The following is a 230,686-nucleotide window of genomic DNA, read 5'->3' on the forward strand; positions in this document are numbered from 1 at the left end:
TTTTATGGGTACTTCTAAAAAGTTTGGTTCTGCTGTAGGTTTAGGGTGTGCAACTGTTTTTGTAATTACATGTGTTTCTATATTATCATGGTTAGTGAATTATTATATTTTAGTTCCATTAAATTTAGTATGTCTTAGAATTATGACATATATGTTGATTATTTCAGTTAGTGTTCAGATTGTTGAAATAATAATAAAGAAAGTTAGCCCTATACTATATAGATTGTTAGGTATATATTTACCATTAATTACTAGTAATTGTTCAGTTTTAGCTATCCCTTTATCTAGTATACGTTTCAACTTTAATTTTTTAGAGTCTTTTTTATATGGTTTTAGCTCTTCTATTGGTTTTTTTTTAGTTTTAGTAATTTTTTCTAGTATAAGAGAGAGATTATTTTTATCAGATGTTCCTGCTCCTTTTCGAGGCAGTCCAATTGCATTAATTACTGCTAGTCTAATGTCTGTTTCTTTTATGGGATTTAATGGTTTAGTAAAAGTATGATTTTTTTTATGTTATATTCTATATGTTTTTTTAGTATTTTGAGTATTTTTTTTGGTTTTTTAATAAATTATGTTTTGTATTATTACAGTATAGATTCTGATCCTATTATAGATAAAATTGATGAATTGTTACCTCAAACACAATGTGCGCAATGTGATTATCCTGGGTGTTATGCTTATGCTAGTGCGATTGGAAATAATAATGAAAGAATAGATAAATGTATTCCTGGTGGAAATGAAGTTGTATTTAAAATTTCAAGTTTGTTAAATAATGATGAGTTAGAATACAATTGTATGAATTCTTCTAACGATGTTTTTTCTAAAATAGCAATAATCGATGAAGAGAATTGCGTAGGTTGTTCAAAATGCAGATTAATTTGTCCTGTTGATGCTATAGTAGGATCATATAATTTCATGCATACAATATTACCACATATGTGTACTGGTTGTAACTTATGTATATCAATATGTCCTACTAATTGTATTAAAGAAAAAAAAATATCATATGATTACGTTAATTAATAATTTTAAACAACATTTATTTATGTGTGTTAATTTTGTTTGGGTGTTAATTAGATTATGCTATATTCATGTTAAAAAAATAATTTTGTTTCGAAAATCAAGAGACTTGTATGGAGGAATAGAATGTATTTCTATGAAAACTAGTAAATCATCGTCTAGATTAGAGTATATTCCTATTCCAAAAAAAATTTTTATTTTAGTAGATGATATCATTGTTTTACAAAAAAAAATTATAGTTGATGTAGGACAATCTGTATTACTTGGTCAAGTTCTGTCATTAGGATATAAACATATAGCTCCTATTCATTCCCCTGTATCTGGAATAGTTACTAAAATTTCACAGAAAAAGTATAATTTTTTTTTAAATAAACGTTTTAGTATTATTAATATAAGATCTGATGGAAAAGATACAAAAATTGATAGTATTTTAATGAGTAATTATAAAAAATTTAGTCCTGACGAAATTATTCAACTTATTTATAATTCTGGAGTAGTTGGATTAGGAGGGGCAGGATTTTTATCTTCTAAAAAGTTACAATATTCTATTGGAAATGCGCATACTTTAGTAGTTAACGCTGCTGAGAGTGAACCATATATTACATCAGATGATTGTTTAATAAGAAATTTTGCGCAAGAAGTAATTCAAGGATGTCAAATCATTGTTTGGATTTTAAAAATAAAATGTGTTCTTATTGCTATAGAAGATGATAAAAATATTGCATATATTAAAATTAAAAAAGAAATAAAAGCTTTTCCTAATTATAAAATATATAAAATAAAAAGAATATATCCATCTGGCAGCAGCAAACAATTAATAAAAATATTATTTAATAAGGAAGTTCCTTTAGGAAAACATTCAACTAGTTTAGGGATAGTTGTGTTTAATGTATCTACTATTTTTTCAATTAAAAGAGCAGTGATAAATGGCGAACCTTTAATTGAGAGAATTGTAACTTTATCTGATAGACGGTTATCGTATCAAAAAAATATTTTAGTTAGAGTTGGTACTCCAATTAATTATATATTAAAGAAATGTAATATTAATTATAAAGATAATAGTGTTGTCATTGGAGGTCCAATAACTGGATTAATAATTGATGATTTAAGTTTTCCTATTTTAAAAACCAGCAATAATATTTTATGTTTAGAATTGAATTTTATGGATAACAGATTAGAAAGCCCATGCATTCGCTGTACAGCTTGTTCTAGAACTTGCCCAATGCGTCTATTACCGGAACAACTATATTTTTATAGTAAATCTTTCGATCATAATAAATCTAGAGAATATCATATAAATGAATGTATTGAATGCGGAATTTGTGAACAAGTATGTCCTAGTAATATTCCTCTTTTAAGATATTTTAGAAAAGAAAAATTAAAATTGAATGAAATTATATTTAAAGAGAATATGTCTAAAAAATTTAAAAAATTGTTTGTATCTCGTCAATCTAGATTGAATTCTTCAGGATTAATCAATGAAAATATCATATATTCTAGTAATAATTTAGATAGAGTTTTAGATAAAAAAGTTGTCTGTAATACAGATATAGAATATATAACTATAGAAAAGTCTCAGTTCATGAGGAAAAAAGAACTTGAAGAATCTATTGCTAGAGCTAAATTAAAAAGGAATATTGAATAACTTCTAGTAAACAAATAGTGTTACTATACGATTTATATAAGAAAATTTTTGAAATATAGTTATGGATTATCGATATATTAAAATTAATGATATTTATATTTGTAGAAGTACTAATAATATAATGTTATTAGCAATATTAGCTACAATTCCAGGTGTAATTATAGAATTTTACTATTTTAAAATAGCAGTATTAATTCAAATATTTCTTTCTGTTATATCTTCGATAATATTTGAATTTATCTTTTTAAAATTACGAAAAAAAAATTTGTATACATTTTTTTTAGATTATTCTTCAGTTTTAACTGGTATTTTATTAGGACTTAGTTTACCTATTTTATCACCGTGGTGGATATCAATTGTAGGTTCTTTTTTTTCTATTATAGTTGCTAAACAGTTATATGGAGGTTTAGGAAATAATATTTTTAATCCTGCAATGTCAGGATATGCGATATTATCGATATCTTTTCCTATTTTAATGACTAATTGGTCTTTTCAAAATAATTTGGCATTACTTAATATGTTAAATGTAAGTGATATGATGTCAATTATTTTTTTTACCGACTTAGAAGATTATTATAAAATGATGTCAAAATTTTCTGAAATGTCTAATTTTATAACTCAATCTACTCCTTTAGAACAAATGAGAATACAAAATAGAAGTATTGTAACAAATATTACTTCTTTTATTTTTTCTTTAGAAAACATTGATATTTATCGTCACTGGATATTAATTAACTTTAGTTTTTTTTCTGGAGGTATTTTTTTATTAATAAAAAAAATTATTTGTTGGAGAGTTCCATTTAGTTTTTTATTTTCTTTATTTATTTGCTGTTCATTGGATTTTTTTTATTTTAAACATATAAATATTTTTCCATTAATTCAATTATTTTTAGGTAGTACTATGATGGGGGCTTTTTTTATTGCAACAGATCCTGTTACTACTTCTATTACTAAAATAGGGCGTATAATTTTTGGAAGTTTTATTGGAATTTTTATTTGGATTATTCGAGTTTTTGGTGGATATCCTGATGCTATATCGTTTTCTATATTACTCGCTAATTCTGTTGTTCCGTTAATAGATTATTATACTCAACCGTATATTTATGGTAAAAAGACAAAATAACTTATGTTTAAAAACAATTATTCAATTATTATTACATTATTTTTAATTTCTATTTTAACAGCAAGTAGTGTAGTATTAGTATATATATATACTAAATCAAGGATAGTATTTCAGAAAGAAAATCATCAAAAAATAATTTTAAATACTCTTTTGCCTAAAACATTTTCTGATATGAAAGTTTCATATTGTTTTATAAATAACGAATTATTAGGAGATAATAAGAATCATAAGTTTTGGATGGTTACAAAAAATAATAAATTATATGCTTTAATTTTTGAAGTAATAGCACCAGATGGATACTCAGGAAATATAAAAATGATTGTATCTCTAGATTTAAATAGTAAAATTTTAGGTGTTCGTACATTAGATCATCACGAAACTCCTGGACTAGGAGATAAAATTGATACTCATATTTCTAATTGGATTACTAAATTTTCTGGTATGACAGTATTAGGACTAGATGATGTAAATTTTTCTTTGAAAAAGTATGGAGGAAATATTGACCAATTTACAGGAGCTACTATTACCCCATTAGCGGTAGTTAATGCGATTAAACGTACTGCTAGTTTGTCGAAAAAGTTAATATTAAAAAATTTTAAATTTAAAAATTGTGATTGTGACTATGAATAGCTTTATTAAAATGTTTAGTAATGGAATTTGGATAAAAAATTCATCATTAGTTCAGTTGTTAGGATTATGTCCTATTTTAGCAGTTACTACAAATGTTATTAATGCATTAGGATTAGGAATAGTTACTACATTAGTTTTGGTGTGTACGAATGTAATAATATCATCATTGAGGTTTTGGATACCTAAAGATATTCGTATTCCTATTTATATGATGATTATTAGTGCTATTGTTAGTTGTTTTGATATGTTAGTTAATGCATATTCACTAAATTTATATCATTCTTTAGGAATTTTTATTCCTTTAATTATTACTAATTGTGTTATATGTGGTCGAGCTGATCTTATTGCTATGAATAGTTCTATATTAATTTCATTTTTAGATGGATTATTTACTTCGATTGGATCTGTTTTAGCTATATTTATAGTTGGATCGATTAGAGAAATTATTGGAAACGGAACACTATTTTTTGGTTCTGAAAATTTATTTGGATCTTGGTCTCAAATGTTTTATATGAAAATTATTGATTCAAACTATGTCATGTTATTTTTTTCATATCCTTCTGGGGCTTTTATGATTTTAGGGTTTATTTTAGCTGGAAAAAATTTTATAAATCAAAATATTAATTAAATTGTTGTAATATTGATACATATTTAAAGTTTACTCTATTCTATTAGGAAAAAGTAAAATTGGATAATAATCAACTTAATAAAATTTTGTTAATTTTTTATAAAGCAAATCCTAAACCAAAAACAGAATTAAAATTTTCTTCAGATTTTGAGTTATTAATTTCGGTAATTTTATCAGCACAGTCTACTGATCGTATGGTTAATAAAGTTACTAAAAATTTGTATAAAGTTGCTAATACACCTTCATCTATTTTATCAATTGGATTAAATAATTTAAAGGAGTATATAAAAAAGTTAGGTTTATTTAATAAAAAGTCTTCTAATATTATTAGAACTTGTGATATTTTACTAAATAGGTATAAAGGGAAAATTCCTGATAACATTATTGATTTACAATGTTTTCCCGGAGTAGGAAGAAAAACAGCTAATGTAATTTTAAATTGTATTTTTAAGAAAAAAGTTATTGCAGTTGATACTCATGTATTCAGGTTATGTAATAGAATAGGATTTATGAAAGCAAAAAACGTTATTAGTACAGAAAAAACATTATTTAAAATAGTTCCTGAACGTTTTAAATTACATTTTCATAATTGGTTTGTTTTACATGGTCGTTATATATGTACGTCTAAATCTCCAAAATGTTCTTTTTGTTCAATTGAACATTTATGCAAATTTAAATTTAAGAGAATTTAGTAAAGGTTTTGTTTACTGTTAATTCATTTTAGATACATCTAATAAGTTTTATTTTATAATTTTTTGTTATTATATAATATTTATTAAAATATATATTTTAATTTAATTATAATTTTGTATTATAAAATTATTTACTATAAATGTTATATTTATATTTTTTATAGTGTTTTTACAATACATTTTTAATGAAGGATTTTTATGTGTCAAATTGATTTAATTTGTGAATTTAGAAAAAGAAACTTAATATCACAAATTGCTAATGAAAAAAAGTTAATTTTTCAAATTAAAAATAATAAAATTACTTTATATTGTGGTTTTGATATTACTGCAGAGAGTTTACATATAGGTCACATTTTGCCGTTATTATGTCTAAAAAGATTTCAAGAAATTGGGCATAGACCTATTGTTTTAATAGGTGGTGCAACTAGTTTAATTGGTGATCCAAGTTTTAAAATTTCTGAAAGAAGATTGAATTCGATAGAATTAGTTAATACATGGAAAAAGTCTATTACTAATCAAGTTTCTTTATTTTTAGACTTTAATTCAAGTTATAATAAAGCCATGATCATAAATAATTATAAATGGTTTGAGCATATGTCGTTATTAAAATTTTTACGTACTATAGGTAAGCATTTTTCTATTAATAAAATGATTACTCGAGATGCAGTTAAAAAACGAATCAATCGTTTAGATACAGGAATTTCATTTACAGAATTTTCTTATAATTTATTACAAGCATATGATTTTTCTATTTTGCATAATAAATACAATGTTATGTTACAAATTGGTGGATCTGATCAGTGGGGAAATATTGTATCTGGAATTGATTTAATTCGTAGGTTATATAAGAACGAAGTGTATGGTTTAACTATTCCTTTGTTAACTCAAAAAAATGGAATCAAATTTGGAAAAACAGAAAAGAATACAGTATGGTTAGATGCAAAAAAAACGAGTCCTTATAAATTTTATCAATATTGGGTTAACATATCTGATTGTGACGTATGTAGATTTTTAAAATTTTTTACTGTTTTAAGGGTTTCAAAAATAGATGCATTAGAGTCTTGTAATTCTATTACAGAATTGAATAAATCTAAACTATTTCTAGCAGAGTATCTTACAAATATAGTACATGGTAAACACGGAGTGAAATCGGCAAAGCGCATTTCATCATGTTTGTTTTATGGTGATTTTCATAATATGGAGAGATCTGATTTTATTCAATTAGAACAAGATGGAATACCTTCAATTAAGATTTCAGGTATTCGAGATTTACAACAGGTATTAGTGGATGCTTTTTTAGCTCCTTCTCGTTCTCAAGCCAGAAATATGATTCTATCTAATGCTATTAAAATTAATCACGTTAGACAAAATAATGAAATGTATGTTTTTTCAAATAGTGATATCTTTTTTGAAAGATATACACTTTTATCTAGAGGAAAAAAACATTTTTGTTTGATATGTTGGATAAGTTAAATTACTATAAACGTATTTTTATGCGAATATTATTTTTTAGAATTAAATTAATATTCTAGATTAAAACTTTCACCGCATCCACAAAAATTTTGAATGTTTTTATTATTAAATTTAAAAACATGATTTATTCCTTCTTTTATAAAGTCTATTTTTACTCCGTCTAATATTGAGACGTTTTTGAAATTTACTAATATCAATATATTTTTAGAAACGAAATGAATATCAGTATGATGTATTATTGTTGCTAGTTCCATGAAGTATTTCATTCCAGCACATCCTGATTTTTTTATTCCTAATTTAATTCCTATTTTATGTTCTTTTTTTATTAATTTATGAATTTGTTTTTCTGCTGTATAACTTATTTTTATTCCTTTGATATTATGAATATTTTTTTCTTTTGGAAGTAATGTAAAGTAGATATTTTTATTCATTTTGTTCTCATATGAATATGTTAAGTAAATATTTTATACTTATATACAAGTTTAAAATCATTACAATTTTGTTAAAATAAATTATTAATAAGCTTTAAAATATTAAAGTAACTAATTTTTATAAAAATTTATATATATAAATATATAAAATTAAGTAGTATAATTAACTAATATATTAATATCAATGATAGAAAATTATATTGTACTTATTTTAAAAATTCAATAATATTATTAATATATAATATATATTTTATACATTTTTAGAACATTTATAAGTTTTATTATTTCTATTTTTATAAAATTATATTTTAAAGCAATTTTTATTAATTTATAAGATATTATTTATGTTCTAAATAATTAAAGGAAACATAAAGGTATAATGTTTATATGCAAAAAAAACGAGAAAGTATGGATTTGCCACAAGCTATTTTTTCTCTAATATTTATCGTTATTATGATATTTTCTAGTTTATGGATTATGCGTCCATTTTTTTTAGGTTTTGCGTGGGCTAGCATGGTAGTGATTGCGACATGGCCTATATTTTTAAAATTGCAGTTATTGTTATGGGGAAATCGAGCATGTGCTGTTATAACAATGATTATTATTTTATTATTAATTTTTATTATTCCAATTGCTTGCTTAGTGAATAGTTTAATTGATAATAGCACTTCAGTAATTAGTTGGTTAAGTTCAGAAAACTTACGATTTCCAGATTTTTATTGGCTACAAGATATTCCTGTTATTGGGGTAAAATTATTTTCTAGTTATCAAAAATTATTAGATGAAGGAGGTTCTGAATTAATTGCTAAAGTTCAACCTTATATGGGTAAAACTACTGAATTTTTTGTTGTTCAAGCGGGGCATTTTGGTCGGTTTATTATTCATTTAATTTTAATGTTAATTTTTAGTTCTTTATTATATTGGAATGGTGAAAGAATGAGAAATATTATTAGACATTTTGCTGTTCGTTTAGGATCAAATTCTGGAGATTCGGTAGTCTCTCTTGCTGGTCAGGCAGTTAGAGCAGTAGCTTTAGGAGTAGTTGTTACTGCATTAGTTCAAGGCATTCTAGGTGGTATAGGATTAGCAATTTCTGGAATTCCATATTCTTCTTTATTAATGATGTTAATAATTATTTTTTGTTTAATTCAATTAGGTCCGTTACCTGTATTAATTCCAGCTATTATGTGGTTGTATTGGAATGGTAATACAACTTGGGGGACTGTATTGTTAATTTGGAGTTGTATTGTATGTGTATTAGATCATATATTACGTCCTATGCTTATAAGGATCGGGGCTGATTTTCCCACGGTATTGATATTATCAGGAGTCATAGGTGGTTTAATTTCATTTGGAATGATTGGTTTATTTATTGGCCCAGTAGTTTTAGTCATATCATATCGTCTTATTTCTTCTTGGATGGATGAAATTCCAGCTCCAAGTACTTTGTCAAAAGAATCAATAAAACGCTTTTTATTAAAAGATAAGATTAAAAAGAAAAATTAATAATATTTATTTAGAATTTTTATATTTGTTTTGATAATATTTTGTATAGAATATCAAATCTATTTAGTCATATATAATATTACTTTAAATATTTTATGATTACTTTTTTATTTTATATTTCTTGTTTTATAGCAAATTCTTAAGTAGCTATAGAATGTAATTAAGAACAATTTACGATATTATCGTTATTAGTATTAATATTTTAAATTTTAATACTCTTATTATTTTTTAATAAAAATTTTTATGCTAATTTTAGAATATAATTTAAAGATCATAATATTATTATTAGATTATGATTACGAATTTGATACATTAATATTAAAATGTTAAATTATTTTAAAAAAATTTTAAATAAATTTTAATTGTATTTATCATGGTAATTTAAAGCGTTTTGTATATTAAATTGATATATTTGCTTTAAAATTTATAATTAACATTTTATCAATTATAATTTTGTCATATATTATTAGTATAGGATATATTTAGAGAAAAATATGAAAAAAACAGATGAATTAAGAACAATACGAATTGATCCGTTAATTACTCCATTTGAATTAGCAAAAAATTATCCTATTACTTCTTCTATTATGGATACTGTTATTACAGCTAGAAAAAATATAGCTAATATTATGACAGGAATGGATTTGCGTTTATTGGTAGTAATCGGACCTTGTTCAGTTCACGATCCTTTAGCAGCAGTTGAATATGCAAAAAGATTAAATGAATTACGTAAAAAATATTCTTCTCGTCTTGAAATTATAATGCGCACTTACTTTGAAAAACCACGTACTGTGATAGGTTGGAAAGGTCTTATTTCAGATCCTGATTTGAATGGAAGTTTTCGTGTTAATCATGGTTTGTCAATTGCTAGAAAATTGCTTTTAGATATTAATGAATTAGGACTTCCAGCTGCTACTGAATTCTTAGACATAGTAATTGGACAATTTATAGCAGATTTAATAAGTTGGGGTGCAATAGGAGCAAGGACTACTGAAAGTCAAATTCATCGTGAAATGGCATCTGCATTGTCTTGTCCAGTAGGATTTAAAAATGGTACTGATGGAAATATACGAATTGCAATAGATGCTATTCGTGCTGCAAGTGCAAAACATTTATTTCTAGCACCTGATAAACATGGACAAATGACTATTAATCATACTAGTGGAAATCCATTTGGTCATGTTATTATGCGTGGAGGAAAATCTCCAAATTATCATGCTAAAGATATAGATTTAACTATAAGATATTTACAAGAATTTAATCTTTTAGAATATTTGATGATTGATTTTAGTCATGGGAATTGTCTAAAACAACATAGGCGTCAGTGTGATGTAGGCGAATCCATAGCTAAGCAAATACGAGATGGCTCTACAGCTATATTTGGTGTTATGATTGAAAGTTTTATAGAAGAAGGTTCTCAAAAAGTAATTGATAATAAACCATTAATTTACGGAAAATCGATAACAGATCCTTGTTTAGGATGGAACGATAGCGTACGACTTCTTAAAAAATTAGCAGATGCTGTTAACAGTCGGTTTTAACTTTTTATATTGATCTTTAATATTGATTATTATTTTTATATAATTATATTATAGTTAACTATTTTAAAATATACTTTGAATGTCAAGTATATTTATATCTTAATAAAAATAAATGGAATAATTTAAAACTAAGGATCTGAAATGCCTGTTATTACGTTGTGTGACGGACGAAAACTAATATATAAAGATGCTGTTTCAGTATTAGATATTGCTAAGAATATTTCACCTGATTTAGCCAAAAGTTGTTGTTTTGGATATGTAAATAATATTAGTGTAAGTAAATATACTATTATAGACTATGATGCTAATATTCAAATAGTTTATAAAGATGATATAGTTTTTTTAAATAGCATTCGTAATACTTTTATTTGTATTTTAGGATATGCTGTAAAAGAATTATGGCCGAATTCTAAAATTGGTAATAGTTTTGTAATAGACAACGGATTTTATTGTGATATAGATGTAGATTTTATTTTTACTAGTTCGGATTTAAATTTATTAGAAACTCGTATGTTAGATATTTCTAATAGAAAATATAATATTAATGTAAAAAATATAACATGGGAAGAAGCATATAAAATTTTTGAGAGTTATTCCGAAACGTATAAATTATTAATTTTAAAAAACAATTTTAAAATTAATGAAGTTGTTCCTTTGTGTTTTCATCAAAAATATGTTGATTTTCAAGTTGGTATTCCGATTCCTAATGTATCTTTTTGTCGTTATTTTAAGTTACAAAAGTTTTCTGGTGTATATTGGAACGGAAATAAAAAAAATAAGGTTTTGCAAAGAATTTATGGAACAGCATGGGTTACATCAAGTAAATTAAGAGAATATTTAGAATACATAGACCAATCTGAGAAACGAGATCATAGGAAAATTTCCAAAAAATTAGATTTATATCATATTCAAGAAGAATCTCCAGGAATGATTTTTTGGCATCATAATGGTTGGATTATTTTTCGAGAATTAAAAAGATTTATTCGGGAGAAGTTACAAGAATATCAATATCAAGAAGTTCAAACACCATTAATTATGAATAAAAAAATTTGGAAAGATAGTGGACATTTAGATAATTATCAAAAATTTATGTTTATGACATGTTCAGAAAATAATATGTATGGAATTAAACCTATGAATTGCCCTGGTCATGTACAAATTTTTAACAATGCTTTACATTCTTATCGCGATCTTCCTATTCGTATTTCAGAATTTGGGAGTTGTCATAGAAATGAACCGTCAGGTTCTTTACATGGACTTATGAGAATTAGGAATTTTACTCAAGATGATGCTCATATTTTTTGTAGAAAGGATCAAATTCAGGGTGAAATTAGTAATTGTATAAAAATGATTTATGACGTATATGAAGTATTTGGTTTTAAAAAAATTTTGGTAAAATTATCAACTCGTCCAAAAAATAGAATTGGAAGTGATATAATATGGGATCAAGCTGAAAATGATTTATCAACTTCATTAAAAGAAAACAAAATATTATTTGAATATCAAGAGGGAGAAGGAGCTTTTTATGGACCGAAAATTGAGCTTTCATTGCTTGATTGTTTGGGAAGAATTTGGCAATGTGCGACTATACAATTAGATTTTTATTTACCAGTAAGTTTAGGTTCTTTTTATATTGATAACAATAATGAAAAAAAAATACCAATTATTATTCATAGAGCAGTATTAGGTTCTATTGAACGGTTTATAGGGATTTTAATAGAAGAATATTCTGGAAATTTTCCAACGTGGTTAGCTCCTATTCAAGTGGTGTTAATAAGTGTTAATAAAAGTCATAATAAGTATGTTAGCATGTTATTTAAAAATTGGTTTGATATAGGTATTCGAGTTAGATTAGATATAAGGAATGAAAAAGTCAATTTTAGAGTCAGAGAACAAATTATAAGAAAAGTTCCATATATTGTTATTTGTGGTGATAAAGAAGTTACTAGTAATAAAATTACTTTTAGAACTCGATCAGGAAAAAATTTTTTATTAGTAAATATAAAAGATTTTGTTATAAAGTTAAAAAAAGAAATTTCTACTCGAAATTTACATTGATTGGAGGAATAAAGTATTAAAGTCGGAAAAAGAATACAAATAACAAAGCCAAATCGTATAAATCACGAAATTCGTTCTTTAAAAGTTCGTCTTACTGATTTTCATGGAAATCAAGTTGGTATTGTTACATTAAGAGATGCTCTAAATAAAGCAAAAGAAGCAGGAATGGATTTAGTTGAAATTAGTCCAAATTCTGAACCTCCAGTGTGTCGTATTATGAATTATGGAAAATTTTTATATAAGAAAAGTAAATCTATAAAAGAACAGAGAAAAAAACAAAAAGTAGTAAATATTAAAGAGATAAAGTTTCGACCTGGAACTGATGAAAGTGATTATCAAGTTAAATTACGCAATTTAACTCGTTTTTTAACAGATGGACATAAAGTAAAGATAACTTTACGTTTTCGTGGGCGTGAAATGGTTCATCAGCAAATAGGTGTAAAAGTGTTAAATCGGATCAAAAACGATTTAGTAGAACTAGCTTTAATAGAGACATTTCCATCTAAAATTGAAGGTCGTCAAATGATCATGATTTTATCGCCTAAGAAAAAACAATAATTTTTTTATAATATATTGATTATTAGATTAATTGTGGTTACTTTGTTAAATTTTTATATTTATTTTAAATTGGAAAATATAATGCCTAAGATTAAAACATTACGCAGTGCAGCTAAGCGTTTTAGAAAAACTGCATCTGGTAAATTTAAGCGAAAACAAGCCAATTTGCGACATATTTTAACAAAAAAATCTACTGATCGAAAACGACATTTACGTTCAAAAGTAATGGTATCTAAGGGAGACAATAATAAAGTTCGTTTATTTTTGCCTTATCTATAAATTAATTTGAATGTATATTAGAAAAAGGAGAGTTTATAATATGGCTCGTGTAAAACGTGGGGTAACTGCTCGTTTTCGTCATAAAAAAGTGTTAAAAGAAGCTAAAGGTTATTATGGTTCAAGATCAAAAACATATCGATCGGCTTGTCAAGCAGTTATTAAATCTGGGCAATATGCTTATCGTGATCGTCGTCAAAAAAAACGTCAATTTAGAAAATTATGGATTACTCGAATTAATGCTGCAGTACGACCGAATCACATGTCCTACAGTCAGTTTATATATGGACTAAGGAAAGCATCAATAGATATTAATCGGAAAACATTATCTGAAATTGCTATTTTTGATAAAAATGCTTTTAATTCATTGGTGGAAAATTCAAAAAATTCTTTATAAAAATTGAAATCTTAGAGGGAGAGTAACTTGATCTCCCTTGATTTTAAAAGTATTTATATAATAAATTATATAGAGTAATTAGTAAAATATAGTACAAATTATAAATTATAATTTATATTATTTTTAATTACTAAATAATATTAAAAAGCTTCCATTTTGGAAGCTTTTTAATATTATTTAGATTTTTACTTTAATATTTATAAATCTTAATAGCTATTTATATAAGCGGAGAAAATCGTGTTTGATTGTCTAAAATTAATTAATTTAGCAAAATTAGAAATTAAAAAAACTCAAACTTTACAAGATTTAGACTTATTAAGGATAAAATATCTTGGAAATAAGGGTTATGTTGCTTCTAAAATATCTCAATTACGTAATATGTCTCTAAAAGATAAAAAAAAAGTTGGTTCTGAACTTAATAAATTTAAAAATGATTTAAAGGTAGAAATTAGCAAACACAAAAAAAAATTAGAAATATTACTTTATAATGTATCATTAAAAAACAATTTTATTGATATATCATTATCTGGACGTCGTAATAGCGTTGGTTCATTACATCCAATAACTAAAATGATTGACAATATAGAACATTTTTTTTTGAAATTAGGTTTTGAAATTGTATATGGTCAAGAGATAGATGATGATTATCATAATTTTGATGCGTTAAATATTCCAAAAAATCATCCATCTAGAACTGATCATGATACTTTTTGGTTTGATTCTAAGCGTTTATTACGTACTCAAACTTCTAATATGCAAATTAGATCTATGAAAAAAATGAAATTGCCAATTAAAATTATTATTCCAGGAAAAGTATATAGAAATGATTGTGATAAAACTCATACTCCTATGTTTCATCAAATTGAAGGGTTAATTGTTGATAAAAATATAACTTTCTCTAATTTGAAATGGATAATTGAATTGTTTTTAAACTATTTTTTTTGTAATAATATTAATATTCGATTTCGACCATCTTATTTTCCTTTTACTTTTTTGTCTTCTGAAGTAGATATTTTAGGAACTGATAATAAGTGGTTAGAAGTATTAGGATGTGGAATGGTTCATCCAAATGTGTTAAAAAATGTTAATATTAATTCCGAGATATATTCTGGATGTGCTTTTGGTTTAGGAATAGAAAGAATGACTATGTTATATCATGGCATTACTGATATTCGTATTTTTTTCGAGAATAATTTAAAATTTCTTAAACAGTTTAAATAATAGTGAGTGTGTAATAATGGAATTTAGTGAAAAATGGTTACGAGAATGGATAAATCCTAATGTGAATATTAGTGTGTTGTGTGATCAAATTACAGAATTAGGAATAGAAGTGGAAAAAGTTATTAAAGTTTCAAGCGTATGTAGTAATTTAATTGTAGGTGAAATTATTGAATGTTTACAGCGTTATAGTTCTATGGAATTATTTTTAGTTAAAGTTAATATTGGAAGAAATAAGCATATCCATGTTATATCAAGAAAGATAGATTTTGTACAAGGAATGAAAGTAGTAATAGCTACTAAAATTTCTAAATTATTTGATTATACGTTTATGAGTTTAATTAAATCAAAAGGAATAAAATTTAATGGAATCATTTGCTTTTATGAAGACATTGGTATAACAAATTTAGACACTAATATAGTGAAATTACCATTAAATTCTGTAGTAGGAACAGATATATGTAAATATTTATTTTTAGATGATAATATTATTAAAATTAGTAGTACTCCTAATCGTTCAGATGCTTTAAGTATATTAGGTATTGCACGAAACGTTGCAGCACAGAATGATTTACCTTTACCTTCTTTAAAAAAATATCCAGTTTTAGAAAATAGTTGTTCAAATAGGTTAGAAATATCAATTGATATTCCAAATATATGTTTTCGTTTTCTTGGACGCATTATAAGTAATGTTAATACGAAAAATAATACTCCTTTTTGGATGTTAGAAAAACTTAAGCGATCGTCTATAGAACCGTCTAATATTATTAAAAATATTATAAATTATGTATTGATAGAATTAGGTCAACCATTATATATTATGAATTTAAATAGTATTTTAAAAAGAGTTGTTGTGAGAACATCCTATAAAAATGAAAACTTTATTAATAAAGACAATAGAAAAGTTGTTATTGATGATAATATCATAGTAATTTCAGATGAAGAAAAAATATTAGTTTTAGGCGGTCATATTAATTCATATGCTTCAGATATAAACTTAAATGTAAAGAATTTATTTTTAGGGTGTGGATCTTATAATAATTTTAATGTTTTAAAGCAGTCTTTAAAATATGGATGTAAGAACATTTTTACAGAACGTTATGAAAGAGGTATTGATTTTAATATACAATATAATGCTATAGAATATGCTACTTATTTAATTTTAAAATTGTGTGGAGGTGAAGCTAGTAGTATTACAACAGAAATTAAGAATAATAAAATATTCAATAAAAAAACTATTAAATTATTTCGAAAAAAATTATATAAAATTGTTGGATATGTTATTAATGATGAGATAGTTATTCATAATTTAACGAAATTAGGTTTTAAAATAACTGTATATAATAAACATTGGTTAATCGTACCACCTAGTTGGAGATTTGATATTGATATAGAAGAAGATGTTATTAGTGAATTATTACGTATTTTAGGATATAAAAATGTTTCTTCTATTCCTATATCAACATGTTCTAATATTGTACATAATAATGAAATATATATTACATTAAATAGAATTAAGTTATTTTTAGTTGATCAAGGATATCATGAAGTTATTACATATGGATTTGTTGATCCTAATTTTCAAAAATTGTTTTTTCCTGATATAGCTCCTTTATATTTGTCTAATCCTATTTCCAAAGAAATGTCGTCTATGAGAGTTTCTTTGTGGACTGGTTTATTATCTAGTGTTATTTATAATCAAAATAGACAGGAGAATAGGTTACGTTTTTTTGAAAGTGGATTATGTTTTTTACAAGATTCTCAAGAAAACTTGGGAATTAAACAAAGTTTATATTTATCTGGTGTACTAAGTGGATATAAAAATAAACCTCATTGGGATAGTTTAGATAAACAAGTAGATTTTTATGATTTAAAAGGTGATGTAGAATCTATTATGGATTTATTAGGAAAATTACATTTAGTTACTTTTAAAAGATTTAGTATTTCAGGATTACATCCTAACCAAAGTGTTGCTATCTATTTTAAAAATAAAAAAATTGGTATTATGGGAACTATTAGCCCAGATTTAGAAAAAAAGTTAAATTTAAAAGGTAAAACAGTTATTTTTGAATTAATATGGGATGATATCGCTTCATTTCATTATATGAAAATAAAAAAAATTTCTGAATATCCACGAAGTATTAGGGATATTTCTATAATTGTAGATGAAACAATTCCAGTAGAAGATATTATTAAAACATGTCAGAAGTGTTCTTCTGGACGAATAGTTGAAGTAAATTTATTTGATATTTTCCGTGGAGATAAAATAGGCATAGGAAAAAAGAGTTTAGCTTTGCGTTTTACGTTTGAAAGTAAAAAACATACTTTTACTGAAAAAGATATTTCAAGAATTTTAAAAACATGTATTACAGCTTTAGAATTAAAATTTAAAGCAATGTTAAGAAAAGATTTATAGATTGATTGAGTAAGAAAATAAGTTTTAGTAAATTATAGAAACGTTGATAGATTTTATATAAATTTTATTTTTAATATTTTTAAATAAAATTTTTTAATTTTTTAAACGACGATAGAAATATTAAAATACGTTTTATATTATTAAATAACTTTTTAATTAAATTTAGATAATATAGATATTAAATTTCTAATTATTTGAATGTATTTTTAGTAATTTTAAAACATTTAAAACATAGTTAAAATGATGTTTCATTTTTGTTAAACAATAAATATGAGGAAATATTTTTATGAATGTTTTAATTTCTGAAGCTTTTTCTGCTAACAGTAATATTCAACAAAATAGTCTATATTCATTATTATATATGTCGCTATTTTTTTTATCAATTTTTTATTTTTTAATTTTTCGTCCTCAAAAAAATAAAGTCAAAAAACATAGAGCTCTCATTAATTCTCTTTCCAAAGGAGATGAAATATTGACTGCTAGCGGTTTTATAGGAAAAGTTAAAAGAATTACTACAATAGGATATATTTTATTAGAATTAAATAATAATGTTGAAGTATTAATAAAAGATGATTATATTTTATCAGTATTACCAAAAGGTACCTTAAAAATTATTTAGTTTTAAAATAATGTGAAAGAAAATTATATTGTTTTAGGATTAATTTACTCATATTTAAATTTGTATTAAAATATTTTGTTTATACGAATAGATTTTTCGAAAAAACATAATTAGGTTTTTCGAAAATGTATATTAGAATTGTTTAACGTTTTAAAAAAGTAATATATTCATTATTTTAATTCGAAAATAAAGAATAAAAGTGCATTATATTTTAATTAAATGAACGAGAAATCAGAGATTTTTTATGAATTATATACGATACTATTAAACATAAAAAGTTATATCTCTTTCTTCTTACAAAAATTATCCTAAGTTTTTAAATATTTTAGCATAAAATTCAACACGTTTAGGTTCAAATTTATTAGGTAGAGCTTACTTTTTATTGAAAATAAATGTTGATTATATATCTAAGTAATACTAATTCAATATAAAGCGACATTTTTTAGATTATATTATTAAAAATGATTACATAAATATAGATATAAAAAATTAAAAATGACAGTATAAAAACTAGCTCAAAAGAATCATACATGTCAATTAAGTATTTTAGAATTTATTGATATAAGCAATTCAATCTTAATTACATTACCGTGGAATTACTTAGTTTAAATAATAGCATTTAAATAAAGGAAATTCTTAGTATTAATATAATGATAGAATTTCATTTAGTATAATACAGGTATTACTTCAATACGAAAATAGTGATGTTTTTAATTATTATAAATTATATTAGGTTAGATGATGTTAATTTAATATTACTTTATAATAACACATTTATTATAGAAAATGTATTTTAGACTCTAATTATATAATAAATTATTTAAATAAAGTTAAGGTTGATATAAAATCAAATAATTTGGTCGGCAATATTGCATCGAATGTTACTAAAAATAATATAGAAAATATATAGTTATATTTTTGTAGAATATATTAATAGTAACGTTTATATTAATAAAAATATATTTTTAAGAAGAAAAAGTATTCTTGATATAGCTAAAATTGATTTAGTATCGGATTATTCATTTAAGATTTTTGAGATACGTGATATTTCTGAAGTAAAAGTTGTCTATTCTACCTAAATTAGAATCGTTTTCTTCTCTTATTATAGTAATATAAAAAATACTATTTGTTAGTATTCTTTATCGATTTAAATGTATTGATTAATGAGCGTATGCGAGAATAAACAATGATAATTTATGTATTCCGTGAAGTAATATGAAAAGGTTGTTTATAATTTAGTTTTAGTATGTTTAATGTAAATATTATTATGTTAATGATATCTTTAATTTTGTATTGGTTCTGATATTATAAAAATTTTATTATAACTATATAGTAGGAATTTTACTTCGTTATTTAGTTCTTTATTTATTACTAGAATTATAATTCAAGTTTTTATTCTAAAAATAAAATTAATGATTTGTCTATATAAGAATTAATGTATTTCTCATTTTTATAAGATAAATATATTGAAACGAAATAAATTAGTATATAACTTTTTATGTTGGAAAATTGTTTATATATCAATGATTTATTTATTATTTTTAATAGATAATGTTACAATTTTGATTTAATTAGAGTATTGATTTTATAGGAAGCTTTTATAAAAATTTATTGTAATTTATTAATATAAATAAATAAAATATTAAATATTTTAAAAATATTGGACTACGAAATATTTAAGTAAATTATTTTAGAGAAATGAATGATATTATTATATGTTATTTATATTTATCTATTTCCTATGATTTAATTCTCTCATAGGTTTTTTGTATTCCATAAATATCTACGATTTAATTTTGAAATTGTTTCTATCAAATATGTTAGTCTAGTATAAGATTATGATTTATTAAGATTCTTATATTTTTTTGATTTTATTTTTTATTTACTTTTTATATAGTTTTAAGATTTTTGTGAAGTTTGTTTATTGAAATTATATTATTTTTATTTCATGATGTTTATTAATTTTAAGCTTCATATCTGTATTTAAAATAGAAATTAGCCCTATTATTATAATATTTTTATTATCTAGTTTTATAATATTTAATAAATAATAGTATTGCAATTTCAGATCGAATTTGTAAAAGTTCTAATAGATTTAAAGGTTTATTATTTTGTGATATTTTAAACTTATCTTTTAACTTAAGTGTATTAAAAAATTAATAACTTTGGCTACTACATTTTCAGTAGCAGCGATGTTCTACTATTTTAGAAATGGATATTATTGAAAATTTTTCGTTTTACAATGATTGATTGGTATATTTATGAGAATATTATTTTATATTCATGTTTTTTCGTCATTATCGTTTCAGATTTATAAAATTACAAATAAAAATGTAAAATATAAATTTTAATAAAAATATGAAAAGTCTGCGATTATAAAAAATAAATTTTGTATTTTTTTTAATATAATTAACCTATTAGTTTTGATAGAAGTATTTATATCTTGTATTTTAACATTTTCAAAAAAATTGCATACTGGTTGATATAGATTATATAACTCTAATAATATAGATGGATAATCTTTATTTTCATGGAATAGTTGTATTTTTTTTTGTGTGTGTTCTAACAAAGAAATTATTATTTTTTCTTCTAATTTTTTTATGAGTTTTTTATTTATTTCTTCATGTAACGCTTCTGAAGATAGTTTTAGTATATTAGAAATTCTTTTATGAATTAAGATTAGCGATTTTAAAGTATTTGAATTATATATTTTAGAAATAGCTTTTATTCTAAGATCTAGGTCTATTAAATATGGAACTTCGCATATTAGTACAGATTTTATGATTATGGGAACATATTTTTGTTTTATATATATAAAATACATTTTTTCTAAAACAAATTTTTTTAAATTTTCTAATATAGCGTTTTTGTTTTGAATATTATTATCATATATATTTAATGATTTTTTAAATAATTTAAATAAATTAATAGATATTTTTTTTGTTAAAATGATTCTTATAATTCCAATAACTAGTCTTCTCAAAGAAAATGGATCTTTATCTCCAGAAGTAGAATTTTTTCCAATGAAAAACAATCCAACTAAAGTATCGATTTTATCTGCTAATGCTAAAGAATAAGAAATAGGATGTGATGGAATTATATCTTGAGAAAATTTAGGAAGATAATGTTCTTGTATAGCAATTGCTATATCTTTGTGTATACCATTATTTAATGCATAATACATTCCTATTATTCCTTGCATTTTAGGAAATTCAAAGACTATATCGGTAATTAAATCACATTTACATAAGTTTGCTGCTTGAATGCAATCTTTGAGATTAGCTTTAGTAAATTTTGTTATCCAAGAAATTAAATATTTTATTCTATTTGTTTTATCATAAAGAGATCCTAAAGAGTGTTGAAAAATGACGTTTTTTAATAATGGTTGATACTTTTTAAATGGTATTTTTTGGTCTTTTTTAAAAAAAAATTCTGCATCAGAAAATCGAGAATTTAATACTTTAATGTTTCCAAGAATAATGTTTTTAGGATATTTTGATTCAACATTTGATATAATAATAAAGTTATTTGTTAATTTGTTATTGTGATCATATATAGTAAAGTATTTTTGTTGATTTTCCATAATGTGTATTAAAATTTCGTTTGGGAGATCAAGAAATTTTTTATTAAATTTAGCTAGAAGAACAATAGGCCATTCTACTAGTGAAGTTATTTCATCTAATAATTGATCTCTTATTTTTAAATGTCCTCCAAAAGAATTAGCAATTTTTTTAGATTCTATTTTAATTTTATTTTTTCTTATATTATAATCAGCAATAATTTTTCCAAATTTCAATAATATTTCTGGATATTCGTTTGCATGAGAAATATTAATTACATTATTTTTCATAAAACGATGTCCATAAAGTAATCTATTAGTTTGTATTCCTAAGATTTCTGCTTTTATAATTTTATTATCTAATAGCATGACTACGTTTCGAATTGGTCGAGAAAATTGTATATTGCTTATATTCCATTTCATGAAGTTAGGAACAGAACTATTTTTAATAGAAAAAATAGATATTTCTATAAGTTTTTCTTCGATTGTTCGATTATTAGTATAGTGTTCATAATATAACCATTCTTTTTTTTTATTTTTTATTCGAGATGTTTTATCTATTGTAATTCCTAATTTTTTTATCCAATGTTGTGTTGATGGAGTAGGATTTCCTAAAGCATCAAAAGCGTTTGAGATAGAAGGTCCTTTATATTTTTTTTTAAGTGTTATTATATTTGTATTTAACTCTTCTATTTTTATAGCTATTCGCCTTGGTGTAGCAAACCACAATATTTTTTTATATTGTATATGATTTTTAGTTAGTAAAAGAATTACATTGTTTCTAAAAGATTTAGCTATGTTTTGTAATGATTTCTGAGGTAATTCTTCAGTTCCAATTTCTATTAAAAACGTTTTATTCATATTTAGTAAGATCCTTATTTATTTTTTTGTAAGAGATTTTAATTTTTTTCTTTATTATAGTGTTGTTTAGCAATTTTCTTTATAATACTTCTAATATTTAAAATATTTTGTTGTCGTTCAGTAGTAGATAAAGCTCTTTTTGCGTCTAATAAGTTAAAATAATGTATTCCATATAACATATGTTCGTATGCTGGTAATAATAAAGGAGAAGGTAGATTCATTATTGTTTTTGCTTCTTGAATATGTATTTTAAACAAATTAGAACAAATATTGATATTAGAATATTCAAAATTGTATATAGAATGTTCTAGTTCATTTTGAAAAAATAACTCACCATAGGTGATATTTATTTCGTTTGTATTCCATACAATATCGTATATATTTTTTTTATTTTGTATATGAAGTGCTATTCGTTCTAATCCGTATGTTATTTCAGTAGGAATTGGATCACAATTAATTCCCCCCATTTGTTGAAAATAAGTAAATTGTGTAATCTCCATACCATTAATCCATACTTCCCATCCTTGTCCACATGCTCCTAACGTTGGGTTTTCCCAATTGTCTTCTATAAATCGTATATCGTTATTTTTTAGGTCTATGTTTAAAATTTGTAATGATTGTAAATATAGATTTTGAATATTATCTGGTGTAGGTTTGATTAGAACTTGAAATTGATAATAGTGTTGTAATCGATTGGGATTATTACCGTATCTTCCATCAGATGGTCTCCTTGATGCTTGAACGTATGCAATAGAAGTAGGTTTAGAACCAATCGCTCCGAAGAACGTTTTATGGTGGAATGTTCCGGCGCCTATAGGTATATCTAATGGTTGAATAATAGTGCAACTTTGGTTTTGCCAATAATTTTTTAATATAAAAATAATTTGATGAAATGTTATAAGATTATTCATTTTATTTTCCAGTTTTGTTATACGAAAATACATGATATTATAAAATGTTTTTATAAATTTTTATAAAATGTTTATATTAATAGTTGATAAATTTTAAAATTTTGTGGTAATTTGTAGTAGTATTCTCATTTAAAATGTAAATTATTATTAATATATATTTTAACTTTATTTAAAAATTTTTATTTCGTAATTTTTATAAAACAATTTAATTTTAATAAATACTTTTTAAAAGTCTTACTTTATTTTAAAATAATATTATTTAGGAATAATAATGAGATATATAGGAGCTCATGTTAGTACATTAGGAGGTTTGGATCAAGCAGTTATTAGAGCAAGGAACTTAGGAGCTACTGCTTTTGCATTATTTATAGATAATCCTTTAAAGTGGAGCGTAATAACATTAAAAGATAAAAATGTTGAAAGTTTTAAAGTAGCATGTAAAAATTTTAATTATTCGTCTAATCAAATTTTACCTCATAGTGGTTATTTAATTAATTTAGGTCATCCTTATGACGATAATTTGTATCAATCTAGATTAGCTTTTGTCAATGAAATATTGAGATGTCAAATATTAGGGTTAAAATTTTTAAACTTTCATCCTGGAAGTCATTTATGCAAAATTAGTGAAAAAAAATGTTTAGAAAGAATTTCTGATTCAATTAATATAGCATTAGAAAAAACCATTAAAGTTAAATTAGTAATAGAAAATACAGCTGGTCAAGGAACAAATGTAGGATATTCTTTTGAACATTTAATATTTATTATTAACAAAATAGAAGATAAAAATCGTATTGGAATATGTTTAGACACATGTCATTTATTTTCTTCTGGATATGATTTACGAACAATATTATCATGTGAGCAAGTTTTTAAACATTTTGATAATACAATAGGATTAAATTATTTATGTGGTATGCATTTTAACGATTCTAAATCAAAATTTAATAGTCGTATTGATCGACATCATAATTTAGGAAAAGGAAATATCGGGAGATTAGCGTTTGATTGGATCATAAAAAATATTAATTGTGAAAATATTCCAATTATATTGGAAACTAAAGATAAAACATTATGGAAAGAAGAAATTCATTGGTTAAATTCATTGTAAAATATACATTTTAATAATGTTTATATAATGTATTTTTATAAAAATACATTATAGATAATAATTTATTATTTTATATTTATAGCAAGTGGTGTATTTATGTATTTAATTTGATAAAGTGGAAAATAAATGATAACTATTAATGTAGATAAACGTAAAAAAGAGGGTAAAAGTGCCAGTCGTCGATTACGTTTAAAAAATAAATTTCCAGCTGTAATATATTGTAATTCAGAGCCTAACATTTGTATAGAATTAGATCATAATATTATTTGTAATATAGTTCTTAATTCTGATATTTATAAAGAAAAAATTCTATTATTAATCGATAATGTCAAATATAAAGTTAAAATACAATCAATACAACGACATGCTTTTAAAGCTAAAATTATACATATGGATTTTTTAAAAATATAATAATTTTAAATATCGGCACGTGCAAGTACGATAGATTAAAATACCAATTTTAAAAATTAGCAATTTAAAAGTTAAAATATGTCGTGCCGATACAAATTAATTTTAACAATTTATAAAGATTTAAAGTTATTATAATTAATAATTTGATAAGTATAGATTTTCATAAATAATTTTTTGTGTATTTTATAACAATTTCATTTTTAATAATTTTAAAAAATAGTTTTTGGATAAAAATATAACGTGAGTATAATAGTAGTTCCTAATGTTAAATTCAATATAGATAAAAATATTAGTACTTTTTTATTAAAAAAAATTTTTTGTTTAGTAAAATTATTTTTTTGTATTTTTAGAATTTTCCAAATTAGCCATAAACCTAGCCAAATTAATATAATTGAGGAAAAAACCAGAAATTTAAAACTTGAATTTTCTTTTATTTTTGTGACGTTAATTGCTATTCCAGTTACAATTCCTGGAAAAAAATATATAGGAGGCCATAATATACATCCAAATATGGAAGAAGCAAAGAACTTTTTTAGAGATAAGTTTAACATCCCGCATACCATAGGAATTAAAGGTCTAGTAGGCCCGATAAACTTTCCTATTAATATTGTAGCAGCAGTATAATTATTTAAAGTATTTGTTATTTTTTCTACAATTGTTTTGTTTTTTTTTAATAAATAAAGATTGTTTAAATATGTTTTAAATTTCCAACCAAGATAATATGAAATTGAATCTCCACATATGCAACCAATAAACCCTGCTATCCAAGAAGGATAAAAATTTAATGTTCCATTTCCTATTAGTGTTCCTAAAGCAGCCATAAGTATGATTCCAGGAAGGAATAAACCTACTAACGCTAGAGATTCTAGAAATGCTACTATTATAATTATAGGAAATGAATAAAAAATAGATTGTTTTACTAAGTATAAAAACCAGTCTTCCATATTTTCTCATTTTTATTTATAAAAGGTTGAATGATAACGAAATCTATTAAGAGCATGAATGATAGTCTTGAAATTTTTAGAAAAGTATTTTATAAGTATTTCATAGTAAAATAATTATAATACTTTTGTTGACTGTGGATGATGTATATTTTAAATTTGTTATTTATATAAATAAATATAACGTTTTATATAGTAATTTTAATGTGTTAATAGTTTTGTGGTATCGTGAATAACTAATTATATGTATAGTATATAAAAACGTTTTTAATCTCAAGCAAATATTATAATAAATGTTTACACTTATATTAAAATATTGTAGTTAAAATTATTTATAGAAATTAACAAAATTTATATAAATAGATATATAGTATTTTTAATGTTATTGATTTTTATACAAGTATAAAATTGTTTAAATTAAAGAATAAATGTATGAACTTATTTTAAATATGTGTTAGTAATTTTAAAAATTTTAACTTCAAAATTTTGTTAAATATAGGTGTATTATTATTTTGTCACTTATAATGTATCGTATTTTAAATTGTAGGTAATATGATTAAATATAATAAGCACATTATCAAAAGAAGGTTGGGTCAAAATTTTTTGATTGATAATGACGTAATTGACAATATTATTAAAAGTATTAATCCTAAAAAAACAGACGTAATTATAGAGATTGGGTCAGGATTAGGTGCATTAACATATCATATTTACAAGTTTTTGTATAAATTATTCATAATAGAATATGATCAAGATTTGGCAACTAGATTGTATTTATCTTTTAAAGATATCGATAATATAGTAATTTTTGTTGAAGATGTTTTAAAATTTAACTTTTTTTGTATAGAAAAAAATTTTTGTAATTCTATACGAGTGTTTGGAAATTTACCGTATAATATTTCAGTACCACTATTATTATATCTTTTCAAATATAATAATATTTTCGATATGCATTTTATGTTTCAGAGAGAAGTAGCGAATCGATTGTTAGCTTTACCAGGTACTAAAAGTTATGGTAGGTTAAGTGTTATCGCGCAATATTTTTGTAAAATTACGCATTTATTTGATGTTAGTCCTGAATGTTTTCGACCTATTCCAAAAGTTTGTTCTACTTTTATACGATTAGTTCCTTATAAAAGTAAAGAGTATTATGTTAGAGATATAAATAATTTAGCTAAAATTACTAAATTAGCTTTTGGAAAAAGAAGAAAAATAATAAAAAATAGCTTGTCTGAATTATTTAGTGAAAATATTTTAAAGAAACTTAAAATTGATCCCATGTTACGTGCTGAAAATTTATCAGTAATACAATATTTTAAATTGTCAAATTATATAGATTAATATAATTGTTATTGCAATAGTTAAAAGAATAATTTTAAAAAATATTTATGGGTACAATATATGAGTACGTATTTTGTTGGTGATGTTCATGGTTGTTATAATGAATTAATGAAATTATTAGAGCAAGTTGTTTTTGATGAAAAATTAGATCATTTGTGGTTAACTGGAGACTTAGTAAATAGGGGATCTAATTCTATTGAAGTTATGCGTTTTGTTTCTTCTCTTGGTTCTCATGCGCATGTAGTTTTGGGTAATCATGATTTAAATTTAATAGCTATTTATTTCAATATAAAAAACAAGCAATCTAAGAACGACATTATTTTAGATATGTTAAAATCTAAATACATTGATGATTTAGTTGATTGGTTACGTAGGCAACCTTTATTGCAAATAGATGAGAAAAGAAAAATTATCATGGTTCATGCTGGAATTCATCCCTTTTGGAATATGTATACAGCTAAAGTGTATTCTAAACAATTAGAATCTATTTTGTGTGATAATAGTTGTGATTCATTATTTAAAAGTATATTTAATAATAATATAGTGAAATATGTCAATTATTCATTTCAAGATTTAGATTGTTTAAGTTTTAGTTTAAATGTATTTACAAGAATGCGGTATTGTTATTGCGATGGTATGTTAGATTTGAAATGTAAACAATCTCCTTCTTTAGATACACTTCCCTTGTTACCATGGTTTTTGATAAAAAATACAAATTTTCAAGATTATTATGTTTTTTTTGGTCACTGGGCTTCTTTGAAAAAAAATCTTACTCCATCTAATATTATTTCGTTAGATACTGGGTGTTGTTGGGGAGGAGCATTAAGTATGTTGCGATTTGAAGATAAGAAATGGTTTCAACAAAAGTCTGAAACATATACTTAATAAGAAAGTAATAAATTTTTTATTTTGATGTTACGTTCTAAAATTTGGAATTGAAAATTGTAGTCATTTTTTTTATTTGATTTATGATTTTCTATAAATACTGTATTCCAATGTATATTTTTATATGTTGGGAAATAAGTATCTCCTTTGATATTTATTTCTATTTTTGTTAGATATAATTTTTTAGTAAAAGGCAACATTTGAGAGTATAATTGTCCTCCACCAATAATCATTATTTCATTTTTGTTAGTTGCTAATTTAATAGCTTTTTCAATAGAATTTGTAAAATATGTATTTTTATGATTTTTTATTTTTTTGTGAGTTAGTACTATGTTTTGTCTCATTGGTAATTCATATTTAATTGAATCCCAAGTTGATTTACCCATAATAATACTTTTATTTATTGTATTTTTTTTAAACCATATTAGATCTAATGGTAAATGCCAAGGTATAGAATTGTTCATTCCAATTACTAAGTTTTCTGACATTGCTGCAATGATACTAATGTTCATATTTAATTTTTTAAAATTATAATAAGTTCAGTTTTATTAGTTTTAATATCAGATATTTTAATAAATGTTATTTTTTGAAAATTGTTTTATGCCTATCTTGTAAAGATATAACATTTTTAACAGGACATTCTTTAATAGACATAATTGTAGCAAAAGCCCCATTTAAAGTAGTGTCATAATGTACTTGATATTGTAAAGCACTTTGACAAATTGTTTTTGAGTCAATAATAGCTTGATTACAATCAGTAGTGTTAATTATATATGTATATTCACCATTTTTAATTCGATCTTGTATATGCGGCCTTCTTTCGTAGACTTTGTTTACTATTCTAACATTTATTCCATTTTTTTTCAATATTTTTGCAGTTCCTAATGTTGCATCTAATTTAAAACCGATCATATTAAGTAAATTAGCTAAGTTTAAAATTCTTTTTTTATCACTATTTTTGACAGATAGTAGAACTCGTCCTAATTTTTTTATGTTTATTTGCGCACTTAACATTGCTTTTGAAAAAGCTTCTGGAAAATTTTTTCCTATTCCCATTACTTCTCCAGTAGATTTCATCTCTGGACCAAGTATTGGAATAGATCCTTGAAACTTATTAAAAGGTAGCACTACTTCTTTTACTGAATAATAAGAAGGAATAATTTCTTTTGTATAACCTTGTTTTAATAAGGTAATTCCAATCATTACTCTTGCAGCAATTTTTGCTAGTTCTATTCCAGTAGATTTTGAAACAAAAGGAACCGTTCTTGCTGCTCTAGGATTAACTTCTAACACATATATTTTTTTGTCTTTTATTGCAAATTGTACGTTCATTAATCCTTTTACTGATAGTGAAAATGCAAGTTTTTTAACTTGATTTCTAATAGTATTTTGAATATTTTTATCTAAAGTATGTGCAGGCAAAGAACACGCTGAATCACCAGAATGTATTCCAGCTTGTTCAATATGTTCCATAATTCCTCCGATTAAAATATTTTTCCCATCACAAATAGCATCTACGTCTACTTCAATTGCATTGTCTAAATAATGATCTAGTAAAATAGGACTTTTGTTTTTAGATGTTACAGAAGTTTTGAAATAATTTATTAATCCAGATTCATCGTAAATTATTTCCATTGCTCGTCCACCTAAAACATATGACGGTCTAATCATAATAGGATATTTAACAATTTTAGATTGTGATATAGCATCTTTTAAATTTGTTACAGTAGAATTAGCGGGCTGTATTAATTTTAAATTAGACACGATTTTTTGGAATTTTTTTCGGTTTTCTGCCTTATCTATGGAAGTAGGATTTGTTCCTATAATAGGAACTCCTTCTTTTTCAAGTTCTTTTGCTAGTTTTAATGGTGTTTGACCTCCATATTGTATAATAACCCCGTTAGGTTTTTCTATTCGTACAATTTCTAAAATAACTTCTAATGTAATTGGTTCAAAGTATAATCTATCAGAAATATCATAATCGGTTGACACTGTTTCTGGATTGCAATTAATCATAATAGTTTCAAATCCACTTTTTCTTAAAGCTAATGATGCATGAACACAGCAGTAATCGAATTCAATTCCTTGTCCTATTCTATTAGGTCCTCCTCCAAGGATAATAATTTTTTTATTATGATGAATTGGTTTTGATTCACATTCATCTTCCCATGTGGAATACATATATGCTGTTTCACTTTTAAATTCAGCAGCGCAAGTGTCTATTCTTTTATATACTGGATATAAATTTAAATTATGTCTGATATTTCTAATTTGTTTTTCAGATTTATTAGTTAATATAGATATTCTTAAGTCAGAAAATCCTTTTCTTTTTAATAGTTGAAATGAAGAATAACTAATATTCTCTATATCTATGTTTTGTATATATTTTTCTATTTCTATTAGTTCTTTGATTTGTGTTAAAAACCATTTATCGATTAAAGTTAGGTTGAATACATCATTTATGGATATTCCTAAACGAAATGCATCTCCAATATACCACAGTCTATCAGATCCAGCTTCTCTTAGTTCATAATGAATTGTTTTTATTGTTTCTGATGTATTTTCCTTAATTTTTTGATCGAACCCGCTTGCTCCAATTTCTAGTCCTACTATAGCTTTTTGTATAGATTCTTGAAAAGTTCTACCAATAGCCATAACTTCTCCTACAGATTTCATTTGTGTTGTTAATCTGTTATTGCATCCTGAAAATTTTTCGAAATTAAATCTAGGTATTTTAGTTACTATATAATCTATAGTTGGTTCAAAAGATGCTGTAGTATTAGATCCTATTAGGTCGTTTTTAAGTTCATCTAAAGTAAACCCTATAGCTAATTTTGCTGCAATTTTTGCAATAGGAAAACCTGTAGCTTTAGAAGCTAATGCAGATGATCTAGATACGCGAGGATTCATTTCAATAACAATCATTTTTCCATTTTTAGGGTTTATGGCAAATTGAACATTAGCTCCACCTGTTTCTACACCAATTTCTCTTAAAATTGATATTGATGCATTTCTCATTATTTGATATTCTTTATCTGTTAGAGTTTGAGCAGGAGAAACAGTAATGGAATCTCCAGTATGTATTCCCATAGGATCTACATTTTCTATTGAGCAAACGATAATACAATTGTCTTTTTTATCTCTTACTACTTCCATTTCATATTCTTTCCAACCTATTAAGGATTCGTCAACTAATAATTGTTTTGATGGAGACATTTCTAATCCTCTTTCACAAATGTCTTTGAATTCTTCGTAATTATATGCTATTCCTCCTCCACTACCTCCCATAGTAAAAGAAGGACGAATTATAGCTGGAAATCCTATATTTTGAATAGTTTTTGATGCTGTTTTTATATCATTAATAATCTCTGATTTTGCAGTATTTAATCCTATTTTTTTCATAGATTTTTCAAATAACTTTCTATTTTCTGCTTTTTCGATAGAATTAATAGTAGCTCCTATTATTTCTACTTTAAATTTTTTTAATATTCCATGTTTATTAAGATCTAAAACACAATTTAGAGCAGTTTGTCCTCCCATAGTGGGTAAAATTGCATCTGGTTTTTCTTTTTGAATAATTTTTTTTATGACTTTCCAATGGATAGGTTCAATATAAGTAGCATCAGCCATATTAGGGTCAGTCATAATAGTAGCTGGATTTGAATTAATTAAAATAATTTTATACCCTTCTTCTTTTAAGGACTTGCATGCTTGGGCTCCGGAATAATCAAATTCGCATGCTTGTCCAATAACAATTGGACCAGAACCGAGTATTAAAATAGATTTTATGTCAGTACGTTTTGGCATTTTTTCTCTTTATAAGTAAAATGATAGTTACAGTTTTTTACAAGATTAACAAATTTGTCGAATAGCATCATAGTGTCATGAGGTCCAGGACTAGCTTCAGGATGTCCTTGAAAGCTAAATGCATTTTTGTTAATTATACGCAAACCTTGTATACTGCCATCAAAAAGCGAGGTATGTGTTACTAGTATGTTTTTTGGAAGATTAGTAGGATTTACTGTAAAATTATGGTTTTGTGAAGTTATCATAACAGTATTAGAATTTACTTCTTGTACAGGATGATTACTTCCATGATGTCCAAATTTCATTTTTATTATTTGTGCTCCATTAGCTAAAGCTAATAATTGATGTCCTAAACAAATTCCAAAAATTGGAATATTAATTTTTAAAAACTCTTTAATAGAAGCAATAGCATATTTGCATGGTCTTGGATCGCCTGGCCCATTTGATAAAAAAATCCCGTTTGGGAACAACTTTAAAGCTTCTTTTGTAGGAGTTTCTGCAGGTACAATGGTTAAACGACATTCTTTATCTACTAACATTCTTAGTATGTTTTGTTTAACTCCAAAATCATATACTATAACATGCAACTTTAATTTTTTTTTAATTGAGAAAACTTTTGTACTGTTATTAATGTGAGTACTTCCTTTATTCCATATATATGGAGATTTTGTGCTAACTATTTTTACTAAATCTATATTTTTTAAATTATTTATAGCGCGAATTTTTTTTAATATTTCAGAAATTTTAAATGTTTTTTGGGTAGTAATACACCCATATTGAGACCCGGAATTTCTAAGAATTCTTGTTAGTTTTCTTGTATCAATATCAGAAATTGCTATAATTTTATTTTTTATTAAATAAGTTGATAAATTTATTTCACTTCTATAATTGCTAGAGATAATTGAAAGATCGCGAATAATTAGTCCTTTTGCATGAATAATATTAGATTCACAATCATTTTTATTAATTCCAACATTTCCAATATGTGGATGAGTAAAAGTAATGATTTGGTTTAAATAGGAAGGATCGGTTAAAATTTCTTGATATCCAGTCATGGATGTATTGAATACAACTTCACCTAGAGTTTCTCCTGATATTCCTATGGATTTTCCATAAAAAATAATTCCATTACTCAATATTAAAACTGCTTGTGATAGTAAGGTAGTTGCTATATTCAAAACATTCTCCAAGAAGAGCACATAATTATAGTTCGTTTTTTATCAAATATTTATCATATTAGTTTTGATATAACATATATTATATATTTAATACATCTAACATATTAAATAATCCTGCTTTTTTTTGTAACATTAACCATATTGCTGCTTTGATTGCTCCTTTAGAAAAGATAGATCTATTAGTTGCTTTGTGTGTGATTTCAATTCGTTCACCTGGACTTGCAAAAATTGCTGTATGATCTCCAATGATATCACCTGCACGTATGCTTGAAAACCCAATTTCATTTTCTCTTCGTTTTCTTGTTAAACCATTTCTTGTATATATAGCTTGTTTTTGAAAATTCCAGTTCATTTCATTTGAAATTACTTTTCCCATTTCTATTGCTGTTCCAGAAGGAGCATCTTTTTTTTCACGGTGATGTGCTTCAATAATTTCAATATCAGAATCTTTTCCTATAGTAGTTGATGTCTTTTTTAACAAACTTAACATTAGATTAATTCCTATACTATAATTTGGTGAAAAGACAATGCTAATTTTTTGTGATAAAATTTTAATTGTTTTTATATCTGTATTAGATAATCCTGTTGTTCCTATCACAATTTTTTTATTGTTTAAAGCGCAAATTTTTAAGTGTTTTATTGTACTTGTTGGATTAGTAAAATCTATAAGAATATCAAATTTATTAATTTCTTTTTTTAAAGAGTCAGAAACACAAACTCCTGCGTTTTTTATTCCTATAATTTTCCCTATGTCTTGTCCAATTGAAGAATCTTCTTTTTTTACTATGACAGAACTAAGAAATATATTTTTGTAATTATTTTTAAGTATTTCTTTAATTAAACTTGTCCCCATCTTTCCTCGAGCACCTGAGATAGCAATTCTAAATAGCTTACTGTGCATTTGAAGTTCCTATAATAATGAATATTATTTTTTTTCTATATTTTTTAACTCTTTAGGGATATGAAATGTGATATTCTCTTTTATTCCATCCATTTCTTTTATAGTAGATTTTTTTATTTTTTTTAATTTATTTATTATTTGTTCTATAACAATATTTGGAGTAGAAGCTCCAGATGCTATTCCAATAGATTGTTTGTTGTTAATCCAGTCACTTACATTTATTTCATTTTTAGAATCTATTAGCATAGATTTTTTTCCTGTTCTTTGTGCTAATTTCATAAGCTGATTAGAATTAGAAGAATATTTTGAACCTATAATAATTATAATATCAGATATTTTTGATAGTTCTTTTACTGCTTTTTGACGATTAATAGTGGCGTAACAGACATCTGGTTTTTTAGGACTAATTATATTAGGATATTTTTTATGTAGTTCTTTAATAATAGGATTAATTCTTTCTAAAGATAATGTAGTTTGAGTCATGAACATTAGTTTTTTAGGATTATTAATTTTTAAGTTTAAAACGTCTTTAATAGATTCTATAAGATGAATTTTTCCATTTGTATTATTATATTGTCCTAACGTTCCTTTTATTTCTGGATGCTTAGCAGTTCCTATAAGTATGGCTTCAAATCCTAAATTACTAGCATGTGATACTTCTTTGTGTACTTTTTTTACGAGTGGGCAAGTTGCATCAATTATTTTTAATTTTCTTTTTATAGCTTGATTTCTTAGATGTTTAGATACCCCATGTGCGGAAAATATTAGTATTGATCCGAATGGAATAGAGTTAATATTTGCATTAAAAATAACTCCTTTAGATTTTAAATGATTAATTACATAAGTATTATGTACTATTTCGTGATTTACGTAAATAGGCTTTCCCCAGACTTTTAATGCAATATTAACAATATTTATTGCACGCCTGACACCTGCACAAAAACCTCTTGGATTTGCTAAAAAAATATTTATATTCATGTTAAAATTGTTACATAATGTTGTTGTCACGAATTTATATAAAATATTGTGTATAGAGAATATATTTATTATATTTCTTTCATAAAGGTGTGAATGTAAATTATTAGAATACTACCAAAAAAAATACTAATGTCTGCAATATTGAATACTGCAAAATGCCAGTTTTTGAAGTGAACATCAATAAAATCTATTACAAAGCCAAAGTATAATCGATCGATTAAATTTCCAATTGCTCCACTGATGATTAGAGTGTATGGAATATTATAATAATTTGGATTTTTTAATATATAACATATGATTTTTAATATTATAACAATAGTTATAATATTTATTAGATATGAAAAATATTTATTTTCTTGATTAATTTCAGAAAAAATTCCAAATGCTAATCCATAGTTTTGTATATGAACAATATTTAGCATTGAAGTAATTATTTTTTCTTCAAATAATGATAGGTTATTAATTACCCATCGTTTACTCAAACAGTCTAGCAAGATTACTAGACTAATAATACTTAATGAAATTATTATATTTAACAATATTGGTTTTTTCATTATAAGAATTTACGTATTTCACCTTGCCCCGTTATGTTAGAGATACATCTTTTACATAATTTCAATTTAGTATCAATATTTTTAATATTAGGAATAATATGCCAACATCGCATGCATTTTTCTCCGTTTATTTTTGTAACGTATATTTTAAGATATTTTATTGATTTGCTTTTTATAGCATAATTAGGTGCAGAAGAGTAATTTTTTATTTGGATTTCTGATGTTAAAAATAAAAATTTTAATTCATCTTGTAATAATTCTAATTTTTTTCGAATATTATTATTGACGTACAAAGTAATTGATGATTCTAAAGAATTTCCTAATTTTTGATTTTTTCTTATGTCATCTAATATCTTATTTACTTCATTTCTAATAATTAATAGTTCATTCCAATATTGATTATTCATAATGTTATCATCATTTAAATAAAATAATTGATTGAACCATTCTTCGGTAAATACAAATTCATTCTTTTTTCCTGGTATATAATTCCATAATTCATCTGCGGTAAATGATAAGATAGGGGTGATCCATTTTATTAATGCATTTAAAATTAAGTATATAGCACTTTGACAACTTTTTCTTGAAATATGGTTAGGTTTTATTAAATATTGTCTATCTTTAATTATATCTAAATAGAAAGAACTCATTTCTATAGAACAAAAATACATTATATGTTTCATTACATCATGAAAATTATAATTATTATAACTATTAATTATTTTATTTTGAGTCTCTAGTGCTTTTCCTACTGCCCATTGATCTAGTATTATCATATTTTTAGAAGATACAATTTCATTTTTAGGATTAAAATCATATAAGTTTGCAAGAAGGAATCGAGCTGTATTTCGAATTTTTCTATAAATATCTGATGTTTGTTTAAGTATATTTTCAGAAATAGTAATTTCTTTGCAATAATCAGTAGATGCTACCCATAATCTTAATATATCTGCGCCAAATTTTTTTATTATATCATTAGGATGAATGGCATTTCCAATAGATTTAGACATTTTTTTCCCATTTTTATCTACTGTAAATCCATGTGTTATTACTCCATGATATGGAGAAGTAGAATTAATAGCAGTAGATATGATAAGAGATGACATAAACCAGCCCCTATGTTGATCTGATCCTTCTATATATATATCAGAAATATCATTATGATTAAATTTTTTATTATAGATATTAGAGAGCATAATAGATCCAGATTCAAACCAAATATCTAAAATATCTGTTACTTTAGTGTATTCGTTTGATTCATTTCCTAATAGTAGCTTTTTATCTATATCAAACCATGCTTGAACTCCATTTTTTTTTACATCTTTTATAATGTTATTAATAATAGAAAATAATTTTGGATGTAGTTTTCCTGTATTTTTATGGAAAAAAATAGGAATAGGAACTCCCCACGTTCTTTGTCTAGATATACACCAATCGGGGCGATTAGATATCATATCAATCATTTTTTCTTTTCCCCATTTAGGCATCCACTTTACTCTTTGTATTTGTTCTATACAATTTTTTCTTAAATTTTTATGATTCATATTGATAAACCATTGCTGAGTAGCTCTAGAAATAATTGGTGTTTTGTGTCTCCAACAATGCGGGTAGCTATGATTGATAGTTTCTGTTTTTATTAAAGAATTATTTTTTTTTAATAGTTCAATAATAATTTTTGTGGATTTTAAGATATTTATTCCATTTAATTTAGAGTGAATACCTGTTATATAATTTCCATTTCTGTCAATAGTTTTAGTTGCATTAATCCCATATTTTTTACTAACATTGTAATCGTCATTTCCAAATTCTGGGGCTGTATGTACAGCTCCTGTTCCTAAATCTAGAGTTACGTGTTCTGATAAAATGACTGGAATATCAATATTTAAAAATGGATGAGTGAATTGTGTATGTTCAAGAAGTTCTCCGAGTATTGTATTCAAAATATTCCATTTTTGAATTTTAAATTTTCTCATAGTTTTTTGAACTAATTCTTTTGCTAGGATAAATACTTGGTTTTTTGTTTGAATGAGTTGATAATATAAATTAGGATTTAGTGTAATTGCTTTACTTGCTGGTAAACTCCAAGGTGTAGTAGTCCAAATTAACAAGTTTACATCGTCATTTAAATTAGTAATATTGAATATTTTTTTTATAATTTTTTTGTTGGAAGATTTAAATGTTACAAAAGTAGAAATAGATGATTTTAAGTGATATTCAATTTCTGCTTCAGCCAATGCTGAACAACAGCTTATACACCAATTTATTGGTTTAAAATCTTTATAGACATAACCAAGTTTAATCATTTTAGTAAGAGTTGTCATGATATTTGCTTCGTTTTTAAAATTCATTGTTAAATATGCATTATTCCAATCTCCTAATATTCCTAACCTAATAAATTCATTTTTTTGCTTGTTTACTTGATTATTAGCAAATTCTCTACATTGTTTCTGAAAAGATTGTAAAGTTTTATTTTTTTTGCTTTTTTTGTTTATTTTTTCAATTTTGTGTTCAATAGGCAATCCATGGCAATCCCAACAGGGAGTATATGGGGCATCAAAACCTGACATGTTTTTTGATTTTATTATAATATCTTTTAAAATTTTATTTACTGCATGTCCAATATGGATATTTCCATTAGCATATGGAGGTCCATCATGTAAAAAAAATTTCTTATTACTTTTTTTAGTTGTTCTAATTATTTCGTAAATGTTGTTTTTTATCCATTTTTTGAGAATTTCTGGTTCTTTTTTAGATAAGTTTCCTTTCATAGAAAAGTTAGTATTAGGTAAATTTAGAGTTGATTTGTAATCAGTCATTATTTTTCTCTTTTTATAAAGTATTATTAACTTTTATTATAGTAGTTATTAAAATATGAATTAGCTTGTTTAATGTCGTATTTAATTTGTTGTTGTAAGCTTTTTATAGAAGAAAAGAATATTTCATTTCGAATTTTTTTAAGAAATATTACTTCTATATGTTCTTTATACAAATTTATTGAGACATTTATCAAATGTACTTCAAGTTTTTTTTCTATTCCAAGCATGGTGGGTTGAGTACCAATATTTGCTACCCCAAAAAATGTTTTTTTTGTTGAAAAAACAAATACTTTTACTATAAAAACTCCATTAATTAGCATTCTTTTTTTGCATAAAATAATATTAGCTGTTGGAAACCCTATCATAGTTCCGTTTTGTTTTCCATAAGTAACCTTTCCAGATATACTAAAAGAACGTCCTAATAGCATTTTAGCTAGTTTTAAATCGTGATTTTTTAGTGCTGTTCTAATAGCTGTACTACTTATTTTAATTCCATTAATTTTAAGTATTTTAGTTGTATAAACTTCAAAATTATGAGTTTTTCCCATGTCTTTTAGTAGAGTAACGTTTCCTTTCCTATGTATTCCGAAACGAAAGTTTTCTCCAATTGCTAAAAAACTAACATTTAATTTTTTAAGTATTATTCTAATAACAAAATCTATGGGATTTAGTAAGGAAAAACTATGGTTAAAGTAAATGCATAATATAGAATCGATATTCCAGTTAGATAAATATCTTACTTTTTCTCGAAATTTCATCAAACGAATAGGAGGATCGTTAGGACAAAAAAATTCTTGAGGTTGTGGCTCAAAAATAGCAACAGTTATTGGTTTGTTGTATTCTTTTTTTTTCTTACATACCAAATTTAGTAATTTTTGGTGACCTAAATGTACTCCATCAAAATTTCCTATAGTTAATATACAAGAGTTATCTTGAAGTTTTAGATTATTTATATTTCGTATTAGTTTCATATTAATAAATAATGAATTGTGGTATAGATTTTGTTAAAATTAGAGAAACAATGTTTTGAATTATTGATAATTTTTTGGTAATTATTTAGAATCATAATCTATTATGTCAAAATAATATATGAGATATAATAAATATATATTTTATTTTTTTATATTATGTTTATAAATGAATTTTTAATTATTTATATAGGGCAATTTAGGAGTATATATTTTGGCAAATTTAAAGTCATCTAAAAAAAGTGCAATAAAATCTAAACATAGGAAGTTTTGTAATTCTAGTAAACGATCTAAAATTAGAACTTTTATAAAAAAAGTGAATATTAAAATATTATCAGGAAATAAAGAACAAGCTAAGTTAGAGTTTGATAAAACTTGTCCTATTTTAGATAGATATGCTACTAAAGGTTTAATTCATAAAAATAAAGCAGCAAGGCATAAATCAAATTTAAAACGTAAGATAAAATTATTAGCATAAAGTTTTTAAATAATAAGTAAAAATGTATATTTTTTAAAATTTGCTTCCATACTATTTTATATAGAAGCAAATTTTTTAAGATTCATTTAGTAAGATCGTCAAAAAATTTTTTTACTCCTTCGAAAAATCGTTTTGATCGAGGAGGGCTATTTTTTTCTCCCTTAAATCCTCCAAAGCTTTCTCCTAATTTATGTAAAAGAAATTTTTGTTGTTCGTTAAGATTTACTGGTGTTTCTACTATTACTCGGCACAGCAAATCACCTTGGTTGCGGTCTCTAATAGACTTTACTCCTTTATTTTTAATTCTAAACAGTTTTCCTGATTGTGTTTCTGATGGAATTTTTAATTTGATTTTTCCGTCTAGTGTTGGTACTTCAATTTCTCCGCCTAAAGCTGCTGTAGAAAAGTTTATTGGCACTTCGCAATATAAATTATTTTCTTCTCGTTCGAAAATGGGATGTTTTTTTACCGTTATTTGAACATATAAGTCTCCAGAAATAGCTCCATTTTCACCAATTTCTCCTTCGTTATTTAATCGGATTTGATCGTTTGTATTTACTCCTGGAGGTATTTTAACTGATAAAATTTTAGATTTCTCTATTCTTCCGTTTCCGTGACAAGAATAACATGGAAATCGTATTATATTTCCTTTACCTTGGCATTGTGGACATGTTTGCTGAACAGTAAAAAATCCTTTTCGTGTTTGTATTTGTCCATTTCCATGGCACATATTGCAGTTTTGAGGTTTAGATTTAGATTGAGTTCCATGTCCATAGCATGATGGGCAATTTTGTAAAGTTGGAATACGGATTTCTTTTATGACTCCTCGAACAGATTCTTCTAAAGTTAAACTCATGTTATAATGTAAATCTGATCCTTTAGAAGATTTTCGAGTTCTACCTCCACTAAATATATCTCCAAATACGTCCCCAAATATATCACCAAAGTCTGAGTTAGTACTAAAGCTATGAGTAAATGTGTTATTATTTCCTGAATTTCCTTGTTCGAATGCAGAATGTCCATATTGGTCATATGCAGCTCTTTTTTTTGAGTCGTTTAGAACTTCATACGCTTCTTTTATCTTTTTAAATTTTTCTTCAGCTATTTTATTGCCTTGGTTTCTATCAGGATGGTATTTCATAGCTAGTTTTTTATAAGCTTTTTTTATGTCTCTTTCGTCAGATGATTGACTAACCCCTAAAATTTGGTAATAATCTTGTTTTGACATTCGTTCTTTTCCTGATTTACATATGTTACGAGCATAATAAAGTACTTTATGCTCGTTTTGTTGTTTATTTTAATTTTTTTGAGTCAATAAATAAACATTATTTTTTAGGATCTTTTACTTCTTCAAATTCTGCATCTACAACGTTTTCTTCAGTTTTAGAAGAAGTGTTATTATTAGGGGAATTAGGTTGCGAGTTATTTTTAGAATTTTCTACTAATTTGGAAGAAAATTTTAATAAATTTTGTATTTTTTCTTCTATATCAGTTTTATTTTCACCTTTTAAAGATGCATCTAATTCATTTAAAGCTTTTTGAATATCTTCTTTATCTTGTTTATTTATAGTTTTTTCTAAGTTTTGTAATTGTTTTTTAGTGCTATGGGAAATTTGGTCTCCTTGATTTCTGACTTTTACTAATTCTTCAAATTTTTGATCAGATTCAGAATTTGCTTCTGCATCAGAAACCATTTTCTTTATCTCGGATTCGCTTAATCCAGATGATGACTTAATTGTAATTTTTTGTTCTTTTCCTGTGTTTTTATCTTTTGCTGATACGTGTAATATACCATCTGCATCTATATCAAATGTTACTTCAATTTGTGCCATTCCTCTTGGGGCTGGTTGGATTCCATCTAAATTAAATTGGCCCAATGATTTGTTATCTATTGATCTTTTTCGTTCTCCTTGAAGTACATGTATTGTGACAGCTGATTGATTGTCTTCTGCAGTAGAAAATATTTGACTGTGTTTTGTTGGAATTGTTGTATTTTTATTAATTAATGTAGTCATTACACCACCCATAGTTTCAATCCCTAATGATAATGGTGTTACGTCTAATAATAGTACATCTTTTACTTCTCCAGATAATACACCTCCTTGTATTGCAGCTCCAACAGCTACTGCTTCATCCGGATTAACGTCTTTTCTTGGTTCTTTTTTAAAAAAATCAGCTACCTTTTTTTGTACTAAAGGCATTCTTGTTTGTCCACCAACTAAAATAACGTCATTAATGTCTGAAACAGATAATTTTGCATCTTTTAAAGCTGTTTTTAAAGGTTCAATAGAACGAGTAATTAGGTCTTCTACTAAAGATTCTAGTTTTGATCTAGTTACTTTAATATTTAAGTGTTTAGGTCCACTTGAGTCTGCTGTTATATATGGAAGATTGATATCAGTTTGTTGTGCAGAAGATAATTCGATTTTTGCTTTTTCTGCTGCTTCTTTTAGACGTTGCATAGCTAGTGGATCATTTCTTAAATCAGTTCCTTGATCTTTTTTAAACTCTTCTGACAAATAATTTATTAATCTGCTATCAAAATCTTCTCCTCCAAGATGAGTATCTCCATTAGTTGCTAATACTTCAAAAGTTTTTTCTTGGTCAACATTATCAATTTCTATTATTGAAATATCAAATGTCCCCCCTCCTAAATCGTATACAGCTATAACTTTGTTACCTTTGTCTTTGTCTAACCCATAGGCTAATGCAGCAGCTGTTGGTTCATTAATAATTCTTTTTACATCTAATCCTGCGATTTTTCCTGCGTCTTTTGTTGCTTGTCGCTGTGCATCATTAAAATAAGCAGGAACAGTTATAACTGCTTCAGTTATTGATTCTCCTAGATAATCTTCTGCAGTTTTTTTCATTTTTTTTAATACTTCTGCAGAAATTTGTGGAGGAGCTAATTTTTGTTTATTAACATTAATCCATGCGTCTCCATTTTCTGATTTAATAATTTTGTATGGCATTATTTTAATGTCGCGTTGTACTTCTTCATCAACAAATTTTCTTCCAATTAAGCGTTTTATTGCAAATAACGTATTGTTTGGATTTGTTATAGCTTGACGTTTAGCAGGTTTTCCTACTAATGTTTCTCCGTTTTGAGTATATGCTATTATTGATGGTGTTGTTCTATCGCCCTCTGCATTTTCTAATACGCGTGGTTTGTTTTCATCCATAATTGCAATACAAGAGTTAGTAGTTCCTAAGTCAATACCAATAATTTTACTCATTATATTTTCCTTTTATGAATATATTAAGTTTAATAATATAATTGGTTTTATAATTGATTCCATCATTCTTTAAAATACATTTAAAATTATATAGTTTGATAATAAATAGATGGGGTCAATTTTTTAATCATCAAGGTTAAAAAAAAACTAATTTAAAATATTAAAATATTTTATTTAAATAGAAAGTTTGTGGTTTTTAGTTTAGTATATTTATACTTTAGTTGATATACTATGTTAATAAACAATGTCTTCTATAAATTCATTTTATAATACTCAGTGTTGGGCTTTTTTTACGTTTTTCTTAGCATCTGTTGGAATTTGCTTATTGATGTTAGCATTAAGTTTTGTGTTAGGTGGAAGATCTAGATCTAGGAATAAGCATACACCGTTTGAATCAGGAATAGATCCAGTTGAGAGCTCTCACTTAAATGTATCTGTTAAATTTTATTTAATAGCGATATATTTCGTTTTTTTTGATGTTGAAGCATTGTATTTATATTTATGGTCAATAAATATCATTGAAATAGGTTGGATAGGTTTTGTAGAAATTGTATTTTTTATTTCTTTTTTACTTTCTGGATTAATTTATTTAATTCGTTTGAATGCGTTTAATTGGGGATTAAAATATCCTTTAAAAAATATTAATGTTTAAATAGAGAACTTATTTTATGAAGTATACGTTAACTAGAATAGATAATACAGAAAAAAGTAAGAATTATCCTGCTCATAAACAAGATATCGTATCTGATCCTATTAAAAATTACGTAAACAAAAACGTTTATATGGGAAAGATTAGTAAATACATTCATAATTTAGTAAATTGGGGTAGAAAAAATTCTTTATGGCCTTATAATTTCGGGTTATCTTGTTGTTATGTAGAGATGGTAACTTCATTTACTTCTATACATGATATTTCTCGATTTGGCTCAGAAGTTTTACGTGCATCTCCCAGACAAGCTGACTTTATGGTTATAGCAGGAACGCCATTTATTAAAATGGTTCCTATTATTCAGCGTTTATACGATCAAATGTTAGAACCAAAGTGGGTTATTTCTATGGGTTCTTGTGCTAATTCAGGAGGGATGTATGATGTTTATTCCGTTGTTCAAGGTGTAGATAAGTTTTTACCTGTAGATATTTATATTCCTGGTTGCCCTCCCAGACCTGAGGCATATATAGAAGGATTGATGTTATTACAAAAGTCTATTTCTAAAGAACGTCGTCCATTATCTTGGATAATGGGAGAGCAAGGGATTTATCGAGCTAATATGCCTTCAGAAAAAAGTCAACGTCGAAAAAAATATATTTCTATTAAAAATCTCCGTTCGCCAGATCGAATTTAAAACACTATAATAAAATTATTTTTTGTAGAATATGAATTTTGTTTTAGTAGTTTTATTTTATTTTGTTTTTATTTAACAAGACAATATAAGATTATTATGAAATTTATGAAAACGAATGTTTTAGTAAGAGATAATGTGGTACAAAATGATTTTAACAAGCGTATTGATGATAATATTTTAAAAGAATTATCTAAAAATTTTGGAAAGGACCAGTTTGTTCTTCAATCAACTTTAATGGGAATTATTGTATTATGGATAGATAGTAGTTTATTATTAGAGGTTGGAAAGTTTTTACTTAGTATAGATAATCCATATACAACATTGTTTGATCTTCATGGTATAGATGAAAGATGTCGATCTTATCGTTATAATTTACCTAAAGCTGACTTTTCAGTATTTTATCATTTCATTTCTTTTTCTCGAAATAGTGATGTAATATTTAAAATCGCATTATTTGATAATAAACTTAGTGTTCCTACATTAACTGGGTTATATCCAAATGCTAATTGGTATGAACGTGAAACATGGGAAATGTTTGGAATTGTTTTTAATAATCATCCGAATTTAGTTCGTATTATTATGCCGAGAAATTGGAAAGGCCATCCATTACGAAAAGACTATTCTTCTAGAGCTACTGAATTTGATTTCTTTACGTTAAATCAGTATAAGGAAGATACGGAAATGGATTCATTAAAATTTCGACCAGAGGAATGGGGGATGAAAAAGCAAAGTCAAAATGTTCATTATATGTTTTTGAATTTAGGTCCAAATCATCCTTCTGCACATGGAGCTTTTCGTATTGTTTTACAGTTAGATGGAGAAGAAATAGTTAATTGCGTTCCAGATATTGGATATCATCATCGTGGAGCTGAAAAAATAGGAGAACGCCAAACCTGGCATAATTATATTCCATATACTGATCGTATTGAGTATCTTGGAGGTTGCGTTAATGAAATGCCCTATATATTAGCAGTAGAAAAATTAGCTGGAATTATAGTTCCAAAAAAAGTGGAAGTAATTCGCGTTATGTTATCAGAGTTATTTAGAATTAATAGTCATCTATTATATATTTCTACTTTTATTCAAGACGTTGGAGCCATGACTCCTGTCTTTTTAGCATTTACCGATCGTCAAAAAATTTATGATATTATTGAAGCAATTACTGGATCTCGTATGCATCCAGCATGGTTTAGAATTGGCGGGGTAGCCCATGATTTACCTAAAGGATGGAATAGATTATTAAAAGAATTTCTTGTATGGATGCCACATAGATTAACTAAATATATTAATGTTTCATTGAAAAATAGTATTTTAATAAATAGGTCAAAAGGTATAGCTGAATATAATAAATGTGATGCGTTAAAATGGGGAGTTACGGGATCTGGGTTGCGTGCTACTGGTTTAGATTTCGACGTTCGAAAAAAAAGACCGTATTCAGGTTATCATAATTTTGAATTTGAAATACCAATAGGTAGTGGAATTAGTGATTGTTATTCTCGAGTAATGTTAAAGGTAGAAGAAATTTGGCAAAGTCTTTCTATTTTAAAGCAATGTTTAAATAATATGCCGGAAGGTCCTTTTAAAGCAGATCATCCTTTAACTACTCCTCCACCTAAAAGACAAACGTTTCAACATATTGAAACTATGATTACTCATTTTTTACAAATGTCTTGGGGTCCAGTAATTCCTCCTAATGAAAGTTTTCAAATGATTGAAGCTACTAAAGGGATAAATAGTTATTATTTAATTAGCGATGGTAATACTACAAGTTATAGAACTAGAATAAGAACTCCTAGTTTTCCCCATTTGCAGCAAATACCATCAGTTATTCGTGGCAGTTTGATATCAGATTTAATAGTTTATTTAGGAAGTATTGATTTTGTTATGTCTGATGTTGATCGCTAATACAAAATAGTGTTAAAAAAATGTTAGATGATACTTTTACATTAAGCAATGAAGAAAAAAGACAAATATTAAACAAAAAAGATGATTATGAAGATACTCGATCAATTTCTATAGAAGCATTAAAAATTGTTCAAAAAAGAAGAGGTTGGATTTCTAAAAAAGCTATTTGTGAAATTTCAAAGATACTTAGAATATCTGAAAGTAATTTAGAAGAAGTTGCTACATTTTATAGTCAAATTTTTAGAAAACCAGTTGGTCGAAATGTAATACGCTATTGCGATAGTGTAGTATGTTATATGTATGGTTGTGAAGACATAAAATCAATTCTAGAGAATGAGTTGAATATTGTTATTGGTGAAACAACTAAAGATTTATGTTTTACTTTGTTACCAACATGTTGTTTAGGGAATTGTGATAAAGCTCCTACTATAATGATCAACGATGTTACTTATTCCTGTTTGACTCCAAAGTCAGTAGTTAAATTATTAGAGTTATATAAATGAAGAAAATATTACGCACTCCAGAAACTCATCCGTTAACTTGGTGGTTAAATAAACATGAAGATACAGTTTGGATTAAAGAATATATAAAAAAAGGCGGCTATCTTGCTTTTGAAAAAGCAGTTAAAACTATTCATTTTAAGACAATTATAGACATTATTAAAAATTCGGGATTAAAAGGACGTGGTGGAGCCGGTTTTTCTACAGGAACGAAATGGAGTTTAATGTCTCAAGGAAAAAATTCTGATATTCGATATTTATTGTGTAATGCTGATGAGATGGAACCGGGAACGTATAAAGATAAGTTTTTAATGGAAAAAATTCCTCATCAATTGATTGAAGGTATTTTAATTAGTTCATTAGCTTTGCAAGTTAGTAGAAGTTATATTTTTTTAAGATATGAATATAATAAAGTTGAAGATATTTTAAACAAAGCTATTCATGAAGCAAAACAGTACGGATACATAGGAAAGAATGTTTTAAAATCAGGTTTTAACTTTGAAATTATATTACATAGTGGTGCTGGTCGCTATATTTGTGGAGAAGAAACAGCATTAATTAATTCTTTAGAAGGTAAACGAGCTAATCCTAGGTTTAAACCTCCTTTTCCTGCTTCTGTAGGAGCTTGGGGAAAACCTACTTGTGTAAATAATGTAGAAACATTATCTAATGTACCATTTATTATTTTAAATGGTGTTGAATGGTATAAAAATTTGTCGAATAGTGTTGATACTGGTACTAAGATAATGGGTTTTTCTGGAAAAGTCAATAATCCTGGTTTATGGGAATTACCTTTTGGAATTACTGCTCGTGAAATATTAGAAGATTATGCCGGTGGAATGAGTAATGGGCTTCAATTAAAAGCATGGCAACCAGGAGGGGCCAGTACAAATTTTTTGACACCTGAACATATTGATTTACCTATGGAATTTGTTAGTATTCAAAATGCTGGTAGTCGTTTAGGAACGGCAATTGCTATGGTAGTAGACAATACTATAAATATGGTTTCTTTAGTTAGAAATATTGAAGAATTCTTTTCTCGTGAATCATGTGGATTATGTACTCCATGTCGTGATGGTTTACCTTGGATTGTATCAATTTTAAAATCTTTAGAAAAAAAACAAGGACAAATAGATGATATTGACATTTTAGAACAATTATCCTATCAATTAGGGCCAGGAAAAACTTTTTGTGCACATGCACCAGGAGCTATTGCTCCATTAAAAAGTGCTATTAAATATTTTCGTTCAGAATTTGAATGTTGTATTAAAACATCTTCAACAATTAATGTAAAATTTATAGATGGAATTCAATAGAATAATAAAATTACTAAATAAAATATACTAAATAGCGCTTCTTTAAATAAGAAAAATGGGATTTGTTATATAAATTATTGTATAACTTCATAAAAATTTCATCAAATGGAAATAAAGATTGTTTATGACTATAATTTTTATAAATGATAAAAAATACAATGTTAATAGTACAAGTAATTTATTACATATTTGTTTATCATTAGGTTTTGATATACCATATTTTTGTTGGCATCCAGTATTGGGAAGTATTGGAGCATGTCGTCAGTGTGTTATTAAACAGCATTATAGTTTTGAAGATAAAACTGGTAGATTAGTAGTATCTTGTATGACTCCTGTTACAGATGGTTTAATAGTTTCTACTAATGATAGTGAAGCAGTAAATTTTAGAAAAGGTATTATCGAATTATTAATGACTAATCATCCACATGATTGTCCAATTTGTGAAGAGGGTGGGAATTGTCATCTTCAAGACATGACTGTGATGACTAAGCATTATGTTCGTCGTTATCGATTTTCTAAAAGAACTCATAAAAATCAATATCTTGGTCCTTTTATTAAACATGAAATGAATCGATGCATTTCTTGTTATAGATGTGTTCGTTATTATAAGGATTATTCTGATGGTATAGATTTTGGAGTGTATGGAATTAGTAATAATGTTTATTTTGGAAGATTAGAAGAAGGAGCATTAGATAGTGAATTTTCTGGTAATTTGATAGATATTTGTCCTACTGGAGTTTTTACTGATAAAATTCAATCAGAACATTATACAAGAAAGTGGGATTTACAATATGCTCCTAGTATTTGTCAACATTGTTGTATTGGATGTAATATTAGTGTAGGTGAAAGATATGGAAAAGTGTGTAAAGTAGAAAATAGATATCATGAAAATATTAATCGTTATTTTTTATGTGATTTAGGTAGATTTAGTTATGGTTATTCTAATTTAAGGGATAGACCAAAACATTCCTTTTATCGAAGTAAAAATAAAAAATATATTTTTAATAGTTTAGAAGATTCTATTGAATTAGTAACTAAACGTTTAACACCTCTATCTAAGATAATAGGAGTTGGTTCGAGCCGTGCTAGCTTAGAAAGTAATTATGCTCTTCAGAAGTTAGTGGGAGTAGAAAATTTTTCGACTGGAATATTACAGAAAGAATTAGATTGTGTTAAGTTAATTATAAAGATTTTAGAAGATAGTGGTATTTATGTTCCTACATTACGGGAAATAGAAAACTATGATACGATTCTTATTTTAGGTGAAGATGTTACAAAAACTTCTCCTATGATGGCTTTATCAATTCGACAGGCAATTAAAAGCAAGTCTAAAGAAATAGCATTATCCAATAATATTCCTGAGTGGCATTCATTAGCTGTTAAAAATGTTTCTGGAAATTTAAAGAATACGTTATTTATTATTAGTACTTATAAAACTAAATTAGATGATATTTCTGAAGAAAGTTATTATTTTACGATCAATGATCAAGCACGGCTAGGTTTTGAAATTGCTAATAAAATTGATAGTAATTCTCCTAATGTTAATAATTCAAGTATTAATTTTACTGAAATAGTACAAAAAATTGTTTTTGCATTGTTGTCGTCTAAACGTCCTCTTATCATTTCAGGCTCTCATTCTAATAGCATTGAATTAATTCAATCAGCTCATAACATAGCAAAAGCGCTAAAAAATATAGAAAAAAAAGTAGGACTGGTTTTGCTTGCATCTAATTCTAATAGTTTAGGTGTAGGTTTATTAAAAGGAATGTCCTTAGAACAGGCTGTTAATAATTTGTTAGAAACAAAATATGATTCTTTAATAATTTTAGAAAATGATTTATATCGTTATTTATCACGATCTTGTGTTACAAAATTATTTAATATCGTTAAAAATGTTATAGTTATAGATCATCTTAATACTGAAACTATAAAGAAAGGAAAAATAATATTTCCAGCTGCTAATTGTTTCGAGAGTTCAGGAACGATTGTAAATTATGAAGGTCGAGCACAACGATTTTTTCAGGTATATGATCCAAAATTTTATGATAGTAGTGTACATATTTTAGATAGTTGGATATGGTTGCATCGTATAGAGTGTAAATTGTACAAAAAGTCTCGAATTTGGTATAAGTTAGATGATGTTATTTATAGTATGTCATCTGAGAATATTAATTTTCATCAATTAAAGTATGTAGCACCAGATTCAAACTTTAGAGTTTGTGGACAAAAATTAGCTAGATCTCCACATCGCTATAGTGGTAGAACTGCAATGAGATCTAATATTAGTGTTCATGAAGTTAGTCAACCTAAAGATAAAAATTCTATGTTTTCTTTTTCTATGGAAGGTTGTCAACAATCTTATAAATATTCTTCTTACATACCTTTTGCTTGGGTTCCAGGTTGGAATTCTATACAAGCATGGAATAAATTTCAAAAAGAAATTAATGGAGAATTATATTGTGGAGATTCTGGCAAACGTTTGTTATCATATGATGTAAATAAATCGTTACCTTGGTTTGAAGTTATGTTAGTTGATAATATTGGCAACGATTATCATATCGTTCCATATTATACTTTATTTGGACATGAACAATTATCACAGTTATCTCTAGTCATCAAAAAAAATATTCTGAAATATACTATAGGAATTATAAGTCAGTATGATGCAAATATTTTGTCTATTCGATCTGGATCTAAAATAGGTTTTAGTTATTGTGGCATAAAATTTACGATTTTAGTTCATATTGCTTCTGAAATTCAACCTGGACAATTAGGATTGCCTTTAGGTTTTCCTGATTTTCCTCTTATTTTATCTAGAAAAAAAATTGCAGATTTACAAAAGATAATTGTATGATTATGTTTTAAATAATTTTAATGGAAATTAAGGTGTTAGTCTTAGAATCTTTTTTAGTATTATTTTTTATTTTAATTTTTGCAACAGCAATGAGTGTTATAGAGCGAAGACTATTAGGATTATTACAAAATCGCTATGGACCTAACAGAGTTGGTTGGCAAGGAATATTACAAATTGTAGCAGATATGATTAAAATATTATTTAAAGAAGATTGGATTCCCATATTTAGTAGAAAAGTAATATTTGTTATTGCTCCAATATTAGGATTTATATCTTTACTATTAGTAATGGCAGTTATACCCATTAATTCTAATTTAGTTATTATTAATTTAAATATAGGTATTTTGTTTTTTTTAATGATGGCTTCATTGTCTGTATACTCTGTTTTATTTGCAGGTTGGGCTAGTAATAATAAATATTCATTATTAGGAGCTATTAGAGCTACAGCACAAACTTTATCATATGAAGTTTTTTTAGGTTTGTCTTTGATGGGAGTAGTAGCTCGTGCACGATCTTTTAATATGATCGATATTGTTAATAGTCAGGTATTTTTATGGAATTGTATTCCTCAATTTTTTGGATTTGTAACTTTTTTAATAGCTGGTTTAGCATTATGTCATAGGCATCCTTTTGATCAACCAGAGTCAGAACAAGAATTAGCAGATGGTTATCATATTGAATATTCAGGTATGAAATTTGGTTTGTTTTTTATTGGAGAATATATATCTATTATAGTAGTATCAAGTATGATTACTACTATTTTTTTTGGTGGTTGGTTGGGTTTTAGTTTCTTTCCAGTTTTATCATTTTTTTTAAAAACTATGTTATTTGTATTTTTATTTGTTTTAATTCGAGCTTCATTACCTCGTCCTCGTTACGATAAAATAATGTTATTTGGATGGAAATTTTGTTTTCCGTTGACGTTAATAAATTTAATTTTTACTGCTATTGTTATGTTATGTGAAGCTTAAATAAAGAAGAGTAATTTATGAGTATTGTAAAGATGATATATATATTAATTAGCCAAATACGTAGTATTTGGCTGACTTTTATTAATATTTTTTCAAAACGTGAAACTATAAAATACCCCGAACAACCTGTTTATCTTTCTCCAAGATATAGAGGTAGAATTATATTATCTCGTAATTTAAAAGGAGAAGAAAGGTGTGTTGCTTGTAATTTATGTGCAGTAGCATGTCCTGTAGGTTGTATCTCTCTAAAAAAGTCTGTTTTGAAAAATAATCGTTGGTATCCTATATTTTTTAGAATTAACTTTTCTAGATGTATATTTTGTGGATTATGCGAAGAGGCTTGCCCGACAGCTGCTATTCAATTAATTCCTGATTTTGAATTATCAGAATATAAAAGACAAGATTTAGTATATGAAAAAGAAGATTTATTAATTTTAGGACCTGGAAAGTATCCTGACTATGATTTTTATCAATTTTCAGGTGTAGAGATTGAAGGAAAGAAAAAAGGTGATTCGGATCATGAATTACATCCAATTGATGTAAAAACATTATTACCTTAAGGATAATACTATGGAACTAGCTTTTTATGGTTTTGGAATAATATCAATCATATTTACTGTATTTGCAATTCTTAGTAAAAATCCAATGTATTCATTAATATATTTAATAATATCATTTTTATCTACATCTGGCGTGTTATTTTCATTAGGTGCTTTTTTCGTAGCTGCATTAGAAGTTATAATTTATGCAGGTGCTATCATGGTATTATTTGTATTTATTATTATGATGTTTAATGTTAGAAATTCTACTTATTGTTTGATTATATCTAATAAATCTAAAGTTAAATTATTTCTGTTTTTTATATTGTTTTTAGTATTAATTTTTTCCGCAATTTTTATGTTGTCTAGTTTAGATAAAAAATACATATTTAATTCGGTAACTAACATACATGAAATTGGAATAAAATTATTTAGTGATTATATTTTAATTGTTGAATTAGCATCAATATTATTATTAAGTGCTTTAGTAATTGTATGCCACGTTGGACAGAATAAGAAGAAACGTAGTAAACTTTATTAATTTATTAGGATAATTATTTATGATTTCTTTATTTCATGGTTTAGCATTATCGTCTATTCTATTAATTTTGGGTTTAATATCTTTACTAATACATAAAAATGTATTATTTATGTTGATTAGTTTAGAAATTATGATTAATGCAGTAGCGTTGGCATCAGTAGTAGTAGGTAGTTATTGGAATCAAGTAGATGGACAAATAATGTATATTTTAATCATAACTTTTGGTGCTTCAGAATCAGGAATAGGTTTGGCACTTTTAGTACAATGTTATCGACAGTTTAGAACTTTAAATATTGATAAGTTAAGTGAGATGCATGGATGAATATTATATGTTCGATAATTCTATTTCCATTGGTCAGTTGTATTTTATTATTTATTTTAAAAGATATTTTTTCTGGTAACCAACTTGTAAAAATTTCAATTGGATCTGTTTTCATATCAATGTTACTTTCTTTATATTTAATGATAATTTTTTCTTATCAAAGTAAAAATATATTGATTGAAAAATTGTGGACGTTTATATTTATAGATGATTTTAAAATTAATTTCGGATTTTTGATAGATGGTTTATCGCTTGTTATGTTAATTATGGTTACTTGCATAGGTTTTTTAGTTCATATGTTTTCTATTTGGTATATGCGTAATAGAAATGATTTATCAAATTTTTTTGCATATATGAATTTGTTTATTGCAAGTATGATTTTGTTGGTTTTATCTGACAATTTAGTTTTTATGTTTATAGGTTGGGAAGGAGTTGGGTTATGTTCGTATTTATTAGTAGGGTTTTATTACAATAATGCTAGTTTTGGATATGCCGCTTTAAAAGGATTTATTATTACTCGTATTGGAGATATTTTTTTATTGTTATCAATTTTTTTTATTTATAGAGAGTTTGGTACTTCAAACTTTGAAGAATTAAAATTAATTTTAAAAACGGCTATAATACAAAATAATGTAGAACCATTGCAATGGATTACTCTATTTTTATTATTGGGTGCTATAGGAAAATCTGCCCAAATTCCATTGCAAACTTGGTTAGCTGATGCCATGGTAGGTCCAACTCCAGTATCTGCTTTAATTCATGCTGCTACAATGGTAGCAGCTGGTGTTTATTTAATTGCAAGAACTCATTTTTTATTTTCATTATGTCCAGGAACATTGTATACATTAGGAATAATAGGTAGTGGAACTTTAATTATTTCTAGTTTTTCAGCATTAGTTCAAACTGATATAAAACGTATATTAGCATACTCAACTATGAGTCAAATTGGTTATATGTTTATTGCGTTAAGTATGCAAAATTGGATTGCCGCAATTAAACATCTAGTTGCTCATGCAATTTTAAAATCTCTTCTTTTTCTTGCTTCTGGATCAATTATTACTTTATTAAAGAATGAAAAAAACATTTTTAAAATGGGCGGACTTAAGAATCAACTTCCCTTTTTATATATGTCATTTTTAATTGGTGGAGCTTCTTTATCATCGTTTCCAATTATTACATCTGGATTTTATAGTAAAGGAGAAATTTTATTATCTGCTTGGGAAAATAGCTACATAGTTTTTTTAATATCTGGTTTGTTAGGTTTTTTATTAACTACAATATATACGTTCAGAATGATTTTTGTAATATTTCATGGAAAAGAAAAACATAATTGTGTTCCTTCAAAAGAGTTTAATCATAATTTTCCGTTAATATTATTAATAATATTTTCTACTTGCATTGAATCTTATATTGTTTTTCCATTATTTCACGTTTTTCCAAAAGAAAAAACGTTTATTTACTCTAATTTATTTTTAGAGATGATATGTAGTTCTATATCTTTTTTTGGTATATTTTTATCTTATTATTTATGGGTAGTAAATAAAACAATAATTGATAAAATATTATGTACTACAATTGGATTACGTATAAATTCTTTTCTTTTCAATGCGTGGGGTTTTGATTATTTATATAATATATTATTCGTAAGATCTTATTTATATATTTCTAAAGTTTTGTCTTCTGATCCTATTGATACTATTATTTGTTGTCGTAAGAGTTTATTGTATTTTCTATATCATAAATTAAGATTAATTCATAATGGATATTTGCGTACTTATCTTTTATTGATTATCGCTGGATGTTTGATGTCGTTGACAATTATAACGTTTTTTAGTTAGTAAAATTAATATTCAATTGTTATATGTATATTATCAAACTTATTTAACTAATGAACTGAAATAAGGAATATAATTAGTATGTTACTGCCTATTTTTATTATGATTCCTTTTTTAGGTGGAATATGTTGTTGGTTCTTTGACCAATATAATGTCAAAATTTCTCATTATGTTGCTTTATTCTCAATGAGTATAGTACTTATTCTGTCTATTTCATTGTTATTTTATGATTTAACAGCTTACATTTCAAGTTTACACGCATCTTATTGGAACATTGAATATGAAATGTCTTGGATGCCGCAATTTGGAATTACATTTCATTTAGCTGCCGATGGATTATCTATTTTAATGTTAGTTTTAACTAGTATTTTAGGAATAATATCTATATTTTGTGCATGGGACAAAATTAAAAATAAGATCGGGTTTTTTTATTTAAATTTATTGTGGATTTTAAGTTTTTCTATGGGAATATTTCTTTCTGTAGATCTTTTTCTGTTTTTCTTTTTTTGGGAAATAGTAATATTCCCGGCATATTTTTTAATGATATTGTGGGGATACAAAGTTGATGGTCAAAGTTTATGCTTGAAGAGATATACTGCTGCTAATAAGTTTTTTATGTATTCTCAATGTTCTGGTTTAATTTTATTATTTTCAATATTAATTTTAGTATATTCTTGTTATACGTCTACTCATGTTTTAAGTTTTAGTTATGATGTATTACATAATACTGATTTAAATTTTTTTTTAGAAACTTGTATTATGTTAGGTTTTTTTTTAGCATTTTCTATTAAAGTGCCTATTGTTCCATTTCATGGTTGGTTTTCAGATTTTCATACTTATTCACCTATTTTAGGTTCTTTAGATATTTCTGGAATTTTGTTAAAAACAGCTATCTATGGTTTATTGCGATTTAATATTGATCTTTTTCCTCGTTCTTCAGCTATTTTTTCAAATTTTTTTATTTTTTTAGGAGTTGTTACTATATTTTATACTGCATTAGCTGCTTTTTCTCAAAAAGATATTAAGCGTTTAATTGCTTATACATCTATATCTCATACAGGTTTTATATTGATTGCCATTTATAGTGCTAATCAAATAGCTTATCAAGGTATAATAATACAAATTTTTTCTTATGCTTTGTCTACTTCTGCTTTATATTACCTTATAGGTCAATTATTTCAATATACTTATACTCGTGATATGACAAAAATGGGTGGATTGTGGTCCAATATAAATTGGATACCAGGATTTTTTTTATTTTTTTCAGTAGCAAATTTAGGAATGCCAGGAACTGGAAATTTTGTTGGTGAATTTATGATATTATTAGGCGCATTTGATAGTAATACTTTGTTAATTAGTATTGTTTCCTTTTCTTTAATTATTTCAGCATTATGTTCTCTAATTATGGTACAAAAAACGTTTTTTGGTCCTATTACTAAACATAATAATGTCGTCGTTGTTAGGAATATTTCTTTTAGCGAGATTATTATATTAGTATTATTATTGTTAACGTTAATACTGATTGGACTTTACCCAAGTATAATTTTAAATATATCAGAGCATCCATTAAATAATATTCGAACTATTTTTTCTAATTTTATTTTAACTACAAGGTTATAATTTTTATGGTAATAACTATACAACAGTTAATAGCATTTTCTCCATTATTAATTTTATTATTAACTGTAATAATTATAATTTTATTTATTTCATATAATCGTAATCATTTTTTTACTTTTTTATGTTCTATTATAGGTTTAACATTATCTTTATTGTCGCTGCATGTGACTCAAAATAGTATACCAATAGACGTTACTATATTATTTCATATAGATAAATATTCATTATTTTATATTTTTATAATTATTCTATCGAGTATGATTTCTTGTATATTTTCATATTTATGGTTAAAAAATTGCTTTTATAACTGTGAAGAGTTTTATTTATTATTGTTATGTTCTACAGTTGGTTGTATTACTTTAGTTATTGCTAATCATATGTCTGCTTTATTTATTGGTATGGAGTTATCATCTTTACCAATTTTAGGATTAATTTCGTATACACATTTTAAAAAAAATTCTTTAGAAGCAGCTATAAAATATATGATTTTGTCTTGTTCTATATCAGTATTATTTTTATTTGGTATTACTTTAATATATTCCATTACAGGAAGTCTTACATTTTCTAGCTTAATATATGAGTTAATAATATCTATTTCACAACCAGATTGTATTTTATTATGTGGTTTAGGACTAATTATTGTAGCATTTGCTTTTAAATTATCTGTTTTTCCATTTCATATATGGACTCCAGATGTATATAATGGTACTCCTTCAGCAGTGTTGATGTATTTATCTACTGCGGTAAAAATTGCAGTATTTAGTTTGTTTTTTAAAATTTTTATTTTTTTGACGTTTTTTCATATAAATTTTTTTAATAGTATATTGGAAATTATGTTATGTTTTTCTATCTTTTTTGGAAGTTTTATGGCTTTATTTCAAACTAGTATGAAAAGATTTTTGGGATACTCTTCTATTGCTCAGTTTGGATATTTATTTGTATCTTTGTTGACTTCTAATAATTTTAGTTTTTCTTTAGAAACAGTAGGCATATATTTGGTAAGTTATTTATTATCTAATATTGGTATTTTTGGTTTAATTAGTATTATGTCTAATGTAGATTGTAAATTTCAATATGATACTATTGATTTTTATCGCGGTTTGTTTTGGAGAAGTCCAATTCTGTCAGTTATTATGGCGATAATGTTATTTTCTTTATCTGGAATTCCAATAACTATTGGTTTCATTAGCAAGTTTTATTTGTTATTTTTGATAGTTAAAGAGCATTTTTGGTTTTTAGGAATTGCTTTTATAGTAGGATCAATGGTTAGCATATATTCTTATTTAAGAATTATTACTTATTTGTATTCAGAACCGGTATACAACAGTAGCACAAGAAAAATTGTTTTAGATGAAAATAACAAAAAATGTGTATTTATATTACTTGTAATATCATTATTAATATTAATATTAGGAGTTTTTCCCGACATGATTATACATGTTATTTCTATATCTAAGCCTGTTTTATTTAATAATGTTATATATTTTAAAAATTTATAAGTTAATATTCTAAGGTTATAATTTTAATTCGTTTAAAACTATAGATAATTTGTTTGTATAACATTAAAGAATACAATAAAATAAATGTTGTTGTATTTCAAAAAATATAATTTAACTATTGATAAGTGGCTACGTGATTATAAAATATAGTTGATTATACTATAAATTGTATAGATATTATAGCTACTTTAAAGTAATCATGTTTTTAAAACTTTAAATTAAATAGTTTTATATTTATTTTATATTCATTTATATAGTTAAATAATGTTATATTAACATCGAAATTAGCTGTATTAAATTTTTTATTATTTGAATGTATGTAAAAATCAGTAACATATAATTTTTTTAAATGAATAATAATTTTAGTGGTTCTATAAAATGCACAATAATGTAGTTAAATCTTTTTCTTTTGTTGAGTGGTTAGATTATATAAAAAAATTTGGTTTGAGTATTCGATGTAGCAACTTTAAAAATGTGATTTATATTGCTAAGAAATTAGGTATATTAAAGTTGGATGCATTTATTTATATGGTAGGAGGAACTAATGGAAAAGGAACTACATGTGTTGTATTAGAAAATATATTTTTAAAACTTGGTTATCGAGTAGGATTGTATACTTCTCCGCATCTATTTAACTATACTGAACGAGTTCGTATTAATGGATTTGAATTAGAAGAATATTTACATGTTCTTTCTTTTTCTAATGTTGAAAATGCACGCAATTCATTGCCGTTAACTTATTATGATTTTATTACTTTATCAGCTTTATACTTATTTAGACATAGTCAGTTAGATATAGTTATTTTAGAAGTTGGTTTAGGAGGTAGATTAGATGCTACTAATGTTATAAATCCAAATGTTTCAATTGTTACAAATATACAAATGGATCATATAGAAACTTTAGGAAATGATCGAAACTTAATTGGAATTGAAAAAATTGGAATTTTTCGAAAAAATAAAATTGCAATTATTTCTGAAAAAAATATCCCGAATATTGTAAAACATATTATTTATAAAAATAATATTGATATAAAATTAATAAATCGTGATTGGAATTATAAGCGGTTCAAGAACATTTGGGCTTTTATTAGTACAAACTGTTGCTTTTTAAATCTTCCTCTTCCAAAGGTATCGTTAATTAATACTGCTACAGCGTTAGCTGCTGTTACTGAATCACAATTTTCTATAAATAAAAAAGTAATTGAATATTGTATTGATAAAGTATCACTTCTTGGACGGTGTCAGATATTTTCCGATAATCCTAAAGTAATTTTAGATGTAGCACACAATAATCATGCTACAAAATATTTATCTAAGAAATTAATGAATATGAAGGGATCTGGTAAAATATATGCTATAGTTGGAATATTAAAAGGAAAAAATATTTTAGGTATTGTTACTCCTTTAATTTCAATAGTAGATTTTTGGTATTGCAGTAAATTAAAAACAAATCGAAGCGTTTTTGCTGAAGAAATTGTGCAATATTTGCCAATTCATTGTTCTAAAGTTGTTATTAGTGTTGAACAAGCTTGGATAGAAATAAGGAGTTTAGTTACTGTAAAAGACATTATTGTAATATTTGGTTCATTTTTTACAGTAAAAGAAATTTACAAGATTTTAAATGCTTAAATAAACGTGTTTTAAAAAACATGTTTAAGACTCTGTGTTTAAATAAAAAATAAAAATTTTATGAATACAATAGATTATATTTCAATAATTATAATTATAGTTTCTACTATAATGAGTTTTTTTCGTGGATTTTTCCAAGAAATTATTTCTATTTTTGTTTGGGTAATAGGAATGTACGTGTATTTTAGATATCATTATTTATTTTCTTTTTTTTCAATTTATATTCATAATATAATTATAAAATATATTATCAATTTTATATTATTTTTTATTTTTTTATTATTCATTAAATTTGTATTGAATTATATAATGATAATTTTTGTGAAACAATTTCACTTATTTATATTTAATCAGGTTTTTGGAATATTATTCGGTTTTATAAGAGGTATACTAATTACTTGTATAATATTGTTTTTTTTAGAGTTTTCAACTAATTTTACAAATAGTAAAAGTTTTAGAAATTCGATATTAATTCCTTATTACAATTATTTTATAAAAATATTTCTAAGAATTTTTATAAAAAATATTTTTATGTAATATTATATGTAATATAGTGTAAATATTTTTAAAAAATAATTGTAATCGTATAAGTAAAATAGAACAATTAAAATTCATTATTTGAGTACAAGTAAATGACGTTTAAAATTTATTGTACTCAAAACTTTGTATTGTCAAAAATGATAGTAGATATTAATGTTCAAACATAGCAGATATAGATTCTTCATTGCTAATTCTACGAATAGCTTCTGCTAACATTCCAGCTAATGTTAGAGTCCTAACATTGGAAAGCATTTGAATGGTTGTTGGTAAAGGAATTGTGTCACATACTATTACTTCATCAATATTTGAATTTTTTAAATTTTTAGCTGCATTTCCTGAAAAAATAGGATGTGTTGCATATGCAAACACTCGCTTTGCTCCTCTATCTTTTAGTGCTTCGGCTGCTTTACATAATGTTCCACCTGTATCAATCATATCGTCTACTAAAATACAATCGCGATTAGCAACATCTCCGATTATATGCATGACTTGAGATACATTAGTATTAGGTCTTCGTTTATCAATAATCGCCATATCTGTATCGTGCAATAGTTTTGCAATAGCTCTAGCTCTAACTACTCCTCCAATGTCTGGAGAGACAATTATAGGATTTTTAAGATCTATTTGTAACATATCTTCTAACAGAATTAAGCTTCCAAATACATTATCAACAGGAACATCAAAAAATCCTTGAATTTGTTCAGCATGAAGATCTACTGTTAGTACTCGATCTATTCCAATACTAGAAAAAAAATCAGCGATTACTTTTGCAGTAATTGGAACTCGAGATGATCGAACTCGACGATCTTGTCTAGCGTATCCAAAATAAGGAATGACAGCTGTAATTCGCCCCGCAGATGCTCGTCTTAAAGCGTCTACCATTACAATTAGCTCCATAAGATTATCGTTAGTAGGATAACATGTGGATTGAATGATAAATACATCATTTCCACGAACATTTTCGTTAATTTGAACACTAATTTCGCCATCACTAAATTTTCCAACTAATGCATTTCCTAATTTCATGTATAATCTGTTGGCAATAGACTTTGCTAAATTTGGAACAGAATTTCCAGAAAATAATTTCATATCAGGCACGAGAAAACCTCAGTATGTAAGATATAATCTTGATAATTATAATATTAAAATATAGAGTTTAAAATAAATAATATGATTTCAATTGTCTATTTAATATTGAAGTATTAGTACTACTTGCAATAAATCCATAAACGTTTTTAGGTAGTATTGAAAGAATTTTATTTGCATCTTGTTTTGAATGAAATTCAGAAAAAATACAAGATCCTGTTCCTGTTATACGAGAAGGTGCATATTGAGACAACCATGCAATTAAATTATTTATTTTATAAAATTTTTGTTTTATAAGCTTTTCACAATCGTTTTTAAATGGATCCTTCAATAATGAATTAATACATTTTTTTGGAGAGTTTCTTATTAATTGTGGATGAGAAAAAATTTGTTTAGTAGAGATTTTAATTTTTGGATAAGTAATCAAGTACCATCGTTTTTTTGTTGTTATAGGATGTAGTATATTCCCTATACCCTCTGCTATTGATGTTTTTCCTATTATGAATAAAGGAATATCTGCTCCTAACTCTTTCCCGATGTTTATTAATTGTGAAGGTTTAAATTTTATATTCCATAATTCGTTTAATGTAAGTAAAATTGTTGCAGCATTAGATGATCCTCCTCCTAATCCTCCTCCTATTGGTATATTTTTTTTTATATAAATGTTAGCTCCCAATTTTGATGAATAATTTTTTAAGCTTCGTGCTTTTTTTTTAGTAATTTTGCAGCATGAATAATTATATTTTGAGAATGAGGTATATGAGGTATATATGTTAATAAATTTATATTTCCACTATTATTTGGAGTTATATGTATTATATCTCCATAATTTAGTAATTGAAATAGTGTTTGAATATTATGATAACCATCAGAACGCATTTCTGTAATATTTAAAAAAAGATTGATTTTTGCTGGAGAAAACCAAATAGTTTGCATTACTTTAAAATCCACTTATTAATATATAAAATGATAGAATTCTATTCTTGTACTATTTTAATTAAATTTGGAAAAAATGGAATAGTTTTATTTTTATAATATAAATATGTAATGCTTCATAGTTTTTTATAAATATATTTCTATGTTCTTAGATAAGAATATTTTTTAAAAGTATATTTATGTATTTCGTCAGGTAACTTAGTAATCCATTGGTTAAAATAGTTTAATGGTATAATTAAACCGGTTATTTTTAATAAAGTTATTTCTGGCTTTTTACTAATAGATAGTAACTTTTTGTTATCTATAACTTGAAGGGTATTTTCAATAATAATTTTGAATTATATTTGCCTAATGAGATCAATAAATATTATTGAATAGTGTTGGAGGGAAGATTGTTCAAAATAGCTGAAAATTTTAATTCGATTTGACAAAAATAATAAACAACTATTAATTTGAATATTATTTATTTTTTTGAGATCGTGTTGTTGATTATTCCATAAATAATTATTTTTTAATATTTTAGGTATTATAGAACAGGTATTATTTAATAAACTGAGTGTTATAATAAAAAATTTTTAGATTGTATATGATAAAAAAATAACATATTTTAATTATATTATAATAAATTTTATTTTTTTAAAACATGAGTTATTAATTAAAAATCAATTTTAAATAATTTATTTTAAGTTTTAAATTTAAAAAAGTATATTATGTATATAATTATTTTGAGACTAATTGAATAAAAGGCATATCAAAAAATGAAAAGTTCTATTCTAAAAAAATTAGAAGCTTTACATAAAAGATATAAAGAAATAGAGCTTATGTTGTCTGATGTTAATATCTCTTCTGATCAAGATGCATTATGTAAGTTATCTAAGGAATACTTAAAATTATCTGATATTAATCGTTGTTTCGTTAATTGGAAAAAAAATGAAGATAATAAGAATGCAGTTATGAATTTATTAAAAGATGTTGAATTTAGTGATATAGCTGAAGAAGAGCTAAAAATACTTCATTCTAAAAAAATTGAATTAGAGCGAAAATTAGAAACATTATTATTACCTAACGATCTATTTGATAACAAAAGTTGTTTTATTGAAATTAGAGCGGCAACAGGTGGAGATGAAGCTGCTATATTTGCTGGTAATTTATTTAAAATGTATATTAGATATTCAGAAATACGTAATTGGAAAACAGAAATTATAAATATTACTAATAGTGATCAGGGTGGATTTAAAGATATAATAATTCAAGTTACTGGAAAAGGAGTATGCGGAAGATTAAAATTTGAATCTGGAGGTCATAGAGTTCAAAGAGTACCAAAAACAGAATCTCAAGGTAGAATTCATACTTCAACATGTACAGTAGCAATTATTCCTGTAGTTCCAGAAAAAGAAATAGAAAGCATTAATTTTAATGATTTAAAAATTGATACTTTTAGATCTTCTGGAGCAGGAGGACAGCATGTAAACACTACAGATTCTGCTATTAGAATTACGCATATCCCAACTGGTCATGTAGTAGAGTGTCAAGACGAACGTTCTCAGCATAAAAATAAAGCCAAAGCATTATCTGTTTTAGTTTCACGTATTCAGGCGACACAATTATCTCAACGTCGTGAAGAAAATGCTGTTATGCGTCGTGGTCTTTTAGGTAGTGGAACACGTTCAGATCGAAATAGAACATATAACTTTTCAAAGAATAGGGTAACTGATCATAGAATTAATTTAGTATTATATTCTTTAGATAAAATATTAAATGGAAATTTAGATTTATTGATTGAACCGATTATTCAAGAATATCAAGCTAATTATTTGTCTAATTTTTATAAAAGTACTGATAATGAATATTGAATCTTGGTTAAATTTAGCAATTTTACAACTTAATAATTTAGATAATATTAATTCTAGATTAGATGCAGAAGTATTATTAAGCCATATTTTGAATAGAAGTATTAGTTGGATAATCTGTAATAATTCTTATATTATATCTGATAATGACCTTAAACAATTAAATAATTTAATAAAACGTAGGTTAAATAGTGAACCTATTGCTTATTTAATTGGAAAAAAGGAATTTTGGTCCTTATCTTTAATTGTATCACGTTCAACTTTAATACCTCGCCCGGATACTGAAATTTTAGTAGAACAAGCGTTAATGAGATTAGAAAATACTAATTTTAAGACAGTATTAGATTTAGGAACAGGTTGTGGCTGCATAGCATTAGCTTTAGCTAGTATGAAATCGAATTGTTACGTTATAGGAATAGATTGTATACAAGAGTCTATTAATATAGCAAGGAAAAATGCAGAAAATTTACATTTAGACAATATTACGTTTTTTAATAGCTTTTGGTTTTCTTCTGTTAATCGGAAGTTTGATATTATTGTTAGTAATCCTCCTTATATTAGTTTGAAAGAAATTGATATTTTAGAAAAAGAATTATTATTTGAACCGATGATAGCGTTAATTTCTACAAGTAGTGGATTAGGTTCTATTAATTATATTATCAAAAGATCTAAAAAATATTTAAATAATAAAGGTTGGTTATTAATAGAACATAGCTGGATGCAAAAGGTACGAGTACAAAAATTATTTAAGAAATATGGTTTTATAAATATAATTACTTATCCAGATTATTCTGGACATGATAGGATTACTGTAGGTCAGAAATGATAAATTTGAATTTTATTATTTTGATACAATAACTATATAGTTGCTTTTAATGAATTACAATTATTTCATGTTATAATGATTTTACGTTGATATATAATTAAATAATCATATTTAGTATTATTACTAAATAATAAATGTTTATTATAAAATTTTCTTGGAAATGATATGACTTCTTTTTTTAGTTGTGATATTTCTAAATTACCGTTATGCGAATCTATTATTGCTACATTACGTCTTATTCGGTTAGATTTTCCTGCTGATATTGTTATTAAAGAATTAAAAAATAGAGTAGAAGAAGCTAGATCTTATATAGAATCTGAAAAAAATATACATTATAAATTAAAAAAATTAATAGAACTATTTTATGATCATTGGAAATTTGGTGGAGCTACTGGAATTTATAAGTTATCTGATGTTTTATGGTTAGATAACGTTTTACAAACTCGTAAAGGTACTGCAGTATCATTAGGAGTGATATTGTTACATATTGCTCAACAGCTTTGTCTTCCTCTTATGCCTGTTACGTTTCCTACTCAACTTATTTTGCGTTCTGATGAATTTAATAAAAAAATGTGGTTAATAGATCCATTTAATGGAGAAACATTGAGTGAACATATTTTAAAAGTTTGGTTAAAAGGAAATATTAGCCCTACAGCAGAATTATATGAAAATGATTTAGATACAGTTCAATATTCAACAGTTATTCGAAAAATGCTTGATACATTAAAGAATGCATTAATAGAAGAAAAAAAAATAGAGTTAGCATTAAATGTTAGTAACGTTTTATTAAAAATAAATCCTAATGATCCTTATGAGATACGTGATCGAGGATTAATATATGCTCAATTAGAATGTAATCATGTTGCATTAACTGATTTGATTTATTTCGTAGAGCATTGTCCTGAAGATCCTATTAGTGAAATAATTAAGATTCAAATTCATTCGATAAAAAAAAAGCAAATGGTATTACATTAAATAGCTACCTATTTTATTTTTTATAAATATAATTTAAAATATATTATATTTTAAATACATATTATATAAACACTAATGTTAGTAAGTATATTTAAATTGTTTTTATTAAAAAATAAAAGTTTGTTTTTTAATACAAACAAATTGGTTATGTTATTTATATTAATTAATTATTTTAAAGTAATTTTAGTTTTTAATTTAAGTGATATTAAACATAAAATATCTTAAGATTTATTATGAGAATAAAGCTATTACACATTGTTAAGAATATATCGTGACAATGTATTAGGTGTTATTGGCATATGACGTTTATGTTTAGTGTTTATGAAGTATTTTTCAATTATTAGTTGGCTTCTTTTATTAATTTTTTTTCCTTCTAGATAAGAATCAATATCAAGATAGGTAATTCCTAAAATTTCTTCATCAGTTTTGTATGGATATGTATCTTCTAAGTTTGCTCTAGGTGATTTAAGATATAAGTGAGGCGGGCATTTTAGTTCCTTTAGCAAAAGTTTTCCTTGTTTTTTATTTAATTCTGAAATGGGATTAATATCTGATCCTCCATCTCCATATTTTGTAAAAAACCCAGTAACAGCTTCTGAGGCATGATCAGTTCCGATTACTATTCCGTTATTTATACTTGCAATATTGTATTGTATTTTCATTCTTTCTCTAGCTTTATTATTTTCTCGCATATGATTAGATATACTTACTCCAGCATTTTTTAATGATTTTTCAGTACTCAGTACAGAATTTTTAATATCAATATTTAACGTTGTTTCTGGTTGAATAAAATTTATTGCATCTTGGCAATCTTGAAAATCTATGTGTTTTCCATATGGTAAACATAGTAAAATTAGTTTATAAATTTTATTATTTTTGTGTTTATTTAAATCTTGTATAGTTAGTTGACATAACTTTCCGGTTAATGTAGAGTCTTGTCCACCACTAATTCCTAGAACTAATGTTGTTATATTTGTATAATTTAGTAAGTATGTTTTAATGAAGTTGATTATTCTATAAATTTCATATTTAGGGTTAATAGTAGATTTTACACCTAAATCTCTAATAATTTTTTGTTGTAAACTCATAATTAATATTTTGTAATATGCGTATAATTATTTAAAATAATATATTATATATAATATTTTTGGAATTTCAAACTTAATTGTTGAAGATTATATCTTGAAATTTTAAAAAATATTTTAATAAATCTGATAAAATATATATTGTATAATACAATAAATTTTGTAGATTGGAAAATCATTATGCCTAATTCGTTAGTATTAACGCTTAATTGCGGTAGTTCTTCTTTAAAGTTTTCTGTTATAGATCCAAAACAAAATGAAATAGTACTATCGGGAATAGTAAATCTTTTGTGTTCTTCTAATATAAGTATTTCGTGGAAAATTGGTATTAATAAATATAATAGTTTCTTAAGTAAGAAAACAAATTTTAAAGAAATTATTAAATTTATTTCAAATCATATTTTAAAAAATAATTTAAACATTTTTAATAATATTTCATGTATAGGACATCGTGTTGTTCATGGTGGATCGAAAATAAATAAATCAGTGATAATAGATCAAAGTATAATACAACATATTAAAAATGTTTCACTTTTTGCTCCTTTGCATAATCCTATAAATTTATTGGGTATAAAATCTTCTTTTGATGTTTTCCCTCATTTAAAAAAAAAAAATGTGGCTGTATTTGATACAGCATTTCATAGTACTATACCGAAAATATCTTATTTATATGCTATTCCTTATAGTTTTTATAAGAATCATGGAATTCGAAGATATGGAGCACATGGCATTAGTCATTTTTATGTAATGACTAGGACATCTAAAATCTTAAAAATTCCTACAAGACAATTAAATATTATTACTTGTCATTTAGGACATGGTGCGTCGATATCAGCTATTCGAAATGGTATATGTGTGGATACTTCAATGGGTTTAACACCATTAGAGGGATTAGTTATGGGTACTAGAAGTGGAGATATAGATCCTTCAATTATTTTTTTTATGTACAACGAATTAAAAATGAGTATGAAAGATATTGAATATGTTTTGATGAAAAAATCTGGATTATTAGGATTAAATGGAATCAGTAGTGATTTTCGTTATTTAGAAAATAAATATGTTTCTGATAATAATATAAAGTTGTCTATTGACATATTTTGTAATCGTTTGTCTAAATATATTAGCTCTTATACTGTATTGATGAAAGGAAAATTAGATGCTATTGTTTTTACCGGAGGAATCGGAGAAAACTCTTGCTTAATTAGGACTCTTACTGTTTCCAAATTATCTTTAATAAATTGTAGAGTTCATGAAAAGTTAAATGCGTTAATGAAATTAGGTAAGGAGGGCATTATTAGTACAAAACATAGTGTTTCTATATTAGTAATACCAACTAATGAAGAATTAGTAATAGCAAAAGAAGCAATATCGGTAATTCGTTGTTGTTAAATACAATTGTTTAGAAAGTATTTATAATTTATGGAGTAAATTTTGACACGTACTTTAATGTTAGTTCCTATAGGAATAAATGTTGGATTAACGTCGGTTAGTATAGGATTAATTCAAAAAATACAAAATAATAATTTTGATGTAATGTTTTTTAAGCCAATTTTTGATTGTGTAAATTATCATAAAAAACTCGATCACACTACAGAAATTTTAAAAAATATGAGTTCTATTTCATGTCTTGATCCAATTAAAATTAATAATTTGAGTGATTTTTTGATAGAAGATCGAAAACAAAGCATCATAGAAAGTATTTTATTAAAAATTGATTCTAATGTAAAGGGTAATGATATCCTTCTATTAGAAGGAATATATTTAGAATCTTCAATAATGTTATCTAATATAATAAATTACGACATTGTACAGGCAATAAATGCAGAAGTTATTTTTGTATGTACTTTAACAAAATGTAATACAGTTAATATAAATGACATAATGGAAATTATTAAGAAATATTTTTTAAAAAAAAAGAACATAGATATTAGAGGTATTATAATTAATGAATTCAAAATGACAAAATTAAATATATTTAAAGATTTTATACATATTTTTGATAAATTTAAAATGGTAAATAGAAAAAAAAGAGTTGATTGTATTGATGTAACTGCATCATGTCAACGTTACGATCTCTCGATATTAGGAAATATCCCATGGAATAGTAAATTATTAGAACCAACATTAGAAGAGTTACGTTTATATTTTCAAGCATACATTATTAATAAGCATGATTTAAGTTCTATCTTTATTAAATCCATTATTATTTATAATAAAAATGATTTTTTTCAATATAATAGTCGTTCTTTTTCTCGTATTATGTTAATTCTTTCGTCAGATTGTCTTTTTAATTTTAAAGATATATGGAAAAATGTAAGTAAAAACAATTCCATTGTTTCTATATTATTAACTGATAGTAATGAGTTTTACATAAATTTTTTGAAATCTCATGCTTTTATAGAAACAATAAATATTCCTATTCTTTTGGTTCAGAAAAATATATTTCAAATAATTTTATTATTGAGACGATTTAATTTTAAAATCTCTATTAAAAACTTTAAAAAATTTAACGAAGTAAAAAAATATATTTCATTTAATATTAATGATAATTTAATAGTTTCTTTAAAAAGTAAACATATATGTAAATATCAAATATGTCCGTCAGTATTTATTTATAATTTACGAAATTTAGCTAGAAAAAAGATAAAAAAAATTATTCTTCCTGAAGGTAATGAATTACGTATTATTCGAGCTGCTTCTATTTGTTCACTTCAAGGTATAGCACGTTGCGTTCTTTTAGGGAATCCCGGAGAAATTCGAAAACTTGCTAAGTTAAATAATATTAAATTTAATTCTAATATAGAAATTTTAAATCCAATACTAATAAAAGATGATTACATTAAGCGTTTTGTACAATTACGGAGTAAATATGGAATAACTGAAATACATGCAAAAAAAATTCTTAATGATTATTCTATTTTATCTACTTTAATATTAGAATCAAATAAAGTAGATGGATTAGTATCAGGGTCGATAAATACTACTTCTAGCACTATTCTTCCTGCTCTACAGTTGATTAAAACTTCTGAATCTACTTCTTTAATATCTTCTGTTTTTTTTATGTTATTACAAGATCATGTATTGTTATATGCTGATTGTGCTATTAATCCTAATCCTAATTCTAACCAATTAGCAGAAATTGCAATTCAATCGGCTAATACTGCTATTTCATTTGGTGTTATTCCAAAAATAGCAATGCTATCTTATGCAACTGGGATATCAGGTAGTGGAACTAAGGTAGATAAAGTTAAAGAAGCTACTGATATAGTTCGTAATAGATGTCCTAATCTCATTATAGAAGGTCCTATTCAATATGATGCAGCAATAGATAGTACAGTATCAAAGTTGAAATGTCCTAATTCTTCTATTAATGGAAGTGCAACAGTATTTATATTTCCTGATCTTGATTCTGGAAATATAGCTTATAAAGCAGTTCAGAGATCTACTAATTCTATTTCTATCGGTCCAATATTACAGGGTATTAAAAAACCAGTTAATGACTTGTCTAGAGGAGCTTCAGTACAAGATATAGTTTATACTATTGCTATAACAGCAATACAATCTGAATAAAGGACAATTAAATATTTTAAATAGAGTTTATAAATTTCAAAAAAGATAAAATCTTATTTAGATATTATATTTAATATTATTATAAGTCGTGGTAGTAATGAAAATATATTTTTTATAACGTGAGATTAAAAAATTTTTATAAGAACTTTATTTGTTAACAATTTAATTTTATGTATATCATAATAAGTTAATCTCAATAGATATTTATATATAATAAAAAATGTAGTTAATTGAAAAAATACGTTACTTTAGTATTTAACTTAAAATTAATAATATTCTTATTATTAACTTAAATAATCATTAAATATGATAATATCTATAATTTAAATTTATTAAATTCGATATTGCTAACTTCAGAATCAATTTGTCCTACTAAATAAGAACTAACAGAAGTTTCTTGAGGTGCTACTTGAATATTGTCTGATGCTAACCAGGAATTTATCCATGGAATAGGATTAGAAGTAATTAAAAAAGGCCTAGGCAATCCAATGGCATTCATACGAATATTAGTAATATACTCAATATATTGTGATAAAATTTCTTTATTTAATCCTAACATAGATCCATCTCGAAATAAGTATTTTACCCATTCTTTTTCTTGGTTTGATACAGAAATAAACAAGTTATAGCATTCTTTTTGACATTCTTGAGAAATTTCAAACATCTCTTCATTATTTTTTTTATTTTGTATGATATTTAAAATATACTGTGTTCCAGTAAGGTGTAAAGCTTCATCTCTAGCAATTAATCTAATGATTTTTGCATTTCCTTCCATAATTTCTCTTTCTGCAAATGCAAAAGAACAAGCAAAACTTACGTAAAATCGAATAGCTTCTAATGCGTTAACACTCATCAGGCAAAGATATAATAATTTTTTAAGTTCATGTAAATTAATCGAAATTTTTTTTCCGTTGATTATGTGTATTCCTTCTCCTAATAAATGCCAATAACTGGTCATAGTAATAAGATTATCATAATATTTAGAAATGTCTCGTGCTCGATTTGCTATATTTTTATTATGTACTATATCGTCAAAAATTAATGAAGGATTATTTATTATATTTCTAATAATATGTGTGTAAGATCTAGAATGAATAGTTTCTGAAAATGACCATGTTTCTATCCATGTTTCTAATTCAGGAAGTGAAACGATTGGTAGAAAGGCGATATTAGGGCTTCTTCCTTGAATTGAATCTAATAATGTTTGATATTTTAGATTACTGATAAAAATGTGTTTTTCGTGATCTAAAAGATTTTTAAAATCAATTGAATCTTTTGATAAGTCTACTTCTTCTGGTCTCCAAAAAAAAGATAATTGTTTTTCTATTAATTTTTCGAAAATTTCATATTTTTGTTGATCATATCTAGAAATGTTAACTGGTTGTCCGAAAAACATTGGTTCAAAAAGTTGGTTGTTATTTATTCTAGAGAAAGTAGTATATGTCATTAAATTATTCCTGTATGAGATATTAAATTTAATTATATTTAGATTGAATGAAAATTTATATTTTACATGCCCCATTATCACAATTATCATTATTAGTAAATGTTGAAAATTCAGTTTGATAATCTTTTGCATCATCTCTAGTATTTTGATAATACAACGTCTTTAAACCTAATTTATAAGCTGTTAATAAATCTATTATTAATTGCTTCATTGGTATTTTCCCATTAGTAAAAGATTTAGGATCATAGTTAGTATTAGTAGAAATTGATTGATCTATAAATTTTTGCATAATACTAGCTAATTGTAAGTAGCCCACATTATTTGGAATATTCCATAATAATTCATAATATGATTTTAATTTTTTATATTCAGGAACAACTTGTCTGAGCATTCCATCTTTTGATACTTTTATACTAACAAATCCTCTAGGTGGTTCTATTCCATTAGTAGCATTAGAAATTTGAGAAGATGTTTCTGAAGGCATTAACGCTGATAGTGTAGAATTTCGTAATCCATATTTTTTTATTTTTTGTCTTAGTAATTCCCAATTTAAACGTAGTGGTTCGTTACAAATATTATCTACTTCTTTTTTATAAGTATCTATAGGCAAAATTCCCTGGTAATATGTTGTTTGATTGAACCAAGCGCATGCTCCTTTTTCTTTTGCTAATTTACATGATGCATTTAGCAAATAATATTGTATTGCTTCAAATGTTTTGTGAGTGATAGAATTGGCACTTCCATCTGAATAGCGTACTTTATTTTTAGCTAAATAATATGCATAGTTAATTACTCCGATTCCTAATGATCTTCTAGATAATGCTGATTTTTTAGCTCCTATAATAGGATAGTTTTGATAATCTAATACTGAATCTAATGCTCTAACTATTAAATTTGATAGTTTTGATAGATCTTTTAAATTTTTTAAAGAACCTAAATTGATAGCAGATAATGTGCATAATGCAATTTCTCCATTAACATCATGAATGTCGTTTAATGGATTGGTTGGTAATGTAATTTCTAAACATAAATTAGATTGTCTAATAGGTGCCAATTTTGGATTAAAAGCACTATGTGTATTACAATGATCTATATTTTGTATATAAATTCTTCCAGTAGAGGTTCGTTCTTGCATCATTAAAGAAAATAAGCTGATTGCTTTAATTTGTTTTTTTCGAATTGTTATATCATTTTCGTATTTAATATATAAGAATTCAAACTTTTCTTGATTAGAAAAAAAATAATTATATAAGTTCGGAACATCTGATGGACTAAATAAAGTGATATATTGTCCTAATATCATTCGTTGATACATTAATTTATTGATTTGTATTCCATAATCCATATGTCGAACACGATTTTCATCTACTCCTCTATTATTTTTTAGTACTAATAAATTTTCTACTTCAAGATGCCAAATTGGATAAAATATTGTAGCAGCCCCACCTCTAATACCTCCTTGAGAGCATGATTTTACAGCGCTTTGAAAATGTTTGTAAAATGGGATACATCCGGTGTGAAATGCATCTCCTTTTCTAATAGGACTTCCTATAGCTCTAATTCGTCCGGCATTAATTCCAATTCCAGCACGTTGAGAAATATATTTTACAATTGCACTAGTAGTAGCATTGATAGAATCTAAATTATCATCACATTCGATTAAAACACAAGAACTAAATTGGCGTGTAGGTGTTCTTAATCCTGCCATAATTGGAGTGGGTAAAGAAATTTTAAAAGTAGATATTGCGTTATAAAAGTTTTTTACATATTTCATTCTTGTTTTTTTTGGATATTTGTGAAATAGACATGCTGATATCATAATATATAGAAATTGAGCACTTTCATAAATTTTTTTAGTAATTCTATTTTGTATTAAGTATTTTCCTTCTAGTTGCTTTACTGCGGCATAAGAAAAATTCATATCCCGACAATGTCTAATAAAAGAATCCATTTGTGTGTATTCTATTTTAGAATAATCTTCTAATAAGTGTTTATCATATTTTCCTAATTTTACCATTTTTTGTACGTACTTGTATAAAGCAGGAGGATTAAATTGACCAAAAGCTTTTTTTCTAAGGTGAAATATAGCTAATCTAGCAGCCATATATTGATAATCAGGAGAACTTTCAGAAATTAAGTCTGCTGTAGCTTTTATAATAGTTTTATGTATAGTGGTCGTTTTTATATTATTATAAAATTGTATTCTAGATTTCAATGCTACTTGAGATATAGAAATATTGTCTAGGTCTTTTGCTGCCCAGTGTAATACTCGGTGAATTTTTTCTAAATTAATCAATTCTTTTTTTCCATTTCTTTTAGTAACTAATAATGTTTGATTCATCCCATCTTTCCTAATCTTTCATATATATTTAGCGTTGTTATTTAATATAAATTAATTAGATATTTTATTGGTAATATTAATTTTATAGTTGTGAATTATTTAGTAGTAATAAAATGTAAAAAGTTTGCAATAATTAATTTACAAATCACATTTTATAATAGTTTATTATTGAATATAAAGTTGTATAATTTTAGTTGTATAAAATTTATTTCAATTATGTATTTTCTTAAAATATATTTATAAATTATATATTCTATACTTATGAAAATATAAAATGATTATATGTTTTGGAAAACTAATTATTTATAAGATGAGTTATAAAAGTGATTCATTTGCTTTTTGTACAGCAACTACTTTTTCTTTTTCTGCAGTTCGAATCAAAATAACACCTTGTGTATTTCTTCCAAGTATACCAATTTCTGATATTCTAGTTCTAACTAGCGTCCCGGCATTGGTTATAATCATAATTTGATCTTTTTCTATAACTTGCATAGCTCCAATCATTATTCCGTTTTTTTTAGTTATTTTTATGGCAATAGTTCCACGAGTGGCTCTAGATTTAATTGGAAATTCGCAAATTTCTGTTCGTTTTCCGTATCCATTTTCAGTTACAATTAATATATTACCAGTTCCTTTAGGTACAACTAAAGAAACAACTTTATCTTGTTTGTTTATTGCTATTCCTTTCATTCCAGAAGTATTTCTTCCCATTGTTCTCACTGATTTTTCAGAAAAATGGACAGCTTTCCCTATTGCAGTAAACAACATGATTTTATCTTTTCCATTGGTGAGAGATACCCCGATCAGTTCATCGTCATTTTTTAATTTAATAGCAATAATACCTGCTGTTCTTGGTTTTTTAAATTCACAGAGATTAGTTTTTTTTACCATTCCTTTAGCGGTAGCCATAAAAATATTTATACTATCTTTGTATTCTGAAATAGGTAATATTGCTGTTATTCTTTCTTGTGTGTTAAGAGGTAAAAGATTTACTATAGGACGCCCACGAGCATGTCTACTAGCTTCTGGTAATTGATAAACTTTCATCCAATATATTATTCCTCGACTAGAAAAGCAAAGGATCGTATCATGTGTATTAGCTACTAACAAGCTTTCTATAAAGTCTTCTTCTTTCGTTTTTGCTGCTGATTTCCCTTTTCCGCCCCGTTTTTGTGCTTCGTAAGTAGAAAGTGGTTGATATTTTACGTATCCTGAATGCGATAAAGTTACTACAACATCTTCTTGATTTATCATGTCAGAAATATTAATATCTTCGTAATTTTTAGCAATTTGTGTACGTCTTTTATCTCCAAAGTAATGTTTTATATTAATTAATTCTTTTTTCATAATATTAATTAATGTATTAGCATTATTTAATATATCATCTAATATTATAGAAGACATAGTAAGTTTTTTGTGTTCTTTAATAAGTTTGGAAAGTTCTAAATTAGTAAGTTTTTGAAGTTGTAATTCTAATATTGAATTTACTTGTATTTTTGTAAGAAATAATGTATTGCTATTATTTTTATTAGATTGTAAAAAGTGGGATTTCATACTATTATTTTTTAATATGTTCTTATATTTTGAAGCATCTGAATACCAATTTTTAGATAGCAATAACTTTTTTGCTTCCGATAGTGAAGTGGAATTTTTAATTAATGAAATAATAATATCTATATTTTCTAAAGATATTACTAGTCCTTCAATAACGTGTATTTTTTTTTGTATTTTTTTTAATTCGAATAGACTTCGTTTAGTGATTATCGTTTTACGATGAGATATAAACGCTTTTAAAATGTCTTTTAAAGACATTATTTTAGGTTTCCCATGTGTTAAAGCGACCATATTAATGCCAAAAGAAATTTGTAATTGAGTTAAAGTATATAATTTGTTAAGGATAATTTCTGATTTTGCCTCTCTTTTTATTTCGATTACTATTCTCATACCTTCTTTATCTGATTCGTCACGAAGACCACTAATGCCTTCAACTTTTTTTTCTTTTATTAATTCAGCAATTTTTTCGATTACTCGTGATTTATTAACTTGATAAGGTAATTCGAAAATAATTAAAGATTCTTTTTTTGTTTTTTCTTGAACTTCTATCTTACTTTTTGCTCTAATTTGGATTTTTCCTTTTCCTGTTTGGTATGCCTCTGCAATACCCTTACATCCATTAATTATTCCAGCAGTAGGAAAATCAGGACCTGGAATATATTCCATAAGTTTTGTTAGCGTAATTTCGTTATTGTCTATAAGAGCTAGACACCCGTTTATTATTTCGTTTATGTTATGAGGCGGAATGTTAGTTGCCATTCCTACTGCAATTCCAGATGAACCATTTATAAGTAAATTAGGTATTTTTGTGGGTAATACTTCAGGAATTTTTTCTGTCCCATCGTAGTTTGGAATGAATTTTACTGTTTCTTTATCTAAATCATTTAGTAATTCATATGCAATTTTAGACATTCTAATTTCGGTATATCTCATAGCTGCTGCAGAATCTCCATCTATTGATCCAAAATTTCCTTGTCCATCAATAAGTGTATATCGCAGTGAAAAGGATTGTGCCATTCTTACTATAGCATCGTATACAGCAGTATCTCCGTGCGGGTGATATTTTCCAATAACATCTCCTACTATCCTAGCTGACTTTTTATACAATTTATTCCAATCATTACTCAGTGATTTCATAGCGAATAATATTCTTCTATGAACTGGTTTTAATCCATCTCTTACGTCTGGCAAAGCCCGTCCGATAATAACTGACATGGCATAATCTAAATAAGAGTTTTTAAGTTCATCTTCAATATTAATATTTATAATTTCTTTTGCAATTTTATCCATAGTTGAATTATTCTTTTTTGTAATATTCATAATGATGATATCATAATGAAAAATTTGATTAACATAAAATATTTTATATAAAAATTATTTTAAATTTGTGATATAGTGATTTACTGTAATTTTAGTTATTTAGAAATATAAGTAATTTTATTACAGAAATAAATTTTTATTTATAAATTTTAAAGTGAGTAATACTAAATATGGAGTATTAATTCCATAAAATGATTAATTAAACAGAGTAGTTATATAAAAATTATATTTTCATATTTTTTGAAAATTTTTTCAAAAATGCATTTTAATTGATAAAAATGTCATTTTATAATATTATGTAGTGTATTCTTGTTCTTAATAATATAATCAAACTGAATAGTATAGTTTTATTATTATATATATTGTAAACTAAACATTATTGTGCTTATATATATTACTTTATTTTTAATATTTTGTTTTATAATACTATTTTATATTGTTAGTATTTTAAAGTGGTATTTGAATTTAATATATAATAATATTATTTTATAATGTAAGTGTACGAGGTTTATTATGAATAATAACGAAAAACAGTTAATAGAAAGCTTATTTTCTCGATTACATAAAACTGAAATTGAATCTTCTGATCGAGATAATGTAGCTGAAAAATTAATTAAAGATTTATTAGAAAAATACCCGAATTCACCTTATTACATGGCACAAACGATTTTAATTCAAGAAACGGCAATAAAGAAATTAAACGAACAAATTTCTTTGTTAGATAGTAAATCTGATAAAAATCAGAAAGACAAAAAAGATACGTCATCTACAGGTTTTTTATCTAGTTTATTCGGATCAAAAAAAACCCAAAATGTCTTGGATTCGCATTCAAATAACACTTTAAATAAACCTTATAACAAAATTCAAGATTCTAATGTTAGTTCTTTTCCTTCACAAGTTCACTCTAGTGCTATACCTCAATCGGGAACTATAAATAATACAAATGGATTTCTTAGTGGAGCACTTCAAACTGCTGCAGGTGTTGCTGGTGGTGTTGTTATGGCAAATATGTTAATGAATCTTTTTCAGAATAAAAAACCTGAAGAAGAGATAATAGATGCAGTACATCATATTGACTCTTCTCATACGGGATTAAATTCTACAGATAGTGATCCTATACATAGTCAATATATTAGTGATAATAATAGTACGCATGTAGATGATAACATTGAAGATTATAATCGATCAGATTATGATGTTAGTGATGATGATGACTGCAATGCTTTTGAAGACGATAATTTTATTTAAATTTTTAAGATATTTTTGTAATAAGTTTTTTATTGAATAAATAAAACCAGCAATAAATTTTTCTCTGCTGGTTTATATCATTAATTTTTAACTCTTAATATATTTTATATAAAATTATTTTATTTGGTGTTATATAAGTTTTTAAAATATTGTTTGACCCCACTTGAAGTTGCTGTCATTCCATTTTTTCCCGGTTTCCAATTAGCTGGACAAACTTCTCCATATGTTTCATGGAAATGAAGAGCATCTATCATTCTTATTATATCAGAAATGTTTCTTCCAAAAGGTAAATCGTTAACTATTTGATGGCGAATTATTCCATGTTTATCAATTAAAAATGATGCTCTTAATGCTATACCTAGTGTAGGATGTTCAATTTTATATAATTTTTGTATTTCTCTTTTTATATCAGAAACTATTATATATTTTATCTTTCCAATTCCTCCTTGTTTAGGATCAGATTGACGCCAAGCATGATGTACGTATATTGAATCGATAGACACTCCTATAACTTCTGTATTTCTTTTTATAAATTCAGATAGAGATCTATCGAATGCTATAATTTCTGAAGGACAAACAAATGTAAAATCCATAGGCCAAAAAAATAGTACAGTGGTTTTCCCATTAATATGACTTCTGAAATTAAAGTTATCAACGATATCATCGTTATGGTAGATAGCGGGTGCAGTAAAATCAGGAGCTGGATAGGTTATTAACATTTTTATTCCTATATTTGTATAGAAAATTAATTTAAATTATTTATTTTATGAATATTTAACTTTTTATTTAAAATATTTATAGTTACTAACTTTAAATTATGTTACCAATTAACAAAACAATATAGTATGTTTAAAATCATTTAAACAATATTATTATGTTAAAGTAAGTAGAAAACATAAAAAATTTGGAATATCTTGATGAAAAATTGTATCATAAACTGGAAGGATGTGTTAGAACAAGAAAAAAAAAATTGTATTTTATTAACATTATTAAATATCTTTCTAATGCTAGAAAAACTAAAGTAATTTATCCTCCCAAACACGAAGTGTTTAATGCTTTTGTATTAACAAAGTTTTTTGATATTAAAGTAGTTATTATAGGTCAAGACCCGTATTTTAAAAAAGGTCAAGCGCATGGATTAGCATTTTCTGTTCGAAAAGGTATTAAAATTCCTCCCTCTTTGTTGAATATACAAAAAGAATTGATTAGTGATATGAAATATAATGTTCTATTTAATCATGGTTGTCTTGAAAATTGGGCTAATCAGGGGGTATTTTTATTAAATTCTATTTTAACAGTAGAATCAGGTAAGCCTGGCTCTCATGCTAATTTAGGATGGGAGATTTTTACTAACCAAGTGATAAGAATTATCAATGAATATCATTCGGGAATTATTTTTCTATTATGGGGGTCATATGCTAAAAAAAAGATAAAAGAGATCTGTATTCACAAACATCATGTTTTATTGGCATCGCATCCATCACCATTGTCATATTATCAAGGTTTTTTTGGATGCCGCCATTTTTCAAAAACGAATATTTTGTTAAAAAAACAACATAAAATTCCAATTAATTGGCTTTTATAACTTATTTTATATTTTTATAAGTATATTATATTGTATTATTTTAAAGTAAATATTTTAATGAATTTAATTTATGTTGTTAAACTATTATATTTCTTTTTTGATTTTTACTATAGCTTTTCGAATTATTTTTCCTTGACATATATAACCATCTCGAATTATTGAAGATACATAGTATGTATCAGTATCATTTATTATTTCATTAGATTCAGTTTGATGTAATGATGTGTTAAATTTTATATTTTTTTCTTTTTCTATAATTAGATCAAATTTTTGAACTATATTGAGTAATGATTTTAATGTTAATGAAATTCCTTCAATAATTTTGTTATGTTTAATATTTAGTTTATATGCAATATTTTTTATATTTTTTAAGCTATCCAATATTGGAATTAGATGAGTACAAAAATATTGTAATTGCGTTTTTTTGATTTCGTGTATTTTTTTATTAACGTTTTTTTTTATATTTTCTATTTCAGCTTGTTCTCGTAACTTTATATTAATAATATCTTTTTTTATATTGAGTATTGTATTATTTAATTGGTTAATATCGTTAAAAGAATTGCATTTATGCGTATTAATTTTTTCTTTTTTTGTAATATCTTTTTTATCACTTTGGATAGAATCTAAATTTTCGTTTTTATGATTCATAAATTTTACCTGTATTTAAGTATTTGTATTTATTAAATTTTAAGAATGAAAATGAATTATTAAGTATTATATATTAAATTAACAATATATAATTTTATTATAAAGGAACTAATTTCGTGAAACAATATTTTCATTGCATTGGAATAGTAGGTTATCCTCGTCATTTTAGTGCATTATCTACACATAAAATTCTTTATCATTGGTTAAAAAAAAATTATCATGTTATTATTGAAGACAAAGTAGCAGGTCAGTTAGGTTTAAAAAATATTAATATTGATTCGCTATCCAATATAGGAAAACAATGTGACTTAGTAATAGTTGTGGGTGGTGATGGAAATATGTTATATACTGCTCGTATATTATCTTCTTATAAAATAAAAATTATTGGCATTAATAGGGGAAAATTAGGTTTTCTAACCGATTTAAACCCTGATACTGCATTAAAACAGTTATTGTGTGTTTTGTCTGGAGAATATATTCAGGAAAATCGTTTTTTATTAGAAGTAAAAGTAGTTAAAAAAAATGGATTATTTTCAATAAGTAAAGCTATTAATGAAATAGTATTACATGCTGAACATGTAGCGCATATGATAGATTTTGAAGTATATATTAACGGTGATTTTGCTTTTTCTCAACGTTCAGATGGTTTAATTATTTCTACTCCTACGGGATCAACTGGGTACTCACTTTCTGCTGGTGGTCCAATTTTAGTTACTTCATTAGAAGCTATTGTACTAGTTCCTATGTTTCCTCATACTTTATCGTCTCGTCCTTTAGTTATTAATAGCACTAGTACAATTCATTTAAAATGTATGGAAACTACATCGAAATTAAAAATTAGTTGTGATAGTCAGATAATATTGTCAGTAGATAAACATGATATAATTGTGGTTAAAAGAAGTAATGATTTTTTGTGTTTGATACATCCTAAAAATTATAGCTATTTTAAAATGTTAAGTTCTAAATTAAATTGGTCAAAAAAATAATCTTTTAATATTTAAACAAATTGTATATTAATAATAATAGAATTTTAATATAAAATATGCTCCTAAATATATTTAGATAAAATAATTTTATCTTAATTAAAATTTTTATCTATTTTTTATAGAATGTTATTCTATTTTAAAAGTAAAAAGATTTGAGTTTATACTAGTTTTTATTTGTGGAGCTGGCGGGATTCGAACCCGCGTCCAAAATTTTTACGACTTCAGTACTACATGCTTAGTCTATTACATTGTTGTTTTTATCTATAAACGTATAGACGCGCTATAGATTTTCGCTTATTATAATTTTAACGATTAAAGTAATAAGCATAACTTTAATTCGCGATCTCTTTCTAATTAACCTCTAACTTTTTTATTTTAAGAGAAAAATAAAAAATGAGGGCTTTAAATTCAGTTTATTAAGCTGCTAAAGCATAAGTTTTATTTTTTGCTATTATAATTTTACGGCTTTTAACGAGGCAAACCGCTCCTCGGCATGCACTTTTAGTTTTCAATAATTTTGTCGAATCCAAAATCAGCCCCTCTTAAGGATTATATAATAAAAAATAGCTATAATCTAGTAGTAAATTTTCGATATTTAAAATATAAACAATAATTATGTAATTTTAATGTTGTAATTTTCAAAAATATATAGGAATAAAGTTATATGAATACTATAAAAAAAATTCAAGATCAAATTAAAAAAAATCCTATTCTAATTTATATAAAAGGATCTCCTGAATCTCCTAGTTGTGGTTTTTCTGCTCAAGCTATTCAAGCTTTATCTTCATGTTGTGAAAAATTTGCATATATTGATATTCTTAAACACTCAGACATTCGAATTGAATTACCAAAATATGCTAATTGGCCAACTTTTCCACAATTATGGATAAATGGAAAACTTATAGGTGGTTGTAATATTATTTTAGAATTATTTAATAGTGGAGAATTAAAACGTTTAGTTACAGAAGCAACTAAATAATTTCATTATATTTAATAAAATATTGAAAATATTAAAATACGATCATTCTAAAAGATCAATAATCTTATTTAATAAAAAAGTAAGTTTAATGATAATTGTATGTTTTAATTTAAAACATTAATTATTGATTATTGGGTGGCCATCCACCCAATTTTTTCCACTGGTTTACTATTTTACAAAATAAATTAGCTGTTTTTTTTGTGTCATATAAAGCTGAATGTGCTTGATTATTATCAAATTTTAATCCAATTGCTTTACATGCTCTTGCTAAAACTGTCTGTCCCACTGCGAGCCCACTTAATGTAGCAGTATCAAAGATGACAAATGGATGAAATGGATTATTTTTTATTTTATTTCTTTCAATAGCAGCCATAAGAAAATTATAGTCAAATATTGCATTATGAGCTACAATAATACTTTTGCTACATTTTTGTTTTTGAATTCCATTATGAATTAATTGAAATATAGAATTTAATGCTTTATATTCACTAATAGCACCACGTAATGGGTTAAAAGGATCAATTTTATTAAATGCAATAGCATTAGGATCAATAATTGATCCTACGAAAGGTTTTATATGATAGTGTAGTAAAGTTTCTTGTTCTAATAATCCTAGTGAATTCATTTTTAGTGTAATAACGGCAATTTCTAGTATTGCATTTATTTTTGAATTAAATCCAGAAGTTTCAATATCTATAACTACAGGATAAAAAGTTCGAAAGCGTTTTTTTAAGAAGTATTTTTTTTTAGTTGTACACATTAGGTTTTTGTTTTATTATTAAATATATTTAATTCTTTGTTATTTTCTGTATAATATAGCATTAAGTTGTTTATATTTTATAAATAATTATTACAAGTGTAATACATGATTTCGACGTTAAATCGTTAACTTATAATTATATTGTATTTTAGTAATTAAAACTGTGAAATTTCTAAAATAAAATTTTTTAAAACATAAATACATTATTATCTATAGGATTATAAAATGAGTTATATTTTGCCGTTACTTCCTTATTCTTATGATAGTTTAGAACCATATTTAGATGAAAAAACGATGAGAATTCATCATACTAAACATCATCAAGCATATATAAATAATACAAATGATATATTATATGATAGCGATTTTGTGAATTTATCTATTGAAGACTTAGTTTCCAAATTAAATTCTATAAACGTTAGTAATAAAATAGGGTTACGAAATAATGCAGGTGGACATGCAAATCATAGTTTATTTTGGAAGATATTAAAAATCGGAACTGTTTTAAAAGGTAATTTTAAAATTGTTCTTGAAAATAATTTTGGTTCTATTGAAAACTTTAAAAAAAAATTTGAAACAGTTGCTATGAGTCATTTTGGCTCTGGTTGGGTTTGGTTGGTTAAACAAAATAAAAAGTTATTTATTTCTACTACTATGAATCAAGATACTCCATTGATGGGAAAAGATATATCTGGAATATCTGGTTTTCCTATATTTGGTCTAGATATTTGGGAACATGCTTATTATTTAAAGTACCAAAATAGACGGATAGATTACATACGTGCTTTTTGGAATATATTAGATTGGAATGAAGTTAGTAACAGATTTAATGGGTAATAAATTTAATTTTATAAGAAATTATGTTTTTTAGAAAATGTAATTTTTAAAATTAAAAAGATTTATTAGTGTTTTTTAAATAAATGTGTAATTAAAATATGCATTTGTTAAAGTTTAATAATTTTATATTATGGAATTAAGTTGAAAAACATTAAATTGATAGCTGGATTAGCTAATCCGATTATCAAGTATGATAATACTAGGCATAATGTAGGTTCTTGGTTTATTCGGAGTTTAGCTAATTATCATAATCAAGTTTTAAAAAAAAATAAAAAGCTTTCAGGATATACTGCATCTCTTGTGTATTTTAATTGTAAAGTACGCTTATTTATTCCTAATGAATTTATGAATTTGAGTGGTAGGTCTATTTTAACGGTTTCTGATTTTTATCAAATTAAATTAGATGAAATTTTAATTATTCATGATGAATTAGATTTAAATCCTGGATTAATTCGACTAAAATTAGGTAGTGGACATAATGGTCATAATGGAATAAGAAATATTATTAATGTGTTATCAAAGAAGAACAATTTTTTAAGAATACAAATTGGTATTGGTCGTCCTGATAAATTAGTAGAAATATCTGATTTTGTTTTATCTTCTCCAACATTAGAAGAAGAATACTTAATTAAGAAATCTATATTGAGCGCGATCGATGTGGTTCATATCTTAATAAAAGAAAGAGACATTTTGATAGCACAAAAATTTTTAAAAAATAAAGTTAAGCGTTAAACAATGCATTAAAAAACAAAATGTAAATTTTAAAATGAAATGTTTCTTATCTTTTAATAAGGTAAACAATTGTTATGAGTTTTAAATGTGGTTTAGTAGGGCTGCCAAATGTTGGTAAATCAACTATATTTAATAGCTTGACAAATCTGAATGCTCTAGCAGAAAATTTTCCATTTTGTACTATTAAACCTAATGTTGGGATAATTTTGGTTTCTGATAATCGTTTAAATATTATTTCTAATATAGTTAATTCTAACTGCATTATTCCTACATATATAGAATTAGTAGATATAGCTGGATTAGTTCAAGGAGCGCATAAGGGAGAAGGACTAGGTAATAAATTTTTAAGTCATATAAGACAAACAGATTTAATTATTCATGTAGTTCGAGGGTTTAAAAATGATAGAATTATTCATATTTATGGCCGAATAAATCCTATTGATGATATCGAAATAATTAATTTAGAGTTAACATTGTCTGATTTTGAAATTTGTAAGAATAGAATAAATAAACTTAAAAAGGATCATTTATTACGAAAAATTATTGTAGATCAAGAATTAGAAATATTGTATCGTTGTTTAAGTTGTTTACAAAAGAATAAGTTTTTAAAACTATTAGATTTAACTATAGAAGAAATATTTGTTATTGATCATTTAAAATTTATTACATTAAAACCTATGATTTATGTTGTTAATGTTAGTCGAAATTCTCATAATAATGTATGTATAGAAAATATTTATGATTTATCAAAAAAACAGAATGCTAGTGTTTTAGTAGTTTTTATGGATTTTTTTCGCGGTAATTTTGCAAAGAATGATAAAAGTGAAAAATTTAAAGTCTTAGAATCAGATTTAGAGGAATCAGGTTTAAGTTCTATTGCTGCTCTTGGACACAAATTACTAAAATTGAAGACATTTTTTACTGCTGGGAAAAAAGAGGTTCGTGCATGGACAACGATTAGTGGCATTGAAATTTTCAAGTCAGTAAGGTGTATTCATACAGATTTAAGTAAAGGTTTTATTCGAGCTCAAGTAATTTCATATCCTGATTTTATACGATATGGAGGAGAAAAGAATTCTAAAAAGTTTGGAAAAATGAGAATCGAAGGAAGACAATATCATATTCATGATGGAGATATCATTCACATTCTGCATAAAATATAAATATATATTATTTCTTAAAAAAATGTTTTAAAAGATATAATAAATATTTACGTTTTTAGTATTTTGTATATAGAGAGCAGATATTTCTCTATATACATGTAATATTTTATTTTTTTAATAAAAATTTTTTCAGTATTGAAAAGTTAGGGCGAATATTATAAGATAAAATTGGTAATTTGATTCGATTCGATAATTCTTCTGGTAAAGATAAAGTTATTTTTAATATTTTTTCTACAGTATTTTTAAATTTAGATGGATGCGCAGTACCTAGGAATAACCCAAATTCATCATCTTTCAATTGAGCTTTTAATAAATTATATGCTATTGCTGCATGTGGTTCAGAAATATAACCTTGTTGTTTTAGATCTTTTAAGCTTTCTTCTGTTGATTTGTCAGAGACACTACCAAATCTTAGTTTGTTCAACGACCATTCTTTTCTTTTATATAATTCTTCTACTCTTGGCCAATTATTCGGTTGGCTGATGTCCATAGCATTAGAAATTGTTGATACAGTATTCTTAGGTAGCCATTTTCCTGTATTAAGAAATCTTGGAACTGTATCATTAGAATTAGTAGCAGCTATAAATGATTTTATAGGGAGTCCTAAGGATTTTGCTAGTAAGCCTGCAGTAATATTTCCAAAATTTCCACAAGGAATAGATATAACTAAATTTTTTTTTTGTTCATTAGTAATTAAAGAAAAAGCTTCGAAGTAATAGCATATTTGTGCAAATAATCTACTAATATTAATTGAATTAGCAGAGTTAAGTCCAATCAACTTTTTAAGTTCATAATCTTTAAATGCTTGTTTAACTAGATTTTGGCATTCGTCAAAACTACCGTTAACTGAAATAGTTATTATATTTTCTCCTAATGTACAAAATAATTTTTCTTGTAATTCGCTAATTCTTCCTTTAGGATAAAGAATTATTACTCTAACGTTTTTCATATTATAAAATGCATGAGCTACTGCTGCTCCTGTGTCTCCTGACGTTGCTGTTAAAATTGTTATGGTTTCATTTTTATCATGATTTAGAAAAGAAATGACTTGAGCCATAAATCTTGCTCCAAAATCTTTAAAGGCAAGTGTAGGTCCATGAAAAAGTTCACAACAAGATATGTTTTGTGAAATTGGTATAATAATTGGTGTGGTACAAGAAAAGGCTGAATTAACTTGTTCTTCTAAATCAGAAGCGCAAATTTCATCTCCTATAATAGTAGATAATATTTTACTACTTCGTTTTAAAAAATTCATTTCTAACAATTCTAAAAGTTCTTCACGTGGAATTACTGGTAGTTCTTTTGGAAAAAATAAACCCTGTTTTTTTCCTAATCCTAATTTTACAGCTGTAGAAAAATTAATTTCTTCTTTTTTATCTTTTAGATTATAAAGTTTCATATTTATCCTATTTGACGAGTACCTATAGCATCTAATTTACAAATATGTACAAATCCTTGTTTAGTTTGTAAGTAATTATCATTAAGCCACTTTTTTATATTTTTTGCAGTTTTTAAGTTATCAGAAATAGCAAAAATTGTTGGTCCAGATCCTGATATTCCACATCCTATAGCTCCTAGTTTTTTTATTTCTTTTTTTGTTTTTAAAAAATTAGGTAATAATTTAATTCGATATGGTTCAGCAATAACATCATTCATGAGTTGTGAAGCTAATTTTGGTTGCTCTGTATATAAGGAATGAATAAATCCAGCTAAATAACGACTATGTTTTATGCAAATATCTTTACTATATTTTGGAGGTAGTATTGTTCTAGCATCTGCTGTTGTTATTTTAACTCCAGGCCAAGCAATGGTCCACAACCAATTTTTAAATATTGGTAGTTTTTGACATATAATATTATTTTTATTAATTATCAATTGCAATCCTCCTAAAAAACATGGTGCGACGTTATCATAATGTATACTTCCAGATATTGAACCTTCTAAGTTTCCCATAAGGAGTAATAGTTCTGTTTTTTTAATAGGATAATTTAAGTATGTATTCATAGCAATAATAGAAGCAACAACAGAACAGGCGCTGGATCCCAATCCAGATCCAATCGGCATATTTTTTTCAAGAATAATAGTTATTGGAATATTTTTATTAAGAAAAGAACAAAAATAATTCCAACATTTCCAAACTATATTTTTTTGAATATTGGTTGGTAGTTGATTTGAAAATATTCCTTTACTTATTAAATTAAAAGTATTTGAAGGAACAATTGTGACAATATCTCCTAATAATGATCCATCTATTGGTTCAATTGCAGCACCTAATACATCGAATCCAACTCCTACATTTCCAATTGATGCAGGAGAGTAAATTTTTATCATTATTTAAACTCTTTTTATGATAGTATTCGTAATATATCGGAAAATACTCCAGCGGCAGTTACGTTATTTCCTGCACCGTATCCTCTTAATATTAATGGAATTGGTTGATAATATTTGCTATAAAAAGCTAATGCGTTTTCTCCATTTTTAATTTCGTATAATGGATCATTCTTGTCAACTTCATCTAATTTTACTTGACATTGTCCTCCTTTATTAATGATTCCAATAAATCTTAAAGTTTTTCCTAAAATTTTTGCTTTCCTTATTTTGTTAGAAAAAATTTGGTCTAGTTCTTTAAGTCGCATCATAAAATGAGTGGAATTTGAGATACAATTAAAGTCATCAGGTAATATAGGTTCAATTTTAATATCTTGTAGTTCTAAATCTAATCCACTTTCTCGAGCTAATATTAGCAATTTTCGTGCTACATCTATTCCAGAAAGATCATCTTTTGGGTTAGGCTCAGTAAATCCTAATTGTTGTGCTTGATTAGTAGCTTCAGATAGCAGTACATTTTCTTCTAATCGTCCAAAAATAAAAGATAATGATCCTGATAAAATTCCTCTGAAATGTATTAATTTATCACCAGAATGAAGTAAGTTTTTTAAATTTTCTATTATAGGTAGCCCGGCTCCAACATTTGTTTCATATAAAAATTTTTTATTAGAGCGTAATGAAGCTAATCTAATTTCTCGATAGTATTTTAAACTAGATGTATTAGCTTTTTTATTAGATGCAACTATGTTAAATCCGTTTGTAAGTAACTTAGGATACTGATTAGCTATTGTTTGATCGGAAGTACAGTCAATAATAATTGGATTAAGCAAATTATTATTTTTAGATAATTTTATTAAATTATTTATATCGAATAATTCAGTAGACATAGAAAAACTTTTTTTCCAGCTATTTAAATCAATTCCATCTAAGTTTTTAAGAAATATTTTTGAGTTTGCAATTCCACAAACTTGTAAATTAATATTTTGTGATTTCAACCGGTTTTTTTGCTGATTTAATTGATTAAGTAAAGTTTTTCCTACTCCTCCAATTCCAATTAAGAATAGCTCAATGACTTTATTATTATTAAATAAAATGTGGTGAATTATTTTAATTCCAGGTATAACAGAATCGTTTTTTACTACTATTGAAATAGAATTATTGGATGATCCTTGCCCAATAGAAAGTATATGTATGTTAGTTTTAGCTAGTGCTAAAAATATTTTAGAAAAAATGTTGTTTTGAATTTTTATTTTTGATCCTATTATAGATAAAATAGCTAATTTTTTAATTATTTTTATTGGCATTAATATTTTATTATTTAATTCTAATTTAAATTCGTTTTCTAATATATCATGAGTTTGTTGTACGTAATTATTAAGTATACAAAAATTGATATTAAATTCTGAAGAAGCTTGTGTAATTAATATTATCCAAATTCCACTTGAAGATAGAACAGACAAAATTCGTGATGTAATTGTAATTCTATCATGTATCCACGGTCCTGAAATATTAAACATAGCTATATCATTTAGATGAGCAATTCCTTTTATAGGCGTTGTATCGTCGTTAGGGTATTCACATATCATAGTTCCAATAGCATTTGGATTTGCAGTATTCTTAATTAAGCATGGAATTTGAAATTGAGCAATGGGGGCAATAGTTTTTGGATGTAATACTTTTGCTCCAAAATAAGATAGCTCCATGGCTTCTGTATAAGAAAGAGATTTTAGTAGCTTAGCATTTTCTACTTGTTTTGGATCACATGTATATATTCCATCTACGTCAGTCCAAATTTCACAAATATTTCCTTTTAAACACACGGATAAAATCGCTGCAGAATAATCAGACCCATTACGTCCTAAAACAACTAATTCGTTGTTTTTATTTCCAGCAATAAATCCAGCCATTAATATAATATGATTTTTAGGTATGTTGATTGAATTAATTCTTTTTTTAGAAGTTTGAATGTCGATAGTAGAATCTAAATAACTTCCTATTGCTAGAAGATTTTTTGTAGGATCAATAGTGGTAACATTATGAAACATAGATTTGAGAATATTTTTCATAATAGTTATAGATAACAATTCTCCACAACAAATTATTTTTGCACGGATGTTATCAGGACATTGATTTAATAAACTTATTCCATTAAAAATACTTTTTAACTTTAAAAATTTTTTATTAATAGTTTCTTCAATATTTTTGTATGGAAAATTATTTTTTTGTTTTTGTAGATCATAAATTAGCTTAAGTAATATATTTTTTATTAAAGTTATATTAGGCAATACGTTTTTATTTTTAATGGCTTGTTCAATTGTATCATTTAAAAAATTAGTAATTTTTTCAGGTGCAGACAGAACAACAGCTATTTGTTCTTTTTTAAAGCTATTTTCAATGATATTAGCTACAGATAAAAATTTTGTTGCGTTTGCAAGTGAAGATCCACCAAATTTAAGTATTTTCATATTTAGAGAATTTCCTAAAGTAATATATAAGAAAAGCCCACACTTGACGAAAGGGTAAGCTCTTTTTATACATGTATAGTTTAATTTCAACTAATTTTAAATATATTATTTGAAATAAATATATTTTTGAATAAAAATTATATATTTTAGTTTTTAAATAAAGAATTTTATCTTATAATAATTTTAAATTTAAAGCATATTTGAATTATTATTATCGTATATGATAAATTTATTACTTAATATATTATCATATCTATAATAAAATATTTTTATTTAATTAAATATGTACAATATTTAATTAAATATATTTTACATGATAAAAAAATATTTATCTTTGAATTTTTTTTAAATTACTATGATATAGTATAATGATAGTTTGGACATTAATTGTTAGTAATTTCATTAAAATTTTAATATGTTTATTGTGATAAAAGTAATATAATGAAAAATACCGTTCAGGTTATTATTTCTCAATCAGAATTACACGCACGTATTAATGAGTTAGGTAAAGAAATTAGCAAACGTTATCAAGATAGTAGTAATAAAATGGTTTTAGTAGGACTATTGCGTGGTTCATTTATTTTTGTAGCTGATTTATGTCGAGCTATTAATATTGAACATAAAATTGATTTTATGATTGTTTCTAGTTATGGAAATAATGTTGTTTCGAGTAAAAAAATAAAAATTTTAAAAGATTTAGACGAGAATATTTATCAGAAAAATGTCCTCATAGTAGAGGATATTGTTGATTCAGGATTTACTTTGAGTAGAGTGTTAAAAGTGTTAAAATTGCGTCAACCAAAATCTGTAGCTATTTGTGTTCTATTGGATAAATATGAATGTAGAGAAGTTAAGATTCATGTAGATTATGTTGGATTTCCTATTCATAATGATTTCATGGTAGGTTATGGAATCGATTGTGCTCAGTCTTATCGTCACCTTCCTTACATTGGAAAGGTAATTAAATCAAAATAACTTCAAACTTTTAAAATAAACAATACTAGAATATTTTGTTAACATAGAATTTACGTAATGTGTATTAATATAAAATTAGAGTGAAACGGGGAAAATCCCGTTCACTATAATATTAATTATACTATAAAAGAAATTATCCTAACATTTGTTTTTCTCTGATTTCTGCTAATGTTTTACAATCTATACATAGGTTAGCAGTAGGTCTGGCTTCTAGTCTACGTATTCCGATTTCTACTCCACATGAATCACAGTATCCAAAATCATTTTCTTCGACTTTTTTTAAAGTTTGTTCTATTTTATTAATCAATTTTCTTTCCCTATCTCTATGGCGTAATTCAAAACTAAATTCTTCTTCTTGTACGGCGCGATCAATGGGGTCTGGAAAATTTGTAGCTTTTTCTTGTATATATGGTTTTTTTTTAGGTATATCATTTTTTAATTGAGTAGCCCAAGCAAGAAGAATTTTTTTAAAGTGATTAATTTGCTTTGTGTTCATGTATTTTTCGTCTTTTGTATTTTCGTAAGGTTGTACTCCTGCCATAAATAGTATACTTAAAGAAGATCTTTTTTTGTTTTTTTCTTTTTGCATGATGTATGCCCTAAAATATGCTGTATTAAAAGTAAAATATAATATTATAATTTTTAATAAAATATTGTAAATTTAGTATATGAGTATTGTTTTATGTTACTTGCCTTTTTTGATATGTCGATAATATCAAAATATAAATTTATTGTAAATTTTATACTTTTTAAAAGTAAATTTTTTTATTATTTTGAGTAGAAGTTTTATTTTAGGTATTTTTAATTTCTATAAACAATCTTAAGATAATTTAAAATTGAAATAGTATTTTATACATTTTACATCTTTATTTAGAGTGATTTTTTGATGAACAATATAATTAATTATAAAAAAATTGCGTTAGGTATTGAATATCAAGGTACCAATTATCATGGATGGCAATATCAAAAATCTGTTTCAAATATTCAAGAAAAAGTAGAAAAAGCATTGTCAATTATAGCAAATCATACAGTTAATGTTTATTGTGCAGGTAGAACTGATACTGGTGTGCATAGTACTGGACAAGTAATTCATTTCTATACTTCTTCAATAAGGAATTATAATTCTTGGATTTTTGGAGTTAATCGTTATTTACCGAAAGATATTTCTATATTATGGAAAAAAGAAGTACCAGAGTTCTTTCATGCACGTCATAGTGCTTTATCACGTAGATATCGTTATATAATTTATAATCATAAGTATCGTTCATCTATTTTTTTTAAAGGATTATATAATTTTTATAAAAAATTAGATGTATTTAAAATGAATCGTGCTGCTCAATATTTAATCGGTGAGCATGATTTTACTTCATTTAGAGCTATTAAGTGTCAATCTGCTACTCCTATTAGAAAAATTATGTTTTTAAAAGTTTTTAGTATGCATAGGTTAGTAGTTATAGATATTACAGCAGATGCTTTTTTATATCATATGGTACGTAATATTGTAGGATGTTTAATTGAAATAGGTGTGTCCAAACATAATGAATTTTGGATAAAAGAGTTATTATTATCTAAAAATAGGAAACTAGCAGCTTTTACAGCTAAGCCTGAGGGTTTGTATTTAGTTCAAGTAACATATCCTAAGATTTTTAATTTACCTAACTCTTCTATTGGCCCATTTTTTATATATTAAAAACATAATGATGCAAGCATTATAAATGCGTTATTTATATTTATATATATTTATATATTAACATCATATTAAAATTTTTGTATATAAAACCTAAAAGGTTATTAGTAATGTATAGAGTAAATATTAAATTTAACATGTCTTTTTTAGCAAAAACATCTTTTTTATTATGTTCTTTAATTATAATATATGGACTTTTTTTGTATTTTAAAATTAGTTTTTTTATAAATGGAAAAATCTGGGAATTTCCTATATCAATATATAGTCGAATAATTACTCTAGAGCCTGGAAATCGTTATACCAAAAAAGAAATGGTTTCTATATTAAAAGGACTTCGATATCAGTATGTATCTATTTTAAAAGCTCCTGGAGAATTTCATGTAGAAAAAAAAAATATAACATTAATAAGACGGCCTTTTAATTTTCCTAATGGAAGAGAAGGAAAAGTCTTTATTAAATTACATTTTAAAAATAGAATATTAACAAAGATTGAAAATTTATCTAATAATCGTAGTTTTGGTATATTACAATTAGATCCTCAATTAATTACTATGCTTCATTCCCCGAATGGGGAGCAGAGGATTTTTTTGCCTATACGATATTATCCAAAAATATTAATTGATACATTGTTAGCTGTAGAAGATCAACATTTCTACAATCATGATGGAATAAATATTCATTCTATCATTCGTGCTTTTCTAACTAATGTCAGTGTTGGTTATACTGTTCAAGGTGGAAGTACTTTAACTCAACAATTAGTAAAAAATTTGTTTTTAACTAATACTCGATCATTATGGAGGAAAGTAAATGAAATATATATGGCATTAATTATGGATTGGAAATATAGTAAAGATCGAATTTTAGAATTATATTTAAATGAAGTGTATTTGGGTCAAGATGGTAATAAGCAAATTCGAGGATTTCCGTTAGCTAGTTTATATTATTTTGGTCGCCCTATAAATGAATTAAGTCTCGACCAATATGCATTATTAGTAGGTATGATGAAAGGAGCTTCTTTATATAACCCATGGAATAACCCTATATCAGCGTTACATAGACGTAATGTAGTATTATATATGTTATTAAAGCATAATATTATTAATAATAATTTTTATAACTCTCTTTTATTAAAACCGTTAAATGTTCAATTTCGAGGGAATGTTATTTCTTCTCAAACAGCGTTTATACAAATTGTTCAGAAAGAATTAAGAGAAAAATTAGGTGATAGAGTTAAATATTGGTCAGGAATAAAAATTTTTACTACATTAGATCCAGTATCTCAATTTTCTGCAGAACATGCAGTTAAAAATATTATACCTTTGTTAAAAAAAGAAAGAAATCTTAAAGATTTAGAAGCAGCTGTAGTTATTATAGATAGGTTTAGTGGAGAAATTCAAGGTATTTTAGGTAGTTCTAATCCTAAAGTATCAGGATATAATCGAGCAATTCAAGCGCGTCGTTCAATTGGTTCATTATCTAAACCCATAACATATTTAACTGCTTTATCTCAACCAGAAAAATTTAATTTGAATACTTGGATTGCAGATAAACCGGTTATTATAAAACTAATGAATGGAAAATTGTGGAAACCTCAAAATAATAATTTTAAATTTGTAAAAAAAGTGATGTTAATTGATGCTTTAGCATATTCTATTAATATTCCTACAGTTAATTTAAGTATGCAGTTAGGATTAAAAAAATTGATAAGAACTTGGATAAAATTAGGTTTAAATTATAATCAAGTATTAGAAATTCCATCTATATCGTTAGGATCAATTAATTTAACTCCTATAGAAGTAGCTAGAGTTTTTCAAGTTATAGCTAGTGGAGGTAATAAATCACGCTTATCTTCTATTCGTTCAGTAATTTCAGAAGATGGTGTGACATTATATAATAGTTTACCTCAATCAGAAAAAGTAACATCAATGCAAGCTGCATATTTGACTTTGTACGCAATGCAATCAGTAGTTAAATATGGTACAGCAAAACAATTAGGAACGTTATTTGAAGATGTTTATTTAGCAGGAAAAACGGGAACAACAAACAATTTAGTTGATAGTTGGTTTGTTGGAATTGATGGAAAGCAAGTAGTTATTATTTGGATTGGAAGAGATAATAATAAATCTTCGAAGTTATATGGATCTTCTGGTGCAATGCAAGTTTATCGTAATTATTTAAAACTTCATAAACCTCAACCTTTGATTTTAACTCTTCCTACAAATGTTAATATGTTTAGTATTAACTTTCAAGGTAATATAGTATGTAATGGCAATTTTGATAATAAAATTTATCGTTATCTACCAATATGGAATAAAAATGAAGTAATTTATTGCAATTAATGTTTATTTAATTAGTAAGATTTTTGTTTTGATAATTAATATAAGTAATTTTATATTTTATAGTTTTGATGAAATATATAAATTAACTTAATAATATTATTAAGGTGTTAAAATATATTTTTAATTTTAACAAGAATTAGACAATTATTTAATTTAAATATAACAAGTGTATTAAATTAAAATTTTAAATTTTATTAATGTTATTAATTGATTTTAATTTTAAATGTTTATAAGATTTACAATCTTATTATTTTAAATGAAAATTATTATTTAATTTTTATAAATTTTATATAAAGTTATAATGTTTTGATATTCTGTTTAAACTTGAGTATAAATGAATATGATAATTAAATTTTTTAGTAAATTATTTAGTAATCGTAATGATCGGATATTAGAACAAATTCAAAAAATAATAGAAGACATTAATAATTTAGAAAAAAGATTTGAAAAATTGTCGGATCAAGAATTAAAAAATAAAACTAAATTTTTTAAGCATTGTTTAAAAAATGGTTATGAATTGAATAGTTTGTTATCTGAATCATTTGCTGTAGTAAGAGAAGCTAGTAAGCGAGTATTTGGTATGCGTCATTTTGATGTTCAACTATTAGGTGGAATTGTATTGCATCACAGATGTGTTGCAGAAATGAGAACGGGTGAAGGAAAAACTTTAACAGCAACATTACCTGCTTATTTAAATGCTTTAGAAGGAAAAGGTGTTCATATTGTAACTATGAATGATTATCTTGCTCAAAGAGATGCTGACAATAATAAAAGTTTATTTAATTTCCTTGGATTAACTGTTGGTGTAAACATCTCGGGAATGTCTTCTGAGTTAAAAAGACAAGCTTATTATTCTGATATAACATATGGTACTAATAATGAATATGGATTTGATTACTTAAAAGATAATATGGTTTTTTATAAAGAAGATAGAGTACAAAGAGGTTTAAATTTTGCGCTTATTGATGAGGTAGATTCAATCTTAATAGATGAAGCTCGTACGCCATTAATAATTTCTAGAGATTTAGAAGATAGTTCTGATTTATATTGTAAAATTGATAAAATCGTCCATAAGTTAATACTTCAAAAAGAAGAAGACTCAGATATATTTTCTGGAGTGGGACATTTTTTAGTTGATGAAGAGCAACGTCAGGTAAGTTTAACTGAGAGAGGTTTGATAAAAATTGAAAAGTGGCTAGTTAAAGAAAAGTTAATAAAAAATGAAGAATCTTTATATTCGTCTAATAATATTGTATTAATGCATCATGTTATAGCTGCTTTGCGAGCTCATAACTTGTTTTTTAAAAATATAGATTATATTATAAAAAATAAAAATATAGTTATTGTAGATGAACATACTGGTAGAACAGTGGAAGGAAAAAGGTGGTCGGATGGTCTACATCAAGCAATAGAAGCTAAAGAAAAAGTAAAAATAAAAAGTGAAAGTCAAACGTTAGCATCAATTACTTTTCAAAATTACTTTCGACTATATGATAAATTATCAGGAATGACTGGTACTGCTATTACGGAAGCATCTGAATTAAATTCTATTTATAATTTAGATACAATTATTATTCCAACTAATCAAGTCATGATACGTAATGATATGCCTGATTTAGTATATATGACAGAATTAGAAAAGATAGATGCAATTATTGAAGACATTAAAAAGTGTATTAAAAAAAATCAACCTGTATTAGTAGGAACAGTGTCTATTGAAAAATCTGAATTAATTTCTAATCGCTTAGTGAAATTAGGTATTAAGCATAATGTTTTAAATGCTAATTTTCATTCTAAAGAAGCTGAGATTATTTCTCAAGCTGGAAAACTAAGAGCGGTTACTATCGCTACTAATATGGCAGGGAGAGGTACTGATATAGTTTTAGGTGGTAATATAAAATTTAATTCAAGTAAAACAAAAACGTTTAGTAAAGTAAAAATACAAAAACTTAAAGAGGAATGGAAAAGAGAACATGATCTTGTTTTAAAATCTGGTGGATTACATATTATAGGAACAGAACGACACGAATCTAGAAGGATTGATAATCAATTGAGAGGGAGATCTGGTCGTCAAGGGGATATTGGTTCATCTAGATTTTACTTATCTTTAGAAGATTCTTTAATGCGGATTTTTTCTTCTAATCGTATTATTAGAATTATGAGAACATTGGGAGTAAAGAATGGAGAAGCTATTACTCATTCTTTTGTAACTAAAGCAATTTCTAATGCTCAGAAAAAGGTAGAAAATCGTAACTTTGATATTAGAAAGCAATTATTAGAATATGACGATGTTGCAAATGAACAGCGTCGTATTATTTATCACCAAAGAAATTGTATAATTGATTCTAATGATATTAGTATTTTTATTAAAAAAATTTTTTGTAGCGTATTTACTAATGTTGTTAACAAATATATAAAAAAAAATTCGTTAAAAGAAACTTGGAATATCTCTAAATTAGAGTCGTGTTTATATAATAAATTTAATTTAGTATGTCCAGTTTTTAAATGGTTAGATGAAGATAACATGTTATATGAAGAAAAATTAATCAAAAAAATTTTAAAATGTGCAAACATAAGTTATCAACTTAAGCGAAATTCTATTGGATTAAATAACATAAATAAACTTGAGAAATCAGTAATGATTAATACGTTAGATATGTTTTGGAAAGAACATTTATCAGATATGGAGTATTTGAGACAAGGTATTCATTTAAGAGGATATGCGCAAAAAGATCCTAAACAAGAATATAAAAAAGAATCATTTTTAATGTTTTCTGCTATGTTAGAATCGTTAAAATATAAAGTAATTTCTGTTTTATTTACAATGAACTTTGATTTTAAAAAATAAAAAAATTTAATATATTTAAAGTTTTTTAGTAATGTTAAAATATTAAATCTTAAACGATATATTTTATATTCATAATAATTATTATTTAAATGTATTTCTTAAATAATTATTACATATTAATAAAATTATATTTTTTGATTATATTTATTAATCAAATATTAAGTTTTTAAATATTTATATTTATAACAATTGTTTAATATTGTTTTATGATGTTGTATCATTTTACTAGTTGTGTAGAATTATTAGCTAATCTCAAGTAATATGCATTTAATTTTTTAATATCTGCGTTTATAACGTGTATTGTATTGTTATTATTTATAATATCGTCTGCAATTAATAGACGTTCTAGACGAGTAGCTTGAGAAGAAATGATTGATTTTGCTTGAATTTTATTTATTTTATCTCGTTGTATGACTCTTTGAAATTGTTGTTGTATAGATATGTCAACTAGTAATATTCTATTTGTGTATTGATATAATTTCATTTCTATTAGTAAGGGTATAACCCATAAACACCATGGAGATGTTACACTTTTTAATTGTTTTTTCATTTTTTTAATTATTATAGGATGTAATAGTTTTTCTAACCATAATTTTTCTATTTTGTTAGAAAATATATAGTTTCTTAAAATTTTACGATTGATTGATCCATTTTTTTTTAATATTTTTGTTCCAAATTTTTTTATAATTTTATTTATTATAATTTGATCGTATTTCAAAATACTTCTTGTAATTATATCAGCATCTATAATTTCTGTTCCAATACTTTTAAATAAATTAGATATGGTAGTCTTTCCACTACCAATTCCTCCAATAAGAGCTACAATATAAGTCATACAATTTAGTCTTAGAATTGTTATTAAGTTGGAAAACTTTTATAAACATATTTTATTATGTATTAATAAAATTCATTGTAAACTAGTTTTTATAGAAATAAAAAATATTTTTATTTGTGATTAGAGATTATTAATTTATGCGTATTGAAGAAGATGTTAAATTAGGGTTTAAAGATGTTCTTATTCGCCCAAAACGTTCTATTTTAAAGAGCAGATCGCAAGTAGATCTTACTCGTAGTTTTATTTTTAAAAATTCTAGTAAAGTATGGACTGGTATTCCTTTAATTGCTGCTAATATGGATACTATAGGTACTTTTCGTATGGCTAAAGCACTATCATCTTTTAACATGTTAACTGCTGTTCATAAATATTATTCATATGCATATTGGAAAAATTTTGTTTGTAGTGTTTCTGATGCTGTTTTAGAGTATGTCATTGTTTCTACTGGTATGTCAGAAGAAGATTTTATAAAATTAAAGAAAATCTTTTCTTTATCTTCTAAATTACAATATATTTGTATAGATGCAGCAAATGGTTATACTGAAAAATTTGTTTCTTTTTTAAGAAAAGTACGAGAGTTTTTTCCAGAAAAAATTATTTGTGCGGGAAATGTAGTTACTGGAGAGATGGTTGAAGAGTTAATTTTATCTGGTGCTGATATAGTGAAAGTAGGAATAGGTTCTGGGTCTGTATGTACTACGCGTATTAAAACTGCTATAGGATATCCTCAACTATCCGCCGTCATTGAATGTTCAGATGCAGCTCATGGCTTAGGTGGGCAGATAATAAGTGATGGAGGCTGTATTGTTTCGGGAGATATAGCTAAAGCATTTGGAGGTGGGTCGGATTTTGTTATGTTAGGCGGAATATTAGCAGGTCATGATGAATGTGAAGGATTAATTCTTAAAAAAAATAAAAAAAAATATATGATTTTTTATGGTATGAGTTCTAAGCCTGCGATGGATCGTCATATAGGAGGTGTAGCTGGATATAAAGCTGTAGAAGGAAAGGTAGTAAAATTATTATTTCGTGGTTCAGTAGATAAAACCATACGTGATATTTTAGGAGGTCTTCGTTCTACATGTACTTATGTAGGTGCGTCTAGATTAAAAGAATTAACTAAGCGTACAACGTTTATTAAAGTTTCTGAACAGGAAAATGGAATATTCAATGATCAAGAAATAAAAAATTGAATTTTGATCAAAATTAATCAATCAGTTATATTACAAGGTATATAAAGTAGTTTTGTTTTAAAATATTTTATCGTTTTATCACTATTTTTATAATATTTATAAATATATGAAAGTTTAATTTTAAAATATTTGAATTTTTATATTTTATTTTTATTAGGTATTAAAACTTATAAATATGTTTAATTTTATTTTTATATATTTTTCAATAGCTGTTAGTTGATTAGTTCTTAGTTAGTCTATTTTCAATTACATTATTGGAATTTTAAATTATTAAAAATTTTAAGTAAAATATATTAATACCTTAGTTTTATCATAATTATAAAAATTTGAAAGTTAACTTATTAGTATAATTTATGAGAAATATACATATGACAGAGTTTTTGTTTAATGATATTGACCCTATTGAAACAGATGATTGGATAAAGGGAATTGAATCAGTAATTCGTGAGGAAGGTATTGAACGAGCTAGTTTTATTGTTAACTCTGTGATTAAGAGATTAGAACAAAAAAATATAAAGGTTATAAAAAATAAGATAATTAGTGATTATATTAATACTATATCCGCTTTAGAAGAGCCGCTATATCCAGGAAATTTATCTTTAGAATGTAAAATATGTTCTGTAATAAGATGGAATGCAATAATGATAGTACTTCGTGCATCTAATAAAAATTTAGATTTAGGTGGACATTTGTCCTCTTTTCAATCATCAGCTACGATTTATGAAGTATGCTTTAATCATTTTTTTCGAGCTAATAATGAAAAAGATAGCGGTGATTTAGTTTACTTTCAAGGACACATTTCTCCAGGAATTTATGCTCGTGCATTTGTTGAAGGAAGATTAAATAAAGAACAGTTAGATAACTTTAGACAAGAGGTAAATGGAAATGGTCTTCCTTCTTATCCACATCCAAAATGTATGCCTAATTTCTGGCAATTTCCTACGGTATCTATGGGATTAGGGTCAATATGTGCTATTTATCAAGCAAAATTTTTGAAATATTTGCAAAATAGAAATTTAAAAAATACGTCTAATCAAAAAGTATATGCTTTTTTAGGAGATGGAGAAATGGATGAACCAGAATCAAAAGGAGCTATTTCCATTGCTTTTCGTGAAAAATTAGATAATTTAATTTTTGTTGTAAATTGCAATTTACAACGATTAGATGGCCCAGTTATAGGAAATGGAAAAATTATCAATGAATTAGAAAGTATTTTTAAAGGAGCAGGTTGGGAAGTTATTAAAGTAATATGGGGAAGCGAATGGGATACATTACTAGAAAAAGATAAAACTGGTCAGTTAATTAAATTAATGAACGAAACTATAGATGGGGACTATCAAACATTTAAATCTAAAAATGGAGCTTATATAAGAAAATATTTTTTTGGAAAATATAAAGAAACAATGAATTTAGTCAGTGATATGACTGATGAACAGATTTGGAACTTAAATAGAGGGGGACATGATTTTAAAAAAGTTTATGCAGCTTTTAAAAAAGCAAATTCTATTTTAGAAAAACCAGTAATAATATTAATGCATACAGTGAAAGGTTATGGCCTTGGCAACGTTGCAGAAGGGAAAAATACTGCTCATCAAATTAAAAAGATTAGTATACAAGAAATACGTCATATTCGCGATAGATTTTGTATTCCTGTAAAAGATGAAGACATTAGTTCTCTTCCTTATGTTTCTTTTAAAGTAAATAGTGAAGAGTATAAATATCTTCATTGTAAGAGAAAACAGTTAGGAGGATATCTTCCTGTTCGTCTTTCCCGATTTACCGAAAAGCTTAAACTTCCAAGTTTAAATGATTTTAAAATGTTATTGTTAGAACAAAAAAAAGAAATTTCTACTACTATAGCATTTGTACGTATATTAAATATTATTTTAAGAAATATTTTTATTAAAGAAAGAATAGTTCCTATTATTGCTGATGAAGCACGTACATTTGGAATGGAAGGATTGTTTCGACAAATAGGAATTTATAATATAAACGGTCAAAAATATGTTCCTCAGGATAGAGAACAATTTGCATATTATAGAGAAGACCAAAAAGGTCAAATTTTACAAGAAGGAATCAGTGAGTTAGGTGCTTTTTCTTCTTGGTTAGCAGCAGCTACTTCTTATAGTACTAATAATTTTCCTATGATTCCTTTTTATATTTATTATTCTATATTTGGATTTCAAAGAATAGGTGATATATGCTGGGCTGCAGGCGATCAACAGGCTCGAGGATTTTTAATAGGTGGTACTTCGGGAAGGACAACATTAAATGGAGAAGGGTTACAACATGGAGATGGTCACAGTCATATTCAGGCATTAACTATACCAAATTGCATATCATATAATCCTGCGTATTCATATGAGCTTGCAGTGATTATTCATGATGGATTAAATAGAATGTATGGTGATGTACAAGAAAATATTTATTATTATATTACTACTTTAAATGAAAACTATATGATGCCTGCTATGCCTATAGGTTCAGAAGAAGGTATTTGTAAAGGAATTTATAAATTAAAAAGCATAGGAAACACAAATGTTAAAGTTCAGTTACTAGGTTCAGGTTCGATTTTACAATGTGTTTGTAAAGCAGCGTTAATTTTGCTTAATGAATATAACGTTAGTTCAGATATTTATAGCGTAACATCTTTTACTGAATTAGCTAGAAATGGACAAGATTGTGAAAGATGGAATTTATTAAATCCAAAATCTAAAAATAAGAAGATTCCTTATATTACAAAAATGTTAAATAATTTACCAGTTGTTGCTGTTACTGATTATATGAAAATTTTTGCTGAACAAGTAAGAGCATATATACCTGGAGTAAGTTTTCGTGTATTAGGTACAGATGGTTTTGGACGATCTGATAGTAGAAATAATTTAAGGAATTACTTTGAAATTAATGAATTTTATATAGTTATTGCTGTTTTATCGGAATTAATAAAATTTAATAATTTTGATGAAAAAATTATTATTGATGCAATCGATAAGTTTGATATAAATGTCAGTAAAGTTAATCCAAGGCTAGCATAAGGAGATAAAATGGATATTGAAATTAAAATTCCTGATATTGGTTCAGATGCAGTAGTAGTAATTGAAGTGTTAGTTAAAATAGGAGATATAGTAAAAAAAGATGATCCTCTAATCACCGTAGAAGGGCAAAAAGCATCAATGGAAATACCATCTACAAATTTTGGAGTTGTAAAGTCTATTTTCGTAAAAGTAGGACAAACAGTAAAAATTGGATCATTAATTGCTTTAATTACATTATTAAAAGATGACAATCAATTTAAAAAAAAGAATAACGGTTGTTTAAATAATAAAATACTTAAAGTAAAAATTAATCGTCCTGATCACGAGTTATTAGAAGAGAATAACTTTAAACCAGAATTATTAGTTCATGCAACTCCTGTTATTCGAAGATTAGCTAGACAATTAAATATTAATTTAGAGAAAATCGTAGGTAGTGGTAGAAAAGGTAGAATTACTAAAGAAGATATTGTTTCTTATACAAAGCAAGTATTAATAAGGAAAGAACGCAATTTTTCTATGCAAAGTCATTTAAAAAATCATGTTAAGGATTATTCTAATAAGATAAATAATGATACAGAATTACATTTAACTAATATACAAAAAGCATCTGGTAAGAAATTATCTAAAAGTTGGTCTATTATTCCTCACGTAACGCAATTTGATGAGTCGGATATTACAGATTTAGAAAAATTTCGTACAAAATATAATTTTGAACTACATAAAAATAATATTAATTCTAAGTTAACTATATTAGTTTTTATAATGAAGGTAGTAGCAAAATCATTAAAAGTTTTTCCTAAGTTTAATAGTGTTTTGTGTACTGATGTTAAAAAAAAATTGATATTAAAAAAGGATATTAATATTGGAATTGCAGTGGATACTAAAGATGGATTATTAGTTCCTATTATTAATAATGTTAACAATAAAGATTTAGCAGAACTATCACTTGAATTAAGTTTGATATCTAAATCAGCTAGATCAGGAACTTTAGATATATCAAGTATGATAGGTGGAAGTTTTACAATTTCTAATTTAGGTGGAATTGGTGGAACAGGATTCACACCCATTATAAATTATCCGGAAGTAGCTATCCTAGGTATTTCTCAAGCTTTAATAAAACCATATTGGAATGAAAAAAAATTTGAACCACGTTTAATGTTACCATTATCATTGTCTTATGACCATCGTGTCATTGATGGAGCAGAAGCGGTTCGATTTATTACTTTTATTAAAAAAATGTTGTCAGATATTAGATTGTTAACTGTATAAATTAATTAAAAATTATTTTTATAAAATAATATATTTTATTAGTAGTTTCATATTTAATATGAGGTTATAATATTGAATGTAATGAGTTTAGAATATTTTGTTATAACTCAGTTATATATGATAATTATTTTAAATAGGTAAAAGTATGTCATATAAAAAAATATATACTCAGGTAGTAATTGTTGGATCTGGTCCTTCAGGATATTCTTCTGCATTTAGGTGTTCAGATTTAGGTTTAGATACTATCTTAATAGAAAAACATAAAAATTTAGGTGGGGTATGTCTTAATGTGGGTTGTATTCCATCTAAATCATTATTACATATAGCTAAGGTTATAAAAGAATCAAGAAATTTATCTGACATAGGTGTAAATTTTTCAAAACCTATGATTGATATAAAAAAAATATTTCAATGGAAAAGTAAAATTGTTGACGATCTTAGTTCTAATATCGTAAATATGGCAAATAAACGTAATGTAAAAATTGTTTTTGGAATTGCTAAATTTTTAAATAAAAATAGTATACTTGTCGAAGGAGAACAAGAAAAAATTATTATTTCTTTCGAAAACATAATTTTAGCGGTAGGTTCTTATGCTAGAAAATTATCTTATGTCCCTTCTAATGATCATAGAATATGGGATTCTACTACTGCATTATCTATTTCTAGTATACCAGATAACTTATTAATTATTGGTTCAGGAATCATTGGTTTAGAAATGGCTACTATTTATAGTGCACTAGGTTCGCGAGTTGACATTATAGATAATTCTCGTAATTTACTATCTCATTTAGATCGAGATATAGTTAGTATGTTCTCTAATGCAATTAAAAATGATTTTAAAATTTTTTTAAATTCTGAAATTACAAAAATCGTACCTAATGAAAAAGGTTTTTTAGTTTCAAAAAATACTGAAAATAACGTTCAAGATACTACACTATATAATGCTATTTTAGTATCAGTAGGAAGAATACCTAACTTAGATTTATTAGATATTAATAAAATAGGATTAAATTTAAATAGTTATGGCTATCTTGAAGTAGATGATAAGTTACGTACTAATGTACCTAATGTATATGCTATTGGTGATGTTACAGGTCAACCTATGTTAGCACATAAAGGAATTCACCAAGGTCATATAGTTGCTGAAATTATTTCTGGAAAAAATCATTATTTTAATCCGTATGCAATGCCGTGTATATTATATACTGACCCAGAAATTGCTTGGGTAGGTATTACGGAACAAGAAGCTATTAAAAACAATATAAAATATGAAAGTTCAGTTTTTCCATGGAATGCTTTAGGACGAGCTATTTCTTCAAATTATTCAAGTGGAATGACTAAATTAATTTTTGACGCAAAAACAAAAAAAATTATAGGTGGTTCTGTAGTTGGAAATAATGCTGGCGAATTATTGGGAGAAATTGGGCTTGCAATTGAAATGGGTTGTGATGTAGAAGATATTGCACTAACTATACATGCACATCCTACTTTATATGAGTCAATAAGTTTATCAGCACAAATTTTTCAAGGTACAATTACTGATTTAATTAACTTAAAGAAAAATCAAAATTAATTTTTTTGATTAATAATTGATATTTAATATTATAAAATCATGTTGTATAAGATATAACATTTTCACAAATGTATAACGTTATAAATTAGTATTTAAAAAATGTTTTTGTTTAAGTGTTTAAACTTAAAGAATTTATTAAATAAAAAATTTTAATGTCAGTCAAATTTATATTAAAATCATTTTTTAATTACATCGAATTTCTTAAAAATAATTGTTTAATCATATTTTTTTATATATATTGTTTAATAAATCTTGAACAACATTTGAACATCGTTGTGATGCTAAGTCAATAAATTTTTCAAAGTTCAATTTAGAATTATTATCTGAATAATCGGATATAGATTTAATTATTAAAAAAGGTTTTTTAAATTGGTAACATACTTGAGCAATTGCTGTTGATTCCATATCTACGGCGATTGCTGTAGGAAAATTTTTTTTTAAAATGTTTTTAGATGCTGTATTATTAATAAATGAATCTCCACTTATTATAAGATTTTTTTTATAGTTAAGCTTAGATTTTAATACGTGTGTTTCAGTAAATTCTATCATGTTCTTATTTATTGAGAACAGTTTAGGAAAATTTTGAATGTGTCCTAGTTTATAACCAAAAGCGGTAAGATCCACGTCATGATAACATGTACTATGAGGTAGTATTATATTTCCAGGTATTAATTTGTCGTCTAAGCTTCCAGCTGTTCCAATATTAATAATTAAATTAACTTTATATATGTTTAATAATATAGTACATGTTGTACTAGATGAAACCTTCCCAACTCCTGACTTTACTAATATAGTTTTTATATTGTTTAGTCTTCCTGAATAAAATATTTTGTTATATACTATTTTTTTTTGAAAATTTTTAATTTTTTTATATAAAGGAATAATTTCTTTATCTGTAGCACCAATAATTCCGATAATGACATTTTTTTTAATTTTCATATTTATTTAAACATTTTAAAAATAATTTGTTATTAAATACTAAAGGAAGCTCCGCAACTACATGTAGTTTTTGCTTTTGGATTAAATATAATAAATTTTGAACCGTTTAAATTTTCTAAATAATCTATTTTCCCTCCGATTAAATATTGAAAACTAATGGGATCAACAATAATAGCAACACCTGATTTAGTAATAATTATATCGTCTTTATTTTTATTTTTATCAAATTTAAAATTGTATTGAAAACCACTACATCCACCTCCAGTAATATAAATTCTTAATTTAAGATTAGATGTTTTTTCTTTTTTAATAATTCGATCAATTTGTTTAATAGCTTTTTCAGAAAAAGATAAAGATATTTCAGTATCACGCATCATATATTATACTCTAAAGTTTAAAAAATATTTATTTATTTTTAAATTCAATGTTTTAATAATTTTTGAATATAGAAATAAAAGAGTTTATTTATCTGCTTAATGTAGATATTTTAATGTATTTATAAGTATACTTAAACATATTACTGAGTATATTTTAAATATTTAGTTTAACTATCTGTTATAAAATATAGTTAAAAATTTTATTTAGATCTTTTCCTCAAAAAAGCAGGAATATCTAAGTCATCTATATTATCTTTTTTTAATAATGTATTAGTATTATTTTGGATTTTATTTTGTTTTGTCTTAATTATGTGTTCTTGAACGTTTGAAAAATCATGATGGACGTGTTCAAATTTAACGGGTGATTTTTTAAAATGTGTATTTTTAGTAAGATATGTATCTATAGATGTTTTTTCTATTCCAATCCCAGTAGCTACTACTGTTACTCGTAAGGTATCATTCATTTTTGTATCTAAAGACGTCCCAATTACTACGGTAGCATCATCTGAAGCAAATGATCGAATTATATTTCCTATAGTTTCAAATTCATCTAGTTTCATATTTAATCCGGAAGTAATATTTACTAATACTCCTTGTGCTCCAGATAAGTCAACATCCTCTAATAATGGACTAGAAATAGCAATTTCTGCTGCTTCTTTAGCTCTATTATCTCCAGAAGATATACCGGTTCCCATCATAGCATATCCCATTTCAGACATTATAGTTCGTATATCAGCAAAATCTACATTTATTAATCCAGGTTTAGTTATGAGTTCTGCTATGCCTTGTACTGCCCCTTTTAGAATGTCATTTGCTGAACTAAAAGCATCTAATAAAGAAATTCCTTTATTTAATACTTTTAATAATTTATCATTAGGAATGGTAATTAATGAATCGACGTATTTCGATAGTTCTTCTATACCCTGATCTGCATATGCCATTCTTTTTTTACCTTCGAAATTAAAAGGTTTAGTAACTATCGCTACTGTTAAAATTCCTAGTTCTTTTGTTATTTCTGCAACTACTGGAGCTGCTCCTGTACCTGTTCCTCCTCCCATCCCAGCTGCTATAAACACCATATCTGCGCCTTCTAATATTGATCTTAAATTTTCTCTATCTTCTTCAGCTGCATCGCGCCCGATTTTGGGATTAGCTCCAGCTCCCAATCCTTTAGTTATATGATTGCCAATTTGTATAGTTTTTTCTACTTCTATTTTTCGTAAAGCTTGTGTATCTGTATTAATAGCAAAAAATTCTACACCTTCAATTTGCTCTTGAATCATATTTTCTACTGCGTTACCTCCACCTCCTCCTATACCAATTACTCTAATAATTGCGTCATTATTTTTTTCTACAGGTTCAAACATAAATTTATATCCATTGTTAATTTTTGTATTATTAAAATTCTTTTTTTATCCAATAACTGATATATTGAAACCATTTTTTAAAAATATTTTTAGATATATTATCTTTTTTTTGATTTTGAAAGTGTTCTTTACCATAATACAATAATCCTACTGCAGTAGAATAGTGGGTTTCTTCAATATTGTTTATTAGACTACTAATTTTTTTTGGTTGACCTATTCTTATAGGCATATTAAATATTTTTTTAGCACTATCTTTTAAGTTTTTTACTTTAGACGCCCCACCAGTAAATACTATTCCTGCTCCAAATGTATAGTGACTATTTGATTTTTTAAGCTTTTCTTGTATATTTAATATTGTTTTATTTATTAAACTTAATAATTCAGTATATCTTGGTTCGATAATTTCTGTTAGTACGTTTTGTTTAAGTGTTTTTATAGAATTATTGTTAATATTAGATATTTCTATTTTTTTGGGTTCTTTTCCAGTATCTACAGTTTCTATTGCATGTCCATATTGAATCTTTATTGCTTCAGACTTGATAAAAGGAATATTGAATGCGTAAGATATATCATTAGTTACGGTGTTTCCAGCATATGGAATTACACAACTATATTGTAATATTCCGTTTGTATATATGACGATATCTATTGTTCCGCCTCCAATATCTGCCATACATACGCCTAATTGACGTTCATCTTTTGTTAGTATTGCCTTACTAGAAGCTAATCCCGAAAAAATTACTCGATTAACTCTTAATCCGCATGTTTCTACTGCTTTAATAATATTTTTTTCTATTTCAGAATGACATGTAATTAAATGAACCTTTGCTTTTATTCTTTTTCCTGATAGTCCAATTGGATTTTTTATTCCTACATGTTTGTCTATAGAATATTCTTGTGGAATAATATGTAAAATATGATGTTCGTTACGTATTCGTACACATTTTGCAGTATGTATTACGTTATTTATATCTTCTAACGTTATTTCATCTGAAGATATAGGAACAATTCCTATTTCGTTTTGACAGTGAATGTATTTGTTAGATAATGCTAAGTATACAGAAAAAATTTGACAATCTGCCATATTTTCAGCTTGACTAATAGATTTTTTTATACACTTTATGATTGATTTTAAATCGTTTATTACTCCTTTGTTAATTCCATACGATGGGCAAATACCTATTCCAATGATATTAATAATACCGTCTACTAAAATTTCTCCTACTAAAGTAACTACTTTAGTAGTTCCAATTTCTAGTCCAACTATTAAGTTTTTGTCTTTTTCTTTAATCATAATTCGACCTATTTAATTATTTCCATTCTATTGCTATACCTGATTTATATCGTAAATCAATACGTTTTATTTTTTTTCTTTTTACTTTTTCTTCGTTTTCTAAAATTTTCCAAATATATGTTAATTGTTTCAATTGTGAAATATTATTTATTTTTCCTAAAATGATTACAATATTTTTTTTAATGATTAATTTCCATGTATGTTGAGGTGTTATTGAAATAGATTTTAGTATGATATTATTTTCTTGAAGTATATTTTTCACTGTATTATAATTACTTAAGATTTCTTCTTTATTGCTTTCTGGTCCATAAAAATATAAAATTTTACTAATATTTGATTTTTTTTTTAAAGTATTAGATAATGTTTTGTTTTCATTTAATATATATTTATCGTTCCAATATGCGATAGGCGTAGTATTTATGATATGTATTAATATTTTGTCAGGCCATTGTTTTTTAATTGTAACTACTTTTACAAAATAAAATGCTTCTAATTTGTTTTTTATATCAGTTTCGTATGGAGAAAAGTAATTATATGATTTTTTTAATGAGAAAATAAAGTTTCTTATTGCTTTTTGATTTAAAGAGTCAAATGGTCCTGTGATTATTACATTAGATAATTTTTTTTTTGAGAATTGTTTTGATAATTTTATTAATATAAAGTTATTAGTTATTATAAAGATAACTAAAAGTAGTATTATGATATACTTTAATGGAATTAATGATTTTTTAAGATATAGTTTATATTTCATTTTACACATTGTATTATGTTAAAATTTTAGTTGATCAATTGTAAAACTTTTGAAACTAATGATTGCAACGATATTCCAGCTTGTTTAGCAGCTATAGGTATCAAACTATGCTTTGTCATACCTGGACATGTATTCATTTCTAATAGCCAGAAATTATTGTTATTATCCATCATTAAGTCAATTCTTCCTAACCCTGTACATCCAATAGTATTCCAAGCTTTTTTTACTATTTTAATTAGTTCTAGTTCTTTACTTTTTTTTAATCCACTAGGGCAAAGGTATTTTGTATTTTTAGAAATATATTTGGATGAGTAATTATAAAAATTATCATTTGGATGTATACGAATAATAGGAAGAGTTTTTCTATCCAAAATTCCAACAGAATATTCTGATCCATATATAAATTTTTCAATAAGTATATTATTATCATACTTAAATGCTTTCATACATGCATGATATAAAGAATTATACGAATAGATTAATGATATACCTATACTAGATCCCTCGGTATTTGGTTTGATAATTAAAGGCAATCCTAATGAGCGAATGTTCGTTTTAAGTGTATTTTCAGCTGTTTTTTTAAATTTTTTTATATTTATGAAATAATAAGGAACAGTAGGTAAATTAACACTATTCCATAGTAATTTTGTTCGCATTTTGTCAATAGAAATTGCTGACGGTAAAATTTTACTTCCTGTATATGCTATATTTAGGTATGTTAGTGTTCCCTGTATAGTTCCATCTTCGCCTTCTTTACCATGAAGAGCAATAAATGCTTTTCTAAATCCTTGACGATATAATTGGGTGATAGGAAAGTATTTTGTATCTATAGGATACGCATTTATTTCAGATTTTAATAAGTTATTTAATATGTTTTTTCCAGATAACAAAGAAATATTTCTTTCTTTAGATGTACCACCAAGTAACACAGCTATTTTTTCAGTCATAAAATTATTTCTTATTTAATCTTTTAAGATGTTTAATAATATAGTTATTTAATATAATATTAATATTTCCAGCACCTTGTATTAGAAGTAAATCATTACCTGAGAGCTTTTTAGTTAATGTCATAAATATTTCGTTATAATTAGGTATAAAAGTAATTGTTTTTTTATATTTATAAAGTTCATGATATAAAGAAAGACTATCTGATCCTATAATTATATTTTCGTTAGCAGAATATTCTTTTAAAATCAGTAATTCATCTGTTTTTAATAACACTTTTTTAAATTGTTCAAATAAATAGTAAGTTCTCGTATATCTATGAGGTTGAAAAATCATTATTAACTTTTTTTTTGGCCAACCAGATTTTGAAGTATTAATACTAGCTAGAATTTCATTAGGATGATGTCCATAGTCTTGAATGATAGTAATTACATTATTTTTTTGTAATGAATTATCAAATAAAAACGTTCCACATGGTTCAAATCTTCGTTTAACTCCTTTAAAATTTTTGAGTGATTTAATGATGTTAATATCACTAATCTTTTTTTGAGTAGCAAGTGCTATTGCTGCCGTTGCATTAAGAGCATTATGTTTTCCTGGAATATTTAAAATAATATTTAATTTTGGTTTATGTTTTCTTATTATTGTAAAACAGCTAGAAAATTTTTTTTGTTTATATTGTTCTATTCGTACGTCGGAATCTATACTAAACCCATAAGTAATAATATTACGATTTATTTTTGGAATTATTGTTTTAATATTTTTGTCATCAATGCATATGATAGCTGTTCCAAATGAAGGTAAATTATGAATAAATTTAATGAAAGTTAGTTTAAGATTGTTAAGGTTTTTATGATAATTTTCTAAATGATCATTATCGATATTAGTTAATATAGATATAATTGGTTTTAAATATAATAATGAAGCATCACTCTCATCTGCTTCTATTATATAATAAGGACTTTTTCCTATTTTAATATTACTGTTAATACTTTTTACGTATCCTCCATTAATAAGTGTTGGATCTAATTTACTTTCAAAAAATATGTTAAAAATTATTGCGGAAGTAGTAGTCTTTCCATGTGTTCCAGATACTGCTATTCCGTATTTGTTTTGTATTATTTTTGCGAGAATTTCGCCTCTTGATATTATAGGGATTTTTAAATTTTTTGCTTGTACAATTTCGGAATTGTAACATGGAATTGCACTAGATATTACTACAATGTTTGCTGTTTCAACGTTTTTTTTAGAATGATTAAAAAATATTTTTGCTCCTAAATTAATTAGTTTACTTGTAGCATTATTAGATACTATATCTGAACCGCTTATTATATATCCTTTTCTTAATAGAATTTCAGCTATTCCACTCATTCCTATTCCACCAATTCCTACAAAATGAATACGATTCATGTTATGCATTATATTAGTGAGAAAATTATATTGTTTAGTTTTATTTTTTTCCATAGTAGTTTATATAAGATTATTCTTTAATGTTTGTTAACAAAGTATAAGAATATGTTTTTAGTATATATTAAGTGTGCTTTCAATTACATTAACAATGTTCGTAGTAGAATTTGTATTAGATTGAGAATATAGATTTTTTGCCATTTCAATAATTTTTTTTCTATTTATTGTACTTAAAATTTCAACTATTTTATTAGTACTAAAGTAGTTCTGTTCTATTATTATTGCTCCTCCTTTTAATTTTAACGGATAAGCATTCCAATATTGATGCTTATCTTTATGAGGAAATGGAATGAATATAGCTGGTAATCCGATATATTGAATCTCACTTACTGTAAGCGCTCCAGAGCGACAAATAATTATATCTGCCCAATTATATGCTTTTGATATATCTTTAATAAAAGTAGTAATTTTATATGGATAAACTTTAAGTTTTTTGTAGTATTTTAATGTTTTGTCTTTATTGTTTTTTCCTACTTGGTGCCAAAATAAAATTTTACTTTTTAAGTTATAAATGGTTTTTGGTATTATATAGTTAAATATCGTTGCTCCTTGACTTCCACCTATAACTAATATTCTGAGTGGGCCTTTTCTGTTTTTAAAACGGTCATTTGGATTTGGTAAATTAGTAATTTCTTTTCTCAATGGATTTCCCACTGTTTTTGCGTTTAATATTGTTTGTGGAAATGCTTGCATAATTTTAGTTGATAATTTAGATAATATTTTATTAGATAATCCAGCAGTTCTATTTTGTTCATGAATTAACAATGGTATTTTATAAAGAAAAGATATTAATCCACCTGGAAGAGAAATATATCCTCCCATTCCTAATATTATATCAGGCTCTATTTTTTTTATAATTAACTTAGCTTGATATAAAGCTCGAAACATTTGTAAAATATATTTAATTATGCTAAAAAAATTTTTTTTTATTGCATGTATATTAATAAATTCAATAGGAATTTTGCTTTTAGTAATTATTTCAGCTTCGATTCGATGAGGAGTACCTAACCAAAATACATTCCATCCTTTTTTAATTAGTTCATTAGCAACAACTAATCCAGGAAAAATATGTCCACCAGTACCTCCTGCCATGATTATTATTTTTTTTTTGTTCATTTATATCCTTGATAAAATTTATTTTTTATCCGCGTTTCAAAGTCTATTCGAAGTAATATAGCAATAGAAATAGAAACAATTATTAAACTAGATCCGCCATAACTAATTAGTGGTAAAGTTAAACCTTTAGCTGGTACTATTCCAATAGTAGTTCCAACATTAATTAATGTTTGAGATATAAACCAAATTCCGATCGAAAACGCAAAATAACCAGAAAAAACGTTATTATTTTTTAATGCTTTTTGTCCAATATTTAATGCTCGAAAAGAAATAAACAATATCATAAAAAGTATAATACAAGCTCCAAGATATCCTAGTTCTTCACCAATTATTGAAAATATAAAGTCAGTGTGTGCTTCAGGTAAATATTCTAATTTTTGTATAGAATGTCCTAGTCCAACTCCAAAAATATTTCCTCTACCTAGAGCCATTAGAGATTGTGTTAATTGATAACCTGTGCCAAATGGGTCTTTCCAAGGATCCAAAAACGATAATATTCGTTCACTTCGATAAGGTGTAATTGAAATTAGTATGGTAGTTATTATCATTCCTATAAATATTATAGGTATAAATTTCCAAATTTGTGCTCCAGTAATAAATAATAGAGATAATATAGTTAAAAAATAAATTACTACCGTTCCTAAATCTGGTTCTTGTAATAATAATATTGATATAATACATATTATTCCTAAAGGTTTTAAAAAACCTAAAAAACTATTAATAATTTCATTATGTTTTCGTGATAAGTAATCAGATAAATAGCAAAATGTAGCTAATTTAGATAATTCAGCTGGTTGCACGTGTATAAAGCTTATTTTAATCCATCTGAGAGAACCATTAACTGGAGTACTTATTATTAAAACTAGTAATAGTGTAATAATAGAAAATAGAAAAAATTTTGCACTATGTACCTTCCAAAACAATATAGGTATTTTAAGAAATATATTCATTAAAAATAATCCTAGTATTAAGTATAAAATTTCTTTTTTTGTAAAAAAAAATAAGTCTCCATATTTATGATGAGCTATTGGCATAGAAGAAGAAGTAACCATAATTAATCCAACTAATAATAGAATTATAGTGCACCATACTAATTGTGAATCGTATAATTTATGATGATAAACAATTTTTTTGTTTGTTTTTAAAGTTTTTTTAATTTTATTTAATAATAAAGTTTTAAATTTCATCTATATAGCTCGTGTATTAACTTTATAAATAAATTTCCACGTTCTTGAAAATTAGAAAATTGATCTAAACTACTACAACCAGGAGATAGCAAAACTATATCTCCTGGTTGTACTACTTTTGTTATACAATACATTACATTATTTAATGTATTTAAGCGTACTGATTTTTTAGGACATAATTTAAAGAGTATATTTTTGCTTTTTCCATAACAATAAATAATTATTTTTTTATTTTTTAAATAAGGTATTAGTGAAGAAAAATTTTCTGACTTTCCATCTCCTCCTAATATTAACCTTATTTTCCCTTTTACGTTTGGTAAAATATTATTAATAGCTGCTTTTGTACTTCCGATATTTGTTGATTTAGAATCATTAATCCATTTTATGTTGTCTTTTTTATGTATTAATTGAAATCGATGTGGTAATCCTAAAAAAGTTTTTAATGCTTTTAAACTAATTTTAATGTTTATTTTCAAATTATGAACTATTGCTAATGCAGATAATGCGTTAACATAATTATGTTGACCTGATATTAATAACTTGTTAGAATTCAATAATTTTTTTGAGTTATAACATAGCCAAATATTATCATGTATTTTTTTTAAATTATATTTTCCTTTATTAATTCCAAATGTAATATAATGTTTTTGTTTATATTTTACATTAGACAACAAGTTGTCTTCTAAGTTTATAATAGTAAATTTTGCATTATTATAGATTTTTAATTTTTTTTGTATATAATCATTAATTCCTAATGGATATCTATCCATATGATCAGAACTAATATTAAGTATAATTGCAATTTTAGCTTTTAAGCTAAAAGTAGTTTCTAATTGAAAACTAGATAATTCTAATATATAGAATTCTGAAGGATAGTTTAATATATTTAATGCAGGGACTCCAATATTACCACCTACATGTGCTTTAAATCCAGCTAGATCTAGTATGCTTTTTACCATCATGGTTACTGTGCTTTTTCCATTAGAACCAGTAATAGCAATAATTGGAATATTAGTTTCTCTAACAAATAATTCAATATCTCCAATAATTTCAATACCTATTTTATTAGCGTATACCAATGCTGGGTGTGATAATGCTATTCCAGGACTTACAATAATTAAATTAGATTCTTGAATCCAGGTATAATTTATTGAACCGGTATGATAATTTATTTTTTTAAATTGTATTATAGTTTGGATATATTTTGGATTTATGACAAAATCTATTATTTTAGGATAAATATTCCGTGATATAAAAAATTTTAAACAGGAAATTCCTGTTAATCCCATTCCAAAAATTAATATTTTTTTTTATTATAATTATACATTTTAATGGACCTTAAATATTAAAATAAGACCTAATAGTGTAAATATTAAAGAAATAATCCATACTCGTACTATCAATCTTGGTTCTGGACAATCCTGTAATTCATAATGATGGTGTATGGGTGTCATTTTAAAAAATTTTTTCTTTGTTAACTTAAAATATACTATTTGGATAATTACTGATAAAGCTTCGATAACAAAAATTCCACTCATAACACAAAATATTATTTCTTGGTGCAATAATATTGCTATAATTCCTATTACTCCTCCTAAAGGTAGAGATCCAATGTCTCCCATAAAAATTTTTGCTGGATAAGTATTAAACCATAAAAATCCCAATCCTGATCCTATTATAGCTGAACAAAAAATCGTTAATTCGCTAATGTTAGGTATATATATAATATTAAAATATTGTGCATAATGTAAATTTCCAGAAATTAATGATAATATATATAGTCCTAAAGTTACGAAAATTATAGGAACAATTGCTAATCCATCTAATCCATCTGTTAAGTTTACAGAATTGCTAGTACCTACTAATATTAAATATGATAAAAATACATGTATTATACCAATATTTATTGTAATATTTTTATTCATTGGATAAATAACTTGAAGAATGAAGTTATTTTGGTTATCATAATAAATTATGATTATAGAAATAATTGAAATTACAGATAGAAATAAAAATTTCCATTTAGATGGTAATCCAGTAGATGTTTTAAAGTAAACTTTTCTATAATCATCTATAAATCCTACTAACCCGAATCCTATTAAAATTATTAATGTGTACCAAATATATATATTTGATAGATTAGACCATAATGTAATAGATATAGTAATAGATAATAATATTAGTATTCCTCCCATAGTAGGTATATTTTTTTTATTATAATGAGTTTTTGGACCACAATTTCGAATAGTTTGATAAATTTTGTTTTTTTTTAAAATTTTAATTAAATATAATCCAAAGATTAGAGAAAAAAATAATGATGTAAACAAACTAATAATAGAGAAATAGATTAAGTATGGTAATTTGTTAAAATTTTCGCAAAAAAAATATTTAATAAAAAGTGTGATCATGATTATATTCCTGAACTAATTTATTTACTATTATTTCTAATTTTTCACTTCTAGATCCTTTTATTAAGATCGCTATTTTTTTATGTAAATATATTTTTTTAAATAGATTATTCATTAGTTCATTTAATGAAGTATAATGTTTTCCTTTTTTACTATTTATACTTATTTCTTTACTTAGTTTTCCAATACTCATAACTTCATTTATTTTAGAAGCATGCATAGTTTTTCCAATTATTTGATGATATAAAATATTCATTTTTCCAAGTTCGGACATATCGCCAGCAATAAAAATTGTGTGACCTGGCATATTTTCTAAAACTTTAATTGCTGCTGTCATTGATCCAACATTAGAGTTGTAGGTATCATTGATAACAATTTTGTGTTTATTTAATTTAATAACTTCTAATCTTCCACAAATCTTTGGAATTTTAGATAGCCCAAGTTGAATAAATTTTAAAGGAATTTTTAACGCTACTGCTATAGCGGTTGCAGCTAGAGCATTAGAAACATTGTGTAGTCCTAATAGAGGTATATTAACATTTATCTTTCCATATGGAGAATGTAACAAAAAAGAAGAACCTGTATCACTTAAAGAAATATTACTTGCAAATAGTTGACTTTTTTTATTAATTGAAAACCAAATTATATTTCTATCTTTTATTTTTTTTTTCCATTGTTTCCAGCAATGGCTATCTGCATTTAATATAGCTGTACCTGTTTTAGGTAGTCCAAAAAAAATTTCTTGTTTTGCTTTAGAGACCCCCAGCAAAGATCCAAATCCGTCTAAATGTGAATGATAAATGTTATTTATTAATACAATATTAGGTCTGGTTAATTTAGTTGCGTATAAAATTTCTTTGAAATTATTTGCTCCAATTTCAATTATAGCGTATTTATGTAATAAATTGAGATTTAGTAGAGTTAGTGAAACTCCAATATTATTATTTAAATTTTGAAATGTTGATAAAGTTTTTCCACAAGTTTTAAATATAGTAGTAGCTATTTCCTTAACAGATGTTTTTCCAGATGACCCAGTCAAAGCAATAATTTTAGCATTACTTTGTGTTCTAACCCATAGTGCTATTTTTCCTAAAGCTATAGTAGTGTTTTTTACAACTATTTGTGGTGTACTGATATTAAGTCTTTTTTCTAATAGTATTGCTATAGCTCCTTTTTCTATGGCTTCATGGATAAAATTATGTGCATCAAAGTTTTTTCCAATTAAAGCAATGAATAAACATTGTGGATGTATGTTTTTTGAATTAGTACTAATGGAATTGCAAATTAAATCATATTCTTTGTTAAAACTTTTATTGTGTAAAACCCCGTTTGTAATTAAACATAGTTGCTTTAGAGATACTGAAATCATATCTATTATTCCAATAGTTGTTTAATTGTTACATGATCAGAAAAATAATAAATTTTATTTTTTATAATTTGGTATTCTTCATGACCTTTCCCTAAAATAACAATATAATCATCAACATTAGCATGGGTTATAGAAAATTGAATTGCTTTTTTTCGGTTTAATATAATGTGAATATTTTTTTTGTGTTGACATCCTTTTAAAATGTCTCTAATGATTTCTATTGGGTTTTCATTTCTGGGATTATCATTAGTTAGAATTATTGTATCAGCTATATTTTCAGCCATTCTTCCCATTAAGGATCGTTTTGATTTATCTCTATCTCCTCCACATCCAAAAACGCACCATATTTTATTACGACATATTTTTCGAATAGATTGTAATGCATTTTTAAAAGCATCTTCATTATGTGCATAATCAATTACAATAAATGGTTTATTTGGAGTTTTAAAAATTTGCATTCTTCCATGAACATTTGTTATTTTTTTGCATGTATTTACTAAGCGATCAAATGGATATCCTAGTTCTAATAAAGCAGCTAGAGCTAATAGCAAATTGATAATATTAAAATGTCCAATTAATTTACTTTTTAATACTCCTTGCCCCCAACTAGATTTAAAATAAATATAATTTATATGTGTATTATGTATAATATGATATGAATGAATCCATTTCTTAAAAGACAAACAATTAAAATTTTTGTTTATACTTACTGCAATAACTTTTTTTTTATTTAACATTTTAACTAGATTGTTTCCAGTACAATCATCTATGTTTATTATGAATTTTTTTATTTTGTTTTGAGTAAAAAAATTTAATTTTGCTTGTATGTAGCTTTTTACAGTTTTGTGATAATCTAAATGATCTGATGTAACGTTTGTGAGTATTGCTATAGAAAAACGTAATTTTGATATTCTATTTTGTACGATTCCATGCGAAGAAACTTCCATAGCAATTGTTCTGATATTATTAATTGACATTTCATGTAAAAATTTTTGTATATTTATAGAAGATTCAGTTGTATTTTTAGATGGTTTTAGATTATTATATATTCCATTTCCTAAAGTACTCATAATTCCTATTTTGTAGTTTAATAGATGACCCCATTGAGAAATAATGTTGGTTACAGTGCTCTTTCCATTAGTTCCAGTAATTCCGATAAGTGTTAAATTTGTATTAATTTTATAATATCTACTTGATATTTCAAATAAATATTTAGATAATTTAAAAAAACTAATTATTGGAATATCATTTTTTATATATATTATATTTCCATGATTTTCTTTTTTTTTGTTTCATAGAGGATAGCTTTTGCTCCATTTTTGATAGCTTTTTTAATAAAAATCTTTCCATGATATTTAGTTCCTTGTAGAGCAAAAAATAAATTTCCTGAAGTTGCTTCTTTGCTATTGGATGTTATTCCAGTTATTTTATGTGATTTCATTATGTTTATCCAAGGTTTTAATAAATTTTTTAAATTTTGTTTCATGTTTTTATCCGTAGTTTATATTTTAGTAAATGTGTAAATTATCAGGTTTTACATTAATTGTTCTCAATACAAAACCCATAATTGAACTAAATACTGGAGCAGATATTGTTCCTCCGTAATAATTTCCTGCTCTCGGGTCATTAATCATGACAACTAAGGCAAATTGTGGGTTACTAATAGGAGCAATTCCTACAGCATAAGCAACGTATCGATTGATATATTTTCCATTTAAATCAGTTTTTTTTGCAGTTCCTGTTTTCACTGCTACTTTGTATCCTTTAATTGCTGCTTTTACTCCTACACCTCCTGGTTCAGTAACTGATTCAAGCATATTCAAAACAATTTTTACTAAAGGTTTAGAGAATATTTGTGTTCCATTAATTTTTTTGTTGATTTTAATTATAGACAGTGGTTTGTATAATCCATATCTACCAATAATTGTATAAACATTAGCTAGTTGTAGTGGGGTAACCATTAATCCATATCCAAAAGAAAATGTTGCTTTATCTAGATTAGTCCAATATTTTTTTTTTGGATATTTTCCACTTTTTTCTCCTATTAATCCTACATTAGTAGATTTTCCTAAACCGAATCTAGAATAAATATCGGTTAAGGCAGATGCTGGCATTGATAGTGCTAATTTTGATACACCTGTATTACTTGACTTTTTTAAAATATCAGTAATAGATAATTTTTCATGGTATGACACATCGTGTATTGTATGTTTATTTATTGTAAATGGAGTGGTATCGACTATAGATTGTGGAGTTATTATTTTTTTTTGCAAAGCTTTCATAATTACCATAGGTTTAACTGTAGATCCAGGCTCAAATATATCAGTAATAGCTTTATTACGAATTAATTCCATAGATACTTTTTTTAGGTTATTTGGATTATAAGTAGGACTGTTAACCATAGCTAGGATTTCTCCAGTTTTAATATTAGTTAAAATAGCTGTTCCAGATTGGGCTTTATTGAAGTTAACAGCATGACTTAATTCTCGATATATTATCGTTTGTAGTTTTATATCTATACTTAAATTTATATCGTGTGGTATACTTTTTTTAATTAATGAAATATTTTCAACAACATTTCCAAATTTGTCTGTTCTTATTTTTCTCTTACCTGGAGTGCCTGTAAGAATTGTATTAAAACTTTTTTCTACTCCTTCAATTCCTATTCCATCTATATCGGTTAATCCAATTAATTGCGAAATTAATTTACCGGATGGATAATATCTTTGAAAGTCTTCAATGATATATATTCCTGGTAAATGTAGTGTTTTTATGTATTCTCCAATTTCTGGACTTACTTTTCGAGCTAAGTATGTAAACCTACTATTTTTAAAATGATTAATTTTGTATATAATTTTTTTTAAAGGAATAGACAATACTTGTGATAATGCTTCCCACTTTTTATTTATAATTATTTTTTTTTTAGAAAAAATAGTTTTGGATCAATACAAATAGTGTTTGCAGGTATACTTAATGCTAATAAATTTCCTGATCTATCTCTAATTATTCCTCTTGAATTTGGTTCTAATTGTGTTCTAAATGATCGTGTGTCACCTTCTTGTGTTAGTTGCTTAGCTTTAAATAATTGTAATATAGTTATTTTAAATAAGGTTATAGCAATAGAAAAAATAATTATACTAAATAAAATGATAAGTCGATTATTAAATTTATAATTTTTTTGTCGAAAGTGCGTAAATTTTTTGTTATAAATGATGTACTTCATAAGCGTGAAAACTTCCTAATATATAGGTAGAGGGCTATTGTAAAATAATATTCTCTTGAGATGGATCAAGAAACGTCATATTCAATTTTTCTATAGCATATTTTTCAATCCTGCTATGAGAAGTTAATAAAATTTTTTCTAATATTAAATTATTCCATTCTGTTTTTATCCTTTTTTCAACCGTATTTAATTGTTCTTCTTGTGAAATTAATAATCTTGTTTTATGAATTATAGTAACTATTGATATTGCAGAAATTGTAATCATTAGTAGTAAAATTAACACTTTTTTATGAATTGTCATTAAATCATTTAAAATTATTTTAGATAAAGTATAAGTATCATTTTTCATTGGTTCATCGCTTTTCAGAAATCCTCAAAATTGCACTACGTGATTTTGGATTATTTTTAACTTCGGTTTCTGTTGGTATAATTTTATTAATAATTTTTAATGATATTTTTTTTAAATTACATATTTGTACTTCATTTATAGCTATTCCAGTTGGAATAAATGGATATTTACTATTTTTAATTAGAAAGTTTTTAACTATTCGATCTTCAAGTGAATGAAAGCTAATAATTGCTAAACGACCTCCGGGAGCTAATATTTTTAGTGCATATTTTAAAGCTTTTTTAAGTTCAATAAGTTCTTCATTAATATGTATCCTAATAGCTTGAAAGGTTTTTGTAGCAGGATTTTTATTACGTTTTGGAACGATATGTTTTATAATATTAACTAATTCATTTGTATTAGTAATAGGTTTAATTTTATTTTGATAAACAATGCTTTTAGCTATCTTTTTTGCGAAGCGTTCTTCTCCAAATTCATATAATACTTTTGAAATAGATTTTACGTTGGATTTTTTAAGCCATTCTGATGCTGTAATTCCCTCGTTTGGGTTCATACGCATGTCCAGTGGTCCATTTAGTAAGAAAGAAAAACCTCTATTAGAATTTTTAATCTGAATAGATGATACTCCTAAATCTAGGAGTATTCCATCAACTTTTTTCTTTAATGACATCTTTTGAAAATTTTTTAAAACATTAGAAAAATTTCCTGGAATAACTTGCATTCTACGATCTTGTATTGTACGCGCTATATTAATAGAAAATGGATCTTTATCAATAGCATATAGTTTACCTTTTTGATCTAGTTTTTTTAAAATTTCTTTTGAATGCCCTCCGCATCCAAATGTACAATCAATATATATTCCGCCTTTTTTTATGTTTAAATATTTAATTGTTTCTGTTTTTAAAACAGGAATATGAGTATAATGTATAAAGTTCATAATTTTAACTTAATATTGTTTTTTTAATTATATGCTTTTTAATATCTTAAAAACGAATATTTTAGTATAACTTAAACTATAAGATATATATTTATTATATTCAAAATTTTGTTTTATAGTTTAAAAATTTATTAGTCATTTTAGTTAAACGCAAATTATAATAATTAATTTCTAGAAATGCTTATAATTCCTGAGCGAGAAATTTCAATAATTTCAGATATATCTCGTATAACTGCTAAATATGAGTCTAATTTATTGCTAGTTCCAGATAGTTGTACGGTATAATGTAAAGATGTTACGTTTACTATTATTCCTTGAAAAATGTCCGTAATTTGTTTAAGTTCTTTTCGGGTATTACTTGTAATACTTTTAATCTTAATTAGTATAATTTCTCGTTCTAAGTAATTTTCGTATTCTATTTCGGTAACTTGTAAGACGTCTATTAATTTGTGCAACTGTTTTTCAATTTGTTCAATTACTTTTTCGTCTCCCTTAGTTTGTATTGTCATTTTAGATAAGGATGGATCTTCTGTTGGTGCTACTGTGATGCTGTCTATGTTATATCCTCTTTGTGAGAATAAGCCTATTACTCTTGATAATGATCCAGATTCATTTTCTAACAAAATAGATATAATTCTTTTCATACAGAATATTTGTCATTTTTTCTTAATAGCATACTATTCATTCCACCATCACGAATTTGCATAGGATATACGTGTTCAGAAGCATCAATAGTTATGTCAATAAAAACTAAATGTCCTTTATTTAATTGTTCTAAAGAAAATTTTAATTTTGTTTCTAGATCCTTAGGATTACTAATCGAAATTCCTATATGACCATATGATTCAGCTAATTTAACAAAATTTGGAAGTGATTTCATATAAGAATGAGAATGTCGACCTGAATAAATTATATCTTGCCATTGTTTTACCATTCCTAAAGATCTATTATTTAAATTTAATATTAATATTGGTAATTTATATTGCATAGCTGTAGATAACTCTTGAATGTTCATTTGAATACTGCCATCACCAGTAATACAAATAACAGTTTCTTTTGGAAGCGCTAATTTAACTCCTAATGCTGCTGGTAATCCAAAACCCATGGTTCCTAAACCACCTGAGTTAATCCATCTTCTAGGTTTACAAAAAGGGTAATATAACGCTGCAAACATTTGATGTTGTCCTACATCTGATGTAATATAAGCTTTTCCTTGAGTTAATTTCCAAATAGTTTTGATAACACTTTGTGGTTTAATATTTAGATCATTTTTATTGAATCGTAAGCTTTTGACATTTTTCCAATTATTAATCTTTATCCACCATTTTTTTAAACAATAAAATTCTTTTACAAACATATTATCGTCTATAAATTGTAGCATTTGTTTTAAGATATATTTTGCATTTCCTATAATTGGAATATGTGCAGTAATAGTTTTTGATATAGATGTAGGATCAATGTCGATATGTATAATTATGGCATTTGGACAATATTTGTCAACGTTATTAGTAGTTCTATCATCAAATCTTACTCCAATTGCTAAAATTGTATCTGAATTATGCATAGCCATATTAGCTTCATAAGTACCATGCATTCCTAACATTTGAAGGTTTTGAGGATGATTTCCAGGAAATGCTCCTAGAGCCATTAATGAAGTAGTAACTGGAATATTTAATTTTTCGGCAAATATTTTTAGTTCATTATAACTATTTGAACTAATAACTCCTCCTCCTGCATAAATAATAGGTTGTTTTGCTAATTTTAAAGTATCAATAGCTTTTTTTATTTGTTTAAGATTTCCTTTAATTATTGGATTATAAGATCGTATACTTACTTCGGTAGGCCATACATATGGTTTTTTGTTAAGTGGATTGAGAATATCTTTTGGAAGATCGATAACAATTGGACCAGGACGACCACTCGATGCTAACCAAAATGCTTTTTTAAAGGTAATAGGAATATCTTCTGTTTTTTTTACTAAAAAACTATGCTTAACTATTGGTCGTGAAATTCCTATCATGTCACATTCTTGAAATGCATCATAACCTATTAGATAAGATGCTACTTGTCCTGATATTATTACTATAGGAATAGAATCCATATATGCTGTGGCAATGCCTGTAATAGCGTTAGTTGCACCAGGACCGGAAGTAACTAGAACTACTCCAACTTTTCCAGTAGCTCGCGCATATCCATCAGCCATATGAGTTGCTCCTTGTTCATGTCGTACTAGAATATGTTTAATTTTATTAGTAGATTTTAAAGAATCATATATATCTAGTACTGCCCCTCCGGGATATCCAAAGATATGTTTAATACCTTGGTCGATCAGTGATTGAATAACCATTTCAGATCCTGATAACATTTCCATTTTTTCTCCAATTACTGCTTTCATATTTATTTCAGATATATTTTATGCATATAAGTTGTATATATTTCAAAATTTTTATTTAAAAGATAAGTTCACTTTTATTTTCCACTATAAATGTAATATGAATTTATGATGTTAAATTTTAATTTATTGATTTATGATAAAATGTTTGTTTTTAAATGTAAATCGATATGTTTTAGTTTTATATTTAGAAATATTTTTTAACAATGTATTTTTTAAGTATTTTATATAATTTTTGTTAAAGATGAACGAAATTTAGGTGAAACCCATGTAAATAAAGTAGATTTATATTTTTTTATTAAACACACGGCTAATTTTTCTTTGATAGCAAGTTTTTTAGCTTGTTCAAAACCTAATATCATTAAACCTGTGTCCCATGCATCTGATTCTAATGCTGATTTTGCAATTACACTAACTGAAACTAAATTTGTATCAGAAGGTTGTCCTGTAATAGGATTAAGTAAATGTACAATTTTTTTTCCTTCTAAATAGTAATAATTTCTATATGTTCCTGATGTACTAATAGCATCATTGTATAACTTTACAATCATATGGATTTTAAATTCTGAGTCAATTGGTTTTTGAATGGCAATTATTTTAGGGTTAGATAAGTTATTTTTAGTATGAGTAACGATCGCACCTCCGACTGAAATAGTATAATCTTTTATTCCTTTTTTTTGTAATAGTTTTCCTAAATGATCTGCAATAAAGCCTTCTCCTAAGGTTGATAAATCTAATACTACGTTTTTTATATTTTTTTTGAGATAATACTTTTCATTTTTTTTACTAAGTGTTATATGTTTTAATCCTGTTAATGCAAGAGCGTGTTTGATTATTGGTGGCTTTGGAGTAAAATTTGGGAGTTTTTTTGGCCCAAAACCCCATATATTTACTAATGTTCCTATAGTAATATCTAAAGCATTAGATGTTTTTTTTCCTATTAATAAAGCTGTTTGAATAACTTTTGCTAAGTTTTTACTAATATGTTTAGGAATAGTACTTTGATAATTATTAAATTTTGAAATACTAGAGTTTTGTTCCCAAAAAGATAGTTCTTGGTTATCATTATCAAGTTGCGTTTTAATTTCTTTTATTAATATTTTTTTATCTATGTTCTTGGTAAGAAAATTTATCTTCCATATTGTTCCCATAGTTTTTCCAGATAAATAAACCATTTTATAGTGTTCTGTTGTATATATATTTATGTGTAATAATATAAGTAAAAAAAAAATGTATTCTTAAATAATATTTTCACTGTTTTCGCATGTTTTATAATAAATTTTATATTAATATGTATGGTACGTATGATAACTTTTAAAACACAAAACAAAATTGATAAGTAAAAGTTTTAATTAACATTGTTTAATTTGTTATTGTATTTCATAAAATGTTAGTTTCTATATTGTATACTAACATATATAACTTTATTTATTTTTATGCTCTATATATATTTATTGCGACATATTGTGTTGTCGTATTGAATTATAATAGTAAATATGGTTTTCATTAAAATTGTACTGTAGATTCAATTTTAATTTAAATATGAGAAAAAAATGAAAATTATAAAATTAGCAGTACAAATGTTTTCTTTATTAACTGTTTTATTTTTAAATGTAGGTTTTTCTTGGAATTCGTCCCCGTCTTTAAATAATTCTATACGTTTAGAATCTATAAATCCAAGTTTAGCTCCAATGTTAGAAAAAGTTATGCCTTCTGTAGTAAGTATAAATATTGAAGGTAGCACTGTTGTTCGGAATTCTTATACTCCTCATGGGTTCCAATCGTTTTTTGGAAACCTTTCTTTATTTTGTAAAAAAGAATTATCATTAAAAGCATTTCCGATATGCCAGGAAAAATTTCGTGCATTAGGATCAGGAGTAATTATTGATTCGAAAAAAGGATATGTAGTAACTAATAATCATGTTATTGATCATGCTAGTAAAATTCAAGTTCAGTTAAGTAATGGAAGTCAGTATAATGCTAAAATAGTTGGTAGAGACCCTCATTTTGATATAGCTTTAATTCAACTAGATGAAAGTGAACATTTGCAAGAAATAAAATTTTCTGATTCTAATTCGTTAAGGGTAGGAGATTATGTTATTGCAATTGGTAATCCTTTTGGATTAGGTGAAACTGTTACTTCAGGAATTGTTTCTGCATTAAATCGTAACGGATTAAATATTGAAAATTATGAAAATTTTATTCAGACTGATGCAGCTATTAATAAAGGTAACTCTGGGGGCGCATTAGTTAATTTAAAAGGAGAATTAATTGGAATTAATACTGCAATTTTAGCTCCAGAAGGTGGAAACATTGGAATAGGATTCGCGATTCCAGCTAATATAGTTAAAAGTTTAATTAATCAAATGATAACTTATGGTCAAGTTCATCGCAATGAATTAGGTATTATGGGTACAGAGTTAAATTCCGATTTAGCTAAGGTTATGAAACTTAGTGTAAATAAAGGAGCGTTTATTAGTCGAGTTTTATCGAAATCGTCTGCCGATATTGCAGGAATACAGCCAGGTGATGTAATTGTATCTTTAAATAAAAAACCAATTTTTAGTTTTTTGGAATTACGTGCTGAAATTGCTTCTTTACCAGCTAATACTAAAATGGAACTGGGTGTATTAAGAAATAAAAGTTTTAGATCTGTAATAGTAGAGTTAAAATTGCATGTAACAAATAAAGTTAATTCTGTTAATTTGTATTCAGAAATTGCAGGAGCTGAATTTAGTAATTACCATGTAAATGGAGAGACAAAAGGAATTTATGTTGAAAATGTTAAGAAAAATTCAGCAGCCTTTCATATTGGATTAAGAAAAGAAGATGTTATTATTGGTGTTAATAAACATTCTGTACCATCTTTAGATGTTTTTCGAAAATTACTTCGTTCAAAGCCAACAACATTAGTTTTTCATATTAAGCGTGGAAATGAAATTATATATTTAGTAATGCAAGAATAGTAATTTTAACCTACCTATAAAATAATAAACATGTTTTATTTTTAGGTAGGTTTGATATCTATTGATTTTTATAAATTTTTAAATTGAAATAAATAGATAATTTTGTATAAATTAATCAATATCCCTCAGAATTTGATTAAGTTTTATTTTTTTTAGTGTTTTTTCATCAACATTTTTAACAATAATAGCACAGTAAAGATTATAATCTCCATTTTTAGATGGTAAGCTACCTGGAACGACTACAGATCCTTTTGGAATTTTTCCATAAGAAATAGTTTTTTTATTTCTATCATATATTTTTGTACTTTGTCCAATATATACTCCCATAGAAATAACTGACCCACGTTCAACAATTACTCCTTCTACAATTTCGGATCTAGCTCCAATAAAACAATTGTCTTCTATTATTGTTGGATTATTTTGCAATGGTTCTAATACACCTCCTATTCCTACTCCTCCAGACAAATGAACGTTCTTTCCTATTTGAGCACAAGATCCAACTGTTGCCCAAGTATCTATCATCGTTCCTGAATCAATGTATGCTCCTATGTTTACAAAAGAAGGCATTATAACGGTATTTTTCCCAATAAAAGAACCATATCGAATTGATGCTGGAGGCACTATTCTTATTTCGTCTCGAACGAAGTGTTTTTCTTGATATTGTGAATATTTTAATTTTATTTTGTCGTAATACTGTATGTTATTATTGATAATAAGATGGTTTTTGTTTATACAAAAATAAAGCAGAATAGCTTTTTTTATCCATTGATGAGTAAACCAATTTTCTTCTATTTTTTCTGAAATTTTTAATATACCTTGATTTAGCATTGATAGTACTTGATTAATCGCATTGGTAATAGAAATATCAACATTTTTGAAATTTATGTTATTTTTATTTTCGAAAGTACTTTCAATTATTTTTTTTAAATTTTTCATATTAAATTATAATTTAATTTTATGTTAGTAAAAGATAATAGTTTGATTTTAATATAGACATATTTATTAATTTTCAAAATTCATATAATTTTTAGAGGCAATTATTAAATATTTTTGGTATTGTTTCTTCTTTTTGTATTGTTAACACTTCACATCCTGTTTCATTTACTAAAATAGTATGTTCATATTGTGCGGATAAGCTATTGTCTTGAGTTTGTACTGTCCATCCATCGTTCATACATTTTACTTTACAACTTCCTGAATTTACCATGGGTTCTATTGTAAATGTCATACCTGATTTTAATATTATGTCTTTACTATTGTAGTAGTTGTGATGTAGAACTTGAGGAGGTTCATGAAATTTAGTTCCTATCCCATGACCACAATATTCTCTTACAATAGAAAAATTATGTTTTTCTACATATTTTTGTATAGTTTTACCAATTTTATTTAGGTATATTCCTGGTTTTATTTCATACAATGATAAATATAAACTTTGTCTGGTTACTTCACATAACAACTTTCCTAATGGTGTTGGGTTTCCAACAAAAAACATTTTAGATGCATCTCCATAGTATTGATTTTTGATAATTGCAACATCAATATTAACAATATCTCCACATTGCAATTTATTTTTGTAATTAGGAATACCATGACAAACAACGTTATTAACAGAAATACAAATAGATTTAGGAAATCCATGATATCCTAAACAAGCTGGTTTTGCTTGTTGTTGATTGATTATATAATTATGACAAATAGAATCTAATTCTCCTGTAGAAATATCAGGTTCAATATATTGTTCAATCATTTCCAAAACTTCTGCTACTAGTTTGCTTACTGCTCGCATTTTTTGTATTTCATTTTGTTTTTTAATAGAAATAGTACTCATAGTATTTATATATTAGTTTTTATATATGTAATTATAAGTGTTTTTAAAAGAATATATATTATTAGATAATTATATCATTTAACACAAGTGTGTTTTATTATTTTGATAGAAAATTAATTTTTTGATATATTTAGAACTATTTTAATATTTTCATTCATATATGCTATCTTATAAATTTATTGCCAAAATATTTTACAGATATAGAGTATTATAAAAAATATTTTAATAATTAGATAAATTTTAAGTTCTTCAATTATTTATGGAGTTGTTTATGTCTACTGTGTCAATGAAAGATATGTTAAAAGCAGGTGTGCATTTTGGACATCAAACTCGTTATTGGAATCCAAAAATGAAATCTTTTATTTTTGGATCAAAAAATAAAGTGCATATCATAAATTTAGAAATAACTCTTCCAATGTTTAATCTTGCTTTATCTGAATTAAAAAAAATTGTATCAAAAAAAGGAAAAATACTATTTGTTGGTACAAAAAAAGCAGCTAGTTCAATAGTTAAAAATTCTGCAATATCATGTGAACAATTTTATGTTAATCATCGTTGGTTGGGTGGTATGTTAACAAATTGGAAAACAGTTCGTCAGTCTATAAAAAAATTAAAGGATTTAGAATTACAATCTAAAGACGGAACTTTTAATAAATTGACTAAAAAGGAAGCATTGTTGCGTATGCGAGCATTGTCTAAATTAGAAAATAGTTTAGGTGGAATTAAAGACATGGGAGGTTTACCTGATGCGTTATTTATTATAGATGCAGAGCATGAAAAAATAGCTATTAGGGAGGCAAATAACTTAGAAATTCCAGTATTTTCTATAGTAGATACTAATTCTAATCCTGATGGAGTAGATTTTGTCATTCCTGGTAATGATGATGCTATAAGAGCAATTAATTTGTATTTAAGTTCTGTTTCCCAAACTATTTTAGAGTGTCATCGTGGTAATCAAGTATATGAGAATAGTATTTAATAATTAAAATATTGAAAATTTATTAGGGAATTTGATGAAAAACATTACAACACTTTTAATAAAAAAGTTACGTATTAAAACTGGAGCTGGGGTAATTGATTGTAAAAAAGCATTAATAAAAACACAGGGAGACATAGAAAAATCTATTGATTTTCTTAGAAAATTAGGAAGAATAAAAGCAGAAAAAAAACAATTATTTTCTGCTACTAATGGTGCAATATTTATTGATTATAATAGTAAGTGCGCAGCAATATTAGAATTAAATTGTGAAACTGATTTTGTTTCAAAAGAAAATAGTTTTATTTCTTTTGGAAGAGACATAATAAATTATGTTATTACTTCAGGCATACATAATAATGCATTATTACAGAAAATTTTTGAAGAAAAAAGAATTGATCTAGTTTCAAAAGTAAATGAAAATATCGTAATTCGTCGTATAGCAACATTAAATGGAAACAATATTGGAAACTATTTACATCATAATCGCATTGGTGTATTGGTACAATCCACATCATATGATAATAAAAAACTAATCAAAAACATTGCTATGCATATAGCTGCTAGTAAACCAGAATATTTGAGGTCAGACCTTATTCCTAATTATGTTATAGAAAGAGAATATAAAATACAATTAGAATTAGCTATGAAATCTAAAAAACCTGAATCTATTGTAGAAAAAATAGTTAAAGGAAGGATGATTAAATTTTCTAATGAAAAAACATTATTTGGTCAAACTTTTATTTTAGATCCTAAAAAAACTGTTGGTGATATTATTATAGAAAATAATATTGAAATAAATTCATTTATACGATTTGAATTGGGAGAATTAATTTCTAATAAACCATGTTAATAATGTATTAATAGTTATTAAAACTAATATAATGCTTTTTTAATAAACCGCCTAGTGGCGGTTATTATATCTTTTAGTTTAATAAAGTATATAATTTCATATAAATATTATGTTTATAATTTTCTCAAATTTAATTTAGTGATGATTGCAAAATGCGAAAGAAAAGTAATGAGACATTTAAATTTAAGCGTGTAGTAATAAAGTTAAGTGGTGAATCTTTGCAAGGTAACAATAAATTTGGAATAGATATCAATGAACTAAATCGTATTGTACAGGAAATAAAAAATATTATAGATTTAGGAATACAAGTAGGTATTGTCATTGGTGGAGGAAATATATTTCGGGGGAAACAATTAGTAAATTATGGTGTTGATAACATTGTTTCTGATAACGTGGGAATGTTATCTACCATTATTAACGGATTAATACTTCATGATGCTATGAATCGGATTAATATTAATGCATATTTAATGTCTTCATTTTCGGTTGATTCAATATGCGAAGTATATAATTATGAGAAAGCTATAAATTTGTTAAATAACAAATGTGTAGTAATATTTTCTGGAGGTTTAGGAAACCCATGTTTTACTACAGATTCGGCTGCTTGTTTACGTGCAATAGAAGTAAAGGCTGATATTATTTTAAAAGGGACTAAGGTAAACGGAGTTTATTCAAATGATCCTAATGAAAATTTTAATTCTATGTTATATAAGACAATTACGTATGATGAAGTATTAAATAAAGAATTAAAAGTAATGGATTTATCTGCTTTTATATTAGCACGTGATTATAAATTACCTATTTGTATTTTTAATATATATGATCCAGGAATTTTATACCGTATTATAAAAGGAGAAAAAGAAGGAACATTAATTAAATCTTGATTCTTAACATATAAATAATGTATTTAAGATATATTTGTTATAATTTACATGTTTAATATAGATACTTTTAAATAAAGTTTATAAGGAAGTTTTATGGTTGAAAATATTAAGAAGTTTACGAAAAATAAGATGGATGATTGTACAACAACGTGTATTAATCATTTTAGTACATTACGAACTGTTCAAGCATCTCCTTCAATTCTAGATTCTGTATATATAGATTATTTTGGAAAAAAAGTGCAGATCTTTAAATTAGCTAATATAGTAGTAGAAAATTTTCATACTTTAGTAATTAATTTATTTGATGTTTCTATTAAAAATAGTGTTGAAAAAGCTATTATTAATTCTGAATTAGGTTTAAATCCTATTTCTATAGGAAATGTTATAAAAGTAACATTACCCATTTTGACAGAAGAACGAAGAAAAAATTATGTAAAATTAGCAAAAAATATTGCAGAAAAAAGTCGAATTTGTATTAGAAATGTTCGTCGACATGCTAATGAAAAAATTAAATGTATTTTAAAAAATAAGTTAATTAGTCGTGATAAAGAACGAAGTTTACAAAATGAAATTCAGAAAATTACTAATGAATATATAAAAAAAATTAATAAAATTTTAGAAGATAAAGAAAATGCTTTACTTAAAATATAATATTTATTTTATTAAAACATGTTTTAAGTTTACTTTTATATTTATAGCTTTGGAAAACGATTGTGAAAAAGTTAGCAATTTTAGGTTCTACAGGATCAATTGGAGTCAATGTTTTATTAATTGTTCGCAAAAATCCTAAATTATTTAAGATCGTTTCTTTATCTGCAAACAAAAATGTTAAAAAGATGATACAACAATGTGAAATCTTTACTCCTGAATGGGCATCTCTAAAAAATTTAAAAGCAGCTAAAGAATTGAAAATTGAACTTAAAAGTAGGAATATTAAAACTCGAGTATTGTCAGGAAATAAAGCAGCTTGTATTTTAGCTAGCTTAGAATCTGTAGATTATGTGGTTTCTGCTATTGTTGGTGCTGCAGGTTTTATTTCTACGTTATATGCAATTCAATCTAGTAAAACTATATTGTTAGCAAACAAAGAATCTCTTGTTATTGGTAATAATTTTTTAATAAAAAAAGCAAAAATTCATAATGCAACTTTATTACCTATTGATAGTGAACATAGTGCTATATTTCAAAGTTTACCTGTTTACATTCAAAAAAGATTGGGATTAGTCAAGTTAAGTAAACATGGAATTAAATCTATAATCTTAACAGGTTCTGGAGGCCCTTTTTTAAATTTTCCTTTATACAAATTTGATAATATTACTCCTATTCAAGCTTGTGCACATCCTAATTGGAATATGGGAAAAAAAATTTCGGTTGATTCTGCTACAATGATGAACAAGGGATTAGAATATATTGAGGCAAAACTATTATTTCATGCTGACGATATTAAAATAGAATTGGTTATTCATCCTCAATCTATTATTCATTCTATGATTAGATATTTTGATGGTAGTATAATTGCAAATTTGTCTATTAATGATATTAAAGTTTCTATTTTATATGCAATGTTTTGGCCGAATCGTACAATGTCTGATTTACCTCATCTTAATCTTTTAAAAATAAAAAAGTTATCTTTTTTAAAACCAAATTTTAAAAAATATCCATGTTTAAAGTTAGCATTAGATGCATTTTCTAGTGGACATGCTTCTACAATAGTATTGAATGCTGCTAATGAAGTAGCTGTTTCTGAATTTTTGCATTCGAACATTAAATTTACTGATATTCACAAAGTAGTCGAATCTGCTTTAAATTCGTTATCTTATCCTAATCCTGTAGTGTATGATGAAATATTAGAAATTGATAAAATAACTCGAATTGAAACAAAAAAAATTCTGTCAAAATTTATTAAATAAAATATAGAAACAATCATTTCATTAACTCGAGATAAGGTAAACTAAAAAAGTTTATGTTATTAAAAAATTTATTAAATTGTAACAAAAGTTATAAAAAAATTTTTCCTAAACATGTAGCCATAATAATGGATGGTAATGGACGGTGGGCGAACAAAAAAGGAAAATCACGAATTTTTGGTCATAAGGCAGGATTAAGAGCAGTTCGACGAGCTGTTTCTTTTTCTCTTTTTTATAAGCTAAAAACTCTTACTTTATATGCATTTAGTAGTGAAAATTGGAAAAGGCCATTTTTAGAAATAATGGCATTAATGGAATTATTTTTTTTTGGATTACATAGTGAAATTAGTAATTTAAATAAGAATAATGTTCGTTTGAAAGTTATCGGAGATATTACAAAATTTAATTCTGTTTTAAGAAGGCAAATTTATATTGTGGAAGAGTCAACGATTAATAATACTGGTCTTATATTAAATATTGCAGCAAATTATGGAGGTAAATGGGATATTGTTGAAACAATAAAAAAAATTATTTATAGAGTAAAAAATTGTTATTTGTCAATTTCAAATATTACTGAATCTATGATATCTAAATATGTTTCAATGAACAATTGCTTTCCTATAGATTTAGTCATCCGTACTGGTGGAGAGCATCGTCTAAGTAATTTTTGTATTTGGCAAATTGCATATTCAGAGTTATATTTTACTAATGTATTTTGGCCTGATTTTAATAGAAATATTTTTGAAAAAGCAATTATTTCATTTATAAATAGAAAACGTCGTTTTGGTTCTATAGATTAACTACTATATAAATTATTTTACTATTGTTTTAGATTAAAGATACACATTATAAATGTAGTTATGAAATAATTTATTGTAAAATATACAATTTTTAAAGAATTTTTGTATGTATTAAAATCTAAATAGAAAATTATTTTTTATAAATTATTAATTAGACTTTTTACAAAAGTAATTTTATTTGTTTATAATGCTTTAATATTGTATTCGAATTTTGTGATTTATTAGATGTGTAAATTAGAATTCAAAGATATTTTAAAATTATTACCCCATCGTTATCCTTTTTTATTTATAGATAAAGTTATTAAGTATGAAAAAAGAAAATATATAATTGCAATAAAAAATGTACAATTTAGTGAATTTTTTTTTCAAGGGCATTTTCCAAATTATCCAATAGTTCCTGGAGTATTAATTTTAGAATCTATGCTCCAAACTGCATGTGTTTTAGCATATAAAAGTATAAATACATTACATAAAAAAAAATTGTTCTATTTTTCTAGTATTGATTATGCAAAATTTAAAAAAAAGATATTTCCTGGTGACAAAATGATAATTAATATAAATATTATTACTATCCGTTCAAATATAATACGATTTCAAGGAACAGTATTAGTAGATGATAAAATAGCATGTAATGCGAAAATGTCTTTTATGAATGATTCGAAAATATAAATCTTTAAGCTTTATTTTTTGTAATATTTAGTTTGGAAAATTTTATGTTAAATTCAAAATTTATTCATCTTCGAGTACATAGTGATTTTTCTATGGTTGATGGATTAGCAAAGTCCGATATGTTAGTTAAGAAAACAGCAGAATTAGGAATGCCTGCAATAGCTATTACAGATTATAATAATTTGCATGGTGTAATTAAATTTTATAAGCAAGCGTTTTGTCAAGGAGTTAAACCTATTATTGGCGTTGATTTTAATATGTATTCTAATGAAAACACATCAAATGAATTAACTAGAATTACTTTGTTAGCATCTACTAATGTAGGGTACAAAAACTTGATTTTATTACTTTCTCGTGCTTATCAGAATGGATATGATAGTAAGATTGGAATAATAATAAAAAAAATATGGTTAATTGAATATTGTAAGGATATAATTATATTGTCAGGTGGTTGCAACGGTGATATTGGAATAAATATATTAAAAAGAAATAAATTATCTCTCTATAAAAATTTGCATTTTTATAATAAATATTTTAAAAATTTTTATTATTTTGAAATAATGCGTACTGGAAAATTAAATGAAGAAGAATACATTAATGAAATAAAGTATCTTTCTCAAAAAGAAGGCATCCCTTTAGTAGCTACCAATGAGGTTTGTTTTTTAAATAAAGTTGATTTTTTCATTCATAAAATTCGTGTTTTTATTAATCAAGGACTTACCATAACCAATAAAAATATTGATCATAAATATACGTCTCAACAATTTTTAAAAAGTGAATCTCAAATGCTTAAATTGTTTTCTGATATTCCTGAATCGCTTGTAAATAGTGTAGAAATTGCAAAACGTTGTAATGTCATTTTAAGATTTGGTAAGTATTTTTTACCAAAGTTTTCAACAGGAAGCAGTAATATTAATGAATATTTAGTCCTTAGAGCTAAGAAAGGGTTATTTAAGCGTTTAACTTATCTTTATCCTAATAAAAAAGAACGCGATATTAATAAAAATAGATACATTTCTCGTTTATTATCCGAATTAAGTATTATTAACAAGATGGGTTTTCCCGGGTATTTTTTAATAGTTATGGAATTTATAAATTGGTCGAAAAAAAATTCAATTCCTGTAGGTCCAGGAAGAGGTTCAGGTGCAGGATCTTTAGTTTCATATTCCTTAAACATTACTGAGTTAGATCCATTATATTTTGATTTAATATTTGAAAGATTTCTTAATTCAGAACGTATTTTTATGCCAGATTTAGACATAGATTTTTGTATGGATAATCGAGATAGAGTTATTGATCACGTTTCGAAAACGTATGGACGAGAATCTGTATCTCAAATTATTACTTTTGGAACTTTAACAGCTAAAGCAGTTATAAGAGATGTAGGTCGTGTTCTTGGTTTTCCTTATGGATTTTTAAATAAAATTTCTAAATTAATTCCATTAGATCCTAAAATGACTTTAGAAAAAGCATTATCTAATAAATCTGAACTATCTAATCTTTATAATTCTAATGAAGAAGTAAAAGAGTTAATCGATATTTCTAGAAAACTAGAAGGAACTACTAGAAATGTCGGTAAGCATGCTGGAGGGTTAGTTATCTCACCAGGAAAGATTACTGATTTTGCTCCATTATACTATGATGAGAATGGTTGTCATCCTGTTACTCAATTTGATAAAGCAGATGTTGAATCGATAGGATTAGTAAAATTTGATTTTCTCGGATTAAAAACATTAACTATAATTCATAATACTGTTAGAGCAATCAATATTAATTTATTAAAGGGTATAGGAAATGAAGTTGATATTAATTCTATTTCTTTAAAAGATAAAGATTGCTTTAATTTTTTGCAATCATCTTATACTATTGGAGTTTTTCAGTTAGAATCTTATGGAATGAAAGATTTAATTTTTCGTTTAAAACCAGATTGTTTTGAGGATTTAATTGCTTTAATAGCTTTATTTCGTCCTGGACCTTTACAATCAGGAATGGTAGACAATTTTATAAATCGGAAGCATGGAAAAGAAGTAATATTTTATCCTGATCGAAAATGGCAACATATATTGTTAAAACCTATTTTAAAATCGACTTACGGAGTAATTTTATATCAAGAACAAGTCATGAAAATAGCACAAGTATTGGCTAATTATACTTTAGGTAGTGCGGATGTTTTGCGGCGTGCTATGGAAAAAAAAGATCCATTAGAAATGCAAAATCAAAGAGTTATATTTCAATTAGGAGCAAAAAAAAATGGAATTAACCCTAAATTAGCAATGAACATTTTTAGTTTATTAGAAAAATTTGCTGGATATGCATTTAATAAGTCGCATTCTGTTGCTTATGCTTTAATATCATATCAAACTCTGTGGTTAAAATTATATTATCCTAATGAATTCATGTCATCTGCTATGAACGCTGATATAGATAACACTGAAAAATTAGTTGTATTAATTCGTGAATGTAAAAGAATGAAATTGAATATTATTGCTCCTAACGTTAATAAAAGTAACTATTATTTCCAGGTAGATGATGATAGAAATATTATTTATGGACTAGGAGCTATCAAAGGAATTGGAAAGAATGTTGTGTCTGCTATTCTTAATGTTAGAAATAGTTATGGATTATTTTCTGAACTATTTGATTTATGTGTTCGTATTAGTTCAAAAATATTAACCAAAAGAGTAGTTGAAAAGTTAATTAAATCAGGTAGTTGTGATTGTTTTGGATTGAGTCGATTAACATTGATGCATAGTTATAATAATATAATTAAATCAGCCCGTCAATATTTGCAATCAAAGAAATTAAAAAAAGTGGAATTATTTGGATCCTTGGTTGGAGATCTAAAAAAAATTAGAAGTGATAGTTCTTTAGAAGATATTATTTGTTCTAAGCGATTAAAATATGATTGGGAAAAAGATTGTTTAGGTTTATATTTAACTGGACATCCTGTAGATCAATATTTAGATACATTAAAAAAATTTCCAAAATGTATTCGTTTAAAAGATATTAATTATTTAAGTGATAAAAAAGAAGTTGTTTTTCTTGGTATGATTACTATGCTTAAATCAAAAATTACAAAAAAAAATCAAAATATGATTACTTTTTTATTAGAAGATCACTTTATTCGATTAGACGTGATAGTATTTAGTAATGTTTTAAATAAATGTAAATTTGATTTTAAAAACGATTTAGTCGTAATGATATTTGGTTGCATAAAAATGAATTCGGTGAGCAACAAATATGTTTTATTAGCAAATAAAATTATTAATATAAATTTGATATAATAAAATAACGTATGTTTATTCTACATAATTTTAAACAATAATTTTTAAGTTTAAGTTATTTAAATAGTTATTTATTAATTTCTTTTATATTTTTATATAATATTTGAAATCTAGATAATTTAAATGAATTAGTACTAATCATATAATATGTTTTATAATTTTAAAAATTTTAATTAAAAAAAATATAATACCATTTTATGGCTAAATTTTTTATTATAAAATATAAAATAATTTAACCATTTTATTTTATGATTGTTGTATGTTTTTTATAATTATTGGGATTATTTTATCTTTAGGAATAATTTTTGTTATATTTTTTTGTCTATTTCGATATTCTATATTATTATTTTTTATAAGATCTTCACTAATTACGATAATATAAGGTATACCTATAAGTTCGATGTCAGAAAACATTATTCCAACACGTTCATTTCTATCATCTAATATTACAGTAATATTATTTTGTTTTAAAGAAATATAAATCAATTCTGATTCCTTTTGTACTTTTTTAGACGTATAAAAATTAATAGGTATAATAGCTATTTGAAAAGGAGCTATAGAAATAGGCCAAACAATTCCTGTTTCATTGTTATTTTGTTCAATAATAGCAGCTATAGTTCGTGTAACACCAATTCCATAACATCCCATTTTTAAAAAAGTTTTACGTCCATTTTTATCTTGTACTTGAGCATTTATTATTCGAGAGTATTTTTCTCCTAATTGAAAAATATGACCTATTTCAATACTTTTTTTAATTTCCAATGTTCCTTTCCCGTCAGGACTAGTATCTCCTTCTACAACGTTTCTAATATCAAAACTTTTAGGTGTTAGAAGATTTTTTTCCCAATTAACGTTATTAAAATATTTCCCTGTAATATTTGATCCAATAGTAAAGTTTTTAAGAGTAATAACTGAAAAATCAGCTATAATAGGTAAATTTAGACCAATTGGTCCTATAAATTCTAATGTAGTTCCAGTTATATTAAATATTTCTTGTTTAGAAGCAAATTTTATGGGATGAGAAATCATATTAATTTTTGAAACTTTTTTTTCGTTGATAGTATGATCTCCTCTGATTAATACAGCTATAAAATTATATTTTTTATTTTTTTTAAATTTAACTAAAATTGTTTTAATTGTATTTTTATTTGATGAATGACCTGTACTTGAAAGATTTGGGGTAATTATAATATAGTTTTCTTTTTTTTCAGGGTTTATCAATAATTTATCTTGTTTTATAATTTTTCTTTTACAAGTTGCTACTTGAATATTAGCTGAATAGCTGGATTGAGTTGATAATACTATTCTATCTTCTCCATTGTTACTTAGCGCCTGAAATTCATGTGATTTGGTTCCTCCCATGGAATTAGAATCGGCTTCTACAATACAAACTTTCAAATTCATTTTTGAAAATATATTTTTATACGTTTTATACATTAAATCATAAGTTTTATTTAATGACAATGAGTTTATATGAAAAGAATAAGCATCTTTCATAATAAACTCTCGAGATCGTATTATTCCGCTTCGAGGTCGAATTTCATCTCTGAATTTAGTTTGAATTTGATATAGCAACAGCGGAAGTTGCTTATATGATTGTAATTCGTTACTAATTAAGTTTGTTATTATTTCTTCATGAGTTGGGCCTAATACAAATTTGTTATTATTTCGGTCTAATATTTTAAATAGTTCTTTTCCATAGATATTTTTCCGATTGCTTAAATTCCATAAATTTTCAGGTTGTAATATTGGCATTTTAACTTCTAGTGCATTCAATTTATTTATTTCTTCTCTTATTATTTTATTTACATTTTTTAATATTCGTAACCCTGTAGGTAACCAAGTATATATACCTGAAGAACTTTGTCTAACTATCCCGGCTCGTAACATGAGTTTATGACTAATGCTATCTGTATTTTTAGGATTTTCTTTTAATGTTGAAAATAAATATTTTTTAGCATGCATTTACTTGATCCTTAAATAAAATTTTGTTTATAGTAGATTTTAGAACCATTTGAAATTTAATAAATTTGTATTTATATGTTGATTTTTACTATGTGTGATTATTTTTAGAAATACTTTATTTTGTTTGTAGTAATTATATACTATATAAAACAAGTTACTTAATAAAAAAGATATCATTATGAGTGATGATAATAATGAAGAAAAAACGGAACAACCGACAAGTTATAAGTTAAAGCAAGCTAAAAAAAAAGGAAATAAAAGATATTCTCGTGAATTAAACTCATTATTGATTTTGATCAGTTCTTTGATAGTTTTTTGGTTTAATAAAAAAGAAATAGTGATGCTATTTGGAAAAATTATTCGGTTTAGTTTAACTTTTAATCATTGTATTATTGAAGATAAATGTGTATTTAGTTCTAATTCAGTATTATTTGTAACATCTTATATTTATTATTTATTTAAAGTTCTTTTTTTTCCTATATTTTTAATTATATTGTTATCGATAATTTTTAGTAATTTTAACTTTTATGTAAGGCCTATAACGTTTCGTTTTGATAAGTTGAATCCCTTGACAGGATTAAAGCGATTATTTTCAAATCAAATTTTTATAGAATTATTTAAAACAATATTAAAAATTTTATTAGTCGGTTATATCGTATATATTTATATATCTTATTTTTTTTTAAGATCTTTAAATTTTTTAGACAAAAATATTGTTTTTGCATTAAGATATGGTTTTTTTATAATTTTTTCATGTATTTTAATTATTTTAATTTCAATAATTCCCATCGTTCTATTTGATATATTTTGGGAGAGACATAATTATTATAAGAAACTTCGTATGACTCGTAAAGAAAAAAGTGACGAATATAAAAAAACTGAAGGAAATCCATATATTAAATCTCGTATTCGTCAAGCGATGCGAATAGCAATGCGTCGACGTATGTTATCTAGTGTATCGAAATCTGATGTAATTATTATGAATCCTGTTCACTATGCTGTTGCATTACAGTATAATAAAGATAGTATGAGTGCACCAAAAATAGTAGCAAAAGGTTCTGGTGAACTAGCATTAAGAATTCGAAAAATAGGAGATAAACATTCTATTCCTATTCTTTTTTCATATTCATTAGCTCGTGTTTTATATCGTTATACAAATATTGGGCAGTATATACCTATTACGTTATATGCAGCTATTGCAGAAGTATTAGCATGGGTATGGAAAGTTCAAAATTGGAAAAAAGAAGGAGGAATTTTTCCTAAACAACCAAGTAATTTTTTTATTCCTTTAGAATTGCGTGCTACAGAAGAGGATAAAATTAATGATTAATACTTCATTATCATCAAAAATTTTAAGGCGATTCAAATCAATTGAATGGCAAGTATTATCTGGTCCTCTATTGATTTTAATTATTTTGTCAATGATGGTTTTGCCTTTAGCTCCATTTGTTTTAGATTTATTTTTTACTTTTAATATAGCTTTATCGATTGTAATTTTATTAGTTTCTATGTTTACTACACATACATTAGAGTTTACTGCATTTCCTATAGTTTTATTATTTTCTACATTATTGCGTTTGGCTTTAAATATTGCGTCTACAAGAGTTATTTTGTTGTATGGACATGTAGGATCTTATTCCGCTGGAAAGGTAATTCAGGCATTTGGCCATTTTTTAGTCGGTGGAAATTTTGCAATAGGTATTGTTGTATTTATTATTTTGGTTATTATAAATTTTATGGTCATTACTAAAGGAGCTGGACGGATTGCAGAAGTTGGGGCTAGATTTATATTAGATGGTATGCCAGGAAAACAAATGGCAATTGATGCAGATTTAAATTCAGGTTTAATCGGAGAAGAGCAAGCTAAAAAACGCAGATTAGAAATTGCACAAGAAGCTGATTTTTATGGTTCTATGGATGGAGCAAGTAAGTTTGTTAGAGGTGATGCTATAGCAGGCATATTAATAATGGGAATTAATATTATTGGTGGATTAATTGTTGGTATACTACAACATGGTATGATTTTTACAAAAGCAGCAGAAGTATATACTATATTAACTATAGGAGATGGATTAGTAGCTCAAATTCCTGCTTTAGTAATTTCTACTGCTTCTGGTGTTATTGTTACCCGAGTTAGTACAGAACAAAATGTTAGTGAACAAATGATTAGTCAATTATTTTATAATCCTAAGGTAGTACTATTAAGTGGGATAGTTTTAGGAGTTCTTGGATTAGTTCCTGGTATGCCAAACATTATTTTTCTATTATTTACTAGTTTTCTGTTTATATTGTCTTGGTTATTATTTAAGTATCCTTTGAAGTTTAAAAAGTTATCGATATTACAAAAAAGTAGTTTGAATACTCCTAATAGCTTTAAAGAAGCTACTTGGAATGATGTTCAATTCGAAGATTCTATAGGAATTGAATTAGGCAGTCAGCTTATATCAATGGTTCAAAGTAAAAACGAAGAGAATTTATTGAATAAGATTAAAGATGTACGAAAACATTGTGCTAAAGAAATTGGATTTTTACCTCCATTAGTTCATATAAGGAACAGTATCTATTTACCTAGCGATACTTACCGAATATTAATTAAAGGAATTGAAATAGGTAGGGGAATAGTAAAATGTAATCAATTTTTAGCAATTGATTCGAATCATACATTAGATGCATTACCAGTAGAAGAAACAGTTGATCCTACTTTTAATTTTCGATCTTTTTGGATTGATCGATCTTTATTAGTTCAAGCAAAACGTAAAGGTTATAATGTAGTTCGAGATATTACTATTATTCCTACTCATTTAAATAAGATTATTTTAGATAATACTAGTAAATTGTTTGGAAGACAAGAAGCTCAGCAGTTATTAGATTATGTTAGTAAGTATTTTCCAAAACTTATTGAAGATTTAATTCCAAACTCTATTAGTTTGACGACGTTTCATAAGGTAATTCAGAATTTGTTATTTGAGCACGTTCCTATTCGTGATATGCAAACTATTTTAGAAACTTTAATAATAAATTCTGCTTCTTATCAAAATAATGTATTGATGCTAACTAGTTTGGTACGAATTTCTTTGCAAAAATTAATTATTCAAAAAATTTTTAAAGATAATGAATTTAAAGTAATAGGATTAGGTGTTAAGTTAGAAAGTATATTGTTACAAACTTTTAAAAATGAGAGTAATGATAGTGGTGTTTTAGAACCAGGTTTATACGGTTATTTTTTAAAAGAATTACAGAAAGCTATTGATAATCAAATTCTTCTTCATAATCCAATAGTACTATTAGTTAATCATAAATTACGCATGCATTTATCAAAAATATTGTTAAAAATATTTTCAAATTTAATTATTTTATCTAATTTAGAATTAGAAGATAATAATAAAAAAATATATATTACTAGTGTTGTAGGATCTTAATCTGAATATATTCTTAATTATTATGTGTTTAGTATAATGTATATTATTATGTGTTAAATAAATGTGAATACATATTATAACTTTAACTTTAAAATAAATGTTAAAATTATCGTTATGAATTTAAAGGATTAAATTTATGTATTTACATATAATTGATTGTTGAAATTCCAATAATATTTAAACCTCTTTTTAATGTTCTTGCAGTTAAAAATGCTAAAATTAATCTACTATATCGGATATTAATATTCTTAGATAATGATATAGGACAGTTTTCGTAGAAATGTGAAAAAATTGTTGAAAGTTCATATAAATATCTACATATCATATGAGGCATTCCTTTATTAGAAGTTTCTAAAATTACTTCTTCAAATTGTAATAATTTTAAACCAAGTCTTTTTTCATACATTTCTGTAAGTTGAATTTTTCCTTTTAAATTTAGCATTGAAACTTTTAATTTTTTAAATATTGATAATATTCTAGTATATGCATATTGAATATAAGGGGCTGTATTACCATTAAATGATAATATATTATTCCAATTGAAGATATAGTTAGTTGTTCTATTTTTAGATAAATCAAAATATTTTACTGCTCCAATTCCTATTTTTTTAGATAAGTAGTTCAGTTTTTCTACAGAAATTGCAGGATTTTTTTTCTTTGCAATGATTTTAGCTCGTTTTATTGCTTCATTTAGTAAAGTAGACAATTTTATATTTTTTCCGGATCGAGTTTTAAAAGGTTGATTATCTTCAGATAATATCATACCAAACATATGATGTTTAATTTCTAAATTATTAGATATATATCCAGCTCGTTTTCCTATTTCTATTATTTGTTTTAAATATTGATCTTGTCGAACATCAATATAATACAAAATTTGATCAGCTTGAAGTATTTCACAACGATATTTTAAACATGCTAAATCAGTTGTAGAATAAAGAAAAGCTCCGTCCTTTTTTTGAATAATGACTCCCATTGGATACCCGTCTCTATTTTTAAATTCGTTTAAAAAAACCATTGTTGCTCCGTTATGTTTCACTGCAATTTTTTTATTTTTAAGATCGTTTACAACATCAGATAACATATTTTTATAAAAACTTTCTCCTGTAATGTGTTTGTTAGTTAAAGTCACATTTAGCGTTTTATAAATTTTTTCGTTTTTTTTAATGGTAGCATCAACAATATTTTTCCAAATTCTTGTATAATATTTATGTGAAGATTGTAGTTTTAAAGTGTATTCTTTTACTTTTTTTGAAAACAATTTATTTTTTTCGTACTCTATTTTTGCTTTTTGATATATTTTATTAAAATTTACGTTCTTAGTAATTTTTATTGTTTTTTTGTTTTTTTTTAAATAAGCTATTATCATTCCAAATTGTATACCCCAATCTCCGATATGATTTACTCTTATAACGTTGTGTCCAAGAAATTCCATAATTCTAGCTGTAGCATCCCCTATAACTGTAGAACGTAAATGACCCACATGCATGTCTTTTGCTATATTTGGGGATGAATAATCTATAATAATATTTTTAGGTTTGACATATTTAATATCTAGTCGTGTTGATCTTATTTTTTTTTCTAATTGTTTAATTATCCACTGTTCATTTAAAAAGATATTAATAAATCCAGGTTTAGAAACTTGAACCTTTTGATATATTTCATGTATACAAATATTAGAAGCAATATTTTTGGCGAGGTCATAAGAATTTTTATTTAATGTTTTAGCTATTTTAATTATTCCATTAATTTGATAATTCCATGGTTTTTTCAAATTAGTATTATTGATTAAAAGGTCATGGAAATTTTTTATTCCATTATCTATTAAAGCTTGAGTAACATGTTGAGTTAATGTTGATTTTATATTCATGTTCTTTATTTATATTTTAATATTTAAACAGTTATTACAATAAGTATTTAGCAGTAATTAAACATCTTGTATAGAAGTGTAATAGTTTAAAGTTAGTTTTTATAATTGATTATTAAGTTATATTGTACTTTATTTTCATAAAATAAAAGTTTAATTTTATAAATTATATATATAAATATAAAAATTTACATTGAAAATTGTTGACAAACAAGGTAAAAAATGTAATTATGTAAAAAGTTTAGAAGTAATGCTCTTTAAAAAAATATCAAAAAATTTGTGTGGGCACACCAAAGTTCAAGAACAAAATTATTTAAATGTTTTTATTTATTAAAAAGTAATTTTTTATTTTTTATAAAAGAATTTTCAATTGAAGAGTTTGATCATGGCTCAGATTGAACGCTGGCGGCAAGCCTAACACATGCAAGTCGAGCGGCATCGAAAGAATTTTTTTCTTGTCGGCGAGCGGCGAACGGGTGAGTAATATCTGGGAATCTACCTAAAAGAGGGGGATAACTACTGGAAACGGTGGCTAATACCGCATAATGTTGAAAAACCAAAGTAGGGGACCAAAATTTTGGCCTTATGCTTTTAGATGAGCCCAGACGAGATTAGCTTGATGGTGGGGTAATGGCTCACCAATGCGACGATCTCTAGCTGGTCTGAGAGGATAACCAGCCACACTGGAACTGAGATACGGTCCAGACTCCTACGGGAGGCAGCAGTGGGGAATATTGCACAATGGGCGAAAGCCTGATGCAGCTATGCCGCGTGTATGAAGAAGGCCTTAGGGTTGTAAAGTACTTTCAGCGGGGAAGAAAAAAATTTATCTAATAAATATATTTTCTGACGTTACCCGAAGAAGAAGCACCGGCTAACTCCGTGCCAGCAGCCGCGGTAATACGGAGGGTGCGAGCGTTAATCAGAATTACTGGGCGTAAAGAGTACGTAGGTGGTTTTTTAAGTCAGATGTGAAATCCCTAGGCTTAACCTAGGAACTGCATTTGAAACTGATAAACTAGAGTATCATAGAGGGAGGTAGAATTCTAGGTGTAGCGGTGAAATGCGTAGATATCTAGAGGAATACCTGTGGCGAAAGCGACCTCCTAAATGAATACTGACGCTGAGGTACGAAAGCATGGGGAGCAAACAGGATTAGATACCCTGGTAGTCCATGCCGTAAACGATGTCGACTTGGAGGTTGTTTCCTAGAGAAGTGGCTTCCGAAGCTAACGCGTTAAGTCGACCGCCTGGGGAGTACGGCCGCAAGGCTAAAACTCAAATGAATTGACGGGGGCCCGCACAAGCGGTGGAGCATGTGGTTTAATTCGATGCAACGCGAAAAACCTTACCTGGTCTTGACATCCATAGAATTTTTTAGAAATAAGAAAGTGCCTTAGGGAACTATGAGACAGGTGCTGCATGGCTGTCGTCAGCTCGTGTTGTGAAATGTTGGGTTAAGTCCCGCAACGAGCGCAACCCCTATCCTCTGTTGCCAGCGGTTCGGCCGGGAACTCAGAGGAGACTGCCGGTTATAAACCGGAGGAAGGTGGGGATGACGTCAAGTCATCATGGCCCTTACGACCAGGGCTACACACGTGCTACAATGGCATATACAAAGAGATGCAACTCTGTAAAGATAAGCCAACCTCATAAAGTATGTCGTAGTCCGGACTGGAGTCTGCAACTCGACTCCACGAAGTCGGAATCGCTAGTAATCGTGGATCAGAATGCCACGGTGAATACGTTCCCGGGCCTTGTACACACCGCCCGTCACACCATGGGAGTGGATTGCAAAAGAAGCAGGTAGCTTAACCAAAGTTGTTTTTGGAGGGCGCTTACCACTTTGTGGTTCATGACTGGGGTGAAGTCGTAACAAGGTAACCGTAGGGGAACCTGCGGTTGGATCACCTCCTTATAAATAATTCTTAATTTTAGGTTGTGTCCACACAAATTTTTTGATTGATCTTTGTATAAAACAGGCTTGTAGCTCAGTTTGGTTAGAGCACACCCCTGATAAGGGTGAGGTCGGTGGTTCAAACCCACTCAGGCCTATCAAGTCATTTTTAATATTTATCTTTAAAATTTCCCATTTTAAATGGGGCTGTAGCTCAGATGGGAGAGCGCCTGCTTTGCACGCAGGAGGTCAGCGGTTCGATCCCGCTTAGCTCCAAATTTAATATTTATACCTTTCTTTAATTTTCCTTAATTGCGACAGTATATTTAATTTAAACATTAAGTCTTTATGAATTCCTGTTGCATTTTGAATTTCTAATTTGTCTAAATTTAGAAATGGATTAATTTTTTTTTCTATTTCTAAATTGCTAGGAAGTGAACATTTATTATTTAGACGCATGTTTTTTATTTTTTTATAAAATTCAAGAACTTCTTTGTTTAAAAAAATAGAAGCAGAAAATTTCAAATTATTTAGTGTATATTCATGTGAGCAGTAAATTTTAGTACTATTAGGAAGGCACATAATTTTTTTAAGTGAACTATACATTTTTAGTGTCATTCCATTTTCTATTTTTCCACATCCCCCTGAAAATAATGTATCTCCACAAAATAAATGTGGGTTTTTATAGTAAGAAATATGACTAGAAGTATGTCCTGGAGTTGATAAAACTTTAAATGTATAATTTAAAATATGAATGCAGTCATTATCTGAACATATTCTATTTGTACCAAATATGCAAGTTTCTTTTGGCCCGTAAACTAATAATTTAGGATAAATTTCTAATAATTTTTTAATACCTTTAACATGATCATCATGATGGTGTGTGACTAGGATAGCTATAGGGTGGATATTAAGTTTTTTAATTTCATTAATAATTGGTATATGACATCCTGGATCAACAATAATACAATGATTATGATGATTTATGATAATCCAAACGTAGTTGTCAAGCAGTATAGGAATATGTTTGATTTGCATATATATTTATTACTTATTTTAATAATTTTAAAATTTTATACATAACATTTTAATTTTTAATTGAATAATCGATAATTGTAGATTTAATATTTTAACAAATGTATCCAATATCTTCTAAAGTAGGGTATTTAGCAGAACGCTGAGCTAAAGTATTACATTTTTCGTTTTCTATATGTCCTGAATGCCCTTTTACCCAATTCCAGTTTATATTGTGTAAACGTGACATCATATTTAATTGAAACCATAAATCAATATTTTTGACTATTTTATTTTTTTTAGTTTTCCATTGGTTTCGTTCCCAATTTTTTATCCATAATGATATTCCTTTTTTTACATATTGACTATCAATTATTATTTCAATTATACATGGTTTTTTAAGTTTTTCTAAAGCTTTTATCACTCCCATTAATTCCATTCGATTATTTGTAGTAAAATAAAAACCTGAACTGATAATTATTTCATGATTTTTATATTGAATTATTGAACTGTACCCTCCCGGCCCAGGATTTCCTAAACACGATCCATCTGAAAATATTTTAACAAATTTGGACACAATTAAATTTCCTTATAATTATATAAAATATATGAAAAAAAATAATAGAAAAATTGTTTTAGATCTTGAAACAACTGGTATGAATTTTACTGGTTGTTTTTATAAAAATCATAGAATTATTGAAATTGGGGCAATAGAAATTATTAACAATAATATCACAGGAAATAATTTTCATTCGTATGTTTACCCTAATAGATTAATAGATGATACTGCTTTTAAAATTCATGGTATTTCTAATGATTTTCTTATAGGTCAACCAAAATTTTCTGAAATATCTAAAGAGTTTTTAGAATATATTAATACTTCTGATTTAATTATTCATAATGCTAAATTTGATATTGGTTTTATTAACTATGAATTAAGTATGTTGAATTTAGATATTAAAAACGTTTCAAAACGCTGTAACGTTATTGATACACTAGTAATGGCACGTAGAATATTTCCTGGAAAAAAAAATACTTTAGATGCTTTGTGTTCTCGATATAAAATTAATACTAGAAATCGAAACGTTCATAGTGCTATTTATGATGCTAAATTATTATCTAAAGTATATATGTTTATGACTAATTTTCAAGAGTCTTTACCTTTTTTAAATAATAAAAGCACTAATAATTATCATAAAAAAGAAGTTTATTATTCAAAATATATGCAAACAAAAGTTATATTTGCAACTGATTATGAAAATATTATCCATAAGAAATATCTAAAATATATGCTTAAAAAGACGGGAAAGTGTATTTGGGTAGAAAAGTAAAACATATTTAACTATATTGACAAAAACAATATTAAGTTATATAATTCAAAACTAAAGTCACTAATAAGTCATGGTGCGGTAGTTCAGTTGGTTAGAATACTGGCCTGTCACGCCGGGGGTCACGGGTTCGAGTCCCGTCCGCACCGAATTTTTTAATTATACTGTATTTTATATTATCTTCTCTTCTTGGTAATTCATCATGTTATATATTATATGAAATGTTTAATAATTAAACCGTTAATATTACCCACTTTAATACTTATAGTATATTAAAATTAACAAATGTATATAAATAATACTAACAACATTACATGCTTTAGCTTATCTTTCAACAAATGACAGTAAAAATTCGAAAAATAATTTCAGCATAAATTTTGTAATTTTTTATCTAATTAAATCTAGATAATTATACAATTATATTGTTATAGGTTTTTTTATGAGTAAGAAATATATTGTTACTTGGGATATGTTACAAATTTATGCTAGACAATTAGCTTATAGATTACTCTCAATAACAAAGTGGGAGGGAATTATTGCAGTTAGTAGAGGTGGTTTAATACCATCAGCGTTATTGGCAAGAGAACTAAATATTAGATATGTTGATACTATTTGTGTATCTAGTTATGATCATAACCATCTACGTGATTTAAAAATTTTAAAACACGCTTCTATAAAAAGTTTTAATGAATCTAAAATTATTATAGTAGACGATTTAGTAGATACTGGAGGAACAGCTCGTATAATTCGTCATATGTATTCAAAAGCAACATTTGTTGCTATTTTTGCTAAACCTATGGGAAAATTATTAGTAGATGAATATATTATGGATATACCCCAAAAAGTTTGGATTGAGCAACCATGGGATATGGGAATTACTTATCAACCTCCATTAATTAAAGATTATTAAAATTATTTCATATATTAGTATATGAATAAACCTTATTTATATTTTGAATTGTACAAAACATTTTATTTTATAGAAATAAAATATTATATTATTTGGAGTATATATTGATGAACATGAAAAGAGAACCATTAAATAAGAATGATATCAATGATGTCAATTTAGATGATTGTAAATCAAAAGCAAATCAAAATGTTAATAAAGAACAAGTAGATGTACTTAATAATACCATCATAAATCTTAAAGAAGAATTATTAGCACAAAAGTTATTATCAAAAGAAAAAATAAAGTTATATCATAATAGAGTAAAAAAAAATTTAGATGATACTTATAAATTTTCTTTAAATAATTTTATTAGTTCTTTACTTCCTACTATTGATAATATTGAGTACGCATTGAAATTATTTAATAAAAACGATAAGAACTTAATGCCTGTATTCGATGAATTAAAAATAATTTTAAAGAATTTTTTAAAATTATTAAAACAATTCGGTTTAGAACCAATAGATGATTCAAATATTTTATTTGATCCTAATATACATCAAGCTATAACTATGAAACATTCTAACGATATAAAAGAAAATTATGTTATTTCAATTATGCAAAAAGGATATCTATTAAATGGAAGATTATTACGTCCAGCAATGGTTATAGTATCTAAACCAAATGATAAAACTTAAATTATGAAAGATATTTTTATTGCAGAAAATAATAACTATATATTTTATATTTTCTGCAAGAATATGAATAAAAGAACTTTATATTTTTCTTAATAAGATTTTTTTTCGTCTTAACTCTCTTGGATTTATTAATAGTGGTCTATAAATTTCAATTCGATCTCTATGGTTTACAAGATCTGTTAAGTTAACTATTTTCCCATAAATACCTACATTATTTTGTCTTATATCTATTATTTTTGTATCAACAATTTTAGAAAGTAGTATTGCTTTCTCTACAGAAATTCTATGTTTTAATATAATTTTCTTTATATATTGTTGATCTTTTAAAGCATATATAACAACAATTTTAATTGGTTTCATTTTATGTTATATTTACGGTAATTATTTATAAGTGTAATAATAATATTGATAGAATTAACGTTGCAAATATTTATAAAAATAAGATAAGTAAAACGTATGATTTTATTAAATTTGAGGTTAGAATTTATAATGATAAATAAAAAACTAAATCATTCAATCGTAAATATTGCTGTTAATAGAAAAGCAAAGCATAAGTATTTTATAGAAGATACTTTAGAAGCAGGTTTAGTACTATTAGGTTGGGAAGTTAAAGCATTTAAATCAGGTCATGTAAATATTAGTGATAGTTATATTTCTTTCAATTTAGGCGAAGTTTATTTAATTGGATCACAATTTAGCGCTCTTCATACTACTAATTTGCATACTTTACGTAATTTTTCTAGACATCGAAAAGTATTATTAAATAAAAACGAGAACGTTTTTTTATATAATAAAGTTTATAAAAGTGGTTATACAGCTATAGTTTTATCATTTTTTTTAAAAAATAATTGGTGCAAAATGAATATAGCTGTTGCAAAAGGAAAAACACAATTTGAAAAACGTGAAGCAGAAAAGAAATCTCAATGGAAACTAGAAAAAAATAGAATTATGAAAAAACAAATTAATCGTTGTAATTGATCAATATTTATATAATAAACTTTTTCAGGCAGACACATGAATAAAAATGATATATATTTTATGAAATACGCTATTAAGTTTGCTAAATTGGCTGAGATAAAAGAAGAAGTTCCTGTTGGAGCAGTTCTAGTTTTAAATAATAAAATTATTGGAAAAGGTTCAAATAGTTCTATTTCTAAACATGATCCTACTGCTCATGCTGAAGTAATAGCATTACGTATAGGAGGATTATACTTAAAAAATTATCGTTTATTAAGTACAACATTATATGTAACATTAGAACCATGTTTTATGTGTTATGGAGCGATTATACATAGTAGAATTTCTCGATTAGTATTTGGAACAAGTTATAATAATAAAAGTAATTATAACTTTATAAAAAGTAATGTTTTAAAACATATAAAAAAAAATAAAATAATAATTACAGAAAACGTTTTAGAGCAAGAGTGTACAAGTATATTACAAAAATTTTTTAAAAATAGAAGAAAAAATAATTATTTATAAAATATCGTATAATCTTATTTATTTTCAGCAATAACAATAGTGGATATATAAAATTTTTCGTCACTTAAACTTACGTGAATTAAATTAATATTCAAGAATTTAGCAATTATTTTTGCTTTTTTAAATAATCTCAAATGTGGTTTCCCCAATTTGTTATGATACAATTCAAAGTTATTAAATTTTATTCCATTTTTTATTCCTGTTCCCAATGCTTTTGAAGCTGCTTCTTTAACAGAAAACCTTTTTGCTAAAAAGATAATAGGATTACTACTTCGTTTATATTCATTAAGTTCATATTTAGATAATATTCGATGAGAAAGTTTTTCTCCTAATTTTAAAACAATATTTTTAATTCTTTCTATAGATAAAATATCTATGCCTATACCAATAATACTCATATAATTTAATAATCCTTAATTAATAAAGTTTGTATCGTGAATCTTTTCGCACAAAAAGTGAAAGATATACTGATTTTTTAAAGTATCGCTCTAATTCTCTTCTAGCTATACTACCACATAATTTTATTTTTTTCCCTTTATGTCCGATAATAATTTTTTTATGTTGGCTATTATTAACAATTATTATAGCTTCTATAATATAAGTTTTTTTTTTCAAAAAATTAATATTTTCAATGTAAATTTTGATTGAATAAGGAAGTTCTTTTCCTAAATAAAATATAAATTTTTCTCTAATGATTTCTTTAACATGAAAGTATAAACTATGATTTATTATTTGATTAGGTGAAAATTTTGGTTTAGAAATAGGTAAAAATTTTTTAACTATTTTCGATAAAATATCAATATTTTCCCCAGTTTTCCCTGAAATAGGTAAAATATCTTGAAACGAATATTTCTTTCTTAGTAATTCTATATAAGGTAATAGAATTGTTTTTTTTAAAATTTTGTCGTTTTTATTGATAATGGCTATTATAGGAGTATTATTTTTTTTTATAGTATTTAAAACTAAATCGTCTTCTAATGTCCAATTAGTTTTATTTAAAACTAATAATACTAATTCTGCAGTATTACATATTTTATTAATATAATGGTATTTTGTTGTATTAATATAATTTGTATATTTGTATGATATTCCAGGTGTATCTGTATAAATTGCTTGAAAACCTTTATCGTTTTGAATTCCAATAATGTTATTTTGAGTAGTATTTGGTTTTTTAGAAACTATAGATATTTTAGATTTTATTAATTTGTTAATTATCGTTGATTTTCCTACATTTGGTTTTCCAACAATTATAATTGTCCCGCAATGGTTTATTTTGTCTTTCACTCTAACCCCAACTTAATTAATGCACTTTGTGCGGCTTCTTGTTCTGCTTTTCTTCTGCTAGAACCAATTCCAATGAACTTTTCATGCATCCCAGTAATTTCGCAATAAATAGTAAATAATTGGTTGTGTGCTTCTCCATATACTTGTTCTACTAAATATTCAGGTAATGGCAAATGTTTTGATTGTAAATACTCTTGCAATCTTGTTTTTGGATCTTTTTGAGTATCCCCAGGACTGATTCTTTCTAGCCTTTTTTTATACCATTTTAAAATTAATTTTTCTACTGTTCTTAAATTACTATCTAAAAATATACTACCAATAAGTGCTTCTATGGTATTTGCTAATATTGATTCTCTTCTAAAGCCTCCACTTTTTAGTTCTCCTTGTCCTAATTGTAAGTAATGACCTAAATTAAATTCATGTGCTATTTTTGCTAAGGTATTGCCTCTAACTAAAGTAGCTCGCATTCGGCTCATATCTCCTTCATTAACATTAGGGAAATAGTGGTAAAGAGCATTAGCTATTACAAAACTTAAAATAGAATCTCCTAAAAATTCAAGTCTTTCATTATGTTTGCTATTCGCACTTCTATGAGTTAACGCTTGAACTAATAAATTTTTTTTAGTAAAAGTATATCCTAAAGTCTTTTGTAATTTTCGTACTACATTATGATTCATGTTGTTGCCAATTATACTAATTTATATATTAATTAATAATTTTATATATATTTTATCATAAGAAATATTAGTATATTTTAAATTATTTTAATATATACTTCCAATTCGATTTATTCGAATTCCTTTTGGCCAACTATTTTCTTCTTTTTTGAAGCTCATCCATATGATAGTAGCTTTTCCTATTAAATTCGTTTCTGGAACAAAGCCCCAATAACGACTATCTAAACTGTTATCTCTATTATCGCCCATGACAAAATACATATTTTTTGGTACAACCCACGTTCCTCTTTTTTGATTAGATTGTTTAAAATACATAATATCTTCGTCTATTATTTCTTTAGAAAATAATATTTTATATATTAATTTTTCTAATTTTTCTGTGCATATATTTAAACGAAAGGTATTTTTATTTGTTTGTTTTTGATTATTAAAAAAGCTGTTAAAAGGGATTAATTTTGAATTGTTCTCAAATTTTTGAATAAAATTGCTTGGTTTTGAATAAATATGAGAAAAAAATAATGTTGTTGTATGATGTTTTTTTTGAGTATCTTTAAATTGTATAATTAAATTTTTAGTATATGAATCATAAGTAATTTTATCTCCAGGTAGCCCAATTACTCGTTTAATATAATTTAAATGTTTATTGTTTGGATGCTTAAAAACTATTATTTCACCACGTTTAGGATGGTTTATATTAATTAATGTATTATGAGTGATAGGATTTTTAATTCCATAAGCAAACTTTTGTACTAATATAAAATCTCCTACTAATAGAGTAGGCATCATTGATCTAGATGGAATTTGAAAAGGTTCATATACAAAAGAACGAATTAAAAATACTATGAAAAAAATAGGAAACAAAGATGCTATAAATTGAATATAATTTTGAAGGGATACAGATAGTTTTAGATTATTATTAACATTAGTAACTATTGAATTTTTTTTTTAAAATATTTTTCTATTTTTTCAAATATCCATAATATTCCAGTAATTAATGTAATTATTAATAAAAATATGATTAAATGATCGTTATCCATAATATTTTTTTATTTATCGAATGTTAATTTGTTTTGTTATTTAATATAGATAGAAATACTTCTTTAGGTACACTAATATTACCTATTTGTTTCATTTTCTTTTTTCCAATTTTTTGTTTTTCTAATAGTTTTCTTTTTCTAGTTACATCTCCTCCATAACATTTTGCTAATACGTTTTTTCTTAATTGTTTAATAGTAGCCCGTATAATAATTTTTTTACCTATCATAGCTTGAATAATAATGTCAAATTGATGCCGTGGAATTAACGTTTTCATTTTTTCTATTATCTTACGTGTTTGAGTAATTAATTTAGTTTTATGTATAATTAATGATAGGGCATCAATTTTTTTATAATTTACCAATATGTCTAGTTTGTCCATATCAGAAGTTTTATAAGACTTAAAATTATATTCTAATGATGCATATCCACTGGATTTAGATTTTAATCGATCAAAAAAATTTAATATGATTTCTGACATTGGTATGTCATAGTATAATAATACTTGATTTCCGTAATATATTAAATTTCTTTGTATCCCCCTTTTATGCGAACATAATAATAATATATTTCCTAAGTATTTAATTGGAAGTAGAATTTTACATTCAGCAATAGGTTCTTGAATTTTTTTAATCATATTATATTGAGGAAATTTAGCTGGAGAATCAAGATATAATACTTTGTCATTATACGTTTTTATTCTATATATCACAGTAGGTGCAGTAGTTATTATTTCTAAATTATATTCTCGTTCTAATCTCGCTTGTACAATTTCCATATGCAATAATCCTAAAAAACCACATCTAAATCCGAATCCTAATGCGATAGAAGTTTCAGGTTCATAAAATAGAGATGAATCATTTAAACTTAATTTTTCTAGTGCATTTTTAAATATGTGAAATTGATTTGATTGAATAGTAAATAAGCCTGCGTAAATTTTAGGTTTAACTTTTTTAAAACCAGGTAACGTATATTCTGAAGAACTATGAAAAGAAGTTAACGTGTCGCCAACAGGTGCTTCACCAACTTTTCTAATTCCACAAATAATCCAACCTATTTCTCCGCATTTTAATTGATCTTTGTATATCTTTTTAGGAGTAAATATTCCTATTTTTTCTACAGAATAAACTTTTTTTGTACTCATTATTTTAATTTTAGATTTTATTCTAAGAATCCCATTTTTTATACAAATTAAGGATACTATTCCTAAATAATTATCAAACCATGAATCAATAATTAATGCTTGTAAATCGTTATTTATATTTCCTTTAGGTGATGAAATTTTGTGTATAATACGTTCTAATAAATTAACAATTCCTTCACCTGTTTTACCTGAACAATATATTGAATTTTTTGTAGAAATTCCTATAATTTGTTCTATATCTTTTTCTACTTTTCTAGGGTTAGAATTAGGTAAATCAATTTTATTTAAGACTGGTATGATATTTAAATTCATATCTAGAGCTTTTCGACAATTAGATACAGTTTGTGCTTCTATTCCTTGAACTGAATCTACAATTAATAGTACACCTTCGCAAGCGAATAAAGATCGTGATACTTCATATGAAAAATCTACATGTCCTGGAGTATCAATAAAATTCAATTGATACGTTTTATTTTTTTTAGATGTATATTTTATCGATACACTTTGAGCTTTAATTGTTATTCCTCTCTCTTTTTCTAGTTCCATTGAATCTAATACTTGAGAACACATTTCTCTTTCCGATAATCCTCCACAAATTTGAATAAGCCTATCAGAAATAGTAGATTTTCCATGATCAATATGAGCAATAATACAAAAATTTCTTATTTCTTTCATTGAATTTAAAATTACCATTTATATGATTAAATTATGTTACTATTTTTAAATAAATTACGTGTTACTTAAAATTTTGTGAATATATTTCATATAATTTTGTAGTATTTTAGTTTTTTATTAACAATTATTAAAAATAAACAAACGTTTTAAAATGTAAATAATACATTTGTATATAAATTATTAATAATATCAACGTATAAGTTATATTATTATAGTTTAATAGTATAGTATAGATAATTAAAATATTTTATTACATTATTAAATTTATTTATTGTTTATAGATTTATATGATATAAATTAATACTTAATAAAATATACTATATTAACTAATGATGCCATTAATAATTTTAAATAAAATTTTTTAATGAAGTGTTCTTATTTTTAGATAACTAATAATATGTTAAAATCAAAAAAAAAAGTAATTTTAGCAATGTCTGGAGGTGTAGATTCATCTGTATCTGCATGGATTTTAAAACAACAAAATTATCAAGTAGAAGGATTATTCATGAAAAATTGGGAGGAAAATGATAGTAATGTTTATTGTTCTTCAAAAAAGGATTTAGCGGATGCTGAAAAAGTTTGTAATCATTTAGGAATTCGTTTGAACAAGGTTAATTTTTCTTTTGAATATTGGGAAAATGTATTTAAAATATTTTTAAAAGAATATGAATTAGGAAGAACACCTAATCCTGATGTATTATGCAATAAAGAAATAAAATTTAAGGTATTTTACGAATTTGCTGTTAATAATTTAGGGGCAGATTTTATTGCTACCGGGCATTATGTTCGAAAAAAAAAATTCAACAAATTATTGTGTTTATTACGTGGGGTTGATACTAATAAAGATCAAAGTTATTTCTTATATACTATTAATAGACATATTCTTAAAAAATGTTTATTTCCATTAGGGAAATTAACAAAAAAAGTAGTACGAAAAATTGCGCAACGTTTAAATTTATCTACTTTCAATAAAAAAAATTCTACTGGAATTTGTTTTATCAATCCAAAAAATATTAATACATTTCTGGAAACTTATTTCCCTAAAAAGATAGGAGATATAGTAACTACTTCTGGTAAAATAATAGGTCAACATAATGGAGTAATATACTATACTTTAGGTCAAAGAAAAGGACTAGGTATAGGGGGAATAAAAGGTTTTAAAAATATTCCATGGTATGTAGTAGATAAAAATATTAATTATAATTCTTTAACTGTTGCTCAAGGTAAAAACAATTATTATTTGATGTCTATAGGATTAATAGCACATCAAGTACATTGGATTAATAATATTAAATTAAATAAAAATCCTTTTTCTTGTGTAGTAAAAATACGGTATTGTCATAAAGATGTTTCTTGCAAAATATTTTTATATAAATCAAACTTTGTAAAGGTGCTTTTTAAACATCCAATTTCATCTATTACTCCTGGACAATCTGCAGTGTTTTATCTATCAGAATTATGTCTTGGAGGGGGGATAATTAAAGAAAGATTACCTATGTTAACGTTATGAGTAAACTATAGAGTTTCATATTTTAGGAAAATGTAATTGTGACTAAAAATTTTTATTCGATTATGTTATCTCTTTCTGGAATTTGTCAATCTGTTGCTATCGTATGTCAATTGTCTCAAACTGGAATGTGTAATAATAGTGCGTTCAAAATTGGTATTGATAGTATATTAAATATTCATCCACAAACTACATTATCTGTATATGGAAATTCAGAAAAAAATTTAAAATTAGGTATAACAACTTTATTATCTTTATTAAATAATTCCAATAGCTATATTACATCAGGGAAAATACTTCGTTATATATTAAAAATAATTATTTTGGAAAAAAAATTAAAAAGAAATATTATTTGTAAAAAAATATTATTTGATCAAATATCTATATTAATTGAAAAAAATGTAAACTGTGTTAATTCATATGATATATTAACTGATCAGCTGTCAAAAATATATTTAGATACAATTAGCAAACTAGGATCACGTATTCAAATTTTTGGATCACAAGATATATTGAGAAATATGTTAATTCAAAACAAAATTCGTTGTGCATTACTCTCAGGAATTCGTTCAGCTGTTTTGTGGAGACAGATAGGTGGTAATTTTTTTCAGCTTATTTTTTTTAGAAATCAAATATATAATCAAGCTAATAATACATTCAAAAATTTTTTTTCTTAAACTTTTAATTATGAATTTAAAAATTTTTTGTATTCTTAAAAAGGGGTAAGTAAATAATGATATTATCATCTCTTACTGCTATTTCACCGATTGATGGCCGTTATAGTAATCATACTACTAAATTACGAGATATTTTTAGTGAATATGCATTTTTAAAATTTCGTGTAAAAGTTGAATTATTATGGTTAAAAAAATTATTAACATTAAACGAAATAAAAACATCTTCAAAGGAAAGTGAAACTATTGATCATCATATTGATATTATTATCAATAATTTTAATGAAAATGATGCTCAAAATATAAAAAAATTAGAAAAAACTATCAATCATGATGTAAAATCAATAGAATATTTTTTAAAAGATAAGCTATTTAAAATGTTAGGCACACATAGAATTATAAATTTTGTACATTTTTCTTGTACTTCAGAAGATATAAATAATTTAGCTTATTCTTTGATGTTAAAAACTGCTAGAAAAAAAGTTATTATCCCAATGTGGGAAAACATCATTAAAGAAATAAAAAAAATTATAGCTCATTATTATAACTTTCCTATTTTATCTCGTACCCATGGTCAACCGGCTACTCCATCAACTATAGGAAAAGAAATGGTTAATTTTTCTTATAGAATTGAACGTCAACTTAAGCAACTTAAAAATATTAATTTGCTGGGTAAAATTAATGGTTCTACAGGAAATTATAACGCTCATTTTTCCGCTTATCCTAATATAAATTGGCATCAAATTAGTCAAGATTTTGTATCCTCTCTTGGATTAGTTTGGAATCCATACACTACTCAAATTGAACCACATGATTATATTTCCGAATTTTTTAGTTGTATAGCTAGAGTTAATACAATTCTGATTGATTTTAACCAGGATATGTGGGGATATATTTCGTTAAATTACTTTATTCAAAAAAATAATCCTGGTGAGGTTGGATCGTCTATTATGCCTCATAAAATAAATCCTATACATTTTGAAAATTCTGAAGGTAATCTGGGATTATCTAATGCCATAATCAATTTTTTTGTTAACAAGTTACCTATTTCTCGTTGGCAAAGAGATTTAAGTGATTCTACAGTATTACGTAATATAGGAGCAGTTATAGCTTATTCAGTAATAGCATATGATTCTCTTATATTAGGAATTCAAAAATTAAAAGTAAATGAAGTACAACTATTAGAAGATTTAGACAAACATTGGGAAATATTAGCAGAACCTATTCATACTATAATGTGTAAATATGGTATAAGAAATTCTTATGATAAATTGAAATTATTAACTAGAGGGAAAAAAATAAATTCAGCTGTAATTCATAGTTATATAAACAGTTTAACTATTCCAGAAGAAGAAAAAATACAACTAATTCAATTAACACCTATGAATTATTTAGGTTTATCAACGAAATTAGCAAAAAATTTTAAACATCAGCAATATTATGAATAATATTAATAATTTTTCTAAAATAACATTCATATATTATGTTTTGATGTTTATCACTATTTAAAGTTTATAAAGTAGTTCAATTACATTTAAATTAAATTAAAAAGATAAGTTATTTATGTATAAATTATTTCGATTATTAAAAAAAAAATAGTATTAAATACGTATATCATCTTTATTTTAGTTTTATTTTGCAAATTTCATAATTTACAAAAAAATCATAAGACTTATTCTTATAATCATTTTTGTTCTTATAAATTTATACATTCTTGGTCACATATTGTTAAAAGAGCTTCAAAAAAATATGGAGTTGATTCAAAATTAATTGAATCGATTATTTGTATTGAATCAGCTGGAAATAAAAAAGCTATTAGTAGTTCTAAAGCAATAGGATTAATGCAAATAAAACCTCGTAGCGCTGGAAGAGAAGTATATCGATTTCAAGGTAAAAATGGTCAACCATCTATTTACGATTTATATAATCCTAAAATTAATATTGATATAGGAACAGCATATATTTATATTTTACAACATCAAGATTTGTCAGGAATTCATAATTCGGAGATATTGAGATACGCGACAATCGTATCATATGTAAATGGATCTAACATGCTTTTAAAAACTTTATCTAATAATAGAAAGACAGCAATACAAAAATTAAATAAAATGAAAAAAAAGCAATTTTTTAATCATATAAAAAAAAACATCCAGCGATACAGGCGTGGAAATATCTTAAGAAAGTAATGATGATTTATCGTATAATATAATGTTCTTATATTAAAAAACAGTTAAATTTGTTTAAAATTATCTATTATTAAGTGAAATATAAATTATTTTATAGGATTATTTTTATGGGTTTTATGAAAGGAAAAAAAATTTTAATTACTGGAGTAGCAAATCGATATTCTCTTGCTTTTGGTATAGCAAAAGCTATGCATTCACAAAATGCTAAATTGGCATTAACATATCATCTCGATAAAGTAAAAGATAAGGTTTTCTCTTTGGCAAAAGAATTAGGAATTAATATTGTATTTCCGTGTGATGTTTCTAATGATGAGAGTATAAAGCAACTTTTCTTAAATATATCAAAAAAGTGGAAAAAATTTGATGGATTTGTTCATTCTATTGCTTTTTCTCCAAAACATCAAATGTCTGGAGACTATGTAAATAATATAAATAGAAATGATTTTCTAAAAGTACATGATATTAGTTCTTATAGCTTTGTAGGTATGGCTAGAGAATGTAGATCAATGTTAAAAAAAAACTCTTCTATTTTAACTCTAAGTTATATAGGTTCTAAAAAAGTAATACCTAATTACAATATTATGGGTATTGCAAAAGCTTCTTTAGAATCTAATGTAAGATATATGGCAGGTAGTATGGGAGTAGATAATATTAGGGTGAATGCGATTTCATCTGCTCCTATTAAAACCCTATCTGCATGTGGAATTAAGAATTTTCGAAAAATTTTAAATTTTAGTAATTCTATTTCGCCTTATAACAATCCAGTTACAATTCAAGATATAGGTAATACTGCGGCATTTTTATGTTCTAATTTATCTAAAGGTATTACTGGTCAAATAATTTATGTAGATGGTGGATTTAATATTGCTACTATGAATACAGTAGATAATTAAAAAAATTACGTTATTTCATATATTTTATTTAATTTATAATTCTATTTTATTTCACATAAATATAAAATGAAGATAGTTAAATATAACAATTTTTTATGTCGCTCTTTATAAATTACTTCCTCTATTTTTTATATTGTTAGAACCAACCAAGTAATATTTATACATAGTTGTAACTACTAAATAGTATATAAAAGTATTAATATAAATAATTAAATTTTTATTTTATTTTAAATATAGGTTTTATAATTATGTTTCACAATCATCCATTACTTTCAAAATTAAAAAAAAAGCTATGTTCTAAAATACCTCGCATTGAAGGAATAGTAAAAGGTACAGAAAAAGGATTTGGATTTTTAGAAATAGATTCTCGAATTAGTTATTTTATACCACCAAAAGAAATGAAGACAGTAATGCATGGAGATCGTATTATTGCACAATTAAAAATTGAAAATTCTCGAGAAATTGTTTATCCAGAAAAATTAGTAGAACCATTTCTATCTAAATTTGTTGGAAAAATTTACAAAATTAAAAATAAATTTTATATTAAACCAGATCATCCATTTTTAAAAGAACTAATTATTTGTATAGTTTCTTGTGTATTACCAAAAAATATCCAAACTGGAGATTGGGCTATAGCTATATTAACTCAACACAAATTAAAAGGAGATTATAGATTTTCTGCAAAATTAATTAAATTTATTGTTGAAGAAAAAAACCCGTTAGTACCGTGGTTAGTAACTTTATCACGTCATCAATTAGAAATACTAGAACCTAATCTACAAGCTGATAATATTACTTTAAATGATAGCTATTCAAGAATAGATCTTACTAACTTAAACTTCATTACTATTGATCATACTTCTACTAAAGATATCGATGATGCTTTATTTATAGAGCAACAACCGTCTGGATCATTTACATTAATTGTTGCTATTTCCGATCCTACTGCTTATATTGATTTAGGGAGTGTATTAGATATTACTGCACGTGAAAGAGGATTTACCAATTATTTGCCTGGTTTAAATATTCCTATGCTTCCTCGTATTTTGTCTGAAGATAAGTGTTCGTTGAAAATGGATCAACGTCGCCCCGTTATTGCTTGTAAAATGTTATTTAATTGTGATGGAAAATTATTATATGAAAAAACTGATTTCTTTTTAGCGTGGATTACATCTAAATCTCAATTATCATATGAATCTGTATCAGATTGGTTAGAGAATAAAGGAACATGGTATCCAGAATCTGATGTGATCGCTAATCAATTATATTTATTAAATAATTTTTGTAATTTAAGAATTAAATGGAGAAAAGATCACGCACTATTATTTAAAGAACGTCCAGAATATGTTTTTAAATTGTCGAATGATTTCAACATATTAGGAGTATATATAGAACCTAGAAGAGTAGCTAATAGAATTATCGAAGAATCAATGATAGCAGCTAATATATGTGCAGGAAAGTTATTATCAGATAAATTAGGTTTTGGAGTATATAATACACATTCTGGTTTTGAATCTATTAATTCTGAATATGCTACTTCATTATTATCCAAGTATAATATTTCATTTAACATGAGTGAAATTCAAACATTAGAAGGGTTTTGTAAATTAAAACGTACATTAGATAATATATCTAACGAATATCTTGACAATCGTATTCAAAGATTTTTATCTTTTGGAGAAATTCATAATGTTCCCAAACCTCATTTCGCTCTAGGATTTCCAGTTTATGCCACATGGACATCTCCTATTAGAAAATATAGTGATATGATTAATCATCGTCTTTTAAAATCTATTATTACAGGAAAAGAAAAAGCTATTTCTCCTGATAATGAAATTTTGTCAAAAATAAGTGATCGACGTCGTAAAATGAGAATAGCAAAAAGAAATATAGAAGATTGGTTATATGCTATTTTTTTAAAAAAAAGATATTATAAAGAAAAAATATTTGACGCTAAAATAACAGATATATTTCGTTCTGGAATGAAAGTAAAATTAATAAAAAATGGAGCTAATGTTTTTATACCAGCTCCTTTTTTACATAGTGTTAAACATGAATTAATTTGTGATAAAGAAAAAGGAATTGTGTACATTGTAGGAAAAGAATATTATATTATTTCTAATATCATTAAAATTATGTTGGTAGATATTAAAATAGAAACAAGAAGCATTATAGGAAAACCAATTTAACTTGAAAATATTATTATAAGTTTTATTTATTTATATTGTCTCTACGAATATCGTACTAGGACAGTAATAATGGTATTTTAAAAACATACTTTCAATTAAAATTTTCTTAGACATATTAGTAAATTTAATATTATATTTTAAAGTTTAATAAAAATAATACAATATATTTAAGAATTTCAATATGTTATTATAATTTTTATATTGAATATTATTTATTTTATTTATGTATTATTTTTAATTTTTATCTAATTTATAATGATTTAGGAGTAAAATATGAATGTTCCTGTTTTTGATTTATCTGTATATATAAGTTTTTTTTTCAGTTTATTTGCTTTAGTTAATCCCATCGGTATGATTCCTATTTTTACTAGCATAACTAATGCTCAATCTGTAAAAGAAAGAAATCAAACAAATTTTGTTGCAAATTTAGCAGTAATTTTTATTTTATTTTTTTCCTTGCTTTTTGGTAATATTATTTTAGATTTGTTTAATATTTCTTTGAATTCTTTTCGTATTGCTGGAGGAATATTAATTATTTCTATTGCATTTTCTATGGTTAATGGAAAGTTAATAGCAAATATCAAGCAAAATAAAAATACAAGTTTAAAAAGCAACTTAACTAATAATATTGCTGTCGTACCATTAGCTATGCCTTTGATAGCAGGTCCAGGAGCAATTAGTGCTACTATAATTTGGAGTACTCATTATTCTAGTTGGATTAATACATTAGGATGTACTATTACAATAATTCTTTTTTCATGTTTATGCTGGTGTTTATTTAAAATTGCACCTTTAATTGTAGATATTATAGGAGAAAGTGGAATTAATGTAATGACTCGCATCATGGGTTTGTTATTAATGGCTATAGGTGTTGAATTTATTGTTGTAGGTTTAAAATCTATTTTATTTAATTATATATGAAGTTTTTCTTATTTATAAAAATATAATATTTTATGTTATTTAAACGATATAATTTTAGAAATTCAAGTTTTTTATATTATGTTATTTATATGGTTGTTAAGTAATAGTGAAATGTAACATTAAAATTCGAAATTTAGGGTTTCGCCATATTAAACCCATATCAAATCATATGGAAAATTTTACTATTATGCGAAATAGATTCGTATTAGATGAAATATGGTTAGTACAACATTACCCAATTTTCACTATTGGAGTAAGTGAAAAAAAGCACACTTGGTCTATTCCTAAGCATATTCCAATTATATTTAGCAATAGAGGTGGAAAAATAACATATCATGGTCCTGGGCAACTAGTAGTATATTTTTTATTAGATTTAATACGTCGTAAAATAAATATTAGCCAACTTGTTTTATTAATAGAAAAAATTGTATTATCTACTTTAAAATGTTTTTCTATTCGTGCATATACAATGAAAAAATTTCCTGGAATATATGTTAATAATAAAAAAATATGTTCTTTTGGGTTACGTATTAAAAAAGGTTGTTCTTTTCATGGTATGGCATTAAATATTGATATGGATTTATCTCCATTTGATTATATTAATCCTTGTGGCAATAATATTAAGATGACTCAAATTATTGATATCAATCCCAATATAAATTTTAGAATTATTCAATTAGTATTAGTTAATAATATTAAAAAACATTTTCTATAAATTACATTTTTATATACGATATTAATTTGAAATTATTAATAATTAATATATAATATACTTCAAAAATTTATAATATAAGCATATTATAGATTTTTGAAAGAATAGGTATGATTTCTATATAATTTAATCATAGGAATACTAAAACTTATGTATAAAAAAAAAATAACTTTCTAAATAGCAAAAATATTAATATTTCTCGTAAAAAAGAAATATCTATAAGAGTTTTATCAAATTTCAATAATCAAATTTTAAAAAAACCTAATTGGATAAAAGTCAAATTTCCATCTAACATAAATAAAATTCATGATACTATAAATTCTTTAAGACAAAAAAAATTAAATACTGTCTGTGAACAAGCATTATGCCCAAATATATCAGAATGCTTTAATCAAGGAACAGTTACGTTTATGATTCTTGGAACAATTTGTACTAGAAGATGTCCTTTTTGTGCAGTAGATCATGGTAAACCATTAGCAATTAATTTAAAAGAACCACAACAATTATCTCAAGCTGTAATCGATTTGAATATAAAACATATTGTTATTACCTCTGTAGTACGAGATGATTTAGAAGATAGAGGTGCAAAACATTTTTTAAATTGTATTCAAGCTATTCGTAAAAAAAAGAACATCATAATTGAAATTTTAGTTCCAGATTTTAGAGGTGCACTAAAAAATGCTATAAAAACTATTAGTTTATCTCCTCCAAATATCTTTAATCATAATTTAGAAAATGTACCTAGATTATATAAATTAGTGAGACCAGGAGCAAGTTATAAGAAATCATTGAAATTATTGAAACTTTTTAAAGTTACTAACCCAAATGTTATAACTAAATCAGGTTTAATGTTAGGATTAGGAGAAACTAAAAAAGAAGTACTAAAAGTTATGAAAGATTTGTTTGATAATGGCGTTAGTATATTAACTCTAGGTCAATATTTACAACCTAGTACATTACATCTTCCAGTACAAAGATATCTTAATCCATTAGAGTTCTCTCAACTTGAAAAAGAAGCTCTTTCAATAGGATTTAAAAAAGCATTTTGTGGCCCATTAGTTCGTTCATCATATCATGCAGAATTTCAATACAATAATTTAATAAAATTTACTAGAAATATATGCAATTAACTATTATGTATCATTTATTTAGTTCTATTTGAATATTTTTTAATTCTATTAGTGGATTTTTTAAAGATGTAATAGCTCTTCCAATAATAATATAGTCAATATTACATTTCTTTGCTATTCTTGGGGTAATAACGTTTTTTTGATCATGAAAAGATCTTTTTTCTAGTCGAATTCCAGGAGTTAATATTTTAAAGTTATCTCCTAATTTTTTTCTTATATTTAATACTTCTTGACCTGGACAAATAATTCCGTCTAAATTACATTTTTGTGCTAATTTAGACATAACAAGTATATAATTTTTAATTGACATATTAATTCCTATACTTCGAATATCTGACTTGTCAAGACTAGTTAATATGGTTACCCCCATAATTAATGGTTTTTTTTTGTGAAATGATTGTAATGCTAATTTAGCTGATTGTAACATTTTTATTCCTCCACAAATATGAACACTAATCATCCATATTCCTAAATCAGCTGCAGATTTTATAGCCCCAAATACTGTATTTGGAATATCATGAAATTTTAGATCTAAAAAAACATTAAATCCCATTTTTTGAATTTTTTTTATAAATTTACATCCAAATAAGGTAAACATAATCTTTCCTATTTTTAGTGCATAAATATTAGGATCAAGACTATTTATTAATTTCATAGCTTTATTTTTATTAAAAAAATCTAAAGCAATAATAATATTTGGTTTTTTGGTAGCGTTTCGTAGTTTCATAGAACAAAATCTCATATTAATAAATTTTAATTTTATTAATTAGTTCTAGCATTATAAAGACTAATTTTAAATTTTCAAAAACATTTAATGATTTTAAAATAGAAATGTGACATCATAAATAACGTTGTTAGTTTTAACAAAATTAGATATTTAAAAAATTGTAGTTTTTTAAAGTTTAGTTGTATTTTCAAAATCAAAACATAATAATTTTAAAATTATACAATATTTATAAATTTTGAGAAATTTTAAGGATTATGAATTATATTTTAAAAAATTTACTTTATGTTATTAATATATTTTATAATTGTATATAAAACATAAAAATATAATAAGTTTTTTCATTTACTTAAATATATTTTAAGTTTACGAAACTTACATTCTGTTAAATAAATATTATCATTAATATAGTGATTATACGCTATCGATATTGTAACATATATGTTTATTATATATTTTAAAAACTACGTTTTTATAAATGTTAGATTTTAAACGAATAATAATGGAGAATATATGCAACTTAAAAGGATAGCGGAAGCTAAATTACCTACTATATTTGGTGAATTTTTAATGATTGTCTTTGAAGAAAAACATGGAGGAAAAAACCATATTGCTTTAGTTTATGGAGATATTAAAAATCGTCATTCTGTTTTATCAAGGATTCATTCCGAGTGCCTTTCTGGAGATGCATTTTTTAGTTTACGTTGTGATTGTGGATTTCAATTACAATCAGCGTTAATGACCATTGCTAAAGCAGGTAGTGGAATTCTAATATATCATCGTCAAGAAGGAAGAAACATTGGTTTATCAAACAAAATTCGAGCTTATGCATTACAAGATATAGGTTTAGATACTGTAGAAGCTAATCATTATTTAGGATTTTCTGAAGATGAAAGAGACTTCACTTTTTGTGCTGATATATTTAAATTATTAGATATTAAAACGATACGATTATTAACTAATAATCCATTAAAAGTAAAAATTTTAAATAAAAATGGTATAAAAATTATAGAAAGAATATCATTAATTTCAGGAAGAAATATTAATAATTTTAAGTATTTAAACACTAAAGCAAAAAAAATGGGGCATATTTTCCCAACTTAATATAAATTAAATTTAAAATTAATAATAAAATATCAATAAATAGTAAATATATTCCATTTCACTACAAAATAATTTGTATTTTTAAAAATATTTATTAATAAAATTATAAGAACATTATTAATAGTAAATTATTATAAAGATATGTAGGCATCTTGTACATTCCAAACTGTTAAGTGCCTACATAATAACTAGTTAACATGTTTTAAGAAATAATAATATAAGTAATAATTATTTAATATTATAAGAATGTAAATTTCAATAATTTAATAATATTTCTTTATAATAGTAAAATTTTAAATATTTATTATTTATAATTTTATTAATGTTTACATTATATAAATGTAGTATTTTATAAAAATTTCCTAATATTTTAGAAATAAAATTATTTTAAATTTATATTTTAATTTCTGAACACTTATATATTCATTAGATTTAATATTATTTTTATTTCTTTAAAAAATTTATAATAATGGACTTAATAAATAGAATAACTTTTCTATTATTTTCTCCCAATAAGACCTAATGGCCCATAATTTTGGATCTATTAATTTAGAATGTGAAATATACTCATTATGTAGTAAAAATAAATCTTTTCCAAAATTACTATCATCTACTACTAGTGTAATTTCAAAATTTAACCATAAACTTCTCATATCTAAATTTACAGTACCAATTAAACTTAATTGCATGTCTATTAAAATACTTTTACTATGTAATAATCCTTTTTCAAATTGATAAATTTTTACACCAGATTCTAAGAGTTCACTAAAAAATACCCGACTAGCCCATTGAACTAAAATAGAATCATTACTTTTTGGAATAATTAAACTAACTTCTACACCTCTTTGAGCAGCTGTACATATTGCATATAATAAATCATCACTAGGTACTAGATAAGGAGTAGTAATTATTATCTTTTTTCGCGCTGCATAAATAGAAGTTAATAATACTTGATGAATAATATTTTTAGTAAAACCCGGGCCAGAAGCAATTATTTGTATAGCAGAAGGATTATTTTTCTTTAAAGTAATAACTTTACACGTAGGTTGTTTTGGGAAAATTTTTTTTCCAGTTTCTATTTCCCAATCGCAAGAATATACTATTCCCATAGTAGTAGCTACTGGACCTTCTATTCGAATCATTAAATCTATCCATTTACCTATTTTCAATGATCTTTTAAATAAACGTGGATCTACTAAATTCATACTTCCTGCATATGTAATATAATTGTCTATAAGAATAAATTTTCGATGTTGTCTTAAATCTACTCTTCTAAGAAATAATTTATATACGTTTATCTTTAAAGCTTCAACTATTTGTATTCCAGAACTACGCATAATAGTTACCCATTTACTACGAAAAAAATTTATGCTTCCAGCAGAATCTAACATTATCCTACATTTTATTCCTCTTTGAGCTGATTTTATTAATGCTGTTGCTACATCATCTATTAATCCACCAGGTTTCCAAATATAAAAAACAATTTCAATATTATTCCTTGCTAAATAAATATCTTGTATTAGAGCTTTAATGACTTCTTGTGTATTTTTCAATAATTTTAACTTGTTATACTTAATACCTGATATTCCTTGTCTATGCTTGCATAGTTGAAATACTGAAGTTGCTACTTCACTATTATTATTTTCAAATATAAAATTACGGGATTTTAAATTATTTAACCATTTATTTTTTGTAGACCACATAGTACTAGCTAACTTTAATCTTCTCTTTCCAAGATAGAATTCTTTAAAAAATAACCAAGTTACAATACCTATTATAGGAAGTATATAAATTACTAATAACCATGCCATTGCTGACGGTATTGCACGGCGTTTTGAAAGTATACGAATTGTTATACTGACGATTAATAACCAATATCCTGAGATAATTAACCAAGTGATTATAGAATAAAAATTAATCATTTAATAATAATCCAGTTAACATTTCAAAATTTTAAATAATAAAATTAGAGTTCAATTTGTGATAATTTATAATATTTTAAAATATTTTTAAATGAAATATAAAATAATTAATTTTATCTTTATTAGTTATTATTAAATTATAATTAATAATAATACTGAGTTTGATATTTATGATTTTACTATTTAAAAAAGATATTTTAGAATATATTTTAAATTTTTAAAATATATTTAAATTTTAGAATTTATTAAATTAATACCATATGTTTTTATATAATAATTGATCTTTATATATAATTAAATTACACTTAATGGCAGTATATTTCTTGGTTTTCCTAATTTATCTACAGCTACATAAACAAATACTGCTTCTGTTGTACAATAACGCAATCCTAGAGGTTCTGAAGCAACTTTTTTTATCCATACTTCAACTTTTATAGTAATTGAACTATTTCCTATTTTAATACAACGCGCATAGCAACTCACAACATCGCCAACCATAACTGATTTTAAAAATGTCATTCCATTAACACTAACTGTAACTACTCTTCCTCCAGCAATCTCTTTAGCTAATATAGCTCCTCCTATATCCATTTGAGACATAATCCATCCACCAAAGATATCTCCATGTGCATTAGTATTTGCTGGCATTGCCAAGGTACGTAAAACTATTATTCCTTGTGGCAAATGGTATTGTTTATTCATAAAATATTCTCTAAATAAAATTATTAATTATTTGTTTTTAGAAATAGAATAATGTATGTAAATTCCATTGATAAAAATAAAAAATAATGTCAAGAAAGTTAGTCCAAAAACTTTAAAAAGTACCCACATATTTTCTGATAAATAAAACATAAAGTATACATTCATGCCAGCACATATTAGAAAAAAAATAGACCAAATAATATCTAAATTGTTCCAAGTAGAACGAGTTAACGTTATTTTTTTTTCTAATAATTTTTGAATTAATGGTTTTTTAAATAATAGATAATTAATTAAAAATAGAAAGAAAAAAAATAAATATATTATTGTTATTTTCCACTTAATATAGTTGCTATCATGCAATAACAATGTTAAGCACCCAAAAAATAAAACAGAAATACAATTTATGAGATCTAGTTTATCAATTTTGTTAAATAAAATTTTATTCAATATACATATTAAAAGTGTTGAAAGCATTAATACAGCTGATGCATTAAAAATATTATAAAATTTATATGTAATAAAAAAGGTTAAAATTGGAATAAAATTAAATAAATGTTTCATAAAGTTACGTCCAAAATTATGTTTATTTAAAGTATCGAAACGAACGCGATAACATATGAAAACGGAATAAATATATAATTAGTATAGAAGAAATTAAATTAATAATTATACTTAATAAGAAAAATGATATTGATTCAGATATGATGTTTATATCTGATAACAACATTAAAATAATTAGCTTTAAAAATATCCATATTATGATAGCAGGAGAAACTACTTTAAAATTATTTAACGTTATTTGAATGCTATCAATAATAGATTTTGTTATAGTTGTATTATTTATTATTAATATAATTGGAGATAAAGATAACAATATAAAAAATATTATTCCTGGAACAATTAATAATACTAATCCTAATTGAATTACTATTGTATTAATTAATATTAGTAGAAATACGCTCATAAATAAATATGGATTAGTTCTTTTTAATTCTAAAAAAAAATTTTCTTTTTTAAGTGATGTAAACTGTATGAATATTGTCAAAATACTTATTAAAAAAGTATTACCAATTAATGATGAACATAATTTTATTATCGAAAAAAGTAATAATTGTCTTTGTTGATCAGGAGTTAATGTTTGTATAAAATCAAATAATGAATGATAATGATTCGTTTTAAATTCATAGAAAATAGTCAAGATATTTAAATGTAAAGCAAAAATATTATCTAATATTGAAGTTATGCTAGAAGAAAAAAAAGTAATAATAAGTATTATTAACCATTTTTTCTTAAAAAAACTAATAGTATCACAGTATAATGAATTTGTCGTGATATGCATTCATGCTCCTTAAAGTAAAATATATTTCAATATTATATTCTATACAACATTTATTAAAATATAAATTATTCCAATACATTATATATTTATATTTGATATTAAATATCTTTTATTTATGACATAGTAAATAGCATTATTCAGCGATACTTGCTGCGATTTTTAAAGATAAAGATAATCTTTTTATCTCTTTTATAAGTTTTTTTTCATTATAAAAATAATTTTCAATTAATTGAATAATAATTGATCCACAAATAACTCCAGATATTCCTGATGATATAATTTGTTTTATTTGATTAGGATTAGAAATTCCAAAGCCTTGTATCAGAGGTGTCTTAGTTAATTGTCTTAATTTATTAATTAAATTTAATGGTGGCACTATTATTTTATCGTCTATTCCAGTTACTCCAGATCTAGATAATAAATAAATATATCCTTTGCTATATACAGAAATTTTTTCGATAATGTCATTTTTAGCATCAGGAGGACAAACAAAAACTTGTAATATATTATTGATCATAGCACATTGTCTGAAGCTATGTGATTCTTCAATTGGAAGATCTGCTATTAAAACTGAATCAATTCCAATATTAGAACATTTCAAATAAAAATTATTAATTCCAAATTTAAATATTAAATTTGCGTACAGCAGTAATCCTATTGGAATAGTAGAATATTTTTTACGTATTTCGTACAATACTGCAAAGCATTTATTAACGTTTATACCAGATTTAAAAGCTCTTAAATTAGCTTTTTGTACGACTTTACCGTCTGCTATAGGATCAGAAAACGGAATACCTAATTCTAGTCCATCTGCTCCATTTTCAATTAAAGTATCAATTATTTTTAAAAATGTATTAATTGATGGATCACCAATAACAATAAAAGGAATAAAACAACCTCTTTTAAATGGAATTAGTTTGTCATATAATTTTTGATAACGATTCATTATAAATATCACTCTTATATATTTAAAAAATGTTTAACAGTTTCAATATCTTTATCACCTCTTCCTGAAAGGTTTACAATTAATATTTGTTTTTTTTTAGGATTATCATTCATTAATTTAAGTGCATAAGCTAATGCGTGAGAAGATTCTAATGCTGGAATAATTCCTTCTAATTTACTTAAATTTTGAAATGCATGTACTGCTTCAGTATCAGTTATAGAAACGTATCTAGCACGTTTAATATGTTTTAACCAAGCATGTTCAGGTCCTACAGCTGGGAAATCTAATCCAGCAGAAATAGACCACGACTTTTTTATTTGTCCTTCACTTGTTTGCATAATTTTTGTTTTCATACCAAAAAAAATACCTGTTTCTCCATGCATTAAAGGAGCACCGTGTTTTTCGGTGTGAACACCTACTCCTCCTGGTTCTACTCCAATAAGATTAACAGAATCATCTGAAATAAATGAAGAAAATATACCGATAGCATTTGATCCTCCACCTATACATGCAATAATAGAATTAGGTAAACTATTTTCTTTTTCAAAAATTTGTTTTCTCGTTTCTTTTCCAATAATACTTTGAAATTCTTTAACTATAGTTGGATAAGGGTGCGGCCCAGCAGCCGTTCCAAGCATATAATGTGCGTTAATATAATTTTTAGACCAGTCACGTAAAGCTTCATTGCATGCATCTTTTAGAGTTCCATTTCCGGTGTTTACTGGAATTATTTTTGCTCCCATTAATTGCATACGAAATACGTTTTGTTGTTGTCTTTTGATATCTTTAACTCCCATATAAATACGGCATTTAAGATCTAATAAAGCACAGGATAATGCTGCTGCTACTCCATGCTGTCCAGCCCCAGTTTCTGCAATAATTTCTTTTTTTTTCATTCGTTTTGCTAATAAAGCTTGTCCTAAAACTTGGTTCGTTTTGTGCGCACCTCCATGGAGCAGATCTTCTCGTTTAAGATAAATTCGTGTATTTGTTCCTTTTGTTAAATTTTTACATAATGTAAGTGGTGTAGGGCGTCCTGCATAGTTTTTTAAAAGACTAGATAAATCTTCTTTAAATTGGGAACTTTTTAAAGAAGAAACAAAGGCTTTTTCTAGTTGATGTAATGCAGGCATTAAAATTTGTGGAACATACATCCCACCAAAATTACCAAAATATGAATTTAATAAAGTCATTTTAATAATGTATTCCTAATTTATAAACTTTTTAATGAGTTATTATTTTATGTTCTCTCAAAGAACGAAAAAGTAGATCTACTTTATTTTTACTTTTTATTCCAGGAGAAATTTCTACTCCAGAATTAAAATCAAAACCAAAACAACCTAAATTAGATGCTAAAATACAATTTTGAATGTTTAATCCACCAGCTAAAATAACGTTATTTAATTCATAATTTTTCAATAAAGACCAATCAAATGATTGACCACTACCTCCATATATGTTGTCAAATAAATATTTATCTATGTTTTTAAAAGATAATTTTTGATTTTTATTATTATTTGTTAAAGAAATAGCTTTCCATATTTTTATATTAGATGACAACTTTTGTTTTAAATTATTAATATAGTTTTGATCTTCATTTCCATGAAGTTGAATAGCATACAATGGAATTTTACTAGCTATATCAATGATGGTTGTAATGTTTTCATTACAAAATACTCCTACGTATTTCATAACGATTAAATTACTTATTTTAATTATTTGTTTTAAGTTGACGTATCGCGGAGATGATTTGCAAAAAATAAATCCTGAATACATTGCTCCAGAATTCTTTGATAATTTAATATCTTTTAGTCTGGTCAACCCGCATATTTTATTATTTCCTATTATTATTTTTCGGATAGCTGTATCTAAATTTTTTTTAATCATTATAGACGATCCAATTAAAAATCCTTGTACAAAAGATTTTAATTGTCTTACTTGATAATAATTTTTAATTCCAGATTCACTAATAGAAATTATATTTTTTGGTATATTAGGTGCTAATTTATGTGTGTTAGTTATTGATAAAGAAAAATTATGTAAATTTCGATTATTAATTCCAATAATTTTTGCGTTTAAATTAATAGCTCTATTTAGTTCTTTTTGATTACTTATTTCAGTTAGTATACCCATATTTAAAGATATTGCTAGATTTTTAAGAAAAAGATATTGGTGATCATCTAAAATCGATAACATTAAAAGTATAGCATCAGCTTGATAATATCTTGCTAAATAAACTTGATACGGATCAATAAAAAAATCTTTACATAAAATAGGTTGATGGATAGCAATTTTTCGAATTATAGGTATAAATTTAAAGTTACCATTAAAATATTTTTCATCAGTTAATACTGATATAGCTGAAGCATATTTCTTATATGTTTTAGCCACAAATTCTGGACTAAAATTATTTAGTATTCCTAATGAAGGTGATGCTTTTTTAAATTCTAATATGAAAGAAGGATGAATTTTTTTTAAAGATTGGTGAAAATTACGATCTGATAATGTAACGTTTTGTTGGAAAGTAGATAATGGTTGTAATTTTTTTCGATATTTAATCCAATCTAATTTATAATGTATTATATTTTTCAATATACTGTTCAAAATAATAGTCCTCTTTAAAATTTAGAAAGTGCAGTAATCATTTCATATACTTTTCCACTATAAATTATTTTTAAAGCATGTTTTGTATTTTTTTTTAGGTTTTCATTTCCAAATAATTTTAATAACATAGCTACATTAACTGCTATAGTTTCTGAAATTGAACTAGGTCCTTTTCCTTGAAACACGTTTTTTATAATTTCATAATTTTCTTTAGCTGTTCCTCCTAAAATAGAACTTTTATCATGATATTTGACTCCAAAATCGTCTGGAGATAATGTATATGAAGTAACTTTAGAATCATTTAACTCTATAACATTTGTTAAACTATGCAAGGTAACTTCATCTATATAATTGCTATGTACTATTATTGAACGATGACTATTTAGTTTTCTTAGTATATTTGCAACAAGAGTCATTATTTCAGAATTATATACTCCTATAATAGATAAAGGCGGTTGAGATGGGTTTAGTAAGGGACCTAATATATTAAATAATGTTTTTGTTTTTAAAGTTTTTCGAACTAATTCAACATATTTGAAACTCATATGATATTGAGGAGCAAATAAAAAGCAAATATTTAATCTATTTAACATTTCTTGAGATTTGATTTTTGATATATTTACATTAATATTAAATTCTCGTAAAAGATCATATGATCCAGTTTTACTAGATATACTTTTATTACAATGTTTAATTATTTTTAATCCGCATGTGGCTCCAACAAGTGCACTAGCAGTAGATATATTTATACTATTACTATGATCTCCTCCAGTTCCTACAATATCGGCAAACATATAGTTTTGTTTTGGAAATGAATCCATATATTTTAAACAAGCGCGAATAGCTCCTATTATTTCATTTTCAGATTCTCCTTTAATTTTTAGAGCTATTAGAATAGCAGATAATTGTATATCATTAATCTTTCCATTCATTATAAGTTGAAATATTCTATATGCTTCTATTTCAGTTAAATCTTGACTATTATAAATCTTATTTAATATAGTTTGCATTTCATATCTCGTAACAAGTAATAAATAAATTCGTATAATTTTAACTAAAATTTTTAGAGTCATTAATAATAAATAAAAACATTTATACATTATTAACTATATATTAAATATAATTATAATTAAATTAATCTTATTGATATTTAAAATAATTTTTTATATGTTGTTTGTTTATATTTTATAAATCATTTTGAGATTAAAAGTTTTAAATTGTAATAAATAGATTTTATACTATTAAAATATTAAAAATAATTACGTTAATATGTTTAGGAGTCATAATGACACAAAGAATTATGATAATACTACTATTCATAGTAGTATCTATAACTTGGGCAACTACTTTTATGGCTATAAAAATTGCTTCAAATACTATTCCTCCTTTATTTATCACTGGAATGCGATTTTTATTAGCATCTCTTTTACTAATATGTATTTGTTACTACACTAATACTCCTTTATATTTTCCTCCTGGAAAAAAAATATTTCAATTTACTATATGTGTTTTTTATTTTATTATACCTTTTTCATTAATGTTATATGGTGGTACTTATGTGAATTCAATTATTGCATCTATCATATTTGCCAATATGCCGATTATAGTATTGTTTTTTTCGTTTATTTTTTTTGACAAAAAATTACATTTTATTCAATATATAGGGCTAATATTAGCAATTATTATTTTATCAATAATTTTATTTAAAGAAATCAAGTTAGGTGATGAAAAAACAATAAAAGGAATAATTGCGCTTATATTAGCTATGATTAGTCATGCGATAATATATTTGTATTCTAAAGAAAAATATTCTAATATATCTATTTTAACTTTTAACGCTCTTCCTTCTTTTTTTTCCGGGTTGTTTTTACTGTGCATTTCTAACGTTATAGAACATCCTATATTTCATACGTTTTCTAGAATGTCTATTTTAGCAACGTTATATTTGAGTTATTTTTCAGGAGTGTTTGGTATTTTATCTTATTTTTATTTACAAAAAAAAGTAAGTTCTTTTCATGCTTCTATGATTTTTTTTATATTTCCATTAATTACTCTAGTTTTAGAAAGATTTTTTTTTGGGAATTTTATAGAAATAAATCAATTTCAATTAATAATTTTTTTAATGAGTAGTATATTGTTAACTCTAATTCCAGTGAATTATAAAAATCAATAAGTAATTCAGTTTATGATTTTATATAAAATATAATTATATTCTCAACAACTAATAATATTTTAAAATTGAACGAATTAATTATTACAAATAACAAGATTAGTTTTAATACTTTTAATATAAATAATAAATATAATAAATAGTATATGAATAATTAACTATTTTAAACGTATTTGTTAAATTATTTAAATTTACTTAATTTTAAAAGGAAGTGTTTGTGAATCTTATTTTAAATTATATATTGTTTCTTTCTAAAATTTTTACTATCTTTTTATTTATTTCATTAACTTTTTTTATAATTTTAAATATTACGCGAAAAAAAAATAAAGAAAAGTTTAAATTAGACGTTATATCGTTAAATGATCATTATAAATCACTAAAAAACCAGGTTATTTTTTCAAAATTATCAAAATATGAAAAAAAAATATGGAATAAAAAGTATAAAAAAATTGAAAAGGAACAATTAAAAAACAATGTAGCCTTAATTAAAAAAAATAATTATTGTCTTTTCAACAAGATACAACCTACATTGTATGTATTAGATTTTAAAGGAAGTATTAATGCAAAAGAAGTAGACTCGTTACGTGAGGAAATATCTGCAATTATTTTAGTTTTTCGAAAACATGACGAAGTGTTATTAAGATTAGAGAGTGGAGGTGGTACAATAAATGGATATGGTTTAGCAGCTGCTCAATTACAAAGATTAAAAGATAAAAATATATATTTAACTATTTCTATAGATAAACTTGCAGCTAGTGGTGGATATATGATGGCTTGTGTTGCTAATCATATTATTGGCTCTTCATTTTCTATCATTGGTTCTATTGGAGTAGTAGCTCAAATACCTAACTTTCATAAATTTCTGAAAAAACATGACATTGATGTAGAATTACATACAGCTGGAAATTACAAAAGAACGTTAACTATTTTTGGAAAAAACACATCTGAATCACGTGAAAAGTTTTGTTCTGAGCTTAATTTTACTCATACTTTATTTAAGGAGTTTGTTTATAATATGAGGCCATCATTAAATATTGAAGAAGTATCTAACGGAGAATATTGGTTTGGATCTATAGCTTTAAAAAAAGGATTGATAGATAGTATTAATACAAGTGATAATTTTATTTTATCTAAGATCAATAAATTTTCTATACTAAGAATTAAATATACCTCCGATCAAACAATGCTAAGTTCTTTTTTTTTAAAAGTAAAAAAATTTTTAAAAATGCAATTTTCAAACTTTTAAATATATAAATACTTATAAATAACAAAATTCTAAAATTATGTAATAAATTATTATTTTATATTTTAGAAATATAAATAAAATAATTAATATTTGTTAGAATTAATAAAATTATTAATTTTTGATATAGAATATGAATAATATCAAAATTAAAATTAACAAAACATTTTTCTAAGAAATTTATTTATTTGTGTTATAATCGTATAAAATTAAATTAATGCATTTTAAACATAAATGTAAAAAACTAAATTATTTTGAAATTTATATTTGAATTATTAAAATTAAAATTTTATAACATATTTATATCATTTAAAAAATTTTTGTAACTTAATTACAATTTAAGTATTCTCGTGTTTTTATTAAAATTATTCGCATTAACTTTGGATTTCCTACTAAAACAGATCCTAATGAAAAATAATTATTTCCTCCATTAAGATCACTTATCAACCCCCCAGCTTCTTTTGCTTGTAACGACCCAGCTGCCATCATAAAAGGTTGTATATTAAAGTTAAATAAAAAATCTAGTCTCCCAATAGCAACATAACTGTAATCAAGATTTATACAACCTGTAGATCTTAATTTAACGTGCTCTAATAAAAATAAATTAATAATTTTTATAATATTGTTATTTAAGTAATACTTGTTATATGAAAGAATTATTCCAATTAAGCTATCATTTAATGAATTAGTTTTACTGCATCTCATTCTATATCCATTTAATTGAGCTCCTTGTCCTTTAACAGATGTAAATAGTTCATTTCTCAGTGGATCGTATATTACGGATATTTCAGTAACTTTACGAATTATAATAGCAATAGAAACACAAAAATGCGGTAGATTTTTTTTAAAGTTATTAATTCCATCTAATGCATTAATTAACCATATTATTTTCGATATTTTAAATTCTATAATTTTACTTTTTTTTGTAATTATAATGTGTTCTGGATAAGATTGATGAATAATATTAATCATTGATTTTTCTGATATTTCAATCATTTTATCAATAAATTTTTGCTTTTCTATTTGTTTTTCATTATTGATTTTATGATTATCGTAATTTTGAACAAGTACATTTCCACCTTTTCTAGCTGCACGAATGGCAATATTAAGAATAGGATGCATAATTTTCTTTATTTTAAAATAAATATCAGTATTATATAATGAAATTATAGTTTTGTCTGTTTATATTAATAATTTGCATATATATTATTAGAAAATAGCTAATTTTATATAAATAAAACATATTTTAAAAATAAAGTTCTATTATTTATATACATTATAGGATTTGTTATTATTTATTATTATAAGTACTAAATTTTAATAATGTTAACAATTTTCTAATATATTGTTTAAAAAGTTATTGATTAGGGCTAATAAAAATGAAAAAAATTTTAAAAACGCCTATTGAATTTAAAATTAATTTATTGAATTTTACTATACAACAAATGCGTAACTTTTTTATATCTATAGGTGAAAAAGAATTTTGTGCGATACAGGTAATGCAATGGATATATAAATATTATTGTGATGATTTTAATAAAATGTCTAATATTAGCATTAGTTTAAAAAAAAAATTATCGCAATTGTGTTGTATTTCTCCTCCTGTCTTTTCAAATCAAATTATTTCCATTGATGGCACAATAAAATGGAACGTTTCTATTGGTAATAATTTTGTCGAAACAGTTTATATTCCTCAAAGAAAACGTATTACTTTATGCATTTCATCTCAAGCAGGTTGCGCTTTATCCTGTACATTTTGTTCTACTGGACAACAAAAATTTAATAGAAATTTAACTACATCAGAAATAATAGGACAAATTTGGTATATTAAAAAGTTAATATATGAAAAAAAATTAAAAAATTTACAACAAATTACCAATATAGTTATGATGGGTATGGGAGAACCTTTATTAAATTTAAATAATGTTGTGAATTCATTAAATATTATGATAGATAATATAGGTTTTAATTTTTCAAAAAATCGTGTGACTTTATCTACTGTAGGAATTGTTCCTGCTTTGAAAAAACTTAAAAATATGATTGATATATCTTTAGCTATTTCTTTACATGCACCTAATGACATAATTCGGAATAGACTGATGCCTATTAACAAAAAGTATAATATTCAACTTTTATTAACTTCGGTAAAAGAATATCTTAAAACTTCTTATGCAAATAAAGGAAAAGTAACTATAGAATATGTTATGTTATATAAAATAAACGATCAGCTATGTCATGCTAAAGAACTTGCTTATTTATTACGGTATATTCCTAGTAAAATTAATTTAATCCCATGGAACGTTATTCCAAATAGTAATTACATTCCTAGTAGTGATATTAACATAAAAAATTTTGCTAAATTTTTGATCAAAAAAGGATATGTCACTATAATTAGGAAAACAAGAGGTATTGATATTAACGCTGCATGCGGGCAGTTAACAGGAAATATTATTAATATAAATTAATTATAACATATTTATATGTTTTAAAAATAAATATTACTATATTTTTAGTATATTTAGAATGAATTTAAATGAAGTTATTTTAATAAATAATAGGTTTAAAAGAAATGATTAAAAAAAAGTATATTAAACGACGAAAATCAGATCGAATTTATATAGGAAAAATTCCAATAGGAAATGACGCTCCTATTTCTGTTCAAACTATGACAAACACTGAAACAACAGATATTGCTTCTACAGTAAAGCAAATTATACAACTAAAAAATATTGGAGCAGATATTATTAGAATTTCTGTTCCTACAATGGAAGCTGCTGATGCATTTAAAAAAATTAGAAAACAAGTAGATATTCCATTAATTGCAGACATACATTTTAATTATAAAATAGCAATAAAAGTATTGAATAGCGGAACTGATGGTTTAAGAATTAATCCTGGAAATATTGGAAATAAAAGTAAAATTAAACAAGTAATAGATTGTGCAAAATATAACGATATTCCAATTAGAATTGGTGTTAACTCTGGATCTTTAGAAAAAGATATATTAGAAAAATATAAATTTCCAACTCCAGAGGCATTATTAGAATCTGCTATGAGACATATTAATTATTTAGATAACTTTAATTTCAATAAGTTTAAAGTCAGTATAAAATCTTCTGATATATATACTGCTGTTAAGGCTTATAAATTATTATCTAAACAAATTAGTCAACCCTTACATATTGGTATAACTGAATCTGGCGGATTTCGTAGTGGAACAGTAAAATCTTCCATTGGAATTGGAATGCTTTTATTGGATGGTATTGGGGATACAATTCGAGTTTCTTTAGCAGAAACTCCAATAGAAGAGGTAAGAGTAGGATTTGACATTCTTAGATCATTGCATATTCGTCTAAAAGGCATTAATTTTATTGCTTGTCCTACTTGTTCTCGTCAAGAATTTAATGTTATTGAAACAGTAAAAATTCTTGAAAAACGATTAGAGGACATAACTGTCCCCATGAATATTTCTATTATCGGATGTGTAGTCAATGGTTTGGGTGAAGCTTTAACTTCTACAATAGGTATTACTGGTTGTAGAAAGAGCAGTATATTATACGAAGATGGTATTCGTCAATCAAATCGTATTAATAACGATAACATTATTGACGAATTAGAAAAGAAAATTCGGGATAAATCTAAAAAATTATTGCTTTTGACATAATCTCAAAAATTTTGAATAAAATTTAATACAAATAATATTAAATGACATGTAAGTAAAATGTAATTAAACTTATGTTTATAAGTTAATTTTGCAAGATTTTAATGTTTTATAAGGTAAATACGTGAATCAAATAATTCAATCTGTAAAAGGAATGCACGATTACATTCCTAAAGACATTCAAATTTGGCAGTATGTAGAAAGAATTTTAAAGCAAATATTAAATAGTTATGGCTATCAAGAAATTCGCTTTCCTATTATAGAAAAAACAGCGCTATTTAAGCATGGAGTTGGAAATATTACTGATATTGTTGAAAAAGAAATGTATTCTTTTAAGGATAAAAAAAATAATAATCTTACACTTCGTCCGGAAGGAACAGTAGGATGTATTCGAGCTTGCATTAACAATGGATTACTACGATTTCCAGAACAAAAATTATGGTATTTAGGACCTATGTTTCGTTATGAAAGACCACAATATGGAAGATATAGACAATTTCATCAGTTAGGAATTGAATCTTTAGGTTTATTAGGACCTGACATTGATTTAGAAATTATTTTATTAATTCAAAGAATTTGGAAAAATTTAAATATTTCTGAGTATGTTAATTTAGAATTAAATACTATTGGATCAATTAATGATCGAATGAATTATCAAAAATCGTTATATTCATATTTTAAAAAGTATGAATCGTTATTAGATAAAGATTGCAAGCGTCGATTATATACAAACCCATTTAGAATCTTAGATAGTAAGAATAATAGTATAAAAGAAATTATTCATGATGCTCCTATTTTAATGAATTATATTAATGATGATGCTTTAATACATTTCGAAAAATTGTGTAAATTTATTAATAATATGAACATTCCTTATATAATTAATTATAAATTAGTTCGAGGGTTAGATTATTATAATAAAACGGTTTTTGAATGGACTACAAATAAATTTTTATCAGAGTATACTATTTGTGCAGGAGGAAGATATGATTACTTATCAAAGTATCTAGGATATTCTAATGTTCCTGCTATCGGGTGTGCAATTGGAATGGAACGATTAATATTAGTACTGAGATCATTAAATAAATTGTCTAGTTTAACAAATAATATTGATATCTTTATTATTTTCTTAAAACAACATATAGAGTTGCATGCTATACAATTATCTGAAAAGATTCGTACAGAATTGCCATTGAAAAAGGTCCAAGTAAACTTTTCAAGTAGCAGTATCAAAAAGCAATTTAGTAAAGCGAATAAATTAGGAGTTCATGTAGTATTATTACTAGGTTCTATAGAAATACAAGATGATACAGTGTTAATAAAATATTTGAAGTTAAAAAAACAAAAAGTGTCTTTAATAAGAAATATAATTCAAGAATTGAAACTGTTTTTTAAAAATAAATAATTTATACGATACATTCGATATTATATAAAATTATTAAATAATAAATTTATTAATTACATTTAATAGGATATACATTTATGTTTAATATGTTTAAAAACATTAAACAATATGATTTAGATCTCTGGAATATTATAACACAAGAAAATAATCGTCAAGAGCATCATATTGAATTAATTGCTTCAGAGAATTATGCTAGTCCATGTGTAATGGAAGCACAAGGATCTAAATTAACTAATAAATACGCAGAAGGATATCCAAAAAAGAGATACTATGGAGGTTGTGAATATATAGATATGATAGAACAATTAGCAATTGAACGCGCAAAAACTTTATTTAATGCAGATTATGCTAATGTACAACCTCATTCTGGATCGCAAGCTAATTTTGCAGTATATAGCGCGTTATTAAATCCAGGTGATATTATATTAGGAATGAATCTTTCCCATGGCGGGCATTTAACACATGGATCTCCAGTAAATTTTTCAGGGAAATTATATAAATCTATTTCTTATGGACTAGATAACCATGGTGACATTAATTATTCTCAGATAGAAGAATTAGCTAAAATTCACAAACCTAAAATGATTATTGGAGGTTTTTCTTCTTATTCAGGAATATGTAATTGGAAATTATTAAGAGAAATTGCAGATACAGTAAATGCTTATTTATTTGTAGATATGGCTCACGTTGCTGGTTTAGTAGCAACTAATTTATATCCTAATCCACTTGAATACGCACATGTTGTTACTACGACTACACATAAAACATTATCCGGGCCTAGAGGAGGATTAATCTTAATAAAAGGACAAGACGTTAACTTATATAAAAAAATAAACTCGGCAGTATTTCCTTTTTGTCAAGGAGGTCCTTTAATGCATGTTATTGCAGCTAAAGCAATTGCATTCAAAGAAGCAATGGATCCTGCTTTTAAAGAATATCAAATACAAGTAATAAAAAATGCTGAACTTATGGTAAAAATATTTTTAAATAGAGAGTATACAGTAATTTCAGGAAAAACTTTTAATCATTTATTTTTATTAGATTTATCTAATAAAAATTTAACGGGAAAAGAAGCAGAAGTTGCATTGAATGCAGCTAATATTATTGTAAATAAAAATAGTATACCAAATGATTCCAAAAGCCCACTAATTACTTCAGGAATACGAATAGGTACTCCAGCTGTTACTCGTAGAGGCTTAAAAAAACCAGAAATATACAAATTATCTCATTGGATTAGCGATATATTGGATGACATCAAAAATATTAATAATATTTCAATAGTAAAAGAAAAAATATTAGATTTATGTAGATTATTTCCAGTTTATAAAAACTAATTAATATTATACCATCTTTGTTAGATGGTGTAATTAATACATTATAAAAATTTAAAATTATATACTCTATGCAATAGAATGCTTTTAATTAGTAAAATGAGGCAATTTAATTGTAATCTTTGAATTATATATATCTTCTAAGTGATAAAAATATTTTATGCAACCTAAAAATTCAGATTTCAAATATTTTTTTAAAATGTTAATATATTCAAAATTATATGTATTTTTAGGTAATATACAATTAGCAATCCAACCTGAAAATAATAAGCCTGAATCTAAAATAGCTTTTTGTGTTAAAATGGCATGATTAATACAACCTAGTTTTATACCTACTACTAAAATTACACATAGATTCTCTTGTATTACCCAATCTGCAAGAGTAATTTTTTCTGATAATGGGGTAAACCATCCTCCAATTCCTTCTACTATTATATAATTAGATTTTTTATGTAGGTTATGTAAGCCTAACGATAATGCATTAGTACAAATAGGAATATTATGTTTTTTACTTGAAATATGAGGACTAATTGGTTCAGGAAATAAGAATGGGTTCACTTCTTCATAAGTTAGTTTAATAGTACTAAAGCGTTTTAATAAAATTGCATCATTATTTTTATTATTTTTCCCATTATTTCCAGAAGAAATAGGCTTATATCCAGATGCTTGATATCCATAATTTTTTGCTAATATTAATAATAAAGTACTGCATACAGTTTTACCGACATTAGTATCAGTTCCAGTTATAAAAAAACAATTATTCATAAATATATTATTCCAAAAGCTATTTTATAACTTAATAAATATCCGTTTTTATTGGATGGCCAAAACTCTTTTAATTGTTTTATTTGCTTATATGTAGTTGTTTTTATTGTTTTTGCTTTATAAACGTAATTAGCACCTACTTTTTTAATAGACATCATTGCATCTAATACTTCTGAAAAAGATAATGTAATCCAAACATTATCTATAATATGGTTTTTTTTTCTACATGCATGTGAAATTTCTTGCATAGTTAAAAAGTCGTTTGCATGATAACATGAATCTATAGTTTTCCATGCTTGTTTTAGTTCAAATAATGATCCATCTGCTAAAGTAGAAAACATAACTATTCCTCCAGGTTTAGTTACTCTACATAATTCTGAAATACCTTTAGAAAATTTATCGCACCATTGTAATGATAAATTACTCCAACATAAATCAAAAACATGATTATTGATTGGTAGTGATTCAATATCGGCTTGTAAATAATAGTCAGCAGTTTCAAGTTGTTTGGCATATAAAATCATATTTCTAGATAAGTCTAATGCTGTTACTATATTTCCTAGTTTTTTCCATGTTTTACTAAACCATCCAGTACCGCAACCTGCATCAAGAACTGATATGTTAAATTGAGATTTAACTTTTGATAATAACATATTTCCAGAAACTTTTTGTATAATTGAATTATAGTCGTAATTTTTTGCAACTCGATTAAATGAATTTTCTATTTTTTTTTTATTTATCATATAATTTGTATAGGTTTTCAATAAGATAATCAATGTCGTTTTTTGTATGTGTAGAGTTGATAGTAATACGTAATCTTGCTTGATTAACTGGAACAGTAGGTGGACGTACAGCGTTTACCCATAATCCTGATAATTTCAATTTTGAAGATAACTGCATTGTTTTTTTATTGTCTCCTATAATTATTGGTTGAATAGCAGAAAATAAACCATTTAACTTAAATGATAAAGATTTTGACTGATTTAAAAAATATTGAATATTGTCATTAAGTTGCTCTCGAAGATCGTCCGCTTTTTTAATACATCTTAACGATTGTTGTATAGCATAAACTTGAGCTGTTGGCATAGCAGTGCTAAATATAAGATGTTTAGAAAATTGTATAATGTATTCTGCTATATCTTTATTACAAAGGACTGCTGCTCCACTAATTCCAAACGCTTTACTAAAAGTAATTGTAAGAATATCTGGTTTAATACCTTGTTTATTACAACTCCCTCTTCCTTCTAAACCCATAATTCCAATTCCATGGGCATCATCTACTAATAATAATCCTCCTACTTTTCTAGAAAAATTAAAAATTAAAAGTAAAGGAGAGAAATCTCCATCCATACTGAAAACTCCTTCTGTAACAATTAGTATTTCTCCTCCATTTGAACGATCATATTGGTTTTTCAAACTGGAAATTTCATTATGTACAAACCTATAAAGTTTTCCTTGGCTATTGTATGAAGATATTAGTAATGAAGCATGAGAGAATTTATCAGCAAAGATTCGATCCTTTTTTTTAATTAATGTCATAATGACTGCTTCGTTAGCTGTAAAACCAGAGATAAATAATATTGCTTTATGATACCCCATCCATTCAGCAAGTTCCTCTTCTAACGATTGATGCAAAGTACTATATCCAGTAATAAAACTAGACCCACTAGATCCAACTCCATATCGATCAGCTCCAACTTTCCATGCGCGTATTATTCTATAATCATTGCTTAGACCTAAATAATCATTACTAGAAAAATTTTTATATTTAAGATGATTTATTGCAATTAATTTGCTTTTATTTTTATTTATTGCTGTTCGAGTTCTAAATTGTAATTTTTTAGAACATGTATACATTTCATGGGATATTCTTTGTTTCCAAATCATGATATTCCTGCATTATAATATTTTTTGTTTTTTATTGCTTCTTGTTTGTCTTGAGCAGTATTTATATTTTTATAATCATTAAAATTTATATGATTACTTTTTGAATGTAATCCTAATTTTTTAAATAAATTTAAATCATTTTTTTCATCGGGATTAGAGGCAGTCAGTAGTTTGCATCCATAAAAAATAGAATTTGCTCCAGCCATAAAGCACATTGCTTGAGTTTGTTCATTCATATTTTCTCTACCAGCTGATAATCGTATATATGATTTAGGCATCATTATTCGTGCTATCGCAATAGTTCTTATAAAATCAAATGTATCTACATCTTCATTGTTTTCCATAGGTGTTCCTTTAACTTTAACTAACATATTTATAGGTATACTTTCTGGAACTATTGATAAATTTGATAGCTGCATTAATAGTTCTATTCTATCACTAATTTGTTCTCCTAATCCTATTATTCCACCCGAACATACTTTCATTCCAGAATTTTGAACGATTTTTAAAGTATTTAGTCGATCCTGATAGCTTCGAGTTGTTACTACGTTTTTATAAAATTTTTCTGAAGTATCTAAATTGTGATTATAAAAATCTAATCCGGCTTGTGCTAGTCTTTTAGCTTGATGTTTATTTAAAGTTCCTAAAGTCATACATGTTTCCATTCCCATTTTTTTTACTTCTTTAATAATCGTTTCTAAATATGGTATATCTTTATCTTTAGGATTTTTCCAAGCTGCTCCCATACAAAATCGTTCGGATCCTGATTCTTTAGCTTGTTTAGCAAATTTTAATATTTTTTCTATTCCTAACAATGTTTCTTTTTTTATATTTGTTTTATATCTAGAACTTTGAGGACAATATTTACAGTTTTCTGGACATAAACCTGTTTTAATTGATAACAAAGTACTTATTTGAATTTCATTTGGACTAAAATTTTTTCTGTGAATAGTTTGAGCTGAAAATAGAACATCGAAAAAAGGTGAGTCAAATAATAATTTGACTTCTTCAAAATTCCAGTATTTTTTCATTTTTAATTCCAAAAATTATTTATTTAGAAATATAACAGTTTATAATTGTAGTTCTTTTTATTCAATATTATGTATGATGCTATGAATAAACTTGATTTAACATTTGATCAACGTCACATTTGGCATCCTTATAGTTCGATAATCAATCCATTACCTTGTTATTTAATAAAATCAGCTAAAGGGATTTTTTTAACTTTAGAAAATGGTCAACAATTAATCGATGGTATGTCTTCATGGTGGGCAGCTATTCATGGATACAATCATCCTAGATTAAATAATGCTTTAAAATCTCAAATTAATCGAATGTCACACGTTATGTTTGGCGGTATAACACATTATCCAGCAATTTCATTATGTCGAAAACTTATAAAAATTACACCAAAAAACTTAAATTATATTTTCCTTTCAGATTCAGGTTCTGTTTCAATTGAAGTTGCAATAAAAATGGTATTACAATATTGGGAGTCATTAGGTACAAAAAAAATTGTGTTTTTAACTATAAAAAATGGATATCATGGTGATACATTTTCTGCTATTTCTGTATGTGATCCTGATAGCTCTTTTCATAACTTATATAGTGGTTTTTTCCCAACTAATTTGTTTTCTAATTCCCCTAAATGTTCATTTTACAGTAAATGGAATGAACAAGATATATGTTCGTTTAATAATTTAATAGAAAAATATAAAAATACAATTGCAGGTGTAATTTTAGAACCTATTGTACAAGGTGTTGGAGGAATGAAATTTTATCATCCAATGTTTTTAAAAAAAGTAAGATTACTATGTAATATATTTGATATACCATTGATTTTAGATGAAATTGCCACAGGATTTGGTAGAACCGGAAAGCTTTTTGCTTTTGAATATGCAAATATTGTTCCAGATATTCTTTGTATTGGAAAAGCTATGACAGGAGGTACTATTACGTTATCAGCAACACTAACTACAAAGAAAATCGCAAAAATTATTAGTAATAATAAGACATCAAAATGTTTTATGCATGGTCCTACATTTATGGCAAACCCATTAGCATGTGCAGTAGCTAACGAAAATATAGCAATATTGCAAGAAAATAAATGGAAAACACAAGTAAAAAATATTGAAAAATGTTTTCGATTAAATTTATTACCTTTATTAAATCATCCTAAAGTAAAAGATGTACGTATTTTAGGAGCTATTGGGGTTGTAGAATGTATATTTGTTATAAATGTTGCTAATATACAAAGATTTTTTGTAAAAAATGGTGTTTGGATTAGACCATTTAATAAAATAATTTATCTTGTTCCTCCTTATATTATTGATGAAAAATCTTTAAAAAAACTTATATATGTCATTTCTATTGCATTAGATTATAAACATTTTTTTATACAATAAAATCATATTCTATTTTTAAAAGCATGATGTAATGTTGTTATATTTATTATATTTGGAAAATAGATATCCATACTGGTCTATTTCCGGTTGGATATCTGTTTTTAAATGTTAATAAACCTGTAATATTATTAAGACTATATATACTTATACTATTTGAAATTTCTCCAGCTACAATTAAATTTTGTCCTTTTTTATCAATATTAAATGCTCTTGGTTGCAATTCTGTTTTAATAAATCTAATTACTTTTATATTATTAATATTTTGGTCATTTTTTAAAACAACAATATTATTACAACTTCTATTAGAAGCATATAAATATTTTTCACATGGAGAAATATGGAGATCTGAAGACCATGAAGGTTGATCAAATTTATGCGGTGTAATATCAATATTCTTTAAAAATATTATTTTATTGCATAATTGGTTAATATTCCATATGTTTAGAGTTCCGTTTAATTCATTAATATTGAACAAACGATCAACACTTTTTTGAAAAATCATATGTCTAGGTCCAGAATTATTTTGTATTGATATAAATTTTTTATTACTTTCTAGAAGAACTCCTTCTTTAGTAAAATTATATAAATAGATTTTATCTGATTTAAGAGATGATACGAATAAAGTTTGATTATTATAATGCATCAATGATGCATGACATCCTTTTATTCCATGTATAGTTTGTATTGAAGGTTGAGCAATTCCTAATGAATTTATTGGAAAAACATTAATACAATTGAAATGATAAGAACTGGAAAATAAATATTTTTCGGTTTTATCTATTTCCAAGTGATTGATACTACAGGACATGATAGAATATCCAATTTCTGTTAAAGTACCATTTGTTTCAATTTGATATGAATGAATACGAAATTTAGGACGTACTCCTACATATAATATTTTTTGTTTACTTGCAATAAGAATAGGTTGAGGTTCACCATCAATTTTTAAAATTTGAATTAAATTTAAAGATGAATTTGAATTTAATTCCCAAACTTCAATCTGTTGACTATTTGCACTAGAAACATAGACTATTTGTTTCATATGTGATATTTATCCTTGATTTAAATAATAAAAACATGAATTTTTAAAAAATTAATTTAAATATTTAAATATTTAAATTAAAAGATAAAGTAACGTTATAACATCAATCTATAGAAAATTTTAATATTAAATTAACAATTTTATTTAATAATATTTAAAATATTATGATATTATTTATTTATTTTAGTGCAATATGTTTTAAATATCATTTAATTTTTTATACATTTTAAAAATGTTAGTTTCTTATATTGTTAATTTAATTATTAAATAATTAATTAAAATATATTACTTTAAATAATTTTAAAATATATTTTTATAAATATTATTTTAAAGTAGATATAATAGTTATAATTGCTTATTATGTATTCATGACATCTCATTTTTTATAAAAAATTGATACATTATTAATTCAGAACGTTTTACTAAACATACTTTACATAAAATATTGTAATAGAATACAGCATATATTACTATTTGAACGTTTTAAAAAATTAAATTTTAATTTTTATTAAAAACTATTATAAAGTTTTCATTATTATATAAAGCTATCTTTGGAAATGTACAAACAAAAAACAAATTTTACTACAAGATATATTAATATAAACTTATTTATTTCTTTTTTTTTAGGACTTCGTTACCTTTTTGGTAATTCTAATAATTTTTTTAATAAATTAACAAATATATCATCTATTATTAGTATGTTATTTGGAACATTTTCTATGATTACTGTTATTTCTATTATGAATGGATTTGAAGATGAGTTGAAAAACAGTGTCTTTAATTTTATTCCTCACGTTATTATTAGTAATACTAAAAATAGTATGAATAGATTGAGTATTAATAAAAATGATATTTTTTCAAAAAATGTAAAATATGTTTCTGAAATAATTTTTAGTGATGTAATAATTCAAAGTCATTCTGACATTTCTATAGGTTCAGTAATATCTATAGATAATGATAGATCTAATATATTTAAACCTTATATTAAACATAGTAAAAGTTTAGATTTTTTAAAAACAAATCATTATTTTGCAATAATAGGAAAAGGTTTAGCAAATAAATTAAATATTAATATTGGCGATACATTTAAATTAATTACTCCAAATTTGAAGCAATTTTCATTGTTTGGTAGCGTTCCTAATCAACGTACATTTACTTTAATTGATATTTTTATTACTAATAATGAAATTGATAACTATCAAATTTTAGTTAATCAAAAAGATTTATCTCAATTTTTACATTATCCTAAAAATCATATTACAGGATTGCGGGTATGGTTGAAAGATCCATTAGATGCTGAAAATTATATGAAAAATTTTCATTTACCAAACAAGGATATAAAAATTTGGAAGAAAAATTTAGGTGAACTATTACGTGCTGCAAAAATAGAAAAATATATGATGATATCATTATTTAGTTTAGTAATTATAATATCTATTTTTAGTATTATTGTATCTATTAGTTTATTGATCATGGATAAAGAAAGAGATATTGCTATATTTCAAACATTAGGTTTGTCTAGATATAATATTATGTTAATATTTGTTTTTCAAGGCCTATTCAGTGGAGTAACAGGAATATTATTAGGAACATTATTAAGTTTTTTTGTTTTAAATAAAATAACTGGAATTATGTCAATCATGAATTTATTTTCTCTAGATTTTTCGTTACCTTATTCTATTATTCCTATTCAAATTATAATAATTAACTGCTTATCTATAACATGTATTTTATTATCAATTATATATCTCTCTTGGAAAGCAACGATGGCATTTCCATCAAAAAGGTTAGCTTATGAGTAATGATTATTTATTAAAATGTAATTCTATATGTAAATCTTATTTTATTGGGATAAAAAAAAGTTATATTTTACATAACGTTTCCTTAATATTGAAAAAAGGCGATATGATTTCTATCACTGGATCTTCTGGATCAGGAAAAAGTACTCTTTTACATATAATAGGTGGTTTAGACTCTCCTGACGAAGGAGAAGTTTTTTTTTAGGAAAAAAAATGCATAGTATTTCAAATAATCAACAGTCTATATTAAGAAGTTGTCATTTAGGTTTTATATATCAACTTCATCATTTGCTATTAGACTTTAACATTATTGAAAATGTAGCTTTACCTTTATTAATTCAAAGAAAAAGTAAACTAGAAGCATTTGAACAAGCATACGATATTTTAAGTGATGTAGGTATAGAAAAAAAAGTTAAAAGTTTTCCATCAGAATTATCAGGAGGGGAACGTCAGAGAGTAGCTATTGCTAGAGCACTAGTTACAAAACCTAGTTTAATTATAGCTGATGAACCTACTGGGCATTTAGATAAAAAAAACTCTGATCGTATTTTAGAATTATTGTTAAAATTCAATCGTAAATATCAAACAACTTTTTTAATAGTAACCCATGATATTACATTTTTTAAGAATATACCATTAAAAATGGAGTTAAAATCTGGAAAATTATATAAAATAAATCCTTAATTAGGAAATTATACAGTGATTTATTTATCTTTATTAATATCTAGAAAATTTAATATTCAACTTAAAAGTAATAGTATAGCCCCCTTAGTTTCCTTTATTTCTAAAGTTGGAATATTTTTAGGAGTATTTGTATTAGTAATTAGTTTCAGTATATTAAATGGATTTCAATTTGAATTAAATAATAGAGTTTTATCAGTACTTCCACACGGTGAAGTTTTATCTATTAATCAACCATTTCATAATTGGATAAAAATTAAAAACTTATTAGAATTATTACCTGATGTCATATCTATAACTCCATATGTAAATACTACAGCATTAATTAATCATATAAATGGAATAAAGGGAATTCAACTAAGAGGATTAGATTTTAATGGTAACAACGAATTAAATAAATTAAATAAATTTATAAATAAAGCGACGTTAAAAAAAATAAAAAATAACAAGAATCAAATAATTATTGGGAAAAATATAGCAAAATTCTTATCTATTCACAAAGGAGACTTAATAAATATTATTTTGTCTAATCATCACAATTCTTCAATATTATATCCTAAATATGTTTCTTTGAAAGTGTTAGATTTTTTTGAAATAAATAGTAGTATAGATAGTACATTAGGTTTAGTTCCTATTTCAGATTTACAAAGATATCTTAATATGAGTTCTAACATTTCTGGACTAGAAATAACTATAAAACATCCATTTAATGGAACTTCAATTTTTAAAAATATTCAATCAAACTTGCCAAATAATTTTGTTATAAAGAATTGGATAATTGAATATAGCGATATATATAATGATATTAAATTAATAAAAACTATAGTTTACTTGACTATGACATTAATTATTATAATTTCATGTTTTAACATAGCATCAATTACTTTTCTAGAAGTATCAAAAAAAATTAATAGTATTGCAATATTAAAAACTTTAGGAATGAATAATTTTTCAGTAAAAATCATACTTTTGATTCATGGTATTAAATCCATATTAAAAATTAGCTTGTTATCTTTATTATCAAGTATAATTTTATTATTAAATTTTAAACATATTCTATACTATATAGAGAAATATTTAGATAAGAAATTATTATCTCATACTATTTATTTTATCGATTTTGTTCCTATTTCTATTTATTTTTTAGATATTGTTTCAATATTTTTTATACTTATTATAATAGGATTAATATCTAGTTATTATCCTGCTTATTATGCTAGTAAAATTAATCCTGCAGAAATTTTAAAAAAATGTTAACTAAACATGTTAATTTTAAAATATATTTAAATGTTTTAAATATTATTTAGCATTATTCTAAAAATTTAAAAAATTTATTAAGGTAAGTAATGCAGTCAACTAATCGAAGACTTAAAAATACGCGTTACAAAAAACATAAACGAAAAATTCATCAACGTTTTCGAAATAATATTTTTGAACGTGAAATTAAAAAAATATTTTTTAATACACAATATTTTTTAAATAAGATAAAATCATTTTGTGTATAAAATAATATTAATTATTGCTTAATAAGTATAATATTTGTTATTAATAAAGTATACGATCTAATTTATAATGATATTATCGATATAAAATAATTTAATAGAACTATATTTAAAATAATTTTATTTATTTTAAGGTTTTAAAATAATAACTGGTAAAAAAATGACTATTAAAGTAGGTATTAATGGATTTGGCCGAATAGGAAGAATGATATTCAGATTGGCTCAATTGCGATCTAATATTAAGATATTAGCTATAAATGATTTCGTTGATACGAAATATATGGCATATATGTTGAAATACGATTCTACGCATGGACAATTTCCAGGGACTATACAAATTAAGAATAAACATCTTATTGTAAATGATAAAGATATTTATATAACTAATGAAAAAAACCCGGAAAACTTGTTATGGGGAGATTTAAAAGTTGATGTAGTAATAGAATCTACAGGAGTTTTTCTAACTACTTACGATGCTTATAAACATATAAAATCTGGAGCAAAAAAAGTAGTAATAACTGGACCTTCAAAAGATGATACACCAATGTTTGTTCGAGGTGCTAATTTTCATACATATTCAGGACAAAAAATAGTTTCAAATGCGTCTTGTACTACTAACTGTTTAGCTCCTATAGCAAAAGTTATTAATGATGAATTTGGAATTATAGAAGGATTAATGACTACTGTTCATGCTACTACGGCTACTCAAAAAACTGTTGATGGGGTATCTTGTAAAGATTGGAGAGGAGGAAGGAGTGCTTTACAAAATATTATTCCTTCGACAACAGGGGCAGCTCAAGCTGTAGGTAAAGTTTTACCTGAATTAAACAATAAATTAACAGGAATCGCTTTTCGTATTCCTACAGCTAATGTTTCTGTAGTAGATTTAACTATTCGTCAAAAAAAATCAGCTACTTATTTAGAAGTATGTCAGAAAATTAAAAGTGCCTCTCAGGGAAATATGAAAAATATTATTGGTTATACTGAAGACAAAGTTGTATCAACTGATTTTAACGGAGTTGAATTAACTTCTATTTTTGATGCTACAGCTGGACTATCCTTAAATAACAATTTTATGAAATTAATAGCTTGGTATGATAATGAAACCGGATATTCTAGTAAAGTATTAGATTTAGTAGAACTAGTTTATTCTAAATAATGTAATTAATTGTTTTAGCAAATTATAGCTTTTATAAATTTCATACTGACATTATATGTTTAATGTCATATGAAATTTATAATATGGTTAGTATATTTAAAAATATTTACTAATTATATTTATGTAAATAGAATTTAATTTTATATAAAAAATTTAATATAAATTTATACAATTTTTAGTTCTTTTTTTAGTTGTTCAGTCCACATTTTTATTCTTTTTTTACTTTTTTCTGGTTGTCGATCTTCGTCTATTACTAATCCAAAAAAATGTTTTTTGTCATATAATGCTTTAGAATTTTCAAAAAAATAATCGTCAGTAGCCCATCTTCCAACAAAATTATTACATGATTTTTTCACAATATTAAATAAAATTCCAATCCCATCACAAAAATATTCAGAATAATCTTCTTGATCCCCACATCCAAATAAAGCAATAGTTTTATTATAAAAATTTATTTTTTTTAAAGTTGGTATAAAATCATCCCAATCGCATTGAGGTTCTCCGTAATACCATGTAGATACTCCTAATATGACAGTATTATATTTTTCTATATCTTGTTTTTTTGAATTAGCAATATCATAAATATCGGATGCATCTTTTCCTATACATTTTCGAATATATTTAGCTGTTTTTTCTGTATTTCCCGTATCACTTCCAAAAAAAATTCCTATATTTTTTATCATATGTAATCCTATTTAACTAAAATCAAATATTGTAAATGTTATTCTAGTAGATATTTAGAATTTCATCAGTTAAATATATTTAATAAAAAATAATTAATATATTTTAAAAATTTCATAACTTGTATTAATTTATATATAATATGAAATAAAATAACCACTAAGTGATTTAGATTAATTTTATTAATATAAATACAGATAACTGGTTATCGACTTTAGATTATTAATAAAATAATTATCTAAGACTTTAAATAATACATACGTAAAACTACATGTGATACAATTATTTTAATAAGATATCAAACAACATTTTCCTATAAATATAATTTTCCTACAATTATGTATATCAATAATATAAAACTTTATAATTGATATTAAAATCTTGTAAATATTGCTATAAGACTAAATAATATGATAATGACTAATCTTATCTGGTTTCGAAATGACTTGCGCACACGTAATAATTTAGCACTTTATTCTGCTTGCAAAGATAATAAATCAATTGTATTAGCCTTATTTGTTTCTGTGCCTGAACAGTGGAAAATAAATGGAATATCTTCTAAAAAAGCGTTTTTAATATATAAAAATGTTCTTTTTTTAAAGAAAGAACTAATGAAATTAAATATCGTTTTATACTACCATGAGTCTACTACTTTCTTAAAATCTGTCAATTATCTTGTTAAATTTTGTAAAAAAAATAAAGTAAATCATTTATATTATAATTATGAATATGAATTTCTTGAACAAAAAAGAGATTTTCTAGTCGCTAAAAAACTTAAAAATTATTTTATCTTTTCAAGTGGGTTTCATAGTTCTACATTAGCAATACCTGGAGAAATTGTAAATAAACAAGGAAAAATGTATAAAAAGTATAGTCATTTTAAAAAAAAATGTATTTTAACATTATTAAAAAATTATTCAAAGAATACTTTTAAACTTCAAAAAAGAAAAAATTTTATAAAAAAACATAATTTTTATATCCCACTATTTAACTTTCCTATGGAACATTTTAATGAACAATTATTTCCAGTAGGAGAAATTAAAGTATTAAAGAAATTAAAATTATTTATTAAACATAAATTAAATAAATACGATATTAATCGTAATTATTTTATGTTAAATGGCACTAGTATGCTTTCCCCCCATTTGTCTATCGGGGTATTGTCACCTATACAATGTTTGTCTTATTTATTTAAATATTCTTCTAATATACATGAATATTCTTTTGAAAAATGTGCTTGGATAAATGAGCTCATTTGGCGTGAGTTCTTTAAACATTTTCTATACTTTTATCCAATACTAGGTAAGAAAAAAGTATTATGTAATTGGGAAAACAATATAAAATGGGAAAATAATATTGAACATTTTACTTTATGGAAAAAAGGAGAAACAGGATTTCCTATTATAGATGCTGGAATGAAACAACTAAATAAACTTGGATGGATGCACAACCGTTTAAGAATGATCACTTCTAGTTTTTTAGTCAAAAATTTATTAGTTAATTGGAGAAATGGAGAACAATATTTTATGTCACAACTTATTGATGGTGACTTAGCATTAAATAATGGTAATTGGCAATGGATTGCTTCTATTGGTAGTGATAGTAATCCATACTTTCGCATATTTAATCCTATACTGCAATCTAAAAAGTTTGATATAAAAGGAGTATTTATTAAAAAATATCTTCCTGAACTAAAAAAAATTCCTTCAATAAATATTCATGATCCTAATTCATGGAATGAAGAAATAAGGAAAACAATTAATTATCCTAAACCAATAATAAATCTAATCGATTCAAGACAAAAATCATTAAAAGTTTTTAAACATGCAAGATACAAATCATAATCATATATATTAACTCATGAAAAATACTATATTAGAAAAAATTATAAATAAAAAATTAAACTCTGCAAAATTTGACGATTGTATTCCGAATGGATTGCAAATAGAAGGAATTCAAGAAATAAAAAAAATTATAACTGGAGTTACAGCATGTCAAGAATTATTAGACATTGCTGTCAAAAAAAAAGCACAAGCTATAATAGTACATCATGGATATTTTTGGAATAAAAGTGAAAGAGTTATAAAAGGAATACTTAAAAGTAGAGTAAAAACTATACTTGAAAATAATATTAATTTATATTGTTGGCATTTACCTCTTGATTATCACTATAAATTAGGAAATAACGCTCAAATAAAAGAAGCTCTAAATATCTGCTTAAAAGGATATATATTACCATTGGTACCTTGGGGGATCTTTAAACAAGACATTGCTTATAAAAAACTAATTAAAATTATATCAAAAAAATTTAATAGAATTCCTTTTCATTATAAACATAACGCACCTGAAATAATTAAAAAAGTTGCTTGGTGTAGTGGAAAAGGACAAAGTTTTATAAATTCTGTTTCTCAATTTGGAGTAGATGCATTTTTAACAGGTGAAGTATCAGAAGATACTATTCATGTCGCTAAAGAAAAGAATTTTCATTTTTTTTCAATTGGACATCATGCTAGTGAACGTGGAGGAATAATAGCATTAACTAATTGGTTAAAAAACACAAGCAATTTAGATATCACTTTTATTGATGTTTATAATCCTATTTAATTTTGCGTATATTTTGATTGAATGTAATTTTTGCATATTTTAATATGATTTTATAAAATTATTTAAATTTTAAAAAATTTAAAATAAGCATATTTAAAAAGTTTAATTAGAATTAAAATAATGATGTAAAATTACAATATTTTAATAATTTTAAAATTATTTTAAATAAAAGTTTAAGTTAATTAAAATTGATTTTTTATTATTTTTATGAAATATCTTTTTTTCTATCTAAAACATAAAGTTATATATTAAATATTTCTTTATAATTATTTATCTATTAAGGAAAATTATGAAAAAAGATGAATTTAAAAATAAATTAAATTTGTCGCTATTAATAAATACTGATATATATTACTTAGATAATATGTATAAGCAATTTTTAAAAGATTCCCATTCTATAGATAAATCTTGGAGTGATTTTTTCAAAAAATATTTTAATGAAACAAATTTAAATAATAAACCAAAAAAAAAGAATTTTATAATTTCTAAAAATAAGGAAAATATAAAAAATATAGCAGGTACTATAATTGACTTTTTTCGTAGAAATGGACATAGATTTTCTAATTTAGACCCACTAAACCTAAAAAAAAATGAATCTTTTCCAACATTAGAATCATTTTTAAATGGAATAGATATCAAAAATATTGATATACAATTTTTTTCACAGTTCTTAAATAATTCTTTTGATGCAATGACTTTAAAAGATTTGTATTATACTTTTCATAAAATATATTGTAAAAATATAGGATATGAATATATGCATATCAATTGTGAACGTGAAAAAAAATGGATTCAAAATTATATCGAACGTAACTATAGAAAGCATATATTTAATAAAGAAGAAAAGAAAGGTATCTTAAAAAATTTAATTGCAGCCGAAACGTTAGAAAAATATTTTGCTTCTAAATTTCCTGGTTCAAAACGTTTTTCTTTAGAAGGAGCTGAATCATTAATACCTATGTTGCATGAAATTATCAATTACGTTACTAAGTTTAACATTAACAAAATAATATTAGGAATGTCTCATAGAGGTCGATTAAATGTACTAATTAACGTTTTAGAAAAACCAATGAAAGATGTATTTAACGAATTTTCTGAAATAAGTAAAACAAGAAATTTGAGAAATGGAGACGTAAAATATCACATGGGTTTTAATAAAAGCAAATCAACTCAATTTGGAGTTGTTGATTTAGATTTGAAATTTAATCCTTCACATCTAGAAATTATTAATCCCGTAGTAGTAGGAGCTACTAGAGCTTATCAAGATAATATAAAAAAAGATAGTAAAAACAACGTTTTATCTTTAATACTTCATGGAGATGCAGCTATTTCTGGACAGGGAGTAGTTCAAGAAACGTTAAACATGTCTCAGGTTAGAGGATACAAAGTAAACGGAACTGTACATATAGTATTAAATAATCAAATTGGATTTACTACTTCTAATTTAAAAGATTTAAGAAGTAGTATGTATTGTACTGATATTGCTAAAATGATTGAATCACCTATATTTCATGTTAACGCAGATAATCCAGAAGCAGTATTGTTTATAGTAAGGTTAGCTTTAAATTTTAAATATCATTTTAAAAAAGATATATTTATAGACTTTGTTTGCTATAGAAGACATGGACACAACGAAATAGATGATCCATTTGTAACTCAACCAATAATGTATTCAAAAATTAAAAATCATCTTACCATTTGTAATATTTATAATATAGAATTAATAAAAAAAAATGTAATTCATCACGATTATTTAAATATTAATATTAAAAAATATAAAAAAATACTAGATATGCAATATTTAGAACACAAAGTTGATGTACAATTAGCAAAAAAAAATTTCTTTCATAAAAAACATTCTTCTATAATTTGTAATCAAGTTATCGAAAATATTTCTGAAAATAAATTAAAAGAACTAGCAAAAAAAATTAGTATTATTCCATCAAATATTGTTGTTCATCATAGAGTTTTAAAAATATACCAAGATAGATTAGATATGGCAAATGGAAAGAAATTTCTAGATTGGGGGGCTGCAGAAACATTGGCATATGCTTCATTATTAAATCAAGGTATTTCTTGTCGATTATCAGGGGAAGATGTGAGTAGAGGAACTTTTTCTCATAGGCATGCTATTATCTATGATCAAAAAAATGGGGCGTCATATATTCCTTTACAAAATATAAATTCTAAACAAGGGAAATTTTATATTTGGGATTCAGTATTATCAGAAGAAGCAGCATTAGCTTTTGAATATGGATATTCTATTAGTAATAATAATACATTAACTATTTGGGAAGCCCAGTTTGGAGATTTTGCAAATGGGGCACAAATTGTTATTGATCAATTCATTTGTTCTAGTGAACAAAAATGGGGAGTTTCGTGCAATTTAGTAATGTTATTGCCTCATGGATATGAGGGCCAAGGACCAGAACATTCTTCTTCTCGATTAGAAAGATATCTCCAATTATCTGCTGAAAATAATATACAAATTTGTATACCTACAACTGCTGCTCAAATGTATCATGTATTACGAAGACAATCACTAAATATTGCGAAAAAACCTTTAATTGTTATAACGCCGAAATCTCTTTTGCGTTATCCGTTATCATCTTCACCTTTACAAGAATTTTCAAAAAATATTTTTCAAGAAATTATCCACGAAATTGATAATATAAATACTAACATAATAACAAGAATTATTTTATGTTCTGGAAAAATATATTACGATTTATTATATCAAAGACGGATAAATAAAAAAAATAACATAGCTATTTTTAGAATAGAACAATTATACCCGTTTCCTAGTAAGATGTTATTAAAAATATTAAAATCATACTCTCATGTTCGCGATTTTGTATGGTGTCAAGAAGAACCTCTCAATCAAGGTGCATGGACTTATAGTCAATATTATTTAAAAAAAATTTTATCTAAAAAATCTTCATTAAGTTATATAGGTCGTTCTAAGTCTTCATCTACAGCTACTGGTTACATTGATATTCATAAAAAACAACAAAAACGATTAGTTTATGATGCTTTAAATATAAGTTAACATAAGAGATAATAATGAATATAGAAAATATTCTTGTTCCTAGTCTTCCTGAATCAGTTACTGAAGCTACAATTATAACTTGGCATAAAAAACCTGGTGATGTTTTAAAAGAAGACGATATCTTAGTAGATATTGAAACTGATAAAATAGTTTTAGAAATACCATCTTTGTGTAACGGAACATTAGGTAACATTATTGCGAATCAAGGACAAAAAGTATTTTCAGGACAAATTATAGGAACAATAGTAAAATCAAATATTAAAAATAATTTATCAATCAACAATTTAAAAAAAGCTGAGAACATTAAGGACAATAAAGAATTAACTTTATCTAAAAAACATCTAAGTCCTATGGTAAGACGATTAATATCTATATATAATTTAAAAGATATTTATATTAAAGGTACCGGCATAAAAGATCGTATTACACGTGAAGATATAATGAAACATGTTAATAAAAGTACTATAAAAACTGATATGAATAACACGTGTAATAATGAATATCAAAAAAAGTCAAATATAAAAAATTGTAGTAGAAATATTAATCGTGTAAAAATGTCTGAATTAAGAAAAAAAATTTCTGAAAGATTATTAGAAACGAAAAATAATTCGGCTTCATTGACTACTTTTAATGAAGTAAATATGGAATCTATTTTAAATTTAAGAAAAAAATATGGAGATTTATTTACAAAAAAATATAATATTAAATTAGGTTTAATGTCTTTTTATGTAAAAGCAGTAATAGAAGCACTTAAAAACTTTCCTGAAATTAATGCTTCAATCGATCAAGACGATATTATTTACTATAAATATTTTGATATTAATATTGCTATTTCTACTCCTCGGGGATTAGTTGCACCTGTATTAAGGAATGTAGATTTAATGAGCATGTCAGAAATTGAGCAAGAAATTCAAATGCTTTCTATGAAAGCAAGAAATTCTAAACTAACTATTGACCATTTAAAAGGAGGAAATTTTACCATTACTAATGGTGGAATTTTTGGATCTTTATTTTCTACTCCGTTAATAAACCCTCCTCAATCAGCCATCTTAGGAATGCATTCCATTAAAGAAAGACCTATGGTCGTAGATAATAATATTAAAATACTTCCTATGATGTATTTAGCACTAACATATGATCATCGTTTAATAGATGGAAAAGAATCAGTAGGGTTTTTAATGAAAATAAAAGAATTATTAGAAGATTTCAATCGAATTATATTAGGTATATAACTTATATAATATTTTATTAAGTATAAAAATCTTTTGGTGCTATGATAAATCTTAGCACCAATATTATACTACATTATAACTAATATACTACAATTGCTCGTCGATTTTTTGAATAAATATCTTCTTTATCACCAATTTCAGCTGGCTTGTCTGAACCATAAGATATTATAGAAATTTGTTTAGATGGTATTCCTTTACTTTCCAAGTACAACTTTACCGATTCAGCACGGCGTTTACCTAGTTCAATGTTATATTTTTCTGATCCTCTTTTATCTGTATGTCCCTCAATAATAATATTAATATTAGGATTATTATATAAAAATTTAGCAATTTTATTTAATATTTTAGAAAATTTTGCGTTAATAATAGACTTATTAAAATTAAAATAAATAGTATTATCTTTTTTTAATTCGTCTATTTGTTTAGGAGTATCTACATTAACTGGAATATCTATACTTGAACTATTTTGATCAGAAATAACTTTTTCCAATGTATCTTTTTGAAAGCTACATGAATACATTGCTATCATTGGAAAAATAATGGTAATAATTTTTAATATTTTATTTAATTTCATTCATAATTCCTATAATTTAACTTTTTAAAATGTCATTATTTTGTAATTTTATATTTTACATCTAAATATTTAATATTAGTATAATAAAATAAATATTTTTAAAAGTATTATGATATAACATTCAATATTAACATTAATTGTAAATAATAGTTATTATATTAACAGTAAAACAGTAGTAGAAAAAATAATATGCTCTTTATTTATTAAATTAAAATTGTTCCAAATTTAATTAATGTATTATAGATTTCGTATATAAAATAAATTTTATTTTTTAGTTATACTATGTTTATTTATATAAATATATTGAATTTAAATGTTCAATATATTTATATAAATAATAATACTTTTTTCTATTTTTTAAAAGTTATCTTTTAATAATTAAAAGAGAAATAAGAAATTTTCGAACTAGTATGTAACAAATAATTTAATTTTAAATAAATATAAAATATTAATAGATCAAACAAGATGCAACTATGTTTATATAGCAAATATATATAAATTTTAAAAATATATTAAAAGTTTTAAATTCATTACTAAAAATAAAAAATTATTTCAAAAACATAAGAGCTATTTTATAATGTAAAACTAATAAAATATTTTTTCTTAAATATTTTAAAAATAAAACAGAAATTAACCAAAACATACAATTTATAAGGTTATAATATTATGACAATACATAAATTAGTTTTAATGAGACATGGTGAAAGTGAGTGGAATAAATTAAATAAATTTACTGGATGGATAGACATAGATCTATCTGAAACAGGTATTATTGAAGCAATAAAGTGTGCTAAATTATTAAAATTAAAAGGATTTAGTTTTAATTATGCATATGCTTCTATTCTAAAAAGATCCATACATACTTTATGGACTATAATAAGACATTTAAATCAATCTTGGATTCCAGTAAAAAAATCTTGGCATTTAAATGAACGTCATTATGGAGCATTACAAGGATTAAACAAAAATGATGTAATTAAAAAGTATGGAGAACTACAAGTTCAGCAATGGAGAAGAGGGTTTAATATTTCTCCTCCAAAAATAAGCTCATCAGAAAGAAAAATTTTAACTTTAGATCCTAAATATTCCACTGTTAATCCTGATAAAATTCCATTTTCTGAAAGTTTAAAATCTACTTCTAAGAGAGTTATCCCTTTTTGGAAAACAGTTATTTTCCCCAATTTAAAAGAAAAAAATAAAATTATTATTGTAGCTCATGGAAATTCTCTTCGTGCTTTAATGAAATATTTAAGCAATATGAGCGATGAAGATATTATGAATTTAGATATTGTTACTGGAACTCCTATAGTATATGAATTTAATAATTATTTTGAACCTATAAAGTATTACTACTTATAATTTTTTATAATTAATTGTCATAAAGCGCATATCAAAACTATATCTTTAATAATAAGTTAAAAATTTTTGTAAACATTTATATGCTAATTACAGAATATTTATTATTCAATATTATTCAGATTTTATGTATTGATATGTATACTTATAAAGTGATTATTTTAGAGAACTACATGATTAAAAAAATTGGTGTACTAACTAGTGGAGGTGATTCTCCGGGAATGAATGCAGCAATTAGAGGAGTAGTAAGAACTGCATTGAGTAAAAATTTAGAAATATTTGGAATATACGATGGGTATCTTGGACTTTATGAAAATAGAATGATTACTTTAGACAGATATAGTGTTTCTGATATAATTAATAGAGGAGGTACTTTTCTCGGATCTGCTCGTTTTCCTGATTTTTTAAAAAAGGACATACGATTAGTAGCTATTCAAAATATGAAAAAACGTAACATAGACGTTTTAGTCGTCATTGGTGGAGATGGTTCATATATAGGTGCAAAAAAGTTAACAGAAATGGGATTTCCTTGTATTAGTATACCTGGAACCATAGATAATGATGTAGCAGGAACTGATTATACAATAGGATATTTTACAGCGTTAGAAACAGTAGTAGAAGCAATTGATAGATTAAGAGACACATCTTCTTCTCATCAAAGAATTTCTATAGTAGAAGTTATGGGGCGAAACTGTGGAGATTTAACATTAGCTGCAGCTATAGCGGGGGGATGTGAATTTATAGTATTACCTGAAATTAATTATATAGAAGAAGAATTGATAAAAGAAATAAAAGCTGGAATAAAAAAAGGTAAAAAACATGCAATAGTAGCTATTACTGAATATATTTGTGATGTTGAAAAGTTAGCAAAACATATTCAACGTGAAACTAAAAGGGAAACACGAGCAACAATTTTAGGTCATATACAAAGAGGAGGAGCACCAGTAGTATTTGATCGGATTTTAGCTTCTAGAATGGGAGAATATGCTGTAGAACTATTATTACAAGGATACCAAGGTCGATGTATTGGAATTAGAAATGAAAAAATGGTAAATCATGATATTACCGATGCTCTTAAAAATATGAAAAGACCGTTTAAATTTGACTGGTTAATTACTGCAAAAAAATTATATTAATGATGCTAATTACAATTTATAATATATATCTTTTAATTTTCAATATAATCAAATTAATTTTTATTTAATCCTATACCAAAGGAATTTTAAAATGAGTAATGTAAAAAAAAGAATTATATTACTATTTCAATGCATTTCTGAATTACTTGGTACAGGATTAATAGCATTTTTTAGTTCAAGTTACACAGCATATTCAAAATTAATATATAACTTTGACAATGTATTAGGATTTAGTTTTATATTAGGTTTGAGCACTTGTATAGCAATATATATTAGTTTATCTATGTCCGAAGCGCATTTAAATCCAATCGTAACTTTATCATTTTTTTTACTTTCTAAATTTAATCATAAAAAAGTAATACCTTATATTATATCTCAAATATTTGGATCTTTTTTTTCTTCAGTTATAACTTATAAACTATATTACGACTTATTGACAAATTTTGAAAAACATAATAGAATTTTAAGAGGCAGTTTAGAAAGTCTTAATTTAGCTTCTATTTTTTCTTTTTTTCCAAACAAAAATTTAGATGTACTAGAAATATTTTTATTAGAAATATTTGTTACTTTTATATTTATATTTATAATTATTATTTTAAATGATAATGAAAAACTGTTTTCTTTTAAAATTGCTACTTATTCTCCAATATTAATTGGTATATTAATATTTTTAATAAATATTATTATTTCTCCATTAACTAATTTTACATTAAATCCTGCACATGATATTGGATCACACATATTCATTTATTTATCAGGATGGGAAAAGATAGCGTTTACAAGAGGGGAAAGTGTGATTTACTTTGTCATACCTATATTAGGAACAATTTTAGGCTCCATTATGTCTGTTTACTTTTATAAATATATTAAAATTAAGTTTTATAGACATAAAATAAAATAAAAAGATAAATATTATTTTTCAAAAGATAAAATATTTAATATTTTAAAAAAATTATCAAAATCTAATGAAGCCGATCCTATTAAAAACCCATCAATTTCAACTATTTTACATAAATCTTTAATATTTGTCTGATTTACAGATCCTCCATATTGGATATAAAATAATTTCTTATTTGTAGCTTGTCTTTTTAAAATGTAGTTTTTTATGAAATTACATATATCCTCTATAAAATTAAGAGATGGAATTTTTCCTGATCCAATAGCCCAAATTGGTTCATAAGCTATTATTGTATTGAAAAACGCTTGTTCTCCTAATGAATCAAAAATAGTATCTATTTGATGTTGACATATTTGTTTAGTCATACCAGAATTATAATCGTTTTCTGTTTCTCCAATACATAGTATTGGGATCAATTGAAAATCTTTAACTATTTTAAACTTTTTTGCAACTATAATATTATTTTCTTTATGATGCAATCTTCTTTCAGAATGCCCAATGATAACATATTTTACATTAACATCATTTAACATGCTAACTGAAATTTCTCCGGTAAATGCCCCATTTAAATGTAGATCAACATTTTGCGCTCCTATCATAATTTTTGTATTCATGACGATTTTATACGCTGGGTATAAATATACAAAAGGAGGTACAATAATTAACTTTATTAAAATTTTTTTTTCACGTACAAAATTAGTTATGGGTTTTAATAAGTTATGGAGTAATTTTATACTTCCATTTAGTTTCCAATTAGCTACAATAATTTTTTTTTGCATTGTTAAATCTCAAAAATTTTACTAAGTTACTAATTTAGAGTTATAGGTTAGTAACTTAGTATTGAATTTCATAATTATTTTATTTCAATAATGTTTCATTATAATTAAAATTAATTGATGTTATAATTCCAATATATATCATTTTAAAATTAATATACCTAATTATACACTATCCTATATTGATATTCACGCAAAATAATTTTATTGTCATATTTACTATTTTATAGTATTTAGAATTATAAAGTATTTTTATTAATCTACGTTTTTAGCAGCTTTAAAAGCTTCAGTCATAGCATTTGAAAAATTTTTTCCGTCTTTTTTTTTGTCTTGATTTTCAATATATTCTTTTTTTTCTGAACATTCTGATAATATAGCAGATAAATATATTATTTTGTTCTTTCTATCCACGCTGTTTAATTTTACATCTATTTTTTTTTCAGGAAAAAAATATGATGTAAGTAATGAATTATCAGTAGTATATATATATGGAAGTTCTGAAATTTTAATGTATCCTTTAATACACTTAGACAACTCAATAGTAATAATTTTGTCATCTATTTTTTTAACAGTTCCTGAAACGATACTACCTTTTTTATAATTTAAAATATATTGATTAAATGGATCTTCTTTTAATTGTTTAATTCCTAAAGATATACGTTCTCTTTCAGAATCAACTTGTAAAACTATAGCTGAAATTTCATCACCTTTTTTATATTTTTTAACTGCTTCTTCACCTGATGAAACCCAAGATATATCTGACAAATGAACTAATCCATCAATTCCACCATGTAATCCAATAAAAATTCCAAAATCAGTAACAGATTTTATTCTTCCCTGGACACATGTTCCTTTATTATTTTTTTTCGAAAATTCTTTCCATGGATTAATTTTACATTGTTTTAATCCTAAAGAAATTCGTCTTTTTTCTTCATCAATATCTAATACCATTACTTCTACTATGGAATCAATATTTACTACTTTAGATGGATGAATGTTCTTATTAGTCCAATCCATTTCTGAAACATGAACTAAGCCTTCTACACCTTCTTCAATTTCTACAAAACACCCATAATCGGTTAAATTAGTTACTTTTCCAGTTATTCTTGTTCCCTCGGGATATCTTTCTGCGATTTTTGTCCATGGGTCATCTCCTAATTGTTTTAATCCTAGTGATACTCTTGTTTTGTCTCGGTCAAATTTTAATATTTTTACTTTAATTTCATCACCTATATTTACAATTTCGCTAGGATGTTTTACTCTTTTCCATGCCATATCAGTAATATGTAATAATCCATCTACTCCTCCTAAATCTACAAATGCTCCGTAATCGGTAAGATTTTTAACTATTCCTATTGATTCCATACCTTCTTGTAACGTAGAAAGTAATAAATTTCGTTCTACATTGTTTTCTGATTCAATAACGGCACGGCGAGATACAACTACATTATTACGTTTTTGATCTAATTTAATAACTTTAAATTCTAATTCTTTTCCTTCTAAATGACTAGAGTCTCGAATAGGACGAACATCTACTAAAGAACCAGGTAAGAATGCTCGAATATCATTTAATTCTACAGTAAATCCTCCTTTTACTTTTCCATTAATTGTTCCAAGTACCGTTTTGGAATCTTTGTAAGCTTTTTCTAATATTAACCATGCTTCATGACGCTTAGCTTTTTCACGTGATAGTAAAGTTTCACCAAATCCATCTTCAATGGCATCTAAAGCAACGTCAATTGTATCTCCTATTTTTACTTCTATATCTCCTTTAATATTTTTAAATTGTTCTATTGGAATAGTTGATTCAGATTTTAACCCGGCGTCAACTAACACAGTATCTTTATTAATGTCAATAACAATACCATGAATAATTGATCCAGGTTTAGTTTCAATTTTTTTTAAAGATTCTTCAAATAATTGAGAAAACGATTCAGTCATATCAATAATCTTACAGTATTGTTAAAACACCTATTTTCTTACGTCATGTAAAATAGTGTTTATTTTATAAATCCTATAATATTCTTTATTATAGATTGTATTTAGACATTTAATATTTCATTAATTATTCTAAATTTAATCAAGTAGTATACGTAAACATACTAATCAACTGTTTTAACATGCATATAATTTTGAGTTTATTATAATGATGCTTTTAAAAAATTAAAAATGATAATATTTATTTAAATTAATATCTCGTTTTATAATTCAGTAGAATTTATTGAAACTAATTTAAATTTTGTTTTTTAAAGTGTAACAAATATCGTCATATTCTAATTTTTAAATTAAATTTTAGAAATGTTAATATAAATACAAAAAATTATAGTTCTTATATTTATTTTGTTAGTTACTAAACTTAATAAGTTATAACAAAGTTATAAGTTTTAATAAAAATTTTTAATATATACATATGATCTCTTAAAAGTAATATTATTTATTGCTTTTATTTTTAGTATTATGTTAAATATTATAAATAAAGTTATTTTTTAAATCATTTTACTTAAAGAGGTATTAAAGAAATTTTAATATTAGTAAAATAAATTTCTTCTAAAAAATTTATTATTTAAAACGTTAATATCAAAATTTTTATGTTAATTTTAATTATATAATATTATAATTTAACATTTCAAAGTTCTTTTTTATAATTAACACTTTTCTTATTTTATTAATAATAAAACACGTTTTTATAAAATTTTAGTATAAAATTTATACTTTAATACTATTTATAATACTTTTAAATTTATATTACGTACAGATTATAAATAAATTTGTAGTTAAATTTATTATAGTATTTAGATTATATTTGTATACGTTATAAATGTTAATGTTTTAAAAAATTGAAATAAAATATCAAAAACTAATGGAATCTAGTTCATCAAAATAATTTGGAAACGTTTTATTAACACAACTTGGATTAAATAATGTTACTTTAGTATTGTCAGATAATGCTACTAAAGAAAAACACATAGCTATTCGATGATCGTTATAAGTGTTAATATTAGCATGAAAAAATTTTTTTGGTGGAGAAATATGAATATAATCGTTGCCTTCTTGTACTGTAGCTCCTACTTTTCTTAATTCTTTAGACATTGCTGATAATCGATCAGTTTCTTTTACTCTCCAGTTGTAAATATTTCGAATGATAGTATCTCCAATAGAAAATAATGCCACTATAGCAATAGTCATAGCAGCATCAGGAATATGATTCATATCTAAATCAATACCGCGTAATGTTCCTCTTCGGCAACAAATAAAGTTTCGTCCAAAAGTAATGAATGCACCCATTTTTTTAAGCACTTTTGAAAATGCAACATCTCCTTGAATACTATTTAAACCAATACCTGTAACACATACTGATCCTCCTTTAATTGCAGCTGAAGCAAGAAAATATGAAGCGGAAGATGCATCTCCTTCTATTAAATAATTGCCTGGAGATCGATATCTTTGACGTCCTCGAATATAAAAGGAAGTATAAGAATTATTTACAATATTTACTCCAAATTGACTAATTAATTTAAGTGTTATATCTATATAAGGTCTAGATACTAAATTCCCTTCTATTATAATTGTAGAATTTAAAGCAGCGAGAGGAGATGCAATTAGTAAAGCTGTTAAAAATTGACTAGAAATAGATCCATTAACAATTATATTTCCTCCAGAAAATCCTCCTTTAATATGTATTGGGGGGTATCCTTCTTTCTTAAAATATTGAATATTTGCACCTCCTTGCTGTAAAGAATGAACTAAATGTTTTATAGGTCTTTCTTGCATTCTATTATCCCCTGTAAGTAATATATTATTATTACTTAAAGATAATGCTGCAGTTAAAAACCTCATAGCAGTGCCTGCATTGCCTAAAAATAATGAAATTTCTTTATTTATGTATAATGGTTTAGATATTCCTTGAATTTTACATATAGAATTATTTTTAGATAAAACAAAATTTACTCCAAAAATTTTTAATGCATTTAGCATGTATTTAGTATCATCACTAAATAACAAATTATACAAATTAGTAGTTCCTTGTGACATAGCTGATAATAATAATACTCGATTAGAAATACTCTTTGATCCTGGCAAGCGTATTACTCCATCAACAAATGCAATCGAATTTAATGTTAAAAAATCTTGCATTATTAATCTCTTTATAAAAAATTATTTTATTAATTTAGATATATGATAACACTTTAAATAATTTTAAAAATATATTTTAGCTATCCGTATTTTTTTTCAAAATTTTTCATAAATTGTATTAATTTTATTACACCTTCTATTGGCATAGAATTATAAATAGAAGCACGAAACCCCCCAATAATACTATGTCCATTTAAGCAATGTAAGCCAAAATTATAAGATTTCTCTAAAAACAAAGAATAGAGATCATAATTTGTAATATTAAATATAACATTCATAAAAGAACGATTATAATTAATTATATTATTAATATAAAAATCAGTACTATCTATCATTTTATATAATAAATTTGCTTTTTTTTCATTAAATTTTTGTACTTCTATTAATCCTCCTAGTTTTTTTATCCATTTTAAAACTAAATTAGACACATATAAAGAAAATGTTGAAGGTGTGTTAAACATTGAATTATTTTCAGATAATATTTTATAATTTAAAATAGAAGGACATATATTTTTTGCTTTTTCTAACAAGTCACTACGTATAATTACTATAGTTACTCCAGAAGGACCTATATTTTTTTGCGCACTAGCATAAATCATACCATATCGTTTAACATCTATAACTCGAGAGAAAAGAGTTGATGAAAAATCGCCTACTATAATAGTTTCATTACTGAAATTAGGTTCTTCATAAATAGCTATTCCTTCAATTGTTTCATTAGGACAATAGTGAAGATATGCACTATTAGTATGTATTTTCCAATCACTCATAGGCAATATACAATGATGATTACTTAATATTTTTCGTACATTAATAATATTAGGAGTACAATATTTTTTACTTTCTAATGCTGCACTATATGACCAATATCCGCTGTTAATGTAATCTGCATATACATCATTTCCTAGTAAGTTTATAGGTATAGCAGAAAATTGTCCTCTTGCCCCACCATGACAAAACAATACTTTGTAATATTCAGGAACATTTAATAAGCTACGCAAATTAAATTCTAATTGTTCTAACACTGATATAAATTCTTTGCTTCGATGACTAATCTCTATTATAGATTTTCCAGAATTTTTCCAATTGCACAATTCTGATTGTGCTATTTTTAATACTTCTTTTGGCAACATAGCCGGGCCTGCGCTAAAATTATAAATTATATTTTTATCCATATATTAACCTAATAATAATTAGATCTTAATTGTTTAATTATGATTAAATATTTCTGAAATTAATTAAAATAATTCAATTTATTATTATAAACAACTTTTCTACAAGAATTTTAATCCTTTCATATAATTGGTTTGTAATACTTTAGGTACCTTAATTCGGCCATCAGATTGTTGATAATTTTCTAAAATTGCAGCTAGTGTTCTACCAATAGCCAGTCCTGATCCATTTATAGTATGCACAAAATAACTTTTATTATTAGTTTTAGATCGAAATTTTGCATAAATACGACGTGCTTGAAAATCTAACATATTAGAACAGGAAGACACTTCTCGATAGGAATTTTGTGATGGAAGCCATACTTCTAAATCATAAGTTTTTGTTGATGAAAAACTTGTGTCCCCCGCACATAATAATACTTTACGATATGGTAATTCTAATAAATCTAAAATTTTTTCTGCATGAGAAGTTAATTCTTCTAATTTTTCCATAGAGTTACTAGGATGAGTAATTTGAACAATTTCGACTTTATCAAATTGATGTAATCTAATTAACCCTCTTGTATCACGTCCATATGAAGAAGATTCTGAACGAAAACAAGGTGTATTAGCTACTAACATTATTGGCAATTTTTTTTCTTCTAATATACAATTTTTAAATAAATTAGTTAATGGAACTTCTGCGGTTGGTATTAATACATAATTACTATTTTTTTTTTGATTAGGAAGCGATTGAGTATAAAATAAATCCATACTAAATTTTGGTAATTGTCCTGTTCCATATAAACTGTTTTTAGATACTAAATAAGGAACATAAGTTTCTAGATATTTATGTATTTTAGTATGTATATCTAACATAAATTGTCCTAACGAACGATGTAATAAAGCAACACGCCCTTTCATAACAACAAAACGAGATCCAGATATTTTAGCTGATGATATCCAATCAAAACCGTCTAGTTGATTGCCTAATTCCACATGATCTTTAACTTTAAAAGAAAAATTATTTGTTGTTCCATAACGATTTATTTCTTTATTATTTTCATTATTAAATCCATTTGGAATAGAATCGTCAGGAATGTTAGGAATATTGGCTAGAAATACATTAATTTCTTCTAATAATGATTTCAATTCTTTTTTAACATGTAATAATTCTGTAATAATCTTATGCGCTTTAATTTTAGAATTTATACAATTTTGATGAGTTTTATTTTTGTCTCTTATAATATTAGAAATAATATTATGTTGTGATTGAAGGTTTTCACTTTGTGTTTGTAACAACTTTCTCTTTTTCTCTAAAGAAAAAAATTTTTTTACATCTAATGTAAATCCTTTTCTCTCTAATTTTTGTGAAATAGTATTAATATCACTACGCAGTAGTTTAATGTTTAACATATTTGAATTAATTTTATATTATATCAAGAAATTACGTTAAATTTTGATAATAAATTAACAATAAAAATATTTAAAGTATTAAAAACTTATACTTTAATTAATATTAAATATTATATATTCATATCACCTTTGGTTGTTTACAGTTAAACTAGAATAGATTTAAAAACAAATTGATCATTTTTAAATCTTCTAAAGTTCTGATTATAAGAAATAATAACATTTTTAATTCCGGTTCTTTCAATAAATTCAATTTTTCTAATAATGCCATTATTACTAATACAAATTTTGTAATATTTAGTCATATCTATATTAAATTTTAAAAATAGTTGAAAACAATCTTTTTTTTAAAATATTGTAATTTTTAAAAAATATTTATTTGTATTAGTAAATAGCATAAAAGGAGCATCTTTAAATATGTCCTTAGCAAAAAAAATACTTACTTGATGTATTAGTGAATCATAAAACCATATTGTTTTTAAATTAGAAATAATTTTAACTTGATCAGGGTTAATTAAATGCCAATTAAACCATCTAAGTTTCTTCATTTGAACTTCTCCTTTACCAGATTGAATAACTATACCTGTTTCATCAATAGTTTTTTGTTTAAGAAATGAAGAAAAATTATATAATTTAGAAATTCTATTTTCAAATGTTATATTTTTTGCTAATACATAGCTTATTTGTATATAATTTAAAAGCAGTAAAAGAAAAAATTTACAAATTTTACTTATTATTCTATACATCATTTAATCCTAATAATTTGTTATACTACTAACATATAGTATAAAATAGATTACTTATAAATGTACGTTTATCAAAATCTTTACATTAAAAAATTTTAATATATCATTATATATTAATAACGAAATTTAATGTTTTATAATCTATAAAATTATACTAAAGTTTACTCTTATTAATTTTATTAATTATTTTATATGTTAAAATACCTAATAAAATTTATTTTAAATATAAAATTGTTAATAAAATGCCAATAAATAAAGATACTATTCAACATCAAAAACTAATTATTATTGGGTCTGGGCCAGCTGGGTATACTGCAGCTATTTATGCGTCTAGAGCAAATCTTTACCCCACGTTATTTACTGGAGCTTATCCAGGTGGGCAATTAATTAATACAAATTCTATTGAAAATTGGCCTGGAAACCCTCAAATTATAACAGGAATAGAGTTAATGAATAAAATGCATGATCATGCAAAATTATTTAATACTACTATTATTTACGAAGAAATTACTCAAGTACAATTTGATAAAAGTCCATTTTTGCTAATAAGTGAATCTAATAAAAAGTATACTTCTGATGCAGTAATTATTGCTACAGGGGCTTCAGCAAAATCTCTAAACTTATCTTCAGAAGAAAAGTTTAAAGGAAGGGGTGTATCAACATGTGCTGTTTGCGATGGGTATTTTTATAAAGATAAAGTTGTTGCTGTAATTGGAGGAGGAAATTCTGCAATAGAAGAAGCATTATATTTATCTAATATAGCAAAAGTAGTACACTTAATTCATCGAAGACATTATTTTAGTGCTGAGAAAATATTAGTATCACGATTAATAAAAAAAGAAAAATATAAAAATATTATATTACATAAAAATAGTGTAGTACATGATATTATAGGTAATGAACAAGGAGTAACTGGAATAAATGTTATTGTTAAAAAAGATATACAGAAAAAAAATTATTTAATAGATGTATCTGGAGTATTTATAGCAATCGGATATAATCCAAATACAAAAATTTTTTTAAATCAAATTTCTATGAAAAATAATTACATCATTGTAAAATCAGGAGTACATGGTAATTATACCCAGACTAACATACCAGGAATTTTTGCAGCAGGAGATGTAATAGATCATATTTATAAGCAAGCAATTACTGCTTCGTCTAGTGGTTGCATGGCTGCTCTAGATGCAGAAAAATATCTTGATACATTAAAAAGTTTTACTTAATTTTTTAATAATATTAAAGTTTTAGAATAGTAAATTTAATTTTATAACAATATATTATATTTGTTGGATGAATAAATGACTAAAGAAGATAACATTGAAATGCAAGGCATAGTTATTGATACTTTACCCAATACTACGTTTCGCGTTGAATTAGAAAACAAACATATTGTAACTGCTCACATTTCAGGAAAAATGCGAAAAAATTATATCCGAATTCTTACAGGAGATAAGGTTACATTAGAGCTAACTCCTTATGATTTAAGTAAGGGGAGAATTATATTCAGAAGTAGATAGTATTTATATATAAATATATATTTTAAGCATATTATTTTATTATAAGTAATATTTCCTTAATTTTATTAATAATTAAATGAAAAAAGATAAAATCTTTAATTCAATTAATAAATATTATATTTAGGAGTTAAAAAAAGCTTAGAAATTTGAAACTTTATTTAAAATATTTATAAACTTAGAGATTAATAAAATGCGCACAAAGTATTGTGGAGAATTAAATATAAATCATATAAATAAAAAAGTAATATTATGCGGATGGGTAAATAAATATAGAAATTTAGGAAAAATATTTTTTTTAGACATGCGAGATAGGACAGGGATAGTTCAAATATTGTTTCATAATTCATCTAAAGTTTTATTTCAAAAAGCTATTCATTTAAAAAATGAATTTTGTATTCAAGTAATAGGAACAGTTAAAGAAAGAGATAAAAAAGATAAAAATTTTAAAATGTTTACTGGAGAAATAGAAGTTTTAGCTTTTACGTTAATACTTCTTAATAAATCACAACCATTACCTTTAGATTTTAATAAAAATAATTTAGATGAACTACGTTTGAAATTTCGTTATTTAGATCTTAGACGTCAAAATATGATTAATAATATAATAGTTAGAAACAAAATTACTACTATTATTCGATCATTCATGAATAAAAACAAATTTTTAGATATCGAAACACCATTATTAACTAGATCTACACCAGAAGGAGCACGCGATTATATTGTTCCAAGTCGTATTCAAAAAAATAAATTTTATGCTTTACCTCAATCTCCTCAATTGTTTAAACAATTATTAATGATTTCTGGAGTTGATAAATATTATCAAATTGCTAAATGTTTTCGAGACGAAGATTTAAGGTCAGATAGACAACCAGAATTTACGCAAATTGATGTTGAAGCTTCATTTGTAACAGGAGGAACTATACGTAAAATTATAGAAAGAATGATTAAACATTTATGGAAAAAAATTTTAAAAATTAATTTTAAAAAATTTCCAGTACTAACTTATAATCATACTATTCAAACATATGGTACTGATAAACCAGATTTAAGAAATCCTATACAATTTGTAGATATTACTAATTTAATAAAAAATATAAAAACTGATATTTTTTTAACATCTATATCACAAAAAGATAACTTAGCTATTGCATTATGTATACCTAAAGGGTCTAATTTAAATAATAATCAATTAGAAAAATATAATAAATTTATAAAAAAATATACTAATCAAAATTTATTTTTTATTAGAATTAATAAAGAAACACACAAACAATGTTCACAAAATATAGTTTTATCTCTATTTGATAAATATACTTTTAAAAAGTTACTTGAAACGACTCATGCAAAAGATGGCGATATCATATTATTTCTTTCAGACTTGAGACATTTAGTAAATAATGCTATGAGTAAATTAAGAATAAAAATTGGAAATGAACTAAATATTTCTAAAAACAATTCTTGGAAACCTGCATGGATTATTGATTTTCCATTATTTAAAAAAAATGAATTAAATCATTACGTTTCTACACATCATCCATTTACAGCTCCTAAAAACAAAAATAAATTAATGATCAAAAAAAATTTAGAAAATATTCTTGCAAATTCATATGATTTAGTAATTAATGGATATGAAATTGGAAGTGGATCAGTTAGAATCCATGACGAAACGATTCAAAAAAATATTTTTGACATATTAAAAATTAATAAAAAAGACCAAAAAGAAAAATTTGGATTTTTCTTGAAAGCGTTACGTTTTGGTACTCCTCCACATGCCGGGATTGCACTAGGATTAGATAGAATTGTCATGTTACTAACAAATAACAATAATATTAGAGATGTAATTGCTTTTCCTAAAACAACTACTGCTTCATGTTTAACAACGGAAGCACCTAATAAAATAGACACAAAAATATTAAATAATTTTAAGTAATATTGTAATTACGTAACACGTAATAAAGAAAACATATGAAAATTTTAATTGATTCTTTTAATATTGCTAATTAAAAACATACTAGTTGAAAATAATACAATAGAAGGACTAATAGGAACACTAAATATCATCGAAAATATTACCCCTCCTGTTAAAGAAACCATACCTATTAAGATAGAAAAAAAAACCATTTCTTCCGGAGAAGAAGAAAAACATTGAGCAGTAGCTGAAGGAATTAATAATAATGATATAATAATTAGAGATCCTACAAATTTTATTGCAATACTAACAGTTAATGCAATTAATAGTATTAAAATGCAATTAATTTTATAAACATTGATTCCATCTACTTTAGCTAGATCTGAGTTGATAGTGACTAATAACATAAAATCCCAATACTTTAATAGAACTAAAATAATAATAAAACAACTTAAAAATATAATTGTTAAATCAAAATAAGTCACTTCCAATAAATTTCCGAATAAATAGTTAGTAAAATTTTCCTTTTGCGCATTTGATACTATACTCATTATTATCATACCTAGTGATAACGAACTATAGCCTATAATTCCAAGAATAGTATCTAAAGATAACAAAGAATTGTTTTCAAGCCAATTAATAAATATTCCAAAACATAAAATTATAAAAAGAACTATATAAAATGGATGTATATTAAACAATATAGCACATGCAATTCCTAATAATGATGAATGCGATAAAGTATCTCCAAATGAAGACATACGACGCCAAATTATAAATGAACCAAGAGGACCAGCAACTAAAGTTAGTAACATTCCTGCTAGCCATCCAAAAAAAATTAATTTACACATATTTAATTATAATTCTCTTAATATTAAATTTAATATATTTAAAAATCATGATGATGATTGTGCTTATGATGATATAAAGCTAATTTGTTTTTTTTCAAGTGTCCGAAAATAGCAATAAACTTTGAATGTTTTGATACTATTTCTGGTAATCCTGAACAACATATATGTTTGTTTAGACAAATAACTTGATCTGTGTTAGACATTACTACACTTAAATCATGAGATACCATTAAAATAGAACATTTTAACTCATTTTTTATTTGATTAATTAATTTATAAAAAATAGTTTGACCTAAAAAATCAATACCTTGTATGGGTTCGTCTAAAACTAATAATTGAGGATTATTTAATAATGCACGAGCTAACAATACTTTTTGCATTTCTCCATTAGATAATTTTTTTAATGGGATATATCTTAAATGAAGAGCATTTACACGTTTTAATGTATTTAAAATAGATTCTCTTCTTTTTGAAAGGCTCATAAACCTATTAACTGTTAAGGGAAGAGTTGTATTAAAATTTAATTTCTGTGGTATATATCCAATACGCAAATGTTTATTATATACTACTTCTCCTTTATTAGGTCTTAATAATTTTAATATTACTTTTACCAAAGTAGATTTTCCTGCTCCATTAGGACCTATTAATGTTAAAATACAATTAGACATTAAATTTAATGAAACATCAGAAAGAATTGCTGTATTATTGAAATTCACTGATACATTTTTTAATGAAATAAACAATGACATATTTAATTGATATTATACAAAATAAATAATATGATATGCTATCATAAAGTAGTATGTGTTAAAAATAAAAACTAGACAATTAATAATTCTAGATATATTTAAATAATCTCAAAATATGTAATTACATACACGTTTTTAAATACTCAGTAAATTTTAAAAATATATAAATTACTTTAAATAAATTTAGATCTAATATAGTAAAATTGATATTAAATTAACTTAAACTTACTAATTTATAACTATAATTTTAAAAATTATTATAAATGTTTTATAAAAAATAATTATTTTAAAATAAAAGTAAACATATCTAATATCTTTATAGTATATTATAGATAATAATTTATAAGAAAATATAGGAAGATAAAAGTGTCATGTATAAATAAAAATATCTTTTTATTTATTTCAAAAAAAAATTTTTTATATCTTGTCGGATTTTTAGTAATAATTATGTCTGACATCATATTTATTAATTGTAATACTATAAATAATAATAACAAATTTGAATTAAAAGGGTCACACAGTAATAATTTTTTAAAAAAAAATAAAATTTTAAATAAAATAAAATTAAATTTTATTCCAAAAATTTCTTGCTATTCTGAAAAATATTATCCTTTAAATGCTTCAAAAAATTGCATTTATTTAAAATTCTTTAATGACTATCTTGCAACTAATTTAGTATTAAATTCATCATATATATCAAATAACATTAAAAATAAAAATTTATCTTTAAAAAGATCTTTGATATATAATACTCAGGAGCATTTTAATAAAAATATTTTAAATCATAAACAAAAGCATTGTGAATATTTAAGCGTTAAAGGAATATTAAATAATAATTTTTCACATACCATTAAAAATCTAGGATTAGATAGCTATGAAATTACCAATATAATAAATATTGTAAAACATCAAATTAATTTTTATAAATTAAATATTAATAATCCGTTTAGTATTTTAATAAAAAAAAATATATTAAAAGAAAAAATTTACAAAAATAAAATTATAGGTTTAAAAATATATCATAATAACTTAAATCATTATGGGGTATTAGCAAATAATGGAAAATTTTATGATAATCAAGGATATAGTCTAATAGAAAAATTTCTTAAATTTCCTGCTTTAAAAAAATATCGTATTTCCTCTAACTTTAATCCACACAGATTCAATCCAATAACGAAAAAAATTTCTCCTCATCAAGGTATAGATTTAGCTATGCCAATAGGAACGCCTATCCTATCTATAGGAAATGGAGAAATTATAAAAACTAAATCTAGTTTAGGAGCAGGAAAATATATTACTATTAAACATAATGTTCAATATGTAACTAGATACATGCATTTAAAGAAAATATTAGTTAAAGTTGGCGATAAAGTAAAAAGAGGAGATAAAATCGGTTTATCTGGAAATACAGGTTATTCAACGGGACCACATTTACATTATGAAATATGGTCGAAAAATAAAGTTATTAACCCAGAAAAACTGATAATTTCAGAAAGATTATCAGGAAATAATTTAAAAGTTTATTTAAAATATTGGAAAAGTATAATGTATTATCTAAAGAATATTTAATTATAAATACGAATTTATTTTTTAAACACAATTGATTTATGGTCATACTTTTAAAATTCTACTAGTATTAGTTGTTCCAATTTCCCCCATAACATCTCCTTGTGTAATAATAACTAAATTACCGTCATTTAAAAAACCTTTTGTCTTCAATAATATGATTGCATCGTTGGCTGCTAATACACCTACGTGTTTACTATTAAAGAATATAGGAGTAACTCCACGATATAATGAAGTCAGTTTTAGAGTTGCAATTCGAGAAGATAATGCAAAAATTGGAAGCCCAGAAGTAATTCTTGACGTCATCAAAGCAGTCTTTCCTGATTCTGTCATAGTAATAATTGCTGTAATGCCATCTAAATGATTAGCCGTATACATAGCTGACATAGCAATTGCTTCTTCAATATCGTAAAATTTATCATGTATTCTATGACGAGATACATTAATACTTGGTACCTTTTCCGCTCCTTTACAAATTTTAGACATAATCTTTATCGTTTCAATTGGATATTTTCCAGAAGCTGTTTCTGCTGATAACATCACTGCATCGCTACCATCTAATACAGCATTAGCAACATCCATAACTTCTGCTCGAGTAGGCATTGGATGAATAATCATTGATTCCATCATTTGCGTTGCTGTTATTACTACTTTATTTAATTGTCTAGCACGTCTAATCAAAATCTTTTGAATTCCAACTAATTCTGAATCACCTATTTCTACTCCTAAATCACCTCTAGCTACCATAATAGCGTCTGATGCTAATATAATTTCATCGATAATATTTTGATTAGCTACTGCTTCAGCACGCTCTATTTTAGCTATTATTTTTGCTGAACTACCAGATTGTAATGCCAAATGACGTGCAATTTTTAAATCTTTACTACAACGAGGAAAAGAAACAGCTAAATAATCTACTCCAATATTAGATGCAATTTTAATATCTTGTTTGTCCTTATAAGTTAATGTTTCAGCAGATAATCCTCCTCCTAATTTATTAATTCCTTTATTATTAGATAATATACCTCCTACAATTATTTTAGTTAGTATTTTATTTTTTGCGATACTTATTACTTCTAGTTGTATTCTTCCATCATCTAATAATAAAATATCTCCTCGAGAAACATCATTAGGTAATTTTTTATAATCTATACCAACTTGATTTATATCTCCTTTATCTGCTTCTAAATCAGCATCTAACGAAAATAAATTTCCTGAACTTAACATTACCTTTTTACTTTTAAATTTTGAAATTCGAATTTTTGGACCTTGTAAATCACCTAACAATGCAACATAAACACCTAATTTTTTCATAATATTTTGTGCATGTTTAGCTCTATACTCATGTTCTTCTTTAGTACCATGAGAAAAATTTAATCGTATTACGTTAACTCCTGATTTAATCATTTCTTCAAGAATAATATTATTGTCTGTAGATGGTCCTAAAGTAGCAACAATTTTTGTTCGTTTAAAATAATTTTCCATATTTTTCTCATTTTCTCATTTACTTATTTAACTTAAATAATGTATTAATAAAATTACTTATATAAAGTATATTTAAAAATTTTTATTAAAAAGTTAGTATACGAATACTACTAATAATAATTGGTCTCAAAAAGAACTTTTTTTCATAACATGTTATAATTCTAGTGTTTTTAATTTATATCAATAAAATTAAGTAATTTATTTTATTTAATATAACATTAATATATATTATAACTAGAATTAAATAAATAAAAAATCTCTGCTATTACATTAATAATTTATGTAAAATACAGTCATATATAAAAATTACTTTATAAAATTTATTAAAAATAATTGTAATAATAATTAAAAATTAAATAATACAATAAAGATAATTAGTATTATTTAAAAAATAAGAAGATAACTATGAGAAATATAAACAAAGTATGTAATTTAGTTATTTTTGGTGCAAAAGGAGATCTTGCTTGTAAAAAACTTTTACCTTCTTTGTATCAATTAGATAAAATATATAAACTTCCAGAAAATATGAAAATAATTGGTGTTGGCCGAGCTAACTGGGATAAAAACATTTATTCAACTATGGTTCGAAATTCATTAAAAAAATTTGTGAAAGAAGAAATAAACGAAAACATATGGGAAAAATTTTCTTCTCGATTAGAGTTTTGTAATCTTGATGTCAATAACGTTTGTGATTTTTTTAAATTAAAAAAAATGTTTGATATACATAATAGCTTAATTATAAATTATTTTGCAGTTCCACCTAATATATTTAGTGCAATTTGTCGCGGTTTAGGAGAAGCATGTTTAAATCTTGAACCTTCACGAATTATTATAGAAAAACCATTAGGATTTTCTTTAAAAAGTTCTAAAAAAATAAATAATAATATTAGTAAATATTTTAAAGAAAATCAAATTTTTCGAATTGATCATTATTTAGGAAAAGAGACAATATTAAATTTATTAGCTTTTAGATTTTCTAACTCTCTTTTTTATTATAATTGGAATAGAAATTTTATTGATCATATACAAATAACTATTTCTGAAGAAATAGGTGTAGAAGGTAGAAAAGAATATTTTAATAATACAGGTCAAATCCGAGATATGGTACAAAATCATTTATTACAAATATTAACTATTATTACAATGTCTCAACCTATCGACTTATACTCTAATAATATTCAAAATGAAAAAGTAAAAATTCTAAAAGCATTACGAAAATTTGATACAAATAATATTCATGAAAAAGTAATATTAGGTCAATATGATTCAGGTACGATAAATGGAATAAAAATTTCGTCGTATTTAGATGATATTGGAGAAAATGTGTATAGTGATACTGAAACATTTGTATCGATGAAAGTCAATATTGATAATGAACAATGGCATGGAGTTCCATTTTATTTAAGAACAGGTAAAAGACTTCCAAAAAAATATTCAGAAATAGTTATATTTTTTAAAAATATTCCAACCAATATTTTTAATAATTATCATTGTGACTTACCAAAAAATAAAATTACCATATCTTTACAACCTAA

At 24.9% G+C, this 230,686-nt stretch carries 189 protein-coding genes, 3 tRNA genes, 1 rRNA gene, 1 other RNA gene and 5 pseudogenes (2 of these 199 cut by a window edge); 110 read left to right on the plus strand and 89 right to left on the minus strand.

What is annotated here, in order from left to right; all coding sequences use genetic code 11:
• The 8 genes from rsxA to tyrS all read left to right on the plus strand — a co-directional run.
• Positions 1-502, plus strand: partial view of an electron transport complex subunit RsxA gene (gene rsxA / locus UAT33_00535; protein XBC44094.1) — the 3' portion only. Its footprint begins 80 nt before the window's first position; the window shows 502 of its 582 coding nt (coding positions 81-582); the start codon falls outside the window, past its left edge; the stop codon is at positions 500-502.
• Between the two features lie 8 nt (positions 503-510).
• Positions 511-1,023, plus strand: a complete 513-nt coding sequence (locus UAT33_00540; protein ID XBC43946.1) for an RnfABCDGE type electron transport complex subunit B — start codon at positions 511-513, stop codon at positions 1,021-1,023.
• Positions 1,007-2,665, plus strand: coding sequence for an electron transport complex subunit RsxC (gene rsxC, locus UAT33_00545; protein ID XBC43947.1), 1,659 nt, complete (start codon positions 1,007-1,009; stop codon positions 2,663-2,665). The genes UAT33_00540 and rsxC overlap by 17 nt, the downstream gene beginning before the upstream one ends.
• A 61-nt stretch (positions 2,666-2,726) precedes the next feature.
• A complete protein-coding gene (locus tag UAT33_00550) occupies positions 2,727-3,788 on the plus strand; it encodes an RnfABCDGE type electron transport complex subunit D (GenBank protein XBC43948.1) in 1,062 nt (353 codons plus the stop codon).
• A gap of 3 nt (positions 3,789-3,791) precedes the next feature.
• On the plus strand, positions 3,792-4,418 hold the full coding sequence (gene rsxG / locus UAT33_00555) for an electron transport complex subunit RsxG (GenBank protein XBC43949.1): 627 nt from the start codon (positions 3,792-3,794) through the stop codon (positions 4,416-4,418).
• Complete coding sequence (locus UAT33_00560; GenBank protein XBC43950.1) at positions 4,411-5,046, plus strand: electron transport complex subunit E; 636 nt, start codon at positions 4,411-4,413, stop codon at positions 5,044-5,046. Before rsxG ends, UAT33_00560 begins: the two co-directional genes overlap by 8 nt.
• Before the next feature lie 59 nt (positions 5,047-5,105).
• Entirely contained in the window at positions 5,106-5,738 is a 633-nt protein-coding gene (nth, locus tag UAT33_00565) for an endonuclease III (GenBank protein ID XBC43951.1), read from the plus strand.
• Positions 5,739-5,936: 198 nt separating this feature from the next.
• Complete coding sequence (gene tyrS, locus UAT33_00570) at positions 5,937-7,211, plus strand: tyrosine--tRNA ligase (protein XBC43952.1); 1,275 nt, start codon at positions 5,937-5,939, stop codon at positions 7,209-7,211.
• A 47-nt stretch (positions 7,212-7,258) separates the two neighbouring features.
• Here the strand turns inward: tyrS and UAT33_00575 are convergent, their stop codons facing one another.
• Positions 7,259-7,642 carry an iron-sulfur cluster assembly accessory protein gene (locus tag UAT33_00575; GenBank protein ID XBC43953.1) on the minus strand — a complete coding sequence of 128 codons (384 nt, stop codon included), beginning with the start codon at positions 7,640-7,642 and terminating at the stop codon, positions 7,259-7,261.
• A 387-nt stretch (positions 7,643-8,029) separates the two neighbouring features.
• Here UAT33_00575 and ydiK point away from each other — a divergent pair, with 387 nt between their 5' ends.
• The 9 genes from ydiK to yajC all read left to right on the plus strand — a co-directional run bounded on the left by ydiK (position 8,030) and on the right by yajC (position 18,231).
• Entirely contained in the window at positions 8,030-9,148 is a 1,119-nt protein-coding gene (gene ydiK, locus UAT33_00580) for an AI-2E family transporter YdiK (GenBank protein XBC43954.1), read from the plus strand.
• A 494-nt stretch (positions 9,149-9,642) separates the two neighbouring features.
• On the plus strand, positions 9,643-10,689 hold the full coding sequence (locus tag UAT33_00585) for a 3-deoxy-7-phosphoheptulonate synthase (protein XBC43955.1): 1,047 nt from the start codon (positions 9,643-9,645) through the stop codon (positions 10,687-10,689).
• Positions 10,690-10,830: 141 nt separating this feature from the next.
• Positions 10,831-12,747, plus strand: a complete 1,917-nt coding sequence (gene thrS, locus UAT33_00590; GenBank protein XBC43956.1) for a threonine--tRNA ligase — start codon at positions 10,831-10,833, stop codon at positions 12,745-12,747.
• 15 nt (positions 12,748-12,762) lie between these two features.
• Positions 12,763-13,305 (plus strand): translation initiation factor IF-3, encoded by a 543-nt coding sequence (infC, locus tag UAT33_00595; protein XBC44095.1) that lies wholly within the window; start codon positions 12,763-12,765, stop codon positions 13,303-13,305.
• Between the two features lie 81 nt (positions 13,306-13,386).
• Positions 13,387-13,584: a 50S ribosomal protein L35 gene (gene rpmI / locus UAT33_00600; GenBank protein XBC43957.1), complete on the plus strand. Its 198-nt coding sequence runs from the start codon at positions 13,387-13,389 to the stop codon at positions 13,582-13,584.
• Between the two features lie 40 nt (positions 13,585-13,624).
• Positions 13,625-13,978, plus strand: coding sequence for a 50S ribosomal protein L20 (gene rplT / locus UAT33_00605; protein ID XBC43958.1), 354 nt, complete (start codon positions 13,625-13,627; stop codon positions 13,976-13,978).
• A gap of 237 nt (positions 13,979-14,215) precedes the next feature.
• Positions 14,216-15,199, plus strand: a complete 984-nt coding sequence (pheS, locus tag UAT33_00610) for a phenylalanine--tRNA ligase subunit alpha (protein ID XBC43959.1) — start codon at positions 14,216-14,218, stop codon at positions 15,197-15,199.
• 16 nt (positions 15,200-15,215) lie between these two features.
• Positions 15,216-17,612, plus strand: coding sequence for a phenylalanine--tRNA ligase subunit beta (gene pheT, locus UAT33_00615; protein ID XBC43960.1), 2,397 nt, complete (start codon positions 15,216-15,218; stop codon positions 17,610-17,612).
• Positions 17,613-17,898: 286 nt separating this feature from the next.
• Positions 17,899-18,231, plus strand: coding sequence for a preprotein translocase subunit YajC (yajC, locus tag UAT33_00620; GenBank protein ID XBC43961.1), 333 nt, complete (start codon positions 17,899-17,901; stop codon positions 18,229-18,231).
• A gap of 2,347 nt (positions 18,232-20,578) precedes the next feature.
• On the opposite strand, the gene glyS is transcribed toward yajC, so the two are convergent.
• Together glyS and glyQ are read right to left on the minus strand one after the other, a co-directional pair.
• Positions 20,579-22,651 (minus strand): glycine--tRNA ligase subunit beta, encoded by a 2,073-nt coding sequence (glyS, locus tag UAT33_00625; protein ID XBC43962.1) that lies wholly within the window; start codon positions 22,649-22,651, stop codon positions 20,579-20,581.
• Between the two features lie 38 nt (positions 22,652-22,689).
• A complete protein-coding gene (gene glyQ, locus UAT33_00630) occupies positions 22,690-23,574 on the minus strand; it encodes a glycine--tRNA ligase subunit alpha (GenBank protein XBC44096.1) in 885 nt (294 codons plus the stop codon).
• 259 nt (positions 23,575-23,833) lie between these two features.
• Here glyQ and nfo point away from each other — a divergent pair, with 259 nt between their 5' ends.
• Positions 23,834-24,670 carry a deoxyribonuclease IV gene (gene nfo, locus UAT33_00635; GenBank protein ID XBC43963.1) on the plus strand — a complete coding sequence of 279 codons (837 nt, stop codon included), beginning with the start codon at positions 23,834-23,836 and terminating at the stop codon, positions 24,668-24,670.
• A gap of 126 nt (positions 24,671-24,796) precedes the next feature.
• Positions 24,797-25,081 carry a 50S ribosomal protein L25 gene (gene rplY, locus UAT33_00640; protein XBC43964.1) on the plus strand — a complete coding sequence of 95 codons (285 nt, stop codon included), beginning with the start codon at positions 24,797-24,799 and terminating at the stop codon, positions 25,079-25,081.
• A gap of 209 nt (positions 25,082-25,290) precedes the next feature.
• Here the strand turns inward: rplY and UAT33_00645 are convergent, their stop codons facing one another.
• Complete coding sequence (locus tag UAT33_00645) at positions 25,291-26,025, minus strand: DedA family protein (protein ID XBC43965.1); 735 nt, start codon at positions 26,023-26,025, stop codon at positions 25,291-25,293.
• A 549-nt stretch (positions 26,026-26,574) separates the two neighbouring features.
• Here UAT33_00645 and rsmA point away from each other — a divergent pair.
• Positions 26,575-27,363: a 16S rRNA (adenine(1518)-N(6)/adenine(1519)-N(6))-dimethyltransferase RsmA gene (gene rsmA, locus UAT33_00650; protein XBC43966.1), complete on the plus strand. Its 789-nt coding sequence runs from the start codon at positions 26,575-26,577 to the stop codon at positions 27,361-27,363.
• A 60-nt stretch (positions 27,364-27,423) separates the two neighbouring features.
• Entirely contained in the window at positions 27,424-28,248 is an 825-nt protein-coding gene (locus UAT33_00655; protein XBC43967.1) for a symmetrical bis(5'-nucleosyl)-tetraphosphatase, read from the plus strand.
• Here UAT33_00655 and folA read toward each other — a convergent pair.
• The 8 genes from folA to ribF all read right to left on the minus strand — a co-directional run bounded on the left by folA (position 28,245) and on the right by ribF (position 39,453).
• Positions 28,245-28,760, minus strand: a complete 516-nt coding sequence (gene folA / locus UAT33_00660; protein XBC43968.1) for a type 3 dihydrofolate reductase — start codon at positions 28,758-28,760, stop codon at positions 28,245-28,247. The two genes, UAT33_00655 and folA, sit on opposite strands and share 4 nt — an antisense overlap.
• Positions 28,761-28,827: 67 nt before the next feature.
• Positions 28,828-32,055, minus strand: coding sequence for a carbamoyl-phosphate synthase large subunit (carB, locus tag UAT33_00665; GenBank protein XBC43969.1), 3,228 nt, complete (start codon positions 32,053-32,055; stop codon positions 28,828-28,830).
• On the minus strand, positions 32,034-33,233 hold the full coding sequence (carA, locus tag UAT33_00670; protein XBC43970.1) for a glutamine-hydrolyzing carbamoyl-phosphate synthase small subunit: 1,200 nt from the start codon (positions 33,231-33,233) through the stop codon (positions 32,034-32,036). Before carA ends, carB begins: the two co-directional genes overlap by 22 nt.
• 79 nt (positions 33,234-33,312) lie before the next feature.
• Positions 33,313-34,134: a 4-hydroxy-tetrahydrodipicolinate reductase gene (gene dapB, locus UAT33_00675; protein XBC43971.1), complete on the minus strand. Its 822-nt coding sequence runs from the start codon at positions 34,132-34,134 to the stop codon at positions 33,313-33,315.
• A 24-nt stretch (positions 34,135-34,158) separates the two neighbouring features.
• Positions 34,159-35,106, minus strand: coding sequence for a 4-hydroxy-3-methylbut-2-enyl diphosphate reductase (gene ispH / locus UAT33_00680; protein ID XBC44097.1), 948 nt, complete (start codon positions 35,104-35,106; stop codon positions 34,159-34,161).
• A gap of 74 nt (positions 35,107-35,180) precedes the next feature.
• The gene (gene lspA, locus UAT33_00685; GenBank protein ID XBC43972.1) at positions 35,181-35,666 is read right to left on the minus strand and encodes a signal peptidase II; all 486 of its coding nucleotides are present in this window, start codon (positions 35,664-35,666) and stop codon (positions 35,181-35,183) included.
• Positions 35,666-38,482, minus strand: a complete 2,817-nt coding sequence (gene ileS, locus UAT33_00690) for an isoleucine--tRNA ligase (protein ID XBC43973.1) — start codon at positions 38,480-38,482, stop codon at positions 35,666-35,668. Before ileS ends, lspA begins: the two co-directional genes overlap by 1 nt.
• A gap of 26 nt (positions 38,483-38,508) precedes the next feature.
• Complete coding sequence (ribF, locus tag UAT33_00695) at positions 38,509-39,453, minus strand: bifunctional riboflavin kinase/FAD synthetase (GenBank protein ID XBC43974.1); 945 nt, start codon at positions 39,451-39,453, stop codon at positions 38,509-38,511.
• Positions 39,454-39,664: 211 nt separating this feature from the next.
• On the opposite strand from ribF, the gene rpsT reads away from it, so the two are divergent.
• Positions 39,665-39,928, plus strand: a complete 264-nt coding sequence (gene rpsT, locus UAT33_00700; protein XBC43975.1) for a 30S ribosomal protein S20 — start codon at positions 39,665-39,667, stop codon at positions 39,926-39,928.
• Between the two features lie 82 nt (positions 39,929-40,010).
• On the opposite strand, the gene dnaJ is transcribed toward rpsT, so the two are convergent.
• Both dnaJ and dnaK read right to left on the minus strand, forming a co-directional pair.
• A complete protein-coding gene (gene dnaJ, locus UAT33_00705) occupies positions 40,011-41,156 on the minus strand; it encodes a molecular chaperone DnaJ (GenBank protein ID XBC43976.1) in 1,146 nt (381 codons plus the stop codon).
• Positions 41,157-41,253: 97 nt separating this feature from the next.
• Positions 41,254-43,164 (minus strand): molecular chaperone DnaK, encoded by a 1,911-nt coding sequence (gene dnaK, locus UAT33_00710; GenBank protein ID XBC43977.1) that lies wholly within the window; start codon positions 43,162-43,164, stop codon positions 41,254-41,256.
• 244 nt (positions 43,165-43,408) lie between these two features.
• Here dnaK and ndhC point away from each other — a divergent pair, with 244 nt between their 5' ends.
• From ndhC to folC, 14 genes are all read left to right on the plus strand, one after another.
• Positions 43,409-43,816 (plus strand): NADH-quinone oxidoreductase subunit A, encoded by a 408-nt coding sequence (gene ndhC, locus UAT33_00715; GenBank protein ID XBC43978.1) that lies wholly within the window; start codon positions 43,409-43,411, stop codon positions 43,814-43,816.
• Between the two features lie 16 nt (positions 43,817-43,832).
• Positions 43,833-44,507, plus strand: coding sequence for an NADH-quinone oxidoreductase subunit B (locus tag UAT33_00720; protein XBC43979.1), 675 nt, complete (start codon positions 43,833-43,835; stop codon positions 44,505-44,507).
• Positions 44,508-44,612: 105 nt separating this feature from the next.
• Positions 44,613-46,412 carry an NADH-quinone oxidoreductase subunit C/D gene (gene nuoC / locus UAT33_00725; GenBank protein XBC43980.1) on the plus strand — a complete coding sequence of 600 codons (1,800 nt, stop codon included), beginning with the start codon at positions 44,613-44,615 and terminating at the stop codon, positions 46,410-46,412.
• A 20-nt stretch (positions 46,413-46,432) separates the two neighbouring features.
• Positions 46,433-46,915, plus strand: a complete 483-nt coding sequence (gene nuoE, locus UAT33_00730) for an NADH-quinone oxidoreductase subunit NuoE (GenBank protein ID XBC43981.1) — start codon at positions 46,433-46,435, stop codon at positions 46,913-46,915.
• Positions 46,912-48,228, plus strand: coding sequence for an NADH-quinone oxidoreductase subunit NuoF (nuoF, locus tag UAT33_00735; protein XBC43982.1), 1,317 nt, complete (start codon positions 46,912-46,914; stop codon positions 48,226-48,228). Before nuoE ends, nuoF begins: the two co-directional genes overlap by 4 nt.
• Positions 48,229-48,352: 124 nt before the next feature.
• Entirely contained in the window at positions 48,353-51,082 is a 2,730-nt protein-coding gene (nuoG, locus tag UAT33_00740) for an NADH-quinone oxidoreductase subunit NuoG (GenBank protein XBC43983.1), read from the plus strand.
• A gap of 20 nt (positions 51,083-51,102) precedes the next feature.
• Positions 51,103-52,053: an NADH-quinone oxidoreductase subunit NuoH gene (gene nuoH, locus UAT33_00745; GenBank protein XBC43984.1), complete on the plus strand. Its 951-nt coding sequence runs from the start codon at positions 51,103-51,105 to the stop codon at positions 52,051-52,053.
• Positions 52,054-52,070: 17 nt separating this feature from the next.
• Complete coding sequence (gene nuoI, locus UAT33_00750; protein XBC43985.1) at positions 52,071-52,613, plus strand: NADH-quinone oxidoreductase subunit NuoI; 543 nt, start codon at positions 52,071-52,073, stop codon at positions 52,611-52,613.
• A gap of 10 nt (positions 52,614-52,623) precedes the next feature.
• Positions 52,624-53,133, plus strand: a complete 510-nt coding sequence (locus tag UAT33_00755) for an NADH-quinone oxidoreductase subunit J (GenBank protein ID XBC43986.1) — start codon at positions 52,624-52,626, stop codon at positions 53,131-53,133.
• Between the two features lie 19 nt (positions 53,134-53,152).
• Complete coding sequence (gene nuoK / locus UAT33_00760; protein XBC43987.1) at positions 53,153-53,455, plus strand: NADH-quinone oxidoreductase subunit NuoK; 303 nt, start codon at positions 53,153-53,155, stop codon at positions 53,453-53,455.
• Complete coding sequence (gene nuoL, locus UAT33_00765; protein ID XBC43988.1) at positions 53,452-55,293, plus strand: NADH-quinone oxidoreductase subunit L; 1,842 nt, start codon at positions 53,452-53,454, stop codon at positions 55,291-55,293. Before nuoK ends, nuoL begins: the two co-directional genes overlap by 4 nt.
• A 78-nt stretch (positions 55,294-55,371) precedes the next feature.
• The gene (locus UAT33_00770; protein XBC43989.1) at positions 55,372-56,910 is read left to right on the plus strand and encodes an NADH-quinone oxidoreductase subunit M; all 1,539 of its coding nucleotides are present in this window, start codon (positions 55,372-55,374) and stop codon (positions 56,908-56,910) included.
• A 5-nt stretch (positions 56,911-56,915) separates the two neighbouring features.
• Positions 56,916-58,409: an NADH-quinone oxidoreductase subunit N gene (locus UAT33_00775; protein XBC43990.1), complete on the plus strand. Its 1,494-nt coding sequence runs from the start codon at positions 56,916-56,918 to the stop codon at positions 58,407-58,409.
• Between the two features lie 378 nt (positions 58,410-58,787).
• A complete protein-coding gene (gene folC, locus UAT33_00780; GenBank protein ID XBC43991.1) occupies positions 58,788-60,038 on the plus strand; it encodes a bifunctional tetrahydrofolate synthase/dihydrofolate synthase in 1,251 nt (416 codons plus the stop codon).
• A gap of 690 nt (positions 60,039-60,728) precedes the next feature.
• Here folC and UAT33_00785 read toward each other — a convergent pair.
• Positions 60,729-61,676: a ribose-phosphate pyrophosphokinase gene (locus UAT33_00785; protein ID XBC43992.1), complete on the minus strand. Its 948-nt coding sequence runs from the start codon at positions 61,674-61,676 to the stop codon at positions 60,729-60,731.
• A 58-nt stretch (positions 61,677-61,734) separates the two neighbouring features.
• Positions 61,735-62,600: pseudogene (gene ispE / locus UAT33_00790) on the minus strand (4-(cytidine 5'-diphospho)-2-C-methyl-D-erythritol kinase).
• A 758-nt stretch (positions 62,601-63,358) separates the two neighbouring features.
• Here ispE and prfA point away from each other — a divergent pair.
• The 3 genes from prfA (at position 63,359) to sirB1 (ending at position 66,251) form a co-directional block, all read left to right on the plus strand.
• Positions 63,359-64,453 carry a peptide chain release factor 1 gene (gene prfA / locus UAT33_00795; GenBank protein ID XBC43993.1) on the plus strand — a complete coding sequence of 365 codons (1,095 nt, stop codon included), beginning with the start codon at positions 63,359-63,361 and terminating at the stop codon, positions 64,451-64,453.
• Positions 64,443-65,276, plus strand: a complete 834-nt coding sequence (gene prmC, locus UAT33_00800) for a peptide chain release factor N(5)-glutamine methyltransferase (GenBank protein ID XBC43994.1) — start codon at positions 64,443-64,445, stop codon at positions 65,274-65,276. The genes prfA and prmC overlap by 11 nt, the downstream gene beginning before the upstream one ends.
• A gap of 165 nt (positions 65,277-65,441) precedes the next feature.
• On the plus strand, positions 65,442-66,251 hold the full coding sequence (sirB1, locus tag UAT33_00805) for an invasion regulator SirB1 (protein ID XBC43995.1): 810 nt from the start codon (positions 65,442-65,444) through the stop codon (positions 66,249-66,251).
• A gap of 248 nt (positions 66,252-66,499) precedes the next feature.
• On the opposite strand, the gene nadE is transcribed toward sirB1, so the two are convergent.
• A complete protein-coding gene (nadE, locus tag UAT33_00810) occupies positions 66,500-67,339 on the minus strand; it encodes an ammonia-dependent NAD(+) synthetase (GenBank protein ID XBC43996.1) in 840 nt (279 codons plus the stop codon).
• A 177-nt stretch (positions 67,340-67,516) separates the two neighbouring features.
• On the opposite strand from nadE, the gene UAT33_00815 reads away from it, so the two are divergent.
• Both UAT33_00815 and pta read left to right on the plus strand, forming a co-directional pair.
• Positions 67,517-68,725 (plus strand): acetate kinase, encoded by a 1,209-nt coding sequence (locus UAT33_00815; protein ID XBC43997.1) that lies wholly within the window; start codon positions 67,517-67,519, stop codon positions 68,723-68,725.
• Positions 68,726-68,767: 42 nt separating this feature from the next.
• Positions 68,768-70,906, plus strand: a complete 2,139-nt coding sequence (gene pta / locus UAT33_00820; protein ID XBC43998.1) for a phosphate acetyltransferase — start codon at positions 68,768-68,770, stop codon at positions 70,904-70,906.
• Positions 70,907-71,222: 316 nt separating this feature from the next.
• On the opposite strand, the gene nrdB is transcribed toward pta, so the two are convergent.
• The 3 genes from nrdB to gyrA all read right to left on the minus strand — a co-directional run bounded on the left by nrdB (position 71,223) and on the right by gyrA (position 77,538).
• The gene (gene nrdB / locus UAT33_00825) at positions 71,223-72,353 is read right to left on the minus strand and encodes a class Ia ribonucleoside-diphosphate reductase subunit beta (GenBank protein ID XBC43999.1); all 1,131 of its coding nucleotides are present in this window, start codon (positions 72,351-72,353) and stop codon (positions 71,223-71,225) included.
• Positions 72,354-72,408: 55 nt separating this feature from the next.
• The gene (gene nrdA / locus UAT33_00830; protein XBC44000.1) at positions 72,409-74,694 is read right to left on the minus strand and encodes a class 1a ribonucleoside-diphosphate reductase subunit alpha; all 2,286 of its coding nucleotides are present in this window, start codon (positions 74,692-74,694) and stop codon (positions 72,409-72,411) included.
• A 315-nt stretch (positions 74,695-75,009) separates the two neighbouring features.
• Complete coding sequence (gyrA, locus tag UAT33_00835) at positions 75,010-77,538, minus strand: DNA topoisomerase (ATP-hydrolyzing) subunit A (GenBank protein ID XBC44098.1); 2,529 nt, start codon at positions 77,536-77,538, stop codon at positions 75,010-75,012.
• Between the two features lie 543 nt (positions 77,539-78,081).
• Here gyrA and UAT33_00840 point away from each other — a divergent pair.
• Positions 78,082-78,816: a DUF2076 family protein gene (locus UAT33_00840; protein XBC44001.1), complete on the plus strand. Its 735-nt coding sequence runs from the start codon at positions 78,082-78,084 to the stop codon at positions 78,814-78,816.
• 119 nt (positions 78,817-78,935) lie between these two features.
• Here UAT33_00840 and UAT33_00845 read toward each other — a convergent pair whose 3' ends face one another.
• On the minus strand, positions 78,936-79,535 hold the full coding sequence (locus UAT33_00845; protein XBC44002.1) for a redoxin domain-containing protein: 600 nt from the start codon (positions 79,533-79,535) through the stop codon (positions 78,936-78,938).
• 198 nt (positions 79,536-79,733) lie between these two features.
• Between UAT33_00845 and ung the strand changes: the two are divergent.
• Positions 79,734-80,401 (plus strand): annotated as a pseudogene (ung, locus tag UAT33_00850) (uracil-DNA glycosylase).
• A gap of 84 nt (positions 80,402-80,485) precedes the next feature.
• On the opposite strand, the gene grpE (UAT33_00855) reads toward ung, so the two are convergent.
• Positions 80,486-81,049 (minus strand): nucleotide exchange factor GrpE, encoded by a 564-nt coding sequence (grpE, locus tag UAT33_00855; GenBank protein ID XBC44003.1) that lies wholly within the window; start codon positions 81,047-81,049, stop codon positions 80,486-80,488.
• Positions 81,050-81,165: 116 nt separating this feature from the next.
• Here grpE (UAT33_00855) and nadK point away from each other — a divergent pair, with 116 nt between their 5' ends.
• The gene (gene nadK, locus UAT33_00860) at positions 81,166-82,035 is read left to right on the plus strand and encodes an NAD(+) kinase (protein XBC44004.1); all 870 of its coding nucleotides are present in this window, start codon (positions 81,166-81,168) and stop codon (positions 82,033-82,035) included.
• Positions 82,036-82,209: 174 nt separating this feature from the next.
• Here nadK and ssrA read toward each other — a convergent pair.
• Positions 82,210-82,575, minus strand: a transfer-messenger RNA (tmRNA) gene (gene ssrA, locus UAT33_00865).
• A gap of 124 nt (positions 82,576-82,699) precedes the next feature.
• Here ssrA and grxD point away from each other — a divergent pair.
• Positions 82,700-83,014 (plus strand): Grx4 family monothiol glutaredoxin, encoded by a 315-nt coding sequence (grxD, locus tag UAT33_00870; GenBank protein XBC44005.1) that lies wholly within the window; start codon positions 82,700-82,702, stop codon positions 83,012-83,014.
• Between the two features lie 121 nt (positions 83,015-83,135).
• On the opposite strand, the gene rnt is transcribed toward grxD, so the two are convergent.
• Complete coding sequence (gene rnt / locus UAT33_00875) at positions 83,136-83,774, minus strand: ribonuclease T (protein XBC44006.1); 639 nt, start codon at positions 83,772-83,774, stop codon at positions 83,136-83,138.
• Between the two features lie 225 nt (positions 83,775-83,999).
• Between rnt and UAT33_00880 the strand changes: the two genes are divergently transcribed.
• From UAT33_00880 to ychF, 3 genes are all read left to right on the plus strand, one after another.
• Positions 84,000-84,611 (plus strand): Fe-Mn family superoxide dismutase, encoded by a 612-nt coding sequence (locus tag UAT33_00880; GenBank protein XBC44007.1) that lies wholly within the window; start codon positions 84,000-84,002, stop codon positions 84,609-84,611.
• Between the two features lie 156 nt (positions 84,612-84,767).
• Entirely contained in the window at positions 84,768-85,343 is a 576-nt protein-coding gene (gene pth, locus UAT33_00885; GenBank protein XBC44099.1) for an aminoacyl-tRNA hydrolase, read from the plus strand.
• A 74-nt stretch (positions 85,344-85,417) separates the two neighbouring features.
• Positions 85,418-86,506, plus strand: a complete 1,089-nt coding sequence (gene ychF, locus UAT33_00890) for a redox-regulated ATPase YchF (GenBank protein XBC44008.1) — start codon at positions 85,418-85,420, stop codon at positions 86,504-86,506.
• 106 nt (positions 86,507-86,612) lie between these two features.
• Here ychF and thrC read toward each other — a convergent pair whose 3' ends face one another.
• From thrC to thrA, 3 genes are read right to left on the minus strand one after another with little or no spacing between them, the layout of a single operon-like run.
• Positions 86,613-87,905, minus strand: a complete 1,293-nt coding sequence (thrC, locus tag UAT33_00895; protein ID XBC44009.1) for a threonine synthase — start codon at positions 87,903-87,905, stop codon at positions 86,613-86,615.
• Between the two features lie 2 nt (positions 87,906-87,907).
• Entirely contained in the window at positions 87,908-88,837 is a 930-nt protein-coding gene (gene thrB, locus UAT33_00900; GenBank protein XBC44010.1) for a homoserine kinase, read from the minus strand.
• A gap of 14 nt (positions 88,838-88,851) precedes the next feature.
• Entirely contained in the window at positions 88,852-91,299 is a 2,448-nt protein-coding gene (gene thrA / locus UAT33_00905; protein XBC44011.1) for a bifunctional aspartate kinase/homoserine dehydrogenase I, read from the minus strand.
• Between the two features lie 441 nt (positions 91,300-91,740).
• Between thrA and hpt the strand changes: the two genes are divergently transcribed.
• On the plus strand, positions 91,741-92,274 hold the full coding sequence (gene hpt / locus UAT33_00910) for a hypoxanthine phosphoribosyltransferase (GenBank protein XBC44012.1): 534 nt from the start codon (positions 91,741-91,743) through the stop codon (positions 92,272-92,274).
• 133 nt (positions 92,275-92,407) lie between these two features.
• Here the strand turns inward: hpt and dksA are convergent, their stop codons facing one another.
• Positions 92,408-92,863 (minus strand): RNA polymerase-binding protein DksA, encoded by a 456-nt coding sequence (dksA, locus tag UAT33_00915; protein XBC44013.1) that lies wholly within the window; start codon positions 92,861-92,863, stop codon positions 92,408-92,410.
• A 297-nt stretch (positions 92,864-93,160) separates the two neighbouring features.
• Here dksA and truA point away from each other — a divergent pair, with 297 nt between their 5' ends.
• The 3 genes from truA to secA all read left to right on the plus strand — a co-directional run bounded on the left by truA (position 93,161) and on the right by secA (position 99,148).
• On the plus strand, positions 93,161-93,964 hold the full coding sequence (gene truA, locus UAT33_00920) for a tRNA pseudouridine(38-40) synthase TruA (GenBank protein XBC44014.1): 804 nt from the start codon (positions 93,161-93,163) through the stop codon (positions 93,962-93,964).
• Positions 93,965-94,071: 107 nt separating this feature from the next.
• Entirely contained in the window at positions 94,072-96,300 is a 2,229-nt protein-coding gene (gene mrcB / locus UAT33_00925) for a penicillin-binding protein 1B (GenBank protein XBC44015.1), read from the plus strand.
• Positions 96,301-96,640: 340 nt separating this feature from the next.
• Positions 96,641-99,148, plus strand: a complete 2,508-nt coding sequence (gene secA, locus UAT33_00930; GenBank protein ID XBC44016.1) for a preprotein translocase subunit SecA — start codon at positions 96,641-96,643, stop codon at positions 99,146-99,148.
• A 217-nt stretch (positions 99,149-99,365) separates the two neighbouring features.
• On the opposite strand, the gene coaE is transcribed toward secA, so the two are convergent.
• Positions 99,366-99,983 carry a dephospho-CoA kinase gene (coaE, locus tag UAT33_00935; protein ID XBC44017.1) on the minus strand — a complete coding sequence of 206 codons (618 nt, stop codon included), beginning with the start codon at positions 99,981-99,983 and terminating at the stop codon, positions 99,366-99,368.
• 137 nt (positions 99,984-100,120) lie between these two features.
• Between coaE and UAT33_00940 the strand changes: the two genes are divergently transcribed.
• From UAT33_00940 to lpdA, 4 genes are all read left to right on the plus strand, one after another.
• On the plus strand, positions 100,121-101,176 hold the full coding sequence (locus tag UAT33_00940) for a GMP reductase (protein ID XBC44018.1): 1,056 nt from the start codon (positions 100,121-100,123) through the stop codon (positions 101,174-101,176).
• A gap of 368 nt (positions 101,177-101,544) precedes the next feature.
• Positions 101,545-104,211, plus strand: a complete 2,667-nt coding sequence (gene aceE / locus UAT33_00945) for a pyruvate dehydrogenase (acetyl-transferring), homodimeric type (GenBank protein ID XBC44019.1) — start codon at positions 101,545-101,547, stop codon at positions 104,209-104,211.
• Positions 104,212-104,220: 9 nt separating this feature from the next.
• Entirely contained in the window at positions 104,221-105,480 is a 1,260-nt protein-coding gene (locus UAT33_00950; protein ID XBC44020.1) for a 2-oxo acid dehydrogenase subunit E2, read from the plus strand.
• Positions 105,481-105,625: 145 nt separating this feature from the next.
• Positions 105,626-107,053: a dihydrolipoyl dehydrogenase gene (gene lpdA, locus UAT33_00955; protein ID XBC44021.1), complete on the plus strand. Its 1,428-nt coding sequence runs from the start codon at positions 105,626-105,628 to the stop codon at positions 107,051-107,053.
• Positions 107,054-107,272: 219 nt separating this feature from the next.
• Here lpdA and UAT33_00960 read toward each other — a convergent pair whose 3' ends face one another.
• The 21 genes from UAT33_00960 to UAT33_01060 all read right to left on the minus strand — a co-directional run bounded on the left by UAT33_00960 (position 107,273) and on the right by UAT33_01060 (position 128,349).
• Positions 107,273-107,992: a 5'-methylthioadenosine/adenosylhomocysteine nucleosidase gene (locus UAT33_00960; protein XBC44022.1), complete on the minus strand. Its 720-nt coding sequence runs from the start codon at positions 107,990-107,992 to the stop codon at positions 107,273-107,275.
• A 32-nt stretch (positions 107,993-108,024) separates the two neighbouring features.
• The gene (erpA, locus tag UAT33_00965; GenBank protein ID XBC44023.1) at positions 108,025-108,369 is read right to left on the minus strand and encodes an iron-sulfur cluster insertion protein ErpA; all 345 of its coding nucleotides are present in this window, start codon (positions 108,367-108,369) and stop codon (positions 108,025-108,027) included.
• Positions 108,370-108,569: 200 nt separating this feature from the next.
• A complete protein-coding gene (ftsZ, locus tag UAT33_00970; GenBank protein ID XBC44024.1) occupies positions 108,570-109,736 on the minus strand; it encodes a cell division protein FtsZ in 1,167 nt (388 codons plus the stop codon).
• A 31-nt stretch (positions 109,737-109,767) separates the two neighbouring features.
• Entirely contained in the window at positions 109,768-111,030 is a 1,263-nt protein-coding gene (gene ftsA, locus UAT33_00975; GenBank protein ID XBC44025.1) for a cell division protein FtsA, read from the minus strand.
• Between the two features lie 16 nt (positions 111,031-111,046).
• On the minus strand, positions 111,047-111,781 hold the full coding sequence (locus tag UAT33_00980; GenBank protein XBC44026.1) for a cell division protein FtsQ/DivIB: 735 nt from the start codon (positions 111,779-111,781) through the stop codon (positions 111,047-111,049).
• A 26-nt stretch (positions 111,782-111,807) separates the two neighbouring features.
• Complete coding sequence (locus UAT33_00985; protein XBC44027.1) at positions 111,808-112,728, minus strand: D-alanine--D-alanine ligase; 921 nt, start codon at positions 112,726-112,728, stop codon at positions 111,808-111,810.
• A gap of 4 nt (positions 112,729-112,732) precedes the next feature.
• The gene (murC, locus tag UAT33_00990) at positions 112,733-114,136 is read right to left on the minus strand and encodes a UDP-N-acetylmuramate--L-alanine ligase (protein XBC44028.1); all 1,404 of its coding nucleotides are present in this window, start codon (positions 114,134-114,136) and stop codon (positions 112,733-112,735) included.
• Between the two features lie 111 nt (positions 114,137-114,247).
• Positions 114,248-115,309, minus strand: a complete 1,062-nt coding sequence (gene murG / locus UAT33_00995; protein ID XBC44029.1) for an undecaprenyldiphospho-muramoylpentapeptide beta-N-acetylglucosaminyltransferase — start codon at positions 115,307-115,309, stop codon at positions 114,248-114,250.
• Positions 115,306-116,496: a cell division protein FtsW gene (ftsW, locus tag UAT33_01000; GenBank protein XBC44030.1), complete on the minus strand. Its 1,191-nt coding sequence runs from the start codon at positions 116,494-116,496 to the stop codon at positions 115,306-115,308. Before ftsW ends, murG begins: the two co-directional genes overlap by 4 nt.
• Entirely contained in the window at positions 116,493-117,785 is a 1,293-nt protein-coding gene (gene murD / locus UAT33_01005; protein ID XBC44031.1) for a UDP-N-acetylmuramoyl-L-alanine--D-glutamate ligase, read from the minus strand. The genes ftsW and murD overlap by 4 nt, the downstream gene beginning before the upstream one ends.
• 39 nt (positions 117,786-117,824) lie before the next feature.
• Positions 117,825-118,904, minus strand: a complete 1,080-nt coding sequence (gene mraY / locus UAT33_01010) for a phospho-N-acetylmuramoyl-pentapeptide-transferase (GenBank protein ID XBC44032.1) — start codon at positions 118,902-118,904, stop codon at positions 117,825-117,827.
• The gene (murF, locus tag UAT33_01015; GenBank protein XBC44033.1) at positions 118,885-120,273 is read right to left on the minus strand and encodes a UDP-N-acetylmuramoyl-tripeptide--D-alanyl-D-alanine ligase; all 1,389 of its coding nucleotides are present in this window, start codon (positions 120,271-120,273) and stop codon (positions 118,885-118,887) included. The genes mraY and murF overlap by 20 nt, the downstream gene beginning before the upstream one ends.
• A 5-nt stretch (positions 120,274-120,278) precedes the next feature.
• Positions 120,279-121,538 carry a UDP-N-acetylmuramoyl-L-alanyl-D-glutamate--2,6-diaminopimelate ligase gene (locus UAT33_01020; protein XBC44100.1) on the minus strand — a complete coding sequence of 420 codons (1,260 nt, stop codon included), beginning with the start codon at positions 121,536-121,538 and terminating at the stop codon, positions 120,279-120,281.
• The gene (locus UAT33_01025) at positions 121,535-121,759 is read right to left on the minus strand and encodes a Mur ligase domain-containing protein (protein ID XBC44034.1); all 225 of its coding nucleotides are present in this window, start codon (positions 121,757-121,759) and stop codon (positions 121,535-121,537) included. Before UAT33_01025 ends, UAT33_01020 begins: the two co-directional genes overlap by 4 nt.
• Before the next feature lie 22 nt (positions 121,760-121,781).
• Complete coding sequence (locus UAT33_01030; GenBank protein ID XBC44035.1) at positions 121,782-123,149, minus strand: penicillin-binding transpeptidase domain-containing protein; 1,368 nt, start codon at positions 123,147-123,149, stop codon at positions 121,782-121,784.
• A gap of 35 nt (positions 123,150-123,184) precedes the next feature.
• Complete coding sequence (locus UAT33_01035) at positions 123,185-123,496, minus strand: hypothetical protein (GenBank protein XBC44036.1); 312 nt, start codon at positions 123,494-123,496, stop codon at positions 123,185-123,187.
• A gap of 34 nt (positions 123,497-123,530) precedes the next feature.
• A complete protein-coding gene (gene ftsL, locus UAT33_01040; protein XBC44037.1) occupies positions 123,531-123,845 on the minus strand; it encodes a cell division protein FtsL in 315 nt (104 codons plus the stop codon).
• A gap of 4 nt (positions 123,846-123,849) precedes the next feature.
• On the minus strand, positions 123,850-124,782 hold the full coding sequence (gene rsmH / locus UAT33_01045; GenBank protein ID XBC44038.1) for a 16S rRNA (cytosine(1402)-N(4))-methyltransferase RsmH: 933 nt from the start codon (positions 124,780-124,782) through the stop codon (positions 123,850-123,852).
• A 164-nt stretch (positions 124,783-124,946) separates the two neighbouring features.
• Positions 124,947-125,426 carry an acetolactate synthase small subunit gene (gene ilvN / locus UAT33_01050; GenBank protein ID XBC44039.1) on the minus strand — a complete coding sequence of 160 codons (480 nt, stop codon included), beginning with the start codon at positions 125,424-125,426 and terminating at the stop codon, positions 124,947-124,949.
• Positions 125,423-127,153 (minus strand): biosynthetic-type acetolactate synthase large subunit, encoded by a 1,731-nt coding sequence (gene ilvB, locus UAT33_01055; GenBank protein XBC44101.1) that lies wholly within the window; start codon positions 127,151-127,153, stop codon positions 125,423-125,425. Before ilvB ends, ilvN begins: the two co-directional genes overlap by 4 nt.
• A 245-nt stretch (positions 127,154-127,398) precedes the next feature.
• Positions 127,399-128,349, minus strand: a complete 951-nt coding sequence (locus tag UAT33_01060) for an FAD:protein FMN transferase (GenBank protein ID XBC44040.1) — start codon at positions 128,347-128,349, stop codon at positions 127,399-127,401.
• 405 nt (positions 128,350-128,754) lie between these two features.
• On the opposite strand from UAT33_01060, the gene UAT33_01065 reads away from it, so the two are divergent.
• Positions 128,755-130,140, plus strand: coding sequence for a Do family serine endopeptidase (locus tag UAT33_01065; GenBank protein XBC44102.1), 1,386 nt, complete (start codon positions 128,755-128,757; stop codon positions 130,138-130,140).
• A gap of 111 nt (positions 130,141-130,251) precedes the next feature.
• Here the strand turns inward: UAT33_01065 and dapD are convergent, their stop codons facing one another.
• Together dapD and map are read right to left on the minus strand one after the other, a co-directional pair.
• A complete protein-coding gene (dapD, locus tag UAT33_01070; protein ID XBC44041.1) occupies positions 130,252-131,076 on the minus strand; it encodes a 2,3,4,5-tetrahydropyridine-2,6-dicarboxylate N-succinyltransferase in 825 nt (274 codons plus the stop codon).
• 91 nt (positions 131,077-131,167) lie between these two features.
• Positions 131,168-131,968 carry a type I methionyl aminopeptidase gene (map, locus tag UAT33_01075; protein XBC44042.1) on the minus strand — a complete coding sequence of 267 codons (801 nt, stop codon included), beginning with the start codon at positions 131,966-131,968 and terminating at the stop codon, positions 131,168-131,170.
• Positions 131,969-132,239: 271 nt separating this feature from the next.
• Between map and rpsB the strand changes: the two genes are divergently transcribed.
• The 8 genes from rpsB (at position 132,240) to dnaE (ending at position 141,341) form a co-directional block, all read left to right on the plus strand.
• Entirely contained in the window at positions 132,240-132,947 is a 708-nt protein-coding gene (rpsB, locus tag UAT33_01080) for a 30S ribosomal protein S2 (protein ID XBC44043.1), read from the plus strand.
• Between the two features lie 34 nt (positions 132,948-132,981).
• On the plus strand, positions 132,982-133,797 hold the full coding sequence (gene tsf / locus UAT33_01085; GenBank protein XBC44044.1) for a translation elongation factor Ts: 816 nt from the start codon (positions 132,982-132,984) through the stop codon (positions 133,795-133,797).
• A gap of 152 nt (positions 133,798-133,949) precedes the next feature.
• Positions 133,950-134,681, plus strand: coding sequence for a UMP kinase (pyrH, locus tag UAT33_01090; protein XBC44045.1), 732 nt, complete (start codon positions 133,950-133,952; stop codon positions 134,679-134,681).
• A 93-nt stretch (positions 134,682-134,774) separates the two neighbouring features.
• Positions 134,775-135,332, plus strand: a complete 558-nt coding sequence (gene frr / locus UAT33_01095; GenBank protein XBC44046.1) for a ribosome recycling factor — start codon at positions 134,775-134,777, stop codon at positions 135,330-135,332.
• Between the two features lie 62 nt (positions 135,333-135,394).
• A complete protein-coding gene (ispC, locus tag UAT33_01100) occupies positions 135,395-136,591 on the plus strand; it encodes a 1-deoxy-D-xylulose-5-phosphate reductoisomerase (GenBank protein XBC44047.1) in 1,197 nt (398 codons plus the stop codon).
• A gap of 53 nt (positions 136,592-136,644) precedes the next feature.
• A complete protein-coding gene (gene uppS / locus UAT33_01105) occupies positions 136,645-137,388 on the plus strand; it encodes a polyprenyl diphosphate synthase (protein ID XBC44048.1) in 744 nt (247 codons plus the stop codon).
• Positions 137,389-137,613: 225 nt separating this feature from the next.
• Positions 137,614-138,057, plus strand: coding sequence for a 3-hydroxyacyl-ACP dehydratase FabZ (fabZ, locus tag UAT33_01110; GenBank protein ID XBC44049.1), 444 nt, complete (start codon positions 137,614-137,616; stop codon positions 138,055-138,057).
• Positions 138,058-138,101: 44 nt separating this feature from the next.
• Positions 138,102-141,341, plus strand: a complete 3,240-nt coding sequence (gene dnaE / locus UAT33_01115; protein XBC44050.1) for a DNA polymerase III subunit alpha — start codon at positions 138,102-138,104, stop codon at positions 141,339-141,341.
• 246 nt (positions 141,342-141,587) lie between these two features.
• Here dnaE and UAT33_01120 read toward each other — a convergent pair whose 3' ends face one another.
• The gene (locus UAT33_01120; protein ID XBC44051.1) at positions 141,588-143,306 is read right to left on the minus strand and encodes a proline--tRNA ligase; all 1,719 of its coding nucleotides are present in this window, start codon (positions 143,304-143,306) and stop codon (positions 141,588-141,590) included.
• Between the two features lie 178 nt (positions 143,307-143,484).
• Between UAT33_01120 and flhB the strand changes: the two genes are divergently transcribed.
• Positions 143,485-144,636, plus strand: a complete 1,152-nt coding sequence (gene flhB / locus UAT33_01125) for a flagellar biosynthesis protein FlhB (protein XBC44052.1) — start codon at positions 143,485-143,487, stop codon at positions 144,634-144,636.
• Positions 144,629-146,725, plus strand: coding sequence for a flagellar biosynthesis protein FlhA (flhA, locus tag UAT33_01130; GenBank protein ID XBC44053.1), 2,097 nt, complete (start codon positions 144,629-144,631; stop codon positions 146,723-146,725). The genes flhB and flhA overlap by 8 nt, the downstream gene beginning before the upstream one ends.
• Positions 146,726-146,867: 142 nt before the next feature.
• Here flhA and argS read toward each other — a convergent pair whose 3' ends face one another.
• On the minus strand, positions 146,868-148,595 hold the full coding sequence (gene argS, locus UAT33_01135) for an arginine--tRNA ligase (protein ID XBC44054.1): 1,728 nt from the start codon (positions 148,593-148,595) through the stop codon (positions 146,868-146,870).
• A 364-nt stretch (positions 148,596-148,959) separates the two neighbouring features.
• Here argS and UAT33_01140 point away from each other — a divergent pair.
• The 3 genes from UAT33_01140 (at position 148,960) to UAT33_01150 (ending at position 150,765) form a co-directional block, all read left to right on the plus strand.
• A 16S ribosomal RNA gene (locus UAT33_01140) occupies positions 148,960-150,510 on the plus strand.
• 62 nt (positions 150,511-150,572) lie between these two features.
• Positions 150,573-150,647: transfer RNA gene (locus UAT33_01145), tRNA-Ile, on the plus strand.
• A 45-nt stretch (positions 150,648-150,692) separates the two neighbouring features.
• Positions 150,693-150,765, plus strand: a tRNA-Ala gene (locus tag UAT33_01150).
• A gap of 3 nt (positions 150,766-150,768) precedes the next feature.
• Here UAT33_01150 and gloB read toward each other — a convergent pair.
• Both gloB and rnhA read right to left on the minus strand, forming a co-directional pair.
• On the minus strand, positions 150,769-151,527 hold the full coding sequence (gloB, locus tag UAT33_01155) for a hydroxyacylglutathione hydrolase (GenBank protein ID XBC44055.1): 759 nt from the start codon (positions 151,525-151,527) through the stop codon (positions 150,769-150,771).
• Positions 151,528-151,618: 91 nt separating this feature from the next.
• On the minus strand, positions 151,619-152,080 hold the full coding sequence (gene rnhA, locus UAT33_01160) for a ribonuclease HI (protein ID XBC44056.1): 462 nt from the start codon (positions 152,078-152,080) through the stop codon (positions 151,619-151,621).
• 31 nt (positions 152,081-152,111) lie between these two features.
• Between rnhA and dnaQ the strand changes: the two genes are divergently transcribed.
• From dnaQ to grpE (UAT33_01180), 4 genes are all read left to right on the plus strand, one after another.
• Positions 152,112-152,834 carry a DNA polymerase III subunit epsilon gene (gene dnaQ / locus UAT33_01165; protein XBC44057.1) on the plus strand — a complete coding sequence of 241 codons (723 nt, stop codon included), beginning with the start codon at positions 152,112-152,114 and terminating at the stop codon, positions 152,832-152,834.
• A 72-nt stretch (positions 152,835-152,906) separates the two neighbouring features.
• Positions 152,907-152,980: transfer RNA gene (locus tag UAT33_01170), tRNA-Asp, on the plus strand.
• Positions 152,981-153,270: 290 nt separating this feature from the next.
• A complete protein-coding gene (gene gpt, locus UAT33_01175) occupies positions 153,271-153,741 on the plus strand; it encodes a xanthine phosphoribosyltransferase (GenBank protein ID XBC44058.1) in 471 nt (156 codons plus the stop codon).
• Positions 153,742-153,848: 107 nt separating this feature from the next.
• Positions 153,849-154,418 carry a nucleotide exchange factor GrpE gene (gene grpE / locus UAT33_01180; protein ID XBC44059.1) on the plus strand — a complete coding sequence of 190 codons (570 nt, stop codon included), beginning with the start codon at positions 153,849-153,851 and terminating at the stop codon, positions 154,416-154,418.
• A gap of 78 nt (positions 154,419-154,496) precedes the next feature.
• Here the strand turns inward: grpE (UAT33_01180) and UAT33_01185 are convergent, their stop codons facing one another.
• On the minus strand, positions 154,497-154,778 hold the full coding sequence (locus tag UAT33_01185; protein ID XBC44060.1) for an RnfH family protein: 282 nt from the start codon (positions 154,776-154,778) through the stop codon (positions 154,497-154,499).
• Positions 154,779-154,907: 129 nt separating this feature from the next.
• Here UAT33_01185 and smpB point away from each other — a divergent pair, with 129 nt between their 5' ends.
• Positions 154,908-155,396: an SsrA-binding protein SmpB gene (gene smpB, locus UAT33_01190; GenBank protein ID XBC44061.1), complete on the plus strand. Its 489-nt coding sequence runs from the start codon at positions 154,908-154,910 to the stop codon at positions 155,394-155,396.
• Between the two features lie 36 nt (positions 155,397-155,432).
• On the plus strand, positions 155,433-155,900 hold the full coding sequence (gene tadA, locus UAT33_01195) for a tRNA adenosine(34) deaminase TadA (GenBank protein ID XBC44062.1): 468 nt from the start codon (positions 155,433-155,435) through the stop codon (positions 155,898-155,900).
• 14 nt (positions 155,901-155,914) lie between these two features.
• Here the strand turns inward: tadA and acpS are convergent, their stop codons facing one another.
• The 5 genes from acpS to lepA form a co-directional block, all read right to left on the minus strand.
• Complete coding sequence (gene acpS, locus UAT33_01200) at positions 155,915-156,298, minus strand: holo-ACP synthase (protein XBC44063.1); 384 nt, start codon at positions 156,296-156,298, stop codon at positions 155,915-155,917.
• 19 nt (positions 156,299-156,317) lie between these two features.
• A complete protein-coding gene (gene era / locus UAT33_01205) occupies positions 156,318-157,184 on the minus strand; it encodes a GTPase Era (protein ID XBC44064.1) in 867 nt (288 codons plus the stop codon).
• Positions 157,181-157,861: a ribonuclease III gene (gene rnc / locus UAT33_01210; GenBank protein ID XBC44065.1), complete on the minus strand. Its 681-nt coding sequence runs from the start codon at positions 157,859-157,861 to the stop codon at positions 157,181-157,183. Before rnc ends, era begins: the two co-directional genes overlap by 4 nt.
• Before the next feature lie 87 nt (positions 157,862-157,948).
• A complete protein-coding gene (gene lepB / locus UAT33_01215) occupies positions 157,949-158,722 on the minus strand; it encodes a signal peptidase I (GenBank protein ID XBC44066.1) in 774 nt (257 codons plus the stop codon).
• A gap of 199 nt (positions 158,723-158,921) precedes the next feature.
• Positions 158,922-160,715: a translation elongation factor 4 gene (gene lepA, locus UAT33_01220; protein ID XBC44067.1), complete on the minus strand. Its 1,794-nt coding sequence runs from the start codon at positions 160,713-160,715 to the stop codon at positions 158,922-158,924.
• 397 nt (positions 160,716-161,112) lie between these two features.
• Between lepA and mnmA the strand changes: the two genes are divergently transcribed.
• From mnmA to lipA, 9 genes are all read left to right on the plus strand, one after another.
• Positions 161,113-162,225 carry a tRNA 2-thiouridine(34) synthase MnmA gene (gene mnmA / locus UAT33_01225; protein ID XBC44068.1) on the plus strand — a complete coding sequence of 371 codons (1,113 nt, stop codon included), beginning with the start codon at positions 161,113-161,115 and terminating at the stop codon, positions 162,223-162,225.
• 38 nt (positions 162,226-162,263) lie between these two features.
• Complete coding sequence (gene hflD / locus UAT33_01230; GenBank protein XBC44069.1) at positions 162,264-162,899, plus strand: high frequency lysogenization protein HflD; 636 nt, start codon at positions 162,264-162,266, stop codon at positions 162,897-162,899.
• Positions 162,900-162,955: 56 nt separating this feature from the next.
• On the plus strand, positions 162,956-164,344 hold the full coding sequence (purB, locus tag UAT33_01235) for an adenylosuccinate lyase (GenBank protein ID XBC44070.1): 1,389 nt from the start codon (positions 162,956-162,958) through the stop codon (positions 164,342-164,344).
• Positions 164,345-164,620: 276 nt separating this feature from the next.
• Entirely contained in the window at positions 164,621-165,085 is a 465-nt protein-coding gene (locus UAT33_01240) for a transglycosylase SLT domain-containing protein (GenBank protein ID XBC44103.1), read from the plus strand.
• Between the two features lie 107 nt (positions 165,086-165,192).
• The gene (locus tag UAT33_01245; GenBank protein ID XBC44071.1) at positions 165,193-165,978 is read left to right on the plus strand and encodes an SDR family oxidoreductase; all 786 of its coding nucleotides are present in this window, start codon (positions 165,193-165,195) and stop codon (positions 165,976-165,978) included.
• 248 nt (positions 165,979-166,226) lie between these two features.
• Positions 166,227-168,167, plus strand: a complete 1,941-nt coding sequence (locus UAT33_01250; GenBank protein XBC44072.1) for an exoribonuclease II — start codon at positions 166,227-166,229, stop codon at positions 168,165-168,167.
• Between the two features lie 273 nt (positions 168,168-168,440).
• The gene (locus tag UAT33_01255; GenBank protein XBC44073.1) at positions 168,441-169,088 is read left to right on the plus strand and encodes a YchE family NAAT transporter; all 648 of its coding nucleotides are present in this window, start codon (positions 168,441-168,443) and stop codon (positions 169,086-169,088) included.
• A 106-nt stretch (positions 169,089-169,194) separates the two neighbouring features.
• The gene (gene lipB, locus UAT33_01260) at positions 169,195-169,803 is read left to right on the plus strand and encodes a lipoyl(octanoyl) transferase LipB (GenBank protein XBC44074.1); all 609 of its coding nucleotides are present in this window, start codon (positions 169,195-169,197) and stop codon (positions 169,801-169,803) included.
• A gap of 185 nt (positions 169,804-169,988) precedes the next feature.
• Positions 169,989-170,930 (plus strand): lipoyl synthase, encoded by a 942-nt coding sequence (gene lipA / locus UAT33_01265; protein ID XBC44104.1) that lies wholly within the window; start codon positions 169,989-169,991, stop codon positions 170,928-170,930.
• A 10-nt stretch (positions 170,931-170,940) separates the two neighbouring features.
• Here lipA and pyrF read toward each other — a convergent pair whose 3' ends face one another.
• Entirely contained in the window at positions 170,941-171,657 is a 717-nt protein-coding gene (gene pyrF / locus UAT33_01270; GenBank protein ID XBC44075.1) for an orotidine-5'-phosphate decarboxylase, read from the minus strand.
• A 510-nt stretch (positions 171,658-172,167) separates the two neighbouring features.
• Here pyrF and ribA point away from each other — a divergent pair.
• Positions 172,168-172,758 (plus strand): GTP cyclohydrolase II, encoded by a 591-nt coding sequence (gene ribA / locus UAT33_01275; protein ID XBC44076.1) that lies wholly within the window; start codon positions 172,168-172,170, stop codon positions 172,756-172,758.
• 461 nt (positions 172,759-173,219) lie between these two features.
• Here ribA and cls read toward each other — a convergent pair whose 3' ends face one another.
• The 8 genes and pseudogenes from cls to trpD form a co-directional block, all read right to left on the minus strand.
• A complete protein-coding gene (gene cls / locus UAT33_01280; protein XBC44077.1) occupies positions 173,220-174,680 on the minus strand; it encodes a cardiolipin synthase in 1,461 nt (486 codons plus the stop codon).
• Positions 174,681-174,974: 294 nt separating this feature from the next.
• Positions 174,975-175,382, minus strand: coding sequence for an acyl-CoA thioester hydrolase YciA (yciA, locus tag UAT33_01285; protein XBC44078.1), 408 nt, complete (start codon positions 175,380-175,382; stop codon positions 174,975-174,977).
• A 27-nt stretch (positions 175,383-175,409) separates the two neighbouring features.
• Positions 175,410-175,943: a septation protein IspZ gene (gene ispZ, locus UAT33_01290; GenBank protein XBC44079.1), complete on the minus strand. Its 534-nt coding sequence runs from the start codon at positions 175,941-175,943 to the stop codon at positions 175,410-175,412.
• 22 nt (positions 175,944-175,965) lie between these two features.
• The gene (locus UAT33_01295; GenBank protein XBC44080.1) at positions 175,966-176,721 is read right to left on the minus strand and encodes a YciC family protein; all 756 of its coding nucleotides are present in this window, start codon (positions 176,719-176,721) and stop codon (positions 175,966-175,968) included.
• 133 nt (positions 176,722-176,854) lie between these two features.
• Positions 176,855-177,667 (minus strand): tryptophan synthase subunit alpha, encoded by an 813-nt coding sequence (gene trpA / locus UAT33_01300; GenBank protein ID XBC44081.1) that lies wholly within the window; start codon positions 177,665-177,667, stop codon positions 176,855-176,857.
• A gap of 14 nt (positions 177,668-177,681) precedes the next feature.
• Positions 177,682-178,860, minus strand: coding sequence for a tryptophan synthase subunit beta (trpB, locus tag UAT33_01305; GenBank protein ID XBC44082.1), 1,179 nt, complete (start codon positions 178,858-178,860; stop codon positions 177,682-177,684).
• Between the two features lie 31 nt (positions 178,861-178,891).
• Positions 178,892-180,274, minus strand: coding sequence for a bifunctional indole-3-glycerol-phosphate synthase TrpC/phosphoribosylanthranilate isomerase TrpF (trpCF, locus tag UAT33_01310; protein ID XBC44105.1), 1,383 nt, complete (start codon positions 180,272-180,274; stop codon positions 178,892-178,894).
• A pseudogene (gene trpD / locus UAT33_01315) lies at positions 180,237-181,281 on the minus strand (anthranilate phosphoribosyltransferase). The gene trpCF and the pseudogene trpD overlap by 38 nt, the downstream one beginning before the upstream one ends.
• A 275-nt stretch (positions 181,282-181,556) precedes the next feature.
• Here trpD and UAT33_01320 point away from each other — a divergent pair.
• Both UAT33_01320 and sohB read left to right on the plus strand, forming a co-directional pair.
• Positions 181,557-182,444 (plus strand): DMT family transporter, encoded by an 888-nt coding sequence (locus UAT33_01320; protein ID XBC44083.1) that lies wholly within the window; start codon positions 181,557-181,559, stop codon positions 182,442-182,444.
• A 214-nt stretch (positions 182,445-182,658) separates the two neighbouring features.
• Positions 182,659-183,687: a protease SohB gene (gene sohB / locus UAT33_01325; GenBank protein XBC44084.1), complete on the plus strand. Its 1,029-nt coding sequence runs from the start codon at positions 182,659-182,661 to the stop codon at positions 183,685-183,687.
• A 324-nt stretch (positions 183,688-184,011) separates the two neighbouring features.
• On the opposite strand, the gene UAT33_01330 is transcribed toward sohB, so the two are convergent.
• The gene (locus UAT33_01330) at positions 184,012-184,806 is read right to left on the minus strand and encodes an inositol monophosphatase family protein (protein XBC44085.1); all 795 of its coding nucleotides are present in this window, start codon (positions 184,804-184,806) and stop codon (positions 184,012-184,014) included.
• Positions 184,807-185,063: 257 nt separating this feature from the next.
• Between UAT33_01330 and rlmN the strand changes: the two genes are divergently transcribed.
• From rlmN to glyA, 4 genes are all read left to right on the plus strand, one after another.
• Positions 185,064-186,149 carry a 23S rRNA (adenine(2503)-C(2))-methyltransferase RlmN gene (gene rlmN / locus UAT33_01335; GenBank protein ID XBC44086.1) on the plus strand — a complete coding sequence of 362 codons (1,086 nt, stop codon included), beginning with the start codon at positions 185,064-185,066 and terminating at the stop codon, positions 186,147-186,149.
• A gap of 104 nt (positions 186,150-186,253) precedes the next feature.
• Positions 186,254-187,348 carry a flavodoxin-dependent (E)-4-hydroxy-3-methylbut-2-enyl-diphosphate synthase gene (gene ispG / locus UAT33_01340; protein XBC44087.1) on the plus strand — a complete coding sequence of 365 codons (1,095 nt, stop codon included), beginning with the start codon at positions 186,254-186,256 and terminating at the stop codon, positions 187,346-187,348.
• Positions 187,349-187,469: 121 nt separating this feature from the next.
• Complete coding sequence (gene hisS, locus UAT33_01345) at positions 187,470-188,750, plus strand: histidine--tRNA ligase (GenBank protein ID XBC44088.1); 1,281 nt, start codon at positions 187,470-187,472, stop codon at positions 188,748-188,750.
• A 77-nt stretch (positions 188,751-188,827) separates the two neighbouring features.
• On the plus strand, positions 188,828-190,084 hold the full coding sequence (gene glyA, locus UAT33_01350; protein ID XBC44089.1) for a serine hydroxymethyltransferase: 1,257 nt from the start codon (positions 188,828-188,830) through the stop codon (positions 190,082-190,084).
• An 84-nt stretch (positions 190,085-190,168) separates the two neighbouring features.
• Here glyA and bioD read toward each other — a convergent pair whose 3' ends face one another.
• The 4 genes and pseudogenes from bioD to bioB form a co-directional block, all read right to left on the minus strand.
• Complete coding sequence (gene bioD / locus UAT33_01355) at positions 190,169-190,846, minus strand: dethiobiotin synthase (protein XBC44090.1); 678 nt, start codon at positions 190,844-190,846, stop codon at positions 190,169-190,171.
• Entirely contained in the window at positions 190,843-191,589 is a 747-nt protein-coding gene (gene bioC, locus UAT33_01360; GenBank protein ID XBC44091.1) for a malonyl-ACP O-methyltransferase BioC, read from the minus strand. Before bioC ends, bioD begins: the two co-directional genes overlap by 4 nt.
• Positions 191,579-192,733, minus strand: coding sequence for an 8-amino-7-oxononanoate synthase (locus tag UAT33_01365; GenBank protein ID XBC44092.1), 1,155 nt, complete (start codon positions 192,731-192,733; stop codon positions 191,579-191,581). Before UAT33_01365 ends, bioC begins: the two co-directional genes overlap by 11 nt.
• Positions 192,734-192,846: 113 nt before the next feature.
• Positions 192,847-193,764 (minus strand): annotated as a pseudogene (gene bioB / locus UAT33_01370) (biotin synthase BioB).
• 81 nt (positions 193,765-193,845) lie between these two features.
• Here bioB and bioA point away from each other — a divergent pair.
• On the plus strand, positions 193,846-195,138 hold the full coding sequence (gene bioA / locus UAT33_01375; protein ID XBC43602.1) for an adenosylmethionine--8-amino-7-oxononanoate transaminase: 1,293 nt from the start codon (positions 193,846-193,848) through the stop codon (positions 195,136-195,138).
• A 46-nt stretch (positions 195,139-195,184) separates the two neighbouring features.
• On the opposite strand, the gene pgl is transcribed toward bioA, so the two are convergent.
• Entirely contained in the window at positions 195,185-196,180 is a 996-nt protein-coding gene (pgl, locus tag UAT33_01380; protein XBC43603.1) for a 6-phosphogluconolactonase, read from the minus strand.
• Between the two features lie 557 nt (positions 196,181-196,737).
• On the opposite strand from pgl, the gene UAT33_01385 reads away from it, so the two are divergent.
• From UAT33_01385 to gap, 5 genes and pseudogenes are all read left to right on the plus strand, one after another.
• Entirely contained in the window at positions 196,738-197,982 is a 1,245-nt protein-coding gene (locus tag UAT33_01385; GenBank protein ID XBC43604.1) for an FtsX-like permease family protein, read from the plus strand.
• Positions 197,975-198,663, plus strand: a pseudogene (locus UAT33_01390) (ATP-binding cassette domain-containing protein). The gene UAT33_01385 and the pseudogene UAT33_01390 overlap by 8 nt, the downstream one beginning before the upstream one ends.
• 15 nt (positions 198,664-198,678) lie before the next feature.
• Positions 198,679-199,917 (plus strand): FtsX-like permease family protein, encoded by a 1,239-nt coding sequence (locus tag UAT33_01395; protein XBC43605.1) that lies wholly within the window; start codon positions 198,679-198,681, stop codon positions 199,915-199,917.
• Between the two features lie 89 nt (positions 199,918-200,006).
• Positions 200,007-200,165 carry a hypothetical protein gene (locus tag UAT33_01400; GenBank protein ID XBC43606.1) on the plus strand — a complete coding sequence of 53 codons (159 nt, stop codon included), beginning with the start codon at positions 200,007-200,009 and terminating at the stop codon, positions 200,163-200,165.
• 157 nt (positions 200,166-200,322) lie between these two features.
• Entirely contained in the window at positions 200,323-201,321 is a 999-nt protein-coding gene (gene gap, locus UAT33_01405) for a type I glyceraldehyde-3-phosphate dehydrogenase (GenBank protein XBC43607.1), read from the plus strand.
• Positions 201,322-201,485: 164 nt separating this feature from the next.
• Here gap and fldA read toward each other — a convergent pair whose 3' ends face one another.
• Positions 201,486-202,001, minus strand: a complete 516-nt coding sequence (fldA, locus tag UAT33_01410) for a flavodoxin FldA (GenBank protein XBC44106.1) — start codon at positions 201,999-202,001, stop codon at positions 201,486-201,488.
• A gap of 414 nt (positions 202,002-202,415) precedes the next feature.
• Here fldA and phrB point away from each other — a divergent pair, with 414 nt between their 5' ends.
• The 4 genes from phrB (at position 202,416) to sucB (ending at position 208,887) form a co-directional block, all read left to right on the plus strand.
• A complete protein-coding gene (gene phrB, locus UAT33_01415) occupies positions 202,416-203,846 on the plus strand; it encodes a deoxyribodipyrimidine photo-lyase (GenBank protein XBC44107.1) in 1,431 nt (476 codons plus the stop codon).
• 16 nt (positions 203,847-203,862) lie between these two features.
• Entirely contained in the window at positions 203,863-204,606 is a 744-nt protein-coding gene (locus UAT33_01420) for a Nif3-like dinuclear metal center hexameric protein (protein ID XBC43608.1), read from the plus strand.
• A 289-nt stretch (positions 204,607-204,895) separates the two neighbouring features.
• Positions 204,896-207,655 (plus strand): 2-oxoglutarate dehydrogenase E1 component, encoded by a 2,760-nt coding sequence (locus tag UAT33_01425; protein ID XBC43609.1) that lies wholly within the window; start codon positions 204,896-204,898, stop codon positions 207,653-207,655.
• 14 nt (positions 207,656-207,669) lie between these two features.
• Positions 207,670-208,887, plus strand: a complete 1,218-nt coding sequence (gene sucB, locus UAT33_01430) for a dihydrolipoyllysine-residue succinyltransferase (GenBank protein XBC43610.1) — start codon at positions 207,670-207,672, stop codon at positions 208,885-208,887.
• A 79-nt stretch (positions 208,888-208,966) separates the two neighbouring features.
• On the opposite strand, the gene UAT33_01435 is transcribed toward sucB, so the two are convergent.
• Complete coding sequence (locus UAT33_01435) at positions 208,967-209,461, minus strand: OmpA family protein (protein XBC43611.1); 495 nt, start codon at positions 209,459-209,461, stop codon at positions 208,967-208,969.
• Positions 209,462-210,127: 666 nt separating this feature from the next.
• Between UAT33_01435 and gpmA the strand changes: the two genes are divergently transcribed.
• The 3 genes from gpmA (at position 210,128) to UAT33_01450 (ending at position 212,854) form a co-directional block, all read left to right on the plus strand.
• Entirely contained in the window at positions 210,128-210,820 is a 693-nt protein-coding gene (gpmA, locus tag UAT33_01440; protein XBC43612.1) for a 2,3-diphosphoglycerate-dependent phosphoglycerate mutase, read from the plus strand.
• Between the two features lie 170 nt (positions 210,821-210,990).
• Positions 210,991-211,953, plus strand: a complete 963-nt coding sequence (gene pfkA / locus UAT33_01445) for a 6-phosphofructokinase (protein ID XBC43613.1) — start codon at positions 210,991-210,993, stop codon at positions 211,951-211,953.
• 91 nt (positions 211,954-212,044) lie between these two features.
• Positions 212,045-212,854: an aquaporin gene (locus UAT33_01450; protein XBC43614.1), complete on the plus strand. Its 810-nt coding sequence runs from the start codon at positions 212,045-212,047 to the stop codon at positions 212,852-212,854.
• A gap of 11 nt (positions 212,855-212,865) precedes the next feature.
• Here UAT33_01450 and tpiA read toward each other — a convergent pair whose 3' ends face one another.
• The 7 genes from tpiA to lolA all read right to left on the minus strand — a co-directional run bounded on the left by tpiA (position 212,866) and on the right by lolA (position 221,071).
• Entirely contained in the window at positions 212,866-213,630 is a 765-nt protein-coding gene (tpiA, locus tag UAT33_01455; GenBank protein XBC43615.1) for a triose-phosphate isomerase, read from the minus strand.
• Positions 213,631-213,882: 252 nt separating this feature from the next.
• Positions 213,883-215,568: a 30S ribosomal protein S1 gene (gene rpsA / locus UAT33_01460; protein XBC43616.1), complete on the minus strand. Its 1,686-nt coding sequence runs from the start codon at positions 215,566-215,568 to the stop codon at positions 213,883-213,885.
• Between the two features lie 909 nt (positions 215,569-216,477).
• Positions 216,478-217,761 (minus strand): 3-phosphoshikimate 1-carboxyvinyltransferase, encoded by a 1,284-nt coding sequence (gene aroA, locus UAT33_01465; protein XBC43617.1) that lies wholly within the window; start codon positions 217,759-217,761, stop codon positions 216,478-216,480.
• Between the two features lie 80 nt (positions 217,762-217,841).
• Positions 217,842-218,936: a 3-phosphoserine/phosphohydroxythreonine transaminase gene (serC, locus tag UAT33_01470; GenBank protein XBC43618.1), complete on the minus strand. Its 1,095-nt coding sequence runs from the start codon at positions 218,934-218,936 to the stop codon at positions 217,842-217,844.
• 99 nt (positions 218,937-219,035) lie between these two features.
• Entirely contained in the window at positions 219,036-220,328 is a 1,293-nt protein-coding gene (serS, locus tag UAT33_01475; protein XBC43619.1) for a serine--tRNA ligase, read from the minus strand.
• A 143-nt stretch (positions 220,329-220,471) separates the two neighbouring features.
• Positions 220,472-220,630, minus strand: coding sequence for a hypothetical protein (locus tag UAT33_01480; protein ID XBC43620.1), 159 nt, complete (start codon positions 220,628-220,630; stop codon positions 220,472-220,474).
• 42 nt (positions 220,631-220,672) lie between these two features.
• A complete protein-coding gene (gene lolA / locus UAT33_01485) occupies positions 220,673-221,071 on the minus strand; it encodes an outer membrane lipoprotein chaperone LolA (GenBank protein XBC43621.1) in 399 nt (132 codons plus the stop codon).
• Between the two features lie 242 nt (positions 221,072-221,313).
• On the opposite strand from lolA, the gene trxB reads away from it, so the two are divergent.
• The 3 genes from trxB (at position 221,314) to aspS (ending at position 224,521) form a co-directional block, all read left to right on the plus strand.
• Positions 221,314-222,297 carry a thioredoxin-disulfide reductase gene (gene trxB, locus UAT33_01490; GenBank protein ID XBC43622.1) on the plus strand — a complete coding sequence of 328 codons (984 nt, stop codon included), beginning with the start codon at positions 221,314-221,316 and terminating at the stop codon, positions 222,295-222,297.
• A 75-nt stretch (positions 222,298-222,372) separates the two neighbouring features.
• Positions 222,373-222,591 (plus strand): translation initiation factor IF-1, encoded by a 219-nt coding sequence (gene infA, locus UAT33_01495; GenBank protein ID XBC43623.1) that lies wholly within the window; start codon positions 222,373-222,375, stop codon positions 222,589-222,591.
• A gap of 190 nt (positions 222,592-222,781) precedes the next feature.
• Positions 222,782-224,521, plus strand: a complete 1,740-nt coding sequence (gene aspS, locus UAT33_01500; GenBank protein ID XBC43624.1) for an aspartate--tRNA ligase — start codon at positions 222,782-222,784, stop codon at positions 224,519-224,521.
• Positions 224,522-224,565: 44 nt separating this feature from the next.
• On the opposite strand, the gene UAT33_01505 is transcribed toward aspS, so the two are convergent.
• Both UAT33_01505 and znuC read right to left on the minus strand, forming a co-directional pair.
• Entirely contained in the window at positions 224,566-225,351 is a 786-nt protein-coding gene (locus tag UAT33_01505) for an iron chelate uptake ABC transporter family permease subunit (protein XBC43625.1), read from the minus strand.
• 38 nt (positions 225,352-225,389) lie between these two features.
• Positions 225,390-226,100, minus strand: coding sequence for a zinc ABC transporter ATP-binding protein ZnuC (znuC, locus tag UAT33_01510; protein XBC43626.1), 711 nt, complete (start codon positions 226,098-226,100; stop codon positions 225,390-225,392).
• 366 nt (positions 226,101-226,466) lie between these two features.
• Here znuC and UAT33_01515 point away from each other — a divergent pair, with 366 nt between their 5' ends.
• On the plus strand, positions 226,467-227,669 hold the full coding sequence (locus UAT33_01515; GenBank protein ID XBC43627.1) for a peptidoglycan DD-metalloendopeptidase family protein: 1,203 nt from the start codon (positions 226,467-226,469) through the stop codon (positions 227,667-227,669).
• 42 nt (positions 227,670-227,711) lie between these two features.
• Here the strand turns inward: UAT33_01515 and pyk are convergent, their stop codons facing one another.
• Positions 227,712-229,151: a pyruvate kinase gene (pyk, locus tag UAT33_01520; protein ID XBC43628.1), complete on the minus strand. Its 1,440-nt coding sequence runs from the start codon at positions 229,149-229,151 to the stop codon at positions 227,712-227,714.
• Positions 229,152-229,556: 405 nt separating this feature from the next.
• Between pyk and zwf the strand changes: the two genes are divergently transcribed.
• Positions 229,557-230,686: the 5' portion of a glucose-6-phosphate dehydrogenase gene (zwf, locus tag UAT33_01525; GenBank protein ID XBC43629.1), read on the plus strand. Its footprint extends 337 nt past the window's final position; only the first 1,130 of its 1,467 coding nucleotides appear in the window; the start codon lies at positions 229,557-229,559; its stop codon lies beyond the right edge, outside the window.

The sequence above is a fragment of the Buchnera aphidicola (Floraphis choui) genome (assembly GCA_039830045.1).
GTDB lineage: Bacteria > Pseudomonadota > Gammaproteobacteria > Enterobacterales > Enterobacteriaceae > Buchnera_B > Buchnera_B aphidicola_AX.

Bases quoted from the DNA above. Each gene is read 5' to 3' on its own strand.
- UAT33_01255 (XBC44073.1), top strand. From the start codon at position 168,441: ATGAATGTTCCTGTTTTTGATTTATCTGTATATATAAGTTTTTTTTTC.
- UAT33_00770 (XBC43989.1), top strand. From the start codon at position 55,372: ATGTTACTGCCTATTTTTATTATGATTCCTTTTTTAGGTGGAATATGT.
- UAT33_00985 (XBC44027.1), bottom strand. From the start codon at position 112,728: ATGACTGAAAAAATAGCTGTGTTACTTGGTGGTACATCTAAAGAAAGA.
- fabZ (XBC44049.1), top strand. From the start codon at position 137,614: ATGTGTAAATTAGAATTCAAAGATATTTTAAAATTATTACCCCATCGT.
- ribF (XBC43974.1), bottom strand. From the start codon at position 39,453: ATGAAACTAATACGAAATATAAATAATCTAAAACTTCAAGATAACTCT.
- rplT (XBC43958.1), top strand. From the start codon at position 13,625: ATGGCTCGTGTAAAACGTGGGGTAACTGCTCGTTTTCGTCATAAAAAA.
- folA (XBC43968.1), bottom strand. From the start codon at position 28,760: ATGAACATTAGTATCATTGCAGCAATGTCAGAAAACTTAGTAATTGGA.
- prfA (XBC43993.1), top strand. From the start codon at position 63,359: ATGAAAAGTTCTATTCTAAAAAAATTAGAAGCTTTACATAAAAGATAT.
- UAT33_00960 (XBC44022.1), bottom strand. From the start codon at position 107,992: ATGAAAATTAAAAAAAATGTCATTATCGGAATTATTGGTGCTACAGAT.
- UAT33_00755 (XBC43986.1), top strand. From the start codon at position 52,624: ATGGAACTAGCTTTTTATGGTTTTGGAATAATATCAATCATATTTACT.
- ftsA (XBC44025.1), bottom strand. From the start codon at position 111,030: ATGATTAAAGAAAAAGACAAAAACTTAATAGTTGGACTAGAAATTGGA.
- UAT33_00840 (XBC44001.1), top strand. From the start codon at position 78,082: ATGAATAATAACGAAAAACAGTTAATAGAAAGCTTATTTTCTCGATTA.
- gpt (XBC44058.1), top strand. From the start codon at position 153,271: ATGAGTAAGAAATATATTGTTACTTGGGATATGTTACAAATTTATGCT.
- grxD (XBC44005.1), top strand. From the start codon at position 82,700: ATGAATACTATAAAAAAAATTCAAGATCAAATTAAAAAAAATCCTATT.
- glyS (XBC43962.1), bottom strand. From the start codon at position 22,651: ATGAATAAAACGTTTTTAATAGAAATTGGAACTGAAGAATTACCTCAG.
- ftsW (XBC44030.1), bottom strand. From the start codon at position 116,496: ATGAAATTTAAAACTTTATTATTAAATAAAATTAAAAAAACTTTAAAA.
- nuoK (XBC43987.1), top strand. From the start codon at position 53,153: ATGATTTCTTTATTTCATGGTTTAGCATTATCGTCTATTCTATTAATT.
- serS (XBC43619.1), bottom strand. From the start codon at position 220,328: ATGTTAAACATTAAACTACTGCGTAGTGATATTAATACTATTTCACAA.
- rpsA (XBC43616.1), bottom strand. From the start codon at position 215,568: ATGACTGAATCGTTTTCTCAATTATTTGAAGAATCTTTAAAAAAAATT.
- UAT33_00880 (XBC44007.1), top strand. From the start codon at position 84,000: ATGAGTTATATTTTGCCGTTACTTCCTTATTCTTATGATAGTTTAGAA.
- nadE (XBC43996.1), bottom strand. From the start codon at position 67,339: ATGAGTTTACAACAAAAAATTATTAGAGATTTAGGTGTAAAATCTACT.
- trpA (XBC44081.1), bottom strand. From the start codon at position 177,667: ATGAATCGTTATCAAAAATTATATGACAAACTAATTCCATTTAAAAGA.
- ftsL (XBC44037.1), bottom strand. From the start codon at position 123,845: ATGAAAAATGATACTTATACTTTATCTAAAATAATTTTAAATGATTTA.
- UAT33_01480 (XBC43620.1), bottom strand. From the start codon at position 220,630: ATGACTAAATATTACAAAATTTGTATTAGTAATAATGGCATTATTAGA.
- rsmA (XBC43966.1), top strand. From the start codon at position 26,575: ATGATTAAATATAATAAGCACATTATCAAAAGAAGGTTGGGTCAAAAT.
- UAT33_01035 (XBC44036.1), bottom strand. From the start codon at position 123,496: ATGAAGTACATCATTTATAACAAAAAATTTACGCACTTTCGACAAAAA.
- flhB (XBC44052.1), top strand. From the start codon at position 143,485: ATGAGTGATGATAATAATGAAGAAAAAACGGAACAACCGACAAGTTAT.
- UAT33_01365 (XBC44092.1), bottom strand. From the start codon at position 192,733: ATGATTTGGAAACAAAGAATATCCCATGAAATGTATACATGTTCTAAA.
- UAT33_00540 (XBC43946.1), top strand. From the start codon at position 511: ATGTTATATTCTATATGTTTTTTTAGTATTTTGAGTATTTTTTTTGGT.
- UAT33_00560 (XBC43950.1), top strand. From the start codon at position 4,411: ATGAATAGCTTTATTAAAATGTTTAGTAATGGAATTTGGATAAAAAAT.
- purB (XBC44070.1), top strand. From the start codon at position 162,956: ATGATATTATCATCTCTTACTGCTATTTCACCGATTGATGGCCGTTAT.
- UAT33_00655 (XBC43967.1), top strand. From the start codon at position 27,424: ATGAGTACGTATTTTGTTGGTGATGTTCATGGTTGTTATAATGAATTA.
- UAT33_00940 (XBC44018.1), top strand. From the start codon at position 100,121: ATGCGTATTGAAGAAGATGTTAAATTAGGGTTTAAAGATGTTCTTATT.
- aceE (XBC44019.1), top strand. From the start codon at position 101,545: ATGACAGAGTTTTTGTTTAATGATATTGACCCTATTGAAACAGATGAT.
- tadA (XBC44062.1), top strand. From the start codon at position 155,433: ATGAATAAAAATGATATATATTTTATGAAATACGCTATTAAGTTTGCT.
- UAT33_01425 (XBC43609.1), top strand. From the start codon at position 204,896: ATGAAAAAAGATGAATTTAAAAATAAATTAAATTTGTCGCTATTAATA.
- ndhC (XBC43978.1), top strand. From the start codon at position 43,409: ATGTCTTCTATAAATTCATTTTATAATACTCAGTGTTGGGCTTTTTTT.
- grpE (XBC44003.1), bottom strand. From the start codon at position 81,049: ATGAATCATAAAAACGAAAATTTAGATTCTATCCAAAGTGATAAAAAA.
- UAT33_01060 (XBC44040.1), bottom strand. From the start codon at position 128,349: ATGGTTTATTTATCTGGAAAAACTATGGGAACAATATGGAAGATAAAT.
- gloB (XBC44055.1), bottom strand. From the start codon at position 151,527: ATGCAAATCAAACATATTCCTATACTGCTTGACAACTACGTTTGGATT.
- dnaK (XBC43977.1), bottom strand. From the start codon at position 43,164: ATGAGTAAAATTATTGGTATTGACTTAGGAACTACTAACTCTTGTATT.
- mraY (XBC44032.1), bottom strand. From the start codon at position 118,904: ATGATCACACTTTTTATTAAATATTTTTTTTGCGAAAATTTTAACAAA.
- trpB (XBC44082.1), bottom strand. From the start codon at position 178,860: ATGACTTTATTAAATTCATATTTTGGTAATTTTGGTGGGATGTATGTT.
- ydiK (XBC43954.1), top strand. From the start codon at position 8,030: ATGCAAAAAAAACGAGAAAGTATGGATTTGCCACAAGCTATTTTTTCT.
- nuoI (XBC43985.1), top strand. From the start codon at position 52,071: ATGAGTATTGTAAAGATGATATATATATTAATTAGCCAAATACGTAGT.
- bioD (XBC44090.1), bottom strand. From the start codon at position 190,846: ATGAATAATTGTTTTTTTATAACTGGAACTGATACTAATGTCGGTAAA.
- rplY (XBC43964.1), top strand. From the start codon at position 24,797: ATGATAACTATTAATGTAGATAAACGTAAAAAAGAGGGTAAAAGTGCC.
- ispZ (XBC44079.1), bottom strand. From the start codon at position 175,943: ATGAAACATTTATTTAATTTTATTCCAATTTTAACCTTTTTTATTACA.
- rsxG (XBC43949.1), top strand. From the start codon at position 3,792: ATGTTTAAAAACAATTATTCAATTATTATTACATTATTTTTAATTTCT.
- nfo (XBC43963.1), top strand. From the start codon at position 23,834: ATGAGATATATAGGAGCTCATGTTAGTACATTAGGAGGTTTGGATCAA.
- tyrS (XBC43952.1), top strand. From the start codon at position 5,937: ATGTGTCAAATTGATTTAATTTGTGAATTTAGAAAAAGAAACTTAATA.
- frr (XBC44046.1), top strand. From the start codon at position 134,775: ATGGTTGAAAATATTAAGAAGTTTACGAAAAATAAGATGGATGATTGT.
- UAT33_00950 (XBC44020.1), top strand. From the start codon at position 104,221: ATGGATATTGAAATTAAAATTCCTGATATTGGTTCAGATGCAGTAGTA.
- flhA (XBC44053.1), top strand. From the start codon at position 144,629: ATGATTAATACTTCATTATCATCAAAAATTTTAAGGCGATTCAAATCA.
- UAT33_01065 (XBC44102.1), top strand. From the start codon at position 128,755: ATGTTTTCTTTATTAACTGTTTTATTTTTAAATGTAGGTTTTTCTTGG.
- nuoG (XBC43983.1), top strand. From the start codon at position 48,353: ATGACTATAATTTTTATAAATGATAAAAAATACAATGTTAATAGTACA.
- UAT33_01250 (XBC44072.1), top strand. From the start codon at position 166,227: ATGTTTCACAATCATCCATTACTTTCAAAATTAAAAAAAAAGCTATGT.
- lolA (XBC43621.1), bottom strand. From the start codon at position 221,071: ATGTATAGAATAATAAGTAAAATTTGTAAATTTTTTCTTTTACTGCTT.
- nuoL (XBC43988.1), top strand. From the start codon at position 53,452: ATGAATATTATATGTTCGATAATTCTATTTCCATTGGTCAGTTGTATT.
- truA (XBC44014.1), top strand. From the start codon at position 93,161: ATGAACAATATAATTAATTATAAAAAAATTGCGTTAGGTATTGAATAT.
- sucB (XBC43610.1), top strand. From the start codon at position 207,670: ATGAATATAGAAAATATTCTTGTTCCTAGTCTTCCTGAATCAGTTACT.
- trxB (XBC43622.1), top strand. From the start codon at position 221,314: ATGCCAATAAATAAAGATACTATTCAACATCAAAAACTAATTATTATT.
- rpmI (XBC43957.1), top strand. From the start codon at position 13,387: ATGCCTAAGATTAAAACATTACGCAGTGCAGCTAAGCGTTTTAGAAAA.
- UAT33_01120 (XBC44051.1), bottom strand. From the start codon at position 143,306: ATGCATGCTAAAAAATATTTATTTTCAACATTAAAAGAAAATCCTAAA.
- rpsB (XBC44043.1), top strand. From the start codon at position 132,240: ATGTCTACTGTGTCAATGAAAGATATGTTAAAAGCAGGTGTGCATTTT.
- UAT33_01385 (XBC43604.1), top strand. From the start codon at position 196,738: ATGTACAAACAAAAAACAAATTTTACTACAAGATATATTAATATAAAC.
- UAT33_00775 (XBC43990.1), top strand. From the start codon at position 56,916: ATGGTAATAACTATACAACAGTTAATAGCATTTTCTCCATTATTAATT.
- lspA (XBC43972.1), bottom strand. From the start codon at position 35,666: ATGAAAAAACCAATATTGTTAAATATAATAATTTCATTAAGTATTATT.
- gpmA (XBC43612.1), top strand. From the start codon at position 210,128: ATGACAATACATAAATTAGTTTTAATGAGACATGGTGAAAGTGAGTGG.
- rlmN (XBC44086.1), top strand. From the start codon at position 185,064: ATGAAAAAAATTTTAAAAACGCCTATTGAATTTAAAATTAATTTATTG.
- mnmA (XBC44068.1), top strand. From the start codon at position 161,113: ATGTTAAAATCAAAAAAAAAAGTAATTTTAGCAATGTCTGGAGGTGTA.
- murF (XBC44033.1), bottom strand. From the start codon at position 120,273: ATGATTTCAGTATCTCTAAAGCAACTATGTTTAATTACAAACGGGGTT.
- ispG (XBC44087.1), top strand. From the start codon at position 186,254: ATGATTAAAAAAAAGTATATTAAACGACGAAAATCAGATCGAATTTAT.
- pfkA (XBC43613.1), top strand. From the start codon at position 210,991: ATGATTAAAAAAATTGGTGTACTAACTAGTGGAGGTGATTCTCCGGGA.
- UAT33_01400 (XBC43606.1), top strand. From the start codon at position 200,007: ATGCAGTCAACTAATCGAAGACTTAAAAATACGCGTTACAAAAAACAT.
- murD (XBC44031.1), bottom strand. From the start codon at position 117,785: ATGGGATTAACAGGAATTTCCTGTTTAAAATTTTTTATATCACGGAAT.
- UAT33_01245 (XBC44071.1), top strand. From the start codon at position 165,193: ATGGGTTTTATGAAAGGAAAAAAAATTTTAATTACTGGAGTAGCAAAT.
- folC (XBC43991.1), top strand. From the start codon at position 58,788: ATGCACAATAATGTAGTTAAATCTTTTTCTTTTGTTGAGTGGTTAGAT.
- rsmH (XBC44038.1), bottom strand. From the start codon at position 124,782: ATGAACTTTATACATTATACTCATATTCCTGTTTTAAAAACAGAAACA.
- UAT33_01450 (XBC43614.1), top strand. From the start codon at position 212,045: ATGAGTAATGTAAAAAAAAGAATTATATTACTATTTCAATGCATTTCT.
- tpiA (XBC43615.1), bottom strand. From the start codon at position 213,630: ATGCAAAAAAAAATTATTGTAGCTAATTGGAAACTAAATGGAAGTATA.
- pyrF (XBC44075.1), bottom strand. From the start codon at position 171,657: ATGAAACTACGAAACGCTACCAAAAAACCAAATATTATTATTGCTTTA.
- ychF (XBC44008.1), top strand. From the start codon at position 85,418: ATGAGTTTTAAATGTGGTTTAGTAGGGCTGCCAAATGTTGGTAAATCA.
- tsf (XBC44044.1), top strand. From the start codon at position 132,982: ATGAAAAACATTACAACACTTTTAATAAAAAAGTTACGTATTAAAACT.
- yajC (XBC43961.1), top strand. From the start codon at position 17,899: ATGAATGTTTTAATTTCTGAAGCTTTTTCTGCTAACAGTAATATTCAA.
- dapD (XBC44041.1), bottom strand. From the start codon at position 131,076: ATGAAAAATTTAAAAAAAATAATTGAAAGTACTTTCGAAAATAAAAAT.
- UAT33_00720 (XBC43979.1), top strand. From the start codon at position 43,833: ATGAAGTATACGTTAACTAGAATAGATAATACAGAAAAAAGTAAGAAT.
- dnaE (XBC44050.1), top strand. From the start codon at position 138,102: ATGTTAAATTCAAAATTTATTCATCTTCGAGTACATAGTGATTTTTCT.
- dapB (XBC43971.1), bottom strand. From the start codon at position 34,134: ATGCACAGTAAGCTATTTAGAATTGCTATCTCAGGTGCTCGAGGAAAG.
- dksA (XBC44013.1), bottom strand. From the start codon at position 92,863: ATGCAAAAAGAAAAAAACAAAAAAAGATCTTCTTTAAGTATACTATTT.
- argS (XBC44054.1), bottom strand. From the start codon at position 148,595: ATGAATATAAAATCAACATTAACTCAACATGTTACTCAAGCTTTAATA.
- nrdA (XBC44000.1), bottom strand. From the start codon at position 74,694: ATGAATCAAACATTATTAGTTACTAAAAGAAATGGAAAAAAAGAATTG.
- UAT33_00575 (XBC43953.1), bottom strand. From the start codon at position 7,642: ATGAATAAAAATATCTACTTTACATTACTTCCAAAAGAAAAAAATATT.
- erpA (XBC44023.1), bottom strand. From the start codon at position 108,369: ATGATGCGTGATACTGAAATATCTTTATCTTTTTCTGAAAAAGCTATT.
- aroA (XBC43617.1), bottom strand. From the start codon at position 217,761: ATGCAAGATTTTTTAACATTAAATTCGATTGCATTTGTTGATGGAGTA.
- UAT33_00980 (XBC44026.1), bottom strand. From the start codon at position 111,781: ATGAAATATAAACTATATCTTAAAAAATCATTAATTCCATTAAAGTAT.
- bioC (XBC44091.1), bottom strand. From the start codon at position 191,589: ATGATAAATAAAAAAAAAATAGAAAATTCATTTAATCGAGTTGCAAAA.
- UAT33_01505 (XBC43625.1), bottom strand. From the start codon at position 225,351: ATGTGTAAATTAATTTTTTTTGGATGGCTAGCAGGAATGTTACTAACT.
- UAT33_00645 (XBC43965.1), bottom strand. From the start codon at position 26,025: ATGGAAGACTGGTTTTTATACTTAGTAAAACAATCTATTTTTTATTCA.
- UAT33_01295 (XBC44080.1), bottom strand. From the start codon at position 176,721: ATGCATATCACGACAAATTCATTATACTGTGATACTATTAGTTTTTTT.
- thrA (XBC44011.1), bottom strand. From the start codon at position 91,299: ATGAAAATACTTAAATTTGGTGGATCTTCACTTGCAAACGCAACAAAA.
- ribA (XBC44076.1), top strand. From the start codon at position 172,168: ATGCAACTTAAAAGGATAGCGGAAGCTAAATTACCTACTATATTTGGT.
- cls (XBC44077.1), bottom strand. From the start codon at position 174,680: ATGATTAATTTTTATTCTATAATCACTTGGTTAATTATCTCAGGATAT.
- ilvN (XBC44039.1), bottom strand. From the start codon at position 125,426: ATGAAAAGAATTATATCTATTTTGTTAGAAAATGAATCTGGATCATTA.
- pheT (XBC43960.1), top strand. From the start codon at position 15,216: ATGGAATTTAGTGAAAAATGGTTACGAGAATGGATAAATCCTAATGTG.
- UAT33_00815 (XBC43997.1), top strand. From the start codon at position 67,517: ATGCCTAATTCGTTAGTATTAACGCTTAATTGCGGTAGTTCTTCTTTA.
- UAT33_01435 (XBC43611.1), bottom strand. From the start codon at position 209,461: ATGAAATTAAATAAAATATTAAAAATTATTACCATTATTTTTCCAATG.
- bioA (XBC43602.1), top strand. From the start codon at position 193,846: ATGAATAAACTTGATTTAACATTTGATCAACGTCACATTTGGCATCCT.
- UAT33_00585 (XBC43955.1), top strand. From the start codon at position 9,643: ATGAAAAAAACAGATGAATTAAGAACAATACGAATTGATCCGTTAATT.
- thrS (XBC43956.1), top strand. From the start codon at position 10,831: ATGCCTGTTATTACGTTGTGTGACGGACGAAAACTAATATATAAAGAT.
- hpt (XBC44012.1), top strand. From the start codon at position 91,741: ATGAAAAATACCGTTCAGGTTATTATTTCTCAATCAGAATTACACGCA.
- thrB (XBC44010.1), bottom strand. From the start codon at position 88,837: ATGATAAAAATTTACTCTCCTGCATCAATTGGAAATGTAGGAGTTGGA.
- aspS (XBC43624.1), top strand. From the start codon at position 222,782: ATGCGCACAAAGTATTGTGGAGAATTAAATATAAATCATATAAATAAA.
- pyrH (XBC44045.1), top strand. From the start codon at position 133,950: ATGCGAAAGAAAAGTAATGAGACATTTAAATTTAAGCGTGTAGTAATA.
- sirB1 (XBC43995.1), top strand. From the start codon at position 65,442: ATGACTTCTTTTTTTAGTTGTGATATTTCTAAATTACCGTTATGCGAA.
- ilvB (XBC44101.1), bottom strand. From the start codon at position 127,153: ATGGAAATGTTATCAGGATCTGAAATGGTTATTCAATCACTGATCGAC.
- UAT33_01320 (XBC44083.1), top strand. From the start codon at position 181,557: ATGACACAAAGAATTATGATAATACTACTATTCATAGTAGTATCTATA.
- UAT33_00550 (XBC43948.1), top strand. From the start codon at position 2,727: ATGGATTATCGATATATTAAAATTAATGATATTTATATTTGTAGAAGT.
- glyA (XBC44089.1), top strand. From the start codon at position 188,828: ATGTTTAATATGTTTAAAAACATTAAACAATATGATTTAGATCTCTGG.
- prmC (XBC43994.1), top strand. From the start codon at position 64,443: ATGAATATTGAATCTTGGTTAAATTTAGCAATTTTACAACTTAATAAT.
- rnt (XBC44006.1), bottom strand. From the start codon at position 83,774: ATGTGTACAACTAAAAAAAAATACTTCTTAAAAAAACGCTTTCGAACT.
- carB (XBC43969.1), bottom strand. From the start codon at position 32,055: ATGCCAAAACGTACTGACATAAAATCTATTTTAATACTCGGTTCTGGT.
- thrC (XBC44009.1), bottom strand. From the start codon at position 87,905: ATGAAACTTTATAATCTAAAAGATAAAAAAGAAGAAATTAATTTTTCT.
- gap (XBC43607.1), top strand. From the start codon at position 200,323: ATGACTATTAAAGTAGGTATTAATGGATTTGGCCGAATAGGAAGAATG.
- mrcB (XBC44015.1), top strand. From the start codon at position 94,072: ATGTATAGAGTAAATATTAAATTTAACATGTCTTTTTTAGCAAAAACA.
- map (XBC44042.1), bottom strand. From the start codon at position 131,968: ATGAGTACTATTTCTATTAAAAAACAAAATGAAATACAAAAAATGCGA.
- serC (XBC43618.1), bottom strand. From the start codon at position 218,936: ATGGATAAAAATATAATTTATAATTTTAGCGCAGGCCCGGCTATGTTG.
- yciA (XBC44078.1), bottom strand. From the start codon at position 175,382: ATGAATAAACAATACCATTTGCCACAAGGAATAATAGTTTTACGTACC.
- nuoE (XBC43981.1), top strand. From the start codon at position 46,433: ATGTTAGATGATACTTTTACATTAAGCAATGAAGAAAAAAGACAAATA.
- lpdA (XBC44021.1), top strand. From the start codon at position 105,626: ATGTCATATAAAAAAATATATACTCAGGTAGTAATTGTTGGATCTGGT.
- murC (XBC44028.1), bottom strand. From the start codon at position 114,136: ATGAATCGTATTCATTTTGTAGGAATTGGTGGAATAGGAATGAGTGGA.
- dnaQ (XBC44057.1), top strand. From the start codon at position 152,112: ATGAAAAAAAATAATAGAAAAATTGTTTTAGATCTTGAAACAACTGGT.
- ileS (XBC43973.1), bottom strand. From the start codon at position 38,482: ATGACTGATTACAAATCAACTCTAAATTTACCTAATACTAACTTTTCT.
- gyrA (XBC44098.1), bottom strand. From the start codon at position 77,538: ATGGATAAAATTGCAAAAGAAATTATAAATATTAATATTGAAGATGAA.
- lepA (XBC44067.1), bottom strand. From the start codon at position 160,715: ATGAAAGAAATAAGAAATTTTTGTATTATTGCTCATATTGATCATGGA.
- coaE (XBC44017.1), bottom strand. From the start codon at position 99,983: ATGACTTATATTGTAGCTCTTATTGGAGGAATTGGTAGTGGAAAGACT.
- secA (XBC44016.1), top strand. From the start codon at position 96,641: ATGATAATTAAATTTTTTAGTAAATTATTTAGTAATCGTAATGATCGG.
- nrdB (XBC43999.1), bottom strand. From the start codon at position 72,353: ATGACATATACTACTTTCTCTAGAATAAATAACAACCAACTTTTTGAA.
- smpB (XBC44061.1), top strand. From the start codon at position 154,908: ATGATAAATAAAAAACTAAATCATTCAATCGTAAATATTGCTGTTAAT.
- pgl (XBC43603.1), bottom strand. From the start codon at position 196,180: ATGAAACAAATAGTCTATGTTTCTAGTGCAAATAGTCAACAGATTGAA.
- acpS (XBC44063.1), bottom strand. From the start codon at position 156,298: ATGAGTATTATTGGTATAGGCATAGATATTTTATCTATAGAAAGAATT.
- rnc (XBC44065.1), bottom strand. From the start codon at position 157,861: ATGAATCATAATGTAGTACGAAAATTACAAAAGACTTTAGGATATACT.
- znuC (XBC43626.1), bottom strand. From the start codon at position 226,100: ATGTCATTGTTTATTTCATTAAAAAATGTATCAGTGAATTTCAATAAT.
- UAT33_00845 (XBC44002.1), bottom strand. From the start codon at position 79,535: ATGTTAATAACCTATCCAGCTCCTGATTTTACTGCACCCGCTATCTAC.
- nuoF (XBC43982.1), top strand. From the start codon at position 46,912: ATGAAGAAAATATTACGCACTCCAGAAACTCATCCGTTAACTTGGTGG.
- nuoC (XBC43980.1), top strand. From the start codon at position 44,613: ATGAAAACGAATGTTTTAGTAAGAGATAATGTGGTACAAAATGATTTT.
- ftsZ (XBC44024.1), bottom strand. From the start codon at position 109,736: ATGTTTGAACCTGTAGAAAAAAATAATGACGCAATTATTAGAGTAATT.
- UAT33_01330 (XBC44085.1), bottom strand. From the start codon at position 184,806: ATGCATCCTATTCTTAATATTGCCATTCGTGCAGCTAGAAAAGGTGGA.
- murG (XBC44029.1), bottom strand. From the start codon at position 115,309: ATGAACAAAAAAAAAATAATAATCATGGCAGGAGGTACTGGTGGACAT.
- UAT33_01025 (XBC44034.1), bottom strand. From the start codon at position 121,759: ATGAAACAAAATTTAAAAAATTTATTAAAACCTTGGATAAACATAATG.
- pyk (XBC43628.1), bottom strand. From the start codon at position 229,151: ATGGAAAATTATTTTAAACGAACAAAAATTGTTGCTACTTTAGGACCA.
- UAT33_01185 (XBC44060.1), bottom strand. From the start codon at position 154,778: ATGAAACCAATTAAAATTGTTGTTATATATGCTTTAAAAGATCAACAA.
- nuoH (XBC43984.1), top strand. From the start codon at position 51,103: ATGGAAATTAAGGTGTTAGTCTTAGAATCTTTTTTAGTATTATTTTTT.
- UAT33_01420 (XBC43608.1), top strand. From the start codon at position 203,863: ATGAAAAATACTATATTAGAAAAAATTATAAATAAAAAATTAAACTCT.
- dnaJ (XBC43976.1), bottom strand. From the start codon at position 41,156: ATGTCAAAACAAGATTATTACCAAATTTTAGGGGTTAGTCAATCATCT.
- uppS (XBC44048.1), top strand. From the start codon at position 136,645: ATGTTATTAAAAAATTTATTAAATTGTAACAAAAGTTATAAAAAAATT.
- infA (XBC43623.1), top strand. From the start codon at position 222,373: ATGACTAAAGAAGATAACATTGAAATGCAAGGCATAGTTATTGATACT.
- rsxC (XBC43947.1), top strand. From the start codon at position 1,007: ATGATTACGTTAATTAATAATTTTAAACAACATTTATTTATGTGTGTT.
- grpE (XBC44059.1), top strand. From the start codon at position 153,849: ATGAACATGAAAAGAGAACCATTAAATAAGAATGATATCAATGATGTC.